Origin of the sequence: Streptomyces sp. Je 1-369 (assembly GCF_026810505.1) — a bacterium.
Classification (GTDB): Bacteria; Actinomycetota; Actinomycetes; order Streptomycetales; family Streptomycetaceae; genus Streptomyces.
This window is the reverse complement of record NZ_CP101750.1, coordinates 5,581,902-5,807,378: the sequence shown is the minus strand read 5'-3', so window position 1 is coordinate 5,807,378 and position 225,477 is coordinate 5,581,902. Positions and strand designations below refer to the sequence as shown.

Sequence of the window (225,477 nt, the reverse complement as noted above, 5' to 3'; positions counted from 1 at the left end):
AAGAGCGAGCTGTGGGAGCTGCTGCGGGGCGAGGTCGGCGTCAGGGCGGTCGCATGAGCACCGTCACGGACAAGGCGCGCGGGGACGAGGGCCTCTTGGTGCGGCGCCCCGGCCCCCAGGAGCTGCATCCCGCCCGGACCCATCGCAGGCGCCGCGCCCTGGAACTGTCGCTCGCCATGGGTGTCCCCCTGGCGCTGATCCTGCTCTGGCAGCTCGCGGCGGTGAGCGGCTGGATCGACGACCGCGTCTACCCCGCGCCGCAGACGATCCTGGAGGACGGCTGGCACCGGGCCGCCGACGGTGAGCTGTGGCCGGACGTGTGGGCCACGCTGAAGCGCGTGCTCGCCGGGTACGCGATCGGGACGGTCGCCGGGTACGCGCTGGGCCTTCTGATGGGCTCCCTGTCCGTCGTACGGGCCGCTCTGGAGCCCACGCTCGACGCCCTGTACGTCGTGCCCAAGCTGGCGCTGCTGCCCGTCTTCCTCAACATGTTCGGCCTCGGCGAGGGCCCGCAGATCGCGCTCGTCGCCGCCACGGTCTTCTTCTTCGTCTGGATCTCGACGATGGCCGCGGTCCTCGCCGTCCCGTCCGGGCACCGTGACGCCGGGCAGGTCTTCGGCGCCTCGCCCTGGCAGATGTTCCGCCATGTCCTGCTGCCCGCGTCCCTGCCGGCCGTCCTTGTCGGCGCGCGGATCGCCGCGGGGGTCGCGGTCCTCGTGATCGTGGCCTCGGAGCAGATCGCGGCGGCCGACGGGCTCGGGCACCTCATCTTCGACTCGCGGGCCCTCTTCCAGAACGACGTGATGTTCGTCGGCATCGTCTGTGTGGCCGTCCTCGGCGTCGTCTTCTCCGAGCTGGTGCGGATCGCGGGCCGGCTGCTCACTCCGTGGGCTCCCCGGGACCGGGGCCGGAGCCAGTCGTGACCAACCTGCCCCCGGGAGGCTCCATGCGTACCCGTACCACCGCTCTCGCACTTCTCATGGCGGGCTCGCTGCTCGCGGCGGCGGGCTGCGCGAAGGAGGACGACGCACCACCGCCCGCCGGGCCCGCGAAGCCCCGCGCCGTCAGCCCGGTGGCGGGCTGCGGCAAGGCCGGTTGGACCGACCCCGCCGATCTGACCCCCGACCGTAAACCGGCCCGCTGCACCCCTGGCGCCCCCGCTCCCGAACCGCTCGCCGAGAAGCGGGACCTCACGATCGCCACCGGCACCCTGAGCGCCGAGTACGTGGCACCCCTCCAGATGGCCGTCGAGAAGGGCGAGTTCAAAAAGGAGGGCCTTAACGTCGACCTGAAGGTCCTGCCCACCCCCGACGCGCTCCCCCTCCTCGCGAAGGGCGACATCGACGCCCAGTGGGCCGCTCCGGAGGCCGCGGTGATGAACGGCATCACCAGCGGCTTCGACATCAAGTGGACGGCCGGCAACTTCTCCCCGGACCCCCGCTCCAAGAGCGGCCTGTGGGTACGCCTGAAGGATGACGAGACAGCGGACCACGTCCCCATGGCGGGCCGCACGCTCGGCACGATGATCGGCAAGGGGTCCGTCATCGCGTACCCCATGGGCAAGGCGCTCGGCAAGCACGGCGGCGGGCTCGACAAGATCCGGTTCCAGCAGCTCGGCTCGGCGGACGTCCTCACCGCGCTCCAGAACGGCGGCACCGACGCGGCCTGGCTGCTGGATCCGGTGTGGCGCAAGATCGACGGCGACAAGCGGTTCGCGTTCCTCGGCGGCCAGCCACAGGCCGAACCGCTCGGCGGCCTCGTCTTCGGACCGAACCTCCTGAAGAAGGACCCGGACGCGGGTGTCGCGCTGCTGCGCGCATACATCCGGACGGTGAACACGTACTTCGCGGGTGACTACAAGGCCGACAAGACCTTCGCGACGGAGCTCGCCAAGCTGCTCAGCACGGACAAGGAGGTCCTGCTGGCCACGCCGTCGCTGCGCATGGACTGGGAGATCCGGGCGGGGACGACGGACCGTCTGCAGGACGCGTACCGCGCGGCGGGCGTCTCGAAGGGCGCCAAGGTGCCGGAGAAGAGGGCGGTGGACCGCGAGCTGTACGAAGAGGCGGTGGGCCACAAGTAAGCGGTGCGCCGACGCGGCCCAGCCGGGGGCACAAATGAGTCGAGGGCCGGAAACCAATTGGCTTCCGGCCCTCGACCGTCAGTAGCGGGGACAGGATTTGAACCTGCGACCTCTGGGTTATGAGCCCAGCGAGCTACCGAGCTGCTCCACCCCGCGTCGGTGAATACAACTCTACGTCAGCGCTACGACCAGCGCAAATCCGTTCCCCTGGCGTGCGGCACCGGCATCCGGGGCCTACGCCGTCAGCTCCTGCCGCAGCGCCTCGCGCAGGCGCCCCGCACGCTCGGCGACCTCCGCGGGACCGAGGTCGACGGCGCGCGAGGCCCACCGCTGCCCCTGCGCCAGCTGCCCGCGCCGGGCGTACAGCAGGGCGAGCCGGAGCGCCGCCCGCCCGTGCCCCGCGTCGGCGGCCCGGGTCCACCACAGCGCGGCCTCCGGCTCGCTGCCCTCCCGGGCCAGGAGCAGCCCCAGGTTGAACGCGCCGTTGCTGCTGCCCGCCTCCGCCGCCGTGCGGTACCACCGCGCGGCCTCGACGACGTCTCCGCGGGCCGAGGCGAGCATGCCGACCCGGACCTGGGCACGGCGGTGGCCCATTTCGGCCGCCCGTTCGTACCACTCCTCGCACTCGGTCTTCTCCGCCGCGGGCTCGCCGAGGACCGGCGCCTCGGCCGGGGGGCGCCGGGCGTCGAGCAGCGTTCCGAGGCGGTACGCCGCTTCGGCGCTGCCGCCGCCCGCCGCGCACCGCAGGTGCCGCTCGGCCTCCTGCTCGTCACCCTCGCGCAGCCGCGCGGTGCCGACTTGGAGGGCGGCGTCGGTGTGCCCTGCGGCCGCCGCCCGCTCGTACCACCGCAGGGCGGCTGCCTCGTCGTCGCGGCTCGCGTAGAGGATCCCGAGGTTGAACGCGGCGTCGACGCTGCCCGCCTCCGCGGCCTTGGAGAACCACGGCTCGGCGCCTGCCGCGTCGCCGCCCTGGAGCAGCAGCACGGCGAGCGCGTTGGCCGCCTCGCGGTGTCCCGCGTACGCGGCGCGGCGGTACCACTGGTCGGCGTGCGCGGTGCGGCCCTGCTCGGCGCAGAGCAACCCGAGGTTGTACGCGCCGTTCACGTCGCCCGCGTCCATGGCGGCGCGGTACCAGCGCTCGGCGGTCTGCGTCTCGCCCCGCTCGGCGTGCAGGGCGCCCAGCGCGTTCGCGGCGTTGCCGTCACCGTCCTGGGCAGCCTTGAGCCACCACACGGCGGCGCTCTCCTCGTCGCCCGCGTCCCGGAGCAGGAACCCGAGGGCGCAGGCCGCCCGGGACTCGCCGTCCTTGGCGGAGTTGAGGTACCAGCGTCCGGCCTCCTTCAGCTCGCCGCGCCGCTCCAGGATCGCGCCGAGGTGCAGCGCGGCCCTGCGGTGGCCGCGGGCGGCCGCTTGGCGGTACCACTGCTCGGCCTCGTCGGCGGGCGTGCGCGTCGCATCACCAGCACGGTCCGTGCGGTCCGTGCGGTCCGTGCGGCGTCGCGGGGCCGCTGTGGGGCGCTCGGCACGCTCCGGGCGCTCCGTGGTGGCACGCCGGTCGAGCGCGCGGGCCAGGCGGTAGGCGGCCTCGCGGTGGCCGCGCTCGGCGGCGGCGCGCAGCCAGCGCTCGGCCCCGACGTCGCCGCGGTGCTCCAGGAGGTCGGCCAGCGCGTACGCCCCGAGGGTGTGGCCCTGCTCGGCGGACTGGCGCAGCCAGTACTCGGCGGCGGGTTCGTCGCCGCGCTCGCGGTGGTGCCTGCCGAGCGCGTGCGCAGCGGCGGCGGACCCGGCGACGGCGGCGACCCGCCACCAGCCGGCGGCCTCGTCGGCGTACCCGCGCTGGTGCAGGAGGACTCCGAGGTTGTTGGCGGCGGCGCGGTCGCCCTCGGCGGTCGCCGCGCGCAGCAGAGATTCGGCACCGTCGAGATCACCGCGGCGCAGCAGAAGGCTTCCGAGAACGCTCATCGCGTCCACGTCGCCGGCCTCGGCGGCCAGCCGGTGGCGCATCTCCTCGGCGGCCGCCCCGGGATCCTCCCGGTCGGCCGGCTGCACAAACCGCCCTGTCTCCAACAGAGTTGCCTTGTCCCCCATAACGTCCATCGTCGCACCACCTGCAACCTGGGTACATCTGGTATACCGCAGCCAGTGAGGTCACTTCAGCGTTTTGTCGACATGCCCACAGAGAGATAAGTCAAACACAGATCCCCCAACTCTCCCCCGACCGAGCACGGTTCACATTTCTTGGCATAGGCCACCCGCACACGACAGGCACCGCTGCACACGACGAAGGCCCGGATCCGTAAGGATCCGGGCCTTCACCTTGCAGTAGCGGGGACAGGATTTGAACCTGCGACCTCTGGGTTATGAGCCCAGCGAGCTACCGAGCTGCTCCACCCCGCGCCGTTGTGTTCAAACCGTACCACGGCGCGAGGTGGGTGCTTTACCGCCCGCTAACCGGACTGGTCCCCATCCTGACCAGCGTCCTTGTCCGCGTCCTTCTTGTCGGCGCTCTTGTCGGCGTCCTTGTCCGCGCTCTTGTCGCTCTTCTCGGCGGCCTTCTGCGAGGCCTCCTCGGCCCGCTCAAGGGCCTCCTGAAGGCGGTCCTGCGCCTCGCCGTACTTCTTCCAGTCGCCGTCCTTCATGGCCTTCTCACCGTCCTCGAACGCCGTCTGGGCGTCGTCGAGGGCCGCCTGCACCGTCGGATCGTTCGTCTTCGGTGGCTTGGTCGGCTCGTCGCCGTCCTGGTCGGCCGGTGGCTTGGTGGTCCCCTCCGTACTGAAGACCTGGTTCAGGCCCTCCCCGAGGGTGTCCGCGAAGGCGGTCTCCGTGCCGTACGACACCGCGACCTTCTTCAGAAGGGGATACGCCGACTTGCGTCCCTGTACGTAGACGGGTTCGACGTACAGGAAGCCGTCGTCCAGTGGCACGGTCAGCAGATTGCCGTAGAGGACGTCGGAGTCGGCGCCCTTCATGTCCCGGACGAAGTTGCCGACTTCTGTCATGGAGTTCAGCTTGTTCTGCACTTGTTCAGGGCCGTCGACGTCGCCCTGGACTCTGAGCAGCTGCATCTTGCCGTAGTTCTTGCTTCTGGCGTCGGCGTCGACCGTCATGAACGCCCGTAGGTTGGGCCGCTCGCTCGGGGTGAACGTCGTCGTCAGGGAGAACTGCTGCTGCGTCTGGCCCGGCGACTTCATGGACAGGTAGTACGGCGGGACCGCGCTGTCGTCCTTCTTCGTCGGGTCGTTCGGCACCTGCCAGGCGTCACTCGCGTTGTAGAACTGGCCGGGGTCCGTGACGTGGTACTTCGTGAGCAGTTCGCGCTGCACCTTGAACATGTCCTGCGGGTAGCGCAGGTGGTCCATGAGCTTCGGCGGGATGTCGCTCTTGTCCTTGACGGTCCCCGGGAACGCCTTCTTCCAGGTCTTCAGGACCGGGTCCTGCTCGTCCCAGGTATAGAGTTTGACGTCACCGGTGTACGCGTCGACGGTCGCCTTCACCGAGTTCCGGATGTAGTTGACCTGGTTCTGCTGGGCGATCACCGTGCGCTGGCTGTCGGCCTGCGACAGGGAGTCCGCCGTGGTGTCGCCGAGCGTCGTCCGCGAGGCGTACGGGTAGCCGTTGCTCGTGGTGTAGGCGTCGACGATCCACTGGATGCGGCCGTCGACCACGGTCGGGTAGACGTCGCCGTCGATGGTCAGCCACGGGGCGACCGCCTCGACGCGCTCCTTGGGCGTGCGGTTGTACAGGATCCGCGAACCGTCGCCGATGGCTCCGGAGTAGAGGATCTGCGGCTCTCCGAACGACACCGCGTACGCCGCGCGGTTGATCGGGTTGGAGAGGTTGACGCCGCTGTCGCCCTTGTAGCTGTACGTCTTCTGACCGCCGCCGTTCTCTTCGTAGTCGAGCTCCTTCTGGGGCCCGCCCACGATCGAGTACTGGCTGGTCTTCTCGCCGTAGTAGATCCGCTGTTCGTACTCACCGAGATCGCCGTTGGTCGGCAGACCGGACTCGGTGAACGCCGGAGCGCCCTTGGAGCCCTTCTTCGTCTCCGTGCCCTTGGCGGCGACCATGCCGTACCCGTGCGTGTAGGCGAAGTGGTCGTTGATCCAGTTGCGCTTGTCGAGCTTGTTCACGTCGATCTCGCGCAGGCCGACGATGGTGTCCTGGCCGTTGTACCGGTCCACGTCCAGCGTCTTCGGGAACTGGTAGTAGCTGCGCTCCTGCTCCAGCTGCTGGAAGGTCGGCGAGACGATGTTCGGGTCGTTCAGGCGGTAGTTGGCCGCCGTGTCCGCGTTCTCGCGCTTCTTCTTCGGATCCTCGTCGACCTTCCCCCCGCCCTTGTACTCCTCGGGCTTCACACCATTGATGCCGTAGGCATTGCGGGTGGCCTCGATGTTCTTCTCGATGTACGGCGCTTCCTTGGCCTGCTCGTTCGGCTGGACCTGGAACTTCTGGACGATCGCGGGGTAGAGCCCGCCGATGAGGATCGCCGAGAGCACCATGAGACCGAAGCCGATCACGGGCAGCTGCCAGGTGCGCCGCCAGAGCGTCGCGAAGAAGAGGATCGCGCAGATGACGGCGATGCAGAACAGGATCGTCTTCGCCGGCAGGTACGCGTTCGCGTCGACGTACCGCAGGCCCGTCCAGTTACCGGTCGCCTTGAAGTCGCTGGACTTCACCGCGAGGCCGTACCGGTCGAGCCAGTACGCGATGGCCTTCAGCGACACGAAGACACCGAGCAGCACCGAGAGGTGACCGGTGGCCGCGGCGGTCGCGCGCGCGCCGGGGCTGGTGATCCGCAGCCCGCCGTACAGGTAGTGCGTCAGGGCGGCGGCGACCAGGGAGAGCACCGTCGCCGCGAAGCCGAAGCCGAGCAGGAAGCGGTACCAGGGCAGGTCGAACGCGAAGAACGACACGTCCATGTGGAACTGCGGGTCCTTCTGGCCGAAGGACACACCGTTGACCCACAGGAGCCAGGTGCGCCACTGTCCCGCCGCGGACGCGCCCGCGATCAGCCCCACCAGAGCGGTCACTCCGATGAGGAGCCACTTCTTGTAGGGGGCGATTCCCATGCGGTACCGGTCGAGGCTCTGCTGCTCCATCGACATGGCGCTCAGCGGCGGGCGCAGCCGGTGCGCCAGCCAGATGTTCACGCCGACTGCGGCCGCCATGAGCAGGCCGAAGACGAAGAACAGGCCGATCTTGGTCCACAGGGTCGTCGTGAAGACCGACGAATAGTTGACCGAGCGGTACCACAGCCAGTCCGTCCAGAACCCGGAGAACATGACGAAGGCCATGGCCAGTACGGCAAGGACCCCCAGTGTCATGAGCAGGGTCCGGACGCGCCGGGAGGGTCGGCCCACTCTGATCCGTGGCCCCGTCGGGCCTCCGCCGCGGTCCGGCATCTGGAAAGCCAAGGTGCGCACCTCGAAGTTCGCTGTTGATTCTCTGTTGGTCCGTCAGGCCCCCGAGATCGCGGACCCACACCTATGCAACTTACCTACGCTTTACTCGGTTCCCGTTTCTCGGGACTAACGAGGCAGGATTGTGACCATGTCCAACACTCCCATGGCAGCGAGCCCCCTCACTCGGGCGGTCCTCGAGATCGACGAGTACGTATCCGGCCTCGGCTGGGACCGGCCCGCCCGCCTCTTCGCGCTGGTAGACACGGCGCGACTGCGCACACAGGAACCCGGCCTCGCCTCCCAGCTCGGCCTCGACGACGGCGTGGAACACGCCGGCTACACCCCCATCGAGCAGGAGGAGATTCCCGCGGACAAGCCGCTGGACGAATTCCTCGGCACCATCGCCTGGCCGGACGCGGTGGCGGGCTGCGCCCTCACGGTGGAGCGCCTGATGCTGCCGCCGTCCGCCGAGGCGTCCGTCCCTGACGGTCTCGGTGAGGCGCAGCTCGCGAAGTGGGTGGCCGAGCACCCGGACCGCCAGGAGGTCCGCATGACGGTCGCGGTGCTCCGTGACGGTGCGCGCGAGTCCGCGCTGCGGCTGCGCGAGAAGGACTCGCCGACCGAGGTCCTCACCGGTTCGGCCCTGGTGCCCGGCCTGGCCGAGGCGCTCGCGGCGACGTTCGCGTAGCGGTACGTCTTCTTCCGCTGTACGCGGATTCCGTTCAGTACGCGGGTGGGGCTCCCCACCCGCGTACCGCTGTTTCAGGAGATGTTCAGGCGACGTTTCAGGAGCACTGCGGCAGGCTGCCGGTGTCGCCCTTGCGGATCTTCTCCAGGGACTTCACGGCGTCGGCGATGGTGTCCACCTTGACGAGCGTCAGGCCGTCGGGGACGTCGCCGGCGGCGGCCGCGCAGTTGTCCTTGGGCGTGAGGAAGTACTCGGCGCCCTTCTCGCGCGCGCCGACGGTCTTCATCTCGATGCCGCCGATCGGGCCGACTTTGCCGTTGACCTCGATGGTGCCGGTGCCGGCCACGAAGTTGCCGCCGGTGAGGTCGTCCGGGGTCAGTTTGTCGACGATGCCGAGGGCGAACATCAGACCGGCGCTCGGACCGCCCACGTCGGCCAGCTTGATGTCGATCGTGAACGGGTACGTGTGGTCGGTGCCCGCCTTGATGCCGACGACGGCGTGGTCGGGGTCGTCCTCCGCGGCCTTCGTCGTGATCTTGATTTCGTCGGTCTCGGTCGGCTCCTTGCCCGCCTTCTCGGCGGCCGCCGCGACCTTGACCGGCACGACCGTGAACGTGACGGGCTCGCCGGGCTTGTGCTCGGTGACGAGCTTCGCGACGTCCGTCATCTCCTTGACGGGCTTGCCGTCCACCTTCTTGATGACGTCGCCCGCGTGCAGCTTGCCCTCCGCCGGGTCTCCCTTGAAGACGGTGGAGACGATGACCTGGGACTTCACCGGGATGTCCAGCTCCCTGAGGGCCGCGACCTTGGCGCTCTCCTGGGACTCGCTGAATTCCTCGGCGTTCTCCTGGGAGGACTGCTGTTCGGTCTTGCCGTTCGGGTAGAGCGTGTCGTGCGGCACCACGATGTTGTCGTGGGCCAGCCAGCCGTAGACGGCCTCCGCGAGGTTCATGTTGTAGTCGGCGCTGGTGACCCTGACCGTCGTCATGTTGAGGTGACCGGTCGTCGGATAGGTCTTGCGTCCGGAGATCTGCAGCACCGGCTCACCGTCGTGGTCGCCGAGGGTGTTCACCGTGGGGCCGGGGGACATCTCCGAGTACGGCACTTTGATGAGCACTCCGGCGCAGAGCAGCGCGATCAGCATCAAGGTGGAGGCGAGCATCGTCGCGGTGCGGCGTGGCATGGAACGACAGTACGGGACCTGCCTGTGGGAGCACTCCCGGGGCCGGGCCGTACGGGGAGGTCGCGTCAGGGTGCGGACGCGGTCACGTCCCCGTGTGGGACTTCTCCATCGCCTCGCGGAACGCGGCGTAGCCGTTGAGTTCGGTGACGTCGCCCGTCCGTCCGGACTTGCGGTTGCGTGCTGCCCAGCTCGCCCACAGACCCGCTCCGACGGCTGCCAGGAGCGGAATCAGCAACCACGCGAGTGATGCCATGTCGACCTCCCGACCCCATGAGCCATCTCAACTGACTGATCAGCAGATTAACCATCCGCATGGTCAACGCTCACGGCAGGGGTCCGGTTACGCAACCGGAGCCGCACGGTCCCGTCGCACCTCAGGGAGCCGGCCCCGAATCAACAGGCCCCGACCCACTCCTCCTTGCCGTCGGAGAAGCGCTGGTGCTTCCAGATCGGCACCTCGTGCTTGAGGTCGTCGATCAGCTTCCGGCAGGCGTCGAAGGCCTCCGCGCGGTGCGGGCAGGAGACGGCCACGACCACCGCGAGGTCCCCGACGGCGAGGTCCCCGACGCGGTGCACGGCGGCCAGGGCGCGCACCGGGTACTCGGCGACGACCTTCTCGGCCACCCGGCGCATCTCGGCCTCGGCGGACGGGTGCGTCGAGTACCCCAGCTCGTCGACGTCGGCGCCGCCGTCGTGATTGCGCACGGTCCCCACGAAGAGTGCCGTGCCGCCCGCCGCGTCGTCGCCGACGGCCCGGAAGACCTCGTCCAGGGAGAGCGGGGTGTCACGGATCGCGAGCAGGCGGATCGGGTCCTGCGCGGCCTGCTCGCCGGGGTGGTCCATCGTGGTGCGTGCCATGCGGCCATGGTGCCGCACGGCACGCGCATCACGGAATAGACCTTTCGCCCGGCGCGCGCGTGTCGTGCCTTGGAGCTCCCTACAGGGGCCGCTTACGCCGCGCAGTCCCTCCCTCGGCGGTGAGCGGTCCCAGTGCCCCTCAGATCCTCCTGCGGGCCTTCCGTGCCCTGCGCACCACCGCGGCCGCGCCCAGCAGGGCGACCGTCGCGCCCGCCGCGCCCGCGGCCGTGGCGTCCTTGCGGCCGAGCCGTCGGCCGGCCACCGTGCGCCGCCCGGAGACCTCGTCGAGGAGTTCCGTGAGGACTTCCTCGTTGGTCCACTGGGGACGCCACCCGGCGTCGTGCAGCCTGCTGACGCTGACCACCCAGGGGTACATCGTGTACGCCAGGTCTCCGGCAGGGGACGGGGTGAGGCCGATGCGATGCAGCCGGGCGGCGGCACCGAGCGCGACCGCGGAGGGCAGCTCCATGCGCCGGATCCCGCTGAGCTCCTCGACCTCGTCCTGCTCCAGCCAGCCCTCGCAGCCGACGGCCAGCTCGCCGTCGACCTTCTCCAGGACGGCGTACTCCAGAGCGCTGCACAAGTCCTCGACGTGGCAGAACTGCCAGGCAGGCCGCGAACCGGCGACGACCAGGAGCCGGGGCGACTCGAAGTAGCGCGTGAGGGCCGTGTCCGTGCCGCCGACCAGCGTCGCGGGACGTACGACGGTGACATTGAGGCCGGGGTGCGCGCGGGGCGCCCGGCGGGCGAGGCGCTCCACCTCCAGGAGGTCGCCGACACCGGTGGCCTCGGCCGTGGCGCGCAGTTCGGCGTCTTCGGAGAGGGGCAGTTCGTTGTCGGGCAGTGCTCCGTAGACCATCGCCGAGGTGCACAGGACGACGCGGTGGACGCCCGCGGCGGCCGCGGCGGTCAGGACGGTCTGGGTGCCGCGCACGTTGTACGCGGTGCGGGCCGCGCCGTCGGTCTCCAGGTCGAGATCGAGCGCCAGGTGCACGACGACGTCCGCGCCGCGCAGCTTCTCCGCGATGGCCGGATCACGCACGTCCAGGATGTGCCACTGGGCCTGAGTGCAGTCGCCCCTGCGCTCGTCGATCGCAATGACCTGCTTGATCGCCTCCGACGTGGCAAGGCGCTCGGTCAGCAGCGCGCCCACACCGGAGGCGGCGCCGGTGACGGCGACTACGGGCCCCCGGACGGGCGCCGGGGTTGACGGGTTTCGCGCTGCGCGAACCTGTGGATCTGGGGAACTCACCGGGCGTCTCCAGCGGTTGTCTTCAGTACGTACACGAATGACGCGTACGTACCAGGTGGCATCCATCCTGCCGCAGGCCATGAGTCGGCGAAGCACCGAGGCCCGATCCCGTCACGGTGTCTACGCTGGGTGGTGTTGTAGGGCAGCCGCCGCCGGAACGAAACCGGCGGCCTGACGAGCCGAGGAATCCCGTGAGTGACACCCCATTCGGATTCGGCCTTCCGCCGGAGGAGCCGGAAGACGGCGACGAGGGCAAGAAGAAGGAATCCCCTGGAGAGGGACAGCGCGGGGGACAGGGCGCAGGTGGACCCGCGAACCCGTTCGGTTTCGGGGGCTTCCCCGGAGCCGGAGCCGGCGGCCCCGGAGGCGGTGACAATCCGTTCGCCGCGATGTTCGGTTCCATGAACCCGAACGACCTGGGTGCCGCGTTCCAGCAGCTGGGCCAGATGCTCTCGTACGAGGGCGGCCCGGTGAACTGGGACATGGCCAAGGACATCGCCCGCCAGACCGTGTCGCAGGGCACGGCTGACGGCACCAAGGACGCCAGCGTCGGTCCGGCCGAGCGCTCCGCCGTCGAGGAGGCCGTGCGCCTGGCCGACCTGTGGCTGGACGACGCGACGTCGCTGCCGTCCGGGTCCGGCACGGCCGTGGCCTGGAGCAGGGCCGAGTGGGTCGAGGCGACCCTGCCGGTCTGGAAGGAGCTCGTCGACCCGGTCGCCGAGCGCGTCGGCCTGGCCATGGGCGATGTGCTGCCCGAGGAGATGCAGGCCATGGCGGGCCCGCTGATCGGCATGATGCGCTCCATGGGCGGCGCCATGTTCGGCCAGCAGATCGGCCAGGCCGTGGGCGTGCTCGCGGGCGAGGTCGTGGGCTCCACCGACATCGGTCTGCCGCTCGGCCCCTCGGGCAAGGCAGCACTGCTGCCGGTGAACATCGAGACGTTCGGCAAGGACCTCGGCGTCGACAAGAACGAGGTCCGGCTGTACCTGGCGCTGCGCGAGGCCGCCCACCAGCGGCTCTTCGCCCACGTCCCGTGGCTGCGCTCGCACCTGTTCGGCGCGGTCGAGGGGTACGCGCGCGGGATCAAGGTCGACACGGCCAAGCTGGAGGACGTCGTCGGCCAGCTCGACCCGCAGAACCCGGAGCAGCTGCAGGAGGCGCTCCAGCAGGGCATGTTCCAGCCGGAGGACACCCCGGCCCAGAAGGCCGCTCTGGCCCGCCTGGAGACCGCTCTGGCGCTCGTGGAGGGCTGGGTGGACGCGGTGGTCCACGCCGCCGCGAAGCCGCGTCTGGCGTCCGCCGACGCCCTTCGCGAGACGCTGCGCCGTCGCCGTGCGACGGGCGGCCCCGCGGAGCAGACGTTCGCCACGCTGATCGGCCTGGAGCTGCGCCCGCGCCGCCTGCGGGACGCCTCGCGCCTGTGGGCCTCGCTCACGGACGCGCGCGGCGTCGACGGCCGCGACGGCCTGTGGGAGCACCCGGACATGCTGCCGACCGCCTCCGACCTGGACGATCCGGACGGTTTCGTGCACCGCGAGCAGCTGGACTTCTCCGAGCTGGACAAGATGCTCGGCGAAGCGGCGGGCGGTGGCGCTGCCAAGCCCGACCTCAAGAAGGACGCCGGGGACGACACCGAGGGCGACGGCAAGGACGACGGCGACAAGTGAGTCTGTACGACGACACGGTCCTCGTGCTCAAGGGGTACGAGGACCAGCCCGAGCTGCGCCAGGCCTACCTGGACCACCTGGCCGCGCACGGCGACGACGGGATGTGGAAGTCCTGCACCGACGGCCATGTGACGGCGAGCGCCCTGGTGGTCGACCCGTCCCGCGGGCGCGTCCTGCTGACCCTGCACAAGAAGCTGCGGATGTGGCTTCAGATGGGCGGTCACTGCGAGCCGGGCGATGCGACGCTCGCCGCGGCGGCGCTGCGCGAGGCCACGGAGGAGTCCGGCGTGCCCGGCCTGACGCTGCTCGCGGGCGGCCCCGTCCGCCTGGACCGGCACCCGATCCCGGGGCCGTGCACGCAGCACCTGGACGTGCAGTACGCGGCGCTCGCCCCGGCCGACGCGGTCGAGGCGATCAGCGACGAGTCACTGGACCTGCGCTGGTTCGCGTACGACGAGGTGGCGGGCGTGGCGGACGAATCGGTCGTGCGCCTCGTGGCGGCGACGCGCGCCAGGCTCTGATCTCATGCGTAAGGGGCGACCGCCATGGCGGTCGCCCCTTACGCATGAGAGATGGCTCGTCCGGACTAACTCCAGACGTTGCCCTGGTTCTGCCCCCGGGCCCCTTGCTGGCCCATCCCGAACTGCGCCTGGGCGCCCCGTCCGACTTCCACGTTCTGCGGCGGCAGCATCTCGCTCGGCTGGACCAGCGCGTAGCCCTGGCCCATGAAGCTGAGCTCCCAGCCCTCGCCGGTGTTGCCGCGGCGCCGCCAGACGCCCGAGGAATGCGTCTGGGCCTGCATCTGGACGCGCAGGCCGTTGGACCAGGCGACGATCGCGTCGGCGTCCGCGTTGACGTACCGCTCCGGCGTGACCTGCAGCATCAGCGGCTGACCCGACGTCATCAGGGCGACCTTGCCGCGGCCGCTGATGTTGAGCTGGTACTTGCCGGAGCCGGAGATGCCGTACTGGCTGTCGACGGCGATGACCTGGTGGGTCAGCGACGAGTCCATCGCGAGGACGTAGCTGCTGTCCACGGTCAGCCCGTCCTGGTCGACATCCACTACGTGGATGTACTGGGCGAGGTTGGCGAAGTAGACCGTGCCCTGGCCGTGGCAGCGCATCAGGTCCAGGCCCTCGCCGGTGTGCGCGCGGGCCCGCTGGTTGCCCTGGCTCTGGTACTCGGCGTCGAACTCGAGCAGCCCCTGATAGGCGACCATCGCGCCCTTGCGGGCCAGGACGTCGTCGTGCCCCTCCAGGGCGACCCGCAGCAGCTGCGGGTTCTGGACGGAGTAGCGCTCCTGGGTCTGCTGTTCGGCGTGCGCGAAAAGTGGGCTCTGCATGGTGTCCTGCTCCCCCTCAGCCCCGTGCTCGGAGGCGGTCGGTGCTGTCCTCGCTGGGCTGTACGACGACGATGCCCTCTCCGGAGAAGCCCATCTGGTAGGCCTCGCCGCTGCCGCGCCCGATGAGGGAGCCGGCCTTGAAGCTGCGCTTGCCCTTCACCTTGAGGTTCGGGGACCAGGCGATCAGGGCGTCCGGGTCGACGTACGTCTCGTCGTCGCCGCGGCCGCAGTCGACGACGATCGGCGTGCCGCGGGAGGTCAGCGCGACCCAGCCCTGGCCGGAGATCTTGATGTTCCAGAGGCCCTGTCCGGCGAACTTGGCCATGCCCTTGACTCGCTCGACGCCCCACTGGAGGGACGCGTCGAAGGCGAGCAGGTTGGTGCCGTTCACCGAGAGGGAGTCGCCCGCCAGGTTGATGAGGACGACGTCCGCTCCGTAGTCGGCGAGGTAGAGCAGGCCGTCTCCTGAGCACTTCATCAGGGGTGCGCCCTCGCCGGTCATCCACTCGCGCGCGACCTGACGGACGGCGGGCGGATTCGGCTCGTACTGCACGAACCCTTCGTAGGCGACCATCGAGCCCACGCGCGCGAAGAGGTCGTTGCCGGTCTGCATGGCCACCTTGACCATGTGGTGGCCGTGGTTCTCCATGCGGGCGGCTACGGGTGCGGGAGCGAAGCCCGCGAGTTGCTGGTTCATGACGGGCTCCCTCAGACCTCGTACGGCTGGACGACGATGAAATTGCCGGGCGCGCCGCGGAACTGGAGGTTCACGCTCTCCCCCGTGGAGCCCGCGTACGCGTTGCTGCGCAGCCTGACCTGGCTGGAGACGATCGCCTGAGCGGCGGCCGACCAGGCGACGACGGCGTGGCAGTCCGCGAACGTCGTCGGCGTGACGGGCAGCACGACGGGCACGCCGTGCGTCTTCACGACGACCGTGCCGGTGCCCTGGAACTGCATGACGAACAGTGCGCCGCCGGGGATGCCGTGGCCCTCGATCCTGCGCACCTCGTGCTGGAGGGTCTCGTCGAAGGCGAGGACGTTCTCCGCGGAGACGCAGATCGCGTCACCCTGGAGTTCGATGGGGTGCAGGTGGGTGGCCTCTTCCGCGAGGAAGACCTGACCGCGGCCGGAGCAGCGCATCAGCTGCATCTCCTGGCCGGTGGCGTTGCCCACGATGCGGCCGGCGAAGCCCGCGCCCTTGTAGCTGAACTCGACCTTGCCCTGGTAGAGCACCATGCTGCCCTGGCGGGCCAGGATGGGCTGCTCGGCGACGCCCAGGTCGACGCGGACCAGCTTCTCGTTCTGCTGCGTCCAGCGCTGGCCGGTGGGGGCCTCGCGGTACTTCTGGAGGGCCGCTGCCACACCGGCGCCCTGGGGTACCGCGCCCTGCGGGGCGGCGGGCTGACCGGGAAACTGACCACCAGGGGGCTGCTGGCCGTAGCCGGGCGGCGGCGGGGCGGTGGGCTGCTGGCCGTATCCCGGGGGCGGCGGGGCGGTCGGCTGCTGGCCGGGGATCTGGCCGAACTGTGGTTGCTGCGGGGGCTGCTGGCCCGGCTGGCCGTACGGCGAGGGGGCCGGCGGGGGCGGCACGGTCCCTCCCGGCGGCTGGTTCAGCGGGGCCACGACGGTCTGCGCCGCGTGCACCGACGGTTCCATGGGGGCGGGCGGCGGAGGCGGTGTGGCGCCCTGCGGCGGTGCGAAGTGCTGCGCGGGGGCCGGGGCGGGTGCGGGGGCCGGGACAGGCGCCTGCTGCGGTGCTGCGGCTGCCGGGGCGCCGAACGCGGGCGGCGCGGTGGCCTGGGCGGGCGGCGCGAAGGAGGGCGCGCCGGCCTGCTGCTGCGGGGCGGCGGGCTCCTCCTCGGCGACCTCGCCGCCGAAGTTCCGCAGGAGCGCGTCGAGCCCGCCGTCGAAGCCCTGTCCGATGGCGGCGAAGCGCCAGACGTCCTTCAGGTAGAAGTCACCCAGCATGACGGCGCGCTCGGTGGAGAACTCCGCTCCGGTGAAGGCGTAGCGCACCACTTCCTCGCCGCCCGCGACGATGCGGATGTACCCGGAGGCGACCTGCGACATCTGCCCGGCGCCGTCGATCGTCGCCGTGAACGAGAGGCGCTGGATCTGCTGCGGGATGCGGTCGAGCGTGACCCGGAAGGATTCGGAGTCGCCCGCCTGGGCGCCCAGGAGCTGGATCGACTCCTCGGGCGACTTCGGCTGGTTGAAGAAGATGAAGTAACGGTCGTCCGAGAGCCGCTCGCTCGCGTCCAGGCCGAAGCAGCTGATGTCGAACGTCAGTCCCGGCGCCGAGATCTGTACGCCGACGTACAGATCGGTTCCGGCGGTGAGGTCACTGACCTTGGCCTTGTGGCCGCGTTGGAATTCCCTGGCCATACGTAACGACCGTCCCCCATCCCGAATGTGAATACGTCGCGTCAGGCTAACCGCAAAGTCCGACGGCGGACCAAGCCGGTACAGACCCGCTACACAACTGCGGGACCCGGCGGACGTTCACTCCTCGCGGGCGGCGGGCAGGTGCGGCAGGCGACCGGCCGCCACCACGCCTTCGAGGTACCCCCTGGCGCGCTCGGTGCGGGGGTAGGCCTCCAGGAGACGCCAGAAGCTGGGGCCGTGGCCGGGGACGAGGAGGTGGGCGAGTTCATGGACGAGGACGTAGTCCACGACGTACTCGGGCATGCCCTGCAGCCGGTGCGAGAGGCGGATGCTGCCCTCGGCCGGGGTGCAGGAGCCCCAGCGGGTGTTCTGATTCGTGACCCAGCGGACCGACTCGGGCCTGGCGCGGCCTGCGAAGTACTGGTCGGAGAGCTGCCCCGCGCGCTCGGCGAGCTCCGCGTCGCCGAGGAGCCGCTTGCTCTCCTGGGCCGCGAGCTTGTCGAGCATCACGTTGACCCAGCGCTGCTCCTCCGCCTCGGACATGCGTGCGGGGATGAGGACGACGGTGCGGTCGCCCTCCCGGTACGCGGAGACCGTTCTGCGGCGGCGGGCGCTCCGCCTCACCTCGACCGCGCTGGTCCCCGTGCCGGACGGCGACGGGCTGGTCGTGCTGCGCTGCGGAGCTCCGGCGCGACGCGCTGAGGTCTCCCCAGCGACGCGAGGAGACGGGTCGGCGGGCACGCCCCGACGTTACCCGCTGGGCATAGGGGAAGTCCCGCCTCCGGGACGGTTCGGCGCTGTTCCGCTCCCCGTCCGTTTGATTAGTACGACGAATACCCACCGCCTGTGGACAACGCGACGCAGGGGTCCGGTGAGGCGGGCATTCTGGCATTCGATCGAGCGCGGTGGACGGATCCGCGCCGACCGGCCGACGGGGGACGACCATGCATCCGATCTTGAAGCCCGCGCTGCGGCGCGGCTGGCGGGACCTGAGCACCGTGCAGTTCGGGGTGGCGCCCGCGCACGCCTTGGTGCTCGGCCCGATGGACACGGCGACGAGCAGCTTCCTGACCTTGCTGGACGGCACCCGGGGAGTTCCTCTGCTGCGCGAGGAGGGTCGGCGGATGGGGCTGCCCGACGGGCACGTGGACCGGCTGCTGGGAGAGCTGTCGCGGGCCGGTCTCCTCGACGACTCGACCGGGGGCGGCCCGGCGGCCGATGCGCTGCGTGAGCGCGGCGAGAGCCTGGACCGGCTGCGGGGTGATGTGGCCTCGCTCTCGCTCCTGTCGCCGGAGCCGGGCGATGCGATCGCGAAGGTGGCGGCGCGCCGGACCGTGCGGGTGCGGGTCCAGGGTGCCGGTCGGGTGGGCGCCGTGGTGGCCTCGTTGCTGGCGGGGGCGGGGGTCGGGCGTGTCGAGGTGCGGGACGGCGGGCAGGTGCGTCCGTGGGATGTCGCGCCGGGCGGGCTGCCCGCCGAGTCCGTCGGCGAGCGCAGGGACACGGCCGCGCGACGGATGGTGCGACAGGCGGCCCCCGGTCGTCCACCCCGACAGTCCCGGCCGTCCCGACAGGCCGCCGAAAGGGAAGGAGCGGACCTGTCCCTCGTGATCATCGCCCCGAGGGACGGCCTGGACGCGTATGCGCCGTCCCCGGCGGCGACCGAGGAACTGCTCGCCTCGGGCACCCCTCATCTCTACGCCGGCGTGCTCGAGGGGACGGGCGTGGTCGGCCCCCTGGTCCTGCCGGGCACGACCGCGTGCGCCGAGTGTCTGTTCCGGCAGCGCGCGGAGCGCGATCCCACCTGGCCGCGCATGCTGGCCCAGTGGCGCTCGGGCCACTCGCGCCACGTACCCGCGTGCGACCTGGCGCTGTCGACCTCGGTCGCGGGCCTGGCGGCGGGGCACGCCCTGACCTTCCTGGACGGCGGTCCTTCGGCCTGTGCGGGGGTCCGTCACACGGCCTCCGTTCCCGGATTCGAGTGGCTCTCGAGCCCGATTTGGCCGCATCCATCATGCTCTTGTGGGGCGGGCGTGTCCGTTAAGGGGGATCGGCCCACCGCTGCTGATACGCCGCACGCAACAATGGCCGGGTAACCGCCTGACAAGGCGCGGCTGTCTGGGACTTGGAGGGGCGCATGTCTGATCTTCCCCGGAAGGCGGTCACCCGTACCGCCAAACTGGCCGCGCTGCCACTCGGCTTCGCGGGACGCGCGACCTGGGGGCTGGGCAAGCGGATCGGGGGCAAGTCCGCGGAGATCGTGGGGCGCGAGCTGCAGCAGCGCACGGCCGAGCAGCTCTTCAAGGTCCTCGGCGAGCTGAAGGGCGGCGCCATGAAGTTCGGGCAGGCCCTGTCCGTCTTCGAGTCCGCGCTGCCCGAGGAGGTCGCGGGACCGTACCGCGCGGCGCTGACGAAGCTGCAGGAAGCGGCGCCGCCGATGCCCACCAGGACGGTGCACGCCGTCCTGGAGGAACGGCTAGGCAAGGACTGGCGCGAGCTGTTCCTGGAGTTCGAGGAGAAGCCCGCGGCCGCCGCGTCGATCGGGCAGGTGCACCGGGCCGTGTGGGCGGACGGCCGTGAGGTCGCGGTCAAGGTGCAGTACCCGGGAGCGGGTGAGGCGCTGCTGTCCGATCTCAATCAGCTCAGCCGGTTCGCCCGGCTGCTGGGGCCGCTCATCCCTGGGATGGACATCAAGCCGCTCATCGCGGAGCTGCGCGACCGTGTGTCGGAAGAGCTGGACTATGGCTTGGAGGCCCAGGCCCAGCAGGCGCACGCCGATGAGTTCGCGGACGACCCGGACGTGGTGGTGCCGCAGGTGGTGCACCAGAGCGACCAGGTCCTGGTGACCGAGTGGATGGACGGGACGCCGCTCTCCGAGGTGATCGCGGACGGCACGGAGGAGCAGCGCGACCGGGCGGGTCAGCTCCTGGCCCGCTTCCTCTTCTCCGGTCCCGCGCGCACGGGTCTGCTGCACGCCGATCCGCACCCCGGGAACTTCCGGCTGCTCTTCGACGAGAAGGCGGGGTATCGCCTCGGGGTCCTGGACTTCGGCACGGTCGACCGGCTGCCCGACGGGCTGCCCCCGACCATCGGGACGTCCCTGCGGATGACGCTCGAGGGCGAGGCCGACGCGGTCTACGAGATGTTGTGCGAGGAGGGCTTCGTCAAGGAGTCCGTCGATCTGGAACCGCAGGCGGTGCTCGACTACCTGCTGCCGATCATCGAACCCATGGCGGTCGAGGAGTTCACCTTCACCCGCGCCTGGATGCGCAAGCACGCGGCCCGGCTGGCCGATGTCCGCTCTCCCGCCTACCAGTTGGGCCGGTATCTGAACCTGCCGCCCGCCTACCTGCTGATACACCGCGTGACGGTGAGCACGATCGGAGTGCTGTGCCAGCTGAATGCGACGGTGCGGATGCGGGACGAGCTGGAGGAGTGGCTGCCCGGCTTCGTCGAGGAGCCGGAGGAGTTGGAGGAGACCGAGGAGGCCGAGGGGACCGACGCGGTCGAGGTGGAGGCCTGAGCCGTGGGGCGGCTCACCACCAGTCGGAGTCGAGGCGCCCTTCGATGGCTCTGAGATTGGCGCGGGCACAGGCGTCGCAGAAGTAGTGGCGGACGCCGTTCTCCACGGAGCAGGTCCAGGTCGGCGGCGTGCCCTCGGCGACCGTGCCGCAGCGTGAGCACACGAGCTGCTCCGGCACCGGCACCGGCATCGGCTCCGTCTCCGTCTCCGGGGGCTGGCGGTTCTGCTGTTCCACCGGGCGACCATATCGCCGCGCGGGAAAGATCGTGGGCACAACGCACTGCGGGGGACGGTCCGTTCGGACCGTCCCCCGCGTACATCTGTCGTCGTGCCGATGCGCCTTCGCGGCTGTTACTGCATGACCGCTATGGCGAGCGCGCGCCGGGCACGCAGCGAGGCGCGCTCCGCGCGGCGCTGCATGCGGCGGGCAGCCATCAGGCGCTCGACCGGGCGTTGAGCCTCGGCTTCGCGCAGGCGCTCGTGCATATGCGCACGAGCCATGGCTTCGGGGCTGAGTTGCATCTTGCGGATCCTGTTCTGGCGCGGAACGTACGCGCCGGTGGTGGTGAAGTCTGGGGTGGCGGTGCCTGCCGAGTCGCTGGTGGCTGCCTTCATCGGGGCCTGCTTCTTGGGGTCGTGCGTGAGGGGGCGGTCGATGGTTCCGGCGGTGTTCATGCGACGACCGGGTTCTTGCGCGGGCGACCACGCGGCCGCTTGCGGGCAACGACGACACCCTGGACGAACAGCTCGCCGCCCCAGACGCCCCACGGCTCACGCCGCTCCTTGGCGCCCGCGAGGCAGGCCTCCATCAGCGGGCAGGTGCGGCAGAGGGACTTGGCGTACTCGACGTCGGTCGGCGACTCCGCGAAGAAGACCTCCGGGTCGTAGGCACGGCAGGGGACGGGTACGCCGAGGTTCTCGATGGCGTCGTCGAGCGCGGTGAGCGCGGTGAGGGGAGTCAAGGTCGGGTCCTCCGTGGGTGCGGGCGGGGGGAGCGTCTGTGAAGGCGGTACGGACGGGGCGTGCGCTTCGAGTTGCACGGTGGGTTTTCCTCGTCTGGTCGTGCCGGCCTGGGTCGGCCGGTTGGCGGCTGGTACCGGGTCTTGCTGTCGGCCCCTTCGCTCCGTTCTCCCTGTTCTGGGGAAAACAGAAGGGCCGCGGATCCCGGGTGGGGTTCCGCGGCCCTGAAGGCGCCGGTCTGATCGTCGATCAGACTGGATCACTCCAGGGTTCGAGCCCACGGAAGGCCCACATCGTGTGGTGCTGCGTCGTCTGCTTCCGGAATCCGGCACCGGCTGCCGCAAAGGCATAGGCCTGGGCCTGCGCCTCCGCTACTGCTGCTTCCGGTGCCTTGGTCGGTCGCTCATTGCCCTCATTGGCCTCGCGGACGGGAAGACCGGCGAGAGGCAGGGAGGGAGACATCGGACGGACGGCGGGGATGCCGCCGGACAGACCGGTGCCCTGGTTCGAGAAGCCGAGCAGGCAGGAAGCGACGACCGAGCGATCGGTCATTTTCGCGGTGCTGATGAAGCTCTCGTTGTTGCTGATCACTGGAATTCGCCTCCTCTCGGCGTCTAGGGGATCGGCCGGAACCGGTCCTGCGGACTGTCAAGTACAGCACGGAACCCCGGCTTCGGAGAAGCCGCTGTTTCCGTGTTAAGAACCTATGGGTCTTCCTTGCGCATGCGCAAACTATTTTTTCGACGAGTTTGAATCACTCGTCATCGGCGCCCCTTACACGGTCCTGACCTGCACAGATGGCGAGCACGTCGGCGCCGAACCGGTTGTACTTGCGGACGCCGACGCCGGGGATCCGGGCCAGCTCGCCCTCGTCGTCGGGCACTGCCTCCGCAATCGCGATCAAGGTTTTGTCCGTGAAGACGCAGTAGGCGGGCTGTCCCAGCTCCCTCGCCTGGCCGGATCGCCACTCCCGCAACCGCTCGTAGAGCCCTTCGTCCATGTCGGACGGGCAGTCCTCGCACCGCATGAGCTTCATCTCGCCCGCCTCGGTCAGGGTCCGGCCGCAGACCCGGCAGCGGGCGGGCGTACGGCTCTTGCGCTGCCGTCGTCCCGCCGCGGGGCCGGCGGTCCCGCCGCTGCCGCGCTCGACGCCACCGGGGCCGCCGGCCGCGGTCCGGGCCGCCGCGCCCGCTCCGGAGCCCGGCCGCAACCCGTCGAGGAAGCGGCTGGGGCGACGGCTGGGACGGCCGCCCGGAGAGCGAGAGAGGGCCCAGGACAGGGAGAGGTGGACGCGGGCGCGGGTCACTCCCACGTAGAGGAGGCGGCGCTCCTCCTCGATCTGCTCGTCCGTCTTGGCGTAGGTGATCGGCATCATGCCTTCGGCGAGGCCCACGAGGAACACGGCGTCCCACTCCAGGCCCTTGGCGGCGTGCAGCGAGGCCAGCGTGAGGCCCTCGACGGTGGGGGCGTGCTGGGCGTTCGCCCGCTCGTCGAGCTCGGCCACGAGATCGGCGAGGGTCGCCTCCGGCTTGGCCCGCGCGAAGTCCTCGGCGAGCCGTACCAGCGCCGCCAGGGACTCCCAGCGGTCGCGCACCGCCCCGGACCCCGCGGGGGGCTCGGTCGTCCACCCCTTGGTGGAGAGCACGGCGCGGACCTGGGAGGGAAGGTCGACCACGTCGTCCAGGAGCGCGTCGTTGCCCCCGAAGCGGGCGGCGCCTCGCAGGGCAGCCCCCGCCTCGCGCACCTCCGTGCGCTCGAAGAACCGCTCGGCGCCCCGCAGCTGGTAGGGGACGTTGGCGTCGGCGAGCGCCTGTTCGTAGATCTCCGACTGCGAGTTCGTACGGAAGAGGACCGCGATCTCGCTGGCCGGGACGCCGTCGGCGAGGAGGGCGCGGATGCGGCGGGCGGCGCCTTCGGCCTCGGCGGGCTCGTCCACATACTCCGTATAGACCGGTTCCGGTCCGGCGTCGCGCTGTGAGACGAGCTCCAGGCGATGGTCGGCTGCGCGGCCGCGGGCCTGGGAGAGCAGGCCGTTGGCGAGGTGGACGACCTGGGGAGTGGAGCGGTAGTCACGGACCAGCTTGACGACCGTGGCCCCCGGGTGGCGGGTGCGGAAGTTCAGGAGGTGGTCGGGGGTCGCGCCGGTGAACGAGTAGATCGTCTGGCTGGCGTCGCCGACGACGCAGAGGCTGTCCCGGTCGCCGAGCCACAGCTCCAGAAGGCGCTGCTGCAGGGGGCTCACGTCCTGGTACTCGTCCACCACGAAGTGCTGGTACTGGGCGCGGATCTGTTCGGCGATGTCGTGCCGGTCCTGGAGGATGCCGACGGCGAGCAGCAGCACGTCCTCGAAGTCGATGACGGCGCGGTCGCGCTTCAGGTCTTCGTACGCCCCGTAGAGCTGGGCGATCTCCGCGGGGTCGCGGGGGACGTCACGGCCCGATTTCGCGGCGGCGGCCGCATAGTCGGCGGGGACGGTCTGGGTGACCTTGGACCACTCGATCTCGCTGGTGAGGTCGCGCAGCTCGTTCCGGTCCAGGCGGATGCGGCAGGCCGCGGCGGCGTCCGCGACGAGTTTGATCTTGCGGTCGACGATCCGGGGCAGCGGGCCACCGACTGCTTTCGGCCAGAAGAACTGGAGCTGGCGCAGGGCCGCGGAGTGGAAGGTGCGGGCCTGGACGCCGGAGGCGCCGAGCTGGCGGAGGCGGCCGCGCATCTCTCCGGCGGCGCGGTTGGTGAAGGTGACGGCGAGCACACTGGCGGGCTGGAGCATGCCGGCCCGCACCCCAAAGGCGATCCGGTGGGTGATCGCCCGGGTCTTGCCGGTACCGGCACCGGCAAGGACGCACACCGGCCCGTGCAGGGCGGTGGCGACCTCGCGCTGCTCCGGGTCGAGCCCGTCGAGCACCGCGTCGGGAGAGTCCGGGACCTGCGGGAAGAGGGTGGAGTGCGTTGCTGATGTCACCCAGCCAGCTTGCCAGGTCTGCGGGGGCGGGTGAGCCCGTTGTCCACAGGGAGGCGGAGCCGGTCGTACTAATACGGGAATGGTGGCCGGGTCGCGTACGTTCGACCCATTGCGATGACGCACCCCGAGCAACGAAGGAGCACAAGAGACATGCCGGGCACTGTGACGATGTACAGCACCACGTGGTGCGGCTACTGCCGCCGCCTCAAGGGTCAGATGGACCGTGAGGGCATCGCCTACACCGAGATCAACATCGAGCAGGACCCGGACTCGGCGGCCTTCGTCGAGAAGGCGAACGGCGGAAACCAGACGGTCCCCACCGTTCTCTTCCCGGACGGCTCGACCCTTACGAACCCCTCGCTGGCGCAGGTCAAGCAGAAGCTGGTCTGAGACGCGCCGCACACGGTGCGGGCGGGGCTCAGCCCACGGTCCCCGGCTTCGGCAGGGGCTTTCCGTACCAGAGCTCGATCAGCCGGGCCGCAATCGAGATGCCGTAGGGAGGCAGGACCTCCCCGGACTCGAATGCGGCCCGCAGGTCTTCCCGGGAGAACCAGCGGGCCTCCTGGATCTCCTCGCCGTCCACGTTGATCTCCGAGGAGGTCGCGTCGGCCATGAAGCCCAGCATGAGGCTGGAGGGGAACGGCCAGGGCTGGCTGGCGACGTACTCGACGTCGCCGACCGTGACGCCCGCCTCCTCGAAGACCTCGCGCCGCACCGACTGCTCGATGGACTCCCCCGGCTCGACGAAGCCCGCGAGGGTGGAGAAGCGGCCCTCGGGCCAGTGCACCTGGCGGCCGAGGAGGATGCGGTCCTCGCTGTCCCTGACCGCCATGATCACGGCGGGGTCCGTGCGGGGGTAGTGCTCGGCACCGCAGGCCTGGCAGCGGCGGATGTGGCCGGCGGCCGCGATGACGGTGCGCTCGCCGCAGCGCGAGCAGAATCGGTGCAGGCGCTGCCAGTTCTCCAGGGCCACGGCATGCACCATCAGGCCCGCGTCGCGGGGTGACAGGAGCAGGCCCGCTTCGCGCAGTCCGGCGGGGCGCGCCGACTGGTCCATGCGGCCCGGCAGGGTGTCCTTCTGGAGCGCGAAGTAGCTGACGCCGTCGTCGTCCGTGCCGAGGAAGTAGCGGTGCTCCTCGGTGAGCGGCGCTTCAAAGGAGGGCGTCTTCACCAGTTCGGTGTGTCCCTCGGGCGTCTCGTCGATGAGCACCTGGCCGCCGGAGACCACGAAGACCCGGGTGGTGGGGTGGCTCCAGGCGGCGGCGAGCCACGCCTCGTCCATGCGGTGGTGCGCGGCGCGGTCGATGCCGCTCGGCGCGGTCAGCGAGACGGGTCGGTCTGCGGTGTGGTCGGTCCAGGTGGTCACAGGTGCTTCCAACTCCCCCGATGGAATGGGTGGTTCAGCAAGGCGTGCGGCAGGACGTGCGGCGGTGTGCGGGGTGGGTCGTGGGGCGGGGTGTGCTCGGCGGCCGGGCGGGTCTCAGCGTGCATCGCGCCAGTTCTCGGCGAGGTCGCCCCAGAGGTGCGCGGTCGTCTCGACGCCCTTGAGCAGCAGGTCGATCTCGACCTTCTCGTTCGGCGCGTGCCAGCCGTCGGAGGGCACCGAGATGCCCAGGAAGAGCACGGGTGCCCCGAGGACGTCCTGGAGGTCGGCCGCGGGTCCCGAGCCGCCCTCGCGCGTGAAGCGGATCTTCTGCTCGAAGGCGCGGCCCATCGCGCGTACGACGGACTGCAGGGCGGGGTGGTCGAGCGGGGTCAGGCACGGGCGCGTGGCGGAGCCGAAGGTGACCGTGTGGCGGATTCCGGCGGGGATGCGGTCGGCGGCCCAGGCGCGGACGGCCTGCTCGACGTGGGCCGGGTCCTGTCCGGCGACCAGTCGGAAGGAGAGCTTCACCAGGGCGGACGACGGAATGATCGTCTTGCTGCCCACGCCCTGGTAGCCCCCGCCGATGCCGTTGACCTCGGCGGTGGGGCGGGCCCATATCCGCTCCAGGGTGGTGTGTCCCGCCTCACCGTGGGTGGCGTGTGACTTGGCCGTGTGCAGCCAGCGGCCCTCGTCGAAGGGCAGCTCGGCGAAGAGTCCGCGCTCGCGGTCGGTGAGTTCCGTGATGCCTTCGTAGAAGCCGGGTACCGCCACGCGTCCGTGCTCGTCGTGGAGGGCGGCGACGAGGCGGGCGACCTCGGTGGCGGGGTTCGGCACGGCGCCGCCGAAGGAGCCGGAGTGGATGTCCTGGTCGGGGCCGTGCAGGGCGATCTCGCACTCGGCGAGGCCGCGCATGCCCGTGCAGACGGTCGGGGTGTCCTCCGACCACATGCCGGTGTCGGAGACGATCACCGCGTCGGCGGCGATGCGGTCCTTGTGGGCTTCGATGAGCGCCCGGAAGTTCGGGGAGCCGGACTCCTCCTCGCCCTCGACGAGCACCTTGAGGTGGACGGCGGGCGCCGTGCGGCCGGTGGCGGCGAGGTGGGCGCGTACGCCGAGGGTGTGGAAGAACACCTGTCCCTTGTCGTCGGCCGCCCCGCGCGCGTGGAGGCGGTTTCCCCGGACGACGGGCTCGAAGGGGTCGGTGTCCCAGCCGTCCTCGCGGGCGGCGGGCTGGACGTCGTGGTGGCCGTAGACGAGGACGGTGGGTGCGTCCGGGTCGTCGGAGGGCCACTCGGCGAAGACGGCGGGCGCCCCGGGCGTCTCCCAGACCTCCGTGGTCGGGAAGCCGGTCTCCTTGAGGGACGCGGCGAGCCACTCCGCGCTGCGGCGCACGTCCCCGGCGTGGTCGGGCTGCGCCGACACGGACGGGATGCGCAGCCACTCGGAGAGGGTGTCGAGGAAGGCGGCGCGGTGGTTCTCGATGTACGTGCGGACGGCGCTGTCCGGTGTCTCGCTCATGGTCACGAGCCTATCCGCCATCCGGGGTCGGCTCGTCCTGCGGCTCGTCCTCCGGGACCTCGGCCGGTTCCTCCATGAGGAGGCGTTCGAGCTCGGCGCGGCCCGGCAGGTTCCTGGGGCGTGCGGTCTCCCCGCTGCGTACGTAGAGGAAGGCGGCCCTGACCGACTCCAGGGGGACGCCCTGCTGCTCGGCCCAGGCGAGCCGGTAGACGGCGAGCTGGAGGGGGTCGGCGGTACGGGTGCGGCTGGTCTTCCAGTCGACGATCTCGTACGTCGCGTCGGCGCCGTCACCGTCCTTGTAGACGGCGTCGATACGGCCCCTGATGACACGGCCCGCGATCACGAACTGGAAGGGGACTTCGACGCGGTGGGGTGCGCGGTGGGCGTACTCGGTGCGTTCGAAGGCTTCCTTGAGGCCTTCGAGGTCGCGCTCGTCGGCGATCTCGGCCTTGTCGGGGGCGCCGCCCGGCAGGTCCTCCGGGGAGAGCATCGGCAGGGGGAGCTCTTCGAAGCGGGACTCGATCCAGGCGTGGAAGCGGGTGCCGCGGCGGGCCGCGGGCTGCGGCGGGCGCGGCATGGGCCGGGCGAGGTCACGTGCGAAGCCGTCGGGGTCGGCGGCCAGGCGCATCAGCTCGGACGCGGTGAGCGAGGCGGGCACGGGGACGTCCCTGACGGCTTCGCGGGCACGCAGGAGCTCGCCGGTCAGGGCGTCGAGGTCGCGGTCCCAGGAGGCGAGGGTGCGGGTCTCCTCGGGGGTGAGGGGGGTGGCGGGGGGCTCCTGTGGGGGCTCCTCCGGGTCCTCCGGGGATCCCTCCGGAGTGGGGTGAGGGCGGGCGTCCGGGCGGGGTGCGGGGAGCTTTGCGTGTGTGGGGGTGGAGGGCTTTGCGTGCGTGGAGGTGGAGGGCTTCGCGTGCGTGGGTGCGGGGTCCGGGGCGTCCGCGGGGTGCGGGACCGCGGGGCGCTCCGTCACCAAGGAGTCCCAGTCCTCTACGGAGAGGCCCTCTTCGTCCTCGGGAGGGGGTGGCCATTCGGGGTCGTCGGCCGGGGGCACGTCGTCGTGGACCGACGGGTGGGCCTCGACGTGGGAGCGGGCGGGCTCCGGTGTGCCCTCCCCGGTCAGTCGGTCCAGGTGGGCGAGGACCGTCTGTGCGGCGGCCCTGCGGCGGGCCAGGGAAGCGTCGTCCAGCGGGAGCGGCCACGCCTGGTCGGCGGCCGCCTCCTGAAGGGCGGGGTTCTCCTCCTCCTCGGCCGGTGCGTCGGCCCAGGCCTCGATCTCGCCGTGGCCTGCCGCGCAGTGGTCGTACAGGGCCTGGAGGAAGTCCGAGGGGCCGCGCGGCTTCTTCTGGGAGGGGCCCCACCAGTGGCCGGAGCCGAGGAGGAGGGAGCGGGGGCGGGTGAAGGTCACGTACCCGAGGCGGAGCTCCTCGGTGCGCTGGTGGTCCTTCATCGCTTCGTGGAAGGCCTTCATGCCCTTGGCGTCCCACGCGTCGACGTCGGGCAGCGTGGCCCTGTCGCCGCGCAGCTCGTGCGGGACGACCTTGGCCTGGGCGGTCCACTTCTCGCGACCCTGCGCGCTCGGGAACGTTCCGTTGACCAGGCCGGGGACGACGACGACGTCCCACTCCAGGCCCTTGGACCGGTGGGCGGTGAGCACCTTGACGGTGTTCTCGCCGCCCGGCAGGGCGTTGTCCAGGCCCTTCTCGTACTGGGCGGCGGTGCGCAGGAAGCCGAGGAAGGCCAGGAGTGTCGCGCCGCTGTCGTTCGCGGCGAAGGAGGCGGCCACGTCCAGGAAGTTGGAGAGCGTCTCGCGGCGGCGGGCCGCGAGGGCGCCCGGGGACGCGGAGAGCTCCACCTCGAGGCCGGTCACCGCGAGCACGCGGTGCAGCACGTCCATCAGCGGGTCGGCCAGCGACCTGCGCAGCTCGCGCAGTTCGGCGGCGAGCCGGGCGAAGCGCACCCTGGCGTCCGCCGAGAAGGGCAGTCCGTCGTCCGCTCCGGAGGCGTCGTCCGGGTCGAGCGGTGACTCCAGGAAGGTGTCCAGGGCGTCCGCGAGCGATATCACCTCGGCCGGGTCGACCCCCTCGACGGCTTCGGCGAGGCGGCGGTCCGGGTCGTCCGGTGCGGCGTGCCCTGGGCGTACGAGGAGGCGGGCGCGGCGGCCCAGGAGGGCGAGGTCGCGGGGGCCGATGCGCCAGCGGGGGCCGGTGAGGAGCCGCACCAGGGAGGCGTTGGCTCCAGGGTCCTGGAGGACCTCGCAGACGGCGACGAGGTCGGCGACCTCCGGGAGGTGCAGCAGCCCGGAGAGGCCGACGACCTCCACGGGGATGTCGCGGGCGACGAGGGCGGCCTGGATCTCGGCGAAGTCCGTGGCCGTGCGGCACAGGACCGCGATCTCGCCGGGCGCCTTGCCGGTGCGGACGAGGTGGGCGATCGAGTCGCCGAGCCAGTCGATCTCCTCGGCGTGCGTGCGCAGCAGGGCGCAGCGCACGATGCCGTCGCGTTCGGCGCCCGGGGCGGGCCGGAGCGCCTCCACGCCCGCGTGCATGGCGCGCAGGGGCTCCGCGAGGCCGTTGGCGAGGTCCAGGAGGCGGCCGCCGCTGCGGCGGTTCTCGCTGAGCGCGTGGCGGGTGGCGGGGCGGCCGTCGGCGTGCGCGAAGTGGTCGGGGAAGTCGTCCAGGTTGGCGACGGAGGCGCCGCGCCAGCCGTAGATGGCCTGGCAGGGGTCGCCGACGGCGGTCACCGGGTGTCCCGTGCCGCCGCCGAAGAGTCCGGAGAGGAGGATGCGCTGGGCGACGGACGTGTCCTGGTACTCGTCGAGCAGGACGACGCGGAACTCCTCGCGGAGGATCTCGCCGACCTCCGCGCGGGTGTCGGCCAGCGTCGCGGAGAGGGCGATCTGGTCGCCGAAGTCGAGGAGGTCGCGGGAGCGCTTCGTCGCGCGGTAGCGCCCGACGAGCTCGGCCAGTTCGAGCCTGGCCGCCGCCGCTTCGGGGACCTTGCGCAGGTCGGCGTTGGAGAGCTTCGCGCCGTCGAGGGCGTGCAGGAGTTCGGTGTCGTACGCCCGGAGCCTCTCGGGCCGCACCAGGTGCTCGGCGAGCTCGCTGTCGAGGGCGAGGAGGTCGCTGACGAGGTCGGGGAAGGAGCGGGTGAGCGCGGGGTAGGGCCCGGGGGCCTCGCGGAGCACGCGCGCGGCGAGCTGGAAGCGGGTGGCGTCGGCGAGGAGGCGGGAGGTGGGCTCCAGGCCGATACGCAGGCCGTGGTCGGTCAGGAGGCGGCCCGCGAAGGCGTGGTACGTGGAGATGACCGGCTCGCCCGGCGGGTTGTCGGGGTCGACCGCGTCGGGGTCGGTGACGCCCGCCTTGATCAGCGCCTGACGCACGCGCTCGGCGAGCTCACCCGCCGCCTTGTTCGTGAACGTCAGGCCGAGGACCTGCTCGGGGGCGACCTGCCCGGTGCCGACCAGCCACACCACGCGTGCGGCCATCACCGTCGTCTTGCCCGATCCTGCTCCGGCCACGATCACCTGCGGAGCGGGCGGCGCGGTGATGCAGGCCGTCTGCTCCGGGGTGAACGGGATCCCGAGGAGCTCCTTGAGCTGCTCGGGATCGGTGATGCGTGGTGACACACCAGAGAGGCTAGCGGTGGCCACTGACATCCGGGGCGGACCAGGACACCGGCGGCCACCGCTCGCTCATGGGACGCGTGGGGTCAGGAACCGGCGGCGATCTTCTCCAGGTCGACGACCTCGCCGGCCGAAGGGGCCTTGACGTCGACGGTCTTGCCGTAGTCGCTGAAGGTCACCGAGCCGGGCTCGTCGCTGTCCTTGTTCACGACCTTCAGGAAGTAGGGCTTGCCCTCCATCGCCACGTAGAAGGTCGTGGTCTCGGAGCCCTTCTTCTTGGTGAGGACGGCGGCCTTCTTGCCGTCGACCTCGGCGTCGTCCTCACGCTTCAGGTTCTTGAGCTTGTCGGACTTGAACATGTCGTCCTGGTTGCAGACGCCGTTCTGCTTGCCGGATTTCACCCAGCGGCCCTTGACGAGCTCGGCTGCGGCGGCACCGCCGCTACCCTCCCAGAACTTGTCGTCACCCTTGACGTACGAGGTCTTTCCGACGTTGCGGAACTCGGCGGTCCCCTTCTTCGGCGAGCCCATCGTGCCCTTGCAGTCGCCGGACTCGGCGACGGAGAACTCGATGTTGCTCTCCTCGCCCTTCTGCTCCATCTTGCCCTTCATCGTGAAGGAACCGGCGTCCTTGGAGGCCTTGGATGCCTTGTCGGCGATCTTGTCGGCGCTCATGCCGTCGAAGGGGTCCTTGTCCCCGTCGCTGCTGCAGCCCGTCACGCCGATGACGGCGGCGGCACAGGCGACGGCCACTGCCAGGAGCTTCCGGTTGGCTGCCATATACGCGCATCTCCTCGAAAAGGTGCACTTTCAGCCAGTGCACAGGGTGTCTTTACGGAGACTTTAGATTGCTTGAGGCGCTGCTATGCCCCCGGGTGACGCGACGTGACAATCGCCACGGGTGAGGCGTCCCCGTGGGGCCTCACTCGTCGTTCGCCCGTCACTCCACCACATGACGGCCCTCGGGGCGCGCACTGCACGAGGCACGGAAGGCGCAGTGCGTGCAGTGCTGTCCTGCGGTCGGCGTGAAGCGTTCGTCCAGGACCTTGCCCGCGGCCGTCGCGAGCAGGTCGCCGATCCACTCCCCGGAGAGGGCCTCCTGGGCCTGCACCTTCGGGAGTGCTTCTCCGCCGTTCTTCTTGGCGGCGCCCTGGCGCAGCTGCACCAGTTCGGCGCCGCCCGGCTCGGGACGTACGCCTGCGAAGAGGTCGTCGGCGGCGCCCTCGCGGACCGCCAGCTGGTAGACCGCGAGCTGCGGGTGGCGGGCGACCTCGGCGGCGCTCGGGGACTGCTTGCCGGTCTTGAAGTCGACTACGTAGGCACGGCCTTCGGCGTCCTGTTCGACGCGGTCCATGGAGCCGCGTACCCGTACCTCATAGGAACCCGCTTCCAGGGTCACGTCGAAGCCGTGCTCGCTGGCGACGGGGGTACGGCTCGCGCGGTCCATCACATGCCACTGGAGGAAGCGTTCCAGTGCCACGCGCGCGTGCTCCTTCTCCTGCGCCGACTTCCACGGCGCGTCGAACGCGAGCGCGTCCCATACGGAGTCGAGGCGCTCCATGAGGACGGCGAGGTCGGCGGGGGTGCGCCCCGAGGCCACCTCGTCGGCCAGGACGTGCACGACGTTTCCGAAGCCCTGGGCCGCCGTCGCGGGCGCGTCCGCCTTCACCTCGCGGCCCAGGAACCATTGCAGGGCACAGGTGTTGGCGAGCTGGTCGAGTGCGCTTCCGGAGAGCACGACGGGCTTGTCGCGGTCCCGCAGGGGCACCTCGCTCGCTGTCGGCTCGTACATGCCCCACCAGCGGTAGGGGTGCGCGGCCGGTACGAGGGGGCGTCCGTCGGTGTCGGCGAGCGCGGCGAGGCGGGCCAGGCGCTGGGCCGCGGCCTCGCGCAGGGACTCCGAGACGCGCGGGTCGACGGTGGTCGCCCGCAGCTCGGCGACGAGCGCGGCGACGGACAGGGGGCGGCGTGGACGGCCCGTTATGTCCTTGGGCTCGACGCCGAGTTCGGTCAGGAAGCGGGACGGCTGGTCGCCGTCCTCCGCGGGTGCCTTCACCGCGGTCACGACGAGGCGTTCCCGCGCGCGCGTGGCGGCTACGTAGAACAAACGGCGCTCTTCGGAGAGGAGCGCTCCGGGGGTGAGGGGTTCGGCGAGGCCGTCGCGCCCGATGCGGTCGGCCTCCAGGAGGGAACCGCGGCGGCGCAGGTCGGGCCAGAGTCCCTCCTGGACGCCCGCCACCACGACGAGCCGCCACTCCAGCCCCTTGGAACGGTGTGCCGTCATCAGGCGTACGGCGTCGGGGCGGGCCGTCCGGCGCGTGAGGGTGTCCGCGGCGATGTCCTGCGCCTCGGTCTCCTCCAGGAAGTTGAGGGCGCCGCGACCGCCCGTACGCTCCTCCGCGCGGGCGGCGGCCGCGAACAGGGCGCACACCGCGTCGAGGTCACGGTCGGCGTTGCGGCCTGCCGCGCCGCCGCGTCGTGCGGTGCGTTCCAGGCGCCTGGGCCAGGGCGTGCCGTCCCACAGCTCCCACAGCGCCTCCTCGGCCGTGCCACCGCCCGCGAGGCGTTCACGGGCCTTGCGGAGCAGTGCGCCGAGCCGTTGGGCGCCGCGGGCGTACGTCGGGTCGTGCGCGACGAGCCGCTCCGGCTCGGCGAGGGCGCGGGCCAGCAGTTCGTCGGAGGGCGGCGGCACGTGGTTGCCCGCCGCGCGCTCCTCCTCGCGCAGGGCGCGGCCCAGGCGGCGCAGGTCGGCGGCGTCCATACCGGCGAGGGGGGACGTCAGGAGGGTGAGGGCGGTCTCGGTGTCGAGCCAATCGGGAACGATACGGCTGCCGCTGCCGCTGCCGCTCCGTGACCCACTCTCCGCGCCGAGCTCGGCCTCAGCCCCGACCTCAGCCTCCGCCTCGACCTCGACGTCCGCCTCCGCCTCGACTTCGACCTCGACCTCGACCTCGACCTCGACCTCAGAGCCTGCCGCGTCCTGGGACGCCGCATCGGCCCCATCCCCGGCCTCAACCCCAGCCCCAGCCGCTACCTCAGGCCGAGGCCCGGGCTCACCCTCAGCGCCCGCCCCAAGCCCCGCCTCCTGTCCCGCCGCCAGAGGGGCCTCCTCCGGAGAGACCTCCTCCGGAGAGGCCCCCTGCGAAGCGACCCCCTCCGAGGGGGCACCCTCCGCGTCCACCGCCGTCGCCACCACCCGCAGCGCCGTCAGCAGCGGTGTCACCGCCGGTTCGTGGCGCAGGGCGATGTCGTCGCCGTCGATCTCCAGGGGGACGCCCGCCGCGCTGAGGCTGCGGCGGACCGCGGGGATCGTGCGGGCGCCCGCGCGGACCAGGACCGCCATCTCGCCCCAGGGGACGCCGTCCTCCAGGTGGGCGCGGCGCAGGATGTCCGCGATGTTGTCGAGTTCCGTGCCGGCCGTCGGATACGTGTACACCTCGACGCCGCCGCCGTCCCTGACCGGCGTCGGCTCCCGGTGGACCCGCACCTTCTCGGCGGGGAGCCGGGTCAGCGGCATGCGTCGGGTGAGGAGTCGCGTGGCCGCGAGGAGCTGCGCGCCGGAGCGGCGGGAGGTCGTGAGGACCTCGACCGGCGCCGGGGACCCGTCCACGCGCGTGAAGGCGTCGGGGAACTCCAGGATGCCGTTCACGTCGGCGCCCCGGAACGTGTAGATCGACTGGTCGGGGTCGCCGAACGCGACGAGGGTCCGGCCGCCCCCGGCGAGCGCGTGCAGCAGCCGCACCTGCGCCGGGTCGGTGTCCTGGTACTCGTCCACGAAGACCGCGTCGTACTGCGCGCCGAGCGCCCGCGCCACCTCGGGGCGGCGCGCGAGCAGCACCGCGCGGTGCACGAGTTCCGCGTAGTCGAGCACTCCTTGGAGGTCGAGTACGTCCAGGTACTCGGCGAGGAAAGCCGCAGCCGCACCCCAGTCGGGCCGCCCGCTGCGGCGCGCGAACGCGTCCAGGGCGTCCGGGCCGAGGCCGAGCTCGCGGCTGCGGGCGAGCACCGCGCGGACCTCGTCGGCGAAGCCGCGGGTGGTGAGGCAGGCTCGGAGCTCGTCCGGCCAGCGGATGTGGCCGTGCCCCTCCTGCGCGAGGTCGATCTGTCCCGCGAGCAGTTCACGTACCGCCACGTCCTGCTCGGGACCGGAGAGGAGCCGCAGCGGCTCCACGAACAGTTCGGTGTCCTGGTGGGCGCGGACCAGGGCGTAGCAGAAGGAGTGGAACGTCGTGGCCTGCGGGGCGCGCGCCACCCCCACGCGCAGCGCCATGCGGTCGCGCAGCTCCACCGCCGCCTTGCGGCTGAAGGTGAGCACCAGGATCCGCGCGGGGTCCACGCCCTGGGCGACACGCGCGGCGACACTCTCGACGAGCGTGGTGGTCTTGCCCGTGCCGGGCCCGGCGAGGACCAGCAGCGGACCGCCCTTGTGGTCAACCACACGGCGCTGACCTGCGTCCATGCGAGGGGGATCCACGTGGGTCGGCGGCGTACGCACCAGTCGGTAGCCGTCCCGGATCCCCTGTCGTACCTGCTGGTGCGACGGGTGCCGGAGGTGCCGGGTGGAAGAAGGGGAACTCACGTGGGTCGCCGGTCCTGGTGGGTGTGCTGGTCTGTGAGCGGCCGCGCGGTGGCCGCGGGATGAAGCGGGGTGAAGGGGATGCGTGCTGTCGACGCTACGCCAGTGGACGCGAAGGACGCGTGCCTTCCCCCGTACGGGCCACCGGTCCCCCGTCGAGCCGCCGGATGCCTGAAGCTGTCAGGTGTGATCCTTTGGAGCCGCGCCGACCGGAGCCGGGCCCTCCCCATCCCGGCCGCCAGCCGGGCCCCCGGCCAGGCCCTCCGGAGTCACGTCCTCCGAAGTCGCGTCCCCCGGAGCCGCGCCGTCCCACCGCGCCCGCCGCATGTCCAGCTTCGGAACGTGCCCCTGGGCGGCGCGCGAGGCCTGCCGCAGCGGAGTGCCCTCCTCCCGGTACCTCTCCAGGGCCCGCAGTTCGTGGCCGGGCAGGAGCACGCCGTCGGAGCGGACGACACGCCACCACGGAACGCCCCCTCCGTAGAGGGCCATCACGCGTCCGACCTGTCGCGGTCCGCCTTCCTCCAGCCACTCGGCAACGTCCCCGTAGGTCATCACCCGGCCCGGAGGGATCCGTTCCGCAACCTCCAGGACCCGTTCCGCGTACTCCGGCAACTCGCTCATCCGGACCATCCTGCCGTACCCCACCGACACCGTGACAGGCCCGCCACACAGCGTGCCGCGGCCCGTCCGACAGGGCGCGAAGTGTCGTTTCGTGACCACTTCGCAGCCTTGCGTTGCCCCCTGCTGCCCCCCTGCGCGGGCGGTCCATGCCACCATCGTGCGGGCGGTGACTGGTGATACGAGATCAAGAAGAGACCACGGAGCGGCAGGGCGTGCATCCCGATGAGAAGGCGGGCACCTCTGCGTCCGAGTCACACCTGGACACCGGTGAGCGCGCCCTGAAGAGCGAGAAGACCGAGAACAGCAGCGGGAAGAACGACGTCGGCGACGGCCTCGGGGCCGACCTCGACGACGGCCCCCGGAACGGCCTCGACGACAGCCCCGGCTGCGCCGACGACGGCGCCCACGCCGAGCGCGTCGAGCGCGACGAACCGCTCCTCGCCGCCCGTGTGCACCGCCCGTCCGACCTCATGCGGCTCCTCGTCGGCGTCCTCGCCATCGCCGTGCTCCTCTCCATCGCCGCGTTCGCGCACGGCACGACGTCCGGGCTCGAACAGGACATCGACAAGGGCACGGACCAGGCGCCCGACCTGCTGATCAAGGTCGCGGGCCTCATCGCAAGCATCGGCGTGCTGCTCGTCCCCGTCGCGTTCGCGATCGAGCGGCTGATCAAGCGGGACGGGCTGCGCATCGCCGACGGCGTCCTGGCCGCCGTCCTGGCGCACGGCGTGACGCTCGCCACCGACCTCTGGGTCGCGAAGGCCGCCCCCGACTCCATCCAGGACGCGCTGACCAAGCCGTCCCCCGCCGACCTCCACGCGTTCACCGATCCGGTGCACGGCTATCTCGCGCCCGTGATCGCGTACATGACGGCCGTCGGCATGTCCCGCAGACCGCGCTGGCGCCTGGTGCTGTTCGTGGTGCTGCTGCTCGACGCGTTCACGATGCTGGTCACCGGCTACACCACACCGTTCTCGATCATTCTGACGGTGCTCATCGGCTGGGCCGTGGCCTACGGAACGCTCTACGCGGTCGGCTCGCCGAACGTGCGGCCCACCGGGCAGACACTGCTCGCGGGCCTGCGGCACGTCGGCTTCCACCCCGTGAGCGCCGCCCGCGAGGAGTCCCCCGACAGCGAGCACGGCGACCGCGGCCGCCGCTATTTCGTCACCCTGGAGGACGGCCCTCCACTCGATGTGACGGTCATCGACCGCGAACAGCAGGCGCAGGGCTTCTTCTACCGCGTCTGGCGCAGGCTCACCCTGCGGGGCATCACCCAGCGGCGCAGCCTGCAGTCCCTGCGGCAGGCGCTGGAGCAGGAGGCCCTGCTCGCGTACGCGGCCATCGCGGCCGGCGCGAACGCGCCCAAGCTGATCGCCACCTCCGAGCTCGGCCCCGACGCCGTGATGCTCGTCTACGAGCACACGGGCGGCCACTCCCTGGACTCCCTGCCGGACGACGCCATCACCGACGAACTGCTGTGCGACACCTGGCGGCAGGTGCAGGCCCTGCAGTCCCGGCGGATCGCGCACCGCAGGCTGGCGGGCGACGCGATTCTGGTGGATCGTTCCGGCACCGTGATCCTCACGGACCTGCGGGGCGGCGAGATCGCCGCGGGCGATCTGGTCCTGCGCATCGACATCGCCCAGCTCCTGGCCGCCCTCGGCCTGCGGGTGGGCGCCGAGCGCGCGGTCGCCACCGCCGTCGACGTCCTCGGGCCCGACGCCGTGGCCGACTGTCTGCCGCTGCTGCAGCCCATCGCCCTCACCCGCTCCACCCGCTCCACGCTGAGCAGGCTGGCCAGGGAACGGTCCCAGCGCGAGCGTGAGGCCGTCCTGGAGGCCTCCCGCAAGTCCCGGCAGAGCGTGCGCGCGGACGTCTCCGAGGACGCCCGGTCGGACAAGCCGTCCGCCAAGGAGGACAGGCCGTCCTCGAAGCAGGAGAAGCAGGCCGCCAAGCAGGAGCGGCAGGCCGAGAAGCAGGCCATAGACGACGCTTTGGATCAGGCACGCGAGGAGGATCTGCTCACCCAGATCCGTCACCAGGTGCTGCTCATCCGCCCGACGGCGCCGGTCGAGCCCGCGCAGCTGGAGCGGATCAGGCCGCGCACGCTGATCAGCTTCATCGCCGGTGCCATCGGCGCCTACTTCCTGCTCTCGCAGCTGACGCACGTCGAATTCGGCACGCTCTTCCAGGAGGCGGAGTGGGGCTGGGTGGCCGCCGCGGTGGGCTTCTCCGCGCTGAGCTACTTCGCGGCGGCGATGAGCCTGCTGGGCTTCGTGCCGGAGCGGGTGCCGTTCCTGCGGGCGGTGGCGGCGCAGGTCGCCGGGTCGTTCGTGAAGATCGTGGCGCCTGCCGCGGTCGGCGGTGTCGCGCTGAACACGCGGTTCCTACAGCGGTCCGGGGTGCGCTCGGGCCTCGCGGTGGCGAGCGTCGGTGCCTCGCAGCTCTTCGGGCTCGGCTCGCACATCCTGCTGCTGCTGATCTTCGGCTATCTGACGGGGACGGAGAAGACGCCGTCGTTCACGCCGTCCCGGACCGTCATCGCCGGTCTGCTGTCGGTCGCGGTGCTGGTCCTCGTGGTGACCGCCATCCCGTTCCTGCGCAAATTCGTCGTCACGCGCGTGCGGTCGCTTTTCGCCGGTGTCGTGCCGCGCATGCTGGACGTACTCCAGCGGCCGCAGAAGCTGCTCACCGGCATCGGCGGGATGCTGCTGCTCACCCTGATGTTCGTGCTCTGTCTGGACGCTTCGGTGCGAGCCTTCGGCAACGAAGAGATGACGTCACTGAGCCTCGCGAGCGTCGCGGTCGTCTTCCTCGCGGGCAACGCCCTGGGATCGGCGGCGCCGACGCCGGGCGGTGTGGGCGCGGTCGAGGCGACGCTGACCCTGGGGCTGATCGCGGTGGGCGTGCCCAAGGACGTGGCGGCGCCAGCGGTACTGCTCTATCGACTGCTCACGCTGTGGCTGCCGGTCCTCCCGGGGTGGCTGTTCTTCAATCACCTCACAAGGAAGGGGCTGCTCTGACAGTGCTGTGACCGCCCTCAGAACAGCACCAGGAGACCGGCCAGCAGCAGCACCGCGCCCATGACCTCCACCGCCCCGACCACCGGCACCTTGAGGCCCTTCCCGGGCAGCACCGCCGCGCGCACCAGGTAGGCCGCGAAGAGGACCGCCAGCCAGGGGCTGAGCACATACGCCACGGGCACGGCGAGGGCGTGGTACGTCACCGACGCCCGGTAGTACGCGCGTGAGTCGCGTTCGCGGATCATCGTCTTCACGTACGGCACCGTGCCCGCGAAGAACAGCAGGCAGGCGAGTGCGGGGCGCCGGCCTTCGGAGAGCTCGCCGCCGCCCATCCGCAGCGTGACGAGGAGCATGCCGCAGGCGGGGACCACCGCGGCCAGGCCGTTCAGGAGGGCCCGTTCCCTGTTCCGCCACGCGTACCAGGTGTTGACGGCCACGAAGGGCGCGGCGCAGGCGGCCACGAGCAGCAGCCAGGGGTACGCGAACAGGAGCGGCACCCCGAACACCGCGGAGACCGCCGCCGCGGCGAGGGCGGGGCGCACGTGGCGGCGCGGGGCCCTCGGGTTGCGGGAGAGGCGGCGGAGGCGGAGCCACTGCTGGACGTGGAAGGCGGTGACGTACCCCGCCAACCAGGCGGCGAACAGTGGCAGATGGGCCCAGCGGGGGCCGTCGCCCGGCCCGTCGCCGAGGAACACGCCCGCCGCGAACGGCACCGCGAGCATCGCCCACGCGCCGTGCTGGTTCGGCAGCCACGAACGGAGTGCGCCGCGCTTCTTCCTGCCCATGTGTCCCAGCATCTCAGCACAGGGCCCGAATAATTCCGGAAAGAGGTCACCCCTGCACGGGACTTTGGTCCCCGGTATCCCAACCTCCCCCAGGCTTAGGGTCGTTGCAGGTGGCACGTGCCGTGCGGCCTTTTCTTCGGGACGGCCAGGAGATGTGACGTTGCAGCAGAGGAAAGACATCGCTGAGTCGCTCGTGAAGGCCGGGAGTTTCTTCACCCGGACCGCGGAGACGTCCGAGGATCTGCACCGGGTGCAGCACACCGGCGGCCGGGACGGAGAGGCCTTCTACCGTGACCGCTGGAGCCACGACAAGGTCGTGTATTCCACGCACGGCGTGAACTGCACCGGATCGTGTCGCTGGAAGGTGTACGTCAAGGACGGCATCATCACGTGGGAGACGCAGGCCACGGACTATCCGAGCGTCGGCCCCGACCGCCCCGAATACGAACCCCGCGGATGTCCGCGCGGAGCCTCGTTCTCCTGGTACACGTATTCGCCGACGCGCGTACGTTATCCCCACGTGCGCGGAGCGCTCCTGGAAATGTACCGGGAGGCGAAGGCGCGGCTGAAGGACCCCGTGCTCGCCTGGGCCGACATCCAGAGCGACCCCGAGCGCCGCCGACGCTACCAGCGGGCACGCGGCAAGGGCGGCCTGGTGCGGGCCAGTTGGGACGAGGCCGTCGAGATCGTGGCGGCGGCGCACGTGCACACGATCAAGGAGCACGGCCCGGACCGCGTCTCGGGGTTCTCCCCCATTCCCGCGATGTCGATGGCGTCGCACGCCGCGGGTGCCCGTTTCCACTCCCTCATCGGCGCCCCGATGCTCTCCTTCTACGACTGGTACGCGGATCTTCCCGTCGCCTCTCCGCAGGTGTTCGGCGACCAGACCGACGTACCGGAGTCGGGTGACTGGTGGGACGCCGCGTATTTGATGATGTGGGGCTCCAATGTGCCGGTGACGCGGACTCCGGACGCGCACTGGATGACGGAGGCGCGCTACCGCGGGCAGAAAGTCGTCACCGTGTCGCCGGATTACGCGGACAACACGAAGTTCGCCGACGAATGGATGCACCCGCACCCCGGAACGGACGGCGCCCTCGCCCTCGCGATGGGGCACGTGATCCTGAAGGAATTCTTCGTCGACCGGCAGACTCCGTTCTTCCAGGATTACGTACGCCGTTACACGGATCTGCCTTTCCTGGTCACGCTCGACGAGACCGAAAAGGGCCTCGTGCCGCACAAGTTCCTCACCGCGGCCGACCTCGGCGAGGAGACCGAGAACGCGCGGTGGAAAACCGTCCTGATCGACGACGCGACGGGTGAGCCGACCGTCCCGAACGGCACCCTGGGCCACCGCTGGGGCACCTCAGGGACCCCCGACTGGAACCTCGACCTCGGCGACACCGTTCCCCGGCTCACCCTGTACGGCGAGGGTGCGGCCGAGATCGTGCTGCCCCGCTTCGAAGAGGGCGCCTCCGGCGACGGCGCTGTCGTACGCCGCGGCGTGCCCGTACGCCGTGTCGGCGGTCGGCTCGTCACCACCGTCCACGACCTGATGCTCGCCCAGTACGGGGTCCCGCGCGCGGGGCTGCCCGGCGAGTGGCCCGCCTCCTACGAAGACGCCTCCCAGCCCGGCACGCCCGCCTGGCAGGAGACCCTCACGTCCGTGCCGGCCACGCAGGCCACGCGCGTGGCGCGCGAATTCGCCGACACGGCCGAGGCGTCACAAGGGCGCTGCATGATCCTCATGGGCGCGGGAACCAACCACTGGTTCCACGCGGAGACCACCTACCGCGCGTTCCTTGCGCTGCTCACCCTCACCGGCTGCCAGGGGCGCAACGGCGGCGGATGGGGGCACTACGTAGGGCAGGAGAAGTGCCGTCCGGTGACGGGCTGGGCGACGCTCGCGAGCGCGTCCGACTGGGGGCGGCCGCCCCGGCACATGATCGGCGCGGGCTGGTTCTACCTGCACACCGACCAGTGGCGTTACGACACCCTCCCCGCCGAGTCCCTCGCCTCCCCGCTGGGAGAGGGCCGTTTCGAGGGGATGACGGGCGCCGACTGTCTCGCCGCGTCCGCACGCATGGGCTGGATGCCGTCGTACCCGACCTTCGACCGCAACCCGCTGGACCTCGGCGCCGCCGAGGACCCCGTGGCCGACACCGTGCGGGAGCTGAAGGAGGGCACGCTGGGCTTCGCGGGCGAGGACCCCGACGCGCCCGGCAACTGGCCGCGCGTGCTCAACGTATGGCGGGCGAACCTGCTCGGCTCGTCCTCCAAGGGCAACGAGTACTTCCTGAAGCATCTGCTCGGCACGCACTCCAACCTCCCCGAAGACGGCCCGCGTTGCACACCGCGCGACGTGAAGTGGCACACCGAGGACGTCGAGGGGAAGCTCGACCTGCTGCTCTGCCTCGACTTCCGGATGACGTCCACGACGCTGCTCTCCGACGTCGTCCTGCCCGCCGCGACCTGGTACGAGAAGCACGACCTGTCCTCCACGGACATGCACCCCTTCCTGCACGCCTTCACTCCCGCCGTGGACCCGCCCTGGCAGGCGCGCACCGACTACGACGCGTTCCTCGCCGTCGCGCGCCGGTTCGGCGAGCTGGCGGGCGAGCACCTGGGCGTACGCCGCGACCTGGTCGCCACGGCGCTGCAGCACGACACCCCGGGCGGTGAGATGGCGCAGCCCGGCGGGGTGGCGCTGGACTGGTCGAAGGGCGAGTGCGAGCCCGTCCCGGGACGCACGATGTACAACCTGGCCGTCGTGGAACGCGACTACGGAGCGGTCGGCGAGAAGTTCGCGGCGCTCGGCCCGCTCGTCGACGAGCTGGGTGTCACCACGAAGGCGGTCACGTTCGACGTCGCCGAGGAAGTCGCGTACCTGAAGGCGAAGAACGGCACCGTGCGCGGCGGCACCGCGGACGGCCGACCCCGCCTGGACACCGCCCAACGGGCCTGTGAGGCGATCCTGTCGCTCTCCGGGACCTCCAACGGCCGCCTGGCCACCCAGGGCTTCGAGACGCTGGAGAAACGCGTCGGGACGGAGATGGCGCACCTGGCCGCCGAGGCCGAGGGGAAGCGGATCACGTTCGCGGACACCCAGGCACGGCCGGTGCCGGTCATCACGTCGCCCGAGTGGTCGGGCAGCGAGTCCGGAGGGCGCCGCTACACCGCGTTCACCGTCAACACCGAGCACCTGAAGCCGTGGCACACCCTCACCGGGCGCCAGCACTTCTTCCTCGACCACGACTGGATCCACGAGGTCGGCGAGGCGCTGCCCGTCTACAAGCCGCCGCTGAACATGCACCGCCTCTACGGAGAGCCCGAGTTGGGTTCCCGGACGGACGGCGCAAAGGACGGCCGCGAGGTCGCCGTGCGGTTCCTGACCCCGCACAACAAGTGGGCGATCCACTCCCAGTACCAGGACAACCTCTACATGATGACGCTCGGCAGGGGCGGCCAGACGGTGTGGATGTCCCCGCAGGACGCGGACGCCATCGGGGTGCGCGACAACGAGTGGATCGAGGCCGTGAACCGCAACGGCGTCGTCACGGCCCGCGCGATCGTGTCCCACAAGATGCCGCCGGGGACGGTCTACATGAACCACGCCCAGGAGCGGACGGTCGGTGTCCCGAAGACGGAGAAGACGGGCCGCCGCGGCGGCATCCACAACTCCCTCACCCGGATCATGCTCAAGCCCACCCACCTGGTGGGCGGCTACGCCCAGTTGACGTGGGCGTTCAACTACCTGGGCCCGACGGGCAACCAGCGTGACGAGGTGACGGTCATCCGCCGCCGCGACCAGGAGGTCACCTACTGATGCCCCGTGACGGAGTCACCATCGGACGCGTCATGACCCAAGTCGCCATGGTCATGAACCTCGACAAGTGCATCGGCTGCCACACGTGTTCCGTCACCTGCAAGCAGGCGTGGACAAACCGCAAGGGCACCGAGTACGTCTGGTTCAACAACGTCGAGACGCTCCCCGGACAGGGCTATCCGCGCCGCTGGGAGGACCAGGAGCGGTGGAAGGGCGGCTGGGAGCGGACCAGGTCCGGCCGGCTGCGGCTGAGGGCCGGAGGGCGCCTCAAGCGGCTCGGGCAGATCTTCGCCAACCCCGAGCTGCCTGAGCTTTCGGACTACTACCAGCCGTGGACGTACGAGTACAAGAACCTCACCGACGCCCCGGCGGGCGACGACATGCCCGTCGCCAAGCCGGTCTCGCAGGTGACGGGCGAGCCCATCGGCACCATCGAATGGGGCCCCAACTGGGACGACAACCTCGGCGGCGCCCCGGAGCACGGCCCCAAGGACCCGCTGGTCGAGAAGGTCCGCGACGAGGTGGGCGAGAAGATCCGCTTCGAGTTCGAGCAGAGCTTCATGTTCTACCTGCCGCGGATCTGCGAGCACTGCCTCAACCCCGCGTGCGTCTCGTCGTGCCCCTCCGGAGCGATGTACAAGCGCGTGGAGGACGGCATCGTCCTCGTCGACCAGGACCAGTGCCGCGGCTGGCGGATGTGCGTGACCGGCTGCCCCTACAAGAAGGTCTACTTCAACCACGCCACCGGCAAGGCGGAGAAGTGCACCTTCTGCTTCCCGCGCGTGGAGGCCGGGATGCCGACCATCTGCTCGGAGACCTGCGTCGGCCGCATGCGCTACCTGGGCGTCATGCTGTACGACGCCGACAAGGTCGCCGAGGCCGCCGCCGTGGAGGACGAACAGGACCTCTATCCGGCCCAGTTGGAGTGCTTCCTCGATCCGAACGACCCGGCGGTCGTGGCCGCCGCCCGGGCCTCGGGCATCACCGACGAGTGGCTCGACGCGGCCCGCCGCTCCCCCGTGTACGACCTCATCAGGACGTACCAGGTCGCGCTGCCGCTGCATCCGGAGTACCGCACCATGCCGATGGTCTGGTACGTGCCGCCGCTGTCCCCGGTGGTCGAGGCGGTGGCCGCCGCGGGCCGCGACGGGGAGGACGCGGGCAACCTCTTCGGAGCGATCGACGCACTGCGCATCCCGGTGGAGTACCTCGCCGCGCTGCTCACCGCGGGCGACACCCACGCCGTGGACGCGGTGCTGCACCGGATGGCCGCCATGCGCGCCTACATGCGCCGCGTCAACCTCGGTGAGGAGCGCGACGAGTCCATCGCCTCGGCGGTCGGCCTCACCGGCCAGGAGATGGAGGACATGTTCCGGCTCCTGGCGATCGCCAAGTACGAGGACCGGTACGTGGTCCCGACCGCCGCCCGCGCCGACGCGGACGCCCTCGCGGAGACGCACCCCCTGAACGACGTGGCCGACGGCTGCCCGGTCGCCGACGCCCCGGGCAGTGCTCCCCAGGAGCGCGTCATGCTCAACCTCAGCCCCACCCGGAGGAACGTATGACCCCCGACGCCGTCGTCCGGCTCGTCGCCGGGCGGCTCCTGCAGTACCCGGACGAGCGGCTGTACGCGGAGCTGGACCGCCTCCACGAAGCGACCGACCACCCGCTGCTGCGGGAATTCATCGCCCACGCGCGCGTGCGACGCCCCCTGGACCTCGCCGCGCACTACACGGACGTCTTCGACACCCGTAACCGCCGCTGCCTCTACCTCACCTGGTGGTCGGACGGCGACACCCGCAACCGGGGGCTCTCCCTGGTGCGCGTCAAGCAGGTGTACCGCGAGCACGGCCTGGAGTTCGCCTCCAAGGAGCTGCCCGACTTCCTCCCGGTGCTGCTGGAGTTCGCCGCCCGCGAGGAGGAGGCCGGCACCGCCCTCCTGGAGGAGCACCGGGCCGGACTCGAACTGCTGCGGCTCGCCGTGACCGACGCGGACACGCCCTACGCGCGCGTGCTCGAAGCGGTCTGCGGGACGCTCCCCGGTCCCTCCCCGAAGACGCGCGCCGAGGCGAAGGCGCTGGCCCGCAGCGGGCCGCCCCGCGAGACCGTCGGACTCGAACCCTTCGGCCCCGGCGTGGACCTCCCCTGGCCCACCGCCCGGACATCCGCCGTCCGGAAAACCGCCGCCCAGGAAAGGACCCCGGCGTGATGGACCTCCTCCTGTGGGGCGTCATGCCCTACGTCGCCGTCACCCTCCTGATCGCGGGTCTGGTCTGGCGGGCCCGCTACGACCGGTTCGGCCTGACCACGCACTCCTCGCAGCTGCAGGAGTCACGGCTGCTGCGCATCGGCTCACCGCTCTTCCACTTCGGCATGGTGTTCGTGGTGCTCGGCCACGTCGTGGGCCTCGTCATCCCGGACAGCTGGACCGACGCGGTGGGCGTCAGCGACCACACGTACCACCTGATGGCGGTCTCCACCGGCGCGGTCGCGGGTGTCGCGGCCGCCGTCGGCATCGGCATCCTCGTGTACCGGCGCTGCACGGTGCCGGCCGTCCGCAAAGCCACTCTCCGTAGTGACCACCTGATGTACACGGTGCTGCTCGGGGCGATGCTGCTCGGCCTCCTCGCGACCGTCCTCAACTCCTCCGGAGTGGTCGACTACAACTACCGCGAGGGCATCTCCGTCTGGTTCCGCAGCCTGTTCACGCTCCAGCCCGACTACCACCTGATGGGCGCCGCGCCCCTCGCCTTCAAGCTGCACATCGTCTTCGGCTTCGCGCTGTTCGCACTGATCCCGTTCTCACGGCTCGCCCACGTCGTCAGCGCGCCCTTCAAGTACGTGTTCAGGCCCTACGTCGTCTACCGCGGCCGGGACCCCCAGGAGCTCGCGAACCGGCGTCCGAAGCGCGGCTGGGAGCGCGCCTCGTGAGCCGCGCCGCAAGCCGCGTCGTACGGCGTCCGCGGCACGACGTCGCCGAGCGCCCCTTCATCGTCATCTGGGAGGCCACGCGCGCGTGCCCCCTGGCCTGTCTGCACTGCAGGGCCGAGGCGCAGCCCGCACGCGACCCGCGCGAGCTGGACGGCGCGGACGCCCGCCGCCTCATGGACCAGATCGCCGCCTTCGGGAAGCCGGGCCCGCTCTTCGTGATCACCGGCGGCGACCCGTTCCAGCGGCCCGACCTCACCGACCTCGTCGCCTACGGAACAGCCCTCGGACTGCGCGTCGCCGTCTCCCCCTCGGGGACGCCGACGCTGGACCGGGCGAACCTGGCCGCCGTGCGCGACGCGGGCGCCGTCGCCCTGTCCCTGAGCATCGACGGGTCCACGGCCGTGCGGCACGACGCCTTCCGCGGCGTGGACGGCGTCTTCGAATGGACCCTCGACGGCTGGCGCACGGCCCGCGAACTAGGCCTGAAGGTGCAGGTCAACACCACCGTCACCCGCGACAGCCTGGAGGACCTCGCGGACATCGCGGCCCTGGTGCGCAGGGAGGGCGCGATGCTGTGGAGCGGCTTCGTGCTGGTGCCGACAGGGCGCGGCGAACAGCTGGCCTCGCTCACCGCCGACGAGGTCGAGGACGTCCTGCACTTCCTGTACGACACGGGCGCGGTCATGGCCACCAAGACCACGGAGGGCCATCACTTCCGCCGCGTGGCCCTCCAGCGCACCCTGCTGGAACGGCACGGCGAGGAGCCCGCGTTGGGCTCCCTGTACGCCCGTCTGACGGCACGCGCGCGTGCCCTCGGCCTGCACGACGGGGAGCGGCGCGCGGTGCGCAGGCCGCCCATGGACGTCGGCTCGGGGCGCGGCTTCGTCTTCGTGTCGCACACCGGAGAGGTCCGTCCCAGCGGCTTCCTGCCGCTGTCGGCCGGCAACGTGAAGCACCATCCGCTGGTCGACATCTACCGCGGCTCCGCGCTGTTCACGACGTTGCGCGAACCCACGCTGCTCGGCGGCGCGTGCGGACGCTGCGAGTTCAACACCGTGTGCGGGGGCTCCCGTTCACGCGCGTACGGGGCGACGGGGCGGGTGCTCGCCGCCGACCCCTGGTGCGCGTACGAACCGGGGAGCTTCCCCTACCAGGACGAGCTGCGGGAGCTGCTCCGGGAAGGACGTACGGCATGACGCGTTCAGTGATCGTCGTCGGCGGCGGCATCAGCGGCCTTACCGCCGCCTGGCGGCTGCGCGCCGACGCGGAAGTGACCGTCCTGGAGGGTGCCCCTCGCATCGGCGGGAAGCTGCGCACCGGCACCCTCGCGGGCGTCCCCGTCGACGAGGGCGCCGAGTCCCTGATGGCGCTCCGCCCCGAGGCCGTGCGCCTGGCCCAGGAGGTCGGCCTCGGCGACGCGCTGTGCGACCCCGCTCCCGCGCCCACCACCCTGTGGTCGAACGGTGCGCTGCGCCCGCTGCCGCCCGGCCACGTCATGGGCATCCCCACCGACCCGGACGCGCTGGCGGGCACGGGGCTGCTGTCCGACGAGGGCGTGGCCAGGCTGCGCCACGAGGAGGCGCTGCCGGCCGAGCCGATGACCGAGGACGCGTCGGTGGCCGAGTACCTCGGCGGCCGGCTCGGGCAGGAGACCGTGGACCGGCTCGTGGAGCCGCTGCTCGGCGGGGTCTACGCGGGCCGCCCCGACCGGCTCTCGCTGCGTACCGTGCTGCCGCGCGTGGCGGCGGTCGCCGAGCGCGGGGAGCCGCTGCTCGCGGCGCTGCGCCGGACGCGTACGCCCGACGGCGGGTCCTTCCCGCGCGCGGGCGCCCCCCGTGCCGTCCCCGTCCAGGGCCTGCACGGCGGCACCGGGCGTCTGCCCCTCGCCGTCGCCGCGGCGAGCGGCGCCCGGGTGCTCACCGGCACGCGCGCGCGTGAGCTGCAGCGCACCCCGGCAGGACGGTGGCGTGTCCTGGCCTCCACAGGCGACGGTCCCCTCCTCCTGGAGGCGGACGCGGTGATCCTCGCCGTGCCCGCGTACGAGGCCGCGGAGCTGCTGCGGCCGCACGCGCCGCTGGCCGACGCCGACCTCGGCGCGATCCAGCACGCCAGCACCGCCGTGGTGACGTTGGCGTTTCCGCGCGCGGAGGCCCTCACCCGGGCGCACGGGAGCGGGCCGGGCCACGTCTCCGGAGAGGTGTTTCCCGAGGGAAACGGCTTCCTGGTGCCCGCTGTCGACGGGCGCACCCTCAAGGCCGCCACGTTCCTCTCCAACAAGTGGCGGTGGCAGCGCGAGGAGGCGCCCGACGTCTTCCTGCTGCGCACCTCCATCGGCCGCGTCGCCGAGGAGCACCGGCTCGCCGTCCCCGACCGCCATCTGGTCCGCAGCTCCGTCATCGAGCTGCACCAGGCCCTGGGCTCCATCGGCGAGCCCGTCGCGGCCCGCGTCACCCGCTGGGAGCGCGGTCTGCCGCAGTACGGCGTCGGACACACCGAGCGCGTCGCCCGCGTCCGTGAGGCCGTCGGCAAGCTGCCGGGGCTCGCCCTGTGCGGCGCCGCGTACGACGGGGTGGGCGTCGCCGCGTGCGTGGCGACGGGGACGGCCGCGGCCCGGCAGATCGCCGAGGACTGACACGGAGTCGCGCGGACCTGCCCCACCCGCACGAAGTGGCCGATTCCTCACCCACACGGCCCGCGCCCCGAGCGTCCCGTCAGGTCCCGCCGCAGGATGGGCACATGCCCACACAGTCCACGCCGCGCGTCACCGCGCTGGCCGCCGCGACCCTTCTCCTGTCCGCCGCCCTCGCGGGGTGCGGCGGCAGCGACGACTCCAAGGACGAGGATCTGTCGGCTCAGAAGCTGAGCTGGAAGGACTGCCCCGCGCCCGACGCCGCGGAGGGCGGCGGCGAGGCCCCGTCCCCGCTGCCGGGCGGCGCCGAGTGGCAGTGCGCCACCATGAAGGCTCCCCTCGACTGGTCGAAGCCCAAGGGCGACACGGTAGACATCGCGTTGATCAAGGCGGCCACCAGCGGCGACAAGGGCGACCGCATCGGCTCGCTCGTCTTCAACTTCGGCGGCCCCGGCGGCTCGGGCATCACCACGCTGCCCGCCTTCGGAGAGGACTACGCGAAGCTGCGCACCCGCTACGACCTGGTCAGTTTCGACCCGCGCGGTGTCGGCCGCAGCGCCGGCATCAGGTGCGAGGACGACTCCGCACTGGACACGTACTTCCAGCAGGACTCCACGCCCGACGACGAGGCCGAGCGCGAGAAGCACCTCGCCAACGTCCGCGACTTCAACAACGGCTGCGAGAAGAACGCGGGAAAGACCCTCCCGCACGTCCGCACCACCGACGCCGCCCGCGACATGGACCTGATGCGCCAGGTCCTCGGCGACGACAAGCTGCACTACTTCGGCATCTCGTACGGCACCGAACTCGGCGGGGTCTACGCACACTTGTTCCCCAAGAAGGTGGGCCGCGCCGTCTTCGACGCGGTCGTCGACCCCACCCAGACCGCCGAGAAGGGCTCCCTCGGCCAGGCGGAGGGCTTCCAGCTCGCGCTCGACAACTTCGCGAAGGACTGCACGTCACAGGAGGCGGACTGTCCCGTCGGCGACACGGAGCAGGACGTCAAGGACCGGATCGCGAAGCTCCTCAAGGACCTGGACAGCAAGCCGATCAAGGGCATCGCACCGCGCGAGCTGACGCAGACGGCCGCCACCAACGGCATCGCGCAGTCCCTGTACTCCAAGGACTTCTGGCCGTATCTGACCCAGGGCCTCGAAGAGGCCTACGAGGGCGACGGCAAGATCCTGATGGCGCTCTCCGACTCGATGAACGGGCGCAGCGAGGACGGCGAGTACAGCAACATCCAGTCCGCCAACGTCTCGATCAACTGTGCGGACGACAAGGCGCGTTACGACACGGAGTACGTCGAGAAGAAGCTCCCCGAGTTCCGTAAGGCATCACCCCTGTTCGGCGACTACCTCGCGTGGGGCATGGTCAGCTGCACCGACTGGGCCGTCGAGGGCCAGGTGGACCACCCCGACGTGAGCGCGGCGGGCGCGCCGCCCATCGTCGTCATCGGCAACACCGGCGACCCGGCCACGCCGTACGAAGGGGCCCGCAAGATGGCGCAGGCGCTCGGCGAGGGCGTCGGGGTCGAGCTGACGTACAAGGGCCAGGGGCACGGGGCGTACGACAGCAAGAACAAGTGCGTGCGGGACGCCGTGAACGGCTATCTGCTGGGCGGGAAGGTCCCGAAGGAGGGAACGGTCTGTTCCTGACGCCGCGCCTCCCGGCCCGCCCTCTGCCCGTCCCCGCCCATCCCCCACCCGGCCCTGTCAGTGGTCCCGCCTACGATGGCCTGAACTGTCTTCCGAGGGGGGAAGCGCCTTCATGCAGCGTTTCGTACGGTCCGCGGCCCTGGCCGCAGCAGGCGTGCTCGTGGCGGGTCTGGCCGCCGGGTGCGGCTCGTCCGACGACGGGGACGGGGACGACGGCAAGCACCCCTCGGCGACCGCCCCCGAGCCGAAGCCCAAGCCGGACCCCTCCTCCACCCTGCCCGCCTCGCTGACCTCCCAGAAGCTGGACTGGAGCCGCTGCAAGGCGCCCGAGGGCGGCAGCGCGCCCGGCGCCGCGTGGCAGTGCTCGACGCTGAAGGTCCCGCTGGACTACGGCAAGCCGGACGGCGGGACCATGGGCATCGCCCTGATACGCGCCAAGAGCACGGGCGAGGGCGACCGCATCGGCTCCCTCCTCTTCAACTTCGGCGGTCCCGGCGGCTCGGGCGTCTCCGGGCTCCCGTCCTTCGCCGACTCGTACGACACGCTGCGCGAGCGGTACGACCTGGTGAGCTTCGACCCGCGCGGGGTCGCGGCGAGCGAGGGAGTGCGCTGCCGCGACGACGCGGCGACCCAGGCAGCGGAGAAGAAGGTCGACCTCACGCCGGACACCGCGGCCGAGGAGAAGGCGTACTTCAAGGACGCCAAGGACTTCGGCGCGGGCTGCGCGCAGAACTCGAAGAACGTCATCGGGCACGTCTCGACGGACGACGCGGCCCGTGACATGGACGTCCTGCGCCAGGTCCTCGGCGACGACAAGCTGCACTACTTCGGCGTCTCGTACGGCACGGAACTCGGCGGCACGTACGCCCACTTGTTCCCCCGGCGCGTCGGCCGCCTCGTCTTCGACGCGGTCGTCGACCCGAGCGCCGACTCGATCGGCCACGCGGAGAACCAGGCACGGGGCTTCCAGCGCGCCCTGGACAACTACTTCAAGTCCCGCGGCCAGGACCCCGAGGCGGGCTCCGCGAAGATACAGAAGCTGTTCGAGCGCCTGGACGCCGAACCGATGCGCACCTCGGGCGACCGGAAGCTGACCGAGTCCCTCGCGAGCACCGGCGTCCTGGTCACCCTCTACAGCAAGCAGACCTGGCCCGCGCTGACCCGCGGCCTGGCGGACGCCGAGAAGGGCGACGGTTCGGCGCTGCTCCAGCTCGCCGACGCCTACAACGAACGCGACGCCTCGGGGCGCTACAGCACGCAGAGCCACTCCCAGCGGGCGATCGCCTGTCTGGACACAAAGGCGCGGACCACTCCGGCGGAGGCGAAGAAGCGCCTGGACCGGTTCCGCGGGATATCGCCGGTGTTCGGCGAGTTCCTCGGCTGGGACACCGCGGGCTGGTGCCACGAGTGGCCGGTGGCCGGTCAGCACGACTCCCCTGAGGTCAGCGCGCCCGGCGCCGACCCGATCCTCGTCGTCGGCAACACCGGCGACCCGGCCACCCCGTACGAGGGCGCCCGCAAAATGGCGGACGAGCTCGGCAAGGACGTCGGCGTCCACCTGACCTGGAAGGGCGAGGGCCACGGGGCGTACGGCAAGGGCAGCGACTGCGTGGACGACGCGATCGACACGTATCTCCTCGACGGCACCCCGCCGGAGAACAACAAGGTCTGCTCATGAGGAAAGCCCCGCTCACCTCCGGTGAGCGGGGCTTTCCAGCAGGTCAGTAGACCGGCTTGTCGGGCTCGATCTGGTGGACCCAGCCGATCACGCCGCCGCCCACGTGCACCGCGTCCGAGAAGCCCGCGGACTTCAGCACGGCGAGGACTTCCGCACTGCGGACACCCGTCTTGCAGTGCAAGACGATCTTCTTGTCCTGCGGGAGGTCCTGGAGCGCATTGCCCATGAGGAACTCGTTCTTCGGGATCAGCTTGGCACCGGGGATCGAGACGATCTCGTACTCGTTGACCTCACGGACGTCGATGATCTCGATGCTCTCGCCGTCGTCGATCCACTCCTTGAGCTGCTTGGGAGTGATCGTCGAACCGGCCGCCGCCTCCTGGGCCTCCTCGGACACGACGCCGCAGAAGGCCTCGTAGTCGATGAGCTCGGTGACGGTGGGGTTCTCGCCGCAGACGGCGCAGTCGGGGTCCTTGCGGACCTTGACCTGGCGGTACTGCATCTCCAGGGCGTCGTAGATCATCAGGCGGCCGACCAGCGCGTCGCCGGTGCCGGTGAGGACCTTGATCGCCTCGGTGACCTGGATGGAGCCGATCGACGCGCACAGCACGCCGAGCACGCCGCCCTCGGCGCAGGAGGGGACCATGCCGGGCGGCGGGGGCTCCGGGTAGAGGCAGCGGTAGCAGGGGCCGTGCTCGCTCCAGAAGACGGACGCCTGGCCGTCGAAGCGGTAGATGGAACCCCATACGTACGGCTTGTTGAGCAGCACACACGCGTCGTTGACCAGGTAACGGGTCGCGAAGTTGTCGGTGCCGTCGACGATCAGGTCGTACTGGCTGAAGATGTCCATCACGTTGTCGGCCTCGAGCCGCTCCTTGTGAAGGATCACGTTCACGTACGGATTGATGCCGAGGACCGAGTCCTTCGCGGACTCCGCCTTGGAACGGCCGATGTCCGCCTGGCTGTGGATGATCTGCCGCTGCAGGTTGGACTCGTCGACCTCGTCGAACTCGACGATGCCGAGCGTGCCGACACCCGCCGCGGCCAGGTACATCAGCGCCGGCGACCCGAGGCCGCCGGCGCCGACACACAGCACCTTGGCGTTCTTCAGCCGCTTCTGCCCGTCCATCCCGACGTCGGGGATGATCAGGTGGCGGGAGTACCTGCGAACCTCATCGACGGTGAGCTCGGATGCGGGCTCGACCAGGGGTGGCAGCGACACGGGGACTCCGTTGGTCGGTTATGCGGAACGGTTGTTCTGCAAGTAACACTGCCACGCCCTTCTTCATTCCGAGACACCCGTTCCGATGCGCGAGACGATTTCGTCCCAGTAGCCGGGCATGGACTGCCAGGCGTCGCCCTGACCACCCCCGTCCACGCTGTCCGTGAAGTAGATCGTCGAGGCGCCCTGCCAGCGGGCGATGCGCAGCGCCTCCTCCAGATGCCCGCGCGGCATGCCGTGCACGAAGTGGCAGAAGCGCTCGGGCGGGTACTCCGCGGTCCACTCGGCAACCTGCGACCAGCGGTAATCGCTCCAAGGCCCCGCGAAGGTGACCATCTGATCGGCCGTCTCGGCATACCCGGGATAGGGATGCGTCCCGTGCCCGAGGACGATGTGCGCGTCCCCGACCAGAGCCCGGAGGGTCGCCACGGTCCTGCGCACCTCCGGGAGCGCGGCGCGCTCGGTGGGACAGCGGTCCAGCGAGAAGCCGTCGACCTGGTACCAGTCCAGGTAGCGGTGCGCGTCGGAGATCAGCTCTCCGAAGGCGCGCGCGCCGTACGTCACGTCCAGGTGCCCGAGCACGCGGACGCCCGCGTTCCGCAGTCGGCCCGCCGCCTCCAGGCAGTGCGGGTCCGGCCGCTCCCCCGGACCGTTGGCGACATTCAGGACAACCCATTTCAAAGGGGTGCCCGGGCGGGTGAGTTCGGACCATTCGACGGGGGCGACCAGGGGGTGGGCGAAGCCCGGGATGCCGAAGCCGATGCGTATCCCGGTGCTCGCGGTACCCCTCGTGGTCCTGGTCAGATGCGGCATGCGGCCTCCATCCAGATGTCGGCGAGTGACTCTTCGAGGTTGATGCGGGGCCGCCAGCCGAGCCGGTCCCGCGCGGTGCGGACGTCGGCCTGCTGCCAGCTCCCGCAGCCGTCCGGGTAGGGGTACGCGGCCGCGGCCGGCCCCCCGTGCTCGGATTCGCCGCGAGGGTGGCCGATGGATGTCCGTACGGGCACCTGGTCGAGTTCGTGCAGCGCGCCGCCGTACCCCGCGACGCGGGCCAGGACGGCGGCCGCGTCACGTAGTCGTACGGCCCGCCCGGCGCCGATGTTCACGACTCCCTGCGCCGCGGAGAGCGAGGCGGCGTGCACGGCGCGCGCCACGTCGCGTACGTCGACGAAGTCGCGCTGCACGCCGAGCCCCCCGAGCTTCAGCTCGCCGTCCCCCGCCTGCATGGCACGCCGCATGGCCTCCGCGAGCCGCCCGAGCGGCGACCCGGCGGGCGTGCCGGGCCCCGCGGGCGAGAAGACGCGCAGGACGACGGCGTCGAGCCCGGAGCCGAGCACCAGTTCCGTGGCCGCCAGCTTGCTGACGCCGTAGGGTCCGCCGGGCCGCGGCACCGCGTCCTCGGCCGTGGAGGAGCCCGGCTGGCTCGGTCCGTACTCCGCGCCGCAGCCGAGCTGCACGAGGCGCGCCCCGCAGCCGCTGCGCCGCAGGGCTTCGCAGATGGTGGCGACGGCGACGGTGTTGTGCCGGGTCAGGTCGCGGGCGCCGCCCCGGGTGGCACCGGCGCAGTTGATGACGACGCCCGGGTGGACGGCGTCCAGGAAGCGGGTGAGCGCGCCGGGGCTCCCGCTGGCGAGGTCGAACCGTACGTCCGAGTCGTCGCCGCGGCCGAGTGCGGTGAGCTGCACGGCCGGGTCGGCGAGCAGCCGGTCGGCGACGAACCGGCCGAGGTATCCGTTGGCTCCGATCAGCAGCACCCTCATCGGGCGCCTCCCGGGGTGGCCGCACGGCGGCGGAGACGGCTGCGGGTGGTCATCTGTGTTTCTCCTTCGGGAAGTTGCCGTGGTGCACGGGGTGGGCCCGCGGTGTCGGCCCCGCGGGAGAGTGGTCGGAAGGGCGGTCTCCACCGAAACCGGGGCCGAAACCGGGGCCGGGGCCGGCGTGGGCCGAGGCCAGGGTCAGGGTCCTGGCCGCGTGGACGAGGAGGACGAGGGCGGCGGTGCCGCATGCGGCGGCCGGTACGACGCCGGGACCCCACGCGTCCACGGCGGCCGTGACGGGGGCGGCGAGGGCGTCGAGCCCGGGCAGTCGGCCGGTGAACACCAGGGCCAGGGCGGCCGCTTCGCAGGAGCCCGCGGCGCCGAGGAGCAGGACGGGGGCGCGGGTGAAGCCGTGGACACCGAGGAGCCGGGCGAGCAGGAGCAGCGCGCCGAGTGCGAACGCGCCGACCAGTGCGGGGGTGCCGTGTCCGGGGCCGGTGCCCGCGTCGCCGAGCAGCGCGTACGCCCCCGCGAGCAGCGCGCCGAGCGCGCCCAGGAACAGCGCGAGGACGCCGAGGAGCAACGGCCGTACGGAGGAGGCGAACTCGTCGAGCCCGCGGCTCGCGGCGAGCCGTACCCCGGCCCGTACGGCGAAGAGGCGGGCACACCAGATCGCGGGCGCGACGGCGAGCGCGAGGCCGAGGAGCGCGGCGACCGCCGGGTCCCAGAGGTCGCCGGGGCCGTCGGGGCCGCCGGTGACGGCGCCGTTCAGGAGTCCGTCGCCGAGCAGGGCGTACGTAAGGAGCCAGCACACCCACGCGCGCGTGGCGCGTACCGGAGGGGTGGCGGCGCGCAGGGGCCCGTACCGCAGGGCGACGTGCAGGGCGAGGGCTGCGGCGAGTGCGCCGACGACGACGGTCACGAGCCGGACGTACCCCTCGCTGGAAGAGGCCCCCGCGACTGCGGCCGCGCATACGGCGCCGGGCAGGAGGGCGAACAGGGCCCAGCCGCAGGGGACTTTCCGCTGCGGGGGCGGCGCCGGACGCACCGTCGCCGTCGAGGGCGTCGGTCCGTCCGGGTGCGTCGGCACGCGCGCGTACATCTCTTCCGCCAGCGCGAACACGTCCCGGTGCCGGAAGCGTGCGGCCGCCCGGTCGGTGACTCCGTGCGCCTCCAGGCCCGCCGCGATCTCCAGCGGGTCGACGGCTCGCTCGCACAGTTCGCGGTGCCGGTGCATGAGCGCCTTCACGGGGTCGGCGGCGCCGCGTCGGGGCGGCTTGGCGCGGGCGGCGGCGCGGGCGAGCGGCGACCGCGCTCCGGCGCCACCGCGCCGCCCCTTGCCCCGCGCGTCCCAGCCGCTGTCACCGTCATCGCCGTCCCCGAGCCCGGCAGGCTCACCCCGCCCACCTCGCTCGCCGCACTCACCCCGTCCGCCTTCGCCGAAGGCGGGAACGGACGGTGAGCCAGGAACAGACACCCCCTCACCGGGGAGAGCCGCACCAGCCCCCTCAAGTCCCTTCATACGGCGGCCCCCTTCAACCGGTCCCCCACCGCGACCGCCCAGCGCCCCGGTACGTACGCCTCCGCCGGGTGCGCGAACGGCACCGGGTCGCCCGCCTCGTCCACCGCGTCCCTGCGGACGGGGCAGTGCGAGACGATCTCCAGGTAGATGCTTCGAAATGCCGCGATGTTCTGCTCGACGGTGAAGAGTTCGAGAGCCCGCGCCCGCGCCGCCGCCCCGAGGCGTGCGCACCGCTCGGGGTCGCGCAGGAGCGCCACGCACGCCTCCGCGAGCGCCCGCGGGTTGCGCGGCGGTACGACGAGTCCCGTGCCGCCGATGACCTCGACCACCGCGCCGACGTCCGTCGAGACGGTCGCGCGTCCGCAGAACATGGCCTCGACCAGGCTGACCGGGAAGCCCTCGACGACACTGGAGAGGACGACGACGCCCGCGGCGGCGTACGCCTCGGCGAGGCCGGGCACGTCGGGCCCGCCGATCTCCTCGAAGGAGACGGGGTTGTCGCCGACGGCGTGCGCGCCCGGCGCCTCGTCCGGGAAGAGCTGTGCGGCGAGGGCGCGGCAGTGCGCGAGGTAGGCCTGCGCCTCGGGCCCTGCCGCGGCCCCCACGATCCGCAGACGCGCCCCCGGCACCCGCGCGCGGATCTCCGCGAAGGCGTGGAGCAGGGAGATCAGGTCCTTGGCGGGCTCGACGCGGCCGACCCACAGGATGGTGTCGGGGTCGGTGACGAAGTCGTCGTAACCCTGCTCGCCGATCTCGGCGAAGCGGCCTGCCTCCATGCCGGGGTGAACCGTGCGCAGCTTGGCGCGGTCGGCGCCGCAGCGTTCCTGCCAGCGCCGGGCGTGGGTGTCGCCGGGGGTGACGATCGTGGCCGCGCGGTAGACCTCCGCGGCGAGGAGGCCGTGGAAGGAGGCGAGCAGGGCGCGTGTCGGCACGCTCAGGCCCGTGCCGCCCGCCGCCAGGTAGTGCGCGCGCAGCTGCACGCCGTACTCGGTGACGAGCAGCGGCACCCCCACGAAGTGCTTGGCGAGGAGCCCCGGGAGCGCCGCGGGTCCGCCGGATGTGGCGTGGCAGAGGTCGACGGCGCCGAGCGCGTCGGGCCCGTACCAGTCGAGGGAGAGCGGCCGCAGTGCCCGCTCCATCAGGCCGACGGCGGCGAGCAGGTCGGGGACGCGTGCGGAGTGGGCGGTCCGGAGCGCGCCGGGCGCGTGGCAGGCGCGTTCCAGGGCGCGGACCGCGAACTCCGAGCGCAGCGCGCCGACCAGACCGCCTTCGTCGCGTGCGAGTTCGGCGAGTCCGTACAGAGCGTTGCCGAAACGGTCCGCCACCGCGTCGCGATCGCCCCGGCAGACGGCCTCCGCGAGCTCGGCGAAGTGCTCCTCGAACCGCCGCCGCGCCCGCCGCCCGCGCCCTCCACGGGGCCCGGCGGCGCAGAGCGCCTCGTCGTCGACGGTCCACAGCGGCGCCGTGCGCACCCTGCCGACCTGGGGCGGCAGCTCGACCCGGCCCCGCGCCTCCTGCCGCTCGCTGCGGCTGAGTGCGTAGAGGTCGAACTCGTGCCGCGCGAGCCCCCGTACGAGCCGGCCGCACCAGAGCCCCGCCTCACCGCTCACATACGGATAGCCACCCTCCGTAAGCAGTCCGACGCGCACGAGCCCACCCCCGATCTCCCGTTCGGTGAGCCGCCGTTGGCCGGCGGCTCGCAGCGGGACGAACGTAAGCGGTCATGCGGGTGGCGCGACGGACGGTTGTCCATCGCGCCACCAGAAGGGGTGAACGGCAGTAACTTTCCCGCGTCGGTGGCGTTCTGTCGCGCTATAGCAGTTCAGAAGCCACTTTTCGTCACCGTCCGTCAGGCTGCGGCCAGCTCCTCGCGGACCGCCCGCCGCCGCGCCGCGGCCTCCGGGTCGAGCGCGGGCACGGCCGCGAGCAGCTGTCTCGTGTACGGGTCACGGGGCGCTCCGTACACCTCCGCCACGGGGCCCTGCTCCACGATCCGCCCCTGTCGCATCACGGCGACCCGGTCGCTGACCTGGCGCACCACGGCGAGGTCGTGCGCGACGAAGACCAGGGCGAGGCCCAATTCGCGCTGCAGCTCGGCGAGCAGGTCCATGACCTGCGCCTGGGTCGTCACGTCGAGCGCCGACACCGGTTCGTCGCACACGATGAGGCGCGGCTCGGCCGCGAGCGCCCGCGCGATGCCCACGCGCTGGCGCTGTCCGCCGCTGAACTCGTGCGGGTAGCGGTCGTAGTGCGCCGGTTCCAGGCCGACGCGCTCCAGGAGTTCCCGCGCACGCCCCCGTACGAAGGTGTCGCTCTCGCCCCGTGCGCGCAGCGGATCGGCGATCGACTCGCCGACGGAGCGCCGCGGGTTGAGCGAGGAGACGGGGTCCTGGAACACCATCTGCACGCCGGGCACCACCTGCCCCCCTGGCTTCTCCACACCCCCGTGGAGGAGCTGCCCGGAGGTCGGCGCGAGGAGGCCGACCAGCATGCGCCCGAGTGTGGTCTTGCCGCTGCCGCTCTCGCCGACCACTCCGAGGGTCTCCCCGCGGCGGACGGTGAGGGAGACGTCGTCGACGGCGGTGACCGCGCGCTTCCCGCGCCCGAACGCGCGCCGGAGCGCGACCGCTTCGAGCACGACCTCGCCCGGCTCCCCGACGGACGGCGCGAGCGGTGCGTCCACCCGGGGCACTGCTTTGAGGAGTTCCTGCGTGTACGCCTCACGGGGCGCGCCGAGGATGTCGCGTACCTCGCCGCGCTCCACCGCGCGCCCGTCGCGCATGACCAGGACCTCGTCGACGCTCTCCGCCGCGACGCCCACGTCGTGGGTGATGAGGAGCAGTCCCATGCCGGTCTCGGTCCGCAGCGTGTGCAGCAGGTCGAGGATCTGGGCCTGGACGGTGACGTCGAGCGCGGTGGTCGGCTCGTCGGCGACCAGCAGCGCGGGCTCGCACGCCAGCGCCATGGCGATCAGTGTGCGCTGGCGCATGCCGCCGCTGAACTCGTGCGGCCGTGAGCGGGAGCGGCGGGCCGCGTCGGGGATGCCGACCCGGTCGAGCACTTCCACGGCACGCGCGCGTGCCGCCCGCCGGGACGCCCCGGTGTGCACGCGGTAGACCTCGGCGATCTGGTCGCCGACCGCGTAGTACGGGTCGAGCGAGGAGAGCGGGTCCTGGAAGACCATCGCGGCCTTCCCGCCGCGCAGCCCGCGCAGTTCCGCCTCGGACGCGGCCTGTACGTCGACGCCGTCGACCAGTACCGTCCCGCCGACGTGCGCGCCCGTGCCGCGGTGGAGGCCGAGGAGCGCGGACGCCACGGTGGACTTGCCGGATCCCGACTCGCCGACGAGGGCGAGCGCGCCGCCCTTCTCCAGCGTGAAGGAGAGCCCGTCGACGGCGCGTACGCCGGACGCGAACTCGACGGACAGATCGGTGACGTGGACGAGACTCATGACAGCACCACCCGTCGGTCGGCCACCGCGTACAGCACGTCCGCGACGGCATTGGCGAGCACCACGAAGAAGCCGGTGACCATGACCATCCCGACGACCACCGGCAGGTCGACGACCTTGACCGCGTGCACGAGTTCGCGCCCGAGTCCGGGCAGTCCGAACAGCGTCTCGCTGAGCACCGCGCCGCCGAACATCGACCCGAAGTCGTTGGCGGTCAGCGCGATGACGGGCGCGACGGCGCCGCGCAGCGCGTGCTTCCCGACGATCGACCGCTCCCCCACGCCGTACGCGCGGAAGGTCCGCACGTGGTCGTCGGCGAGGGTCTCCAGCATCGAGGAGCGGGTCAGGCGCGCGTACTTGGCGGCCTCGATGAGGGCCAGCGAGAGCCAGGGCAGCAGCAGGTTCCACGCCCACTGCGTCGGATCGTCCGCGAAGTTCACGTACTGCGGGAAGGGCAGCCACTGGAGCTGACCGCAGACCACGATCATCAGGAGCAGGCCGATCACGAAGACGGGTGTGGCGGTGCCCGCGAGCGTGACGGCGGTCAGCACGCGCTCGCTGATGCGGCCGCGCCGCCAGGCGGAGAGCACGCCCGCGCCCACCCCGAGGACGAGCCACAGCACCATCGCGCCCAGCGCGAGCGAACCGGTGACCGGCAGCTTCGCCGTGATCAGCGCGGTGACCTGCTGGTCGCTCTGGTAGGAGATCCCGAGGCAGGGCGCGTCGCAGTGTTCGGTGCCGGTGCCCGTCGAGTAGTCATGCCCTACGACGATGCCTTGTAGGAAGTCCCAGTAGCGGACGTACAGCGGGTCGTCGAGTCGCAGTTGTTCGGCGACCTGCTGGACCTGGGCGGGCGAGCAGCGCGGGCCGCAGGTGATCTGGGCGACGTCACCCGGAGCGGCGTAGAAGACCGCGTAGATGATGACGGAGAGGGCGAGGAGGGTGACCACTGCGCCGATGAGGCGGCGCAGCAGGAACCCGGGGAGGCCGGTCACGCGCGGGCCTCCTGCTTGCGTCCGGTGCCGATCCGCAGCCGCGACGTGGCGCGCGGGTCGAGCGCCCTGCGCACGCCGTCACCGAGGACGGTGAGGGCGAGCACGGTCACGAACAGCGCGCCCGCCGGGTACAGCAGGTACTGCGGTGCCGCCTGGTACCAGACGTCCGCGGCCGTGAGCATCTGTCCCCACGACGCGGTGGGCGGCTTCACGCCCACGCCGAGGAAGGACAGTGCGGCCTCGACCGTGATGTTGACGGGGACGAGCAGCGCGGCGTAGGTGATGACGGGCGCGGCGAGCGCGGGCAGCAGTTCGCGGCGGGCGATCCGCACGGAGCCCCAGCCGCTGAGCCGCGCGGCGGCCACGTGGTCGAGCTCCTTGAGCGTGACGGTCTGCGCGCGCACGATCTTGGCCATGTTGCCCCAGGCGACGAGACCGATGACGAGGGCGACGAGCACGGGCCGCGGGAAGGTGCTGGGCACGACCGCCATCAGCGCGAGCGCGAAGACCATGAGCGGCAGGGCCACGATGACATCGGTGGCCCTGCTGAGCACCTGGTCGACCCAGCGGTTGCCGAACCCGGCGGCGATCCCGACCGCGACACCGACGACGACCTGCACGACGGTCGCGGCGAGCGCGACGCCGAGCGAGACCCGCGCCCCGTACACGAGGCGGGCGAAGAGGTCGCGTCCGGTCTGCGGCTCGACGCCGAGCCAGTGCTCGCCGCTGATCCCGCCGAGCGGGCCGACCGGCACGCCACCGCGCGCCGAGTCGATGAGGTCCGGGTGGTACGTGGTGGGGTCCTGCCCCGTCAGAGCGGTGAGCAGGGGCGCGGCGAGCGCCACGACGACGAGCAGTCCGACGACGCCCGCCGCCACGAGGGCGGCGCGCTGTGCGCGCAGCCGCCCCCAGAAGACGGAGCGGACGGTCACGACGACTCCACCGCGACCTGCGAGATGTCGAGCACGCCGGTCCAGTCGCTGATGACGACGTTCTTGACGTCCTTGCCGTACAGGCGCTTGTAGACCGGGTGGAAGAGCGGCACGGTCAGCGCCTCCTCGCCGATCTTCTTGTCGAGGGCGCCCCACCGCTCCGCGGCGGCCTTCAGGTCGGTCAGCTTGTTGATCTCGTCGATCTCGTCGTTGACGGACTTGTCGTCGAGGAAGCCGGTGTTGAAGTTGGCGCCGTCCTTCACGATCTGCCGGCCGTCGAAGATCGGGGCGAGGAAGGGGCCGCCGGAGGGCCAGTCGGCACCCCAGTGGGCGAGGAAGAGGCCGGGCTCGTCCTTGGCGCTGTGGGTCTTGTCCTTGTAGTCGTTGTCCTCGAGGCCCTGGAGCTTGACGGTGATCCCGGCCTTCTTCAGCGCGTCCTGGACGGCGGTGGCGATCTCGGGGCTGGTCTCGAAGTCCTTGGCGTTGGAGTGCGTGAGCGTGATGGTGAGCCCGTCCTTGTGACCGGCTTCCTCCAGGAGCTCCTTGGCCTTCTTCGGGTTGCCGGACGGGCCCGCCGGGAAGTGGTCGTACTTCGTGTATCCGAATGACTTCTGGTTCGGCAGGTACGTGGTGGCGGGCTCGGCGAGCGAGGAGCCGCCCGCCGCGTTGACGACCGAGGAGCGGTCCACGGCGTACGAGATCGCCTGGCGCACCTTCGGGTCGTCGAACGGTTTCACCTTCGGGTTGAAGGCGAGGTAGTTCGTGTAGCCGAAGTGGCCGGTGCCGACGTGCGAGGAGAGCTCCTTGTCGCCGGTGACCTTGGCGAGTTCGGCCGGGCCGAGGTTGGTGTCGGTGGTGACGGCGGCGGCGTCGGCGCCCTGGCCCGCGGAGAGCCGCTGGTTGATGACGGACGAGTCGAGCCCGGACCGTACGTCGATGACGTCCGGGTAGGCCTTGCGCTCCGGGTCGGTCTTCGCCGACCAGTGCGGATTGCGCTCGAGACGCAGCCGCTCGCCGTCGTTCTCGTTCTTGACGACCTTGTAGGGACCGGACGAGACCGGGTGCTCCTCGTACTTGGTGCCCTTGTCCTTGGCCTTCGGCACCGGCGTGAACTGCGTCTGCGTCGCCAGGTAGGGGAACTCGCCCTCGGGCTTGTTCAGATGGAAGACGATGGTCCGCTCGTCGGGCGTCTCGATGGACGCGAGCCCCTTGCCGCTCTTGTCCTTGTACGGCCCCTGGTACTTGTCGCCGCCGATGAGCCAGTCCCTCAAGTAGGGCGCGCCGCCGCTGAGTTCGGCGGCGAAGGACCGCTCGATGCCGTACTTCACGTCCGCCGAGGTGATCGCCGAACCGTCCTCGTACTTGACGCCCTTCTTCAGCTTGTACGTCCACACAGTGGCGTTCTTGCTCGGCTTGCCGAGGTCCGTCGCGAGGTCCGGGACGACCTCGGCGCCCTTGGCGCCGTCCTCGCGGTTGCGGGTGGTCAGCGTGCGGAAGACGAGGCTCGGCACGTTGCCGCCGCCGGAGGTGTAGAGCCGCGCGGGGTCGAAGTCGGTCTGTGGATCGCGGTTGAGGACGGTGAGCGTGCCGCCCTCGGCGGGCTTGCCGTCGCCGTTCCCGGCGCCGCCGTCCTTCGGGCCCGCGCAGGCGACGGCGCCCGAGGCCAGGACCAGGCTGACGGATGCCGCTGCCACGCGGCGGGCTATGACGGACGTTCGACGCATCGGAAAGAGACCTCTCGGGGATGAGTGAGAAAAGGGAGCGACAGAGCTCACCCCGGGAAAGGCGCGGGAGAAATCGGCACACGGGCGCGGAAATGCCAGGAGCCGGAGAAAAGCGACGCACTCGCCGGGGCGGGCGTCAGCAACAGTGGATGTCGGCCACGCAGAGCGCGGTCACGCCGAGGAGTGCCAGCTCAATGGCGGCGCTCGAAGGGGCGTGACGATTCGACATGTGGAGAAATATGAACGAACTTCCGACAGAAGTCAAAGCGGCTGCTCAACTCTTCGGGAAAGCCCAGGGGTTGGCCTTGCACTTGATTCCGTCGTGCTCGAGGAACTTCGTCTGCTGCTGCATGACGGGCGCGAGGTCCCCGCTCTTCGAGCAGTCCGTGTGATTGAAGCCGAGCCGGTGACCGACCTCGTGGTTGATCAGCATCTGCCGGTACGGATGGATGGCGTTGCCGAACTTCTTCTTGACCTCGTCGCCGTAGGTGGGCGCGCCCTGTGCCCACCGATAGGCGTTGATCATCACGCGGTCCGTCGCCGCGGAATCGCAGGACACGTTGTCCTGGGTCGTGTCGAGGCCGGATTTCGCGCACCAGACGCCGGTCGTTCCCGGGCTCGCGAGCGTAATGACGAAGTCGGGCCTGCCCGACGAAATGCGCTCGAAGGTGCGGGCACCCGCGTGGGCCCAACTGCGGTCGTCGTTCAGGGTTTTCTGTACGGCCTGCGCGAAGAGTTTCCCGTCCAGACCGAGGCCCTTCTCCACGTCGACGCGGTAGCGGAACTTCTGCCCCTTGCCGGGGGCCTTGTCGAAGCCTGCCATCGCGGCGAAGTCACCGGACGCCTTGAGCTTCGCGTCCAGCGGGTACGTCTCCTTCATCTTGTCGTCGTACGTCGCCGGGGCCTCCTTCCGCACCTCGGCGGGGGTGGGGCGGCGGTCGCTGCGGGAGGCGGGGTCCTCGGTGTCGCGCGCGCCGCCCGGGGCGGCGCGGGTCTTCGGGTCCGAGTCCTCGGCCCCGCCGGCCAGCTGGCCCGCGACGACCACGGCGATGACGGTGGTCACGGCAGCGGCCACGACGCCGGACAGGGCGCGGCTGCGGCCGCGTTTCCTGCCGCCGCCGTCCTCGCCGTCCGCGAGGTCACCGTCTCCGTTGCCGTCACCGCCTCCGTCGGCCTCCGTTTCCCATCGGGTGACGGAGGCGTAGGGGTCCCGAGGGGCCGGTGTTCGCGCGTCCGGACGCCGACCCTGGCGTTCGGGGAAGGCGGCGACGTAATCCTGGCGGGGGCCGGGGACTGCGCCGGGGCCGGTCACGACGCGGGGACCGGGGCCCGTACCGGCGTCCGTACCGGTGTCCGTACCGGCGTCCGTCGAGTCGCCCCACGCGCCGCCGGGCTCCCGCTGCTCGGGATGCCCGCCGCGGACGTGCGGGACACCGTGTGCGGGGGTTCCGTGGGCGGGGGTTCCGTGTGCGGGGGTGCCGTCCTCCGGCGTGCCGTCCGCCGCGCGCCCCCGCCTGCGCCGTCCCGGGCCGGGTCCCGGCTGCGGGCCCACGCGCTGCGACAGCGGTGTGCCCGAGGTGCTGGTGTTGTCCGTCGTGTCTGCCGGAGCCCGGCGGCTGTGACGTCCCACGCGCCGCCTCAGCTCCCCGAACCCACGCGCGCGCCACCCTGGCCCACGGCGGTCAACTCGCCCGTTTCGACGAGCAGTTCACGGAAGCCGGTGGCCACGGTCTCGGGGTACTCCATCATCGCGACGTGTCCCGCGTCGGGCAGCGTGAGCAGCCGCGAGTCGCGGAACGCGGCGGCCGCCCTGCGCGCCATGCGGAAGGAGACGAGCAGGTCGCGGCCGCCGTAGACGAGCAGGGTCGGCGCGAGCACCCGCTCGGCCTGCCGCCACAGTCCGTGCTGGCCGCCCAGCGTGTACGCGTTGACGATGCCGCGCGCCGTGCGGGCCATCGCGTCCCAAAAGTAGGGGAGCTGGAGCCTGCGCTCCATCTCGTGGACCGCCGCGGAGAATCCCTCCGGCGTCACTTTGCCCGGGTCGCCGTAACAGAGCCCCATGACGCCGCGCACCCGCTGCTCGGCCGTCCACTCCCTGGTGAGCCGCGTGAAGAGGGCGGCGACGCCCGGCACCGCGAGGAGCCCGGTCGGCACCGCCGTGCGCTGCACGCGCAGCTCGGGCAGGGCGGGCGAGACCAGGGTGAGCGTCCGGACCAGGTCGGGACGGACCGCGGCGACGCGCGTCGTGATGGCGCCGCCCAGCGAGTTCCCGAAGAGATGGACGGGACCGCGACCGGTCGCGTCGAGATAGCGGATGACGGCGCGGGCGTGCCCCGTGACGGAGTAGTCCCCGTCGTCCGGTGGCGGGGAGTCCCCGAACCCCGGCAGGTCGAGCGCCTCGCAGTCGACGACGTCCGCAAGGCGCGGCATCAGGGCCGACCAGTTCTGGGAGGAGCCGCCTAGCCCGTGCACGAAGAGCGCGGGCGGCAGTCCGGGGCCGGTCGAGGGCCGTGACCGCACGGTCAGCGACAGTCCTGGCAGGGCCACGGAGTCGAGCCGCTCGCCGTCCGCGACCGCCACGACACCCGGCTTGGGAGCGACGGTGGAGGCCAGCAGGCCGGGCAGCTCGGTCGAAGACATGCGGCAATGTTACGAGACGATCACGCGGTAGTTCACGTGTTCGCTGTCACAGATTGTGCATGGATCGCGTAGCGCCCCATGCGTGTCTCTTCTACGCTCGAATCAGTTTGTGAAGACTTGCGTAGATAGTCACGAAGAGCGATGAATTGAGGGGATACGGGGCACTCGCATCTGCAGACCACCGAGTACCGCGAGGGAAGCGAGCCACACATGAGTGTCGACCCGACCGATCCCGACACCTTCGAGACCGAGAGCACCGCGGCCGAGGCCGATGTCGAGGCCCCGGAGGCGGACACGGCGGAACAGCACACGGATCTCACGCCGAGCCGGGACGACTCCCTCCAGGACGCCGACCCGGCCGCCGCGAACGAGGCCGATCTGGCGGAACAGGCCCGTGTCGTCGACCTCGACGAGGACGACTACCGCTGAGACCCGGCGGGGCCCTCGTTGAGACCTGCCCGCATTTGCCCTGCTACGCACTGTTGGGCGGGCCTTCAACGATGGTCCGGTCCATGAAATTCTGCGCTCGTACCGCGCACATCGCTGTTACCGAAAAGTACGATGGCGGCGCGGCGCTCACCGCACATCGGACGATTTGGGAGGCGGCGTGACAGCCATCGAGCAGACAGAGGCGGCACGCCCGCGGGGCACACGCCTGCCGCGCCGTGCCCGACGCAACCAGCTCCTCGGGGCTGCCCAGGAAGTTTTCGTCGCGCAGGGGTACCACGCGGCGGCGATGGACGACATCGCCGAGCGCGCCGGCGTCAGCAAGCCCGTGCTCTACCAGCACTTCCCGGGCAAGCTCGACCTGTACCTCGCCCTGCTCGACCAGCACTGCGAGTCGCTGCTGCAATCGGTGCGCACGGCGCTGGCGTCCACCACGGACAACAAGCTGCGCGTCGCCGCGACGATGGACGCCTACTTCGCGTACGTGGAGGACGAGGGCGGCGCGTTCCGCCTGGTCTTCGAGTCGGACCTGACCAACGAGGCGGCCGTGCGGGAGCGCGTGGACCGCGTCACCCTGCAGTGCGCCGAGGCGATCTGTGAGGTCATCGCCGAGGACACCGGTCTGCCGCGCGACGAGGCGATGCTCCTCGCCGTCGGACTCGGCGGATACTCGCAGGTCGTCGCCCGGTACTGGCTGGCCAGCTCCAGCACGGTCCCCCGCGAGAAGGCGGTCCAGCTGATCACGTCCCTCGCCTGGCGCGGCATCGCGGGCTTCCCGCTGCACGGCGCCGAGGGACACTGACCCCTCGCCGATTTGTTCCCGTCCCGTGTTCGCTACCGGCGTGCACGGCCGCGGCCGTCCCCGTCCCCGCACCGGGCTAATGTGTGCTGGGTACGGCGCGGACGGCCGCGCACAGACTGACCGTCGGAGGGACAAAGCCGTGGAGGTCAAGATCGGCGTGCAGTACGCGCCCCGCGAGATCGTGCTGGAGAGCGGCCAGAGCGCCGAGGAAGTCGAGCACGCGGTGTCCGAGGCGCTGACCGGCAAGTCGCCGCTGCTGAGCCTCGTGGACGACCACGGCCGCAAGGTCCTGGTTCCGGCCGACCGCCTCGCGTACGTGGAGCTCGGCGAGCCCACCGCGCGCAAGGTGGGCTTCAGCGCCCTGTAGGACGCTCTTGGTGGATCTTGTCGGAACGGCCCGGTGGTTCTCAACCACCGGGCCGTTCCTGTGTGTTGTACGAGGGCACGCCGATGTCAACCGATCTTGGAGGGTTGCATTCCGGCCGCCGGGGGTAGACCGGCTACGACCGATTTGCACCGGCCGCAAGGGAGGGCACACACCGTGATTCTGGAAGCACTCGGCTCCACACTGCTCGGCCTGGCCCTGGCCTGGGCCGCCGCGCACCGCTTCGGGCACCGGCTGCCCGCGCGCGCTCTGGTCCTGTCGACGGGCCCCGCAGGCGCACTCATCGGCGCCTTCATCACCCACATGACGCTCGGCCCCGACCACGCCACCGCAACCCTCGTAGGAGCGGCAGCGGTCTCGGCAGCGCTGCTGTCCCTCCTCCTCCGCCCCACCCGCACAAGACTCCGCCGCTCGGCGACGGCGTAGCGGGCGGGGGCGCGCCGCCCCCGCCCGCTCAGCTAGGCCGCGAGGCCCAGCGCCGCCATCCGCTTGGTGTGGGCCTCGGTGATCCGGGAGAACATCCGCCCGACCTCAGCGAGGTCGAACCCGTCGGCTACGCCCCCGACTAGCATGGTCGACAGCGCGTCCCGGTCGGCCACCACTCGCTGGGACTGCGACAGCGCCTCGCCCATCAGCCGCCGCGCCCACAGCGCGAGCCGTCCGCCGACCCGAGGGTCCGCCTCGATCGCGGCGCGCACCTTCTCCACGGCGAAACTCGCGTGCCCCGTGTCGTCGAGGACACCGAGCACCAGCGCACGCGTGTCGCCGTCGAGGCGCGCCGCGACCTCGCGGTAGAAGTCACTGGCGATCGAGTCGCCGACGTACGCCTTGACGAGGCCCTCGAGCCAGTCGGACGGCGCGGTCTGCCGGTGGAAGCCGTCGAGCGCGGCGACGAACGGCTCCATCGCGTCCGTCGGCTCCACGCCGATCGCCGAGAGCCGGTTCCTGAGCTGCTCGAAGTGGTGAAACTCGGCCGACGCCATCTTCGCCAGCTCCGCCTTGTCGCCGAGCGTCGGCGCGAGCTTCGCGTCCTCCGCGAGCCGCTCGAACGCGGCGAGCTCCCCGTAGGCGAGCGCGCCGAGGAGGTCCACGACAGCGGCGCGGTACTGCGGCTCGGTAGCGGCTTTCGCCCAGTCCTGGGCGGCGATTCCGGTGAGCTCGGGGGCGGATTCGGCAGGGGTGTCGGGGGTCTCCATGAAGCGCACAATAGCCCGCTTGCCGGACGGCGTAAGGCCCTGGTCAGTGACTGTGACCACGACCATGTGACGAATTCGCCGGACACACATGCGAGATTACGCGGTACAGTGGTAATGCGCCTGCCGAATATTCGACGGGCCGTACGAATGAGGATGCCCGGTCGGTGGCCCGATCGGCTCCGACCCGACAGCCCTCCGGGCGGTACGCACAGGTGCGTGCGGCACGAGGAGGGAACCTCAGCGGTAAGAGCGCTCGAGCGCCGGCAGTGGTCCCGCGCCCCCGGCCCGCCCCCCAAGCGGCCGGCGGTAGTGGCACGGTCACGACCCCCAGCGTTCGCCTCACGCCGCGTCTCACAGAAGAGGCATAGCCCTGACTACGACTTTCCGAGAGCTCGGGATTCTTCCCGAGACGGCCGAGGCCCTTGAAGCCGTCGGCATCATCAATCCCTTTCCCATCCAGGAGCTGACGCTCCCTGTCGCCCTCTCGGGCACGGACGTCATCGGCCAGGCCAAGACCGGCACCGGCAAGACGCTCGGCTTCGGCCTCCCGATCCTGGAGCGCGTGACCGTCCCCGCCGACGTCGAGGCCGGTCGCGCCAAGCCCGAGCAGCTGACCGAGGCCCCGCAGGCCCTCGTGGTGGTTCCCACGCGCGAGCTGTGCCAGCAGGTGACGAACGACCTCCTGACCGCAGGCAAGGCGCGTAATGTCCGCGTCCTCGCCATATACGGCGGCCGGGCCTACGAACCGCAGGTCGAGGCCCTCAAGAAGGGCGTCGACGTGATCGTCGGCACCCCGGGCCGTCTGCTCGACCTCGCCGGCCAGCGCAAGGTCGACCTCAAGCACGTCAAGTGCCTGGTCCTCGACGAGGCCGACGAGATGCTCGACCTGGGCTTCCTGCCCGACGTCGAGAAGATCATCAACATGCTGCCCGCGAAGCGTCAGACGATGCTGTTCTCGGCGACCATGCCGGGCGCCGTCATCGGCCTCGCCCGTCGGTACATGTCGCAGCCCACGCACATCCGCGCCACCGCGCCGGACGACGAGGGCCAGACCGTCGCGAACACGAAGCAGCACGTGTACCGCGCGCACAACATGGACAAGCCCGAGATGGTCTCGCGCATCCTCCAGGCCGACGGCCGCGGACTCGCGATGATCTTCTGCCGTACGAAGCGGACCGCCGCCGACATCGCCGAGCAGCTGGAGCGCCGCGGTTTCGCCTCGGGCGCCGTGCACGGCGACCTCGGGCAGGGCGCGCGCGAGCAGGCCCTGCGCGCGTTCCGCAACGGCAAGGTGGACGTGCTCGTCTGCACGGACGTCGCCGCGCGCGGCATCGACGTCGGTGGAGTCACGCACGTCATCAACTACCAGTCCCCCGAGGACGAGAAGACGTACCTGCACCGCATCGGCCGTACAGGCCGCGCGGGCGCCAAGGGCATCGCGATCACGCTGGTCGACTGGGACGACATCCCGCGCTGGCAGCTGATCAACAAGGCGCTCGACCTCGGGTTCAACGACCCGGTCGAGACGTACTCCAGCTCCCCGCACCTCTACGAGGACCTGGACATCCCGGCGGGCACCAAGGGTGTCCTGCCCCGCGCCGAGCGGACCCGTGCGGGCCTGGGCGCGGAGGAGGTCGAGGACCTCGGCGAGACCGGTGGGCGCGGCCGCGGCGGCCGCTCCGGTGGTCGTACGCAGGACCGCGACCGTGACCGCGGTCGGGACCGCGGCCGCGACCGGGACAGGGATCGCGACCGGGACAGGGACCGGGACCGTTCGGGCCCGGCGGCCGCCGAGGGCGAGCGCCCCGCGCGCACGCCGCGTCGTCGTCGCCGTACCCGTGGCGGCACCCCGCTGGAGGCCACCGCGTCGGCTCCGACCGCCGCGACGACCGAGGCGAGCGCTCCGGTCGCCGAGGTGAGCGCACCGGTGGCCGAGGCGTCCGAGCCGCGTACGCCGCGTCGCCGTCGGCGCACGCGTTCCGGTGGGGCGTCGGAGGCGGCTCTGGCCTCGGCCGGGACCGCGACCGCGACCGTCATCGAGACGGAGGCACCCGCGTCGGCCGCCGAGGTCGTCGCCGCCCCCGCCGTCGAGGCGGAGGCTCCGGCCACGAAGCCGCGCCGCCGTACCCGCAAGGCCGCGGAGAAGCCCGCCGAGGCGGCTGCCGAGGCACCCGCCGCCGAGGCCGCCACGGAGGCTCCGGCCGCCGAGAAGCCGAAGCGCCGCACCCGCAAGACCGCGGACAAGGCACCCGAGGCCACTGAGGCACCCGCCACCGAGACCCCGGCCGAGGACAAGCCGAAGCGCCGGACCCGCAAGACCGCGGAGAAGGCCGTCGAGGCAACCGCCCCCGAGGCCACCACGGAAGCCGCGGCCGAGGACAAGCCGAAGCGCCGCACCCGCAAGACCGCGGACAAGGCACCCGAGGCCGCCGTCGCGGAAGCCCCCGCTGAGGAAAAGCCGAAGCGCCGCACCCGTAAGGCTGCGGACAAGGCCGTCGAGGCAACCGCCCCCGAGGCCACCACGGAAGCCGCGGCCGAGGACAAGCCGAAGCGGCGCACCCGCAAGGCCGCGGACAAGGCACCCGAGGCCACGGAGGCACCCGCCACCGAGACCCCGGTCGAGGAAAAGCCGAAGCGCCGGACCCGCAAGACCGCGGACAAGGCACCCGAGGCCACGGAGGCACCCGCCACCGAGACCCCGGTCGAGGAAAAGCCGAAGCGCCGGACCCGTAAGGCTGCGGACAAGGCTGTCGAGGCAACCGCCCCGGAAGCCCCCGCCGAGGCCGAAAAGCCCAAGCGCCGGACCCGCAAGACCACGGCCAAGGCCCCCGAAGCCACGGAGGCAGCCGCCCCCGAGGCCGGGATCCCGGCTCAGGCGACGGAGGAGCCCAAACCCCGCCGTCGTACGCGTAAGGCCGCCGCCGCCCCGGCGGAGACGGCCGAGGCCGAGGCGACCACCCCGGCGCCGCGTCGTCGCACGCGCAAGAAGGCGGAAGCCGTGGAGACGCCGGAGGGCTGACCTCCGGTCCCCACCGGCCGGTCCTGCACCGGCCACCCGCCCCGCAGAAGGCCCGCCCCCACCCGGGGCGGGCCTTCTCGCGTCGTGCACCCGGAACACACGTGTGTACGGCACCCGTTAGCCTCGGGCCATGAGCAGGCCGCCGACCTTCGTCCCGCCCCCCTGCGCGAGTGCGCGGACCCTCCGCACCACGCGGGGTGACTTCGCCGTTCTCGACGCCGTTCCGGCGGCAGGTGTCCTGCGACGGGGGACCGTACTTCTCCTCCCCGGATTCACCGGCAGCAAGGAGGACTTCATCGCCCTCCTGGAGCCGCTCGCCGCCGCCGGCTACCGCGCGGTGACCGTGGACGGGCGCGGACAGTACGAGACGCCCGGCCCGGACGACGTGTCGGCGTACGCCCAGGAGGAGCTGGCCCGCGACGTACTGGCACAGGCCGCCGCCCTGTCCGAGAACACGGGTGGGAACTCCCCCGCCACGGGTAAGAACGCGCCCGCCCCCCTCCACCTCCTCGGCCACTCCCTGGGCGGCCAGATCGCCCGCGCCGCCGTCCTGCTCGACCCCGGCCCCTTCGCCAGCCTCACCCTGATGTCGTCGGGCCCCGCCGCGATCGTCCCCGTCCAGCAGACCCGTGCCAGGATGCTGGCGGACGCCCTCGCGACGCTGTCCATGGCCGAGGTGTGGCAGGCGATGCGGGCCATGGAGCCGCCGCCCCCGCAGGAGGCGGAGACGGGCGCGGACGTCGAGGGGGACGCGGACGGCAGCGAGGCGTTGCGTGCCCGTTGGCTGCTGCACAGTCCGGCCCAGCTCATCGCCACCGGCAGGCAGCTCTCCACGGAACCGGACCGCGTGGCCGAGCTCGCCGCGCTGCCGCTGCCCAAGCACGTGATCTCGGGCGAGCGCGACGACACGTGGCCCGTGCCGCTCCTGGACGACATGGCCCGCCGTCTGGACGCCCACCGCACGGTGATCCACGGCGCCGAGCACTCCCCCAACACCGACCGCCCCGCGGAGACGGCCGCGGCACTGATCGGCTTCTGGCGCCCGACGGCGTAAGGGCTCAGTACTGCGCCTGCAAGTGCTCCCAGAACCCGTCCCGCAGCGCCCTCCGCAGATCGGACTGCCCGCGCAGCGAGTACTGGAGCAGCCGCTCCGCCTCGACCAGCAGGTCCTGGTCCACGGAGCCGGGCAGGTAAGGGTGCCCGGGCAGCAGGCCCACCAGAGCCTCGCGGCCCCGCGCCCCGAGCCACTTCGCGGCGATCTGCGCGCCGACGAAGCGGACGTCGTCGCGGGAGGGGCGGTGCGCGGCCGTGGCCGTCTCGTACGTCGCGAGGGTGCGCCGCGCCACGTACGGCTTGAAGAAGTCCAGGTCGAACGTGCGCTGGCTGTCGACCTCCCAGAGCAGCGCCTCCGCCTGGTTGCGTCCGTCGGGGGCCTCGATGCCCCACAGGTGGACTCGCGCGCCGTACCCCTGTGCCGCCTCGACGGCCGAGACGAGGTCCTCGTCGCCGCCGATGAGCGCCGCGTCGCTGATGGCGCGGTGCCTGGCGAGTGACTCCAGGTCGCTGCGGATCAGGGAGTCGACGCCCTTCTGCTGGTTGTTGGCGTTGAGGTTGCCGAGCCTGACCTTGACGTCGGGGAGCTCGGCGATCGACTGCTGCTCGGTGGTGTGGATGCGGCGCCTGGCACCGTCGTACCAGTAGACGCGCAGCAGCCGGCTGTCCGCGAAGATCGTGCGCGCCTTGTCGATGAGTGCCTCGATGAGGCCCTCCGCGTCGAGGTCGAAGGCGCGCCGGTCCTCGGTCCCCGTGGCGAGGCGGCCCGCCGCGGCGTACAGGTACCCGGCGTCCACGAAGATCGCGTGTGTGGAGGGCGTCCTCGCCACCTCGGCGAGGACGCGCTCGAGCAGTCCGTTGGTGCGCTCCAGCTGGGCGCTGATGTCGGCTGCACTGGGGTCGGCGTCGTTCATATCGGTCCCAGTCTCCCGCCGGTCACGCAGCGAACACAACCGCTCTCGCTACTCGCAGGTAATTAGGTTACCGAAAAATTTCTTTAGCGTAGGGAATGTTTGCAGGGGGCAACTCGTTGACACCATCAGATACACCAGCAGTTCTCCTTGCAGGAGGATGACCAGACGAAGGGAGAAGCCCTATGCGCTTCGAAATCATGCGACTCGACGATGTCGACGGCTCGGCCGTGGACAGCACCGTCGTGGACGCCGCCTCCGTCAATCGGATCGTGCAGCAGGCCGCAGCGATCGGCCAGCGCATCTACATCCGCCCGGCCGACACCACGGCCTCGTAACGCAGACGTCGAAGGGCCCCCGGTACGGATTCCGTACCGGGGGCCCTTCGTATGTACCGGAGCGCTCAGAGCCTGCGTCAAGCCCCGTTGATCACCTGCGTCACGCCGTTGATGATCTGCTGCACGGCGATGGCGGACAGCATCATGCCCGCGAGGCGCGTCACGAGCACCACGCCGCCGTCCTTGATGACGCGGATGATCAGCAGCGAGTACCGCATCACGAGCCACAGCACCACGTGCATGGCCACGATCGCCGCCCAGACGGAGATCTGCGTGCCGACGCTGTCGGCGTCCTGGACGGCCAGGATGACGGAGACGATCGCGCCGGGGCCCGCGAGCAACGGCATGCCGAGCGGGACCAGCGCGACGTTGACGTCCTTGGTCTGCTTCGGCTCGTCGGTCTTGCCGGTGAGCAGGTCGAGCGCGATGAGGAGCAGCAGCAGACCGCCCGCGATCATCAGCGCGGGGACGGAGACATGCAGGTAGTCGAGGATCTGGTGGCCCACGAGGCCGAAGACCGAGATGACGCCGAAGGCGACGCACACGGCCTGGAAGGCCATCCGCTGCTGCACCTTGGCGGGGCGGCCCGCGGTGAGCCCGAGGAAGATCGGGGTGATTCCAGGGGGGTCCATAATCACGAAAAGCGTGAGAAAGAGGGATCCGAAAACGGCGACGTCGAACACAGTGATGGCCTTGCAGAGAGTCGTACGAAGGTGCCGCGGCGTGCGGCACCGAGCGCGGGGCGGGCGGCCGCAGCCCCGGAACCGTGGAGTGGGGCGGGGTGCGGTGAAGTGAGCGGTGAAGTGAAGAAGGGCGATCCCGCGTGGGGAAGGCGGGCCGCTAGGCGGCGGGGCGTCCGCCGGCTCCGGGCACCGGGAACGCGCCCGTGGCCCGGCGCGTGATCTCGCCGTAGATCTCGGGGTCCGTGGTGAACTCGCCGAGTACGCAGGTCTTGCGGCTGCCGTGGTAGTCGCTTGAGCCGGTGACCAGCAGGCCCAGGTCGCCCGCGAGGGCACGGAGCCGGGTGCGGGTCTCGGGCGTGTGGTCCATGTGGTCGACCTCGATGCCGTCGAGGCCGGCCGCCGCGAGGTCGGCCATCACGCTCTCCGGCACGATCTTGCCGCGCTTGACGGCGCCGGGGTGCGCGAGGACGGTGACGCCGCCGGCCGCCTTGACCAGGCGGATCGCGTCGAAGGGGTCGAGTTCGTGCTTGTCGGCGAACGCGCGGCCGCCGTCGGCGAGCCACTCGGCCGTGAAGGCGTCGGAGACGGTGGGCACGACGCCGAGGTCGACGAGCGCCTCGGCGATGTGCGGGCGTCCCACGGAGCCGTCGCCCGCGATGCGCGCGACCTGCTCCCAGGTCACGGGTACGCCGAGGCCCTGCAACTTCTCGATCATCGCCTTCGCGCGCGGCACCCGGTCGTCGCGGACCAGCTCGCATTCGCGGGCGAGCTCCGGCTCCTCGGGGTCGAAGAGGTAGGCCAGCATGTGCAGGCCCATGCCGTTGAGCTTGAAGGAGAGTTCGGCGCCGGTCACCAGGGTCAGACCCGTCGACAGCTCGCTCAGGGCCTTCTTCGCCTCGGCGTATCCCCGGGTGGTGTCGTGGTCGGTCAGCGCGACGACGTCGAGACCCGCGGCCGCGGCGTTGCGGACCAGCTCGGCCGGGGTGTCCGTGCCGTCGGACGCGGTGGAGTGGGTGTGCAGATCGATGCGCACGACGCTGACTCCAGGGCTCTGACGGGGCGGACGACAAGATGAGAGAGGACGCTCAAGGATAACGGGGATCAGCCGCCGCACGGGCCGCCCCGGGAGAGGCGTCGCTCACCCCGCCCGTTCGAACAGCCGCCACCCCCTCACGGCGTGAGCAGTCGCGGCGACAGCGCCCCGCACGGCAGCAGGTCCACCTCCGCGCCCGCGTCCCGCAGATCCGTGAGGACCAGCTCGTCGTACATGAGCAGGCCCGACTGCTCCGGCCACGCGATGGCCCACAACCACAGGCCGCGCGCCTCCCCCGCGAAGACGGCGCGGTCGTCCGGTGTCCCGGAGACGTGCCACATCGGTGTCGGCCGTCCGGCGGCGAGCACCTTGGTCTGCGGCGGTTTCTCGACGCTCATGTGGGGGCCCGGGTCGGGGCCGTCGATACCGGCGTACCGCGCGCCGAGCCCGACACCGAGCTCCTCGGCGACGAGCACCAGCTCACCGACGCCGCCGAGCGGCGCGGGACCCGAGCAGGCAACGGCCGTCGCACGGCCACCGCTCCGGTCGTCGCCCGCGCAGGCCACGCCCGTGAAGAGCCAGCCGACCGGCAGCGGCCACGGCATCCACACCGGGACCTGCGTGCGGTGCACCACGACCTGGACGGCCTCGACGCTGGGCGGGATCACGGGTTGCAGCGGGTGCACCGTGCCGTGCACGTCGCACTGCCAGGAGTCGGCAAAGAGACCGGGAGCCCTGACCCGGCCACCACACTTCGGGCAACTGGGTTCGCCCCTCATAGCGCCCAACGGTCCTCCCCGGTTGCCGCCCCGTCAAGGACGATCACCCGTCCGGTGGCGCTGTCACCAGGCGAAATTAGATGTAACTTGCATCATTTAGCCTCCCTAACTTAATATATGTATACGTCAACGACTTCCGTGGAGGCAGCGGAAGCAGCGAAGGAGCGGCTGTATGAACAGCAGCACAGGGGGTCCCGCCGAAGGGGACCCGTTCGACGCCGGGGCGGGCAGCCTGCTGCGGCAGCCGAAGGCCGTCTGGGCGACGGCCGGCGCGTCCGTCGTGGCGTTCATGGGCATCGGACTCGTCGACCCGATCCTGCCCTCCATCGCCAAGGGCCTGGACGCGAGCGCGAGCCAGGTGTCCCTCCTCTTCACCTCGTACTTCCTGATCACCGCCGTCGCGATGCTGGTCACCGGCTTCGTCTCCAGCCGCATCGGCGGCAAGAAGACCCTGCTGCTCGGCCTCGCACTCGTCGTGGTCTTCGCGGCCCTCTCCGGCACGTCGGGATCGGTCGGCGAGCTCGTCGGCTTCCGGGCGGGCTGGGGGCTCGGCAACGCGCTCTTCGTCTCGACCGCCCTCGCCGTCATCGTCGGCGCCGCGGCCGGCGGCAGCGCGGCCGCGATCCTGCTCTACGAGTCGGCGCTCGGCCTCGGCATGGCCTGCGGCCCGCTGGTCGGCGCCCTGCTCGGCGACGCCAGCTGGCGCTATCCGTTCTTCGGCACCGCGGCCCTGATGGCGGTCGGTTTCCTCTGCATCACCGCGTTCCTCAAGGAACAGCCGAAGCCCGCGAGGAAGACGTCCCTGCTCGACCCGGTCAAGGCGCTCGGCCACGGCGGGCTCGCCTCCGCGGCCGCCTCCGCCTTCTTCTACAACTACACGTTCTTCACCGTGCTGGCCTTCACGCCGTTCGTGCTGAACATGTCCCCGTACAAATCGGGCGCGGTGTTCTTCGCCTGGGGCGTGCTCCTCGCGGTGTTCTCCGTCCTTGTGGCGCCGCGGCTGCAGGCGCGGTTCGGCTCGCTGAAGGTGCTCGGCGGCTCCCTGGTGCTGCTCGCCGCCGACGTCCTGGTGCTCGGCTACGGCAACCACACGGTCGCTGTCGTCTGCACCATCCTGTCCGGCGCATTCATCGGCGTGAACAACACGGTGTACACGGAGCTCGCCCTCGGGGTCTCCGACGCGCCGCGCCCGGTGGCCAGCGCCGGCTACAACTTCGTCCGCTGGTTCGCGGCCGCCGCCGCGCCGTTCTTCGCGCCGAAGATCGAGGAGTGGAGCAACATCCACATCCCGTTCGTGGTCGCGGCCGTCACGGCGGTGCTCGGCGCGGTCGTGGTGTGGGTACGCAGGAACGCCCTCACGCACGAAGCCGAAGAACTGGAACCGAAGCACGCCACCGAGGACAGCGTCACGGTCTTCGCCAACTGACCTACGACCGGCTGGACTTCAGTCCAGAAACACGGACTTCAGTCCAGGGACACGGATTTCAGTCCAGGGACACGGACTTGCGCAGTGGATCGCGCAGGTCCGTTCCGCTGTTCAGCCAGCGCTCCTGGAGGGCGGCCGCGCCGTGCACCCGCTTCCATGCCGCCTCGTTCGGCGTCATGGGGAGCAGCGGCAGGAACCGTACGGGATCCATGGGCTCGTCCAGCGCGAGGTCCTCGACCAGACCGCCGGACTCCGCCACGAGCACCGAGGTGAACGGGGCGCCCGGCCACAGCGGTTCGCCCACGTCCAGCGATGCGCCGGGCGCCACGATCAGCCCCTCGACCACCGGCGAGGCGGCGAGGACGGCGAGCGGCCGCAGCACCTTGTCCGTGTCGGCGAGCCCCCCTCGTACCGAGAGCACCAGCTCGGCGCGCGGCCCCTTGACCGGGTCGGCCAGCGCGGCGGTCGGGTCGGCCATCGGCTGGGCCGACATCCCGAGCGTGGCGTAGCGCACCACGTCGCCGTCCGTGAACCGCAGCACTTCGACGCGGTCGGTCCCGAGGAAGGTCACCGCGGCACGCGCGTCGGGTTCCCCCAGGCCGGTGAGGAGACGGGCCTCGACCAGCGCAAGAACATCAGCCATGACGCGAGCATAGAACTCGTCAGGTATGGGCAAAGCGGGGGCTTGACACTTCAGTCGGCTGATAGTGTTGGCCGCTGGCTCAGGGCAGCACTCAGAAGCGTCGCTCTCAAGCTCTGCAGACAGACACTGACTTTGCGCCACGGGCGTAGAGGGCGCATGGGACTTCCCTTACGGGGGACCGGCCGGAGGAGGTGGGGCTGCAATGGACCGAAGTCGACCGTGCAGTACCACCCGCTCTTCCGCCCGGTGATTCCCGCAGCCCCGTAGCTGCTGCGCGAGCACACGCACGCACCGCGAGCACTGTTCGTGCCGTGTGCGTCGGAAGAGCACTTCGTTCCCACCTGATCTGTCTGAGTTTCCTGATCTGTGTCAGTAGCGAAGCTGCCACCGCGACGGTGCGGTGCTTCCCGCTTTGCGGACGTGCCAAACACCCCGCCGTAGGACGTCCCCATTCCGGGCAGTTCCAACCGTCGCCGGCGGCCTCCTTCGAAGGAGCCTGCCCATGTCGATGATCCGCGACCTTCGTGCCGCCGTCCGCCCCTCGCTGCGCAAGGACGGCACCGCCTACCCTTCCTCCCCCGCGTCGTACGACACCTACGACGCCACCCGTGACGCCGCGTCCGCCGTCGTCGACTGCGCCGTCTACCGCGACGGGCGCCGTCTGGAGTGCACCGACGCCCTCACCCCGCACGAGGCGATGCTCGAGGTGCGCCGCCGGGGCGGCTTCGCCTGGATCGGCCTGCACGAGCCGACCGAGGCCGAATTCGCCGGTATCGCAGCCGAGTTCGGGCTGCACCCGCTCGCCGTCGAGGACGCCGTCCACGCCCATCAGCGGCCCAAGCTGGAGCGGTACGACGACACGCTGTTCACCGTCTTCAAGACCATCCACTACGTGGAGCACACCGAACTCACCGCCACCAGCGAGGTCGTGGAGACCGGCGAGGTGATGTGCTTCACCGGCCGGGACTTCTTCATCACCGTCCGGCACGGCGGCCACGGCTCCCTGCGCGCCCTGCGCCGCCGTCTCCAGGAGGACCCCGAGCTGCTCGGCAAGGGCCCCTCCGCCGTCCTGCACACCATCGCCGACCACGTCGTCGACGGGTACATCGCGGTCGCCGACGCCATGCAGGACGACATCGACGACGTGGAGAGCGAGGTGTTCTCCGCGCCGAGCAAGGGCAAGGGGACCTCGCGCGGCGTCGACGCCGGGCGGATCTACCAGCTCAAGCGCGAGGTCCTGGAGTTCAAGCGGGCCGTGTCCCCGCTGCTGCGGCCCATGCTGCTGCTCAGTGAGCGGCCGATGCGGCTCGTCGACCCCGACATCCAGAAGTACTTCCGTGACGTCGCCGACCACCTCACGCGCGTCCAGGAACAGGTCATCGGCTTCGACGAGCTCCTCAACTCGATCCTCCAGGCCAACCTCGCGCAGGCCGCCGTCGCGCAGAACGAGGACATGCGCAAGATCACCTCGTGGGCGGCGATCATCGCCGTCCCGACGGCCGTCTGCGGCGTCTACGGCATGAACTTCGAGCACATGCCCGAGCTGCACTGGCGGTACGGCTACCCGATGGTGCTCGCCCTCATCGGCGGCGTCTGCTTCGCGATCCACCGGACCCTGAAGCGCAACGGCTGGCTGTGACCCCCACTCGGTAGGCTGCCGTCCATGACTGCTGACCCGCTGCTCGACCGTGCCCTCGTCGAGGAGGCCACCAAGAAGTCCGGCCTCGTCTGGGTCCAGGGCGAGGGTTCGCCCGCCCGGGCGCTCTGGCATGTCTGGTACGAGGGTGCCGTGCATCTCGTCGGCGACGGGCCCGGCGAGCAGCCGCTGCCCGGGCTCGTCGACGGGGGCACCGCCGAGGTGACCGTGCGCAGCAAGGACAAGGGCGGGCGTGTCGTCGCCTGGACGGCGGCGGTCCACGAACTCGCGCCCGGGTCGGAGGAGTGGGAGGCGGTGGCCGCGGAGCTCAAGGGGAAGCGGTTGAACGCGCCGGACGCCGAGCGGGTCACCGTGCGGTGGGCCGAGCAGTGTCGAGTGCTCCGGCTCACGCCGCGCGAGGTGACGACGGAGCTGCCCTCGGGGTCCCTTGCGGCTGCGCCGCTGCCGACCGGGGCGGCTACGCGTGAGCCCTTGCCCGGGGGGCTTCCTCGGCTGCTCTTCAAGCGCAAGCGGCGTTGAGGGCGGGGTTGCTTCGCTCCGCGGGTGCGCTGTGGCTGGTCGCGCAGTTCCCCGCGCCCCTGAGGCTGCCCCTGCGGGGCTCGCCTCATCCGGCCCGCGATCCCGGCCCCCTCAAGACGTCGGCAGCTGCTTCCCGTAGTCGACCATCTCGTCCTTGGCCGGCTCCTCCAAGGGGAAGTCCTTGTTCCAGTCCGTGAGCTTCAGGGTGCCCGCGTCGCCGCCGCGGTCCAGGCGCAGCGGGTACGGCTTGCCGTCCAGGGAGACGGAGAGCGTGCCGCCCGCGCCCTCGTCGCCGGTGATCTTGATGCTGCGCAGTGCGCCCGTCTTGCCGCGGTCGCCCACGGTGAGCTTGCCGTGCAGCGTGAGCATGCCGCTCAGGAGCTTGTCCTTGTCCGTGAAGCCGCTCAGCTGCTGGTAGGCGGGGTCGCCCTGCGGGACCTTGACGTACTTGCCGTCCAGCTTGGCCGCGGCCGTCGCGTCGGCCTTCCCGGACTTGCCGTCGGCCTGGCCGCCGCCCGTCCAGAACTCCGTGTCGGCCTTCAGGTACAGCTGCTCGCCGATCCGAAGCAGCTGGAACGTCCTCCCCTTGGAGGTGACCGAGCCGGTGCCGCCCTCGCCCTTGAGACGCATGTCGAGGCTGTACGAGTGGCTCTTGCTGACCACCGTGCCGGAGAGCCGGACCGCCGACGCCGCGTCGGCCGCCTTGTCCGCCTTGCCCTGGATCTTCGACGCCGAGAGCTTCCCGACGCCGTTGGTGCCCGCGTCCGGGTCCTCGCCGCTGCTGCAGCCCGTCAGACTCGTCGCCGCCGCGACCAGGCCCGCGCACATCGCGCTCACGAACGCTGCCCTGCGGGCGCGGCTGGCCAGGGGAAGAGCGGTCACAGGTGGCGCTGCCTCTCGTACGGACGACCTCTACGGCTTTGGCAGTACGGCAGCGTACCCGTGTCGGCCGAGCCGACCGGCAGCAGTCCTTCCGGACCCTCCACTGGGGCGTACCCGACCGGGACGGGCTAGCCTGAAGCCCGTATTGACGGACCAACCGGCATGAAACCCCCGGCCTGAAGGAGCGCGCGTATGGCGGCAGGTGCCCCCAGGGTCTTCGTCTCACACCTTTCCGGCACCCCCGTCTTCGACCCGAACGGCGACCAGGTGGGCCGGGTGCGCGATCTGGTGGCGATGCTGCGGGTCGGCAGACGGCCGCCCCGGCTCCTCGGGCTCGTCGTCGAGCTCGCGACCCGGCGCCGCATCTTCCTGCCGATGACCCGCGTCACCGGCATCGAGTCGGGCCAGGTCATCACCACCGGCGTCCTGAACGTGCGGCGCTTCGAGCAGCGGCCCACCGAGCGGCTCGTCCTCGGTGAGATGCTCGACCGGCGGGTGCGGCTCGTCGAGACGGGTGACGAGGTCACCGTCCTCGACGTATCGATTCAGCAGCTGCCCGCCCGGCGCGACTGGGAGATCGACCGGGTCTTCGCACGGAAGGGCAAGGCCGGCACGTTCCGGCGCAAGGGCGAGACGCTCACCGTCGACTGGTCCGCCGTGGACGGCTTCTCCCTGGAGGAGCACGGGCAGGGCGCGGAGAGCCTCCTGGCCACCTTCGAGCAGCTGCGCCCCGCCGACCTCGCCAACGTCCTGCACCACCTCACCCCCAAGCGGCGGACCGAGGTGGCCGCCGCCCTCGACGACGACCGGCTCGCCGACGTCCTGGAGGAGCTCCCCGAGGACGACCAGATCGAGATCCTCGGGAAGCTCAAGGAGGAGCGCGCGGCCGACGTCCTGGAGGCCATGGACCCGGACGACGCGGCCGACCTCCTGGCCGAGCTGCCCGAGGAGGACAAGGAACGGCTGCTGACCCTGATGCAGCCCGGCGACGCGGCGGACGTGCGGCGCCTGATGGCGTACGAGGAGCGGACCGCCGGCGGCATGATGACCACCGAGCCGATCGTGCTGCGGCCCGACGCGACGGTCGCCGACGCGCTCGCCCGGGTGCGGCAGCAGGACCTCTCCCCGGCGCTCGCCGCGCAGGTGTACGTGTGCCGCCCGCCGGACGAGACGCCGACGGGCAAGTACCTGGGCACCGTGCACTTCCAACGGCTGCTGCGCGATCCCCCGTACACGCTGGTCGGCTCGATCCTGGACGACGATCTGCTGCCGCTCGCGCCCGGCACGACGCTGCCGGCCGTCGCCGGGTACTTCGCGACGTATGACATGGTGGCGGCCCCGGTCGTCGACGAGAGCGGCTCGCTGCTCGGCGCGATCACGGTCGACGACGTGCTCGACCACATGCTGCCGGACGACTGGCGCGAGACGGAGTTCCACCTGGAGGAGGAAGGGGCGGGCCATGGCGGCTGACCGCGACCGCGAGAACCGTCCCGAAGCGCGGACCCCGCGCTTCCGTCTGGACCAGCCCAGGCCCCCGCGCAACAGGCTCCTGCCCGACTACGACCCGGAGGCCTTCGGGCGCCTCTCGGAGCGCATCGCGCGGTTCCTGGGCACCGGCAGGTTCATCGTCTGGATGACGGTCGTCATCATCATGTGGGTGGTGTGGAACATCGCCGCCCCCGACCACCTGCGCTTCGACCAGTACCCGTTCATCTTCCTGACGCTGATGCTGTCCTTGCAGGCGTCGTACGCCGCCCCGCTGATCCTCCTCGCACAGAACCGCCAGGACGACCGCGACCGCGTCAACCTCGAACAGGACCGCAAGCAGAACGAGCGGTCCATCGCGGACACCGAGTACCTCACGCGCGAGATCGCCTCGCTGCGCATGGGCCTCGGCGAGGTGGCCACCCGCGACTGGATCCGCTCCGAGCTCCAAGACCTGGTCAAGGAGCTGGAGGAGCAGCGCGCCCTGTTCCCGTCGGAGCGCTCGCGCAGAAGTGACGTAGGCGACCGCTGACATACCTTTCCGGGGCGGGGTTACCGCGCCGTACTATCGGTCCCATGGCTACGGAAGACGCGGTGCGTGAAGCACTGGCGACGGTGAACGACCCCGAGATCCAGCGACCCATCACCGAACTGGGGATGGTCAAATCGGTGGACATCTCCGCCGAGGGGGCAGTAGCGGTCACCGTGTACCTGACGGTCTCCGGCTGCCCCATGCGCGAGACCATCACCAAGAACGTGACCGACGCGGTCGCGGCGGTCGAAGGCGTCACGGACGTCACCGTGACCCTGGACGTGATGGGCGACGAACAGCGCAAGGAACTGGCGGCCGCGCTGCGCGGCGGCACCGCCGAGCGTGAGGTCCCCTTCGCCAAGCCCGGCTCGCTGACCCGGGTCTACGCGGTCGCGTCCGGCAAGGGCGGCGTCGGCAAGTCCTCGGTGACGGTGAACCTCGCCGCCTCGATGGCCGCCGACGGCCTGAAGGTCGGCGTCGTCGACGCGGACATCTACGGCCACTCGGTGCCCCGCATGCTGGGCGCCGACGGCAAGCCCACCCAGGTCGAGAACATGATCATGCCGCCGTCGGCGCACGGCGTGAAGGTCATCTCCATCGGCATGTTCACGCCGGGCAACGCGCCGGTCGTGTGGCGCGGCCCGATGCTGCACCGCGCGCTCCAGCAGTTCCTCGCGGACGTCTTCTGGGGCGACCTGGACGTGCTGCTCCTCGACCTGCCGCCGGGCACGGGCGACATCGCGATCTCGGTCGCGCAGCTCGTCCCGAACGCCGAGATCCTGGTCGTGACGACGCCTCAGCAGGCGGCCGCCGAGGTCGCCGAGCGGGCCGGCTCCATCGCCGTGCAGACCCACCAGAAGATCGTCGGCGTCGTCGAGAACATGTCGGGCCTGCCCTGCCCGCACTGCGGCGAGATGGTCGACGTGTTCGGCACGGGCGGCGGCCAGAAGGTCGCCGAGGGCCTCACGAAGACGACGGGCGCGACGGTGCCGGTCCTCGGCTCCATCCCGATCGACGTGCGGCTGCGGGAGGGCGGCGACGAGGGCAAGCCCGTCGTCCTGACCGACCCGGAGTCCCCCGCGGGCTCGGCGCTGCGCGCCATCGCGGGCAAGCTGGGCGGCCGCCAGCGCGGCCTGTCGGGCATGTCGCTTGGCATCACGCCGCGCAACAAGTTCTGAGTTCCGCTCTTCCGTTACGTCGACGGGGGCGCCGCTCCGTGTGAGCGACGCCCCCGTCGGCGTGTGCGGCGGTCCTACGAGGCGTACGCGCCGATGTCCTGGACCACTGAGAAGCCGAGCCCGTACGCGCTCATGCCGCGCCCGTACGCGCCCAGGTGCACGCCCTCCTTCGTGGAGCCCGCGAGGATCCAGCCGAACTCGGACTCGCGGTAGTGGAACGGCGTCGGCACCCCGTCGACCGGCAGCGACAGCGACGACCAGTCGGAACCGTCGAGGTCGTCGGCGAGGACCCAGGCGGTCTCCGTCTGCTGGTCGAGCCAGTCGTCGCGCAGGGAGTGGTCCATCTGGCCGGGCCAGGTGAAGTTCAGCAGGCCGACCCCGGCGAGCCAGGCCGCCGAGGAGACCGACGTGGCCTCCAGGACGCCCGTGCCGTCCGCGGTGCGCCGCACCGGGTTGGCCGCGACGGTCACCACGACCGCGAAGCGCTCCTTGTCGCTGTTGCCGAGGGTGCCCTCGGCCACGACCGACGGCTCGTCACCGTGTCCGATGGAACCGTGCTCCACGGCACCGTCCGATGTCGCGCCGACCTGCATCAACCAGCGCTGCCCCGTGAAGGCCTCGTCGAGGCCGTACCAGGGGAAGGGCGCCAGCAGGTAGCCGTCGACCGTGCGCCGGGCGGTCGACACCGCTGGTGCGGTGCCTTCCGCGGTCGGCGCCTGCGCGCCCACCCGACTTGTCGTCTCCATGTACCCGGCCGCCTCCTCGCTCTCGTCTGTCCGGAGCGGCCCGCCCCCCTCGGGCGTCCTCACGCCGGACAACAAGGCAGGATAGCCACACCTGTTGGCGGGGGCAGTCCAGGAGAGGCCTCAGGTGGCGTCCGCGTCGAAGGGCGGGCGGTCGTCGGCGACCGGCTTCCCGGGCTCCTCGGACTTCTTCAGCATGTCGACGCGGCCTCCGCCGGACGGGGCGGCGGAGGCCGCCGAGCCGGTGTCGGAGGAGTCGCTCTCGCGGCCGTGCACGGCGTCCGCGACCTCGTTCATCTCCTTCTTCAGGTCGAATCCGTTGCGGATTTCCTTGAGCCCGAGCTCGTCGTTGTCGAGCTGCTTGCGGATGAACTTCTTGGGGTTCAGGTCCTCGAACTCGAAGTCCTTGAACTCGGGGCCCAGCTCATCGCGGATGTCCGCTTTCGCACTGTCGGAGAACTCGCGGATCTTGCGGATCGTGCGGGAGATGTCCTGGATGACCTTCGGCAGCTTGTCCGGACCGAAGATGAGCACGGCGAGGACGACCAGCGTCACTATCTCGAGTGCGCCAATGTCATTGAACACCTAGAGCTCCTTGCGCGATGTCCGCGATGTCCTCAGCCCGCAGCAGGTCGTCGGCAACAGGTCGTCGTCCGGGTCGGACCGTGACCACGGTACCCGTCGCTGATGTCTGTCCGGTAGCCGCTGCACGACAACCCGGATCAGACGTGGCCAGTCCTTTACTCAGCCGCTGCCGGCCGATCCGAGCACCAGGGTCACCTCGCGGTCGTCGCCGTCGCGCTCGACGGTCAGCCGCAGGCGGTCCTTGGGACGGTGCGCGCGGACCTTGACGATCAGTTCGTCGCTGGAGTGCACGGCGCGGCCGTCGACCTCGGTGATGACGTCGCCCGGCTTGAGGCCCGCCTTGTCTCCGGGGCCGTTCTTGTTGACCGAAGAGCCGCCGTTCTTGCCCTTGTCCGCTATGCGGGCTCCGTCGCCGTTGAACTCCGTGTCGAGCGTGACGCCGATCACGGGGTGCGTCGCCTTGCCGAAGTTGATCAGCTCTTCGGCGACGCGCTTGCCCTGGTTGATCGGGATGGCGAAGCCGAGGCCGATGGAGCCTGCCTGGCCGCCGCCCGGCTCCGAGCCCTCGTCGGCGGAGCGTATGGCGCTGTTGATGCCGACGACGCGGGCCTTGGAGTCGACGAGGGGGCCGCCGGAGTTGCCCGGGTTGATCGGCGCGTCGGTCTGGAGTGCGTCCACGTACGAGATGTCGCTGCCGTCGCCCTTCTCGCCGCCCGCGGTGATGGGGCGCTCCTTGGCGCTGATGATCCCGGAGGTGACGGTGTTCTCCAGGTCGAAGGGGGCGCCGATGGCCACGACGGCGTCGCCCACCTGTACGTTCTCGGAGTTGCCGAGGGGCAGGGGCTTGAGGCCGCGGACGCCGCTCACCTTGACGACCGCGAGGTCGTAGCCGGAGTCGCGGCCGACGACCTCCGCCTTGGCGGTCTCGCCGCCGCTGAAGGTCACGGAGACCTCGCCGCCGGTGCCCGCGGGCTCCACGACGTGGTTGTTGGTGAGGATGTGGCCCTTGTCGTCGAGGACGAAGCCGGTGCCGGTGCCCTGCGCGGAGTCGCCACTGACGTGCAGCGTCACGACGCCGGGCAGGGTGGCGGACGCGATGCCGGCGACGCTGCCCTTGGGCCGGTCGGCGGACTCGGCGTCGGCCTGCCGCAGCTCGACGTCACCGGTCCCGTTCCGCTCCAGGTACGCACCGGTGGCGCCACCGATGAGCCCCGAGAGCAGGGCGATGACGGCCACCCCGATGAACAACGCGCGTCGCCCCCGCTTGTCCCGCTTCTCCCGAGTCTCGGGAGGCAGGGACCCGACCTGCTGAAGCGGAGCGTTCCAGGGGTCGTACGGCTGACGGGGCGCGCCCTGAGCGGCCCCGGGCTGCACGGGGGCTCCCGAGGGCTGGTGCTGGTGCTGCTGGGGCACGTGCGGGGCGGGCCCGGGCGTGCCGTGCGGGGGCGTGCCGCTGTAAGGGGCCTGGGGCTGCTGTTGGGGCTGGTGCGGCGTGGGCCCGGGCGTCCCGTGCGGAGGCGTGCCGCCGTGCGGGGGCGGTGGGAGCTGGGTCCCGTGCGCCGGAGTCGCCGCGGGATGCTGCACGGGCGGCGCGGGCGCCCAGGGCCCGGGTTCACCGTAGGGCGGAGTGCTGTACGGATCCGGGTCGTGCAGGGGCCGCGGCCGCTCCATGGGCACGGGCTCCTGCGCGCCCGACCCGCCGGGCGCGGCCGGGTACTCACCGGACAGCGCCGAACCACCCGGAGACTGCGGCTGCGGCTGCGGCTGCGACTGCGGCTGCGCGCCAGGCTCGGCCCACGCCACATCCGGCTGCGCCTGCGTTTGGCCCTGCGGTACGTCGGCGGGAGGCAACGGCTCGCTCCACGTCGCGTCCGACTGGCCCGGGGCCTGCGCGGAACGGCCGGGCACCGCCGAAGCGTCCGGCGCCCGGCCCGGCGCAACGTCGGCCGCGAGCGACGGCTCGGCCCACGCCCCGCCCGGCTGACCCGGGACCTCGGCGGAGTCGCCCTGCGGCTGCCCCGGCGGAACGTTGGCCGGGTGCGACGGCTCGGTCCTCGTCGCGTCCGGCTGGGCCGGGGCCTCCGAAGCGGGGGGCGAGGCGTCGGTGGGGTGCGGGGGCTGTGGCGAGGGCTCGTCTGACGTAGCCCGCTCGCCCGGCCGTGGGCGGCTCCACCAGTTCGCCTTCGTGGGCTTCCCCTCGTCCATGTTCTCCCCACAACTGGCCCGCGGCGGACGCCGTTTGCATGCTCAACCCCGTGACCGCCGAATCCCCGGCGGGCACGGCCCACCGAGGATTCAACCAGGTTCACGCGCGGAAGCGCAGGGCGCCGTCGCGTCAGCCACCGCGTCAGCGGACCTGCGACGTGCCCTTCAGCGGTCCCGCGCCCGGAGCCACCGCGCCGGCGGTCACCGGATCCGCGTCCCCCGGCAGCACCGCGTCCGCCGCCCGCGGCAGCTTGATGCCGGGCAGGGCGGCGGTGTGACGGCCGGGCGGCGCCGGGCGTATGAGAGGTGAGATGGCGGCGGCGCCGGCGAGCATGGGAGCCGCCAGCTCGTACACGGGATCGCTGGAGCGGAGCGGCTGCGCGGGCGCCCCGGGCAGCAGCGGGCCCGTGACCTCCGTCGGCGCGACCGGCGCCGACAGCGCACCGGGACGCTGTCCCTGCACCGACAGCGGATTGCCGCCGCCGCGACGGCGCACGGAGTCGGGGGTCGCGGCGGTGCCGGAACCCTGACTGCGCTGCGGGGTCACATTGCTTCCGGAGCCACCCGCACGGGTGTCGCCCCCGGAGTCGACGGGGACGCCGACCGTGACACCGCCGAGGGCGATCGCGGCCATCGACACCGCACCCGCCGCCGCGAAGGCGAACCGGCGCCCGCGCCAGGACGGACGCTCCGCCTCGGACCGCCGGGCGACCTCGTGGATGCGGAAGCCGCGCTGCTCGCTGGGCAGCACCGCGGCATGGGCGCCCGCGGGCACGTACTCCACGAAGGGCTCCGTGCTCACGCCGAAGATCCCGCCCCGCGGGAGCCCGGCGGAGTCGGTCGCACCCGTGGCGAACCCGTCCTCGGCGCCGGGCCCGCCGGACGGCCCGGAACCGCCTCCTGGAAGACCTTGGAGGCGGGCGAGGAAACTCTCGGTGGGCGGCGGCGGGGCCGCCTGCGCGAAGACGTTCTTCAGGCGACGCTGCGCGTCCGCCTCGGTCTTGCACATCGGACAGGTCGCCAGATGTGCGAGGACGCGCTCGCGCGCGTCATGGCCCAACTCGCCGTCCACAAGGGCGGCGAGCCGGTCCCCCAGATGCTGCTCGGCCTCGGCTACGTGCCGTTCGGCAGGATTCGACCGTGATCCACTCACGCGGTCGCGCCCCCTCCTCCCAGCGCCACGGCACCCGTGACCGCGAGCGAACGGCGCTCGGCTCGGGCCTCGGGAGACCGGTGCTGGAGGGCCTTGCGCAGCTGCGAGCGGCCCCGGTGGATACGGCTGCGGACCGTACCGAGCTTGACGCCGAGGGTGGCGGCGATCTCCTCGTACGAAAGGCCTTCGATGTCGCAGAGGACGACGGCCGCACGGAACTCGGGCGCGAGGGTGTCCAGCGCCTGCTGGACGTCCGCGTCGAAGTGCGTGTCGTTGAACACCTGCTGGGGCGACGGCTCACGGCTCGGCAGCCGCTCCGCCGCGTCGTCCCCGAGCGCGTCGAAGCGGATGCGCTGCTTGCGGCGCACCATGTCCAGGAAGAGGTTCGTGGTGATGCGGTGCAGCCAGCCCTCGAACGTGCCGGGGGTGTAGGTCGAGAGGGACCGGAAGACACGGACGAAGACCTCTTGCGTGAGGTCCTCGGCGTCGTGCTGGTTGCCGGTCAGGCGGTACGCCAGGCGGTATACGCGGCCGCTGTGCGTGCTGACGATCTCCTCCCAGGTGGGCGGAGTCCACGCCTGCGATTCCGCGTCAGCGGCAAAGGTCGCGGTCTGAGCGGAGTCGTTGACACGGATGCGGTCAGCGGTGTCGGTCACGGATTTCGGCTCACCCGCCAATCCGAGAAAGCGCCGGAGCACTCCTCCCCGATCCGCGGACGCAGCCGCACCTCCCCTGTCGGCTCTGGTGGTGTCCAGTGGAGCCCCTACCATAACCACCCCGCCCGTTAGCTCCGGATAAGCGTTTTTACGTGAATTTGGTACGGGCTTCGCTGCAGGTGTCCTGCCCCTGCGAGCCGCCCACTTCAAGTCTTGATCCATCCGTTACCCCCGCTGTGCTCCCACCCCCTATAAACGCGCAGTCCCATCTGCGGGTTCCCGCCCCCAACGGATACAGTCACGGCCAGGCAACCACGGGGACAGGAGAGGGCCATTACCGGCAACCGGCAGACGGGATGGGCGTTCGCCGACGCCTTTGTCGCCGAGGACGAGGCGCTGCGCTGGGCCCGGGACCGGGCCCGGGAGGCAGGCCTGCCCTCGGTGTCCCCCGGCACCGGCGCCGCGCTGCGCATGCTCGCCGCGACGGCTGACGCGAAAGCGGTGGCCGAAATCGGTACGGGCACCGGAGTGTCGGGCATCCACCTGCTGCACGGCATGCGGCCCGACGGCGTGCTGACCACCGTCGACCCCGAACCCGACCGACAGCAGTTCGCCCGTCAGGCCTTCCGGGAGGCGGGCTTCGCGGGCAACCGCGCGCGGTTCATCCCGGGCCGCGCCCTGGACGTCCTGCCGCGCCTCGCGGACGGCGGGTACGACCTCGTCTTCTGTGACGGCGACCGCCTGGAGTCCCTCGAATACCTCGCTGAATCGTTGCGCCTGCTGCGGCCCGGCGGGCTCGTCTGCTTCGAGGGCGTCCTCGCGGACGGCAGGACCGTCGACTCGGGACCCCAGCCGCTGGAGGTCCTGCACCTGCGCGATCTGCTGCGCACCGTGCGCGAGAGCCCGGATCTGGTGCCCTCGCTGCTGCCCGTGGGCGACGGGCTGCTCTGCGCCGTGAAGCGCTAGCGCCCGGCCCTTCGGGACATCGGACCCGGGAAACCCGGAAAACGGCACTGCCCCGGCATCGTCGTACGATGCCGGGGCAGTGGAAAAGTATGCGCGCGCTTCCGCGTCAGCCGACGACCTTCTTCAGGGCGTCGCCGAGCGCGTCGGCCTCGTCCGGAGTCAGTTCGACGACAAGTCGTCCGCCGCCTTCGAGCGGAACGCGCATGACGATGCCCCGCCCCTCCTTGGTCACCTCGAGCGGGCCGTCGCCCGTCCGCGGCTTCATGGCCGCCATGCTCGTTCCCCTTCCTGAAACCAGCTCATCGCAGCCGACAACCCAGGTGTCACCGGCATCGAACACATTGCTTCCAGGCCATTATCCCGCATGGCAGGACCCGATGACCAACATCGGTCGGCATCGCTTGGGCAACGCGCGCCCGCAAAACCACATAATTCGGCGATGTGGCTGCGATACTTCGCCGCCCCATACGCCCCGGGGCCCCGCATTTCTTTGACGCAGGTCACATGGATGGCCTCATGCCGGACCCCGATGATCTCCGTCATGCTGACCTCCTACGTACTGGACCAGCGGAGGGGGCCACCATGGCCGACAGCGTGCTCTACGAGGTGCACGACGGACTCGCGACGATCACCATCAACCGTCCCGAGGCGATGAACGCCATGAACACGGAGGCCAAGGTCGCACTGCGGGAGGCCGCGCTCGCGGCCGCGGCGGATGACGCGGTGCGCGCGGTCCTGCTCACCGCGACGGGCCGCGCCTTCTGTGTGGGCCAGGACCTCAAGGAACACATCGGCAGCCTGGCCGCGGACCGCGAGGCGGGCACCGGGCAGACGATGAGCACCGTCCGGGAGCACTACAACCCCATCGTCCGGGCGCTCACCGGCATGCGGAAGCCGGTCGTGGCGGGCGTCAACGGAGTCGCCGCCGGGGCGGGCCTCGGCTTCGCCCTCGCCGCCGACTACCGCGTGGTCGCGGACACCGCCAAGTTCAACACCTCCTTCGCGGGCGTCGCGCTGACCGCCGACTCGGGCGTCTCCTGGACGCTGCCGCGCGTGATCGGCCCGGGCCGCGCCGCGGACCTGCTGCTGTTCCCGCGCAACATCGACGCACGGGAGGCGTACGACCTGGGGATCGCCAACAAGGTCGTCCCCGCGGCCGACCTCGCCACGGAGGCCGCGCAGGTGGCCCGCGCCCTCGCGGACGGCCCGACGCTCGCCTACGCGGCGCTCAAGGAGTCCCTGGCCTACGCGGCGGGCCACTCCCTGGACGAGGCGCTGGACAAGGAGGACGAGCTCCAGGGCAGGGCCGGGGCGTCCGAGGACCACGCGATCGCCGTCCAGGCCTTCATCGCCAAGGAGAAGCCGAAGTACCTGGGGCGCTGACGCAGGTCACCCCGTCACGCCGCCTCGCGGGCCACGCAGTCCGCGAGGTGGTCGTCGACCAGGCCGCAGGCCTGCATCAGCGCGTACGCCGTCGTGGGGCCGACGAAGCGTATGCCGCGCTTCTTGAGCTCCTTGGACAGGGCCGTGGACTCGTCGGTGATCGCGGGCACGTCGGCGAGGGTCCGCGGGACCTCGCGGGTCGCCGGGTCCGGCGCGAAGGACCAGATCAGGGAGTCCAGTTCGCCCTCGGACCAGTCGGCGAGCACGCGCGCGTTGGCGAGGGTCGCGTCGATCTTCGCGCGGTTGCGGATGATCCCCGGGTCGGCGAGGAGCCGCTCGCGGTCCTTGTCGGTGAACTCCGCCACCGAGGCGATCCTGAAGTCGGCGAAGGCCGCGCGGAAGCCCTCGCGGCGGCGCAGGATCGTGATCCAGGAGAGGCCCGACTGGAACGCCTCCAGGCAGAGCCTCTCGTACAGCGCGTCGTCACCGTGGACCGGGCGGCCCCACTCCTCGTCGTGGTACGTCACGTAGTCCTCGGTCGACAGGCCCCACGGGCAGCGGAGACCGCCGTCCGGGCCCGCGACCGCGCCGCTCTCGCCGCTCACTGTTCGTCGCCCTTCTCGTCCCGCACCTTGTCCTGGACGGACCTGCCCTCGACGGACTCGTCCTCGACCGCCCCCGGTTCGTACCCCTCGAAGAGGGCGGGGCCCGCGACCGCGGTGGCCTGCGCGCCGGCCAGGGCGGCCTCCAGCTCGGCGATGCGGGCGTCCCGCTCGGCGAGCTCGGCGCCCAGACGGCCGAGCACGTCGTCCACCTCGCCCATGTGATAGCCCCGCAGGGTCATCGGGAAGCGCACCAGGTCGACGTCGGCCCGGCGCAGCGGGCGGTCCGGGGGCAGCGGGTCGGTGAACCGCTCGGGTGCGGCGTCGGGCAGCGCGCCGCTCTCCCCGCCGCCGATCACGGCCAGGGTCACCGCGCCGACCACCACGAGGAGGGCGATGACCAGGAACAAGAACAAGACCATCTCTTCAGGCCCTCACGCTCGACTGCCCGTGCTCAAACTGTCAGGGTCCGATCGTGCCACGTGGTTCTGACAGTTAAGGTCACAGGCGGCCTAACCGCGACTAGGACCCAGGAGGGCCGCAGGGGATGCTCAGGCTTGGCAGGCGCGAGTTCGACGCGCACGAGCCGGTGATCATGGCGATCGTGAACCGGACCCCGGACTCGTTCTACGACCAGGGGGCCACGTTCCGCGACGAACCGGCGCTCGCGCGCGTGGAGCAGGCCGTGGCCGAGGGTGCCGCGATCATCGACATCGGTGGGGTCAAGGCGGGCCCCGGCGACGAGGTGAGCGCCGAGGAGGAGGCACGCCGCACGGTCGGCTTCGTCGCCGAGGTGCGCAGGCGGTTCCCCGACGTGGTCATCAGCGTCGACACCTGGCGGCACGACGTCGGCGAGGCGGTCTGCGAGGCGGGCGCCGACGTGCTCAACGACGCGTGGGGCGGCGTCGACCCGAAGCTCGCGGAGGTCGCCGCGCGGTACGGGGCGGGCCTGGTCTGCACGCACGCGGGCGGCGCCGAGCCGCGTACGAGGCCGCACCGCGTCACGTACGACGACGTGATGGCGGACATCCTGCGGGTGACGGTCGGCCTGGCCGAGCGCGCGGTGGAGCTGGGTGTGCCCCGCGAGTCCGTGATGATCGACCCGGGGCACGACTTCGGCAAGAACACCCGGCACAGCCTGGAGGCGACCCGCCGCCTCGGCGAGATGACCGACACGGGCTGGCCCGTCCTGGTCTCCCTCTCCAACAAGGACTTCGTCGGCGAGACCCTCGACAAGCCGGTCAAGGAGCGCGTCCTCGGCACCCTCGCGACGACGGCCGTCTCGGCCTGGCTCGGCGCGCAGGTGTACCGCGTGCACGAGGTGGCGGAGACGAAGCAGGTGCTGGACATGGTGGCGACGATTGCGGGGCACAGGCCCCCGGCGGTCGCCCGCCGGGGGCTTGCGTGAACTCCCCTTCGGGGACTCCCGCTTCTACTTCCCGACTTCCTTCGTCACCAAAGAGATCGCCTCTTCCACGTCGTCCGTGACGTGGAAGAGGAGCAGGTCGGCCTCGGAGGCCTTGCCCTGGGCGATGACCGTGTTCTTCAGCCAGTCGATCAGGCCGCCCCAGTACTGCGACCCGAAGAGGACGATCGGGAACCGCGTGACCTTGCGGGTCTGGACGAGGGTGAGCGCTTCGAAGAGCTCGTCCAGGGTGCCGAGGCCGCCGGGCAGGACCACGAAGCCCTGCGCGTACTTCACGAACATCGTCTTGCGGACGAAGAAGTAGCGGAAGTTCACGCCGATGTCGACGTACGGGTTGAGGCCCTGCTCGAAGGGCAGCTCGATGCCCAGGCCGACCGACGTGCCCTTCGCCTCGACGGCACCCTGGTTGGCGGCCTGCATCGCGCCGGGCCCGCCGCCCGTGATCACCGCGAACCCCGCCTCCACGAGCGCCTTGCCGATCTCGACCCCGGCCGCGTACTCCGGAGAACCCTCCCCCGTGCGCGCCGAACCGAACACGCTGATCGCGGGCGGGAGTTCGGCGAGGGTGCCGAAGCCCTCGATGAACTCGGACTGGATGCGCAGCACTCTCCAGGGGTCCGTGTGGACCCATTCGGAGGGTCCGTCGGAGTCGAGGAGACGCTGATCGGTGGTGCCGGCCTGCACCTTGTCCCGCCGGCGCAGCACCGGACCGAGCCGCTGCTCCTCAGGACGCTTCCTGGCACCGGTGTCGCGGGCAGCGCTCTCGGCGCTTTTCTCGGGATGGCCCATCGTCTGCTCCCTCCATGCGTACGTGACTGCGTACGTGACTCACAGCGTAGATCTACGCGGGTTACGTCCGAGGGACCTCCACGCATCCCTACATGGTCAGCCAGGACCGCAGCCTCTCCTCCGCCACCGGGATCAGCGACGCCTCGACGCGCTCGTCGATCTTGTGCGCGAGCAGCGGGTTGCCGGGGCTGTAGTTCACCGCGGGCACGCCGAGCGCGCTGAAGCGGGAGACGTCCGTCCAGCCGAACTTGGGGCGCGCCTCGCCGCCGACGGCCGCCATGAACGCCGCGGCGGCCGGGTGGGTGAGGCCGGGGCGTGCCGCGCCCGTGTGGTCGTCGACGATGAACTCGTCGACGCCGCAGTCCGCGAAGTAGTCGCGGACAAAGGCGAGGGCCTCTTCCTCGCTGCGGTCGGGGGCATAGCGAAAGTTGACGGTGACGGTGCACTCGTCGGGGATGACGTTCGTGGCGACGCCGCCCTCGATGCGGACGGCGTTGAGGCCCTCGTGGAACTCCAGGCCCTCCACGACCGGCTTGCGCGGCTCGTACGCGGCGAGCTTCTGGAGGATCGGGGTGGCCGCGTGGATCGCGTTGGAGCCCATCCACGCGCGTGCGGAGTGCGCCCGTACGCCCGTGGTCTTCAACAGGACCCGCAGGGTGCCCTGGCAGCCGCCCTCGACCTGTCCGTCGGTGGGTTCGAGGAGGACGGCGAAGTCACCGGCCAGCCAGTCGGGGTGGGCCTCGGCGACGTGTCCGAGGCCGTTGAGGTGGGCGGCCACTTCTTCGTTGTCGTAGAAGACGAAGGTGAGGTCGCGGTTGGGCTCGGTCACGGTCTGCGCGATGCGCAGCTGGACGGCGACGCCCGACTTCATGTCACAGGTGCCGCAGCCCCACAGGACGCCGTCCTCGTCGAGGCGGGAGGGCACGTTGTCCGCGATCGGCACGGTGTCGATGTGCCCGGCGAGGATGACGCGCTCCGCGCGGCCGAGGTCCGTGCGGGCCACCACGTTGTTGCCGTGCCGGTCGACGGTGAGGTGCGGCAGGGCGCGCAGGGCCGTCTCGATGGCGTCGGCGAGCGCCTTCTCCTCGCCGCTCGGGGACGGGAAATCGACCAGTCGCGCGGTCAGCTCCGCGGCGTCGAGCGTGAGGTCAAGCGGTGTGTGAGGCATGCCGTCGACCCTAAGCCAGCGGTCGCGTGGGCCTGTCGGTGGACTCCAGTACCTTGGACGCGTGCCTGAGCCCCCCACCCTCGTCCGGCGCGGCCGTCTCCTCCGTAGCGGGGCCGCGGCCGCCGTGCTGCTCGCCGTCGTCGGCTATGTGGCGTTGCAGTACGTGTACGGGGGGAAGCCCGAGCCGCGGTGCACGGTGGTGTCGGGGAAGGGCGACGGCGCTTCGTACACGTTCACGGCCGAGCAGGCGGAGAACGCCGCGACGGTCGCCGCGGCGGGCACCTCGCGCGGGATGCCGGAGCGCGCGGTGACCATCGCGCTCGCCACCGCGCTCCAGGAGTCGGGGCTGCGCAACATCACGCATGGGGACAGGGACTCGCTCGGCCTCTTCCAGCAGCGCCCCTCGCAGGGCTGGGGCAACGAGCGGCGGATCATGGACCCGGCGTACTCGGCGGGCCGCTTCTACGAGCACCTGGCCGAGGTTCCGGGCTATTCGCGGCTGCCCCTCACGGTCGCCGCGCAGCGGGTGCAGCTCAGCGGCTTTCCGCAGGCGTACGCCAAGCACGAGCCGGACGCCGCGCTGCTCGCCGCCGCGCTCACGGGCCGCGCGCCCGCCACGTTCAGCTGCGAGGGGCGGCCGGACCCGGACCCCGGCGGCCCCGCGCAGGTGCGGGCCGCCCTGGCCCGCGACTTCGGCCGCGAGGTGCGCCCCGGCGCGGTCCGGGGGCGCACGGTGACGGTGCCGGTGCCCGCCCCCGTGGCCACCGGCCGGGCCCCGCAGCGCGGCTGGGAACTGGCGCACTGGGCCGTGGCGCACTCCTCGGCGCTGCACATCGAGCGGGTGGCGTACGGCGGGCGGGAGTGGCATGCCGGAGGCGGCGGGACGTGGCGCGCGGTGGGCCGCGGGGCGGCGGAAGGTGGGACCGCGGGGCCGGAGGGGGCCGTCGGCGAGGTCCGGATCGTGACCGGTCAGTAGTACGACGGGTCCCTCGATGGGGGCATGCCGAGTGCTACGGACCGACACCCTGTCCGACTTTCCCGCGCACGCCGTGCCGAAACCCGAGATCCCTTGAGATCACTAGGGATTAAGGATTCTGCAGCGAAACGGCCCGTACGCTCTTTGCCCGTTTTTATCCGCAGCCGATAATGCGACGCATTGCCAACTCTTTACGTTGGCGCAGCGAAACCTTCGCGGACTTCGAGCGGTAGTCACTGCGTCCGAACGCCGGAAGCCGTCCGGTGGGACGCCGGACCCGAACCGGCCGGACACCCCAACGTTCTCCCGTCTGAAGGAGCATCATGTCCCTCCCCCTGACCCGCCGGATCGCCCGTGCCGCGCTGCTCAGCGCCGCGGGTGCAGCTTCCGTGGTCGGTGCGGCCGGCTCCGCGAGCGCCGTTGACCTGCCGGCCGCCCCCGACCTGGGCGGCGTGTCCACGCTGGACGGCGACGGCCTCGGCAACACCGTCGACGATGCGGCTCAGAACGTCAGCAACCTCGCCGGTGACACCGGCAGCAAGGCCGTGAAGAAGTCCGTCCCGACCGCGGGCAAGGCCGTGGGCCGCGTCGGCAAGACGGCCACCCCCGTCGCCCAGCGGGCCGCCGGTGACGTCGCGGGCGGTGCGGGCAAGGCGCTCGGCGAGACCACCGAATCGGCGACCGGCGGCGGTCTGCCCACCGACTCGCTGACCAAGGGCGCCCTCCCCGGCGACCAGCTGCCGGTCAAGAGCCTCCCCCTCGGCTGATCACCCGGCACACACGAAGGGCCCGGAGCCACTGGCTCCGGGCCCTTCGCCGTGCGTACGGCACCTGGTTCAGCCCAGGCGCTCCACCGCCGCGGCGACGCGCTCGTCCGTCGCCGTCAGGGCGACGCGCACGAAGCGGTCGCCCGCCGGGCCGTAGAAGTCGCCGGGCGCGACCAGGATGCCCAGCTCCGCGAGGTGGCCCACGGTGTCCCAGCAGGACTCGTCGCGGGTGGCCCACAGGTACAGGCTCGCCTCGCTGTGCTCGATCCGGAAGCCGTGCCGCACCAGGGCGTCGCGCAGCGCGGTGCGCCGGACGACGTACCGCTCGCGCTGCACGCGCACGTGCTCGTCGTCGCCGAGCGCCGCCACGACGGCCGCCTGGGTCGGCGCGGAGGTCATCATGCCGCCGTGCTTGCGGATCTGCAGCAGGTCCCCGAGGACGGCCGCGTCACCGGCGATGAACGCCGCACGGTAGCCCGCCAGGTTGGACCGCTTGGAGAGCGAGTGGACGGCGACGATCCCGTCGTACGAACCACCGCACACGTCCGGGTGCAGCACCGACACCGGTTCGGCCTCCCAGCCGAGCTCCAGGTAGCACTCGTCGCTGACCAGCAGCACGCCGTGCTCGCGCGCCCACGCGACGGTCCGGATCAGCTCGTCCTTCGACAGGACGCGTCCGGTCGGGTTGGACGGCGAGTTGAGCCAGAGCAGCTTGAGGTGCGTCGGGTCGAGCGCCGTCGGGTCGTCGTAGGCGACGTACTCGGCGCGGGCCAGGCGCGCGCCCACCTCGTACGTCGGGTAGGCGAGGCGCGGGTAGGCCACCACGTCGCCCGGGCCGAGGCCCAGCTGCGTCGGGAGCCAGGCCACCAGCTCCTTGGAGCCGACGACCGGCAGCACGTTCCGGTGCGTGAAGCCACGGGCGCCGAGCCGCCGCTCGCACCAGCCGGTGAGCGCGTCACGCAGCTCCGGCGTGCCCCAGACCGTCGGATAGCCCGGCGAGTCCGCGGCCGCGATCAGCGCTTTCTGGATCAGCTCGGGGACCGGGTCCACGGGGGTGCCCACCGACAGGTCGACGATGCCGCCGGGGTGGGCGGCCGCCGTGGCCTTGTACGGCTCGAGCTTGTCCCAGGGGAAGGTGGGAAGCCGGTCGGAGACTGCGGACACGTGGTGACTCCCGTGCTGGTACTGGTCGTTGCAAACGCCTCGGTCCCGTGCGGCGAAGATGCCGTACGGGACCGGGGCGACGCTCGGGCTGCCGCTGTTTACTGGTTCTGCGGCGGCAGGGCGGCGATGAAGGTGTGGTCGCGCTCGATCAGGCCGAGCTTGCTCGCGCCACCGGGCGAACCGAGCTCGTCGAAGAACTCGACGTTCGCCTTGTAGTAGTCCTTCCACTCCTCAGGAGTGTCGTCCTCGTAGAAGATCGCCTCGACCGGGCAGACCGGTTCGCAGGCTCCGCAGTCGACGCATTCGTCCGGGTGGATGTACAAGGACCGGGAGCCCTCGTAAATGCAGTCGACCGGGCACTCCTCGATGCACGCCTTGTCCTTGACGTCGACACAAGGCTGCGCGATGACGTAGGTCACGCTGTCGTTCCTCCTCGATACGGGCGTTGGCGGGCCGTCCTCAGGCTCCGCTCGCCTGGCGCGCGGGAGCGCGGCGTCGTCGATGCCCACCCCTAGTATCTCCGTTCCCGGGCATGATCCGAACAGGAGGGGCTGACAGAGCTGTGGAATTCGCTGCCGGTGGACGACTCGAGGTCCGCATTACCCCTGCTGACGTGGGCAAACGCGTCTCGGTACGACGCTTGAGCGACGCTTTGATCTCGGGTGAGAAGTTCACCGACACGGTGGGCGTTCTCGCATCGTGGAACGAAGGTGTGGTGCTCATCACACGCCGGACCGGCGAAATCGTCCGCATCCCGGAAGGGTCCCTGGTCGCGGGCAAGGTCGTGCCGGCCGCGCCCGCGCGCAGAAGGGGCCCCTCCGCCTCGTACGAGGAACTGGCGCGCGTCTCCGCCCGCGCCTGGCAGCCGGTGGAGAGCGAGCGCCTCGGCGACTGGGAGCTGCGGTCGGCGGCCGGGTTCACGCGGCGCGCCAACTCCGTCCTGCCGCTGGGCGATCCCGGACGGCCGCTGGACGAGGCGCTGTCGTACGTCCGCGAGTGGTACGCGGCCCGCGGCCTGCCGCCCTACGTACAGACCGCGACCGGCGCCGAAGGCACCCAGGAGCTGCTCTGCGCCGGCTTGGCGGAGCACGGTTGGAAGCGCGAGGTCAGCGCGCGGCTGCACGTCGGTGGTCTCGCTCCCGTCGCCGACCTGGACGCGGACACCGACCGGGTGACGCTGTCCCGGACCTTCGACGAGCCGTGGCTGCGGCGGTACAAGCGGTTCGGGGTTCCCGGCCCGCATGTGCTCGAGGTGCTGGCGGGCGGGCCCTCGGTATGGTTCGCTTCCGTGCCCGGGAGCGGTGACGCTCCGGCCGCCATCGGGCGGTGCGTCGTCGACGGGCGCTGGGCGGGCTTCATGGCGGTCGAGGTGGCCCCGGAGCACCGTCGCGAGGGGCTCGCCACCGCGGTGATGACCGCGCTGTCCCGGCAGGCCCTGTCCGAGGGCGCTTCGGCGGCCTGGCTGCAGGTCGAGGACGAAAACGACGGCGCGCGGGCACTGTACGACGGAATGGGTTTCGCCGCACACCACGCCTACCACCACTACCGGTACGGCCCCGCCTGAGCGGGCGGCACAACGGCAGAGCACGGCACGGAAACAGCGCCCGGCGAGGGCAGACACGAGGCACGTATGCACGCGGAGTCCGGCGAATGGCGGCGGCGGTTCACCGAGGAGGCACGGTCGGAGCGGCCCGGTCTCGCGCCGCTGTGCCTGCTGATCGGTGCCGAGGCGGACCCTTCCCTCGACGAGGCGGGGATCGACGCGGCGGAGATCGAGCTCGACCGTCTCGCGGGCCTGCTGCCGTTCCGTCCCGGCGGGCCCCGCGCGTGGGCGGTCGCGATGGCCGAACTCCTCGGTGAACAGTGCGGGTTCGAGGGGACACCGGGCGACTACCAGCGCCTCGACTCCTCTCTCCTGCACCAGGTCCTCAAGCGCCGCAGGGGGCTGCCGATCCTGCTCTCCGTGGTGTGGATGGAGGTGGCGCGGCGTGCGGGCGCCCCGGTGTACGGGGTGGCGCTGCCGGGCCACTTCGTCGTCGGCTTCGGGCCCAAGGACGACCAGATACTCGCCGACCCGTTCGACGGCGGGCGGCTGCTGACCGGCGCCGACGCGGAGCTCCTGGTGGCGGGTACGGCGGGCACGGGCATCCAGCCGTCGATGCTGACGCCCGCCGATCCGCTGAACATCGTGCAGCGCATCCTCAACAACATCCGCGCCTGGGCGGCCGCCAGGCCCGAGCGCTCCGACGTCGCGCTGTGGGCCCTCGAGCTGTCGCTGCTGCTGCCCGCCCATCCGGCGCGGCTGCGTTACGAGAGGGCGCAACTCCTCGTGCAGCGGGGTGACTTCCTCGGGGGCGCGGCGGAGCTCGACGCCTACGCGGATGTGGTGACGACGGTGGAGCCGACGACGGCGGAGCGGGTCCGTCAGCAGGCGCGGGCCGCTCGGGCGATGCTGAACTGACCTCCGGGGGGGGCGCGCGGTCTCGCCCGGGGGCACGTATCGATCGAGGCGACCGGGCACGAGGGACGTATGCACCCCCGACCCCCCGGAACCACCGAGTGGCGGCGGCTGTTCGCGGCCGAGGCCGGGTCACCGCGGCCCGACCTGTCGCTGCTGTGCCTGCTGATCGGCACCGAGGCGGACCCCTCCCTCGACGAGACGGACATCGACGCCGCACGGCGCATGCTCGACCGGCTGGCGGAACAGATCGCGCCCGGCCACCGGTCCGGCCGGTCCCGCGACCCCCTGGCCTGGGCCGTGGCCCTCAACGAGCTCCTCGGCCAGGGCTTCGGGTTCAAGGGCAGACCCGGCGACTACCAGCGTCTTGACTCCTCCCTCCTGCACCAGGTCCTGCGGCGCCGCAGAGGGCTGCCGATCCTGCTCTCCGTGGTGTGGATGGAGGTGGCGCGGCGGGCCGGTGCCCCCGTCCACGGCGTGGCGCTGCCCGGGCACTTCGTCGTCGGCTTCGGCCCGCCGGAGGAGCGTGTGCTCGCCGATCCGTTCGGCGGCGGGCGGCTCCTGACCGGCATGGACGTGGAGCTCCTGGTCGCCGCGGCCACGGGGACGCCGCTCGCGCCGTCGATGCTGGGCGTCGCGGAGCCGCTGGACATCGTGGCGCGCGTCCTCAACAACATCCGCGTCTGGGCCGCGTCCCGCCCCGAGCGCTCCGACGTATCGCTCTGGGCGGTCGACCTCTGCCTGCTGCTGCCCTCGCCGTCGCCGCTTCTGCACTACGAACGGGCCCAACTCCTCGTACAGAAAGGGGAGTTCCAGGCGGGCGCGCGGGAGCTCGACACCTACGCCGAGGAGGTCGCCGCCCTGGACCCGGCGACGGCCGACCGGGCGCGGCGGCAGGCGCAGGGGGCGCGGGCGATGCTGAACTGACCGCCCCAGGGTGATGACACAGACCCTAGAGCCAGCCCTTGTCCCTGGCGGCCTTGACCGCCTCCGCGCGGTTGCGGACCGCGAGCTTCTGGATCGCCGTCGAGAGGTAGTTGCGGACCGTGCCCCGGGAGAGGTGCAGGGCGGTGGCGAGTTCGGCGTTGGTGGCGCCGTCGGCCGCCGCGCGCAGCACCTCGCGCTCGCGGTCGGTCAGCGGGTTCGCACCGCCCGCGAGGGCGGCCGCCGCCAGCGTGGGGTCGATGACCCGCTCCCCCGCGAGCACTTTGCGCACCGCCGCCGCGAGCTGCGCCGCGGGCGCGTCCTTGACCAGGAAGGCGTCGGCGCCTGCCTCCATGGCGCTGCGAAGATAGCCGGGGCGGCCGAAGGTGGTGAGTACGACCACCTTCAACGCGGGGAGCGCGGCGTGGAGTTCGGCGGCGGCCTCGATGCCCGTCTGTCCCGGCATCTCGATGTCGAGCAGCGCCACGTCCACGGCGTGTTCCCGGGCCGCCGCGAGCACCTCGTCGCCGCGCGCCACCTGGGCGACGACCTCGATGTCCGGTTCGAGGCCGAGCAGCGCCGCGAGGGCCTCACGGACCATGGCCTGGTCCTCGGCCAGCAGGATCCTGATCATAAGGGGGATCCTACGGTGGCCCTCGCCAGGGGTACGCGGACCGCGAGGCGGAACCCGCGGCGGTCCGCGGGACCCGTGTCCAGAGCCCCGCCGACCGCCTCCACGCGCTCGGTGAGCCCCGTCAGGCCGTTGCCCGCCCCCGCACCGGAGGCGCCCACTCCGTCGTCCTCCACGGTGAGTTCGAGGAGCCGTCCCGCGAGCGTCTGCCGCGCCGTGAACGCCACCGTGCAGCGCCGGGCCCCGCTGTGCCGTACGACATTGGTGACCGCCTCCCGCAGCGCCCAGGCGAGCGCCGCCTCCGCCTCCTCGCCCGGCAGCTCGGCGGGCGGCTCCTCCGGCACCACGGCCTCGACGCCCGCGGCGGTGAGCGCCGTGCGGGCGCCCGCGAGTTCACCGGCGAGGGTGCGCCGCCGGTAGCCGGAGACCGCCTCGCGCACGTCCACCAGGGCCTGGCGGCTGACCTGTTCGATGTCGGCGACCTGCTGGGCGGCCTTGTCGGGGTGGGTGGGGAGCATGCGCCCGGCGAGCTCGCTCTTGAGTGTGATCAGGGAGAGCGAGTGGCCGAGCAGGTCGTGCAGGTCCCTGGCGAGCCGCAGCCGCTCCTCGTTGGCGGCGAGTTGCGCGACGGTCGCGCGGGCCTGGCGGAGCTGGACCGTCGTACGGATCAGCTCGCGTACGCCGGACATCGCGAAGCCCACCAGGAGCGTGATCACTCCGAGGTTGGTGACCAGGTCGCCGAGTCCGTCGTCGCGCAGGCCGACCAGGATCATCAGGAGCGTGACCGCGGGGATGACCCCGAGCGCGTACCGCACCGGCAGGACGGCGCCCGCGGAGACCGACACGTACACGAAGAGTCCGAGCCAGTGGTCGCCGAGGCTGAACGCGAGGACCACGGCGAGGCCCACGAGCAGCGCGAAGCAGGCGATGACGGCGCGCCACCTGAGGATCCTGGTGGTGTAGCGGAAGACGAGGGTCAGATAGCAGGCCACGAAGAGCGCGAGGCCGAGCGAGCCGAGGACGGTGGCGAGGGTCGCGTGGTGTCCGTCGGCCAGGTCCTTGACCGGGGCGCTCAGGAACACCAGCCAGACACCGATCCAGGCGGACTTCGTCAGGAGCTGGCGGCGGCCCTGCGGCGGGCGTCCGAACGTGTAGACCGGGTGGAGTTCGCTGCCCTCAGCGTCTGTCGTGTTCACGCCTTCAGTGTGTCCTTCCGGTACAGCCATGCCGCGCCGCCCGCGAAGAGGAGGAAGTAGGCGACCAGGAGCGTGATGTCCTTCGCGTGCGGCGCCTCGCCCAGTTCGATGGCCTGCCCGAGGGCAGCGTACGCGTGGGTGGGCAGCCAGGACGCGGTCTCCCGCAGCCAGTGCGGGAACGTCGTGACGGGCATCCACAGGCCGCCGAGGATGGAGAGCCCGAAGTAGATGATCATCGTGATGGGGCGTACGGCGTCGCCGGTCGCGAGGTAGCCGATGGCCACGCCGAGCGCGGCGAAGCAGAGGCTGCCCGCCCAGATCGCGCCGGTCAGCGCCGCCCACTGCCAGGCGTCGAAGCGGACGTCCTTGAAGACCGCCGCGACCGCGAAGACCACGACGATGGACGGCAGGCTGACCACGGCGGCGCTCGCGGTCTTCGCGAGGACGTAGCCGCGGCCCGGCAGGGACGTCAGGCGCAGCTGCCGCACCCAGCCGCTCTCGCGCTCCTTGGCGATGCGCTCGCTGTTGCCCATGAGTACGGCGGTCAGGGCGCCGAAGGACGCCATCGAGACCATCATGAACGCGGGGACGGACAGACCGGTCCCGGGAACCTTGTCGGCGCCGTCCTGGCTGCCCGCGATGATCACGAAGAGCACCGACGGGTAGATGACGGAGAAGAAGAGGAACTTGCGGTTGCGCAGGGCGCGGGTGATCTCGAGCTTGATCAGGCTGTTCATCGGGTCCTGGCCTCCTCGGCCTCGGTGATCGCCACGAAGGCCTGCTCCAGGCCGAGCCCGGCGACTTCGAGGTTGCGGGGGTAGACGCCGAGTCCGTACAGCGCGTGGACCGTGGCGTCGGCGTCCGTCGACTGGGCGCGGACGGTGTGGCCCGCGATGTCGAGCGTGGTCAGGAAGGGCAGCGCGCGCAGCCGCTCCGTGAGCGCCGCGTCGATCCGCTCCAGGTCGAAGGCGACCTTGCGGGCGCCCGCCGTGGCCTTGATCTCGGCGGCGGTGCCGTCCGCGAGGAGGCGGCCGCGGTGCAGGACCAGGACGCGGTCGGCGATCGCGTCGGCCTCCTCCAGGTAGTGCGTGGCGAAGAGGACCGCGCGGCCCCGGTCGGCCTGCTCACGCATGGTGGCCCAGAACGCCTGGCGGGCGGTGACGTCCATGCCGGTGGTCGGCTCGTCGAGCACGATCAGGTCGTGGGGGCCCGCGGTGGCGAGCGCGAAGCGGACGCGCTGTTCCTGGCCGCCGGAGAGCTTGTCGACCTTGCGGTCCGCGATCTTCGTGATGTCCGCGTGGGCGAGCACGTCGTTCACGCGGTACGGCCTGGGGTGCAGGTCGCAGGCGAGGGTGACCAGTTCGCGTACGGTCACCTCGCCCATCAGGCCGCCGCTCTGCAGCATGGCGCCGACCCGGCCCGCGGTGATCGCCTCGCGCGGCTCGGTGCCGAGGACCCGTACCGTGCCGCTGTCCGGCCTGCGCAGGCCGAGGAGCAGGTCGAGGGTTGTGGACTTGCCCGCGCCGTTCGGGCCGAGGAGCGCCACGGTCTCGCCGGGGCGGAGGGTGAGGGTCAGGCCGTCGACGGCGCGGACGTCGCCGAAGCTCTTGGTCACCTGCTCGAAGCTCACCACGTCTGCGACGGGCGGTGCTGTGGTCGTCGTCATGCCGACCATCGTCACAAAAGCGCTGGTCACGGCGGCAGTGTCGAATGTGCCGACTCCGGCATGACAGATGTCATGCCGGAGTCGGTGACGCGGGTGCCGCGGGTTACGCGGGTTACGCGGGCGAAGTCAGCTCGCGTTCGTCTCGATGACCCCGATGCGGTCCGCGGGCGTCTTGCCGGTCAGCGCCTTGCCCATCGCCTGGGCCACGTCGGTCGGCTGGACCGGCGTCTTGGAGCCGTTGCCGCGCTGGATCAGCACGCCGTCGAAGACGTTGCCGTACAGCTTCTTGAGCTCTTCGAGGTTGTAGTGCACCTGGAGGGTGCCGTCCTTGAGTGCCTTCGTCTCGAGGATCTTCGGCAGCGACCTCTCCGGGCCGAAGGGGATCGACTTGGCGCCCGCCTTGATGGTGACGTTGGCGGACATCGCCGGCTTGGCGAACGTGGTCATGAACTTGTCGACCTCGGCCTTGGCGATCGTCGGCTTGCGCGTCGTGACCGGCACCTGGACCGTGCCCGCGCTGCCCGTCTCGACCTGCTTCTCGTACGCCTCGGCGACCGCCTTGGTCGACGCCTGCGGGTCGATGCCCTTGCCGACCTTGCCGTAGACCGGAACGGCCTTGCCGGGCACGAACTTGACCGTGCCCTCCTGCGCCGTACCTGAGCCGCCCGCGGCGCGCTCCAGGGCGGCCGCCAGCTTCTCCTCGTCCACGGGCATGACGGGCTCGACGACCCGCTGGCCGCCGAAGAGCGAGCCGATCACCGAGACGGGGTTGTAGTCGCTGCCCGCGGCCTCGCGGACGGTGGCCTGGCTGTCCAGGGTCAGGCCCGCCTGGTCCGGCTTGAGGCTGACGGTGTCGCCGTCGACCGACAGCTTCAGCGGCTTGGTGACGCGCTCGTCGAGCGCCGCGTCGAGCTTCTGGACGGCCTCGTCGCGGGTGCCGCCGCCGATGTCGACGCCGAGCACGGTGGTGCCCTTCGGGACGTCGGCGTGGTTCATCAGCAGGCCCGCGCCGTACGCGCCGCAGCCCACGACCACGGCGGCGGCCACGAGGAGGACCAGCTTGTTGCGGCCCTTCTTCTTTTTCGCCTTCGCCTTCGCCTTCGGGGCGGGCGCGGCCGGCGGCACGTCCGAGCGGACCGGCTCGGGCAGCTTCGGCGGGGTGTGCGGCACCGGCCCGTCACCCTGCGGACCCGGCCCGAACGGCGAGTTGTCCTGCACGGGCGGTACGACGGGGATGCCGCTGGTGAGGGTCTCACCGGAGACGTTGGAGCCCGGCGCGGGGGCTCCGGGGCCACCGGGCGCACCCGGTCCGCCGGGTCCGCCGGGTCCGCGCGGCGGCGAGACCGGGCCGGACTTCTGCGGCGTGAGGATCGCGGTGTCGTCGCTCATGGCGCCGGAACGGGGCGGCCGGGGGCCGGAGTTCGCGGGACCACCGGGGGCGCCGGGACCACCGGGCGCGCCCGGTCCCGAGGGGCGGCCCTGTGCCGGGTTCGGGGGCACCAGCGGGCTGTCACCCGTGACGGGGCCGCCGGTAGGCCCGGACGGGGGCCGGGAGTCCCCGGGGCCCTCGTTGAAGTAGGGCAGGTCGCCGCGGTGCGGGTCGCCCTGCGGGGCGCCCGTGCCGAGAGGGCCCGACGCCACGGCGCCGGACACGTCGAAGGAGCCGGTACCCGTACCGGAACCGGAACCGGGACCACCCGTACCGGAACCACCTGTCCCGCTTCCGCTCTCGCTCCGCGGCGGCTTGCGCGGCGCGAACCAGTCGCTCGTCTTCTCCTCGGCCGAGGCGGAGGGAGCACCGCTCTCACCGGAACCGGAGGCGGCCGGAGCGCCGGGAGCACCCGGAGCACCGGGAACTCCAGAGGCACCGGAGCCACCGGGAACGCCGGGCGGACCGGGCTCGGCACCGTCGCCGAAGCCACCGTCGCCACGTCCACCGTCGCCACGTCCACCGTCACCACCGCGCCCGCCGTCGCCACGGCCGCCGTCCAGCGGCACGGACTCCCCGCGCGGACCCTCGTCCCCGACGGGCGTGCGCATGACGACCGGCGGGATGGGCCGCGAGCCGGGGATGTTGATCCGGATGCGGGTGGTCAGCGTGGTCTGGGTCTCGGGCTCGTCGGGCCGCTCGTCGGCGGCCTGCCGCCGCGCTCCGTCCCTGCCGCCGTCGGCGGCAGCACCTTGCGCCGGGGAGCCGTACGGCGGCGTCCCCGAGGGGTAGGCGGCTCCACCGCGCCCCTGGGGCCCGGAGGACGAACTGTCAGTTTCACGACTCAAGGCAGGTTCTCCTGGTTGACTCCGCCGCCCGTCTCGACCTCATCCGGGGTCCCCCCGGCCGGAGGTTGGGGGAGGCTCGGCGGCCGCACCACCATACTGGCCGCCGTCGGCACTCATCCCGTGACCGGCGTCAAACCCGTGCGCGACACGGGGCGAAGTGGTACGTCACTTGCCAAGTCGGGCGGCGGGCGCGGTCGGTTGCGGTCCCTGCCCGAGCGTGGCACACATCACAGCGACGGCCATTCCGCCGAGCAGATAGCCGTACGAGCCGATCCCCGCGCCGAAGAGGAAGTCGCCCTCGGGTCTGGTGGCGGTGAGCAGCATGACCGCGACCAGCCAGCCGGCCGCGGGCGCAACGGCCCCCGCCCTGGTGCCGATCGCCCGCGACCCGCCGTAGAAGAGACCGGCGGCGCCGAGGAGCGCGAGCAGCAACCCGGCCGGGAAGAAGCCGCCTTGGACGAGCGATCCGGCGACGCCGACGACGGCGCCGAGGACGAAGAGGAGGGCATAGGCGGCGAACCGGCCCGGTCTCAGGGGCTGCGTCAGGAAGTTGCCTCCGGCTCCGGCTCCGGCGGCCGCGGCGCCGGACTTCGGTCCGGACCCCGCCCCCGGAGGCGTGGGCGGCTTGGAGGCCCCGGAACCGGCCCCCGACGACGCACGGGAACGCGTACTCACAGCGCGGTCACCTCAGTCATGTCCGTCACCCTTTCGAGTCCCGCGAACAGATCCGTCTCGCGGGACGTTCCCTCTGCCGACACTTCTCCCCGCACCAGCTCGTAGTACTCCACATCGAAGATCGGCTGCGCGAGTTCGTTGGAGAGGATGAAGAGCGGCCCGCTCACCGTGATCTGGGTGACGTGCGCCGCCATCGCCGCCGCCTTGGCCGCCTTGTAGGGACGGCCGTCGATCTCGGTGGTGATCCGTTCGTCGTCCGTGACGCCGGGCACGTCCGCGACGGCGGCGGGCGTGCCGAACGGCGAGTGCCGCAGCGCGCCGGACATCCAGTCGAAGCGCTCCTCGACCACGGACCGCGGGGCGCGGTTCCAGTAGATCTTGTCGATCGTGTGGGGCCGGGGCGCGCCGGGGCCGGCGTGGAAGGCCGGGTCGGCGGCGAGGTCGGCCGCGCGCATGGCGACGCGGTGCGCCTGGATGTGGTCGGGGTGGCCGTAGCCCCCGTCGGGGTCGTACGTCACGAGGACCTGGGGGCGCACGTCGCGGATCACGGCGACGAGGTGGCCGGCGGCCTCGTCGAGGTCCGCCGACCAGAAGGCGCCGGGGCGGCCGTTCTGCTCGACGCCCATCATCCCGGAGTCGCGGTAGCGCCCGGGGCCGCCGAGGAAGCGGTGGTCGGTGACGCCCACTTCCTTCATGGCGGCCGCGAGCTCCCCGACGCGGTGGGCACCGAGGGAGTCGTCCCGGTCGGCGGCGAGGTGGGCGAGCCCGGCCGGGATGATCTCGCCCTCCTCGCCCAGGGTGCAGGTCACCAGGGTGACCTGGGCACCCTCGGCCGCGTACTTGGCCATGGTCGCGCCGGTGGTGATCGACTCGTCGTCGGGGTGCGCGTGCACGAGCAGCAGGCGCCGGGCGGGCAGTTCCGTCATGGGACCACCCTACGAGCCCGCGTCAGAACTTGATGTCCCCGATCATGCCCGCCACGTTCGTCGTCAGCTCGTTGATGGTCGGGGCGACGGACGAGCTCGCCAGGTAGAAGCCGAGCAGCGTGCAGACGACCGCGTGCCCCGCCTTCAGTCCTGACTTCTTGACCAACAGGAAGACGATGATCGCCAGCAGCACCACCGCCGAAATCGAGAGTGCCACGGCGGTCACCTCCAACTCGTTGTCGTACCCCAGTGCGGACGTCAGCAGGTTCATACCCACCAAGCGCTACGGATCATAACTATCCGTGCGGACGCATGAGTCGGAGCACGGCAGCACAGGGGGGCGCATGAGCCATAGGCTCAGGGGATGACCACCGAGAACCCCGGAATTCCCAGGCCCGACGAGAGCCAGGCGCAGCGGCTCTCCTTCCCGCGTCAGCACGCCCGCACCCAGCGCTTCACCCTCGGCGCTCCCCGTGCGTTCACGGTGGCGCCGGATGGTTCACGCGTTGTTTTCCTGCGCTCCACCGACGGCACCGACCGGGCGAATAGGTTGTGGGTCCTTGACGTGTCGGACGGCGGCGCCGAGCGGGTCGCCGCCGATCCGCACGTGCTTCTCGGCGGCGCCGCCGAGAAGTTGTCCGCGGCGGAGCGCGCACGGCGCGAGCGCAGCCGTGAGGGCGGTGCGGGCATCGTGGGCTACGCGACGGACGCCGCCGTGGAACTGGCCGCGTTCGCCCTGTCGGGCCGCCTGTTCACGGCGGAGCTGCGCGCGGGCACGGCGCGCGAACTGCCGGTGCCGGGACCGGTGATCGACCCGCGTCCCTCGCCGGACGGGCGCCATGTGGCCTACGTGGCGCGGGGCGCCCTGCGCGTGACGGGCGCCGACGGGGAGGGCGACCGGGCCCTCGCGGAGCCGGAGACGGGCCAGGAGGCCACGGTCACGTACGGGCTCGCCGAGTTCATCGCGGCGGAGGAGATGCACCGTTCACGGGGCTTCTGGTGGTCGCCGGACTCGCGTCGGCTGCTCGTCGCGCGGGTGGACGACGCCCCGGTGCAGCGGTGGTGGATCGCGGATCCCGCGCACCCGGACCGGGCGCCGGAGCAGGTCGCGTACCCGGCCGCGGGCACGCCCAACGCGGAGGTCGGCCTGTGGGTGCTCGGCCTTGACGGGTCGCGGACCGAGGTGGTCTGGGACCGCGCCCGCTTCCCGTATCTGGCGCGTGTGCACTGGTCGGCGGATGGCGCGCCGCTGCTGTTGGTGCAATCCCGCGACCAGGGGAGCCAGCTGTATCTGGCGGTGGATCCGGACAGCGGTGCCACGCGGATGGTGCACGCGGAAGAGGATCCGGAATGGCTTGAACTTTTCCCTGGTGTGCCGTGCTGGTCGCCCAGCGGGAAGCTGGTGCGGATCGCGGACGAGGGCGGCGCGCGCGTCCTGGCGTGGGGGGAACGGCCGCTGACCGGAGCCCAGTTGCACGTGCGTGCGGTGCTCGACGTCACCGAGGAGGACATCCTCCTCTCGGCGTCCGCGGGCGCGGCGGCGGCCGACCCGGAGACCGGTGAGATCCATGTGTACCGGGTCAACGAGCTGGGGGTGGAGCGCGTCTCGCAGGAGCCGGGCGTCCACTCGGCCGTCCGTGCGGGCGGCCTCACGGTCCTGGTGTCCGCCACGCTCGACCGCCCCGGCGCGCAGGTGCAGGTGTTGCGTGAGGGCAAGCAGGTGGCGGTCATCGCCTCACACGCCCAGCGCCCGGGGCTCACTCCGCGCGTGACGCTCACCGAGGGGGGCACGCGGAAGATCCCGTGCGCCGTCCTGCTCCCCACGGATTACAAGGAGACGGACGGCCCTCTTCCGGTACTGCTAGATCCGTACGGCGGCCCGCACGGCCAGCGCGTGCAGCGTGCGCACAACATCTTCCTGACCTCGCAGTGGTTCGCCGACCAGGGCTTCGCGGTGCTCGTCGCGGACGGCCGCGGCACCCCCGGCCGCTCCCCCGGCTGGGAGAAGTCGATCAAGAACGACAAGACCCTCACCCTTGAGGACCAGGTCGACGCCCTGCACGCGCTCGCCGAGCGGTTCCCGTTCGACCTGAACCGGGTGGCGATCCGCGGCTGGTCCTACGGCGGCTACCTCGCCGGCATGGCCGCGCTGCGCCGCCCCGACGTGTTCCACGCGGCGGTGGTCGGCGCCCCGGTCACGGACCTGCGGCTCTACGACACCCACTACGAGGAGCGGTACCTGGGTGATCCGAACCGGACCCCGGAGACGTACCGGTACAACTCCCTGATCTGCGACGACGGTCTCGTGGAGGCGGCCGAGCCGCACCGCCCGATGCTCATCGTGCACGGCCTGGCCGACGACAACGTGGTGGTGGCGCACTCCCTGCGGCTGTCCTCCGCGCTGCTCGCCGCGGGCCGCCCGCACGAGGTCCTGCCGCTCTCCGGGGTCACGCACATGACCCCGCAGGAGCAGGTCGCGGAGAATCTGCTCCTGCTCCAGGTGGACTTCCTGAAGCGCTCCCTCGGACTGCCCAGGGAGTAGGCGTCCCGGGCCCCGCCCGTTACGGCACGACCTGCTTCTCCTCGGCGAAGTGGCAGGCCGAGTCGTGCGCGGCGGGGCTGTCGTCGAGCCGGAACTCCGCCGGTACGGCCAGCAGCGGCACCTCAAGGGCGCACCGCTCCCGCGCCTTCCAGCAGCGGGTGCGGAAGCGGCAGCCGGAGGGCGGGTTGGCGGGCGAGGGCACGTCTCCGGAGAGGATGATCCGCTCGCGGTGCTCGCGCGCCTCGGGGTCGGGAACGGGCACGGCGGAGAGCAGCGCCTGGGTGTAGGGGTGCGTGGGGTGTTCGTAGATCTCGGCGTCCGTGCCGATCTCGACGATCCGTCCGAGGTACATCACACCGACCCGGTCGGAGATGTGCCGCACGATCGACAGGTCGTGGGCGATGAAGACGTAGCTGAGGTCGAACTCGTTCTGGAGCTTGTCCAGGAGGTTGATGACCTGCGCCTGGACGGAGACGTCGAGGGCGGAGACCGGCTCGTCGGCGACGATCACCTCGGGCCGCAGCGCCAGGCCGCGCGCGATGCCGATGCGCTGGCGCTGGCCGCCGGAGAACTGGTGCGGGTAGCGGTTGATGTACTCGGGGTTGAGCCCGACCACGTCGAGCAGCTCCTGCACCTTCCGGCGGCGCGAGCCCTTCGGGGCGACCTCGGAGTGGATCTCGTACGGCTCTCCGATGATGTCGCCGACCGTCATGCGGGGGTTCAGCGAGGTGTACGGGTCCTGGAACACCATCTGGATGTTGCGGCGCACCGCCTTGAGGGCGCGGCCGGAGAGCTTGGTGATGTCCTCGCCCTTGTAGCGGATCTCGCCCGCCGTCGGCCGTTCCAGGTTGACCAGCATCTTCGCGACCGTCGACTTGCCGCAGCCGGACTCCCCGACGATGCCGAGGGTCTCGCCGTGTCCGAGGTCGAAGTCGACGCCGTCCACGGCCTTGACCGCGCCGACCTGCTTGCGGAAGACGATGCCCTGGGTCAGTGGGTAGTGCTTGACGAGGCCGCGGACCTGGAGGATCGGCTCGCGTCCGGCGGGCGTGCCGACGTCGGCGGGCTCAACGTGTCGCATCGAGCGTCTCCTTCCAGAAGTGGCAGGCGCTCCTGCGGTCGGCGGTCAGTCCCTCGTACGTCACCCGGGCGAGCGGCGGTTCGTCGGTGCGGCAGATGTCCTGGGCCATGGGGCAGCGGGGGTGGAAGGCGCAGCCGGGCGGGATGTTCATGAGGTTCGGGGGCAGGCCCTTGATCGCGTACAGCTCCTGGCCCTTCTGGTCCAGGCGCGGGATGGATTCGAGGAGACCGCGGGTGTAGGGGTGGGCGGGTGCCCGGTAGATCTCGTGGACGGGGGCGCGTTCGACGATGCGGCCCGCGTACATGACGGCGATGGTGTCGGCGACGTCCGCGACGACGCCGAGGTCGTGGGTGATGAGGATCAGGCCCATGTTCATCTCGCGCTGGAGCTCGGCGAGGAGGTCCATGACCTGGGCCTGGACGGTGACGTCGAGGGCGGTGGTGGGTTCGTCGGCGATGATCAGCGAGGGTTCGAGCGCCATCGCCATGGCGATCATGATGCGCTGGCGCATGCCGCCGCTGAACTGGTGCGGGTACTGCCCGACGCGCTCCCTGGCGGCCGGGATGCGGACCCGGTCCATCAGCTCGACGGCCTTGGCCTTGGCGTCCTTCCTGGACATGCCCTTGTGGACGACGTACATCTCGCCGAGCTGTTCGCCGACGCTGAGCACCGGGTTCAGGGACGACAGCGCGTCCTGGAAGATCATCGCCATCCCGGCGCCGCGGACCTTGCGCCGCTCGTCCTCCCTGAGCTTCAGCAGGTCCCGCCCCCGGAAGAGGATCTCCCCGGAGGTGATCTTCCCGGGCGGGGTGTCGAGGATGCCCATGACGGCCTGGGCGGTGACGGACTTGCCGGAGCCCGACTCGCCGAGGACGGCGAGGGTTTCGCCCGCGTCGACGCTGTAGTCGACTCCGTTGACGGCTCTGGCGATGCCGTCCCTGGTGCGGAACTCGACGTGCAGGTCCCGCACTTCGAGCAGCTTGGACGCCGCGGGCGCGCCGGACGGAGCTGCCTCGGATGCCACGGTTGCCATGGGCGCCTACCTCAGCTTCGGGTCGAGGGCGTCGCGCACCGCGTCGCCGAGCATGATGAACGCGAGGACGGTGATCGCGAGGGCTCCTGCGGGCCAGAGCAGCATGTGCGGGGCGTTGCGGATGTACTGGGAGGCGGCCGAGATGTCGATGCCCCAGCTGACGGTCGGCGGCTTCAGACCGACGCCGAGGTAGGAGAGCGTGGCCTCCAGGGCGATGTACGTGCCGAGCGCGATGGTCGCCACGACGATGACGGGGGCGACGGCGTTCGGGGTGATGTGGCGGAGCAGCATCCGCGAGTTGGAGGCGCCGAGGGCGCGCGCCGCCTGGACGTAGTCGTTCTGTTTGGCGGTGATGACGGAGCCTCGGGCGATGCGGGAGATCTGCGGCCAGCCGAGCAGCACCATGAAGCCGATCACCGGCCAGACGGTGGAGCTGGTGACCACCGACAGGAGGACCAGGCCGCCGAGGACGACGGGGATGGCGAAGAAGATGTCGGTGATGCGGGAGAGGACCGCGTCCCACGCCCCGCCGAAGAACCCGGCGAGCCCGCCGAGGACACTGCCGATGAGCGCGACGCCGAGGGTGGCGCACACGCCGACGGTGACGGAGACGCGGGTGCCGTACACGACCCGGGTGTAGACGTCGCAGCCCTGCTCGTTGAAGCCGAAGGGGTGCCCGGGGGCCGAGCTCTTCTGCGCGTTGGAGAGGTCGCAGTCGAGCGGGTTGCGGGAGGCGATGAGGGAGGGCCACAGGGAGATGACGACGAGGAACAGGATGATGAGGCCCGAGATGATGAAGACGGGGTTGCGCCGCAGGTCCCGCCAGGCGTCGGACCAGAGGCTGCGTGCGGGGGCCGCCGGCCCGCCCCCGGGTCCGCCCGGCGTCTTCTCCAGGGAGGTCGCCTCGCTGGTGGCGAGGTCCATCGCCCCGCCCATGCCCGTAGCGGCGATCGCGCGCTCCGGCTCCTGCGGTTCAGGCATAGCGGATCCTCGGGTCGAGTACGGCGTACAGGAGGTCGACGATGAGGTTGGCCACCAGGAAGACCAGGACGAGGACGGTCACGAAGCCGACGACGGTCTGGGTGCTCTGGCGGAGGATCCCCTGGTAGAGCTGGAAGCCGACGCCGTGGATGTTGAAGATCCGCTCGGTGACGATCGCGCCGCCCATCAGCGCGCCCACGTCGGTGCCGATGAAGGTGACGACGGGGATGAGGGAGTTGCGCAGCAGGTGCCGGGTGATGACGCGGCGGCGCGGGAGGCCCTTGGCGACGGCGGTGCGGACGTAGTCGGCGCGCCGGTTCTCCGCGATGGAGGTGCGGGTCAGGCGGGTGACGTAGGCGAGGGAGACGGAGGCGAGCACGAGTCCCGGGATCAGCAGTTCGTCGAAGGGCGCCTCGCTGGATACGGAGGGTTTGATGACGCCCCACTCCACGCCGAGCAGCAGTTGCAGGACGAGCCCGGTGACGAAGGTGGGGATGGAGATGACGACGAGGGTGAGGAGCAGCACCACGGTGTCGATGGGGCGCCCGCGCCGCAGGCCGGTCAGGACGCCCAGCGAGATGCCGATGACGATCTCGAAGACGATCGCGACGACGGTGAGGCGGATGGTGACGGGGAAGGCCGCCGACATCAGCTCGGTGACCTTCTGGCCGTTGAACGCGGTGCCGAAGTCGCCGGTGAAGACGTTGCCCATGTACGTCAGGTACTGCTGCCACACCGGCTTATCGAGGCCGAACTCCTTCTTCAGCTGGGTGGCCGTGGCGGGGTCGCACTTGCGGTCGCCACAGAGGCCCGCGACGGGGTCGCCCATCACGTTCACCATCAGGAAGATCAGCAGCGTGGCGCCGATGAAGACCGGGATCATCTGCAGCAGACGCCGGATCACATAACGTCCCATGGGGCGGCTCCCGGCGTCTCAGTTGACCTTGATCTCGTTGTAGACCGGCACGCTGAACTGGTTCAGGGAGACGTCGGAGACCTTGTCCGAGTAGCCGGCGCTGCCGTTCTGGTACCAGAGCGGGATGGCGGGCATGTCCTTGGCGAGGATCTTCTCGGCGTCCTGGAACTTGCCGATGGCCTTGTTGGTGTCCGTCTCACCGTTGGCCTCGTTGACGAGCCTGTCGAACTCGGCGTCGGTGTACTTGCCGTCGTTCGACGGGGCGTCGGTGAAGTAGACCGGCTCCAGGAAGTTCTGGATCAGCGGGTAGTCCATCTGCCAGCCCGCGCGCCAGGCGCCGTCGAGTTCCTGCTTGGAGGCCTTGCTGCGGAAGTCCGCGAAGGTGCCGACGGGGTTGGCGACGCAGGCCTTGTCCTCGCCGAGCGCCTTGTTGATGGAGTTGCAGACGGCGTCGACCCACTCCTTGTGGGAGCCGGTGTCCGCGTTGTAGGTCACCTTGAGGGTGCCGCCGGGGATGCCGCCGCCCTCCTCGACGAGCTTCTTGGCCTTCGCGGCGTCGTAGGTGCAGGCGTCGCCGCAGAGCCCTCCCTTGTAGCCGCCCTTCTCGCCGAGGACCGGTGAGGTCCAGTCGGAGGCGGGCGTGCGCGTCTTCTGGAAGATCGTCTCGGTGATCTGCTCGCGGTTGATCGCCATGGACAGGCCCTGTCGGACCTTCTCCGTGCCGGGCTTGTTCCACTTGCTGTCGTAGAACGGGAAGGCGAGGGTCTGGATGATGCCGGCGGGGGTGTTGATGTAGCGGTCGCCGAGGTCGTTCTTGGCGTTCTTGAGCTGTGCGGCGGGGACGTCGTCGACGAGGTCGAGGTTGCCTGCCATCAGGTCGGTGTAGGCGGTGTTGTTGTCGGTGTAGACCTTCATGTCCACACCGCCGTTCTGCGCCTTGTCGTCGCCGGGGTAGCCGTCCCACTTGCGCAGGGACATCTTGGAGCCCTTGGTGTACGAGTCCACGGTGTACGGGCCGTTGCCGACGGGCTTGGAGAGCCAGGCCTCGTGGTCGTCGTAGAACGCCTTGGGCAGCGGCGCGAAGGCCGGGTAGCCGAGGGTGTCGGGCCATGTGGAGAACTTCTGGCTGAGCTTGACCGTGAAGGTCCTGTCGTCGACGACCTTGAGTCCGGAGAGGGTCTGGGCGCCGGGGTCGCCCTTCTCGGGGTGGACCTTGTCGTAGCCCTCGATGTAGCCGAAGAAGTACGCGTTCTTCTGGTTGTTCTTGAGGTTCGCGCCGTAGTTCCAGGCGTCCACGAACGACTTGGCGGTGATCTTCTCGCCGTTGCTGAACTTCCAGTTGTCCTTGATCTTGACGGTGAAGTTCTGGGCGTCCTTGGCATCGATGGACTCGGCGATCATGTCCTTGGCCTCGCCGGTCTTCGGGTCGTACCGCTTGAGGCCGCGGAAGACCATGTCGAGGATCTTGCCGCCCTGCACCTCGTTGGTGTTCGCGGGTTCCAGCGGGTTCTGGGGGTCGCCCCAGGAGGAGCTCACGATGCCGGAGCCGTCGCCACCGCCGCCACCGCTTCCCCCGCCGCCGCAGGCCGTCGCCGCGAGAGCGACGGTCACGGCACATGCGGCCCACTTGGCGTGCGTGGCTCCACGCATGGAGTTCTCCTGTCCTCAGCTGTCGCGAATACTTACCGCCAAATATCGCCGCAAGAGGAATGAACCGCACATTTATCCCACCCGTATGAGTCGGAGCCCATCCGGATGTACGCATTCCGAGACGCTTCCGCCCGCATACCGGACTCATATCCGACTGACTCAATGCCGCGCTCGCCCGGCCCTGGCGCACCTTGTCCATCACGCATCGGAGGACCCCGCACTGATGACCCCGCACTGATCCGCATCGACGGCAACGCCCGCCCCACCTGACGGCGTGCCACTACCCGGAATTACCCGCCGAGTTGGCGACCCCCGCGCCCCGCAAGTCCCTGTAGCCAGCCGGTTCCGGGCCCGCCGCACCACGCGGACCGACTCGTGCCCCATCATGCGGGGATGAACACACCCGACACGGCCGGCTTCCGCCTGGCCCGGTACACGAAGGCCGACCAGCAGGAGATCCTCGGCACCGGCGAGGACCCGTTCGGCGTCGCGGAGACAGGCCTTGCCTGGCTCCCCAAGGAAGACCACTTCGGCATACGCCACGACGGCCGCCTGATTGCCCACGCCGGGCTCCGCCGCCTCCCCGTCACGGTCGACGGCTCCGACCTCACGGAGGTCATCGGCGTGGGCGGCGTGGCCGTCGCCCCCGACGTCCGGGGCCACGGCCTGGCCCGCCGCGTCATCGCCACGGCGCTGGCCCACGCCACCACCCTGGGCCCACCCCACGCCCTCCTCTTCTGCCGGCCACCCCTGGTCCCCCTGTACGAACGCCTGGGCTGGCAGGCGATACCTCCGGAGACCCCGGTCCGGGTCGAGCAGCCCGGAGACCGGGTGATCACCATGCCCCTGCGCACGATGGTGACACCGCTGCACGAGGGGGCGCGGTGGCCGGAGGGGCCGCTGCGACTGCGGTCACTGCCGATGTGACGGACCTACTCCCGTACTGGCGACGACGTCCCACTCGACGCGGCACGAGGGTGCGGTCCGCCGGATCCGACGCCGCTCCTGACAGATACACGCCGGGCGGGGGTGAGTTGTTACAGGTAGGTTCCCGGCACCACGTCCGACGCCAACCGCGCATGCAGCTCCACGTCGTACCGCACCCCGTCGTACGCCAGCTTCTGGCGTTGCAGGCCCTCCACCGCGAAGCCTGCCGCGTGGGCCACGGCGCAGGAGGCGGGGTTGTTGGTGCGGTGGGCCAGTTCCAGGCGGTGGAGGGCCAGTTCGTCGAAGCACCAGCGTGCCAGCGCCGCGCAGCCGTACGCGGCCACGCCCCTCCCCCGCGCGGCCGGAGTCGTCCAGTACGACACCCAGCCCGTGGCGTGGGTCCGGTTGACCGCGCCCACCGCGACGTTACCCAGAGGCGTGCCGTTCTCGTCCGTCACGGCGAAGGCGTAGGCCCTGTCGAGGTCACGGTCCCTGGTGCGGCGGGTGATCCAGTCGGCGGCCGCGGCCGGGGAGTCGACCGGCTCGTCCGCTTGGCGCGTCATCTCCGGTGTGCCGAAGGCGGTCAGGACAGCTTCGGCGTCCTCCTGGCGCCAGGGGCGCAGGGACAGGGTCGCGGGGGAGGAAGTCACCGGTCCCCCTCCGGAAGCGCGGAACGCCCGTACCCCGCGAACATGGCGTTCGCGGGGTACGGGCGGATGTGCGGAGAGGTCACGCCGCGTGCACGACGTCCTTCTCCTCGGCGAAGTGGCACGCCGACTCATGAGCCGCCGGGGTGTCCTGGCCCTTGAAGCGCTCGGGGATCGCCAGCAGCGGGGTCTCCTTCGCGCACTTGTCCTCCGCCTTCCAGCAGCGCGTGCGGAAGCGGCAGCCCGAGGGCGGGTTCGCCGGGGACGGTACGTCGCCGGTGAGGATGATCCGCTCGCGGCCCTCGCGGGCCTCCGGGTCCGGGACCGGGACCGCGGAGAGCAGCGCCTGCGTGTACGGGTGCGTCGGGTGCTCGTAGATCTGCTCGTCGGAGCCGATCTCCGCCATCTTCCCGAGGTACATCACGCCCACGCGGTCCGAGATGTGCCGGACGATCGACAGGTCGTGCGCGATGAAGAGGTAGGACAGGTTGAACTCGTCCTGCAGCTTCGCCATCAGGTTGATGACCTGGGCCTGGACGGAGACGTCCAGGGCCGAGACCGGCTCGTCGCAGATGATGATCTCGGGGTTGAGGGCCAGGCCGCGGGCGATGCCGATGCGCTGGCGCTGGCCGCCCGAGAACTGGTGCGGGTAGCGGTTGATGTACTCGGGGTTGAGGCCCACCACGTCCAGGAGGTCCTGGACCTTCTGGCGGCGCGAACCCTTGGGAGCCACCTCGGGGTGGATCTCGAAGGGCTCCCCGATGATGTCGCCCACCGTCATACGGGGGTTCAGGGAGGTGTAGGGGTCCTGGAACACCATCTGGATGTTGCGGCGGACGGCCTTGAGAGCACGTCCGGACAGCTTCGTGATGTCCTGGCCCTTGTAGAAGACCTCGCCCGCCGTGGCCCGCTCCAGGGTCATCAGGAGCTTGGCGACCGTGGATTTGCCACAGCCGGACTCGCCCACGATGCCCAGCGTCTCGCCCTGGTACAGGTCGAAGGAGATCCCGTCGACCGCCTTGACCGCGCCGACCTGCCGCTTGAACAGGATGCCCTGCGTGAGCGGGAAGTGCTTGACGAGGTTGCGGACCTGGAGGATCGGCTCACCACGCTCGACCGGTGCCTCGATCGCGGCGACGGCCTCGTCGGCCGTGGCGGCCTCCACCGTCTCCACCTCGGAGACGTTCGGCATCGCGTCGGTGGGCCCGTCCGTCTTCGACAGCTTCGAAGCCTTCGTCGGCTCAGCCATGGATCGTCTCCTTCCAGAAGTGGCACGCGCTGCCGCGGCCCGGCAGCTCCGCGCCGTCCTGCTCGGTGACCGGCACGAGCGCCGGGACCTCCGTGCGGCAGATGTCCTGCGCCTTGGGGCAGCGCGGGTTGAACGCGCAACCACCGGGGATCTTGAGCAGGTTGGGCGGCAGGCCCTTGATCGCGTAGAGCTCCGAACCCTTCTGGTCCAGGCGCGGGATCGAGTCGAGGAGGCCACGGGTGTACGGGTGCGCGGGGCGCTTGTACAGCTCGTGGACGGGTGCGGTCTCGACGATCCGGCCCGCGTACATCACCGCGATCTTGTCCGCGACGTCGGCGACGACGCCGAGGTCGTGGGTGATCAGGATCAGGCCCATGTTGTACTCGCGCTGGAGCTCGGCCAGCAGGTCCATGACCTGCGCCTGGACCGTCACGTCGAGCGCCGTGGTGGGCTCGTCCGCGATGATCAGGTCCGGCTCCAGGGCGAGCGCCATCGCGATCATGATGCGCTGGCGCATACCGCCGGAGAACTGGTGCGGGTAGTCGTTCACCCGCTCCCTGGCCGCCGGGATCTTGACCTTCTCCATCAGTTCGATGGCCTTGGTCCTGGCGTCCTTGCGGCTGAGCCCCTCGTGCACCCGGAACATCTCGCCGAGCTGATAGCCCACCGAGAGGACGGGGTTGAGGGAGGAGAGCGCGTCCTGGAAGATCATCGCGATCTTGCGGCCGCGGATCTTCCTGCGCTCCTCCCCGCTCATCTTCAGCATGTCCTGGCCGCGGTAGAGGATCTCGCCCTGCGGGATCTTGCCGGGCGGCATGTCGAGGATGCCCATGATCGCCTGGGCGGTCACGGACTTGCCGGAGCCCGACTCACCGAGGACGGCGAGCGTTTCGCCGGCGTCCACGCTGTAGTTCACGCCGTTGACGGCCTTGACCACGCCGTCACGGGTGTGGAACTCGACGTGCAGGTCCTTGACGTCCAGGAGCCTGCCGCTCTTCTGCTCGCCCGAACGGGGCGCGGGGAAGGCGTCTTGTTTGAGGTCGATGCTGGTCACGTACGCCTCCCTCAGCGCAGCTTGGGGTCGAGGGCGTCGCGGACCGCGTCGCCGAGCATGATGAACGCGAAGACCGTGATGCTCAGCATTCCCGCGGGGAAGAACAGGGCGTGCGGGTTGTCCCGGATCGCCGTGCTGCCCTCGGAGATGTCGATGCCCCAGGAAATCGTCGGGTCGGCGAGACCGAGTCCGAGGTAGGAGAGGGTCGCCTCCGCCGAGATGTAGCCGCCCAGCGCGATCGTCGCGACCACGATGGTCGGCGCGATGGCGTTCGGCATCACATGGCGGAACAGCATCCTGGTGGTCCCGGCGCCGAGCGCCCGAGCCGCCGTCACGTAGTCGGCCTGCTTGGCGCTGATGACGGAAGCGCGCGTCACACGGGCGATCGAGGTCCAGCCGAGGAACGCGAGGGACGCGATGACGACGTAGACCTTGCGCTCGGTGAAGGCGTTCAGGATGACCATCGTGCCGAGCAGGAAGGGCAGACCGAAGAAGATGTCCGTAACCCGGGAGATGACCGAGTCGATCCAGCCCCCGAAGTACCCCGCCAGCATGCCGAGCAGGCCGCCGAGCAGGGTGACGAGGACGGTCACGCCCACACCGACCAGGACCGACGCACGCGTTCCGTAGATGACCCGGGCGTAGATGGAGCGGCCCTGGCCGTCGTAGCCGAACCAGTCGGCCTGGAAGAAGTGGGTCAGTTCCGGCTTGCTCAGGAAGTGGTTGGTCAGGTCACCGTCGCGCGGGTCGGCGCCGGTGAAGATCCCCGGGAAGGCCGCGATCAGGAGGAGCAGGACCAGCAGGGACGCCGAGATCCAGAACATCGGGCGGTGCCGCAGCTCGAACCAGGCGTCGCCCCACAGCGAACGGGCCTTGTCGCCCTGGCCGCCGCCGGCCTTGCCCTTGGTGGCGGAGACGCCCGCGGCCGCGGTGTCCGCGCCGTCCTCCGGGCGTGCCGTGGCCGGAGAGACCTCGACGGCCGTCTTGCTCACAGGTGCGTCAGGCATACCGGATCCTCGGGTCCAGGACCGCGTACAGCAGGTCGATGATCAGGTTGATCAGCAGGATGACGAGGACGATGATCGTCACCACACCGACGATCGTGGAGCCCTCGCTCGTCTGGATCGCCCTGTAGAGCAGGTTGCCCACTCCCTGCACGTTGAAGATGCCCTCGGTGATGACGGCACCCCCGATGAAGCCGCCGATGTCCGTGCCGATGAAGGTGATCACGGGAATCAGCGAGTTGCGCAGCAGGTGGACACCGACGATGCGGCGGCGCGGCAGCCCCTTGGCCGTCGCGGTGCGCATGTAGTCGGCCCGCAGGTTCTCGGCGAACGTCGTGCGGGTCAGCCGTGCCACGTAGGCCATGGAGAGCATCGCGAGTACGAACGCAGGCAGGAAGAGCTGCGAGAAGTCCGTGGAGTCCTGCACGTTCGGCGGCAGCCAGCCGAGTTCGTCGGCGAAGATGAACCGGGCGAGGTAGCCGAGCACGAACACCGGGACGGAGATCACGAGGAGGGTGAAGACGAGGACACCTGAGTCCACCGTCTTGCCCGCCTTCAGGCCCGCCCACGCACCGAGACCGATGCCGATGATGATCTCGATGACGATGGCGAGACCGGCGAGTCTGAGCGTCACCGGGAATGCCTCCGACATCACGTCGACGACCTCGCGGCCACCGAACGTCCGGCCGAAGTCCCCTTGGAAGAGGTTGGCCATGTAGTCGAGGTATTGGTTCCACACGGGCTGGTCGAGCCCGAACTCATGGCGCAGTGCCGCGACCTGTGCGGGGTCAGCGGCCTTGTCGCCCCACATCGCCCGGATGGGATCTCCGGGAAGGATGTGGACCATGAGGAAAATCAACAGAGTGGTCCCGATGAAGATCGGGATCATCTGGAGCAGTCGCCTGGCGGCGTAGCGCCCCATCATGCCTCCATGCCGTGAGGGGTCGGCGTCGGCCTACGCAATCTCCTCAACCGCAGGGTGGGGGTGGAGAGATACGGGCCTGCGCGCCTGCGGTCGGGTGCCGCCGCCCCGTTGTTGGGACAGCGGCACCCGACGACGGGTCCCGATGCTTACTTCTGCTTCACCTGAACGTCGGTGAAGATGGGGTCGCCGTCCTGGCCGTAAGGGATCTTGCCGAGGATGTTGGTCGACTGGCCGCTGTTGACCTTGTAGAACCACAGCGGGATGGCCGGCATCTCCTTGACGAGGATCTGCTCCGCCTCCTGGTACAGCTTCACGGTCTCGTCGAGCGTGGCGGCCTTGTCGGCCTTGGTGCTCAGCTCGTCGAACTCCTTGTTGGAGAACCCGCTGGTGTTACCGGCGGCCTTGCTGCCGTACAGGTCCCGCATGAAGTTCGAGTTGACGGGGTAGTCGAGCACCCAGCCACCGCGGTACATGGACTTGACCTGCTTGTTGTCACGCGCGTTCAGGTCGGCCTGGAAGGTCGGCTTGGAGTCGCCGACGCACTCGACGCCGACCGACTTGCGGATGCTGTTGCAGACCGCGTCGACCCACGGCTTGTGGTCCTGGTCGGCGTTGAACTGGATCGAGATCTTGTCGCCCGGAACGCCGCCACCCTCCTTGATGAGGGCCTTGGCCTTCGCCGGGTCGAACTTGGCGACGTCGCCGAGGGCGCCGTCCTTGTGGCCGAGCACGCCGCGCGCGACGAAGGAGTCCGCCGGGGTACGGGTGCCGTGCAGCACCTTCTTGGTGATCGTGTCGCGGTCGATCGCCATGGACAGACCCTGGATGACCTTGGGGTCGATGTCCTTGAACTGCTTCGAGTAGAACGCCGGGACGACCGACTGGACCGCGGAGTACTCCTGGTCGATCGCGCGGTCGCCGAGGTCCTGCTTGTAGTTCGTCAGCGCGGTGGTCGGAACCTGCTCGATCCAGTCGAGGTTGTTCGAGCGCAGGTCCGAGTACGCGGCGTCGGCCTTCGTGTAGTTCTTGAAGTCGATGCCGCCGTTCTTCGCCGCGTTCGGGCCCTTGTAGTCCTCGAACTTGCGGACCTTGACCAGCTTGTTGTGGTCCCACGAGACGAACTTGTAGGGGCCGTTGCCGATCGGCTTCTGGCCGAACGCCTTCGGGTCCTTGAAGAAGGCCTCGGGAAGCGGCGCCCACACGTCGTAGCCGAGCTTGTACGCGAAGTACGAGACGGGGCTGTTCAGCGTGACGGTGAAGGTGTTCTCGTCGACGACCTTCAGACCCGACATCTTGTCGGACTTGGGCTTGCCCTTCTCGGGGTGGACGTCCTCGTAGCCCTTGATGTCCGCGAACCAGCTGGAGTTGGTCTGGTTGTTGGCCACGTTGGCCGACCAGTTCCAGGAGTCCACGTAGGACTTGGCGGTCACCGTGGTGCCGTCGTGGAACTTCCAGCCGGGCTTCAGCTTGACGGTCCAGACCGAGGAGTCCTTGTTCGGCTTGACCGACTCGGCGTTGATGTTCTCGAGCTCGGTGCTGCCGGGCTTGTAGTCGACCAGACCCGCGAAGACCGTACGCAGAACGCGGCTGCCCTGGCTCTCCTTGGCGTTGGCCGGCTGCAGCGGGTTCTGCGGCTCGCTGAGCTGCGCGGTGACAATGCCCTTCGGGTCCGCCTTGCCCTTGTTCATGTCGTCACTGCTGTCGCTGCCGCCACCGCCGCAGGCGGTCGCCGCCAGAGTGACGGTTATCGCGCACGCGACCCACTTGGCGCTCTTGGCACCACGCATGGGGTTCCTCCTCATGAGTCCACTTGTTCACTACAAGAGGGGGTACGAGAAACCGCGCCGACACCCCTGACGGCGACGATCGAGTACCCCAGTGTGCTCGTGAGTCGGCGCTCCCCACAGCGCGTGACCCATTGACCCGAGCTATACGCGGTCAACTATTAGCCATGAGGTACCGGTCGACCACACCCTTTTGGTCTCGGTTCAATCACACCTGACCCGTACAACTTCCAAAATCCGGACAAACCGATCCGAGATAGATGGTTGCGAAACGGACGTGTTATACATCTAACGGTCAGTGACGTCCGCATACCGGACACTTGGCGGACAAAAACCGGTTGCCGGGAGGCCCTCGCGCGGCGGTGGCCACACCGTACCCGTCAGCGGAAACGCAAGAGGCCGACTCCCGCCCAACTCCCTCGGGAGCGGCGGAAATCGGCCTCTCAGGCGGCTGTGTGCCGCCTGCCGACTACCTCAATGGGGTCAGTTGTGCTTGGCGCGGGACGCGGAGCGGCCGCGCTCCTTCTGGTCCAGGACGACCTTGCGGATGCGCACGGCCTCCGGGGTCACCTCGACGCACTCGTCGTCGCGGCAGAACTCCAGGGACTGCTCCAGCGACAGCTTGCGCGGCGGCACGATCGCCTCGAAGGAGTCGGCGGAGGCGGAGCGCATGTTGGTGAGCTTCTTCTCCTTGGTGATGTTCACGTCCATGTCGTCGGCGCGCGAGTTCTCGCCGACGATCATGCCCTCGTACACCTCGGTGCCGGGCTCGGTGAACAGCACGCCGCGCTCCTGGAGGTTGGTCATCGCGAAGGCGGTGACGGCACCGGAGCGGTCGGCGACCAGCGAACCGTTGTTGCGGGTCTTCAGCTCGCCGAACCACGGCTCGTGGCCCTCGTGGATGGAGTGGGCGATGCCCGTGCCGCGCGTCTGCGTCAGGAACTCCGTACGGAAGCCGATGAGGCCGCGGGAGGGCACGACGAACTCCAGGCGGACCCAGCCGGAGCCGTGGTTCGACATGTTGTCCATCCGGCCCTTGCGGACGCCCATGAGCTGCGTGACGGCGCCCATGTGCTCCTCGGGGACGTCGATCGTCATGCGCTCGACCGGCTCGTGGGTCTTGCCGTCGACCTGGCGGGTGACCACCTGCGGCTTGCCGATGGTCATCTCGAAGCCCTCGCGGCGCATCTGCTCGACCAGGATGGCCAGCGCCAGCTCACCGCGGCCCTGCACCTCCCAGGCGTCGGGGCGCTCGGTCTCCAGGACACGCAGCGAGACGTTACCGATGAGCTCGCGCTCCAGGCGGTCCTTGACCTGGCGGGCGGTGACCTTGCGGTCCTTGACCGCGGCCTTGGCGTCCGCGCCCTTGCCGGTGCCACCACGGCCGACCAGCGGCGAGGTGTTCGTACCGATCGTCATGGAGATCGCGGGCTCGTCGACCGTGATCAGCGGCAGCGCGATCGGGTTCTCCGGGTCGGCGAGGGTCTCGCCGATCATGATGTCGGGGATACCGGCGACGGCGCAGATGTCACCGGGGCCCGCCATCTCGGCGGGCTTGCGGGTGAGGGCCTCGGTCATCATCAGCTCGGTGATGCGGACGTTGGCGATCGTGCCGTCGCGCTTGATCCAGGCCACGGTCTGGCCCTTGCGCAGCTCGCCCTGCTCGACGCGGAGCAGCGCGATGCGGCCGAGGAAGTTGTCCGCGTCGAGGTTGGTGACGTGGGCCTGGAGCGGGGCGGCCTCGTCGAACGTCGGGGCCGGGACGCTCTCCAGGATGGTGGTGAAGAACGGCTCCAGGTTGGTGGAGTCCGCCGGGACCGTGCCGTCCTCCGGCTTGGTCAGCGAGGCGATGCCGTCGCGGCCGCAGGCGTAGACGATCGGGAACTCGATCTGGTCCTCGTCGGCGTCCAGGTCGAGGAAGAGGTCGTACGTCTCGTTGACGACCTCGTCGATGCGCGAGTCGGGACGGTCCGTCTTGTTGATGCACAGGATGACGGGCAGCCGCTGCTGCAGGGCCTTGCGCAGCACGAAGCGGGTCTGCGGGAGCGGGCCCTCGGAGGCGTCCACCAGCAGCACGACCGCGTCCACCATCGACAGACCACGCTCGACCTCGCCACCGAAGTCGGCGTGGCCGGGGGTGTCGATGATGTTGATCGTGATCGGATCCCCGCCGTCCTTGGGGTGATACTTCACCGCCGTGTTCTTGGCGAGGATCGTGATGCCCTTCTCACGCTCCAGGTCGTTCGAGTCCATCATGCGGTCGTCGAGGGACTCGGCGGCGTGCGCGGCGAACGAGCCGGCCTGCTTGAGCATGGCGTCGACGATGGTCGTCTTGCCGTGGTCGACGTGAGCGACGATGGCAACGTTGCGGATGTCGTGGCGCGTGGCCATAGTGCGGCGTACTCCTGGAGTGAGTGGTCGGTCGCGCGTACATCTGAGTTACGCGGACCCTGCCGGGCTGGACACGCCACGGCCTCACCCCAGTCTACGTGTCCCTCACGGAGGCAGCCTCCGCGGGGGCTTCGCAGGGGTGCGGAAAGCCTCGGGAACTCTGGGGAAACAGCAGGTCAATGGGTAAACATGAGCTTGCCCGCCGGGGTGGCCGACGGGCAAGAGAGTTGAGGGGAATCTGAGGCGGGGCCCTTCGGAAGGGAGCGGGGGCTACTTCGCCGACGGTTGGCCCGACGGCTTCGCGCCCGGCTTCAGGAAGCCGATGTCCTCGTAGCGCGGGGCCTGGAAGCCGAACGCTCCGGCGTTGGCCAGGTTCGGGCGGGCCGCCATCAGCTGGGGGCGCTGGTAGAGGGGGATGGAGCCCGCCTCCGCCCAGATCCGGGCGTCCGCCTTCTTGACCAGGGAGCGTGACGTTTCTTCATCCAGCTCACCGACGGCCTGGTCGAACAACTGGTCGATGTGGTCCGTACCGACACGGGTGTAGTTCTGCTCGACGTTCAGCGATCCGTCCGCGGCCGGGACCGGCTTGGCGAAGATCGGGCGGGCGTCGGTGGCCGGGAAGGCCGAGGCGGGCCACGAGTAGAGCGCCAGGTCGTACTGGCCGGACGCGATGTGGTCCTTGAAGTAGCTCTCGTCGGCGACCTTCGCCGTCTCCGTGCGGACCCCGATCTTCTGGAGCATCCGCGAGATCCGGTCGGCCACCGCGCGCAGCGGCTCCGAGCCGTCCCCGGACGGCAGCACGAAACGGAGGGTCAGGGGCTTGCCGTCCTTGGCGAGCGGGCCCGCCGCGGCGGCTCCCTTCGCACCCGATCCCTTGGGTGCGGCGGTGCCCTTCGGGGCGTACGCGCCCGGGGCGCCGCCCTTGGCCTGGTCCCTGGAGCGCTGCTTGGCCTGGTCGGCGGGCTCCTTCTTCTTCTCCTTGTCGGCCTCGCGGGGCAGGCCGAGGACGTCGGCCTGGCGGTTCAGGACGGCGCGCTGGTAGGCGGCCGCGGGGGCGGGGGCGAGGACGGCGGTGCCGTTGTCGCCGGGCTTGCCGTCTTCTTCGCCGACGATGTAGGTGCCGTCGTCGGCGGCGTCGGCGTCAGTGGAGCTCTCCGCGGAGTCCTTCGCCTTCTTCGCGTCCTTCGCGGACTTCTCGTCCTTCGCGTCGGACTCGCCGCCTGCCGTCTTCTCCTCGTCCCCTTGCCCCTCCTCCCCCTTCTCCTTCTTCTCCCCCTCTTCCTTCTCCCCCTCTTCCTCGTCCTTCTTGCCCTTCAGCGGCGCGCCCTGCGTCCAGCCGGCGTCCGCGAGGAGCGCTCGCGCCTCCGCTGTGTCCTGCTCGCCGAGCGCCCCGCTGTTGTCCGCGTACGCCTGCTGCCCGGCGAGGGCGAGGTGGCTGCCGACCGGCTCGGCGGGGAGGCCGAGCGGCTTGAGGACGGCCTTGGCGAGCTCCCCCCGGTCCAGGGCGCGGGCGACCGCACGGCGCACCCGGTCGTCGGCGAGCGGTCCTTCGGAGCCGTTGAGGGCGAGCTGGGTGTAGGCCGGTTCCAGGGACTTGCGTACGACGTAGCCGCGCAGCCCCTCCTGTTCGGTCGCGTACCTCTTGACCGCCTTGCGGGTCTTGGCGCGTGCCTCGGTCTCCGTGTCGGCGGCCTCCTCGTCGGAGCCGTGGGCGATCGCCCAGGAGCGCAGCGCCCTCGCGGGGGTGATCGCGGCGCCGGGGCCGTGGGCGAGCGGGCCCTCGCTCCCCTTGTCCTCGGCGGCCCGGGAGATCCGCCCGGCCTCCGTCGCGTCGATCGCGGCGAGGTCGATCCGGCCCTTGGCGAGCGCCTCGGCCCGCTCCGCGCGCCCCACCTCGCGCAGCACGATCTTGTTGAGCTTGGCCGGGCTGCCCCACCAGCGGGCGTTGCGCTCCAGCATCACGTCGCCGGCCTTGCGGTCGGTGCCGCTGAGCGCGAAGGGGCCCGCCGTCACCTTCAGCTTGCGGCGTGCGCCGTCGTTGAAGGAGTCGGGCGTGCCCATGATCTGCTTCGGATAGAGCGGCGAGAAGAGGGAGCGCCAGTCCGCGTACGGCTTGGCGAAGGTGACCCGCACCTCCAGGTTGTTCGCGCCGCGCTCGATCTTCGCGATGCGGTCGTAGCCCGCGTTCCGTGCCGTCCAGTACGCGCTGTCCCTGCCGGAGAGGGCCCGCCACTGCGCGGCGAAGTCGTCGGCGCCGATCTCCCGGCCGTCGCTCCACACCGCCTGCTGGTTGAGCTTGTACAGGACGACCTGCTGCGGCTCGCGCTCTACGACCTCCGCGGACTCCAGGAAGTCGGCGTTGCGCTGCGCCCTGCCCTGCGCGTCGATGCGGAACAGGGACGGCAGGACCGCGCCCGCGACCCGGGCGGTGGCTTCGTCGGCGTCCGCCTGGAAGGAGTTGAACGTCTCCGGCAGCTCGTCGACCGCCCAGTTCATGGTTCCGCCGTCGGCGACCATGTCCCGGGCGGCGGGAGCGACGTCCTGGCCCGCGACCGGGCGGCCGGCCTCGTCGTTCGAGCTGCATCCGGCGAGGGCGGGCAGGGCCAGCACCCCCGTCGCGAGGAACACGACAGACCTGACTCTGGCGCGGTCGTGGGACATGACTGGTACCTCCGGGGTCCGGGGCTCGCCCGGCCGCCCGCTACCGGGACCGGGCCGGGTTTGATCACGTTTGGCGGTATATGGAGCTGATCACATCTATGGCCCCACTGAAGGCGACGGGATGCGGGGTGCGGGGGAGGCACGGCGCGGGGGCGCACAGATGCCACTCTTGCGGCCCAATGGGGCGCGGCCCCGGGTGACCCGCCGTCGGTCACCGTCGGTCGCCGTCAGTCGAGGTCGGTCGAGGTCGGCGCGATCGGCACGTGATCCGGCGCATTCACCGCACCTGATCCGGCAATCACTGCAGATCTCTTCACAAGCCGGGATGTGACGCGCGACACTCGCAGGCGCATGAGCGTTGCCACCGCACCCCCTAAGTGAGGGCAAGTAATGGCTCTGCACGATGAATTGACGGCTGTACAACGTTGCGTGGACGACCTCGTCCGCACCGTCGGCAGGCTGGAGCAGCAGGCCGGCGACCAGATCGCGGGCGTCGATGTGCGCCGGGTGCGCACGGACACCGACCACCTGCGCGAGAGCGTCGCGCTGCTGCGCGCCGCGGCCCCGCCACCGGCGTCCCCCCTCGAACCGCACAAGCCCGAGTTCGTGACCATCCCCGATACGCCGTACGACCGCTCGCTGTGGACGAACACCGGCGATCTCGACGACGAGGGCCTGGGCGGCAGCGACCGCCACGCGCCCTGACCCGGCACGCACTCGCCGAGCTTCTCCCCGCCGTACTTCTCCCGCCGAACATTTCCCGCTGAGCTTCTCCCCGACCGAGGAAGAAGGAGTGGAGCCTCGTTGGCCACCGGCACGGAACCCCAACCGAAGAGCGGACCGGCACCGGGCGGCGGCGTGCGCGACGGCACGCGCGCCGCCATCGGCGTTGCCCATCTGCGTACGGACCGCTGGTGGCTCGCGCCCGCGGCGACCACCGCGGGACTGCTCGCCTTCATCGTCTACTCGACGTGGCGCGCCTTCGCGAACGCGGACTACTACGCGGCGCCGTACGTATCGCCGTTCTACTCGCCGTGCCTCGCCGAGAACTGCGAACCCATGAAGGGCGGCCCCAACTGGGAGATCCTCGGCAGCTGGTGGGGCCTGTCCCCCTCCATCCTCATCCTGATCTTCCCGCTCGGCTTCCGGCTGACCTGCTACTACTACCGCAAGGCCTACTACCGGGGCTTCTGGGCCTCACCACCGGCCTGCGCGGTCGCCGAGCCGCACAAGAAGTACACGGGCGAGACCCGCTTCCCGCTGGTCCTGCAGAACATCCACCGGTACTTCTTCTACGCCGCCGTACCCGTGGCGGGCATCCTCACGTACGACGCCGTCCTCGGCTTCCGCGACGAGAACTACGAGTGGGGCCACATGGGGCTCGGCACGCTCGTGCTGCTCGTCAACGTCGTACTGATCTGGATCTACACCCTCTCCTGCCACTCCTGCCGCCACGTCATCGGCGGCAAGCTCAAGCACTTCTCCAAGCACCCCGTCCGGTACCGCATGTGGCAGTGGACCGGGAAGCTGACCGACCGGCACATGCTGCTCGCGTGGACGTCGTTGGCGAGCGTGGCGCTCGCCGACCTCTACGTCTACCTGGTCGCGAGCGGCGCCTTCGACGATCCGCGCTTCTTCTGATGGACGGGGCCTTCTGATGTCTCAAGTGGAACGGCAGCAGTGGGACGTCGTCGTGGTGGGGGCCGGGGGCGCGGGCCTGCGGGCCGCGATCGAGGCGCGCGAGCAGGGCGCCCGTACCGCCGTGATCTGCAAGTCGCTGTTCGGCAAGGCCCACACGGTGATGGCCGAGGGCGGCATCGCCGCCTCCATGGGCAATGTGAACTCGGGCGACAACTGGCAGGTCCACTTCCGCGACACCCTGCGCGGCGGCAAGTTCCTCAACCAGTGGCGCATGGCCGAGCTGCACGCCCGTGAGGCGCCGGACCGCGTGTGGGAACTGGAGACCTGGGGCGCGCTCTTCGACCGCACTCCGGACGGCCGGATCTCGCAGCGCAACTTCGGCGGCCACGAGTATCCGCGGCTCGCGCACGTCGGCGACCGCACCGGCCTGGAGCTGATCCGCACGCTGCAGCAGAAGATCGTCGCGCTGCAGCAGGAGGACTACAAGGAGTTCGGCGACTACGAAGCACGCCTGAAGGTCTTCCAGGAGTGCACGGTCACGCGCGTGCTGAAGGACGAGACGGCCGGTGACGTCGGTGACGGCGATGAGGGCGGCCGCGTCGGCGGGGCCTTCTGCTACGACCGGGAGTCGGGCCGCTTCTTCGTGCTCGAAGCGCCCAGCGTCGTCCTGGCGACCGGCGGCATCGGCAAGTCCTTCAAGGTGACGTCGAACTCGTGGGAGTACACGGGCGACGGCCACGCGCTCGCCCTGCTCGCCGGCGCCCCCCTCCTGAACATGGAGTTCGTGCAGTTCCATCCGACGGGCATGGTCTGGCCGCCGTCGGTCAAGGGCATCCTCGTCACCGAGTCCGTGCGCGGCGACGGCGGCGTCCTCAGGAACTCCGAGGGCAAGCGGTTCATGTTCGACTACGTGCCCGACGTCTTCAAGGAGAAGTACGCGCAGTCGGAGGAGGAGGGCGACCGCTGGTACGAGGACCCGGACCACAACCGCCGCCCACCCGAACTGCTCCCCCGCGACGAGGTCGCGCGCGCCATCAACGCCGAGGTGAAGGCGGGCCGCGGCTCCCCGCACGGCGGCGTCTTCCTCGACGTGTCGACGCGCATGCCCGCGGACGTCATCAAGCGACGGCTGCCGTCCATGTACCACCAGTTCAAGGAGCTCGCGGACGTCGACATCACCGCGGAGGCGATGGAGGTCGGGCCGACCTGTCACTACGTGATGGGCGGCATCGCGGTCGACTCCGACACCGCGGCCACGCGCCGTGTGACGGGTCTCTACGCCGCGGGCGAGGTCGCGGGCGGCATGCACGGCTCCAACCGGCTCGGCGGCAACTCCCTCTCCGACCTGCTGGTCTTCGGGCGGCGCGCGGGCCTGCACGCGGCCAGGTACGCCGCGGGGCTCACGTCACGGCCCGTGCCGGACGAGGTGCAGGTGGACACGGCGGCCGCGGAGGCGCTGCGGCCGTTCAGCGCCGAGGGCCGGGAGGACGGGGTGACGCCCGAGAACCCGTACACCCTCCATCAGGAACTGCAGCAGACCATGAACGATCTGGTCGGCATCATCCGCCGTGAGGCGGAGATGGAGCAGGCTCTGGAGAAGCTCGCCGAACTCCGGGTACGGGCGCGGCGCGCCGGAGTCGAGGGCCACCGGCAGTTCAACCCGGGCTGGCACCTCGCCCTGGACCTGCGGAACATGCTCCTGGTCAGCGAGTGCGTGGCGCGGGCCGCCCTGGAGCGCACGGAGAGCCGGGGCGGTCACACCCGCGAGGACCACCCGGCGATGAACCGCGAGTGGCGGCGGGCCAACCTGCTCTGCCAGCTGGCCGACCCGACCGGCGGTCTGGCGGCCACGGATCCCGTACGCGGCCAGATCGACCTCGTCCGCGTGACGACCGAGCCCATCCGCCCGGACCTGCTCGCCCTCTTCGAAAAGGAGGAGCTGGTCAAGTACCTCTCTGAAGAGGAGCTGTACGAATGACGTCGTACGACGCGCGATTCAAGGTCTGGCGCGGGGACCTGAGCGGCGGTGACCTGGAGGACTTCAAGATCGAGGTCAACGAGGGAGAGGTCGTCCTCGACATCATCCACCGCTTGCAGGCCACCCAGGCACCCGACCTCGCGGTGCGCTGGAACTGCAAGGCGGGCAAGTGCGGTTCGTGCTCGGCGGAGATCAACGGACGCCCCCGCCTCATGTGCATGACGCGGATGTCGACCTTCGACCGCGACGAGGTCATCACGGTGACCCCGCTGCGGGCCTTCCCCGTGGTGCGCGACCTGGTGACGGACGTCGGCTTCAACTACACCAAGGCGCGGGAGGTCCCGGCGTTCGTACCGCCCGCGGATCTGGGCCCCGGCGAGTACCGCATGCAGCAGTCGGACGTGGACCGTCCGCAGGAGTTCCGCAAGTGCATCGAGTGCTTCCTGTGCCAGGACACGTGCCACGTGGTGCGCGACCACGAGGAGAACAAGGGCGCCTTCGCGGGCCCGCGCTTCCTGATGCGCGTCGCCGAACTGGACATGCACCCGCTGGACGCGGCGGCGGACTCCGGCCTCGACCGCAAACGCACCGCCCAGGACGAGCACGGCCTCGGCTACTGCAACATCACGAAGTGCTGCACGGAGGTGTGCCCGGAAGGCATCAAGATCACGGACAACGCGCTGATTCCGCTGAAGGAACGGGCCGTTGACCGGAAGTACGACCCGCTGGTGTGGCTGGGGAACAAGATCCGGCGGAGGGCGGAGTAGCCGCACCGGGGGCTACGCCCCGTCCCGCTCCGGGCTCTCGGGCGTCCGCCCGGCCACCCGTTCCGCACGGGTCAGCCAGTGGACGTACCACTGCGCGAAGGTGACGCGCGCCGTGCTGCCGAAGAGCTCGTACGGGACCACGCCCTCCCCCGCCGCGCGGACGTCCTGCCACATCGTGCCGCGCTCGGCTCCGGTCAGAACCAGCAACGTGTAATAGGCACAGCCCTGTTCGCTCACGTAGCACGCGCCGTCGGTCAGCGAGTCGAGGAGCTCGTCGTCGCGCGCGTCCCAGGCGGCGTAGGCGTCGCGGAACCGTGCCGCGTCGTCGTCGGAGTCCCCGTAGGCCGCCCGCTGGGGCTCCGCCGCCTGATGCTCCTCCCACTCCGCGGTGCGCTCCGGGCGGAACGTCGCGGGCGCGGGCTCCGCGTCGGCGCCGGGGTGGAGGTGGCCGTAGGCCGACGCGTCCTGCTCCGGATCGGGCGGCTCGACGGTGAACAGGCCGTAGTCCGGCCCGGCGCCACCCGCCCCGACCTCCAGCAGAAAGCTCCGGTACTCCTCGGGGAACCGCACCCCTCGCTGCCGCTCCACCGCGGTGACCTGCTCCTCGCTCAGGACAGGCCGCAGCTCGAACTCATGCCCGGACTCCTTGAAGTACGCGCCGAACACGGCCCGCCGGTTCGGCGCCTCCCGCAACGCGAGCACGCGCTCCCTGACCCCGTCCCAGACCTCGCCCACCCGCGCACCTCCCCGTCGCGACCGCTGCCCCGGGGGCCCGGCCTTGCCCATGATCACCGTACGCGCTCCCGCACTCCCCCGGCCGGGTCAGATCACGCGGAAGAGATCGGCCGCGGTGTGGACGTCGGTGAAGTCGTCGATGACGCGGAGGTTGTCGCACAGGGCGTCCAGGACCGAGCCGGCCTCCGCGGCGGGCGGCGCGCCGACGGCCAGACCGAACACGCGGAAGCCCAGCCGGTGCTTGGCGTCGTTCCAGCCGCGCATCCACTCCTCCGTGACGTCGCACTCGTCGTCGGTGAGCATCACGATGTCGCCGCGCGTACGGGCCGCGTCGTCGTACTCCTCCGCCAGCAGCTCCAGGGCGGCCGACAGCGGCCGCTGATAGCTGGTGCCGCCGCCCAGGAAGGTCTCCGCGAAGTCCAGCACCCGGTCGATGTCGGCGGCCTCGTCGGCCGGGAAGCGGAAGATCCGGAGCTTGTCGGCGGCGGCGAACAGGATGCCCACGAAGTCGCGTCCTCCGGAGCGGGCCTGGTCCAGCAGCGCCAGGGCACACGCCTTGGCCCACGCCTCGCGCGGGACCCCGCCGGGTCCCTCCGCGTACATGGAGTGCGACGTGTCGACGCACGCGATGACGGCGCCCCGCCCGGTGGTCCGCTCGCCCTCGCTGTCGTAGAGCATCAGCTGGCCGGCGGCGTAGCGCGCGGCGAATACCGCTCGCAGTGCGGGCAGTCCGAGGTTGGCCAGTTCGGAGGGGACGACACGGGACAGGTCATTGCCGAGCGTGACGCCGATCAGCTCCCCGGAGGTGTGCTCCACCTTGCGGGCGCGCTCTCCGTGGGCCATCTGCCGGAAGCGGCCGATGAGTTCCGCCCACGCGGCGAGGCGGCCGGTGCGCAGCCGTTCGGCGAGCCGGGCGCGCCGGTCGAACGACATCCGCTCCAACTCTCCCGAGCCGACGCCCCAGGCCCGCATCAGGGTGGCTTCCGCGCGCACGGCTGCGGCGGCTTTCGCCCCGGCGTTCCGTGTGGCGGTGCGGATGCCGGGGGCGGCGGCTCCGAGGGCTTGCGCGGCCTGGTCTGCGGCTTGCTGTGTGGTCTGTTGGGCAGCGGTCTGTTGAGCGGCGGTCTGTTGAGCGGCGGTCTGTTGGGCGGCGGTCTGTTGAGCGGCCTGCTCCGCCCGTTCCTGGGTCTCCTGGGCTTCCTGGGCGTTCTGGGCGTTCTGGGCGTTCTGGGTGTCCTGGGTGTCGTCCAGCAGGCGGCGCAGTGCGGTGGCCTGGGCGAGTACGGCCATCGCGGCGGCGTAGGGGTCGCCGGCCGTTTCACGGTGCAGCTCGGCGAAGTCCGGTGACTCCATCAGGGAGGTGATCACCTGGTGGTTGAGCATCCTGGAGAGGGTCATCTCGGTGCGCTCGCGCAGCCGGGGGCGGGCTTGGTAGGCCGCCAGGAACGCGTCGGCCTGGAGGTCGCTGGCGCAGTCGTGGCGTGCGCTCAGCTCCTCGGCCAGCTCGCGCAGGGCGGCCGACTGGCCGTAGGTGTCGCGCCAGGTGAGCCGGTCGAACCGGTCCGCGACCACGGCGGCGGTGTGCCTCTCGGGAGCCGGGACGGGGACGGGGGCGGGGGCCGGGACAGGGGCGGGGGCAGCGGCGTTCGGGAGGGGCCCGGGCCGGGCATGCCCCTGCGGCTCGACGCGCCCGTCCTGTGCCTCGTCCACGGTCCTGTGCGCGCCGCTCAGAACCGCGCCTGCACCGCGCTCGCGTCCACGCCGAGCGCCTCGGTGAGGACGCGGGCGCGGACGGCGCGCTGACGGCCGGTGACACGGTCGATGGCGGAGGTGGAGCGTCCGGCGTTCGCCGCCTCCTCGCGCAGCTTCTCCAGCCGCTGCCCCGCCGTGGCGAGCTTGTTGTGGGCCTTCTTGATGACCCAGTCGCTCAGCGCCTCGCGGGACTGCCCGGCCATCGCGTCGAGCTGGGCCTCCAGCTCCTCGATGGTGTCGGCCAGGTCGAGCGCTTCCTTGGCGTCGGGGTTGACCAGGTGCAGCACCTCGCGCTCGACGGTCGGCCGCTCGGCCGGGGAGTTCCACAGCACGTGCGTGAGCACCGACAGATCGGTCTCGGCGACCACCGGACGTCCGTCCAGGTACGCGGACGCCTGGAGCAGGCCCACCGCCTGCCGCCAGCGGCGGTCGGAGGCGACGAGCTCCTTGCGGCGCAGGGCGGCCCGCAACGTGCACACCGCGTCGACGATCGCGTCGGTGACCTCTATGGAGGGGACACCTACGGTCACGGCCTCCTGCAACGCGGCCAGCTCCACGGTGGTCCGTCGCGGTGCCGTCGGGCGGCTGACGGCGGAGCGGACCAGCGCGGCGAAGTTCGAGGGGTCTTCCAGATAGCCGACCTCGATGCGGACGAGGAGCCGGTCGTAGATGGCGGCCGAGTCCTCTCCGACGGGCAGTTCGTTGCTCGCCGTGATGGCCCCGATCAGCGGGCAGCGGATCGGTTCGCCGCCGTTCTCCGGGTGGTAGATCCGCTCGTTGAGGTAGCCGAGCGTCTCGTTCAAGGCGGCTGTGGAGCACTTGAATATCTCGTCGATGAACGCGATGTGCGCGGTCGTGGCGCGGCCCTCGTACACCTGTCGGTACTCGCCGCGGGCCAGCGCGGCGACGTCGATGGGGCCGAACATCCGCGTCGGCGCGGTGAACTTCGACAGGAGGATCTCCCAGTACGACGCCCCGACGATCCTGCCCGTGAGCTCCCTGGCCAGCTCGGACTTCGCCGTCCCCGGCGGGCCGAGCACCAAGGAGTGCTGCCCGGCCAGCAGCGTCACCAGCAGGGTCCGCACCACGTCGGCGCGCTCGAAGAAGCGGTCGGAGAGCTCGCCGCTGATCTTCCGCAGCCGCTCGGCCGTATTCCGCGAGCCCTGCCCGTCCGGTGCCCCCACACTCAACCCCTGCCCCTCCCAGCCCGTGAAGCCCGTGAAGCCCGTGAAGCCCGTCAAGCCCGCGACGCCCGCCAAGCCACGACGAAACGACAACGGAGCGGGCCGGACCGCAGTTCCCGGCCCATCCCCGGCGTCCCCGGTCGCGAAGCCCCCAATGCCGCCATACGCTCCCAAATGTGATGCCGCCCTCGCCCATAGCCGCGCGGGCAGCCGCGGCCGCGGTGGCCGTGCTGCTCGCCTGGTTCCCGCTGCTGAGCGCCTCCCCCGCGGCCGCCGACGACCCCGTCACGCTCTCCCGCTCCGGCCAGATCACCGACCGGGTGGACGCGCTCGGGGACCGTGCGGACGCTGCCGAGCGGGCGCTCGACCGGCTGTACGACGACCGGCGCGTACAGCTCTTCGTCGTCTACGTACGCGACTTCTCCGGCCGTTCCGCGCAGAGCTGGGCGGACGCCACGGCCGACCGCAACGGCCTCGGGCTCGACGACGTACTGCTCGCCGTCGCCACGCACGACCGCCAGTTCGCCTACTCCGTGGACGAGGGTTCGCGGCTCACCGACGCCCGGCTCCAGGACGTGGCGACCACGGCGATCAGGCCCGCCCTGCGTGAGAACGACTGGGCCGGAGCCGCGATCGGCGCGGCGGACGGCTACCGCGCGGTGCTCGCCGGCCGTCCCGCGCCCACCCCGTCGGTCACGCCGGGCCCGGCCGACCCCGGCGGCGCCTCCGGAGCCGGGGACTCGGCGACGGGTGACCTGGTGCTGCCCGTGGCGGCGGCGTGCGCGGCCGGTGTCGCCGCCACGGTCGCGTACAAGCGCCGCAGGAAGCGCGCCACGACCCGCACGACCCCCGGTGGCGGGTGGGAGCAGGGCCCGGGCAAGAGCGCGGGCAAGGAGACGACCCCGCTCCCCGAGCTCGACAAGAAGGCCCGGCTGCTGCTGGTGGAGACCGATGACGCGATCCGCACCAGCACCGAGGAGCTCGGCTTCGCCACCGCCCAGTTCGGGGAGGACGCGGTCAGGCCCTTCGCCGACGCGCTCGCGTACGCGCAGACGGAGCTGACGGCGGCGTTCCGGCTCCGCCAGGAGCTCGACGACGCCTTCCCCGAGGACGATCCCACCAGGCGCCGCATGCTGGAGGAGATCGTGGCGCGCTGCACGGAGGCGGACCGCCGCCTCGACGCCGAGACCGCAGGGTTCGACGAGTTGCGCGCCCTGGAGAAGAGCGCCCCGCAGGCCCTGGAGCACACGGAGACGGTGTTCCGGCAGGTCGCCGCGCGCACCGGCGCCGCGGAGACCACCCTCTCCGGCCTCCGCGAGACGTACGCGCCGACTGCTTCCGCCCCGGTACTCGGCCATGTCGAGCAGGCCAGGGACCGGCTCGTGTTCGCCACCACCCACCTCAATCAGGCCCGGCAGAGCGTGGACGCGGGCGAGAGCGGCAAGGCCGCCGTCCACCTGCGCGCCGCCGAGGGCGCCGTCGACCAGGCCGGCACGTTCGTGGACGCCGTGGACCGGCTGGCCGCCGAGCTCGCGCTGGCCGCCGAGAAGCTGCCGGGAGCGCTCACCGACGCCGAGGCGGACCTCGCGGACGCGCGCGGCCTCCTCGAAGGCACGCCCACAGGGTCCGCCGCAGGGGCCTCCACGGCCGATCTGAGGGGCCGTGTGGCCCGCGCCGAGTCGGTCGTCGCCGAGGTGCGCCGCAGGACGGCCGAGGGGCCCTACGACCCGCTCGACGCCCTGCGCCGGGTCGAGGAGGCCGACACCGCGCTGGACGAGGCCCTCGCGGGCGCCCGAGAACGCGAGGTCACCGACCGGCGCGCCCGGACCCTGCTCTCCCAGGCACTGCTCACCGCGCGCAGCGCCGTCGGGGCGGCCACCGACTTCGTCACCACGCACCGCGGCGCCGTCGGCAGCGAGGCGCGGACCCGCCTGGCCGAGGCCCAGCGCCACCTCGCGCAGGCGGAGGCGGCCGAGGACGACGACGCCACCGCGGCCCTCTCCGCGGCGCAGCGGGCGGACGCGCTGGCCCGTCAGGCGCACCAGCTCGCCGAGCGAGACGTACGGGGCTACGGCAACCCCTATGGAGGCGCCGGCGGAGGCGGTGGACGAGGCGGCGGCATGGGCGGCGCCGTCCTCGGCGGCATCATCCTGGGCGAACTCTTCGGAGGAGGCGGTCGCCGAGGCGGTTCCTACGGAGGGGGCGGTTTCGGCGGAGGCGGTGGCTACGGAGGGGGCGGTTTCGGAGGTGGCAGTCCCGGCAGTTTCGGCGGCGGCGGTACGCGGGGCCGCAGAGGCGGAGGCGGCAGGTTCTGACGACGCACCCCCGACGCCCCCCTCGCAACCAAGGAGCAGAAGCCATGACGAAGCAGACCATCCTCGGCCGTGTCACCCAGCTCGCCAAGGCGAACCTCAACGCGCTGCTCGACCAGGCCGAGGACCCGCAGAAGATGCTCGACCAGCTGATCCGCGACTACTCGGACAACATCAGGGAGGCGGAGGAGGCGGTCGCGACCACCATCGGCAATCTGCGGATGCTGGAGCAGGATCTGAAGGAGGACCAGGACGCGGCGGCCGAGTGGGGCGGCAAGGCGCTCGCGGCGAGCAGGAAGGCGGACGAGCTGCGCGCGGGCGGCGACGCCACGGAGGCCGACAAGTTCGACCGGCTCGCGAAGGTCGCGCTCGGGCGGCAGCTGCAGTCCGAGAAGGAGGCGAAGGGCGCCGAGCCGACGATCGCCGCGCAGACCGAGGTCGTGGAGAGACTGAGGTCCGGGCTGGACCGGATGAAGACGAAACTGACGGAACTCGAATCGCGGCGTGATCAGTTGGTGGCCCGCGCGAAGACCGCGCAGGCGCAGAACCAGATGATGGACGCGGCCCGGAGCATCGACGTCCTGGACCCCACCAGCGAGTTGAGCCGCTTCGAGGAGAAGGTGCGGCGCGAGGAGGCGCGGGCCCTCGGCAAGCAGGAGCTGGCCGCGTCCTCGCTCGACGCGCAGTTCGAGGAGCTGGACGCCCTGGGCGACGAGGCGGAGATCACCGCCCGCCTCGCCGCCCTCAAAGCGACCACGTGAGCCTCCCGGGCGCCTCTGGAGGGGCCGCGCGTCAGAACAGGCTCAGCAACGCCTCCGCCGCGTCCATCGGCTCCGTGTCCCCGTCCGGCAGCGCCAGTTCGAACCACACCGTCTTCCCGCGCGGTGTCCTGCGCGAGCCCCACGCCGCGCTGAGCAGTCCGACCAGCTGGAGTCCGCGCCCGCCCTCGTCGGTGTCCCGCGCGCGGCGGCGGCGCGGCTGCACGAAGCTCGCGTCCCACACCTCGCACACCAGCGTCCGGTCGAGCAGGAGACGCAGCCTGATGTCACCGTCGCCGTACCGCAGCGCGTTGGTGACGAGCTCGCTGACCAGCAGTTCCGCCGTGTCGCAGAGCCGTTCCAGGTCCCATGCGCGCAGCTGGTCGCAGGCGAGTTCGCGGGCGCGGCCGACCGACTTGAGGTCGCGCGGCAGCGTCCAGTCACCGACGTGTTCGGTGGGCAGTCCTTCGACGCGGGCCATCAGGAGGGCGATGTCGTCCTCTCCGTGGTGGGTGTCCAGGGTGTTCAGGACGTGGTCGCAGGCGTCCTCCAGGGCCGTCGGCGCGTCGTTCAGGGCGCGTACGAACGCGTTCAGGCCCTCGTCGAGCGGGTGGTCGCGGGATTCGACGAGGCCGTCGGTGTAGAGCGCGAGCAGGGCGCCCTCGGGGAGTTCGACCTCGACGTCCTCGAAGGGCTCGCCCCCGACGCCGAGGGGCATGCCAGGGGGCACGTCGAGCATGAGCGCGGTTTCGCCGGGCTCGACGAGGACGGGCGGGAGGTGGCCCGCGTTGGCGAACGTGCAGCGGCGCGTGACGGCGTCGTAGACCGCGTACACACAGGTGGCGAGGTAGACCTCGCTGAGGTCCGCGTCCGCCGCCTTGCGGGCCCCCCGGGTGGCCTGCTGGGGCCCCGCGGGGTTGCCGAGGCCCCGGGCGATCTCGTCGAGGGCGGAGAGCACCTCGGCGGGTTCCAGGTCGAGCAGGGCCAGCGTGCGGACGGCGGTGCGCAGCTCCCCCATGGCGACGGCGGCGCGCAGGCCGCGGCCCATGACGTCGCCGACGACCAGGGCGGTGCGGTGTCCTGGCAGCTCGATGACGTCGAACCAGTCGCCGCCGACCTCGGTCGCCGCGTTGCCCGGCAGGTAACGGCAGGCGATGTCGAGCCCGGACGCCTCCGGGTCGCCGGGCGGCAGCAGGGAGCGTTGCAGTATCAGCGCGCGCTCGTGCTCGCGGCGGTAGAGGCGTGCGTTGTCGATGCAGACGGCGGCCCGCGCAGCCAGTTCGACGGCGAGTGCCCGGTCGCGCTCCCCGAAGGGCTCGCTGCCCTTCGTGCGGGAGAACTGGGCGAGGCCGACCACGGTGTCGTGGGCGACCATCGGCACGGCGAGCGTCGACTGGACGAGGCCCTTGGTGAGGCGGCTCGCCGACTCGTCGTCGGCCCCCGTGACCAGGCGGGGCCGGGCCGCGCGCAGGGCGTCGGCGCAGGGTGACGTGAAGGCGAAGCGGTGCACTGCGCCCACGTCTATGGGTGCGCTGCCGTCCGGGAACGGGGCGTCGGCGACGGCGCTCGCGAAGGCCACGCGGCGCAGGTCCGCGCTGCCGTCGGCGAGCCCCGGCGGTGTCTCGTCGCCGGCCAGGAGGCCTTGGTAGAGGTCCACGGAGGCGAGGTCGCAGAAGCCGGGGACGGCGACGTCGAGCAGTTCCCGCGCGGTGGTCTCCAGGTCGAGGGAGTTGCCGATGCGGGCCCCGGCCTCGTTCAGGAGGGCCAGGTTGCGCCGGGCGTGGGCGGCCTCCCGCGCGGCGGCGTGCCGCCGGGTCACGTCGGTGCCGAGACCGGCGACGCCGATGGGGCGGCCCGAACCGCTGTGCACGCGGTAGAGGTTGATCGACCAGTGCCTGCGGTCGTTGCTGCCGGGCGCGGGGCCCACTATCTGCATGTCCGTCACGGAGTCGCCGGTTTCCAGGACCCGCTTCAGGGCGGCGGCCATCCGGTCGGCCTCGTGGCGCGGCAGGTAGTCGTGGACGGTCCTGCCCCGCTGGTCCTCGGTGCCGCCGCCGAAGACGGCGGCGAACCTGCGGTTGGCGCGCTGCACCTTCAGGTCCGGGCCGAACAGCAGGAAGCCGAAGGGAGATTGGCCGAAAATGGCCTGAGACGCGGCGAGGTCCGTCTCGATCTGCCGGAGCACCCTGACGTCGACGACGATGCAGACGGCGGCCCGCTCGCCCTCCTCCGTCACGGTGGGCATCACGTAGACCTCGGCGATGCCTTCCAGGCCGCCCGCGCCCCGCTCATCGCCCGCGCGACGTCCGCCGGGCCCGCCGGGCGGCCCCTCGGGTGCCAGGATGTCCTCGGGCAGCCTGAAGGGCACCACGCCCGTCCACTCGCGTCCGTCGAGGATCTCCGCCATCTTGCGGTGGCCGCCGGCGCGCAGCTCGGGCGGCACGAAGGCCTCGATGGGATCCTTGCCGACGGCGTCCCGCGCCGCGACGCCGAACAGCCGCTCGGCGCGCACGCTCCACTGGTCGACCAGGCCATCGGCGCCGATCGAGAACGAGGCGACCTTGATGTAGTCGTAGATCGAACCGGGTGGGTTGCTCTGCCACGTCTCGTCGACCGGCACATCGTCGACGGGTACGTCATCGACCGGCACACCGACGATCGGCACATCAGCGTTCGGCTCGTCGCCGGCCGGCGCATCCGCGGCCGTCGCGTCGCCCGACGGACCGTCGCTCTCCGTCGCCTTCGCTGGTATCTCGCTCACGCGAACCGTCCCCTCCAGCTCACCGCGTCCGGCACCGGTCACCGCATACGGCTGCCCGCAGTATCCAGCACTACGGTGCCGCGCCACACGGCGTTCACGATCACAGCACGGACTCGACGCTTTCCGGCCCGTGCCGCCCTTGTGCAGGACGCTTATCGCACACTGCCAGTCTTCTAACCCGGCAGCGCCAGCTCGAACCACACCGTCTTCCCCGTCCTGCCCGTACGACCCGGACGTGTGCCCCAGCGACGTGAGGAACGGGACACCAGCTGGAGACCTCGGCCGCCCTCGTCGTCGAGGGCGGCGGTGCGCTCGAGGGGCGGGTCGGGGAGCGGATCGGATACCTCTACGAGGAGGGTGCCATGGGTGCCGTTGGGGCCCACGGGGCGTACGGGGCGTACGAGACGTACCCCGATGGGCCCGGAAGCGTGCCGCAGGGAGTTGGTCACCAGCTCGCTCACGAGCAACACGGTGACGTCGGCGACGGACGCGAGACCCCAGTCGGCGAGCTGTTTGCGGACAACCGTGCGGGCGGTGCGGACGGCGCCGGGGTCCGCCGGGAAGGCCCACTCGGCGCACTCGCCTTCGGTGTGGATCACGCCGATCACTTCCAGACCAGTAGCTGGACCTGCCCGGGAACCTGTCCGGTTTCATGGGTTTAGTGGGCACATACCCGATATCCGAGCTGCTTTACCGCGTACCGGAGCGCACTGTGGCACGAACGGCGTACGTGGGATCAGTGCGCGGCGTGCGGCAGGGCGAGCGCCGCCTCGACCGCGGGCACGTCGGCGGTCAGCCAGTCGACGGACCACACCTGGCCGGGGGCGAGCCAGCGCAACTCGTCGTGATCCTCCAGAGGCCGGGGCTCACCCGACACGAGACGGGCCGTCCACACGCGCAGGACGTACCCGTTGGGCAGCGGCCACTCCCCCGGGACGCGGCCGGTCGGTTCGGCCTCGACACCCAGCTCCTCGCGGAGCTCACGCACCAGCGCGTCCTCGCTCCGCTCCCCGGGCTCGACCTTGCCGCCGGGCAGTTCCCAGCCGCCTGCGAGCTCCGGGGGCGCGCTGCGCCGTGCGGCGAGCAGGCGTCCGTCGTCGTACAGGGCGGCGCCCACCACGATGCGTTCGTTCATGCGACAGGAGCCTAGGCGCCGAGAAGCCCTAGCGTCCGCTGCCGTTCGGGCTCAGCCTCTCGATCGAGTAGAGCTGCTTGTGTCCGCGATCGTGGAGGCTGTCCGCGATCTTCTGGGCCTCGGCCTTCGTCGCGTACCTGCCCACGCGATAGCGGTTGCCGTTGTCGTCCTGCCGTATCACGAACCAGGGCAGCAGAACTGTCCCGTCATTCATCGCGCCCCTCCGTTCGCCACCCCCGGCGCGCCCCACGCCTCGATTTGTAAGGAAACCGCAATCCGCATATGCCCGAGCCTACGCCCGACCTTTACGCAGCGGATACGACTTTGCACAAAGAGATACGCGACAGGACCGCTCTCGGCCAAGACCCGGGCTACACGCGCAGCGGGAGGGGCTCGAGAGCGGCGTGGGGACAGCCGAAACCCACCCCCGGCACGCGAGGCTGCGCCGGTGTGGTGGGTGCTGGGAGCGGGAGCGCGGGGCCGCCGGGTTACCGCACCGGCAAGTGGTACGCGATCCGGTAGCGGTCGGCCGGCACCACGATGTCGGCCGCCTCCACAGGGCGCCCCGACGCGTAGTACGTCCGGTGGACGACGATGACCACGTGCCCGGGGACGCCGCCGAGCGCCGTGAGCTCCTCCGCCAGGCCGGGGCGGGCGCCCACTTCCTCCGCGACGTTGTCCACGATCACGTCGATGGCCGCCATCCGGTCCACCACTCCGCAGCCGCCCAGCGGCCCCTCCTCGGGGAGCATCACGGGGGTGCGCCCGGTGACGGCGAGGGGCTCCCAGGAAGTGGAGAGCATCATGGCTTCCCCGGCGTCCCGGAAGACGTACTTGGTGCACATCACGCGGTCGCCCACACGGATGCCGAGGCGCTCGGCGACCGCCGCGTTCGCCTCGATCTGCTCGCTGCGGGACTCCCAGGTGCCGCGCACGCCGTCGGCGGCCTGCTCCTGGCGGAACGGGGTCGAGCCGCCGTTCACCGCGCGGTACCCGGTGCGGGCGATCTTGCGCGGAACGGGGCGCTCGCGCACGTAGGTGCCCGAGCCGGAGCGCCCTTCGACCAGACCCTCGGCCATCAGGACCTTGCGCGCCTCCAGGGCGACCGTGTCCGACACCCCGTACTCCTCGCGGATTCTGGCCTGCGAGGGGAGGCGGGTGTGCGGCGGCAGCGAACCGTCGGCGATCTTCTTGCGGAGATCACCCGCGACCCGCAGATACGCCGGCTGTTCACCGAATGTCACTGGCCACTCCCATCAGGTTGACAGACAGCAACAGCCTGGCAACCGTGGGTTGTTGCGTGCAACCCAAGGCCAAGGAATCACCCGAAGTGATGATTTCTCCTGGCGCAGGTCTTTACGCAGGGCCTTTCCCCGGATATAGCGAGCGGTCGAGGACCTTGAGGAAACGTTCGGTCGCCGCCCGCGCGATCTGGCTCCCCCAGCCTCCCCAGTTCACGTCGAAACAATGGTCGGCCCACGGCAGTTCGACGTACGTCGCCGGAGCGCCGACCTCCTTGAGGCGCCGGGCCAGTTCGCGCGCCTGCGCCACCGGCACCGCGCGGTCCGCGCTCCCGTGCAGCAGCAGCGTCGGCGGTACGTCGCCCCGGACGAGCCGCGCGGGCGAGCCGAGGCGGTAGCGGGCGGGAGCGGTGGCGGCCGAACCGCCCATCAGGAGCGGGATCATGGGGTCGCGGCGCAGGGCGGTACCCGCGATCAGGCGCCGCATGTCGGTGGGCCCGTAGAGGGAGAGAACCCCGGAGACCGAGCTGTCGCGCACCTTGCAGGACGCCGGGACCCTGCCGTCGCCCTGCGTGTAGGCGGCGGCCAGCGCGAGGTTGCCGCCGGCCGAACTGCCCGCCAGGAGTACGCGGTCGGGGTCGATGCCGTACACGCGCGCGTGCCGCCGCACCCAGCCGACGGCGCACTTCACGTCGCCGATCTGGTCGAGCTGGGTGGCGCGGGGCGCGAGCCGGTAGTCGATGTCGAAGACCGACCACCCGCGCGCGTTGAACCACCGGTTCCACTCGGGGGTCTGGCTGCGGTGGCCCTTGTTCCAGCCGCCGCCGTGCACCCACACGACGGCGGGCCGCCGCACGTCGGCCCGCTTGGGCAGCGCCCACAGGTCGAGCTTCAGCTTCTGCCGCTCGGTGCGGGCCTGGTAATCACGCCCCACGCGCGCGTAGGTGAGGGTGCGTGCGCGGTCGGGCACCTCGGCGTAGTTGACGCCGTCGAAGTACCGCGCGGGGGTGAGACGTTGCCCCTGCTGCCGCGCGGTGCCGTACGCGGCGGCGTACGGCATCACTCCGTAGACGAGGGCCGCGAAGGAGGCGAGCGCGGCGAGCCCCGCACACCAGGGGTGACGTCGCCCCGCGAGCGCGGCGCCCGCGAGGCCGAGCAGCCCCGGCGGCAGCAGCAGGAGCCCCCAGGAGGTGATCGCGGCGGCGACGAGCACCAGGAGCGGGACGCGGGGCAGCGGGGCGGCGACAAGGACGGTGAGCGCCGCGTTCAGCAGGCCGGTGGCCATGAGCAGGACCCGGGCCACGGCGGGCGGCGGCACGAGGGACGTCACGCCGAAGAACTATCACAGAAGCAGACAAAAGCGGCTTAGGGCGGCCGTTCAGGGGGCCGCCTGAACGGCAGGCCACCGCCACCGCGTCACACCTCTTCGCGCTCTCCGCCTTCCCCGCTCCCTCCGCTCTCCCCGCCCTCTCCGTGGTTCTCGTCGAGACCCGCCTCCGGGCCGTCCTCGGGGGTCGCGTCACGCGGTGAAATCAACCCCAGATCCAGCGACTTGCGCGCTCCGACTGCACCCTTGCCGTCCAGTTCCTGAAGGCCCGCTACGTAGTGCTCGTTATAGGTGTCGGCATCGGAGGACGCGGCCGCCTTCGCCCACTCCTTGCGGCCCTTCTCGATCTCGGTGAGGAGTTTGTCGATGTGCTTCTGCGTGCCCGTCGGCCAGTCGTGCGCGCGCAGCTGCCGTGCCTGTTCGGCGAGGGCCTTGTCGACGCGGGCGGCCCACTCCTTGTGTCCCTTGAGGTCATCCTCGAACCGCTCCGCCGCGGGCGCCGCCAGATACACCTCGTTGAAGGCGCGGTCCGCCCTCACATAGGCGAGCTGGTCCGCGTCGAGCGTCGTGGCGTCGCTGCGCAGGGACCCTTCGAGCGGCTCGTCCGGGTCGGAGGTGCCGATGATGCACGTGCCGTGGCGGTCGCCGTGGCGCCAGGTGGTCCGGTCGGGCATGAAGTAGTAGATCTCGGCACCGTCGAAGTCCGTCCAGGTGTCCATGACGTACGACCACTGCAGGTCGGTGCACTTGGACTCGGCGAGGTCGACCAAGGCGTCCTCCCCCGGGTACTCCGCGTTGTTCACGCGGAACGACGCGTAGACCTCGCCGTCGTGCTCCCCGGCGCACGGCACCTCGTCCACCTGGGACGCGTACTTCATGGAGTCGATCTTCCCGTCGGGCGCGTCGAAGCAGCCGCCCTTCTCGATCGGGAAGGCACTGCTGCTCTGCCGGGACTCGCGGGCCGCCTCCTTGAACCCATCGGCGAAGTCGCGGGCCGCGCCCGTGGCGATGGAGAGGACGAGCAGCAGGACGCCCACCATGGACAGGATGCTGCCCGCGATCGCGAGGCCCTTGCCGCGCTCACCCTTCTTCTTGATCTGCGCGAGCGCGACGAGGCCGAGCACGAGGCCGACGGCGGGCACGAAGCAGAAGATCCCGAACACGAGCGACGCGATCGCGAAGCCGTTCACCGGCGGCCGGGAGTAGGGGGAGTACGGGCCTGGCCAGGCCTGGTACGGGAACTGCTGCCCGTGCGGCGCCTGCGTCCAGGGAGGACCCGGCTGACCCGGGTGGCTCGGTCCGCCTCCGGGAGGGGCGTACGGGCCGGGGGGCGGCGGTATGTCCACGGGTAGCGTGCTCCTGGAATCTAGGTGCGGGTGCGGGTGCAGGTACGGGTGGTGCTGGAGTGGCGCCAGGGGCGCGGGGCAAGTCGTGCGGAAAGCTTGGCGCATCGTAATCGGGGCGAGGGATAAAAGGTAATGCGGCGGCAAAGCTCAACAACTCGGGCAGTCGGGCGGGGAGCCGCACGGGCCGTCAACGGCCTGACCTCGAAGTGGGCCGCGACCGTGTCCGCCGACCGCGGCACCGTCTTCTCGGCGCCGGGCGTCTGGCCCCTGCTCGCGTTCCTCGCCGACGGCGCGGCCGGTGCGCCCCGCGCGGAACTCGCGGAGGCGGTCGGGCTCCCGGCGGACGAATCCGCGTCGGCCGCGCGGGCGTTGCTGGCCGCGATGGACCACGTGGAGGGCCTGGACGCGGCCCTCGGCCTGTGGACCAGGCGCACCCTGACGCTGCGGGACGCGTGGCGCGACAAGGTGCCGGTGGACGCGCTCGGCGTGCTGACCGGGGACGCGGCGACGGACGCGGCGACGCTCGACGGGTGGGCCGCGGCGCGGACGGGCGGGCTGATCGAACGGGTACCGGCCGAGCTCACGCCGGACACCGAACTGGTCCTGGCGAGCGCGCTCGCGCTGCGCGCGGACTGGGGGACGCCGTTCGAACCGCAGCTGCTGGTGCCCGCCGCGGGCCCGTGGCGGGGACGCCGGATCGCGGGACTCCAGCGGTCGGCCCCGGGCCTGGACGCCGTTCGGATCGGCCACGGCCCGGCCGGTCGCGTCACCGGCGTGACGTTGCGCGGCGTCCCCGCTGGAGAAGGGGCCGGGGACGTAGACGTTCAGCTCCTGCTCGGCGAGGCCCACATGGCCCCCGGCGACGTGCTGACGACAGGCCTCGGCATGCTCACGGACGACACCCCCACGACGTCGGGCGACGAGCTGGCGCAGGGACCCGCGGGGCCTGGCGCGGTGCTGCGCGAGACTCTCGCCGACACCCGCGACGAGCCGCCGCACGTGGCGCTGAGCACCGTGGAGTTCACGCTCGACGCGGAGCACGACCTCCAGGCGCCGCCCGGCGTCTTCGGCCTGGCGGCGGCGAGCGTGCCGCGCCCCGGCTCGTTCCCCGGGATCTCCGACCGGCCCCTGCGCGTGGAGTCGGCCCGGCAGACGGCGACGGCGACGTTCGGCCCGACGGGCTTCCGCGCTGCCGCGGTCACGGCGGTCACGATGGACTGGATGGGGCTGCCCTCGTATCCGACGACCGAGCTGGCGGTCACGGTGGACCGCCCCTTCGGTTTCCTCGCCGTCCACCGCACCTCACGCCTCGTCCTCGCGGCCGGCTGGGTCACCGACCCGAAGCCGTACCGCGAGGACGAGGATCACTGAGTCACGTACTCAAGCACTCACATACACACGTAACTCACGCACCCGGGGTCAGAACTGCAGACCCCAAGAGTCGATCTTGCCGGTGTCGCGCGCCGCGTTGTCGCTGACCCGCAGCTTCCACGTGCCGTTGGCCGTCTCCGAGGAGGCGTTCACCGTGTACGTGGTGTTGATGTTGTCCGTGCTGCCGCCGGTGCCGTAGCCCTTGAGGGTGTAGGCGGACCCGTCGGGGGCGATCAGCTGGACCTGGAGGTCGCCGATGTACGTGTGCTGGATGACGACCGGCACGGCGAGCGCGGCCGGGGCGGAGCCGTCGACGCCGGTGACGTTGATCGGCGACTCGGCCGTGGCGTTGTCGTTGATCGCGTAGTCGTCGGGGTTCGTGAACGTCTTGCCCGGCGGGTTGGTCGTACCGCCCGTGACGTTCAGGAGACGGTTCGGCGAGCCCGTGCCGGGGCTGCCGACGACGCCGGTCGACGCGGCGCTGACCAGGCCCGCGGAGACCTGCGCCGGGGTCGACGTGGGGTTCTGGCCCAGGTAGATCGCGGCCGCGCCCGCCACGTGCGGGGAGGCCATCGACGTACCGGAGATGGTGTTCGTCGCACTGTCGCCGGAGTTCCACGTCGAGGTGATCGAGGAGCCCGGGGCGAAGATGTCGAGGATGCTGCCGTAGTTCGAGTAGCTCGCCCTCGCGTCGGTGTTGGTCGTCGCGCCGACGGTGATGGCCTCCGCCACGCGCGCGGGCGACTTGGTCGACGCGTCGGTGGACTCGTTGCCCGCCGCCACGGCGTACGTGATGCCGGCCGCGATGGAGTTGCGCACCGCCGTGTCGAGCGCGCTGTCGGCGCCGCCGCCGAGCGACATGTTGGCCACGGCGGGCTTGACCGCGTTCTTGGTCACCCAGTCGATGCCCGCGACGACCTGCGCCGTCGTGCCCGAACCCTGGTTGTTCAGGACGCGGACGCCGACGATCTTGGCCTTCTTGGCGACGCCGTGCAGGGTGCCCGCGACGGTACCGGCGACGTGCGTGCCGTGGCCGTGGCCGTCCTGCGCGGTGTTGTCGTTGTCGATGGCGTCGTAGCCGTAGGAGGCGCGGCCGCCGAAGTCGGTGTGGCTGATGCGGACGCCGGTGTCGATGACGTACGCGGTGACGCCCTCACCCGCGGAGTCCGGGTAGGTGTACTTCTGGTCCAGCGGCAGGTTCTTCTGGTCGATCCGGTCCAGGCCCCAGGACGGCGGGTTGTTCTGGGTCGCGGTGGCAGTGAACGTCCGGTTCTGGACGACCGCGTCGACCGCCGGGTCGGCGGCGAACTTCTTCGCCTCGGCCTCGGAGAGCTCGACCGCGTAGCCGTTGAGAGCCTTGTCGTAGGTCCGCTCGATCTTGGCGCCGTACTCCTTGGCGAGGGCCTTGCCCTCGGCGGAGCGGGCCTTCGGAGCGTTCTTGTCGAGGCTCACGATGTAGCTGTTCTTGATCACGCCGGGAGCGCCGGCGTTCTCTATCCTGCCTTCGACCCGGTCCGGCTGGGCGTTCGCCGGGAGGGCGGAGACGACACCGAGGGCGAGGGCCGCGACCGCTGTCGCGCTGATCCCAGCCAGTCTTCGGCGGTTCTGACGCATCACTGCCATCTGAGGGGTCCTCCTCAATAGGTGGTGCGTTGGTGGGGGAATGTGCTGTGGTGCCCACACTCACGGAGGAGGCGCGCGGCAGGGTCGGACCGCACGACGGCAGGCCACGGCAGGGCTACGTCGATGGTGCGATGCGGCTTGCCGGACTTTGCCGATTCCGTGCCGGCCCTTGTCGGCCCTTGCCTCCGTCCGGACGAAAGATTGGCCGATCCATAGGAATCCCACAAGGGTCAGGACCGGACGTAACACGGCTGCCACGTACGCGCCATGACGCACCATCACCACCCCACGAAGCCCTCTCGGCCCCCTGCCGTCCCACCTTCAACAACCGCCCCTCATAGCCTGCGCGCATGACAGACACCTCCGCGTACACCTCAGAGACGACCGCCCTGCCCGACTGCTACTGCCCCACCGACGGAACACGCGTCCCCGCGGGCTCGCTCGCCTGGTCCTGCCCGGCCTGCCGCGGCCCCCTCGACCTGGACTTCTCCCCCGCACCCGCACCTCTTGAGGCGCTCACCGGCCGCGTGAACTCCCTGTGGCGGTACGCGGAGTGCCTGCCGCTGCCCGCCCCCGCGATCTCCCTCGGCGAGGGCCGCACGCCCCTCGTGGAGCTGGCGGGGCCGGTTTCGGCCAAGTTGGACTTCCTGATGCCCACGCTGTCCTTCAAGGACCGAGGCGCGGTCATGCTCGCGGCCCTCGCACGCCGCCTCGGCCCCGACCGGGTGATCGCCGACAGCAGCGGCAACGCGGGCACGGCCGTCGCCGCGTACTGCGCGCGGGCCGGCCTCGACTGCACCGTGTACGTACCCGCCGGTACGTCACCGAAGAAGCTGGCGCAGATCACCGCGCACGGCGCCCGCCTCCATGTCGTCGAAGGCGACCGGGAGTCCACGGCGCGGGCCGCCCGCGCCGCCGCCGACGCCCCCGGCACGTTCTACGCCTCCCACGTCCACAACCCCTACTTCCTCCACGGCACCAAGACGTACGTCCACGAGCTCTGGGAGGACCTCGGCGGCCACCTCCCCGACGCCCTCGTCGTCCCCGTCGGCAACGGCACGCTGCTGCTCGGCGCGGCGCTCGCGGTCCGGGAGCTGCACACGGCCGGGCTCATCGCGCGGCGGCCCGCGCTGTACGCCGTGCAGTCCGCGGCCGTCGCCCCGCTCGCCGCGGCGTGGCGGGCCGGCGCGGACGACCTGGTCGGCGAGACCCCGAGCGCGGCGACCTTCGCCGAGGGCATCGCGATCCCCCGCCCGCCGCGCGCCCGCCAGGTCCTGCACGCGGTACGCGAGTCGGGCGGCGCTTTCCTGACGGTGACGGAGGAGCAGATCGTCGCGGCCCAGCGGGACCTGGCCTCGCGCGGGCTGTACGTCGAGTCCACGGGCGTCGCCTGCTGGGCGGCCGTACGGGACGGGGCTCTCGGGGAGCGCACGACGGTGGTTCCGCTGTGCGGGGCGGGGGCGAAGACGGGGCTCGCGAACGCGGTGGGCGGCTGACGCCAAGTAGGGGGTGAGACCGCCGCCCGGCGGTCGGGGAGGAGGGCCCGTGCCGCACGTGATTCCCGATGAACGGGACGGTCCGGGGGCGGATGGCCCTGGTGCCTACGACACCGCCACGGACGAGGAACTGCTCGCCCGGGCCGCGCGCGACGCCTCGGCGTTCGAACCGCTCGTACGCCGCCACTCGGCCGCGCTGCACGGCTACTTCGCCCGCCGCGCGCCCCACGCGGCGGACGATCTGCTGGCCGAGGCCTGGCTCCAGGCGTACACCGCCCGGCGCGGTTTCGACGCGGACCGGGGGCCCGCGCGGGCCTGGCTGTTCGGCGTGGCGAGGAACGTACTGTCCGCGCACTGGCGGCGTACGGAACGGCAGCGGCCCGGACCGCGGAGGGACGGCATCCCCGTCCGCGACGACCCGTGGGAGGCGGTGGACGAGCGGCTCGACGCGGCGGCGGTGGCCCCGCGACTGCGCGAGCTGCTGGCCGCGCTCCCCGCCGACGAGCGCGAGTTGCTGCTGCTCGTCGCCTGGGAGCAGCTGACGCCCGGCGAGGCCGCCGCGGTGGTCGGCATCCCGGCGGGGACGGCCCGCTCACGACTGCACCGCGCCCGGCACCGGCTGCGCGCGGACGCTCCCCTCAAGCTGACAGGAGACCTGGCATGACGGAACGTACTGACCACAGTCTGCTCGACTTCCCCGGTGCTGGGGAGCTGATCGCGGCGGGCGGGGTGGCACCGCCGTCGGCCGGGGCGGTGGACGGCGCGTGGGAGGCGGTGGCGCGGACGGCGAGGGAGGAGGAACGGGCGAGGCCGACAACAGCGCCCCCCACCCGGCTGACGAGCCACCGTGTCCGCCGCCCCCGCAGGCTGCTGGTCGCCGCGGCGGCCGTGGCCGCGATCGCCACGGGCGCCGTCGCGTACCCCGTACTCGACATGGGCGGCGAACCGGCGGCGACGGCGTCGGCGAGCCAGTTCTTCGAGGGCATGGCGGAGGTGGCCGAGGACGCTCCGGCGACGACTCCCGCGTACTGGAAGGTGCGCGTCGAGACGGACAACCAGGACGACGGCAAGCGCACGGACACCAGCTACTTCGACCGCGAGGGCCGCGTCTGGTCGGTCGACGCCGACGGTACGGTCCACGAGCCGCCCGCCGGCGAGGAGGGCAAGGTCAAGAAGTGGCCGGTGGGGAAGAAGTGGCTGACGTGGCCGGAGCTGGAGAAGCTGCCGACCGACGAGAAGACGCTGGCGGCACTCTTCCCGAAGGACGCGCACAGCCGCTTCGACCAGGTAACGATCATGCTGGAGGACTCCCCCGCGAGCCCGGAACTGCGCGCGGCCCTGTTCCGGATCCTCGCGGACACTCCGGGCATGAAGCTGGTGGGTGACGTGCGGGACAGCAAGGGCCGGGCGGGGGTCGCGGTGGAGATCACGCAGAATTCGTGGGTGAGGCTGGGCGAGGGCGAGAACGGAGGCGACGCCGTAACGCTGCGCTCAAAGGACCGCTACATCATCGCCCCCGACACCGGCCTCCTCCTGGAAACGACCCACAAGACCATCGGCCGCGACACCCCGCCGGACCGCTACACCTGGCTGGAGGTGGGTCCGGCGGACCGCGTGGAGTAAGCGGAGGGAGACGGCGAGAAGGGCTCGGACGGCCGACGCCGTCCGTGTCCCGTCGCGGCCTCGTACGCGGCGCCGACGGCGAGAACGGCGCGGTCGGCGCGCGGCGGTCCGACGATCTGCAGGCCCACCGGGAGCCCCGCGGGCGTGAACCCGGCGGGCACGGAGAGCGCGGGGGCGGCGAGGACGGAGAGCAGGTAGGCGGAGCGCATCCAGTCGATGTACGTGTGCTGCAACTGCCCGTCGACGACGTACGGGTACTCCCACTCCACGGGGAACGGCGCGACCTGGCTGACCGGCGCGAGCAGCACGTCGTACCGCTCGAAGAAGCGGACGGCGGCGAGATGGATGCGGGTGCGCTCGGCGGCGGCGCGGGCGAGGTCGGCGCCGCTCAGCCGCCGCCCCTCTTCGATGTTCCGCACAAGGCTGGGCCGCAACGCGTCGCGGGAGCAGTCGAGATGCGCCCCGAGACTCTGCTCAAAGGCCTGCGCACGCAAGACCCGAAAGACGTCATCGGCACCATCAAGATCAGGGCACGCCTCCTCTACGAGACATCCGGCCTCCGCAAACACCTCGACCTGCCCGGCGAGTACGTCACGCACGTCCGACTCGACCGGCACGCGCCCACCCAGATCGGGCGCCCAAGCGACCCGCAGCCCGTGCAGATCCCCTGCGAGAGGTGGTCGCAAGTCCGCGCCAGGGCTGTCAAGGGAGATCGGGGCCCGGGGATCGGGCCCGGCCATGACGGACAGCAGCAACGCGGCATCGGCGACGGTCCGCCCCATCGGCCCCGCGACAGTGAGACTGCCCCAGGCGTCGGTGACCGGGTGGAGGGGGACGCGCCCCGGCGTCGTACGCAGCCCGACCACATTGCAGAAGGAGGCGGGATTGCGCAGCGAGCCGCCCATGTCACTGCCGTCGGCGATCGGTTGCAGCCCGGCGGCGAGTGCGGCGGCCGCCCCGCCACTGCTGCCTCCCGCGCTGCGTCCGAGGTCGTAGGGGTTGCGGGTCGCACCGAAAACGGGATTGAAGGTGTGCGACCCGGCAGCGAACTCCGGAACGTTGGTCTTGCCGATCCGAATGGCCCCGCCCCTCTGGATGCGCTGAACCAGCAACTCATCCTCACCGGGCACGAAGTCGGCGAGGAGCGGGGACCCGTACGTGGTGCGCATGCCGCGGGTGAGGTGGGTGTCCTTGAAGGCGATGGGCAGCCCGTGCAGGGGCCCGGGTTCGGCCCCGCCCGCGAGCCGCTCATCGGCGACGCCGGCCGCGACGAGCGCGCCCTCCGCATCGAGCGAGACGATGGCATTGACGGCGGGGTTGACCTGCTCGATCCGCTCCAGGTGCGCCGCGACGACCTCCCGGGCGGAGAGATCGCGCCGACGGATGAGGCGGACGAGCTCGGTGGCGTCGAGGTGACAGGGGTCCATGGAGGCAGCTTGCCCACGCGCCGACCCACCGAGCCCGGCCCCGGCCTCTCCGTTCAGCAGTGGTACCGAACGGCGAGGATGACGATTTCCTTGTCCGTCATCAGGTAGACGGGACGGTGCTCGTCGTCGATGCGACGCCGCGTCAGCGGGCGCGGCAGGTATTCGCCGGATCGGAGACCGCCTCGGTGATGAACGCGGAGAACTCTCGCTTCCCCACCCGCGCCCGGATCGCCTCCGCAGTCCCCTCCGGCAGCGGCAGGCTCACCCGCGTCGCCGGGCCTTCCCCGATGCCGTACGTTGCCTCGCTCATACCTTGAGCGTGTCAAACGGGTAGAAAAAGTGCACATACCTGGGGAGGGGTCAATGGAGTCCACGGACCTATTGCGACGTTGTGTACGCAAGGGACACTCGGTACTCTTGGGCGCATGACGCAGTCCATGCCCGTAGAGTCCATCCGCGACGTGCGTGCCCACCTGGCGGAAGTCGTGGAGCGCGCTGACCGCGAGGACGTGCCCACCGTGATCACGCGCCGGGGCAAGGAGGTCGCCGCCGTCGTCTCCATCGACGTATTGCGCAAGTACCAGGAATGGGAAGAGCGCGAGATCAACCGGATCATCGACGAGCGCATGGCCGACCCTGCACCCGGCATCCCGATCGAGGACATCATGAGGGAGACGCTGGCGCGCAGTGAGTGAATACCGCACCGTCTTCCGGCCCGAGGCTCAGGACGAACTGCGCAAGATCCCCCGCGCCATGGCGCTCCGCATCCTGGCCAAGCTGACCGAGCTGGAAAGCGATCCGCTCGGCTTCAACACCACCGCACTCGTCTCACAACCGGAACGCCGCCGTTTGCGGGTCGGTGACTACCGGGTCGTATACACGATCGACAACGGAGAACTGGTGGTGTGGGTCGTACACGTCGGTGATCGTTCCACCGCCTACGAGACCTGAGCCGAACCGGCGACGTCGCGTCAGAAGATCCGACACCAATGCAGCACGGGCACGACGAAGGGGCCGCCCCCGGAGGAGTCGACCCCTTCTGACCTGCCTGCTTGACGGGTCACCTGACGTGCAATGACGAGTCCGCTACACGTTGAACCGGAACTCCACCACATCCCCGTCCTGCATCACATACTCCTTGCCCTCCATGCGCGCCTTGCCCGCCGCGCGGGCCTCCGCCACCGAGCCCGTTTCGACCAGGTCCTCGAAAGAGATGACCTCGGCCTTGATGAAGCCCTTCTGGAAGTCCGTGTGGATGACGCCCGCGGCCTCGGGGGCCGTGGCTCCCTGGGGGATCGTCCAGGCGCGGGATTCCTTGGGGCCTGCCGTGAGGTAGGTCTGGAGGCCGAGGGTACGGAAGCCTACGTGGGCGAGGGTGGCGAGGCCGGGCTCTTCCTGGCCTACCGACTGGAGGAGTTCGAGGGCCTCGTCCTCGTCCAGTTCCGCGAGGTCCGACTCCAGCTTCGCGTTGAGGAAGATCGCCTCCGCGGGGGCGACCAGCGCGCTCTGCTCGGCCTTGAACGCGTCGTCCGTCAGCTCGTCCTCGTCCACGTTGAAGACGTAGAGGAAGGGCTTGGTGGTGAGGAGGTGGAGGTCGTGGAGGAGCTCCTCGTTGCCGGAGCCCTGGACGATGCCCGCCGAGAAGAGCGTGTCGCCCTTCTCCAGGATCTCCTTGGCCGCCTCGACCGCCTTCACCTTCGGAGCGATGTCCTTCTTGATGCGCGACTCCTTCTGGAGGCGCGGCAGGACCTTCTCGATCGTCTGGAGGTCCGCGAGGATCAGCTCGGTGTTGATCGTCTCGATGTCGTCCTTGGGCGAGACCTTGCCGTCGACGTGCACGACGTTCTCGTCCTTGAAGGCACGGATGACCTGGCAGATCGCGTCCGACTCGCGGATGTTCGCGAGGAACTTGTTGCCGAGGCCCTCGCCCTCGCTCGCGCCGCGCACGATGCCCGCGATGTCGACGAAGTCGACCGTGGCCGGGAGGACCTTCTGGGAGGAGAAGATCTCGGCCAGTTTCGTGAGGCGGGGGTCGGGGACGCCGACCACTCCCACGTTGGGCTCGATCGTGGCGAACGGGTAGTTGGCCGCCAGCACGTCGTTCTTGGTCAGGGCGTTGAACAGGGTCGACTTGCCGACATTCGGCAGACCGACGATTCCGATCGTGAGCGACACGTTGCGACTTCCCGTACGTGAGGGCTGTGGGTGGACGGCCCGGTGGGCCGAAGCGACCGTGGGGCGATCCCCCAGTCTACGGCGTGCGCCCACCGCCCCCGCCTGCCCGTCGCCTCCGCTTCGAACGGATGGCCAAGGTCGGCTCAAGGGCGTGTCCCGTGCCGGATTCCGCGCCGCGCCCCGCCTAGGTTGGTCCAGTGGAGCAACACAGGACGCGTCCCCCTCAGTCCGGCCCAAGGACCACCTCACCGGCCCGGCCCCGCCGGCCTTCCCCGCTGCCCCCGCAGGGCCGGCCCGCCGCGGCCGGCACGACGTACCGGTCCACGCCCCGCCCGCGCCGTCCCGTTCCGCCGTTCGTCCGGGCCCTGCGCAGAGCCCCCCTGTACCGCGCGCTGCGGCGCATGCCCAACCCCCGCCTGACCGGGCTCGGCAGCGGCCTCTTCTGCACGGCCGTGATGTTCCTGCTCGCCTGCCTGCTGCATCTGATCGGGGACGGTTCCGTCGTCGCGTACGGCGTGCTGTTCGTACCCGTCGCCGCGTTGACGGCCCTGTGGGTGCGCCCCGCCGACCTGGTCACCGCTCCCGTGGCCGTGCCGATCGCCTTCGCCGCCGGGGTGCTGCCCGTCGCGGAGGGCACGGCCGGGTTCGGCGGTCGGCTCATGGGGCTCGTGACGACGCTGGCCCTCCAGGCCGGCTGGCTGTACGGCGGGACGCTCGTCGCCGGGCTCATCGTGACCGTACGGAAGATCCGGCTGATGGTGTTGCGGAGGCAGGGGCGATCGGCGGCCCTGGCTGAGGGGCGTGCGGCGCCGCCCCATGCGCAGGCTCAGGCGCAGGCTCAGGCGCGAGGAGGCGGGGGCGGAGGCGGGGCTTCCGTGGGGAGTAGTGGGAAGCGGCTGCCCACCGCCTAGGCCCGCGCCACGCGCGCTACGCCTCCGCCGCCCCCATCGCCGCTCCCACGATCCCCGCGTTGTTCTGCAGCTGCGCCGGGACGATCTCCGCCGAGATGCCCTCGATGAGCGGCAGGAACTTCTCCGACTTGCGGCTGACACCGCCGCCGATGATGAACAGCTCGGGCGAGAACAGCATCTCCACATGCGCGAGGTACTTCTGTACGCGCCGCGCCCAGTGCTCCCAGCTCAGGTCCTCGTCCTCGCGCGCCTTGGATGAGGCCTTCTTCTCCGCGTCGTGGCCGCGCAGCTCCAGGTGGCCGAGCTCCGTGTTCGGGACCAGGCGGCCGCCGGTGAACAGCGCGCTGCCGATGCCCGTGCCGAGGGTGAGCAGGATGACCGTGCCCGTACGGCCGCGGCCCGCGCCGAAGTGCATCTCGGCGACGCCTGCCGCGTCCGCGTCGTTCAGTACGGTGACCTTGGCGCCGCCCAGCCGTTCGGAGACGAGTTTCTGGATGTCCGTGCCGATCCAGCTCTTGTCCACGTTGGCGGCGGTACGAGCCGTGCCGTTGGTGATCACGCCGGGGAAGGTCGCGCCCACGGGGCCCGTCCAGCCGAAGTGCTGGACGACCTCGCACACGCCGTCGACCACCGCATCCGGGGTCGATGGTTGTGGGGTCAGCACCTTGTGGCGCTCTTCTGTCAGGTCTCCACGATCCAGGTCAACGGGAGCGCCCTTGATCCCGGATCCGCCGATGTCCACACCGAAGATCTGCATGGTTCCCACCGTACGGCGCCCGCGCCGTAGACGCGGGACGGCCCGGCCGCCTCAGCTCTGCGACAGCTCCGCCGCCTCCGCGCGCAGGTCCCTGCGGAGCTCCTTGGGCAGCGAGAAGGTGATGGACTCGTCGGCCGTCTTGACGGTCTCCACGTCACCGTAGCCCCGCTCGGCGAGCCACTCGATGACGCCGTCCACCAGCACGTCCGGGACCGAGGCGCCCGAGGTCAGGCCGACCGTGGTCACGCCCTCCAGCCACGCCTCGTCGATCTCGCCGGCGTTGTCCACCAGGTACGAGGCGGCGGCGCCCGAGTCCAGGGCGACCTCGACCATGCGGATGGAGTTCGAGGAGTTCTTGGAGCCGACGACGATGACCAGCTCGGCGTCCTCGGCGAGCTTCTTCACCGCGATCTGACGGTTCTGCGTCGCGTAGCAGATGTCGTCGCTGGGCGGCGAGAGCAGGTTCGGGAACTTGCCCTTCAGGGCGTCGACCGTCTCCATGGTCTCGTCCACGGAGAGGGTGGTCTGGGAGAGCCAGACGACCTTGTCCGGGTCGCGGACCTCGACGTTCGCGACGTCCTCGGGGCCGTCGACCAGCGTGATGTGGTCGGGCGCCTCACCCGACGTACCGATGACTTCCTCGTGGCCCTCGTGCCCGATGAGGAGGATGTCGTAGTCCTCCTTGGCGAACCGGACCGCTTCCTTGTGGACCTTCGTGACCAGCGGGCACGTCGCGTCGATGGTGGCGAGCTTGCGCTCGGCGGCCTCCGCGTGGACGGTCGGGGCCACGCCGTGCGCGGAGAACATCACGATGGAGCCCTCGGGCACCTCCGCCGTCCGGTCGACGAAGATCGCGCCCTTCTTCTCCAGGGTCTGCACGACGTACTTGTTGTGGACGATCTCGTGGCGTACGTAGATCGGGGCCCCGTACTGCTCCAGGGCCTTCTCGACGGCGATCACGGCACGGTCCACGCCCGCGCAGTAGCCACGGGGAGCGGCGAGCAGGACACGGCGGGAGCCAGGCGTAGCAGTCATGCCCCCCATCGTAAGGCCGCGTCCAGCGCGTCAAAGATCGCCCGGTTGGGGACACTGGGACCTGCGTTGATCTACGCGTCGCTGCGTCGCTCTGACGGCGCTCCACGGAGGCACGGAGGCACGATGTCCGGACAGTCCGCCAGTACGGGAGCCCACGCCGAGCCCGCGGGGCCCGCGGGGGGCACTGAGCCTCCACAGGGTGACGGGCTGCGGCGCAGCCTCGGCTTCCGCGACCTCGTCGTCTACGGACTGCTGTTCATCGCCCCCATGGCGCCGGTCGGCGTCTTCGGGACGCTGGACGCGAAGTCGCACGGCGCCGTCGCCCTCGTCTATCTGATCGCCACAGTCGCCATGGCGTTCACCGCGTTCAGTTACGCGCAGATGGTGCGGGTCGTCCCCCAGGCGGGGTCCGTGTTCGCCTACGCGCGCGCGGGACTCGGCAAAGGGCCCGGGTTCATCGCCGGGTGGATGGCGATGCTCGACTACCTCCTGATCCCGGCGGTCGCGTACCTCTTCTCCGGCATCGCCATGAACTCGCTGGTGCCGTCGGTGTCCCGGTGGGTGTGGACGGCCCTCGCGGTGCTCATCACGACCGCGCTGAACCTGTGGGGCGTGCGGACGGCGGCGCGGGTCGGATTCGCGGTGCTCGCCCTGGAGGTCGTGGTCCTGCTCGTCTTCGTCGTGGCGGCGGCGGTCGTACTGATCAGGGACGGTGCGCAGCGTGACTGGCTGTCGCCGCTGGCCGGGGACGGGTCGCAGGGCGCGTTCGCGCTGTCGGCGGTGGTCGGCGCGGTGTCGATCGCGGTCCTCTCCTACTTGGGCTTCGACGCGATCGCCTCCTTCGCGGAGGAGGTGACGGGCGGGTCGGCGAAGGTCGCGCGGGCGGTGCTGGTGTGTCTCGCGCTCGCGGGCTTCCTCTTCATCCTCCAGACGTACCTGGTGGCCCTCCTGGAGCCGCTGTCCTCGGCCGAGCTCGCGTCGGATCCGGGGAAGCAGGGCACGGCGTTCTACGACGCGGTGGACTCGGCCGCGGGGTCGTGGCTGCACGATCTGGTGGCCGCGAGCAAGGCGATCGGGGCGGCGTTCGCCGCGCTGGCGGGGCAGGCGGCTGCGGGGCGGCTGCTGTTCGCGATGGCGCGGGACCGGCGGCTGCCGAAGGCCCTCTCCAAGACGGACTCCGGTACGCCGCGGGTCGCGCTGCTGTGTGCGGCGGTCATCACGATGGTGGCGGCGGTGTGGGCGGCGCGGCGCGACGACGGGATGGACCACCTGGTGTCGGTGGTCGACATCGGGGCGCTCACGGCGTTCCTGCTGCTCCACGCGAGCGTGGTGGGCTGGTTCGCGCTGCGCCACCGGGACGCGGCGTTCAGCTTTTGGCGGCATGTGCTGGTACCCGTGCTGGGGGCGGCGATCGTGGTCGCGGTGATCTGGGAGGCGTCCGGGTCTGCGCAGGTGATGGGCGCGGTGTGGCTCGGGGTGGGGTTGGTTGTCCTGCTGGCGCAGGGGCGAGGTCTGGCGCGGGGGCCTTTGCGGGGTTGAGTGCGGGTCCCGTGTGGTTGCTCGCGCAGTTCCTCGCGCCCCTGGGGGCCTGCGGTTGACTGTCGGGTGCGGGTCCCGTGTGGTTGCTCGCGCAGTTCCTCGCGCCCCTGGGGGCCTGCGGTTGACTGTCGGGTGCGGGTCCCGGGTGGTTGCTCGCGCAGTTCCTCGCGCCCCTTGGCGGCGACTGGCCCCCTGGCCCCCGTGTCGCTGAGCCGCGACAAGGTGGGGGGATCGGGCGTGCCGGGGGTTGTCGGTGGGGGCCGTTACGCTCGGTGTATGGCTCTCAACACGTCCGCCGACGCGCCCATCCCCGTCGGCGAGGTGTCGCGGCTCATCGGGGGATGGATCGACCGGCTCGGTGCCGTCTGGGTCGAGGGGCAGATCACGCAGCTGTCCCGCAGGCCCGGCGCCGGCGTCGTCTTCATGACGTTGCGCGACCCGTCGCACGACATCTCCGTGAGCGTCACCTGCTACCGGCAGGTGTTCGACGCCGTGGCGGACGTCGTGTCCGAGGGTGCCCGCGTCGTCGTACGCGCGAAGCCGGAGTGGTACGAGCGGCGGGGTCAGCTGTCGCTGCGGGCCGCCGAGATAAAGCCCGTCGGCGTCGGTGAGCTGCTCGCCCGGATCGAGCAGCTCAAGAAGAGCCTGGGGGCCGAGGGTCTCTTTTCGCCCGAGCGCAAGAAGACGCTGCCGTTTCTGCCCCAGCTCATCGGGCTCGTCACCGGCCGCGCGTCCGCCGCCGAGCGCGACGTCCTGGAGAACGCACGGCACCGCTGGCCCGCCGTCCGCTTCGAGGTGCGCAACGTCCCCGTCCAGGGTGTCCACGCCGTGCCGCAGGTCGTGCAGGCCGTACAGGACCTGGACGCTCACAACGAAGTCGACGTGATCATCGTGGCGCGCGGCGGCGGCAGCGTCGAGGACCTGCTGCCGTTCTCGGACGAGCAGCTCGTGCGCGCGGTCGCCGCGTGCCGTACGCCGGTCGTGTCCGCCATCGGCCACGAGCCGGACAACCCGCTCCTGGACCACGTCGCGGACCTGCGCGCCTCCACGCCCACCGACGCCGCGAAGAGGGTCGTGCCGGACGTCGGCGAGGAGTACGAACGCGTGCAGTGGCTCCGCGACCGCGCCCGGCGCAGCATGGACGGCTACCTGGAGCGCGAGGCCCGCGGCCTCACGCACGCCCTGGCCCGCCCCTGCATGGAGCACCCGCACCGCATGGTCGAGGAGCGCGAGGAGCAGGTCGCCGCGCTGGTCGACCGCAGTCGGCGGACGCTCGGGCATCTTCTGGACCGCGCGGGCTCGGAGTTGACGCACACCCACGCGCGCGTGGTGGCCCTCTCCCCAGCCGCGACCCTTCAGAGGGGGTACGCGGTGCTCCAGAAGGCGGACGGTTCGGTCGTCCGCGCCCCCGAGGACGTGGACGCCGACGACGAGCTCAGGGCGCGCGTCGCCGAGGGCGACTTCACCGTACGAGCCGTATGAGCTGTACAGGGCACTGCGAGACGCGCGCGCAAAGCGCCAACAATGACGAGAATTAGGGTGGGCGCATGACCAGCACAACGGACGACCGCACCGGCTCCACGGACGCGCTCGGCTACGAGCAGGCGCGGGACGAGCTCATCGAGGTGGTGCGCCGCCTGGAGACCGGCGGCACGACCCTGGAGGAGTCGCTCGCCCTGTGGGAGCGCGGCGAGGAGCTGGCGAAGATCTGCCGACGCTGGCTCGACGGCGCCCGCGCCCGGCTCGACGCCGCCCTGGCGGGCCCGGAGATGGACGACGAGACGGACGGCGGGTCAGGCGCCGACAACGACGCCAACGACGTCTGAGCCAAAACAGCGCTGACCTGCGGTTTGTGAACCGGATCACGCAGGTCCGGTTTTGATTGAAAGTTGAACAGTGGCGGCGTACTGTCGTAGACGCGAGCCCGGTGACGGGTTCCGCAGACACCCCGTACGTTCAAGAAGGTTGATCCATGTCTCTCGCACTTGACCCCGCCGCCCAGGACCTGCTCTTCCGCGAGGCCCGCACCGCGAACACCTTCACCGACGAGCCGGTCACCGACGAGCAGGTCCAGGCCATCTACGACCTGGTCAAGTACGGCCCGACCGCCTTCAACCAGTCGCCGCTGCGCGTCACCCTGGTCCGCTCCCCCGAGGCCCGCGAGCGCCTGGTGCAGCACATGGCCGAGGGCAACCGCCCGAAGACGGCCGCCGCGCCGCTCGTCGCGATCCTCTCCGCGGACAACGAGTTCCACAACGAGCTCCCCGCCCTGTTCCCGCACTTCCCGCAGGCCAAGGACGCCTTCTTCGCCGAGCGCCCGGTCCGTGAGCAGGCCGCCCAGCTGAACGCCGCGCTCCAGGCCGCGTACTTCATCGTCGGCGTCCGCGCCGCCGGTCTGGCCGCCGGTCCGATGACGGGTTACGACCCGGCCGGCCTCCAGAAGGAGTTCCTGGACGACGACCACACCCCGCTGATGGTCGTCAACATCGGCAAGCCGGGCGACGACGCCTGGTTCCCGCGCTCCCCGCGCCTGTCCTACGACGACGTCGTCACCACGGTCTGACACGAGACACACGAAAGGGCCCCCGGCACGCCGCCGGGGGCCCTTCGCGTATCCACAGCCGAACGGTCAGGACATCTTCAGCGACTCGGCCATCTTCGCCAGCTGGTCGAAGGACGCCGTGCCCGTGACCACCGTCGTGGCGCCCTCCCCCTCGATCACCAGGGCGTCGTACTTCGAGCCCTCGTAGCGCTGCCAGGTGCGGCCGCCGATCTCCTCGGCGGCCTCGGTCTTCGAGGCGTTCTGCGTGACCCTCTTGATGAACGCCGACGGCTTCTCCGTCGACTGCTCGAGCGCCACGTACTCCTCGTCCGGGTCGAGGAAGCCCAGGTGCCAGGTGTCGTGGTCGGCGCCGTTGAACCGCACGGACGTCGGCTTCCACGCCTTGGCCAGGCCTTCGGGCGCCGCCACCGGGTAGGCCGCGGCCCTGCGGGCCGTCAGGAGCTCCACGCGGTAGTCGACCCGCTTCACGGAGCTCTTGGACTCGTTGTGCGGGATGAAGATGTAGATCACACCCGCGGCGAGTGCGATCACCACCAACGACCACAGCATGTTCTTGACGGTCTGAGTGCCTTGTCTGCCTGCCACGCCCCCATGGTCTCAGGCGCGGACCGCGCGTCTTCCCCCGGTCCAGGCATCGGCCGACCCCGCCCGCTCATGCGTGGGGCCCTCTGCTCATTTTGTCGGCCTACGGATAGAGTCGTGCACAATCCCTCATCCGGCCGTCGTCGTATCAAGCAGAAAGGTGCGCTCCGATGACCGAGCATCATCTCCCTTCCGAGCTCGAGGTTTCTCCCGAGGCTCCCGACCGCAACCTCGCCCTGGAGCTCGTCCGGGTCACCGAGGCCGCCGCCATGGCCGCAGGCCGCTGGGTCGGCCGCGGCGACAAGAACGGCGCCGACGGTGCCGCCGTGCGGGCCATGCGGACCCTCGTCCACACCGTCTCGATGAACGGCATCGTCGTCATCGGCGAGGGCGAGAAGGACGAAGCCCCGATGCTCTTCAACGGAGAGCGCATCGGCGACGGCACCGGCGCCGAGGTCGACATCGCCGTCGACCCGATCGACGGCACGACGCTCTGTGCGAAGGGCATGCCGAACGCCATCGCGGTGCTCGCCGCCGCCGACCGCGGCGCCATGTTCGACCCGTCCGCCGTCTTCTACATGGACAAGCTGGTCACCGGCCCCGAAGCCGCGGATTACGTGGACATCAACGCGCCCGCCGCGGTCAACATCCGCCGCGTCGCCAAGGCCAAGAACTCCTCGCCCGAGGACGTCACGGTCATGATCCTGGACCGGCCCCGCCACGAGGGCATCGTCAAGGAGATCCGCGAGACCGGCGCCCGCATCAAGTTCATCTCGGACGGCGACGTCGCGGGCTCGGTCATGGCCGTCCGCGAGGGCACGGGCGTCGACCTGCTGATGGGCATCGGCGGCACCCCCGAGGGCATCATCTCGGCCTGCGCCATCAAGTGCCTGGGCGGCACCATCCAGGGCAAGCTGTGGCCCAAGGACGACGAGGAGCGCCAGCGCGCCATCGACGCCGGCCACGACCTGGACCGCACGCTCTCCACGGACGACCTGGTCAAGGGCGACAACGTCTTCTTCGTCGCCACCGGCATCACCGACGGCGAACTGCTCCAGGGCGTCCGCTACCGCGCGGCGACCGCTTCGACGTCGTCCCTGGTCATGCGCTCCAAATCGGGCACGATCCGGAAGATCGACTCCGACCACCGGCTGTCGAAGCTGCGCGCGTACAGCGCGGTCGACTTCGACCGCGCCAAGTAGGACCACCGGCAGCCGTACCTGGCAGCCGTGCCAGGCAGCCGTACGTCGATGGGGGCGCCCCGTGCGGGGGACGCCCCCATCGTCGTACGCGCATACGGGTGCACGCGGTCTGCCGTGTGCGCGCGGCCTATCCCGCCGCGGCTATCCCCGTCGCGTGCGCCGCCTTCTGCAGCTCCAGGTCGCGCCTGCGGCGGCGGGCCAGGACCACGCGGCGCTCGGCGGCGGTGAGGCCGCCCCACACGCCGTACGGCTCCGGTTGCAGGAGTGCGTGCTCGCGGCACTCGACCATGACGGGACAGCGGGCGCAGACGCGCTTGGCGGCCTCCTCGCGGGAGAGCCGCGCCGCGGTGGGTTCCTTGGACGGGGCGAAGAAGAGTCCGGCCTCGTCACGGCGGCACACGGCCTCCGTGTGCCACGGGGCGTCATCGTCCCGATCTCGCACTGGCTCACGCTGGGCCGGGACAGCGGCGACCTGCAGAGACTGGTGCGACGACGGTTGCAGCACGGTCTACTCCTGACGACGGCTTCGCGAGCGAGAGACGATGCAGCAAGCTCTACCCGCTGTGTGCGCGCCTATGCACTGAGTTCCGATGTCCGGAAGTCCGGACTCCCCGCGCCCCCCGAACGCTCCCGCGTGCGCCCTCAGTGTCCGAGGTGCTTGCGCAGCTGCTGGTGCAGATCGCGGACGAGCTTGCCGCGCTTGGGGCGGGCCTCGATGCTGCCCATGATCGCCACGCCGTCCACGAAGACGACGGGGGCGTCCCGGTCCGGCGAGTCGAGCGTGTCCACCTCATAGCTGCCGAGGACGCCCGTGCCGCTGCCGCGCAGCGAGACGTTCTCCGGGACGTGGACCTCGACCGAGCCGAAGATCGCGAACGCCTTGATGACGACCTGGCGGTGCTCGAAGATCGCCTCGCTCAGGTCGATCTCGACGCTGCCGAACACGGCGTACGCGTGGGTGCGCCGCCCCACGCGCCAGCGGCCGCGGCGCACCGAGCCGCTCAGCACCGCGACGAGGTTCTCGTCCGCGACCGGCGGGACGACGCCCGGGGACGGACGGGACGGTGCGGGCTCGGGGGCGGGGCGGCGGGCGGACGGCTGCTCGTGCGCCGCGGGCAGGTCCCGCACCAGCGGTTCGAGCTCGGCCATGGTCTTGGCGCGGTACACCCCGTCGATCCGCTCCGCGTGCTCCTCGGCGGTCAGGCGGCCTTCGGCCAGGGCCTCCCGGAGTATGTCCGCGGTGCGGTCCCGGTCGGCGTCGGAGGCACGGAGCGCTGAGGGCTGCTGCTTTTCGAGGTCCACACCGGCAGCGTACCCAAACGCGATAGATCGCGACTACCCCTGTGGACAACTGTGGACAACCGGCTGTGGGCTACTGAGCCTTACCTCACAAACCCGTCCGGGTCAGCGCGCTCTACGCTGGTTGACGCGTTGCCAATGGAGGTCGCGCCGCTGTCTGCCGAGTGAGGAATGGCCGTAATGCCAGAGTTTGAGTACTCCGATCTGCTCCCCCTGGGAGAGGACACCACGCCGTACCGGCTGGTGACCGCCGAGGGTGTCTCCACCTTCGAGGCCGACGGGCGGACGTTCCTCAAGGTCGACCCGGAGGCCCTGCGCGAGCTCGCCGCCGAGGCCATCCACGACATCCAGCACTATCTGCGGCCCGCGCACCTCGCCCAGCTGCGGCGCATCGTCGACGACCCCGAGGCGTCGGGCAACGACAAGTTCGTGGCGCTCGACCTGCTGAAGAACGCAAACATCGCGGCGGCCGGCGTGCTCCCGATGTGCCAGGACACCGGCACCGCCATCGTCATGGGCAAGCGCGGCCAGAACGTCCTCACCGAAGGTGAGGACGAGAAGGCGCTCTCCAAGGGCATCTTCGACGCGTACACGAAGCTGAACCTGCGCTACTCCCAGATGGCCCCGCTGACCATGTGGGAGGAGAAGAACACCGGCTCCAACCTCCCGGCGCAGATCGAGCTGTACGCGACCGACGGCGGCGCCTACAAGTTCCTCTTCATGGCCAAGGGCGGCGGCTCCGCCAACAAGTCGTTCCTCTACCAGGAGACGAAGGCCGTCCTGAACGAGGCCTCCATGATGAAGTTCCTGGAGGAGAAGATCCGTTCGCTGGGTACGGCCGCGTGCCCGCCCTACCACCTGGCGATCGTTGTCGGCGGCACGTCCGCCGAGTTCGCCCTGAAGACCGCGAAGTACGCCTCCGCGCACTACCTGGACGAGCTGCCCGCCGAGGGCTCCCCCACCGGCCACGGCTTCCGGGACAAGGAGCTGGAGGAGAAGGTCTTCGAGCTGACGCAGAAGATCGGCATCGGCGCGCAGTTCGGCGGCAAGTACTTCTGCCACGACGTGCGCGTGGTGCGCCTGCCCCGGCACGGCGCCTCGCTGCCCGTCGCCATCGCCGTCTCCTGCTCGGCGGACCGCCAGGCCACCGCGAAGATCACCGCGGAGGGCGTCTTCCTGGAGCAGCTGGAGACGGACCCGGCGCGCTTCCTTCCGGAGACCACGGACGAGCACCTGGGCGAGAGCGACGAGTCCGCCGACGTCGTGAAGATCGACCTCAACCAGCCCATGGACGACATCCTCGCCGAGCTCACCAAGCACCCGGTGAAGACCCGTCTCTCGCTCACCGGACCGCTGGTCGTGGCCCGCGACATCGCGCACGCCAAGATCAAGGAGCGGCTCGACGCGGGCGAGGAGATGCCGCAGTACCTGAAGGACCACCCCGTGTACTACGCGGGCCCCGCGAAGACCCCCGAGGGTTACGCGTCCGGCTCCTTCGGGCCGACCACCGCCGGGCGCATGGACTCCTACGTGGAGCAGTTCCAGGCCGCGGGCGGCTCCAAGGTCATGCTCGCCAAGGGCAACCGGAGCAAGCAGGTCACCGACGCGTGCGACGCGCACGGCGGCTTCTACCTCGGCTCGATCGGCGGCCCCGCCGCGCGTCTCGCGCAGGACTGCATCAAGAAGGTCGAGGTCGTCGAGTACGAGGAGCTCGGCATGGAGGCGGTCTGGAAGATCGAGGTCGAGGACTTCCCGGCGTTCATCGTCGTCGACGACAAGGGCAACGACTTCTTCCAGAACCCCGCTCCGGAGCCGACGTTCACGCACATCCCGGTGCGCGGACCGGGCCTGGCATAGCACTACGGAGGGGCCCTCTTGCCGAAGAGGGCCCCTCCGTAGACCTCAGGCGAACCGCTGGTTCGCCGCCCCCGTGCACTTCTGGAGCCGCAGCGGCTCCTTGGGCCCGGCCAGCGTCAGGCAGAGCCCGTTCGCGGCGGCGGGACGCACCGTCTCCGCCTCGCGGACGAACTTCTGGTTGCCGCCGCCGTGGCAGTTCCAGAGCGTGACCGCGGTGCCTTCCTTGTACGCGCTGTCGGGCACGTCCAGGCACCGGTCCTGGGTGAGGCCGGTGTGCAGCGAGCGCTGTCCACCAGGGGCGCCGTCGTACCACCAGGTCTGGTTGCGGTTGCCGGTGCAGTCCCAGCCCTGGACCTTCGTGCCGTTGCGGCTCTTCGAGGCGTCGACGTCGACGCAGGTGCCGGTGGCCGCGTTCTTCAGGGGCCGGTACGCGTCGTCCCAGGCACCCTCGTACAGCTTCGGGCTGCCCGTGCTCGCGGGGTCGGCGCAACTGCCCTCGCGCTTGTCGGAGTTGTAGATCTGGGTGAGGCAGGACGCGAAGGCGGCGTGGCCGCGGGCGTTGGGGTGGAAGGACTGGCGCACCGAGTTGGAGTCCGGCGGGAACGGGTTGGACAGGTCCACGTAGAGACCGCGCGCCCAGGTGTCCTCCATGCAGACCTCGTGGCCGTGGAAGAGCCGCGAGTTGTCGAGGTAGGTGGCGCCCGCGTTCCGTGCGGCCTTGCGCATGCCGGTCTCGAAGGCCGGTACCGCGATGTTGCGGCCCCACTCGGTGTCGGAGTCGTAGCCGAGCCCGCCGCAGGCCGGCTTGCCGGGGAACTTCGGGTTGTCGCGGAAGTCCGGGCCGATGGGGCTCGGGTAGCCCATGGCGACGAGTTTGTAGTCGCCCTCCTGGTAGCCCGCGTCCTTCATGACGGTCTTCAGGTCGCGGATGGACTGCTCGACCTTGGGGACGAGGGCGTCGACGCGTGCCTGCCAGCCGTCGTTGTACTTGCCGGCGCAGGGCCCCTGGAGGAGCAGGTAGCGGGTGACGCAGTCCGTCATCACCGGGGCGAACTGGAGGTCGTCGTTGGCGCCGATGACGAGCAGGATCGTCTTGATCTTTGTGTTGCGCGCCTTGACTGCGAGGTTGTCGCTCTGGACGAGCTCGTCAACGTACTGCTTCTGACCGCCGATCTTGATGTTGACGGTCTGCGCGCCCGAGCAGGCGACGTTGTACGTCACGTCGGCGGGGATGCCGGTGCGGTGGATCGCGGCGTCCGGCGAGCGGTGACACCAGTTGTCGGGGCCGTCCGTGCCCGGTTCGTACGTGCCGACGCCCTCACCGGAGATCTCGCTGTCCCCGAGCGAGATCAGGCCGGTCTTGCGGTCGGCCATGGGGCGCTCCGAGGGGCTGCCGTAGAGCTTGGTGGCCTCGGCCGCCCGGACCTTCTCCAGCTCGGGCGGCAGCGGCGTCGCCGCGGTCGCCTTCGCCCCGCTGCCGTCCGCCGCCTGGGCGGGTACGGCCGCGGCCGTGCCGAGCACGGCGGCCATCGCGACGGCCGCCGCGAACGAACATCGCAGCCGCCCCCTGCCGCCGTTTGGCCCGCTGCGTCTGATGCGCTTCATTGCGCCTCCCCGGTGTGGTGTTACCCAGGGTTTTTACTGGTCAGTAGCAGTCTTGGGAATACCTGGAACAAGACAAGTGCTCAACTTTCTACGGGGTTTGAGCGGAGAGGTAGGTTCAGCGCATGACCAGCGACGCCAGCGACGGCCACACCGGCGAGTACCGGACCGAGCACGACTCCATGGGCGAGGTACGGGTCCCCGCGCACGCCAAATGGCGCGCCCAGACCCAGCGCGCGGTGGAGAACTTCCCCATCTCGGGCCAGGTCCTGGAGCGCGCCCACATCGCCGCGCTCGCCCGGATCAAGGCGGCCGCCGCCAAGGTCAACGCGGAGCTCGGGGTGGTCGACAAGGACGTCGCCGACGCCATCGCGGACGCGGCGGCCGAGGTCGCCGACGGGCGCTGGGACGACCACTTCCCCGTCGACGTCTTCCAGACCGGCTCGGGCACGTCGTCGAACATGAACACCAACGAGGTACTCGCCACCCTCGCGACGGAGCGCCTCGGCCGCGACGTGCACCCCAACGACCACGTCAACGCCTCGCAGTCCTCGAACGACGTCTTCCCTTCCTCGATCCACATCGCGGCGACGGGCGCGGTCAGCAACGACCTGATCCCCGCACTCGAACACCTCGCCGCCGCCCTGGAGCGCAAGGCCGAGGAGTTCTCGGACGTCGTGAAGTCCGGGCGCACGCACCTCATGGACGCGACGCCGGTGACGCTCGGCCAGGAGTTCGGCGGGTACGCGGCCCAGATGCGGTACGGCGTCGAGCGGCTCCGCGCCTCGCTCCCCCGCCTCGCCGAACTGCCGCTGGGCGGCACGGCCGTGGGCACCGGCATCAACACCCCGCCCGGCTTCTCCGCGGCCGTCATCGCCGAGGTCGCACGGACCACGGGGCTGCCGCTGACCGAGGCGCGCGACCACTTCGAGGCGCAGGGCGCGCGGGACGGCATCGTCGAGACCAGCGGACAGCTGCGCACGATCGGCGTCGGCCTGACGAAGATCGCGAACGATCTGCGGTGGATGGCGTCGGGCCCGCGCACCGGCCTCGCCGAGATCAGCCTGCCGGACCTCCAGCCCGGCTCCTCGATCATGCCCGGCAAGGTCAACCCGGTCATCCCGGAGGCCGCCCTGATGGTCGCCGCGCAGGTCACCGGCGCTGACGCGACGGTCGCGGCGGCGGGCGCGGCAGGCAACTTCGAGCTGAACGTCATGCTGCCGGTCATCGCCAAGAACGTCCTGGAGTCCGTCCGGCTCCTCGCCAACGTGGCGCGCCTGCTCGCCGACCGCACCGTCGACGGCATCACCGCGCACCGCGAGCGGGCCAGGGAGTACGCGGAGTCGTCGCCGTCCGTCGTGACGCCCCTGAACAAGTACATCGGGTACGAGGAGGCGGCGAAAGTCGCCAAGAAGTCCCTCGCCGAACGGAGGACGATCCGCGAGGTCGTCCTCGAATCCGGGTACGTCGAGCGGGGCGACCTCACCCTGGAACAGCTGGACGAGGCGCTGGACGTCCTGCGGATGACGCATCCGTAGCGATACCGCCTACCGGCACAGGCGGACGTCTAGTATCTGTGCATGACAGACCTCGACGGGAAGACGGCGGCCGGCGGCGGGGCGGCGCGGTGGGCGCCCGGGGACCACATCCTGTGGCGGTACCGGGAGAACTCCGGGAACCGGGTCCACATCTGCCGCCCCGTCACCGTCGTGCGGGACACCGACGAGCTGCTCGCCGTGTGGCTGGCGCCCGGCACCGAGTGCGTGAAGCCGGTGCTCGCCGACGGCACGTCCGTGCACGACGAGCCGCTGGCCACCCGCTACACCAAGCCGCGCACCGTCCGCCGCGACCGCTGGTTCGGCACCGGCGTCCTGAAGCTGGCGAGGCCGGACGAGCCGTGGTCGGTCTGGCTGTTCTGGGAGCCGGGCTGGCAGTTCAGGAGCTGGTACGTCAATCTGGAGGAGCCGCGGACCCGTTGGGCCGGAGGCGTGGACTCCGAGGATCACTTTCTGGACATCTCCGTGAGCCCGGACCGCAGCTGGCGCTGGCACGACGAGGACGAGTTCGCCGAGGCCCGCAGGGCCGGTCTGATGGACGCGGACAAGGCCGCCGACGTACGTGCGGCGGGCCGCGCCGCGCTCGACGTGATCGCCGCTTGGGGGGCGCCGTTTTCGGACGGCTGGCAGCACTGGCGTCCCGATCCGTCCTGGGTCGTACCGTCCCTTCCGGATGACTGGGACCGTACACCCGCGCATGTGACGTCATGAGACCCTTGATGCGCCCCCGTGGTTCAAACGTAGGATCGTCCTCCGCAAGGGCGCACAGCAGTAACTCCGAGGGTCTGCGCGGTGCCTGACAGGAAGTCATTGAGGGGCGGCAGAACGTGAGCGAGGACCGCAGAGGTCAGGCCGAGGCCTTTGACGCCATCGGGCAGCACTACGACGACGCCTTCCCGCACAAGGAGGGTCAGCTGGCCGCGGGGCGCCACCTCGTGGCGGCGCTACCGGCGGGTTCCCGCATCCTCGACGTGGGCTGCGGCACCGGCCTTCCGACCGCACGGCAACTGACCGAATCCGGCCACTCGGTGCTCGGCACGGACATCTCTACGGGCATGCTTGAGCTGGCGGGAAAGAACGTGCCGGCCGCCGAGTTCCGGCAGCTCGACATCGCCGAGCTGCGGGCCGAAGGCCCCGGCGGAGTCGGCAGGTTCGACGGCATCGCGTGCTTCTTCGCCCTCCTGATGCTGCCGCGCGCCGAGATCCCCGAAGCGCTGCGGCTGCTGCACGGCCTGCTGCGACCGGGAGGCCTGATGGAGCTGTCCATGGTCGAGGCCGACCTGGACGACGCCGCGATTCCGTTCCTGGGGCACACAATCCGGGTATCGGGTTACCTGGCAGACGAACTGCGGCAGGTCGTGCGGGACGCGGGATTCGAGATCACCGGCGAGGACACGTATGCGTACGCTCCCGCAAGCACCGACGCACCACCCGAGCACCAGGTCTTTCTGCACTGCCGACGCGGCTGAGCAACGTGCAATGGACGGCGCGCACCGCGCGCAGCCCCGGACGGACGGATTCAAAACGCGTGACGGAGCACCTCACCCCCCACGAGGGTCGCAAGGCACCAGCTGCCCGGCCGACCGCCCCCGCGGATGCCCGCGGGGCGCTGCTGCGTTCCCCGGAGACTTCGGAGGGCGGTGGCAGCACAGCCGTGCCGTCCTCCGGTGAGCACACCCAGTCCCCGGCCGCCGAGCCCGACCCGCACCGGCCGCGCCCCGTGCCCGAGAGCGGCGTGCCGTCGCAGTCGGGCCCCGCACCCGTGGGGCCGCCGGACGGCGAGGAGCGGCGCTCCGGTCAGTCGAGGCCGCCCGGCGCGGGCCCGGTGGCCATGCGGCGCGACGGCGACCGGCTGCGCTTCGTGGGCGCCGCGACCCGGCGCATCGCCCGCGGCATCGACCTCGACGAGATCGTGATGGGCCTGTGCCGGGCGACGGTGCCGACGTTCTCCGACGCGATCCTGGTCTACCTGCGCGATCCGCTGCCGGTCGGCGACGAGCGGCCCACGGGTCCGCTGGTGCTGCGGCTGCGCCGCTCCGACCGGCTGCGCTCCATCGAGGAGGGCGAGGAGCCGGACACCGACGGCGGCAGCACGCTGCCCGCGCTGCAGATGGTGCAGCCCGACATCACCGACGTGATGGGCAGCGCCGAGCTGTGCGAGGTGCGGCCCGGCGGCGCGCTCGCCGAGGTGCTGCGCGGAGTGCGCCCGGTCTTCGCCGACTCGGCGGCGGCGCGCGCCGCGCTGCCCGAACTGCTCGGCGAGGGCCGCACCCTGCCGGGCGGACAGCGGGGAATCCTCGCGCCGCTGCGGGGCCGCCGCAGGGTGATCGGCGCGGCCGTGTTCCTGCGCCGCCCCGACCGGCCCGCGTTCGAGGCGGACGACCTCCTTGTCGCCGCCCAGCTCGCCACGCACAGCGCGCTCGGCATCGACAAAGCGGTCCTGTACGGCCGCGAGGCGTACATCGCCGACGAGCTGCAGCGCACCATGCTCCCCGAGACGCTGCCGCGCCCGACCGGCGTGCGCCTCGCCTCGCGCTACCTCCCCGCGGCCGAGACGGCCCGGGTCGGCGGCGACTGGTACGACGCGATCCCGCTGCCCGGCAGCCGCGTCGCCCTGGTCGTCGGTGACGTCATGGGGCACTCCATGACGTCGGCGGCCATCATGGGCCAGCTGCGGACGACCGCGCAGACACTCGCCGGGCTCGACCTGCCGCCCCAGGAGGTCCTGCACCACCTGGACGAGCAGGCTCAGCGGCTCGGCTCCGACCGCATGGCGACCTGCCTGTACGCGGTCTACGACCCGGTCTCGCACCGCATCACCATCGCCAACGCCGGGCACCCGCCGCCCGTCCTGCTGCACCTGGGCGGCCGCGCGGAGGTCCTGCGGGTGCCGCCGGGCGCCCCCATCGGCGTGGGCGGCGTCGACTTCGAGGCCGTGGAGCTGGACGCCCCCGCGGGCGCGACCCTGCTCCTCTACACGGACGGGCTCGTCGAGTCCCGCCTCCGCGACGTGTGGACCGGCATAGAGCAGCTCCGGGAACGGCTCGCCGCCACCGCCCAGCTGACGGGCCCGGACCACCCGCCGCCCCTCGAGGCGCTCTGCGACGAGGTGCTGGACATGCTCGGCCCCGGCGACCGGGACGACGACATCGCGCTGCTCGCCGCCCGCTTCGACGGGATCGCGCCGAGCGACGTGGCGTACTGGTTCCTCGAACCGGAGAGCGCGACGCCGGCCCGGGCCCGCAGGCTGGCCCGCAGCGCACTGGCCCGCTGGGGCCTCGAAGAGCTGACCGATTCGGTGGAGCTGCTCGTCAGCGAGGTCGTGACGAACGCCGTGCGGTACGCGTCGCGGCCGATCACGCTGCGGCTGCTCCGCACCGACGTGCTGCGCTGCGAGGTCGGCGACGACGTGCCGCAGCTGCCCCGGCTCCGGCAGGCGCGCGCGACGGACGAGGGCGGCCGCGGCCTGTACCTGGTCAACAAGATGGCGCGGCGCTGGGGTGCGACGCGGCTGAGCACCGGCAAGGTGGTCTGGTTCGAGCTGAACCGGAGCTGACCCCCGGCGACGTACGTACGAAAAGGCGCCCCGGACCTCGATGGTCCGGGGCGCCTCTTTGTCGTCTCAGTCCCTGCTGGGCCTGCCGTCCTCCGGGTCCGGGGGCCCGTCGGTGTCCGTCGGGTCCGGGTCGGTCGTCGGCGTCGGTGTCGTTTTGGTCGGTGTCGGCGTCGGGGTCGGCGACGTCGACGACTTCGTCGGGGTCGGTGTCGGCGTCGGCTTCTTGGACGGCTCGTCGTCGTCCTCAGGCGCCGTCGGAGTGCCCGACGGGTCCTTCGGGGCCTTCGACGTCGGGTCCGGGACCGGCGCGATGGCGGCGCCCATGTTCGTGTCGAGGTCGAACGAGCTCGGCGAGCCCATCGCGTCGAACGTGTAGGCCGCCCAGATCTGGGCGGGGAAGCCCGAGCCGTTGATGCGGGGGAAGCCGCCCGCGCCCTTCATGGACACCTGCTTGCCCTTTGCGCCCTCACCGAACAGGCCGACGGCGGTGACCATCTTCGGCGTGTAACCGGCGAACCAGGCCGACTTGTTGTCGTCGGAGGTACCGGTCTTGCCCGCGACGTCCTGTGAGGGGTTGCGGACCGCGCTGCCGGTGCCGTCGTCGACCACGCCGGTCAGGACCGAGGTGATCGAGTCGGCGGTGCCGCGCTGGACGACCTGGTCGCCGATCGGGTCCGGCAGGTCGACCGTGCGGTCCTTGTGCTCGACGGAGCCGACCAGGGCCGGGGTGACCTTCTTGCCGTGGTTGTCGAGCGTGGCGTAGACACCGGCCATCTCCAGCGGGCTCGCGCCCATGGAGCCGAGGGTCTGGGCGGGCACGGCGGGCAGTCCCTTGACGTCCATGCCGAGCTTGCCCGCCGTCTCCATGACCTTGGGCATGCCCACATCCACGCCCATCTGCGCGAAGACGGAGTTGACGGACTTGTTCATCGCCTTCTGGACGGTGACGGGTCCGTAGCTGACGCCGTCCTCGTTGGGCGGTGCGAACGCGACGTCGCCGCCCTTGACCGGCCGCTTGCTGGTGCCGTCGTAGACGGTGCTCGCGGTGATCGGCAGGCCTTCCTGCGTCTTGGAGCCGTTCTCCAGGGCCGCGGCGAGGATCAGCGGCTTGAAGGTGGAGGCCGGCTGGTAGTCGCGGCGGGTGGCGTTGTTCGTGTAGTGCTTCACGTAGTCCTCGCCGCCGTACATGGCGAGGACCTTGCCCGTCTTCGGGTCGACGGACGCGGCGCCGGCCTGGACGCGAGCGTCCGCCTTGTTCTTCTTGCGGTCGAGCTTGTCGTCCAGCTTCGCGTCGACGGCCTTCTCGAGCTGCTTCTGCTTCTTGGGGTCGATGTTCAGGGTGACGGTGTAACCGCCGGACTCGAACTCGGCCTCGCTGAGGTTGCTGTTGCGCAGGACCTCGCGCTTGGCCTCCTCCACCAGGTAGCCGATCTGGCCCTCGCGGCCGGGCGGCGCCTTGGGGCTCTTCGGCTCGGGGAACGTCAGTCCCTCGCGCTTGCCGGAGTCCAGCCAGCCCTCTTCGACCATGTTGTCGAGGACGTAGTTCCAGCGCTGCTTGACGAGCTTCTTGCCGGTCGGCGTCGCGGCCGCCCAGTCGTACTGGCTCGGGGCCTGGAGGAGTGCGGCGAGGTAGGCGCCCTGCTGGACGTTCAGCTTCTTGGCGTCGACCTGGTAGTAGGCCTGGGCGGCGGCCTGGATGCCGTACGCGCCGCGGCCGTAGTAGCTGGTGTTGATGTAGCCCGCGAGGATGTCGTCCTTGCCCTTCTCGCGGTCCACCTTCAGCGAGATGACGAGTTCCTTCAGCTTGCGGCTGACGGTCTGGTCCTGGCTGAGGTAGTAGTTCTTCACGTACTGCTGGGTGATCGTCGAGCCGCCCTGCTTGCCCTTGCCCGTCACCGTGTTCAGGACACCGCGGGCCGTGCCCTTGAAGTCGATGCCCTCGTCCTTGTAGAAGGACTTGTTCTCGGCGGCGACGAAGGTCTTCTGGACGTCCTCGGGGACCTTGTCCAGGTCGACGATCTCGCGGTTCACGTCCCCGGTCCGCGCGATGACGTCACCGTTGCTGTACTTGTAGACGTTGCTCTGCTTCCTCGCCGCGGCATTGCCCTTGGGGATGTCCACCACGAGGTACAGCACCACGAAGCCGAGCATGCCGAGCAGGCAGAACCCGAGGAACGTTCCGAGGATCTTCTTCCAGGTGAAGAAGCGGCGTATGCCGGTGCGCTTGCCGCCGGACGGGCGCTTGCGCGCTGCCCTGCGGGCCCCGCGCTGCCGCGCTTGTCGTTCTTCGGCTCGGCCCATGACTGAGATTGCTCCGCTTCGGTCTAGTCAACATGCGTACGACGAGTCAGCTCATGAAGCTAACACCGCACCCTGGGACAAACTCCTGCCGATCCGGTCTTCTGCGGACGTGACAATGAGCACCTGCCCCTTAGGAACCGACGTTCCCAGGGCCCCGATGGTTGCCCGGTCTCGCACAAATGTGCTCCACGACCGACGTATGCACTGGGCGTATACACCGCACGTATACACACCGTGTAGAGTGCTCCGCATGTCCATTGGCCACACCCTTCTGGGACTCCTGGAGTCCGGCCCCCGGCACGGATACGACCTCAAGCGCGCCTTCGACGAGAAGTTCGGGCACGACAAACCCCTGCACTACGGACAGGTCTACTCGACCATGTCCCGCCTCCTGAAGAACGGCCTCGTCGAGGTCGACGGCATAGAGGCGGGCGGCGGCCCCGAACGCAAGCGGTACGCGATCACCGAAGCCGGCATCACGGATGTCCAGCGCTGGCTCGCCACCCCGGAGAAGCCCGAGCCCTACCTCCAGTCCACCCTCTACACCAAGGTCGTCCTCGCGCTCCTCACCGACCGCGACGCCGCCGAACTCCTCGACGTGCAGCGCGCCGAACACCTGCGCCTGATGCGCATCCTCACCGACCGCAAGCGCAAGGGCGACCTCGCCGACCAGCTCATCTGCGACCACGCGCTGTTCCACCTCGAAGCCGACCTGCGCTGGCTGGAGCTCACCGCCGCGCGCCTCGGCAAGCTCGCCCAGGAGGTGCGCTCCGCATGACCCCCGCAGGTTCCCTTCTCGTGGCTGACGGACTCCGCAAGTCGTACGGCCCCACCACCGCGCTCGACGGCGCGGCCTTCTCCATCCACCCCGGTGAGGTCGTCGCCGTCATGGGTCCTTCCGGCTCCGGAAAGTCGACCCTGCTGCACTGCCTCGCCGGGATCGTCCGCCCCGACGAGGGCTCCATCACGTACAACGGCCGCTCCCTGACCGGCCTCTCGGACGCCGAGCTGAGCGCCCTGCGCCGCAGTGAGTTCGGGTTCGTCTTCCAGTTCGGCCAGCTCGTCCCCGAACTCACCTGCGTCGAGAACGTCGCGCTCCCGCTGCGGCTGAACGGCGCGAAGCGCAAGGAGGCCGAGGCCACCGCCCGCACCTGGATGGAGCGCCTGGAGGTCGACGACGTCGCCGCCAAGCGGCCCGGCGAGGTCTCGGGCGGCCAGGGCCAGCGCGTCGCCGTCGCCCGCGCCCTCGCCACGAGCCCGCGCGTGATCTTCGCCGACGAGCCGACCGGCGCCCTCGACTCCCTCAACGGCGAGCGCGTCATGGAGCTCCTGACCGACGCCGCACGCTCGACCAACGCGGCCGTGGTCCTGGTGACCCACGAGACCCGCGTCGCCGCCTACTCCGACCGCGAGATCGTCGTGCGCGACGGCCGCTCCCGCGACATGGAGCGGATCGTATGAGTGCCTGGATACGTGACCTGGGCATGGGCATGCGGTTCGCGGCGGGCGGTGGCCGGGAGGGCTGGATCCGTACGATCCTGACCGCCGTCGGCGTCGGCCTCGGCGTCGCCCTCCTGCTCGGCGCGGCCTCCGTACCGCAGCTCCTGGAGAACCGCGACGACCGCGCCGCCGCCCGCACGCCGCACTTCGCGCCGGACGGCAAGCCGCCCAAGGCGGACGACACGACCGTCATGCTGCGCGACACCGGCACCGAGTTCCACGGCCGCACCCTGACCGGCAAGTTCCTGAAGGCCGACGGCGACCACCCGGTGCTGCCGCCGGGGCTCGACAAGATCCCCGCCCCCGGCGAGATGGTCGTCTCGCCCGCCCTGCGCGACCTGCTCGACGACCCGTCGAACACGCTGCTCAAGGAGCGGTTCGGCAAGTACCGCCAGACCGGGACCATCGGCGAGGCGGGACTCATGTCACCGCTCGAGCTCCACTACTACGTGGGCGCCGACCCGCTCACCCCGGCGCAGGGCGCCCACCGCTTCGCGGGCTTCGGCGAAGACGACTCCCTGCCGCTCGACCCGTTCCTGATGGCACTCGTCGTGCTGATCTGCGTCGTCCTGCTCACCCCCGTGGCGATCTTCATCGGCACCGCGGTCCGGTTCGGCGGCGACCGGCGCGACCGGCGCCTCGCCGCGCTGCGCCTCGTCGGCGCGAGCGCCCGCTCGGTACGCAGGATCGCCGCGGGCGAGGCGCTGTTCGGCGCGCTGCTCGGGCTCGCCTTCGGTGCCGTCCTCTTCCTGCTCCTTCGGCAGCTGGTGGGCGTGGTCGACCTGACGAACGTCAGCGCGTACCCGTCCGACATGGTGCCCGCGCCCGGCCTCGTGGCGCTGGTCGCGGTGGCCGTGCCGGTCTGCGCGGTCCTGGTGACGCTGATCTCGCTGCGCTCGGTCGCCATCGAGCCGCTCGGCGTGGTCAGGGGCGGCAAGCAGCGCAGGCGCCGCCTGTGGTGGCGGCTCGTCGTGCCGGCCGCCGGTATCGCGATCCTGCTCCTCTCCGGCCGCATCGACGCCGACATGGGCAACGAAGCGGTCAACGTGACGGCGATCGCGGTGGGTTCGGCGCTCGCCCTGATCGGGCTCAGCGCGCTGCTTCCCTGGCTCGTCGAGGCCGCCGTGGGACGGCTGCGCGGAGGCCCCGTGCCGTGGCAGCTCGCCGTCCGCAGGCTGCAGTTGACGTCGGGCACGGCGTCCCGCGCGGTCAGCGGGATCACCGTCGCAGTGGCGGGCGCGGTGGCGCTGCAGATGATGTTCGCGTCCATGCACGACGACTTCAACCAGGTCACCGGGCAGGACCCGACGCGCGCGCAGCTGACGGTGCGCAGCGGGACCGGCGACGGCCCGCTCGCCCAGCGGATGATCGACGACTTCGCACGGACGGAGGGCGTCACGAAGGTCATCGGGACCGTGCAGGCGTACGTCACGCGGCCCGGCGGCAAGAAGGTCAACGACATGACGCCGACCACGGAACTGACCATCGGCACCTGCGCGACCCTGCGCGAGCTGGCGCACCTCGATTCCTGCGAGGACGGCGACACGTTCGTCTCGCACACGGGCAGCCGGGAACAGAACGGCTGGGTCGACACGACCGCACGCCCCGGCAAGCCGGTCAACGTCGGACCCGACCCCGACTTCAACGAGGGGGCGAAGCCGGTCCTGTGGACGCTGCCGAAGAGCACGCCCACGGTTCGGGCCAGGCCCAACCCGTCCGGCACGAAGTTCGACGGCATCTTCGCCACGCCCGGCGCGGTGGACATCAAGCTGCTGGACGACGCGTCGACGACGTCCTGGGTCAAGCTCGACCCGAAGGTGCCGCACGCGGACGAGCACGTACGCAACGCGGCGGCCCGCATCAGCCCGTTCCTCGGCGTCGACTCGCTCCAGGCGGTCGACCGCGACAAGCAGTACGCGTCGATCGCGCGCGGGCTCCAGATCGGCGCGAGCGTCACGATGGCGCTGATCGCCGCGTCGATGCTGGTGTCGATGATGGAGCAGCTCCGCGAACGCAAGCGGCTCCTCGCGGCGCTCACCGCGTTCGGTACGCGCCGCTCGTCGATGGCGTGGTCGCTCCTGTGGCAGACGGCGATCCCCGTCGCCCTCGGCCTGGCCCTGGCCATCGTCGGCGGCCTCGGCCTGGGCGTGGTCATGACCCGCATGATCGGCAAGAGCGTCACGGACTGGTGGTCGTTCGTCCCCCTGACGGGTGCGGGAGCGGCCATGGTGGCAGCGGTGACGCTGCTGAGCCTCCCGCCCCTCCGCCGCATGATGCGCCCGGACGGCCTCCGCACGGAGTAGCCCCCTCCGGGGGTGTCCCTCAGGCGCGGGGCGCGGGGAGGCTTTTAGGGGCGCGGGGAACTGCGCGACAAGCCCCCACCGGCCCGCAGGAAAACACGCGCCGCGGCGGTCAGGAGAGCCGGTGCGGGCGGATCACACGACCCGCACCGGCAAGGGACGAACCGCCTCCTTCAAGGCGGCGGCCAGCTCCTCGTACTCGGCGGCCCGCGCAGCGCCCGTGCGCATCGCGAGCGCGATCCGCCGAGTAGGGGCGGGGTCGGCGAAGTACCCGGTCAGGAGCTGGTTGCTGCGGGTCGTCTCGACCCGCACCGCCGTGCGCGGCAGGAGCGTCACCCCGAGCCCGCCCGCGACCAGCTGGACCAGCGTGGAGAGCCCCGCGGCCGTCGTCGTGACCGGCGCGTCCGCGCGGCCCGCCTCCCGGCAGATGTCGAGCGCCTGGTCCCGCAGACAGTGGCCCTCGTCCAGGAGCAGCAGGTTCAGCTCCTTCAGCGCCTCGCGCGGGATACCCTCCCGGCCGCCGAGCCAGTGGTCGAGGGGCGTGACGAGTACGAAGTCCTCGTCGAAGAGGGGAAGTTCGGTGACGCCGGGCATGCCGAGCGGCACGGCGAGCAGCAGCAGGTCGAGCCGGCCCGCGGTGAGCCCTTCGAGGAGCGAGGAGGTCTGCTCCTCGTGCACCTGGAGGTCGAGGTCCGGATACCTCTCGTGGACCAGGGCGATCACCGTCGGCAGCAGGTAGGGCGCGACCGTCGGGATGACGCCGAGCCGCAGCGCCCCGGTGAACGGCGCCTTGACCGCGTCGGCCTCCTCCATGAGCGCCTCGACCTCGTCGAGGACCGCCTCGACGCGCACCGCGAGCCGCTCGCCCGCGGGCGACAGGAGCACCTTGCGCGTGGTCCGCTCCAGGAGCTGGACACCCAGTGCCTCCTCCAGCGCGGCCACGGCCCCCGAGAGCGCGGGCTGGCTCATCCCGATCGCCGAGGCCGCATCGCGGAAGTGCAGATGCTCGGCCACGGCGGCGAACGCGCGCAGCTGCGCCAGGCTGGGCTGTTTCCCGCTGGGTTGCTTGCCCCTATTTATGGCACGCACTGATAACCACCTCCGATCAACATGACCCACTCTAGCTATTTCCCTAATCAATGCACCCTGTGCCACCATCGACATCAGTCCAACCCCACAGGAAAGTCCTCAAAAGGGACTCTCTCGCGCAAGGAGTACGTGTGCTCACTGTCGGTGACAAGTTCCCCGAGTTCGACCTGACCGCCTGTGTCTCGCTGGAGACCGGCAAGGAGTTCGAGCAGATCAACCACAAGACCTACGAGGGCAAGTGGAAGATCGTCTTCGCGTGGCCCAAGGACTTCACCTTCGTGTGCCCCACCGAGATCGCGGCGTTCGGCAAGCTGAACGACGAGTTCGCCGACCGTGACGCCCAGGTCCTCGGCTTCTCCGGCGACTCCGAGTTCGTGCACCACGCCTGGCGCAAGGACCACCCGGACCTGACGGACCTGCCCTTCCCGATGCTGGCCGACTCGAAGCACGAGCTCATGCGTGACCTCGGCATCGAGGGCGAGGACGGCTTCGCGCAGCGCGCCGTCTTCATCGTGGACCAGAACAACGAGATCCAGTTCACGATGGTGACCGCCGGTTCCGTGGGCCGTAACCCCAAGGAGGTCCTCCGGGTCCTCGACGCCCTGCAGACCGACGAGCTGTGCCCCTGCAACTGGAGCAAGGGCGACGAGACCCTCGACCCGGTCGCGCTGCTCTCGGGCGAGTGAACGGAGGCTACTGACATGGCACTCGACGAACTGAAGTCCGCCGTACCGGACTACGCCAAGGACCTGAAGCTGAACCTCGGCTCGGTCATCGGCAACTCGGACCTGCCGCAGCAGCAGCTGTGGGGCACCGTGCTGGCCTGCGCCATCGCGTCCCGCTCCCCGAAGGTGCTGCGCGAGCTCGAGCCCGAGGCGAAGGCGAACCTCTCCCCCGAGGCGTACACGGCCGCCAAGTCGGCCGCCGCCGTCATGGCGATGAACAACGTCTTCTACCGCACGCGTCACCTGCTCTCCGACCCGGAGTACGGGACGATGCGCGCCGGTCTGCGGATGAACGTCATCGGCAACCCGGGAGTCGAGAAGGTCGACTTCGAGCTGTGGTCCCTCGCGGTCTCCGCGATCAACGGCTGCGGCCAGTGCCTGGACTCGCACGAGCAGGTCCTGCGCAAGGCCGGCGTGGACCGCGAGACGATCCAGGAAGCCTTCAAGATCGCCGCGGTCATCCAGGCGGTCGGCGTCACGCTGGACTCCGAGGACGTCCTCGCGTAACGCACCCGAAGACACGACAGTGGGCCGGAACCCCAGGGTTCCGGCCCACTTCGCGTTCCCGGGAAGTCGTCAGTCCGTACGCGACTACTGCGGCGGCGCTTCCGTCGGCGGCGTCTCGTCCTCACGGACGTCGTCCTCCCGGGCACCCTTCGTTTGCGCCGCGCCCACCGGCGACGCGTCCATCGCCGTCGCGCCGCGCGGCTGGGGCGCCTGCTTGAGCGCGGCCTCACGGGAGTACGCCCGCAAGTAGCCGACGACCGTGTTCGTGACGGCCACCAGCGGCACCGCCACGACCGCGCCGCCGACCCCGGCGATCATGCCGCCCGCGGCGACCGAGAGGATCACCGCGAGCGGATGCACCCGCACCGCGCGGCCGAGGATGAACGGCTGCAGGATGTGCCCCTCGATCTGCTGCACCGCGAGGACCACCACGAGCGCCATCACCGCGGTGAACACGCCCTGCGTGACCAGTGCGACGACGACCGCGAGGGCGCCGGAGACCACGGCACCGACCAGCGGCACGAACGCGGCGAGGAAGATGATGACGGCGAGCGGCACCGCCATCGGCACCCCGAGGAAGTAGATGCCGAGGCCGATGAAGATGGCGTCGATCAGAGCCACTATCACCGTGCCGCGCACGTACGCGGTGAGGGTGCGCCACGCGCGCGGTCCCGCACCCGCGATGCCGGGCCGCGCCTGGGCGGGCACCAGCTTCAGGAACCACTGCCAGATGCGCTTGCCGTCGTAGAGCAGGAAGAGCGTCGAGAACATCGCGAGCAGGATGCCGGTCAGCGTCTCGACGATGACCGTGACGCCTTCGAGGCCCGCGGAGGTCAGCTCCTCCGTGTTGGCGCCGACCGCGTCCCGCAGGCTCTTGGCGATGTCGTTGATCTGGTCCTCGGTCACGTGGAACGGGCTGTTGAGGAGCCACTTGCGCAGATCCTCGATGCCGTCCTGGACCTGCCGGGACAGTTCGTCGGCGTTCTCCATGACCTGCCACACCACGAACCAGCCGACCAGGCCCATGATGACGAAGCCGAGGATCGCGGTGACCGCCGTCGCGAGACCGCGCGGCAGACCGAGGTTCCTGAGCCGGGCCACCGTCGGTTGCAGCAGTGCGGTGATCAGCAGGGCGGCCACGAACGCGAGCACCACCAGCTGGACCGCGCTGATGACCTTCATCAGGACCCAGAGGGTGCCCGCGAGGACGAGGAGCCGCCAGCCGGCCTCGGCGGCGACGCGCATGCCCCAGGGCACGGCGTCCACGGGTTCGGGTCTGGCCGCTATGGCCGGTGCGTACGCCGGCGGCGCGGGCACGTGGTCGTTGTCCTCCGCGGAGGAGTCTCTCGGCTCGTCGGTGTCCGAGTCGGCGTCCCTGTCGCGGCGCTGCTCGTTCAACCGCTCGCCCATTCCGCTCAGTCCGGCGCCGAGCCGGCCGAGCCACCCTGGCACTCGCGACATGATCCGTCCTTTACCCCCGTCTTGCCCCACCACTCCCCCCTGGAGTTGTCCGGACCGACCGTACACGGGCGAGGCCCCTCACCGTAGGACGGTGAGGGGCCTCGCGAGGTTGAGCGCGGTACGGCCGCGGAGGGGCCTAGTACCAGTTGTTGGCCTGCCAGAAGCTCCAGGCTCCGCACGGGCTTCCGTAGCGGTCGTTCATGTAGTTCAGGCCCCACTTGATCTGCGTGGCCGGGTTGGTCTGCCAGTCGGCGCCCGCCGAGGCCATCTTGGTACCGGGCAGCGCCTGGACGAGGCCATAGGCACCCGAAGAGGCGTTGGTCGCCTTGTAGTTCCAAGTGGACTCGTGGTTGACGATGTTGCTGAAGCACTGGAACTGGTCCCCGGGGACCATCTGCCGTGCCATCGCCTGGACCTGAGCGACCGTGTAGGAGCCCTGGGGCTCGAAGCTGGAGGCGTCGCGGGCGGAGGAGCGGCTGGCCTTGGTCTCGGCCTTCTCCTCACGCTCCTTCTTGTCCGCGGCCTTCTGGGCTGCCTCTTCCTTCTCGGCGGCCTTCTGCTTCTCGATCGCCGATGCGGCGGCCTGCTTGCGGGCCTCCTCAGCTGCGGTCTTCTTCGCTGCGGTGTCGGCGGCCATGGCCTGCGCGTCGGCCTGCTGCGTCAGGGACGCGGTCTGGACCTGGGCCTGCTGACCCGCGGGTATGTCTGCGAGGAGCGTCGCGTCGCTTGCCGCTGCCTCGATGTCGTTCGTGTTCGAGGGCTGGGTGTCGCCCGAGGCGACACCCACGACAGCGCCGACGGTGGTGACCGCGGTGGCAGAAGCCACGGCGAATCCCCGGACCGAAATCCGGCTCACACGGTTTCCTTCCAGCATCGCCCGCATAGGTGACCTCGCGGACGCAATCGTGCCCCTGGCACTGGCCTCCGCTGTCCATCGGTCACGGGAGGCACGGACCCGGTGGACAACTCCCGTTACAGGAGCGTCGCGTGGTGCTTCGGGCGGCATGCGACGGTCACTATGAAGTTCTCTGGTGCCTGAGTTGTCGTACCTCTGGGGGTACACGTGTGTCGCATGCGGGGCCTGACAGGACCCAGACTCTGCCGCAGCCGGACACCGCAAGGCAATTCTCCGTTGCGTGGGAAAGCTCACACCCCGTTTGCCCCAGGAGTTTTTCGGAAACAGGGGTGCAGCAAGACGCCGCCCGGCTAGGCTCCTTCGCTTTGCCGGACGGCGTCCTGTGTGGTGCAACTGCCGTGAAGCGCCTCAGATGTGACCGTCCTCCAGCATTTCGGTCACCAGGGCCGCGATCTGCGACCGCTCCGAGCGCGTGAGCGTGACGTGGGCGAAGAGCGGATGCCCCTTCAGCTTCTCGACGACGGCGACCACGCCGTCGTACCGCCCCACGCGGAGGTTGTCGCGCTGCGCCACGTCATGCGTCAGTACGACACGGGAGTTCGCCCCGATTCGGGACAGAACGGTCAACAGGACGTTCCGTTCCAGGGATTGCGCCTCGTCCACGATCACGAACGCGTCGTGCAGCGAGCGTCCGCGGATGTGGGTGAGCGGCAGCACTTCGAGCATCCCGCGGGCGGTGACCTCCTCGATGACGTCCTTGCCCGCCACCGAGCCCAGCGTGTCGAAGACCGCCTGCGCCCAAGGGCCCATCTTCTCGGCCTCGGTGCCGGGCAGATAGCCGAGCTCCTGCCCGCCCACCGCGTACAGCGGCCGGAAGACCATCACCTTCTGGTGCTGCCTGCGCTCCAGGACGGCTTCCAGGCCCGCGCAGAGTGCGAGCGCCGACTTGCCGGTGCCCGCGCGGCCGCCCATCGACACGATGCCGACGTCCGGGTCGAGGAGCAGGTCGAGGGCGACCCGCTGCTCGGCGCTGCGCCCCTTGAGGCCGAACGCCTCCCGGTCGCCGCGCACGAGCCGGACGTTGCCCTCGGCCGTGACGCGGCCGAGGGCCTTGCCCCGCTCCGACTGGATGGTGAGGCCCGTGTGCACGGGCAGGTCCGACGCCTCGGGGACGTAGAGGGTGTCCTCTTCGAAGAGGAGGTCCACCTGTTCACCCGAGAGCGTCAGTTCGGACATGCCGGTCCAGCCGGAGTCCGTGATGGCGAGCTCGGCGCGGTACTCCTCGGCGAGGAGCCCCACCGACGAGGCCTTGATCCTGAGCGGCAGGTCCTTGGAGACGACCGTGACGTCGTACCCCTCCGCCTGGAGATTGCGTGCTACGGCGAGAATCCGTGAGTCGTTGTCCCCCAACCGGTAGCCGGCCGGGAGCACGCCGGGATCGGAGTGGTTGAGCTCGACGCGCAGCGAGCCGCCCAGGTCCCCGATGGGGATCGGGGCATCCAGGCGGCCGTGCCGGATACGGAAGTCGTCCAGCAGGCGCAGGGCCTGCCGGGCGAAGTAACCGAGCTCCGGATGGTGCCGCTTGGCCTCCAGCTCCGTCACCACGACGATCGGCAGCACTACTTCGTGCTCGTCGAAGCGGGTCAGGGCGTTCGGGTCGGCCAGCAGGACGCTGGTGTCGAGAACGTAGGTGCGCCTGTCGGGCATGCGGCGCTTTGTGCTGTTCACCACGGAAGGACGTACCCCCTCGGATGAGGTCGGGGAGCGACGGGAGGGATACCGGGCGCGATCCGGCGGGCGTGAACCGGACCGGTCACGGGCCGCGTTGCGCGGGCCGAGCACCGGCCCTCCACGTCGCCCGCGCTGCTCACACGGTCGTCCTGGTGCAAAGGGCCTCCCGGGCGGACGGCCCATGCCGCCCGCTGAGATACGACGTCCCTGTCGGACACTGCTCGGACGTCGACCTGGAAGGGGTATTCCCTCGAACATGCGCAGCCATGCCAGGGCATATGACGACGCGTTGGTTAACTCTGGGTGGCCCCGACCTCAGGGGCGCGCGGAGTCATCCCCCGTAACGGCGGTGGCGGGCCGCGTAATCACGCAGCGCACGCAGGAAGTCGACCTTTCGGAAGGCCGGCCAGAAGACTTCGCAGAAGTAGTACTCGGAGTGGGCTGACTGCCAGAGCATGAACCCGGAGAGGCGCTGCTCACCACTCGTTCGGATCACCAGATCGGGGTCCGGCTGGCCGCTGGTGTAGAGGTGCTTGGAGATCTGGTCGATGTCGACGCTCTCCGCGACCTCCTCCAGGCCGCGGCCCTTGTCCGCCTGCTCCAGGAGCAGCGAGCGGACCGCGTCGGCGATCTCCTGGCGGCCGCCGTAGCCGACGGCGACGTTGACCAGTATCCCGGTGTTGGTGCGGGTCGCCTCTTCGGCTTCCTTCATCACCATCTGGGTGTGGGCGGGCAGCAGGTCGAGCGCGCCGACGTGGTGCACGCGCCAGCGGCCGTCGGCGACGAGCGAGCGGACGGTGGCCTCGATGATGCCGAGGAGCGGCTTCATCTCGTCGTCGGGCCGGTCGAAGTTGTCGGTCGAGAGCATCCACAGCGTGACGACCTCGACGTCCGTCTCGGCGCACCAGCCGAGGAACTCCTCGATCTTGTGTGCGCCCGCCTGGTGGCCCTGTGCGGTGGTCCCGCCCGCAGCCTTCGCCCAGCGACGGTTGCCGTCGAGGATGACCCCGATGTGCTTCGGCACCTGGTCGTGGTCGAGGCGGCCTTCCACCCGGCGTGCGTAAAGTCCGTACACCAGGTCGCGCAGGTTCACGTGTGTCAGCCTCCAGCAGATGGCGGTCTCCAGGGGCGCGCCCAGAGCAACCCCGAGGGCGACACCCTACCGCCGCTCAAGCGTCCCTCCACAGTCGGGTACTAGGACGCTGAAGTAGCTTCGTACCCATGAACGACACGTCTATGTATCGCGCGGCACAGGCCCGGTACGACTCAATGGAGTACCGCCGTACGGGTCGCAGCGGTCTGAAGCTGCCCGCCGTCTCGCTCGGTCTCTGGCACAACTTCGGCGACGACAAGGCCCTCGACACGCAGCGCGCGATCCTGCGCCGCGCCTTCGACCTGGGCGTCACCCACTTCGACCTGGCGAACAACTACGGCCCGCCCGCCGGTTCCGCCGAGCTCAACTTCGGCAAGCTCTTCGCACAGGATTTCGCTCCCTACCGCGACGAGCTGGTCATCTCGACCAAGGCGGGCTACCTGATGCACCCCGGCCCGTACGGCGAGTGGGGCAGCCGCAAGTACCTGCTGTCGTCGCTGGACGCGTCACTCGACCGGATGGGTCTCGACTACGTAGACATCTTCTACTCCCACCGCTTCGACCCCGACACCCCGCTCGAGGAGACGATGGGCGCCCTCGCCTCCGCGGTGCGGCAGGGCAAGGCGCTCTACGTCGGCGTGTCGTCGTACAACAGCGAGCAGACCGCGGAAGCGGCGCGGCTGCTGCGGGAGATGGGCGTGCCCGCGCTCATCCACCAGCCGTCGTACTCGATGATCAACCGCTGGACCGAGGAAGACGGCCTGCTCGACACCCTGGAGACGGCCGGTATGGGCTGCATCTCCTTCGTGCCGCTCGCGCAGGGCCTGCTCACGAACAAGTACCTGAAGGGCATCCCGGAGGGTTCGCGCGCGACGCAGGGCAAGTCCCTCGACCCGGGTCTCCTGAGTGACGAGGTCGTACGCCGTCTCAACGGCCTCAACGACATCGCGGCGGCCCGCGGCCAGTCCCTGGCCCAGCTCGCCCTCAACTGGGTGCTCCGTGACGAGCGGATGACGTCGGCGCTGATCGGCGCGTCCAGCGTCAAGCAGCTGGAGGAGAACGTGGCGGCGCTCGCGGGCCCGAAGCTGACGGACGCCGAGCTCTCCGCGATCGACACGTTCGCGGTGTCGACGCCGGGCACCAACATCTGGGCCGGGCGGGGCTGAACCGGCCGGGGGGCGGGACGTGAGGGAGCCCCGGGCGGAGGCGCGTGTCCCGCCCGGGGCTTTTCCGTGTCCGTCACGGGCGTGTCGGGCGTGTCGGGCGTGTCGGGCGTGTCAGGCGTGTCAGGCGCGCGGGCGCTTGAACCAGGCGCCCGCGGCGCTCTGCGAGAGCAGGATCACCGCGGCGACCGCGCCGAGCATCGGCAGCAGACCGCCCGGGTTGCCCCCGGCCGCGCCGCCGAGCCCGAAGAGGATCTGCACGCTCATCAGGACGATGCACGTCACGCGGATGCCGTGGCCCGCGCTGCCGAACCAGAAGGCCATACCGGCGGCGACGAGGAGACAGACGTTCACGCCGAGCGCGGCGCCGCCCGTCTCCGGGTTGGCTATGGCTATCAGCATGACGCTGCCGACGATGGTGAGACCGGCGAGCACCCAGATGACGATCTGCGCGGCGCGGACGACGCCGGGCATCTGAAGCGGCCACATCGGAGCCTGCCCGTAGCCGTACCCGTACCCCTGTCCATATCCCTGCCCGTATCCCTGCCCGTACGCGTGGGCGGGGTCCTGGGCGGGGCCGGTGTACGTGGGGAGGCCGGACTGCGGCGGAGGACCGGCCTCGGGCGGCGGGCCTGGCTGGTGGGGAGGGTCGGGCTGGGGAGGGCCGGGCGGCGGGGGGAATTGGTTCGACATGTCCCTGACGATAACTGGATGTCGATCTTCCGCAGGCCTTCAGCCACCGGGCCCGTGGAGCGAAAACCTGCCGCGCCCCGTGGCACAAAAAATCGGGCCGGTCCGTGGGGGGGAGACGGACCGGCCCGAGGGGGGGTTTCCACCATAACCCTTCGTAAGTGCTGCTGGGTGCATTGGCGCCCCACAACTACTCTCCGAGAGCGGCCGACGACTGCGCGATCCCGTTCTACCGGCGGAATCGCGGGTTCGAGGGCGAGTTTCGGCCGGGCGCGGCGCTAACCCGCAAGAGGGACCCCTCGGACGTCACGTGCTTGACGCGCCGGAGTACCGGGCCGCGAATTTCGCGGGCAGGGCGACGATGAAGGTACCCACCCTTTCGCGGACCCCGCCGATCCCCCTGGAGATCCCGGCCTCGCCCCGAACGCGTCGGCGGGGCCTGCGTACCTCGACCGCGAGTGGCGCGTGCGGTCCGGCCGGACGATGCGGCCGGGGCGATGGCGCGGTGGGGCGTACGCCGGGGTGGGCGGGTCGTCGTGGACGGCGCCGTGGGCCCTGTGGGCACTGCCGGGCGGGGTGCGGAGTGACGGCTCGCGGTGCCGCGCGACCCCCTCCACCGCGCGGCACCGCACGCGCGGTTTGCTCACGCGAATTAGCCTTGGTCTGAACTTACGTGAGGATCATGGGCGGAACGAGCCAGTATTGATAACGATGCGGAATCAAGGCTTCGAGTTCGGGATGTACGTGCCGATGCGTACCGATACACGCAGGTGCACGCCGTTAGTCCGTTCCGCCCGCTTGCAACCGCTAAGCGCTGAGCGGTGAGCGGTGAGCGCTATTAGGCGGCGCTGTCCGCCGCGGCCTTGTTCGCCATCACCTGCCGCATGTGCTCGTCCCCCCACAACCCCAGGGGCACCAGAGCCGTGTTGAGGGATTCGCCGAGGGCGGTCAGTGAGTACTCGACCTTCGGCGGCACTTCGCGGTAGACCTCGCGGTGCACGATGCCGTCGGCCTCCAGCTCCCGGAGCTGCTGGCTCAGCACCTTCTCGCTCACGCCGGCGATGTGCCGTCTGAGCTCGCCGAAGCGCAGCGTCGTACCGGCGTGCAGCGCCCAGAGGATCAGCGGCTTCCACTTGCTGCCGACGACGTCCACCGCGGCGTCCAGCCCGCAGGCGTACGGTTCACTGCGCTTCGCCACGGCCAACTCCTCGCCCTCACCACCCACTTACGCGTTCCCACGCGTTCCTACGCGTTCGACAGTACCGGCTTGCGGAGGTCGAAGAGGTGCCGCGAGCTGTGGGCCACGAAGGGCCCTTCCGCCTGGATGCGGTCGTGGAGCTCGCGCAGCCGCGGCCGGTACGCCTCCACGGTGAACCCCGGAACCATCCACACCACCTTGCGCAGGAAGTGGACGACCGCGCCGATGTCGTGGAACTCCATCCGCAGCCGCTCCATCCGCAGGTCCACGAGGTCGAGCCCCGCGGACTCGGCCTCGGCGCGCTCCTGCTCCGGGTGGCGGGCGTTCCTGACGTCCTCGGGTTGCGGGCCGAGGAAGTACTCGACGACCTCGAAGACGCTGGCGGGCCCGACGTGCTGCGCGAAGTACGCACCGCCGGGCCGCAGCACGCGGGCGATCTCGTCGAAGTGGGGCTTGACCGGGTGGCGGCTGGTGACGAGGTCGAACGCGCCGTCGGCGAACGGCAGCGGCGCGTCCTCCGGCGATGCGACGACCACGACGCCGCACGGGTGCAGCAGGGCGGTGGCCTTCGCGACGTTCGCGGGCCAGCCTTCCGTGGCGACGGCGAGCGGAGGCAGCGTGGCGGCGGAGGCGAGCACTTCGCCGCCGCCGGTCTGGATGTCGAGGCTCGCGGAGGCGCGGGCGAGCCGCTGGGCCATCGACTCCGCGTACCGCCACGAGGGCCGCGCCTCGGTGGCCCGCCCCTCGAACCAGGAGAAGTCCCACCCCTCGGTCGGCGCGGCCTCGGCTTCGGCCACGAGGTCGTCGAAGGCGCGGGGGACTGGGTTCTGGCCGTCCTGGCCGTCCTGGCCGTCCTGGCCGTCCTGGCCGTCCTGGCCTGCGGGATCGCTGTTCGTGGAGCTCATGGGGCAATCCTGACATCCGAGGCGCGTGGGGCACATCTTGGTTTTGGCGGTGGCTCGGCGCGCCCGGGCGGCGATCAGGTTGCTGTTCGGCGACGCGACGGGGGGGCGTGTCTGGGGCTCAGCCGCTGGTTTCCGTGCCGGGGGTGGGGTCCGTCGCGCCTCGGGGGAAGGACACCTCGACGCGGCGGTTCTTCTTGCGGCCCTCCTCGGAGCCGTTGTCCGCGATGGGGTAGTCCTCGCTGTAGCCGCGCACGGAGTACGTGACCTCCGGGCCGAGGTAGCTCGCGAGCCTGTCGTGGACGGCTTCCGCGCGTTCGCGGGAGAGTTTCTTGCCGTGGCTGTAGGAGCCGAGGCTGTCCGTGAAGCCGAAGACGCGGACGTCCGTGGCGTTCTGGGCCTCGGCCTCCTCCGCGATCGCCTTGATCCGCGCGTTCGCCTCGGGGTTCAGGTTCGGGCTGTCCTTGGGAAACAGCACCTCCGCCTGCAGCGCGAACTTCACGTCGGTATTGGTGTCCTCGCGGCGCTCCTCGCCGCCGAGATCCTCGACGACGGACTTGATGTCCAGCACCTTCGCGGGCGCGAGCGTCGCCCCGTCGGCCAACTTCAGCCCCGGGCTGGCGGAGTCGACTTCGGGGGGTGGGGAGGTGGTGGTGCTGCCGGGTGGGGCGGGGGGGTCGTCGTCGGCGTGGGCCGACGGGGCGATGAGGATCAGGGTGGTGAGGGCGGCGGCGAGCATTGCGGTTCGGGTGAGCTGGTCGCGGGCCATGGGGCTACTCACCCTCGGAGATCTCTAGGGCAGCTGGAGGCATGGTGGGCACCTGGAACTGCACCTTGGAGGTGCCCTCAGGCGGTGCAGGGAATTGGGCGTACCAATCCACGGACTGACTCCGATTGATGCCGCCTTCGAACTTTGTGCACAGACAGCGTCCCGTGGTGTCCCTGAGAACCAGGTACTTCTTCTTCCCCTGCTGGTCGATGATGCTCGCGCCGGCCAAGGACCCGCCGTTCTTCTTGAGCTCGTTCTCGTCGCTGCGCCACTCGCTGCCGACCCAGATGCCTGACGTGCCGTTCGTCACCTTGCCGCTGACGGTCAGGAAACCACCCTCGTCACGGGACGCCGAAGTAACGGTGAGCGCGATGCCGTTGCTCTTGACCTCGGCCAGTGCCTGGTCCGCTTCGGGAGCCGGGGCGTCGCCCTTGTCGTCATCACCGTCCTTTTCGGAAGCGGAGGGGGTGGCTTTCTTGTCCGCTTTGTCATCTCCTCCGCCACCACCGCAGCCGGCGACCGTCAGGACCAACCCAGTTGTGATCGCCACAGCGGTCATTACCCTGCGGGCCACCAAGGTGCGACGAGTGCTCATGGGTGCGGCCTCCCTCTTTCGTCGAAAGCCGGTCAGTCGGCCAAGTGGACAGAGAACAGAACGGACGCATCCGGCAAGTCTCCCGCCTGGAAATCGTCCGGGTCGATCTCAAAGGAGTCACCGCCGTCGCAGTCGAATTCCATGACATCTTCCCGGTCGGCCGACGGGGCCGCTTCGCAACGCGGTTTGATGACGGCAGTGGCTTCGGCTTTGGCGTGCTTGGACTCGGTCCCGGGGATGATCGTGTCTCCGACGGTGTACGTGGTTTCGATCTCAGCCCGGAAACCCGGATAGCCGTTGACTTCCGCTGGGCCGAACCCGATAACGGTGGCGTCATTGTCCGCGGCCAGCGCCTCGGCCGCGTCCCGCGCTCCGCCGCCTGTGATTTTGTCACCGGTGAGCCAGTCGAGCCATTCGTCACCCTCGCGTATGGACAGCTCGAGTCCATCGAGAAGTTCATCCCTGGCGTCCTGTGACGCGGCCAGCGCCGCAGCATCCGCAGCGGATTGCGCTCCGTTCCGCGCCGATGCAGCCTGCGCAAAGGCGAAGAAGGCTAGGGCAACGAAGAGCAGGATGCCGGTCAACCAGATGTAGATGGGGAGGGTCTGCCCACGGTCACTGCGACAACCAACGGGCCTCAGGCGCCAATCACGTCGTTGACCGCGTTGCCGATCGCCTGCGAGATCTTGCCGTCCAGCCCCAGCTGGTCGATCAACGTATAGATCCCCGCAATAAGAATCATCAGCCCCGCATACTCCACAAACCCCGCCCCCGCATCCCGCCCCTCCCCCCGAATCCGCGTCGACACGGAGACCGTCCAGTCGACCCAGACTTTGAGCACGCGTTCCTTCAGCATGACGGACCCGCCTCTCCCACCCGATACCGCGCCCTTTGTGGTCAGAGGCAACGTACGCCACACGGCGTGCATCGGCAGCAACTCTGCGCAACGCAAGCGGTATCCGGGGTGCCCGGCCCGCAAGTTGGCGGGTTCTCTTCCCCCTCGTTGAGATCACCATGCACGAAGTCCCCTCACGCGAACCGTGAACTCAGCCCTGACTGTCCCACATCGAGTTGCATCCGCGAAGAGCTTTCGCGAAGTCGTTCATCTCAACCGCATCCAAACCGCTTCTCAACCGCATCCCAACCGTCCCGACTCAACGGTTCAGGATGGAGCCGAAGTCCGAACCCGAGCCCAGGAACATGCCCGCCGCGATCAGGATCATCGTGGCCGGGAGCATGAACACGAGCGTCACCATCGTCGCCTTGGGGATCGTCTTCGCCGCCCTGCGGCGGGAGTTCTGCGCGTCCGTGCGGCGCATGTCCGTGGCGATCTGGATCAGCGTGTCCGCGATCGGGGAGCCCAGCTCCTCCCCCTGCTGGAGCGCCGAGACGAACTGGGCGACCTGTTCGGACGCGTTGCGGCGGCGCAGGTCGTCGAAGGCCTGGCGGCGGCTGACGCCCATGTCCATCTGGCGGAGCGTGATGCGGAGTTCGTCCGCCCACGGCCCCTCGTACCGTTCCGCGACGCGGTCCAGCGCCTGGCGGAAGCCGAGGCCCGCCGAGACGACGACGGCGAGGACGTCCAGGAAGTCGGGCAGCGTGCGGTCGATGACCTCGCGGCGTTCACGGATCGCCTGCCAGATCAGCGCGTCCGCCGCCACCGCGCCGAAGGCGAGCGTGAGCACGCCGAAGAGCGGGGAGCCGTTGGTGAGGAAGACCAGGCCGAGGACGAGGCCGAAGACGCCGTAGACCGCCCGCCGTGCCGCGTATCGGTCGATCGTCAGGCCGCCGGGGTTGCCCGCCATGTCTATCCTGCGGCGCTTCGCGTCGACCCGTTTCGGGCCCATCAGGCGCAGGACCAGGGGCGCGAAGCGCATGCCGAGGCGGTCCACCGCCGAGCCCGCCACCGAGACCCGGGTCGCGCCGACCTCCAGGGCCACGGCCAGATCGGTCGGCAGCTTCGCGTCCGCGCGGTACATGCGGACGCCCTGGCAGACGCCGGCCACAGCGAGGCCCATCACGGCCGCTAGGAGCAGGCTCAGCACGGTGACTCCCTCCTTCCTCAACTTGCCGGCACCGAGTATCTACACTTCGATCTTTCCCAGGCGGCGGATCGCGAAGAAGCCGACGCCGTACAGGCCCAGCGAGATCAGGATCAGTGTCTGGCCCAGAGGTGAACCCGTCACCCGTTCCAGTGCGCCTTCGTTCGACGAGTTGATGAGGAGCAGGGAACCCAGGCCCAGGAGCGGGACCGTGAAGGCCGTCGCGTTGACCTCCGAGAGCATCGTGCGGACCTCGCGCCGGGTCTCCTTGCGGTCCTCAAGCGTCTGGGTGAGGTTCCGCAGCGAGTTGACCACCGTGCCGCCCGCCTTGTTGGACAGGACGAGGGTCGTGACGAGGACGATGAGTTCCCGGGACGGGAGGCGGGCGGCCAGTTCGCCCAGCGTGTCGTCGATCGATCGGCCCATCGTCAGTTGGTCCGCGACGTGGGAGAGTTCCTCGCCCGCGGGGGCTTCCAGTTCTTCCGCCGCCATGGCCAGCGACGTGCGCAGCGCCAGGCCCGCCGCCGTCGCGTTCGCCAGGATGCGGGCCACGTCCGGGAGCTGGTTGATGAACGCCTCGATGCGTTTCTGGCGTTGCCAGTTGAGGAACGCGGTCGCGCCCCATATCGCCACGACGCCCGCGATCGGGCCGAAGAACGGGGCCAGTGTCGCCGCCGCGATCAGCCAGAGGGCGGCGACGACCGCGACGACGTAGGTGAAGAACTCGCCCGCCGTGAGGTCGAGGCCCGTCGAGGACAGGCGCAGGTGGATCGCGCGGCCCAGGCGGGTGCGGCGCAGGCGGCGGTCGACGGTGGCGAAGCGACGGGTGCGGCCGGGTGGGCCGCCGTCCCCCGTGCCGGGGCCTAGCGCGAGGCGGTCCACCAGGGCCTGGCGCTGGGCGCGGCCCGACGCGTACGTGTGGACGCCCGCGACCGCGAGCGTGCCCGTCAGGAGGGTGGCGCCCAGGGCGAGGAGTGCGGGGTCGTTCATCCGATCGCTTCCCTCGTGTCCAGTACGTCGATCGCCTCCGCCACGCCGAATGCGGGTGGCACCGGTTCGTTCGCGACGTACAGCTTGTCGGCGATCTCCCGCGGCAGCGGCAGGTGCTCGAAGTGGCCGTGCACGACGCGGTCCGCGCCGAGCGGGCGTGGCACGAAGCGGGAGACCGGCACGATGCGGAAGTGCTGGCGGCCGTGGGAAACGAGCAGCACGATCTCGGCGACCTTGCGGGAGCCGTCGCCGTGCCGGGCGAGCTGGATGACGACGTCGACGGCCGAGTTGATCTGGTCCCTCAGCGCCTCGAAGGGGATCTGGACCTCCGACATGGAGCCGAGGGTCTGGAGGCGCATGAGGGCGTCCTCCGCGGTGTTCGCGTGGACGGTGGCGAGCGAGCCGTCGTGGCCCGTCGACATGGCCTGGAGCATGTCGAGGGTCTCGCCGCCGCGGACCTCTCCGACGATGATGCGGTCGGGGCGCATGCGGAGGCTGTTGCGGACGAGGTCGCGGATGGTGATCTGGCCCTTGCCCTCGACGTTCGGTGGGCGGGATTCCAGGCGGATCACGTGTTCCTGCTGGAGCTGGAGCTCCGCCGAGTCCTCGATGGTGATGATGCGTTCGCGGCCCGGGATCAGGCCGGAGAGGGCGTTGAGCAGGGTCGTCTTGCCGGTGCCCGTACCGCCGCTGACGATGAGGTTGAAGCGGGCGCGCACGAACGCGGAGAGCAGCATCAGCATGTGCTCGTCGAGGGAGCCGAGGCCGATGAGTTCGGGGAGGGTGTAGGCGCGCGGGAAGCGGCGGATGGTGAGGGTGGCGCCGGTCAGGGCGAGCGGCGGGATGATCACGTTGACGCGCTCGCCGGTGGGCAGGCGGGCGTCGACCATGGGGTTCGACTCGTCGACGCGGCGGTTGACGGTCGACACGATGCGTTCGATCGTCTGCATGAGCTGGTCGTTCGAGGCGAAGCGGAGGGGGAGCTGTTCCACGCGTCCGGCCCGTTCGACGAAGATCGAGTCGGGGCCGTTGACCATGATCTCCGTGATGGACGTGTCGGCGAGGAGCGGTTCGAGTACGCCGAGTCCGAGGGCCTCGTCGACGACGCGGCGGATCAGCTGGGAGCGTTCGGAGGTGGAGAGGACGGGGCCTTCGCGGCTGATGATGTGGCCGAGTACGCGCTCCAGGCGGACGCGGCGGTCCGCGGCCGTGAGCGACGACATCTCGGCGAGGTCGATCTCCTCCAGGAGCTTGGAGCGGTAGACGGCGACGAGGCCGTCGTCGCGGCTCGGCTCGGTCTGGTGGGTGGGGGCCACGCGGTCGCGCAGACTCATGTCGTCCTTCAACCTCCCTCATGCGTGCGGTCTGTGTCAGGGTCAGTCAGGGTCAGGGCCAGTCGGTGTCCGGTGCGTCGTCGTTCGGCATCGTCGCCTCCTTGGTGACGCTCCAGTCCGTGTCGATGAAGGGGAGCAGGGTGGGCACCTGCACCTCGACCGTGGCGGTCGTCGTGGCGCCGCCCTTGCTGACGCCGACGGACGCGGTCAGGCCGCCGTCCATGGCGGCGGAGCCCGCCGCCTCCCCCGAGTCGCCCTGCGAGGCGGCGCGGGCGGCGGCTCTGGCGCCGGAGCCCGCCTGGTTGGCCGCGTAGCCGACCAGGCCGAGCTGGATCGCGGCGAGGCCGATGAGCAGCAGGATCGGCAGGAACCCGGCGAACTCCAGCATGGATACGCCCCGGTCGTCCCAGCGGTGGCGACGGCGCCCTGACCGGGCCCAGGACCGGCTCACTCGTCCTCCCCCTCCTTCGCCGCCCCCGCCTCCCCGTCGACGTGCCATCCCGCGTCGAATCCCGGGAAGAACACGGGTACGTCCACGGAGACGTGGGCCTTCCACACCGTGCCCTCGTCCGTGCAGGACACCGCCGCGTCCTGCCATGCGTCGGGCAGGTGCTGCCGGGCGGCGTCGGAGCAGGCCCCGGCCGCGCCCTCGCCCGCCGCGTAGGCCGCGGTGGCCGCGCGGGCCGCCTCGTCCGCCGCGTTTCCGGCGAGGGAGTACGTGTAGCCGTAGAGCGCGCACTGCCAGAGGATCGCCATGACGGCGAGCAGCAGCGGGAACATCCCGGCGAATTCGAGGGTGACCGCGCCGCGGTCGCCGCTCGCCGCCTTCCTGCGCAGGGCGAGCCCGCGCCTGCCGTTCGTGCCCGCCGCGTCCGGGTCGACGAGGCCCAGTTCGCCCGCGAGGCCCCACAGGGCCTGTTTGACGGTGGAGCGGCTTTCGAGGTCCTGCATGCGGCCCGCGTCGACGGCGGCCTGCAGTTCCTTGAAGCAGGCGGGCACGGTGGTCCGTGCGGTCTTGGTCCCGGTGACGCGTTCGACGAGGACGGGCTGGATCTCCGCGCTCTTGCCGTGCCGGTTGACGACGGTGACGGTCTCCTCGGCCTTGCGGATCTGCAGCCGGTCCCAGAGGCGCACCATGCGCTTGGCCGCGCGGACGGCGACGACGTCGGGGGTGAGGAGCAGCAGGGCCTGGTCGGCGAGTTCGACGGCGGTGGCGCCCGCGCCGGTGACGTAGGAGCCGCAGTCGACGACCACGACGTCGTAGCGGGCGCGCAGGGCGCCGATGGTCTGGCGGGCGACGCGGTCGGTGATCTCTTCGCCGCGTTCGCCGTCGGCGGGGGCGAGGAGCAGGCCGATGCCGGTCTCGTGGGTGTAGACGGCGTCCTGGAGGACGCGGGGTGTGATGTCGGAGATCGCGGCGAGGTCGGCGATCGAGCGGCGGAACTGCACGTCGAGGTAGGAGGCGACGTCGCCGGACTGGAGGTCGAGGTCGACGAGGGCGACGCTGCGGCCGGACGCGCGGGAGGCGAGGGCGAGGTGGACGGCGGTGAGGGTCGTGCCGACGCCGCCCTTGGCGCCGCTGACGGTGACGACGGTGCCCGCGCCCGTAGCCCCGCTCCCCGTGTACAGCTCAAGGTTCCCGCCGCTTCCACTGCCCAGGTGCCTGCGCATCCCGGTGGACCAGGAGGCGGCGGCCTGGACGCGTTCGGCGAGGGCGTCGTAGGCGAGCGGGAGGCCGACGATGCCGCGGGCGCCGGAGTCCATGGCGGCGGTGAGGAGTCCGGGGCCGGTGTCGGCGGTGATGAGGACGACGCCGACCGCGGGGAAGCGCAGGACGAGGTCGCGGATGAGGTCGAGGGCGGGGACGGGCCCGATGCGCTCGTGGACGAGGACGACTTCGGGCAGTTCGTCGACGGACTCGGCGGCGAGCCGCGCGAGGGTGTCGAGGAGCGCCGTGGAGTCGCCGACGGGCAGCGCGGGTTCGGTGTCGGGAAGCTGGTTGGTGAGGGCGGTCAGCGCGCGGGCCGCGTCGATGTCGCCGACGGCGGGGAGGATCCGAGTGGTCATACCTGACCTCCTACTTGTCCTCGTCGAGGGTGTACGTCCGGTCCCTGGGCGGCACGGTCGCGTCGCCGCCTGCGCCGTCCGGGACGAGCCCGGCGACACGGTCGCGCAGTTCCCCGACGAGGCCGACGGGCAGCGCCGGTCCCGTGCCGGGCAGTCGGCCCGTCACCGTGGACAGCGCGCGGGCCGCGTCGATGTCGCCGACGGCGGGGAGGATCCGAGTGGTCATACGTGACCTCCTACTTGTCCTCGTCGAGGGTGTACGTCCGGTCCCTGGGCGGCACGGTCGCGTCGCCGCCCGCGCCGACCAGGGCGAGTCGGACATGGGTGGCGAAGGATTCGGCGTACGCGACGCGCTGGGCGTCCGCCGTGCCGAGGGCGAAGGTGATCGGCACCGCTTCCATGGCCCTGCGGCGCGTACGGTCGTCCTGGTCGGGTTCGAGCGGGGTCAGCTTGCCGACGTCCAGCACCTTGGCGCCCTCCACGATGACTTTGGACTGGTCCTCGGCGTTGTCGGTCTCCCCCTTGAAGGTGGCGTAGATGTTGACCTTCGCGCCGGGTGTGATCTTGCCCGCGACGCCCGTCGCCGCGTCGATCATGATGGCGATCTCCTGCTGGCCCGGGCCGAGTTCGGGGCGTCCGACGATCATGTCGGACTGCAGCAGCGAGCCCCTGCGCAGCTGGGTGACGGCGATCTTGCCGCGGATCTCGCGGAGGTCGGTGACGGCGTTGTCGGACAGCCATCGCTCGGGCATCTCGACCTTCTCGAACTGGTCGGCGGTCAGTTCCTTGTAGGGCGCGATGTCGCCCTTGAGCTTGTACGCGGGGACCTCGGGGCCGACCTTCGAGTTCGCGTCGCGGATCACCGAGAGGACGCCCGCGAACGCGCCGATCGCGCACAGGACCGAAAGGACCAGCAGGATGACGCCGCGGCGCTGGCGTGAGTTCATAAGCCGGACTACCTCGATCGAGTGCGGTTGGCTACGGACAGTGAGCGGGGTGGCGCACGTGCGGTCGTCGGTCGCGTGACGAGGAGCGAGGGAGCGGTGGGGCGGCCTACGTGGCGCCGCGGGGCAGGGCGGACGTTCCTGGTGCGGAGGCCGGGCCCGCGGCCGGGCGGAGCCGGTGGCTCGCGGGGACGAGAGTGCGCACCGGCTGCGCGGGGCGCTCGCCGGGCGGCGGCAGGGGCGCGGCGCAGAACGCGCAGCGGTCGCCGATGAGTTCGAGGCCGCACCAGTGGCAGTCGTCGCGTCTGACGGAGGCCACCAGCTGGTAGAGGACGGAGATGTCCGGGATCGCGGCGGCGAACTCGACGAGCTTCCCGGTGGCCCACCAGCGTTCGGACTCGCCGGGCAGCCGCGCCTCGGTGACGTCCTGGGCCTTCCAGGCGGGGGCGAGGGTGTCGGTCACCCAGCCGGGGGCGAGGCGGCCGGGGGCGTAGAGGAGTCGCGTGGCGAAGCCGGGGGCGGGCAGGTCTGCCTCCTCACCGCCGGAGCCGGACGTCACCTTCACGAGCTCGGGACTCGGCGTCGCGAGCGCCGCGAACTGGCTGCCCGGGAGCCAGGACTTGGCGTGCGACTCCAGGCTGACGTCGATCCTGCCGCGGTCGAGGCGGGCGACGGAGCCGAGGAGGGCGCCCGCGTAGATGTAGTGGGACAGGAGGCGGGCGGCGGAGGCCAGGACGCCGGGGCTGAAGTCGCAGACCGACAACTGGCGCAGTTGCAGGGCGAGTACGGCGAGGCCGAGCGGCGGCAGGTCGGAGCGGACGACGGCGATGCGGTCGCTCTCCAGGACGGAGCGGACCGCGTACAGGCGCCGGGTGACGGCCGCGGGCGCGGAGGACGGGCACAGCGCGATCACGTAGCCGTGGTGCTCGATGAGGGTGTGCATCTCCGTGAGCGCCTGGTCCAGGGAGTACGTCCGCGGGGACTGCACGGCCGACTGGAGGACGGCGGCCGACGGGGTGTGCCGGTCGGGTGACGGCAGCACGAGATCGGGGCCGGTGACGGCTATGGCGGTCGGCAACGCGTACACCCCCGGTGGTCGTGCACTCCTGCCTCAGCACCATATCCACGTCATGGTCGCCTCAACACCCAACTTCGCACTGTTCATGTGGAGGTGGGCGCGTACTCCTGTGCACCAAGTGATGTTTGAGCCCTTGACAACTCAATTGGTCTGGACCAGCTTGTACGACCAAGCAGACGGCGGTGGCCACCGTTCCGACGTACCTCCCCCCACCCTCTCCCCCCACCGGAGGCAGCAGTGGACCGCACACGCAGGAGAAGGACCGGTGCTCTCACCGGCGCCGCCTTCGCCGCCCTCTCCCTCGCCCTCGCTCTGACGGGCCTGTCCACGGGCACCGCCGACGCCGGGACCCGCGCCGTGCCCGAGCACGCCGTGACCGGCTACTGGCAGAACTTCGACAACGGCGCCCAGGTGCAGAAGCTGGGCGACGTGCAGGACGAGTACGACATCATCGCCGTCTCCTTCGCCGACGCGACCGGGACGCCCGGCGAGGTGACGTTCAACCTCGACTCGGCGGGGCTCGGCGGCTACACCGTCGACCAGTTCAAGGCCGACATCAAGGCCAAGCAGGCCGCGGGCAAGTCCGTGATCATCTCGGTCGGCGGCGAGAAGGGCGCGGTGGCGGTCAACGACGCGGCGTCCGCGACCGCCTTCGCCGAATCCGTGCACAAGCTCATGCGGGAGTACGGCTTCGACGGCGTCGACATCGACCTGGAGAACGGCCTCGACTCGACGTACATGACGCAGGCCCTCAAGTCGCTCGCGGGCAAGGCAGGGCCGGGGCTCGTCCTGACGATGGCGCCGCAGACCATCGACATGCAGTCCCCGTCGACCGAGTACTTCAAGACCGCGCTCGCCGTGAAGGACATCCTCACGGTGGTCAACATGCAGTACTACAACAGCGGTTCGATGCTCGGCTGCGACGGCAAGGTCCACAGCCAGGGCACGGTCGACTTCCTCACCGGGCTCGCCTGCATCCAGCTGGAGAACGGCCTCGCGCCGTCGCAGGTCGGCATCGGCGTCCCGGCGTCGCCGAAGGCGGCGGGCGGCGGGTACGTCGCGCCGGACGTCGTGAACGACGCCCTGGACTGCCTGGCGAAGGGCACGGGCTGCGGCTCCTTCAAGCCGTCCAAGACGTATCCGGGCATCCGGGGCGCGATGGCCTGGTCCACGAACTGGGACGCGGCGGCGGGCAGCGCCTGGTCGAAGTCGGTGGGCGCGCACGTGCACGGGCTGCCGTAGCGGTAGCGGTAGCCGTAGCGCGACGGATACTGACAGCGGCGCCTCCGCTCCCCCGGAGGCGCCGCTGTCGATCAGAAGAAGCTGCCCCAGTCCAGGTCGATGATCTGCTTGACGCAGAGGACCAGGAACAGCAGGCCCGCGGCGGCCAGCATCACGTTGCTGAGCCGGCCGTTGCGCCACTGCGCGGGCGTACGGGAGGTGTTGAGCAGCCAGAGCAGGGTGAGGGCCAGGAAGGGCATGAAGAACGCGCCGAGCACGCCGTACGCGATGACGAGGCCGAACGGCTCGTCGAGGAAGAGCAGGCCCATCGGCGGGAAGGTCAGCCAGAGCAGGTACGCCCGGAACGGCACCGACTTCTCGCGCTTGCCGGCCGCGACCTCCTCGACCATGTTCCCCTCGGCCACCCCGGCACCGCCGCGCTCGCGCCGCAGCCGCTCCACGAAGTCCGCGAACATGAGGCTCACGCCGTGCCACACGCCCATCAGCGCGCCGAAGGACGTGGCGAAGAAGCCGATGAGGAAGAGGTTGGCGGTGACCGCGCCGAACTTGTCCTCCAGGACCTTGCCGAGGTCGATGAGGCCCCGGTCGCCGGAGTTGAGGGCGATGTTCGTGGAGTGCAGGAGCTCGGCGCCGATGATCATCATCGCGACGACGAAGATGCCGGTCGTGATGTACGCGACGCGGTTGTCGAGCCGCATCACCTTGAGCCAGCTGATGTCGGTCCAGCCCTTGGAGTTCACCCAATAGCCGTAAGCGGCCATGGTGATGGTGCCGCCGACGCCGCCGATCAGGCCGAGCGTGTAGAGCAGCGAGCCGTCGGGGAGGGCGGGCACGAGGCCCGCGAGGGCGTTGCCGAGGTCGGGGGCGACGCGGATCGCGACGTACACGACGATCAGGAACTTCATGCCGATGACGATCGTCATGGCCTTCTCGAAGACGGCGTACCGGTTGAACCAGACGAAGGCGAGGCCGAGCAGGCCGCAAAGGATCGCCCAGGTCTTGAGGCTCGGCCCGTCCGGGAAGAGCGCGACGAGCGGCAGCGCGCTGGACGACATGGCCGTGGCTCCGTAGACGAAGCCCCAGATGACGACGTAGATCGCGAAGTAGTACGTGGTCCACTGGCCGAGGCTGCGCCAGCCCTCGAACAGGGTGCGGCCGGTGGCCAGGTGCCAGCGGCCCGTCGCCTCGGCGAGGGAGATCTTCACCAGACAGCCGATGATCGCGGCCCACAGCAGGGTGTAGCCGAATTTGCTGCCCGCGATGAGGGTCGCGACGAGGTCTCCCGCGCCGACTCCGGTGGCCGCGACGACGATGCCCGGCCCGACGTATTTCCAGCTCGCCTTGCGGAGCCGAGGTTCCGCTTCGCCGGCGGTGGTGCCACTGCCTGTGCTTTCAGCCATGCCGATCAAGAAAGCGCATCGCGGTCGCGGACACAAGAGGTTGGCCAAAGACAGCATTGACCGGTGCATGCCACGCATCGACGATGGGCCCGCGCGACCGGCAACCCGCGCATCGCACGTCGCGCACCGCACGCCGCACGTCGCGCACCGCACGCCCGCACATCGCACCCCGCACGTCGCGCACCCCGCACGTGACAGCCCCGCACGTCGCACTGAACAACCCCCCACCCCTGAGGAGACTTCATGCGACTCCGCATACGCGGCAGGAGATCCGCGGCCCTCGCGGCACTTCTCGCCCTGGCCGTGGCGGCTCCCCTGACCGCCAACGCCTCGACAGGACAGGCCGACCCGGCCCCCCGCAGCGCGGCGACCGCCGCCGACGAAGAAACGCGCCAGTACGAGATCCCCCTGCGCGACGACCGCGCCGCGCGCACCGCACTCGCCCGCACCGGTGTCGCGATCGACGAGGTCGACGCCCGCGCGGTGGTCGTCTCGGCGGACGCGGCCGAGGCGGCGGCGCTCCGGAAGGCGGGCTACGAGCTCAGACCGCTGGCCGGGCCCCCGAAGCGCGCGAACGGCGAGGAAGTCAAGGTCAAGGACTTCCCGCCCGCCGACGCGAGGTACCACAACTACGCCGAGATGAACGCGGAGATCAACCAGCGCATCGCGGCCCACCCGGACCTGTTCAGCAAGAAGGTCATCGGCAAGTCCTACTCGGGCCGTGACATCGTCGCCATCAAGATCAGCGACAACGTGGGCACCGACGAGGCCGAGCCCGAGGTCCTCTTCACCCACCACCAGCACGCGCGCGAGCACCTGACGGTGGAGATGGCTCTCTACCTGCTGCGCGAGCTGGGCGACGACTACGCCACCGACGCGCGGATCAAGAAGATGGTCGACGAGCGCGAGATCTGGATCGTGCCGGACGTGAACCCGGACGGCGGCGAGTACGACATCGCGTCCGGCTCGTACCGCAGCTGGCGCAAGAACCGGCAGCCCAACAGCGGCTCGTCCAACGTCGGCACCGACCTGAACCGCAACTGGGCCTACCGGTGGGGCTGCTGCGGCGGCTCGTCAGGCTCCACGGGCTCCGAGACGTACCGCGGCCGCAGCGCCGAGTCGGCCCCCGAGACGCAGGTCGTCGCCAATTTCGTGCGCAGCCGTGTCGTCGGCGGCAAGCAGCAGATCAAGGCGTCCATCGACTTCCACACGTACAGCGAGCTGGTCCTGTGGCCGTACGGCTACACGTACAGCGACACGGGCCCCGGCCTCACCCAGGACGACCGCGACGCGCACGCGACCGTGGGCCGCAAGATGGCCGCGAGCAACGGCTACACGCCCCAGCAGTCCAGCGACCTCTACATCACCGACGGGTCGATCAACGACTGGCTGTGGGGCAGCCAGAAGATCTTCAGCTACACCTTCGAGATGTACCCGTCGTCCGCGGGCGGCGGCGGTTTCTACCCGCCCGACGAGGTGATCGAACGGGAGACCAGCCGCAACCGTGACGCGGTGCTGCAACTCCTGGAGAACTCGGACTGCATGTACCGGTCGATCGGCAAGGAACAGCAGTACTGCACGGGCTGACGATGCGTGCGGTGCCGCCTTGCGACCACGCGGCGTAGCGGAGACTCGGCATGGGTCACCCCTGCGTGCGACGCACTGGTGGGGCGCCCGGCAAGCTCGCCGGGCGCCCCATCACCTGCTTACCGCTACACGAACAAGCTCACGACCGCCGCCACCGCGAAGCCCGCGATCGACAGGACCGACTCCAGGACCGTCCACGTCTTCAGCGTGTCGCGTTCGCTGATGCCGAAGTACTTCGCCACCATCCAGAAGCCGCCGTCGTTGACGTGCGAGGCGAAGATGGAGCCCGCCGAGATCGCCATGATGACCAGGGCCGTGAAGGCCTGGGAGTAGTCGCCCTCGGAGAGGAGGGGGGCGACGATGCCTGCCGTCGTGACGATCGCCACCGTCGCCGAGCCCTGGGCCACGCGCAGGATCAGGGAGAGCAGGTAGGCCAGGACGATGATGGGGAGGCCCACGTCCTGGAACGTGTCCGAGATCGCGCCGGCCACGCCGCTCGCCTTCAGGACCGCGCCGAAGATCCCGCCCGCGCCGACGACGAGGAGGATGTTGCCGACCGGCTTGAGGGACGAGGTCGACACCGTTTCGAGGGACTTGCGGGACCAGCCGCGCCGGATGCCCAGCAGGTAGTACGCCATGAGCAGGGCGATCGTCAGGGCTACGAACGGGCTGCCGAAGAACTCGATGACCGAGCGGAAGGTGGAGGGGTCGAAGGCGATCGAGGAGAACGTGGCGAGGAGGATCAGGAACAGGGGCGTGCCGATGATCGTGAAGACGGTGCCCAGCGGCACCGGCTTCTCCCGCGGCGCCACACCCGCGGCGCTCTGCTCCGCGACGACCGCCGCCTTCGCCTCGTCCGCCGCCTCGACCATGTCCTGCGGCACGGGCACGAAGATGCGCTTGCCGATCCACGCGGAGTAGACCCAGGCGGCCAGCACCGCGGGGATGCCGCAGACGATGCCCATGAGGATGACCCAGCCGAGGTCCACCTTCAACAGTCCCGCCGCGGCCACCGGACCGGGGTGCGGGGGCAGGAACGCGTGGGTCATCGAGAGACCCGCGAGGAGAGGGAGGCAGTAGAGGAGGATCGACTTGCCGCTGCGCTTGGCCGCCGCGTAGACGATCGGCGCGAGGACGAAGATGCCGACGTCGAAGAAGACGGGGACACCGAAGATCAGGCCCGTCAGGCCCATGGCCAGGGGTGCGCGCTTCTCGCCGAAGAGGCCGAGCAGGCGGGAGGCGAGGACCTCCGCTCCGCCCGAGACCTCCAGGATCGCGCCGAGCATCGTGCCGAGGCCGATGATGATCGCCACATGGCCGAGGATCCCGCCCATGCCCGATTCGATGACCGAGACGGCGTCGGACTTCTGGACGGTGCCGAAGAGTTCGGTGACGGAGAGGCCGGCCGCGAGGCCGACGGCTATCGAGACCGCCAGGAGCGCCACGAAGGGCTGCAGCCTGATTTTGATGATCAGGAAGAGCAGGAGCAGGATGCCGAGCGCGGCGACGGTCAGCAGACCGGCCGTGCCGTCGATCAGGGCGAGCAGGCCGCCGGTGTGCGGTGGCGCCTCCGCGGCGGGGGCGGCCGCGAGCACGGCGGTGTGGGACGGGGACATCGTTGACCTCGTAAGTGCATGGGGCTTTCGGGGCAGGGGGGATCGCGGCACGGCGCCCCGGGGGTGGGCGCCGTGCCGTGACGACGTACGGCTTGCTGGTGGAGAGGGATGTGCGTCAGCCGAGAACGGCGAGCGCGTCGATCTCGATGAGGAGGCCCGCCGGGAGACCGACGTAGACCGTGGTGCGGGCGGAGGCGGGAGCCTTCAGGCCCTGCTCCTCGAAGTACGCGTTGTAGATCTCGTTCATCTCCGCGAAGTGGTCCACGTCCGTGAGGTAGACGCGCATCATCATCACGTCGTCCCAGGTCGCGCCGCCCTCTTCGAGGATCGCCTTGACGTTGGCGAACGTCTGGAGGGTCTGCTCGCGCAGGGTCGGGCCCGCGGGGGTGGGGGCCTTGCCCTCCTCGGCGGGCAGGAAGCCGACCTGTCCGGCGACCTGAAGGATGTTGCCCTTCTTCACGCCGTGGGAGAACTTCGCGGGCGGGGTGGTGTGGGTGGCCGGGGTGAGGGCGGTCTTCTCGGTCATGAACTTGCTTCCTTCAGAGGGGCGTTGCCGGAGTACTCGCGGCTGATCGCGTCCGCCGTGCGGCGGACCAGCGGGAGCAGGGAGAGGAGTTCCTCGGCGGTGACGACGACATTCGGTGCGGACACCGACATGGCGGCGACGACCCGCCCGTCCGCACCGCGGATGGGGGCCCCGATGCAGTTGATGGACTCCTCGTGGCCACCGAGGTCGGTGGCCCAGCCCTGTTCGCGCACGGCCGCCAGCTCCTTGAGGAACGCGGCGGCGTTGGGCGTCGAACGGGACGTGTAGGTGGGATAGTCGAGCTTCTCCGCGATGGCGCGGCGCTCGGCCTCCGGGAAGTCGGAGAGCAGCAGCTTCGCGACGGCGGCGACGGTGATCGCCACCGGCTTGCCGATGCGTGAGTACATCCGCACCGGATACCGGCTCTCGACCTTGTCGATGTACAGCACCTCCTGCTCCTCGTACACGGCGAGGTGGACCGTGTGGCCGCACTTCTCGTTGAGGGCGAGGAGATGGGGGTGGGCGATCTCGCGCACGTCGAGATTCTCGACGGCTTCCTGGGCGAGCGCGAAGAGGCGCGCGCCGAGGCGGTAGCGCTGGTCGGACTGGCGGAAGACCAGGCCGTGCTCGTGGAGGGTGCGCAGGAGCCGGAGCGCGGTCGACTTGTGGACGTCGAGCCGTTCGGCCACCTGTCCCAGGTCGGCGGGGCCCTCGGCGAGCAACGGCAGGATCGAGAGCGCGCGGTCGACGGTCTGGCTCATGGGGTACGTACCTCCTCCTCGGCCTCGGTGTCCTCCGGGACGCGTTCCGTCCAGCCGGGGCCGAGACGAAGTGTCTCCCAGGCTGCGTCGTCCAGGGCGGCGAGGCGGTCGGCATGGGCGCGGGCGGGGGGCGGTGCGAGATCACCGGGAACGGTGAGGGCGGCGGCGGCCATCAGGTGGCCGTGGCGCAGCCGGTGCGCGGCGGGCAGGCCGCGCAGGGTGGCGGAGAGGAAACCGGCGGCGAAGGCGTCACCGGCGCCGACGGGCGCGACGACGTCGACGCGCAGGGCGGCCTGGAAGACGGGGTCCTCGCCGCGGCGGTGGACGGTGGCGCCGCGGCTGCCCTGCTTGACGACGAGCGTGTCGGGCTCGGGCAGGGCGGCGCGGATCGCGTCGGAGCCGCCGGTGATGCCCCATGCCGCGGCGGCCTCGTCCTCGCCGACGAAGACGAGGTCGGCGCCGCGCGCGAGGTCGAGGAGGACGGAGGGGTCCGCTGCGGCGTCGTCCTTCCAGAGGCCGGGGCGGTGGTTGACGTCGAAGGAGACGAGCGGGCCGCGGTCGGCGCGCCGGGCGCAGAGGTGGCGTACGAGGGCGAGGCAGTCGGCGGAGAGCGCGGGCGTGATGCCCGACAGGTGCAGGATGCGTCCGTCGGCGAGGGCGTCCTCGTCCACGGAGCCCGGCGCCATGGCGGAGGCCGCGGAGCCCGCGCGGTAGTAGACGACCTCGTGGGCGTCGGTGTCGCGGTCGTCGGCGGTACGGAAGTAGATGCCGGTGGGGCGGTGCGGGTCGCGGCCGACGGCGGAGGTGTCCACTCCGTAGCGGGCGATCGTCTCGACGAGGTGGTCACCGAAACCGTCGGCGCCGACGCGGCTGACCCAGCGGGTGGTGTGCCCGGCCGCGGCGAGCGCGCAGACGACGTTCGACTCGGCGCCGCCGATCCCGCGGTCGAAGGACGGCACGTCGGCGAGGCGGCCGGGCCGGGCGGGCAGGAACGTGACCATGGACTCGCCGAGCGCGATGACGTCCACGGGTGCCTGTGCGGTCACGATCTTCCAACCCCTTAACCGGCTCTCCGGATCCGTTGACCCGGCGTTGGCTCGGATGTTAGACAGCAGTAAGCGACATACGCAATGAGCGTTGCACATACTGCAACGTGCTCGTGAATGCACTGATCGCATCGAATCGAATGCTCTCCTGGAGGAGGCGCCCATGGCCGCCGACAACGTCGTCGACACCGCCCTCGACACTGCCCTCGACCGGTCCGCCGATCCGCTGGCCGCGCTCGCGGACGAGCGAGTGGACCACCGCTTCAAGGGGCTTCCTCCGGACGCCGAAGGGCTGACCGTCGGCGAGCTCACCGCCCAGCGGCGGAACCTCTTCACGGGCGGCTTCACCACCCCCGTCCTCGCGCTCTCCGCCGAGCGCCTGGAGCACAACCTCGCCCTCATGGAGACGTACGCCGAACGCCACGGCCTCGCGTTCGCACCCCACGGCAAGACGTCCATGGCCCCGCAGCTCTTCGCCCGCCAGCTGGAGCGCGGCGCGTGGGGCATCACGCTGGCCGTCCCCCACCAGGTGCGCGTGGCGCGCAAGTTCGGCGTGGAGCGGATCTTCCTCGCCAACGAGCTCGTCGACGCGGGGGCGCTGCGCTGGCTCGCGGGCGAACTCGACTCCGATCCTTCGTTCCGCTTCGTCTGCTACGTCGACTCCGTACGCGGCGTCGAACTCATGCACGCCGCCCTCAGCGAGGCGGGCGCGAGCCGTCCGGTGGACGTGGTCGTCGAGCTCGCCGCGGGTGACGGGGCGCGGACCGGCGCACGTACCGAGGCCGAGTGCTTCGACATCGCCAACGCGGTCGCCGCCGCGGACACGCTGCGGCTGGTGGGCGTCGCGGGGTACGAGGGGGAGGTGCCGGAGGCGTCCAGTGAGAGTGTCACCTCGTGGCTGCGCCGGCTCGTTTCGTTGCTTGCCGAGTTCGACAAGTCCGGGCGGTTCGCCGATCTGCCCGAGGTCGTGGTCAGCGCGGGCGGCAGCGCGTGGTTCGACGCGGTCGCGTCGGTCTTCGCCGAGATCCCCGAACTCTCGCGGCCCGTCCTGAAGCTCCTGCGCTCCGGCGCGTACGTCTCCCACGACGACGGCCACTACAAGCATCTGACCCCGTTCAACCGGGTCCCCGAGGAGGGCGCCCTCGAACCCGCGTTCCGGCTCTGGGCGCAGGTCGTGTCGCGGCCCACCGCGGAGCAGGCGTTCACCAACGCGGGGAAGCGGGACGCGGCGTACGACCTCGACCTGCCCGAGGCGCAGGTCGTCCGCCGGGACGGGGTGGAGCGGGCCGCGACGGGGGTCACCGTCACGGGGCTCTCCGACCAGCACGGCTGGCTGCGGACCTCGCCGGAGGCGGATCTGGCGGTGGGCGACTGGTTGGGCATGGGGCTCTCGCATCCGTGCACGGCGTTCGACAAGTGGCAGTTGATTCCGGTGGTGGAGGGGGATGGGACGGTCTCGTCCTACGTCCGAACGTATTTCTGACCGGGGGGTCTTGGGCGGTCCCCTGTCCCGCCGCTTCGCGGCGGATCACACCCGTGGGGGGCGGTCCTAGCCCGCCGCTCCGCGGCGGATCACACCCACCCACCCGCCCGTTCACCCCGCGACGCAGAGGGCGTAGGAGCCCCGGGCGGGCCCGCCCGTTCACCCCGCGACGCAGGATGGGCGTAGGAGCTCCGGGCGGGCCCGCCCGTTCACCCCGCACCGCAGCCCAGACGTAGAAGCCCCGGGCGGGCCCGCCCGTTCACCCCGGCACCACGGGGTGCGCGTAGGAGCCAGCCCCCCACCGTTAGCCGCCAACGGCGGGCCCGCCCCACCAGGGCCACCCGCACCCGGCGACGAAAGTCGCACGGGTGGTGCGGGTGGGAACGAAAGACCCGGCCGGAGGCCGGGTGCACCACAATCCGCCCGCACCCGACGACGAGACGAACAAGAAAGGCCTCCCCCATGGACCTGGTGATCCGAGACGCCCGCGTCATAGACGGCACCGGAGGCGCCTCCTACCGCGCCGACGTCGGCGTACAGGACGGAAGGATCACCGCGATCCACCGCGAGGGGGAAGAAAGAGGGCCCCGCCTCACGGGGCAGGCCAACCTCGACGCCCAAGGCCTCGCGCTGGCGCCCGGTTTCATCGACATGCACGCCCACAGCGACCTCGCCCTCCTCCGCGACCCCGACCACTCCGCGAAGGCCGCCCAGGGCGTCACCCTGGAAGTCATCGGACAGGACGGCCTCTCCTACGCCCCCGTCGACGACCGCACGCTCGCCCAGGTCCGCCAGGCCATCACCGGCTGGAACGGCGACGGCGGCGACATCGACTTCACGTGGCGCACCGTCGGCGGCTACCTGGACGCCCTCGACTCCGCCCACGGTGGCCGCGGCATCGCGGTGAACGCCGCGTATCTCATCCCCCAGGGCACCGTCCGGATGTATGCGATGGGGTGGGAGGACCGGTCGGCGACCCCCGCCGAGCTGGACCGCATGAAGCAGCTCGTGGCGGACGGCATGCGGGAAGGCGCCGTCGGCATGTCGTCGGGGCTGACGTACACGCCCGGCATGTACGCCGACGACTCCGAGCTCACCGAGCTGTGCAAGGTCGTCGCGGCGTACCACGGCTATTACTGTCCCCATCACCGGAGTTACGGGGCCGGGGCGCTCCAGGCCTACGAGGAGATGGTGGCCCTCACCCGCACCGCCCACTGTCCTCTCCACCTCGCCCACGCCACCATGAACTTCGGCGTGAACAAGGGGAAGGCGCCCGACCTGCTCACCCTCCTCGACCGAGCCCTCGCAGAGGGGGCCGACATCACCCTCGACACGTACCCGTACACCCCCGGCTGCACCACCCTCGTGGCCATGCTGCCCAGCTGGGCGAGCGAGGGCGGCCCGGACGCCATCCGCGCGCGGCTCCTGGACGATTCGGTCGCCGAGAAGATCCGCCACCACATGGAGGTCATCGGCGCGGACGGCTGCCACGGCGTGCCCATCGAGTGGGACACCATCGAGGTCTCGGGCGTGAGCGACCCCGGGCTCGCCTCCTGCGTCGGCAAGACCATCGCCGAATCCGCCGCCCAGCGCGGCGAGGAGCCGTGGGTCACGGCCCGTCGGCTGCTCCTCAACGACAATCTCGGGTCGACCATCCTCCAGCACGTCGGTCACGAGGAGAACGTGCAGGAGATCATGCGGCACCGCGTGCACACCGGCGGCAGCGACGGCATCCTGCAAGGGTTCAAGCCGCACCCGCGCGCGTACGGCACCTTCCCGCAGTATCTGGGAAAGTACGCCCGCGAGCTCGGGGTGATGTCCGTGGAGGAGACCGTCGCGCACCTCACCTCCCGGCCCGCCGCCCGGCTCCGCCTGCCCGACCGGGGCGTCGTCCGCGAGGGCTACCGCGCGGACCTCGTCCTCTTCGACCCGGACACGGTCGCGGCCGGGTCCACCTTCGACGCTCCCCGTACGCTGCCCGTCGGCATCCCGCACGTCCTGATCGACGGGCGGTTCGTCATGCGGGACGGCCGGCGCACGGACGTCCTCGCGGGACGCTCCGTACGCCGGACACCCTGACCAAAAAGCGGCCGAACGCGGCTGAGCGGCTACCTCACAGCCGCCGCGGGCCTCGGCAGCTTGCAGCCCTTGCGGCCCAGGTCGATCTTGCTGCCCTTGCCGACGCACGGCACGATCCCGTACGTCTGCTGGGCGTAGTTGGTGCCCTTGCGCACCGTCACCTTGCCCTTGCGGTCGATCTCGCAGGGGTTGTTGAGGGTGCAGCGTTCGCCGTCCTCGTTGCCCGTGTTGTTGACCGCGGTGACCTTTCCGGTCTTGTGGTCGATGACGGGCGACCCGGACGTGCCGCCTATGGTCTGGCAGGCGGGGGTGTAGCGGACGGAGTCCTTCCAGGTCCACTCCCCCTCCTTCATCCGGTACACGAAACCGTCGATATTGCAGCTGTAGGTCTTCTTCCAGTAGCCGGAGACGACCGTGATGGCGCGCCCCTTCACCGGGTGGTCGTCCTCCAGCTCCAGCGGCTTGATGCCGTACTTCTTCGTGATGTCGCCGTAGGACTCGGTGAGTTGGTAGATCGTGATGTCGGTGTCCGTCATGGTCGCGTAGGACACCTTGGACGCCTTGAGCGTGGCGACGTCGTTGGCCTTCGCGTCGAGCAGCTTGAAGGTACGGGTGGACGGCCGGTCGACGATGACCTCACCGGCGGCGGGGAAACCCGTCTCTATGCAGTGGCCGTTGGTGAGGACGAGCGCCGGGTCGCCCGCCTTGGACTTGGGCATGCGGACCACCGAGCCGGAGCAGTTGCTGAGCGCCACCGTCCCCGCGAAGTCGACAGCCTTGGTCTTGGGCGCCGCCCCGGCCGAGGCGCCGTCCGCCTCCTGCGCGTTCCCCGCGACCGCCGGTGCCGCTCCCGCGCCGGCCAGTGCCAGGGCGAGCAGTCCGCCCGCGACCGCTCTGCTCTTCTGTCCCATCTGTGGAGCCCCCCTCGTGACGTACGCCAGTCGTGCGATTGTCAGGGGCATTCTTGGGGTCCCTGTTGCGGCCGGACAAGGGGTGGGAACCCTTCCCTTTCACACATGTGGTGTGATGCGGACAGAGTGCGTGCCGGGGCCCGAACCGAGTGTCAGGACGCGGGACTTGGGGTCCCAGGAGCGTTGCGCCCCGCCCCGCACACGCGCGCCCTTCGGGAAGTGCCGGGTCGGCAGCCGGACCTCCGTACCGCCCCGCACGCCCGCCTTTCCGCGCCAGCTCAGCGTCAGCGTCTTCCGCTTTCCGTCCCAGCGGTACGCGATCGGGTCCCCCGCTATCGCCAGCGGAGCGGGACGGTCGAGGACGGGCAACAGCCGCGTGGGCTTCAGCTTCTCGTCCCACGGCGCCCACGGGCCCGGGTCGTTCGACCAGTACGCGAAGCCCGCCCCCATGTCGTCGGCCATGCGCTGCACCTTCTCGACGTACTCCATCGCACCCGGCAGCCCCACGTCGAGCCCGAACTCCCCGATGACGACCGGCGCCCCGAGGCGTCGTGCGGTCTTCTCCGTCTGCTCGCGCCAGGCCCGCAACGATCTGTCGACCTGGCTCCTGGTGCCGCCGGTGTAGCCGCCGCCGAGGTCCATGGGGAGGGGGTAGAGATGTGGCGCATATGCGATGCGCGCGGCGTCACCGCCGTCGCCGTCGCCGCGCGGGTCGTCCAGGCGCGGGAGGCCCGTGGCGAAGCCCCAGTTGGAGCCGATCGCGGACGGTTCGACGAAGAGCCAGTGGTCGCGGTCGACGGTACGGATGGCGTCGATGGCGTCCTGGTAGAGCCGGGCGAGCGGACCGGACTCGAAAGCGGGGCCCTGCACGCTGCCGCCCCAGGGCTCGTTCATCAGGTCGTAGCCGATGACGGTGTCGTCGTCGGCGAAGTACCTGGCCACCTCCCGCAGCGCGCCCACGTAATGTCCGCGCAGGTCACGTCCGTCGCCTTCGACCGTCCCCCAGAAACGGTCGAAGGCGCGGACGGTCCCCGGCTCGACGTAGCCGAGTTCCCAGGGGTCGGTCGGGGCCGAGGTCAGCCCGTCGGTCCCGGTCGCCCACGCGGGCGCGCCGTTGCCGCCGACGCGCGGCCCGTACAGGTCCTGGTGCATGTCGAGCAGGACGTGGAAGCCCCGCTCGCCGTACCAGCGCACCCGCTCGGCGACCTGCCGCAGATACGTCCTGTCGTACGTTCCCGGGGACGGCTCGACCTTGCGCCACTGGAGGAGGAAGCGGACGAAATTCGTGCCCAGGTCGCGCCGTTCGCGTGCGACGTCCTTCTCCTCGATCCACGGCATGCCGTCGGACGCCTCCTTGGCGCTGCTCGCCGTGGACAGGCCGCGCAGGACCAGGGCGCGGCCCTGCCGGTCGGTGATCCAGCGGTGGCCGCTCGCGGTGTCGGCTCGCGCGGCACCCGCGCCCTGCGGTCCCACGGCGACCAGCAGCGCCGCCGCGACGGCGAGCACGACCGCGCCGACCGCGCCGGACACCCAAGTGCGCCGGGCCACAGGGGACTTCATGGCCGGGATGGTAGGTCGCGGAGCCCGTCACGCAACAGACCTGAGCGTTGTTCACTTTTTTCGGTCGCGCCTCTGTCACCGGCGACCGGTGCGGCCTACAGTGGCCCGCCATGCGGACGACGATCGACGCGTTGCGGGCCCGGGCGGATGCCTCGGTCGTGGTGGCGGGCGTCTGCCTGCTGCTCGTCCTGGCGCACGGCAGCGCGACGCTGCTGACCGCGTTCACGGCGCGGGCGGGTCTGTCGGTCGTACCGAGCGCGCTCGGCGTGCCTTTCGCACTGCCGGGGCTGCGGGCGACGCCGCTGGGCGCGACGGACCGGGCCTGGCAGCTCTGCGAGAACTTCGCGGCGCTGCTCCTGGTCGCGACCGCCACCGCCCGGATGCGCCGCCATCTGCGCGTACGCCCGGACGCGGGCCGGGGCCGCCGTCTGCTCGCGGGCTGGACGGCGCTGATCGCGGGCACGGCGGTGGCGGGCACGTGGCGCGGCATGGTCGCGGCCCGCATGGTCGAGGCGAGCCTGTGGGGGTGGCTGCTGCTCCCCCTGGTCGGCGCCCTGTTCGGCGCGCTGTGGGGTCTGTTGCTCGGCTGGCTGCCCGGGGTGGCGGCCCTCACGAGGACCGGCCCGCTCCGGGCTGCTGCCTAGACCAGCGAGCTGGGCCAAGCCGCGGCTACGGGCTCGGGGGCCGCGGGGGCGGGGGCCGCCGTGCAGGTGAAGCCGAGGCCGGTCAGCGCGCGGGTGACCTCGCGGGCCGAGAAGTCACGGCGGTCCTGCCGCGTGATCACTTCCCCGACCTGCTTGACGGGGTACTGGCGGTCGCCGATGAGCACGGACTCACCCGTGACCGCTTCGGGCTCGATGTTCTTCATGACGTCCTCGACCTCGTTCTTGAAGAGGTCGAAGGGGAAGCGGGCGATGACGCAGCGCATGGTGCCTCACAGAGGGAGAGTCTCAGCGGGAGAGAAGGGGACGCGGAACCCTGGATCAGGCGGCCGTGTCGGTCCGGGTGCGGGCGGCGTAGGCACGGCGCGCGCGGCCGTCACGGGGACGCCGGCCGCGGGGACCGCCGCGGTCCGAGGACGACGCCTTCGCGGGCGCCGGGATGGTCACCGGGGTGCCCGACGGGGTCTGCGCGCCGGTGATGCGCGCCAACTCCGCCTCGCCCGAGCGCACTTCGGCGGTGTGCGGCCGGATGCCCGCCGCGGCCATCAGCCTGCTCATGCCGCGCCGCTGCGCCGACGTGACCAGGGTGACGACGCTGCCGGAGCCGCCCGCGCGCGCGGTGCGGCCGCCCCGGTGCAGGTAGTCCTTGTGGTCGGCGGGCGGGTCGACGTTGACGACGAGGTCGAGGTCGTCGACGTGGATGCCGCGGGCCGCGACGTTCGTCGCGACGAGCGCGGTGACCTGGCCGGACTTGAACTGGGCGAGGGTGCGGGTGCGTTGGGGCTGGGACTTGCCGCCGTGCAGGGCCGCCGCCCGTACCCCGCTGTTCAGCAGGTGCGTGGTGAGCCGGTCGACCGCGTGCTTGGTGTCGAGGAAGAGGATGACCCGGCCGTCGCGGGCGGCGATCTCCGTCGTCGCGGCGGTCTTGTCGGCGCCGTGCACGTGCAGCACGTGGTGCTCCATCGTGGTGACCGCGCCCGCCGACGGGTCGACGGAGTGGACGACAGGGTCGCTGAGGTAGCGGCGGACCAGGAGGTCGACGTTGCGGTCCAGGGTGGCGGAGAACAACATGCGCTGTCCGTCGGGCCGGACCTGGTCGAGGAGCTCGGTGACCTGGGGCAGGAAGCCCATGTCGGTCATCTGGTCGGCCTCGTCGAGGACGGTGACGGCGACCTGGTCCAGGCGGCAGTCGCGCCGCTCGATGAGGTCCTTGAGCCGTCCGGGCGTCGCGACGACGACCTCGGCGCCGGTGCGCAGCGCTCCGGCCTGCCGTCCGATGGACATGCCGCCGACGACGGTGGCCATACGGAGCCGCACCGACCTGGCGTACGGGGTGAGGGCGTCGGTCACCTGCTGGGCGAGCTCGCGGGTGGGGACGAGGATCAGGGCGAGCGGGCGGCGCGGTTCGGCCCGCTGTCCCGCGGTGCGGGCGAGCGCCGCGAGGCCGAAGGCGAGCGTCTTGCCGGATCCGGTGCGCCCGCGGCCGAGGACGTCGCGGCCCGCGAGGGTGTTCGGCAGCGTGGCCGCCTGGATCGGGAACGGCGTGGTGACGCCGAGCCCGGTGAGGGTCGTGAGCAGGCCGTCCGGCAGGCCGAGCGCGGCGAAGTCCTCGACGGGCGGCAGGGCCGGGGTGACGGTGGCCGGCAGCGTGAACTCCCCCTGGGGGGCGCTGGGACGGCGGCTGGGGCGGCCGGAACCCTTGTACCCCTGGGCGTATCGGCCGTTTGTGCGAACTGAGCGGTTCATGTGGACCTCGAACCTTCCTCGATGCGGCGCGTGTCGAGGAATTCTCAGGGGGCACCGTCCGGTGCCGAGAACCGCAGGAACGGCCGGGTAAATGAAAAACAATTCCGGCCGCCGGGGGGTTATTTCGGCTTCGCCGGGGAATGGGCGGCGGGGGCGTATCGCTCCCGCGCACCCGCAATACGCGTGAAACCCGCAAAACACAACGAGCTGGGGCCCGCACCCAAGGTGCGGGCCCCAGCTACGAAATACGCGTGAGCGTCAGACGTCAGGCGGGAACGATGTTCTCGGCCTGCGGGCCCTTCTGGCCCTGCGTGACGTCGAAGGTCACCTTCTGGCCCTCCTGCAGCTCACGGAAGCCCTGGGCGGCAATGTTCGAGTAGTGGGCGAAGACGTCAGCGCCGCCACCCTCCTGCTCGATGAAGCCGAAGCCCTTTTCCGAGTTGAACCACTTCACGGTGCCAGTAGCCATGTCATATCTCCTTCGGGGCAATTGCCCGGGAGCCCGCACTGTGCGGACTCCACGTCGCCGTGATGATTACCCTGACCGGACATGACCGGCAAAAACAAAGTGCCCTGCCGACGCGGTATGTCGGCTGAGCACTTGGAGTCTCTGGAAACCACAACTGCAACTGATAACGACAGTAGCACGCGACGATGATCCGCGCAGGGTTTTCATATCGTTGGGCCCGTCGACGGATAAACCCTCCCGGCACTTCACGCGAAATTCTGTTTTGACCGTCACAGATATTCGGACCCGGCCGGATGACGGCTGCGTCGACGGCTGCGGGACTCCGGCGCCGCGGGGCTACCCGTCGCCGTGTGACTCCTTGTCGCGGAGCTCCTCGTTGATGCGCAACGCGTCCTCCAGCTGGTCCTCCAGGACGACGATGCGGCAGGCGGCGTCGACCGGGGTGCCCTTGTCGACGAGCTCGCGGGCGCGCGCGGCGACGCGGAGCTGATAGCGGGAGTAGCGGCGGTGGCCGCCCTCGGACCGCAGGGGCGTGATCAGGCGGGCCTCGCCGACCGCGCGGAGGAAGCCGGGCGTGGCGCCGATCATCTCGGCGGCCCGGCCCATCGTGTAGGCGGGGTAGTCGTCGTCGTCGAACCGGTCTTGGCCGCGCGAGGGGGTCTCCGGGGGCATCTGCACCTTTTCCTTGGCTACAAGCAGGAACCCTAACAACGGAGTGCCGCTTGCCTCCTCCTGCGGTGACAGTTTTTCGCAGACTGGGAGGGGAGGTATCGGGTCCGGCCGTCCCGCACCTCGGTAAGCTGACCAGTCATGTCGATCCCTGACGAGCTGCTCGTTGACATCGCCACCCTGGTCGAGTCCGAGCACAGCAATCAGATGTCCCTCACCGTGGTCGTCGGCGGTGCCGTCATCACCGGGAGGCTGGCCCCCGAGGCCCTGTGGCGGCGGCGCGTCGCCGAAGTCCTGAAGGACTCCGCCCGGCTCGGCCCCTTCGCGGCGGCGTTCGTGTCCCCCGAGGCGGATTCGGGCCCGCCCCTGAAGACCGAGCCGCCCACCCACCTCCACTTCCACCTGGCCCGGATCCTCCAGGGCAGCCTGGGCCTGCCGGAGACCGGCGGGATGTACCGGATCGCCCTGGCGGACGTCGGCGCCTGGACCGTGGGCGACCTCAGCTACTCCGACTCCTGACCGCACCCCCTCCGCACCACTCCCTCCGCACCACCCCCTCCGCGCCCGGACAGCGGGTCCGGCACGACAGGCCCCGGCTCAACATGAGTCGGGGCTTGTCAACTTTCCTCCTCCTGAGCTATATAAAAAGGCGTAGGGCATCGCACCCAACATCAGAGAAGAGGAGTGACCCGTGATGCTCATGCGTACCGACCCGTTCCGCGAGTTCGACCGCCTCGCCCAGCAGGTCTTCAGCAGCTCCCGCCCCGCCGGGATGCAGATGGACGCCTACCGCGACGGCGACGAGTTCGTCGTCCACTTCGACCTGCCGGGCATCGACCCGGAGTCGATCGACCTGGACGTCGAGCGCCACGTGCTGAACGTGCGGGCCGAGCGCCGCTCCCCCGCCCCCGAGGGCGTGGAGATGATCGCGGCCGAGCGGTCCACCGGAAGCTACGCCCGCCAGCTCTTCCTCGGCGACACCCTGGACACGGAGCGCATCGACGCCTCGTACGAAGCCGGTGTCCTGACGCTCCGCATCCCGGTGGCCGAGCGGGCCAAGCCCCGGAAGATCCACATCAGCGGCGGCGGCGACCGCAAGCAGATCGACGGCTGACGAGACGAGACGGAGGAGAACGGCACGATGAGGTGGAGCGAACTCATCGAGACGGTGCGGGAGACCGGCCAGTACGACGGCGCGGCGGACGCGGAGCGCGTGACACGCGTCGTCCTGTCCGCCCTCGGCGGCCACGTCGTCGGGACCGTACGGGCCGATCTGGCGCGGCAGCTGCCGCCGGAGGCGGCGCGGCTCCTCGCGGACCGCATCCCCGCCGCCCGGCCGCTCACG

At 70.9% G+C, this 225,477-nt stretch carries 205 protein-coding genes, 2 tRNA genes and 1 pseudogene (2 of these 208 running past the window's edge); 79 read left to right on the top strand and 129 right to left on the bottom strand.

Annotated features, from left to right (window positions below):
* The 3 genes in view from NOO62_RS26590 to NOO62_RS26580 are tightly spaced (at most 23 nt apart) and all read left to right on the top strand, a layout consistent with a single transcriptional unit that may run on beyond the window.
* Positions 1–57: the end of an ABC transporter ATP-binding protein gene (locus tag NOO62_RS26590; RefSeq protein ID WP_268773364.1), read on the top strand. Its footprint begins 720 nt before the window's first position; 57 of the gene's 777 nt are visible here — the last part of the coding sequence; the start codon falls outside the window, past its left edge; its stop codon occupies positions 55–57.
* Positions 54–923, top strand: a complete 870-nt coding sequence (locus tag NOO62_RS26585; protein WP_268773363.1) for an ABC transporter permease — start codon at positions 54–56, stop codon at positions 921–923. The genes NOO62_RS26590 and NOO62_RS26585 overlap by 4 nt, the downstream gene beginning before the upstream one ends.
* A gap of 23 nt (positions 924–946) precedes the next feature.
* The gene (locus NOO62_RS26580; protein WP_268773362.1) at positions 947–2,083 is read left to right on the top strand and encodes an ABC transporter substrate-binding protein; all 1,137 of its coding nucleotides are present in this window, start codon (positions 947–949) and stop codon (positions 2,081–2,083) included.
* 82 nt (positions 2,084–2,165) lie between these two features.
* Here the strand turns inward: NOO62_RS26580 and NOO62_RS26575 are convergent.
* The 4 genes from NOO62_RS26575 to NOO62_RS26560 form a co-directional block, all read right to left on the bottom strand.
* Positions 2,166–2,239, bottom strand: a tRNA-Met gene (locus NOO62_RS26575).
* 78 nt (positions 2,240–2,317) lie between these two features.
* On the bottom strand, positions 2,318–4,180 hold the full coding sequence (locus tag NOO62_RS26570) for a sel1 repeat family protein (RefSeq protein WP_268773361.1): 1,863 nt from the start codon (positions 4,178–4,180) through the stop codon (positions 2,318–2,320).
* 226 nt (positions 4,181–4,406) lie between these two features.
* Positions 4,407–4,480, bottom strand: a tRNA-Met gene (locus tag NOO62_RS26565).
* Positions 4,481–4,530: 50 nt separating this feature from the next.
* The gene (locus tag NOO62_RS26560; RefSeq protein ID WP_268775787.1) at positions 4,531–7,485 is read right to left on the bottom strand and encodes a UPF0182 family protein; all 2,955 of its coding nucleotides are present in this window, start codon (positions 7,483–7,485) and stop codon (positions 4,531–4,533) included.
* Between the two features lie 148 nt (positions 7,486–7,633).
* Here NOO62_RS26560 and NOO62_RS26555 point away from each other — a divergent pair, with 148 nt between their 5' ends.
* On the top strand, positions 7,634–8,173 hold the full coding sequence (locus NOO62_RS26555) for a PPA1309 family protein (protein ID WP_268773360.1): 540 nt from the start codon (positions 7,634–7,636) through the stop codon (positions 8,171–8,173).
* 97 nt (positions 8,174–8,270) lie between these two features.
* Here NOO62_RS26555 and NOO62_RS26550 read toward each other — a convergent pair whose 3' ends face one another.
* The 4 genes from NOO62_RS26550 to NOO62_RS26535 all read right to left on the bottom strand — a co-directional run bounded on the left by NOO62_RS26550 (position 8,271) and on the right by NOO62_RS26535 (position 11,466).
* The gene (locus NOO62_RS26550) at positions 8,271–9,356 is read right to left on the bottom strand and encodes a PDZ domain-containing protein (RefSeq protein WP_268773359.1); all 1,086 of its coding nucleotides are present in this window, start codon (positions 9,354–9,356) and stop codon (positions 8,271–8,273) included.
* 82 nt (positions 9,357–9,438) lie between these two features.
* Positions 9,439–9,609: a hypothetical protein gene (locus NOO62_RS26545; RefSeq protein ID WP_190329437.1), complete on the bottom strand. Its 171-nt coding sequence runs from the start codon at positions 9,607–9,609 to the stop codon at positions 9,439–9,441.
* A gap of 140 nt (positions 9,610–9,749) precedes the next feature.
* Positions 9,750–10,214 carry a molybdenum cofactor biosynthesis protein MoaE gene (locus NOO62_RS26540; RefSeq protein WP_268773358.1) on the bottom strand — a complete coding sequence of 155 codons (465 nt, stop codon included), beginning with the start codon at positions 10,212–10,214 and terminating at the stop codon, positions 9,750–9,752.
* A gap of 139 nt (positions 10,215–10,353) precedes the next feature.
* Positions 10,354–11,466 carry an SDR family oxidoreductase gene (locus NOO62_RS26535; protein ID WP_268773357.1) on the bottom strand — a complete coding sequence of 371 codons (1,113 nt, stop codon included), beginning with the start codon at positions 11,464–11,466 and terminating at the stop codon, positions 10,354–10,356.
* Positions 11,467–11,657: 191 nt separating this feature from the next.
* On the opposite strand from NOO62_RS26535, the gene NOO62_RS26530 reads away from it, so the two are divergent.
* Positions 11,658–13,133 (top strand): zinc-dependent metalloprotease, encoded by a 1,476-nt coding sequence (locus NOO62_RS26530; RefSeq protein ID WP_268773356.1) that lies wholly within the window; start codon positions 11,658–11,660, stop codon positions 13,131–13,133.
* Positions 13,130–13,654, top strand: coding sequence for an NUDIX hydrolase (locus NOO62_RS26525; RefSeq protein ID WP_268773355.1), 525 nt, complete (start codon positions 13,130–13,132; stop codon positions 13,652–13,654). Before NOO62_RS26530 ends, NOO62_RS26525 begins: the two co-directional genes overlap by 4 nt.
* A gap of 65 nt (positions 13,655–13,719) precedes the next feature.
* On the opposite strand, the gene NOO62_RS26520 is transcribed toward NOO62_RS26525, so the two are convergent.
* From NOO62_RS26520 to NOO62_RS26505, 4 genes are all read right to left on the bottom strand, one after another.
* Complete coding sequence (locus NOO62_RS26520) at positions 13,720–14,475, bottom strand: AIM24 family protein (protein ID WP_268773354.1); 756 nt, start codon at positions 14,473–14,475, stop codon at positions 13,720–13,722.
* Between the two features lie 16 nt (positions 14,476–14,491).
* Complete coding sequence (locus tag NOO62_RS26515; RefSeq protein WP_150216303.1) at positions 14,492–15,172, bottom strand: AIM24 family protein; 681 nt, start codon at positions 15,170–15,172, stop codon at positions 14,492–14,494.
* A gap of 11 nt (positions 15,173–15,183) precedes the next feature.
* Positions 15,184–16,860: a TerD family protein gene (locus NOO62_RS26510; protein WP_268773353.1), complete on the bottom strand. Its 1,677-nt coding sequence runs from the start codon at positions 16,858–16,860 to the stop codon at positions 15,184–15,186.
* A 117-nt stretch (positions 16,861–16,977) separates the two neighbouring features.
* Complete coding sequence (locus tag NOO62_RS26505; RefSeq protein ID WP_150216305.1) at positions 16,978–17,601, bottom strand: M48 family metallopeptidase; 624 nt, start codon at positions 17,599–17,601, stop codon at positions 16,978–16,980.
* Positions 17,602–17,804: 203 nt separating this feature from the next.
* Between NOO62_RS26505 and NOO62_RS26500 the strand changes: the two genes are divergently transcribed.
* Both NOO62_RS26500 and NOO62_RS26495 read left to right on the top strand, forming a co-directional pair.
* The gene (locus NOO62_RS26500; RefSeq protein ID WP_268773352.1) at positions 17,805–18,953 is read left to right on the top strand and encodes a ThiF family adenylyltransferase; all 1,149 of its coding nucleotides are present in this window, start codon (positions 17,805–17,807) and stop codon (positions 18,951–18,953) included.
* Positions 18,954–18,994: 41 nt separating this feature from the next.
* The gene (locus NOO62_RS26495) at positions 18,995–20,380 is read left to right on the top strand and encodes an ABC1 kinase family protein (protein ID WP_268773351.1); all 1,386 of its coding nucleotides are present in this window, start codon (positions 18,995–18,997) and stop codon (positions 20,378–20,380) included.
* A 13-nt stretch (positions 20,381–20,393) separates the two neighbouring features.
* Here the strand turns inward: NOO62_RS26495 and NOO62_RS26490 are convergent, their stop codons facing one another.
* The 5 genes from NOO62_RS26490 to NOO62_RS26470 all read right to left on the bottom strand — a co-directional run bounded on the left by NOO62_RS26490 (position 20,394) and on the right by NOO62_RS26470 (position 24,383).
* On the bottom strand, positions 20,394–20,615 hold the full coding sequence (locus NOO62_RS26490) for a hypothetical protein (RefSeq protein ID WP_268775985.1): 222 nt from the start codon (positions 20,613–20,615) through the stop codon (positions 20,394–20,396).
* 116 nt (positions 20,616–20,731) lie between these two features.
* On the bottom strand, positions 20,732–21,055 hold the full coding sequence (locus NOO62_RS26485; protein WP_268773350.1) for a hypothetical protein: 324 nt from the start codon (positions 21,053–21,055) through the stop codon (positions 20,732–20,734).
* Positions 21,052–21,420, bottom strand: coding sequence for a WhiB family transcriptional regulator (locus NOO62_RS26480; RefSeq protein WP_268773349.1), 369 nt, complete (start codon positions 21,418–21,420; stop codon positions 21,052–21,054). Before NOO62_RS26480 ends, NOO62_RS26485 begins: the two co-directional genes overlap by 4 nt.
* 169 nt (positions 21,421–21,589) lie before the next feature.
* Entirely contained in the window at positions 21,590–21,931 is a 342-nt protein-coding gene (locus NOO62_RS26475; protein WP_268773348.1) for a hypothetical protein, read from the bottom strand.
* 163 nt (positions 21,932–22,094) lie between these two features.
* Positions 22,095–24,383, bottom strand: coding sequence for an ATP-dependent DNA helicase UvrD2 (locus NOO62_RS26470; RefSeq protein WP_321170657.1), 2,289 nt, complete (start codon positions 24,381–24,383; stop codon positions 22,095–22,097).
* Between the two features lie 69 nt (positions 24,384–24,452).
* Between NOO62_RS26470 and NOO62_RS26465 the strand changes: the two genes are divergently transcribed.
* Positions 24,453–24,692, top strand: coding sequence for a mycoredoxin (locus tag NOO62_RS26465; RefSeq protein WP_268773346.1), 240 nt, complete (start codon positions 24,453–24,455; stop codon positions 24,690–24,692).
* Positions 24,693–24,720: 28 nt separating this feature from the next.
* On the opposite strand, the gene nudC is transcribed toward NOO62_RS26465, so the two are convergent.
* From nudC to NOO62_RS26435, 6 genes are all read right to left on the bottom strand, one after another.
* Positions 24,721–25,668 carry an NAD(+) diphosphatase gene (nudC, locus tag NOO62_RS26460; protein WP_268773345.1) on the bottom strand — a complete coding sequence of 316 codons (948 nt, stop codon included), beginning with the start codon at positions 25,666–25,668 and terminating at the stop codon, positions 24,721–24,723.
* A gap of 114 nt (positions 25,669–25,782) precedes the next feature.
* On the bottom strand, positions 25,783–27,186 hold the full coding sequence (locus NOO62_RS26455) for a dipeptidase (protein WP_268773344.1): 1,404 nt from the start codon (positions 27,184–27,186) through the stop codon (positions 25,783–25,785).
* A gap of 10 nt (positions 27,187–27,196) precedes the next feature.
* Complete coding sequence (locus NOO62_RS26450) at positions 27,197–30,811, bottom strand: UvrD-helicase domain-containing protein (protein ID WP_268773343.1); 3,615 nt, start codon at positions 30,809–30,811, stop codon at positions 27,197–27,199.
* An 83-nt stretch (positions 30,812–30,894) separates the two neighbouring features.
* On the bottom strand, positions 30,895–31,587 hold the full coding sequence (locus NOO62_RS26445; RefSeq protein WP_268773342.1) for a hypothetical protein: 693 nt from the start codon (positions 31,585–31,587) through the stop codon (positions 30,895–30,897).
* 160 nt (positions 31,588–31,747) lie between these two features.
* Positions 31,748–35,386: an ATP-dependent helicase gene (locus NOO62_RS26440; protein ID WP_268773341.1), complete on the bottom strand. Its 3,639-nt coding sequence runs from the start codon at positions 35,384–35,386 to the stop codon at positions 31,748–31,750.
* Between the two features lie 177 nt (positions 35,387–35,563).
* On the bottom strand, positions 35,564–36,013 hold the full coding sequence (locus tag NOO62_RS26435) for an MGMT family protein (protein WP_268773340.1): 450 nt from the start codon (positions 36,011–36,013) through the stop codon (positions 35,564–35,566).
* A gap of 203 nt (positions 36,014–36,216) precedes the next feature.
* On the opposite strand from NOO62_RS26435, the gene NOO62_RS26430 reads away from it, so the two are divergent.
* A complete protein-coding gene (locus tag NOO62_RS26430) occupies positions 36,217–39,030 on the top strand; it encodes a lysylphosphatidylglycerol synthase domain-containing protein (RefSeq protein WP_414930887.1) in 2,814 nt (937 codons plus the stop codon).
* A gap of 17 nt (positions 39,031–39,047) precedes the next feature.
* Here NOO62_RS26430 and NOO62_RS26425 read toward each other — a convergent pair whose 3' ends face one another.
* Entirely contained in the window at positions 39,048–39,815 is a 768-nt protein-coding gene (locus tag NOO62_RS26425; RefSeq protein ID WP_268773338.1) for a YwiC-like family protein, read from the bottom strand.
* A gap of 160 nt (positions 39,816–39,975) precedes the next feature.
* Between NOO62_RS26425 and NOO62_RS26420 the strand changes: the two genes are divergently transcribed.
* The 8 genes from NOO62_RS26420 (at position 39,976) to NOO62_RS26385 (ending at position 52,537) form a co-directional block, all read left to right on the top strand.
* On the top strand, positions 39,976–43,641 hold the full coding sequence (locus NOO62_RS26420) for a nitrate reductase subunit alpha (RefSeq protein ID WP_268773337.1): 3,666 nt from the start codon (positions 39,976–39,978) through the stop codon (positions 43,639–43,641).
* Positions 43,641–45,206, top strand: coding sequence for a nitrate reductase subunit beta (gene narH, locus NOO62_RS26415; RefSeq protein WP_268773336.1), 1,566 nt, complete (start codon positions 43,641–43,643; stop codon positions 45,204–45,206). Before NOO62_RS26420 ends, narH begins: the two co-directional genes overlap by 1 nt.
* Positions 45,203–45,850: a nitrate reductase molybdenum cofactor assembly chaperone gene (gene narJ, locus NOO62_RS26410; RefSeq protein ID WP_268773335.1), complete on the top strand. Its 648-nt coding sequence runs from the start codon at positions 45,203–45,205 to the stop codon at positions 45,848–45,850. The genes narH and narJ overlap by 4 nt, the downstream gene beginning before the upstream one ends.
* Entirely contained in the window at positions 45,850–46,572 is a 723-nt protein-coding gene (narI, locus tag NOO62_RS26405) for a respiratory nitrate reductase subunit gamma (RefSeq protein ID WP_268775786.1), read from the top strand. Before narJ ends, narI begins: the two co-directional genes overlap by 1 nt.
* Positions 46,569–47,768 carry a TIGR04053 family radical SAM/SPASM domain-containing protein gene (locus tag NOO62_RS26400; RefSeq protein ID WP_268773334.1) on the top strand — a complete coding sequence of 400 codons (1,200 nt, stop codon included), beginning with the start codon at positions 46,569–46,571 and terminating at the stop codon, positions 47,766–47,768. The genes narI and NOO62_RS26400 overlap by 4 nt, the downstream gene beginning before the upstream one ends.
* Positions 47,765–49,204 (top strand): protoporphyrinogen oxidase, encoded by a 1,440-nt coding sequence (gene hemG, locus NOO62_RS26395; protein WP_268773333.1) that lies wholly within the window; start codon positions 47,765–47,767, stop codon positions 49,202–49,204. Before NOO62_RS26400 ends, hemG begins: the two co-directional genes overlap by 4 nt.
* 104 nt (positions 49,205–49,308) lie before the next feature.
* Positions 49,309–50,859, top strand: coding sequence for an alpha/beta hydrolase (locus NOO62_RS26390; protein WP_268773332.1), 1,551 nt, complete (start codon positions 49,309–49,311; stop codon positions 50,857–50,859).
* Between the two features lie 112 nt (positions 50,860–50,971).
* Positions 50,972–52,537, top strand: coding sequence for an alpha/beta hydrolase (locus NOO62_RS26385; protein WP_268773331.1), 1,566 nt, complete (start codon positions 50,972–50,974; stop codon positions 52,535–52,537).
* Positions 52,538–52,580: 43 nt separating this feature from the next.
* Here the strand turns inward: NOO62_RS26385 and moeZ are convergent, their stop codons facing one another.
* The 4 genes from moeZ to NOO62_RS26365 all read right to left on the bottom strand — a co-directional run bounded on the left by moeZ (position 52,581) and on the right by NOO62_RS26365 (position 56,753).
* Complete coding sequence (gene moeZ, locus NOO62_RS26380) at positions 52,581–53,759, bottom strand: adenylyltransferase/sulfurtransferase MoeZ (RefSeq protein WP_268773330.1); 1,179 nt, start codon at positions 53,757–53,759, stop codon at positions 52,581–52,583.
* A 63-nt stretch (positions 53,760–53,822) separates the two neighbouring features.
* Positions 53,823–54,572, bottom strand: coding sequence for a spherulation-specific family 4 protein (locus tag NOO62_RS26375; RefSeq protein WP_268773329.1), 750 nt, complete (start codon positions 54,570–54,572; stop codon positions 53,823–53,825).
* Positions 54,560–55,519: an NAD-dependent epimerase/dehydratase family protein gene (locus NOO62_RS26370; RefSeq protein WP_055565182.1), complete on the bottom strand. Its 960-nt coding sequence runs from the start codon at positions 55,517–55,519 to the stop codon at positions 54,560–54,562. The genes NOO62_RS26375 and NOO62_RS26370 overlap by 13 nt, the downstream gene beginning before the upstream one ends.
* A gap of 49 nt (positions 55,520–55,568) precedes the next feature.
* Entirely contained in the window at positions 55,569–56,753 is a 1,185-nt protein-coding gene (locus NOO62_RS26365; protein WP_414930886.1) for a hypothetical protein, read from the bottom strand.
* Here NOO62_RS26365 and NOO62_RS39140 point away from each other — a divergent pair.
* Positions 56,748–56,978, top strand: coding sequence for a hypothetical protein (locus NOO62_RS39140; protein ID WP_321170668.1), 231 nt, complete (start codon positions 56,748–56,750; stop codon positions 56,976–56,978). The two genes, NOO62_RS26365 and NOO62_RS39140, sit on opposite strands and share 6 nt — an antisense overlap.
* Positions 56,979–57,034: 56 nt before the next feature.
* On the opposite strand, the gene NOO62_RS26360 is transcribed toward NOO62_RS39140, so the two are convergent.
* The 8 genes from NOO62_RS26360 to NOO62_RS26330 form a co-directional block, all read right to left on the bottom strand.
* Positions 57,035–58,687, bottom strand: coding sequence for a DUF3492 domain-containing protein (locus NOO62_RS26360; RefSeq protein WP_268773328.1), 1,653 nt, complete (start codon positions 58,685–58,687; stop codon positions 57,035–57,037).
* Positions 58,688–58,887: 200 nt separating this feature from the next.
* Positions 58,888–60,489, bottom strand: coding sequence for a dipeptide ABC transporter ATP-binding protein (locus NOO62_RS26355; protein WP_268773327.1), 1,602 nt, complete (start codon positions 60,487–60,489; stop codon positions 58,888–58,890).
* Complete coding sequence (locus NOO62_RS26350) at positions 60,486–61,484, bottom strand: ABC transporter permease (protein ID WP_268773326.1); 999 nt, start codon at positions 61,482–61,484, stop codon at positions 60,486–60,488. The genes NOO62_RS26355 and NOO62_RS26350 overlap by 4 nt, the downstream gene beginning before the upstream one ends.
* Positions 61,481–62,416 (bottom strand): ABC transporter permease, encoded by a 936-nt coding sequence (locus NOO62_RS26345; protein WP_268773325.1) that lies wholly within the window; start codon positions 62,414–62,416, stop codon positions 61,481–61,483. Before NOO62_RS26345 ends, NOO62_RS26350 begins: the two co-directional genes overlap by 4 nt.
* Positions 62,413–64,140: an ABC transporter substrate-binding protein gene (locus NOO62_RS26340; RefSeq protein ID WP_268773324.1), complete on the bottom strand. Its 1,728-nt coding sequence runs from the start codon at positions 64,138–64,140 to the stop codon at positions 62,413–62,415. The genes NOO62_RS26345 and NOO62_RS26340 overlap by 4 nt, the downstream gene beginning before the upstream one ends.
* Positions 64,141–64,276: 136 nt before the next feature.
* Positions 64,277–64,369: an Ms4533A family Cys-rich leader peptide gene (locus NOO62_RS39135; RefSeq protein ID WP_317850838.1), complete on the bottom strand. Its 93-nt coding sequence runs from the start codon at positions 64,367–64,369 to the stop codon at positions 64,277–64,279.
* Between the two features lie 45 nt (positions 64,370–64,414).
* Positions 64,415–65,770, bottom strand: a complete 1,356-nt coding sequence (locus NOO62_RS26335; protein WP_268773323.1) for a DUF3152 domain-containing protein — start codon at positions 65,768–65,770, stop codon at positions 64,415–64,417.
* 8 nt (positions 65,771–65,778) lie between these two features.
* Positions 65,779–66,780: an alpha/beta fold hydrolase gene (locus tag NOO62_RS26330; RefSeq protein ID WP_268773322.1), complete on the bottom strand. Its 1,002-nt coding sequence runs from the start codon at positions 66,778–66,780 to the stop codon at positions 65,779–65,781.
* Between the two features lie 210 nt (positions 66,781–66,990).
* On the opposite strand from NOO62_RS26330, the gene NOO62_RS26325 reads away from it, so the two are divergent.
* The 4 genes from NOO62_RS26325 (at position 66,991) to NOO62_RS26310 (ending at position 68,840) form a co-directional block, all read left to right on the top strand.
* Positions 66,991–67,209: a hypothetical protein gene (locus NOO62_RS26325; protein WP_268773321.1), complete on the top strand. Its 219-nt coding sequence runs from the start codon at positions 66,991–66,993 to the stop codon at positions 67,207–67,209.
* Positions 67,210–67,387: 178 nt separating this feature from the next.
* Complete coding sequence (locus NOO62_RS26320) at positions 67,388–68,029, top strand: TetR/AcrR family transcriptional regulator (RefSeq protein WP_268773320.1); 642 nt, start codon at positions 67,388–67,390, stop codon at positions 68,027–68,029.
* Positions 68,030–68,168: 139 nt separating this feature from the next.
* On the top strand, positions 68,169–68,396 hold the full coding sequence (locus NOO62_RS26315) for a DUF3107 domain-containing protein (protein ID WP_055565193.1): 228 nt from the start codon (positions 68,169–68,171) through the stop codon (positions 68,394–68,396).
* A gap of 174 nt (positions 68,397–68,570) precedes the next feature.
* Entirely contained in the window at positions 68,571–68,840 is a 270-nt protein-coding gene (locus tag NOO62_RS26310) for a hypothetical protein (protein WP_268773319.1), read from the top strand.
* A 32-nt stretch (positions 68,841–68,872) separates the two neighbouring features.
* Here NOO62_RS26310 and NOO62_RS26305 read toward each other — a convergent pair whose 3' ends face one another.
* Positions 68,873–69,619: a ferritin-like fold-containing protein gene (locus NOO62_RS26305; protein ID WP_268775785.1), complete on the bottom strand. Its 747-nt coding sequence runs from the start codon at positions 69,617–69,619 to the stop codon at positions 68,873–68,875.
* A 454-nt stretch (positions 69,620–70,073) separates the two neighbouring features.
* Here NOO62_RS26305 and NOO62_RS26300 point away from each other — a divergent pair, with 454 nt between their 5' ends.
* Together NOO62_RS26300 and NOO62_RS26295 are read left to right on the top strand one after the other, a co-directional pair.
* Complete coding sequence (locus NOO62_RS26300; protein WP_268775784.1) at positions 70,074–72,629, top strand: DEAD/DEAH box helicase; 2,556 nt, start codon at positions 70,074–70,076, stop codon at positions 72,627–72,629.
* A gap of 130 nt (positions 72,630–72,759) precedes the next feature.
* Complete coding sequence (locus tag NOO62_RS26295) at positions 72,760–73,683, top strand: alpha/beta fold hydrolase (RefSeq protein ID WP_268773318.1); 924 nt, start codon at positions 72,760–72,762, stop codon at positions 73,681–73,683.
* A gap of 4 nt (positions 73,684–73,687) precedes the next feature.
* On the opposite strand, the gene NOO62_RS26290 is transcribed toward NOO62_RS26295, so the two are convergent.
* Entirely contained in the window at positions 73,688–74,596 is a 909-nt protein-coding gene (locus tag NOO62_RS26290) for an NYN domain-containing protein (protein WP_268773317.1), read from the bottom strand.
* Between the two features lie 182 nt (positions 74,597–74,778).
* On the opposite strand from NOO62_RS26290, the gene NOO62_RS26285 reads away from it, so the two are divergent.
* Positions 74,779–74,931, top strand: a complete 153-nt coding sequence (locus NOO62_RS26285) for a hypothetical protein (protein ID WP_165283191.1) — start codon at positions 74,779–74,781, stop codon at positions 74,929–74,931.
* Between the two features lie 77 nt (positions 74,932–75,008).
* On the opposite strand, the gene NOO62_RS26280 is transcribed toward NOO62_RS26285, so the two are convergent.
* From NOO62_RS26280 to NOO62_RS26270, 3 genes are all read right to left on the bottom strand, one after another.
* Positions 75,009–75,614: a MarC family protein gene (locus NOO62_RS26280; RefSeq protein WP_268773316.1), complete on the bottom strand. Its 606-nt coding sequence runs from the start codon at positions 75,612–75,614 to the stop codon at positions 75,009–75,011.
* A gap of 157 nt (positions 75,615–75,771) precedes the next feature.
* A complete protein-coding gene (locus NOO62_RS26275; protein WP_268773315.1) occupies positions 75,772–76,647 on the bottom strand; it encodes a PHP domain-containing protein in 876 nt (291 codons plus the stop codon).
* A 137-nt stretch (positions 76,648–76,784) separates the two neighbouring features.
* Positions 76,785–77,426: a DUF6758 family protein gene (locus tag NOO62_RS26270; protein ID WP_268773314.1), complete on the bottom strand. Its 642-nt coding sequence runs from the start codon at positions 77,424–77,426 to the stop codon at positions 76,785–76,787.
* A 172-nt stretch (positions 77,427–77,598) separates the two neighbouring features.
* Between NOO62_RS26270 and NOO62_RS26265 the strand changes: the two genes are divergently transcribed.
* A complete protein-coding gene (locus NOO62_RS26265; protein ID WP_268773313.1) occupies positions 77,599–78,852 on the top strand; it encodes an MFS transporter in 1,254 nt (417 codons plus the stop codon).
* A gap of 58 nt (positions 78,853–78,910) precedes the next feature.
* Here the strand turns inward: NOO62_RS26265 and NOO62_RS26260 are convergent, their stop codons facing one another.
* The gene (locus NOO62_RS26260) at positions 78,911–79,495 is read right to left on the bottom strand and encodes a suppressor of fused domain protein (protein WP_268773312.1); all 585 of its coding nucleotides are present in this window, start codon (positions 79,493–79,495) and stop codon (positions 78,911–78,913) included.
* 502 nt (positions 79,496–79,997) lie between these two features.
* Here NOO62_RS26260 and NOO62_RS26255 point away from each other — a divergent pair.
* Both NOO62_RS26255 and NOO62_RS26250 read left to right on the top strand, forming a co-directional pair.
* On the top strand, positions 79,998–81,134 hold the full coding sequence (locus tag NOO62_RS26255; RefSeq protein WP_268773311.1) for a magnesium and cobalt transport protein CorA: 1,137 nt from the start codon (positions 79,998–80,000) through the stop codon (positions 81,132–81,134).
* A 24-nt stretch (positions 81,135–81,158) separates the two neighbouring features.
* Positions 81,159–81,671 carry a hypothetical protein gene (locus NOO62_RS26250; protein WP_268773310.1) on the top strand — a complete coding sequence of 171 codons (513 nt, stop codon included), beginning with the start codon at positions 81,159–81,161 and terminating at the stop codon, positions 81,669–81,671.
* Between the two features lie 111 nt (positions 81,672–81,782).
* On the opposite strand, the gene NOO62_RS26245 is transcribed toward NOO62_RS26250, so the two are convergent.
* Positions 81,783–82,553 carry a hypothetical protein gene (locus tag NOO62_RS26245; protein ID WP_268773309.1) on the bottom strand — a complete coding sequence of 257 codons (771 nt, stop codon included), beginning with the start codon at positions 82,551–82,553 and terminating at the stop codon, positions 81,783–81,785.
* A gap of 192 nt (positions 82,554–82,745) precedes the next feature.
* On the opposite strand from NOO62_RS26245, the gene NOO62_RS26240 reads away from it, so the two are divergent.
* The 3 genes from NOO62_RS26240 to NOO62_RS26230 are packed head-to-tail and all read left to right on the top strand — an operon-like array spanning position 82,746 to position 85,748.
* Complete coding sequence (locus tag NOO62_RS26240) at positions 82,746–84,023, top strand: magnesium transporter MgtE N-terminal domain-containing protein (protein WP_268773308.1); 1,278 nt, start codon at positions 82,746–82,748, stop codon at positions 84,021–84,023.
* Positions 84,013–84,570 carry a DUF1003 domain-containing protein gene (locus tag NOO62_RS26235; RefSeq protein WP_268773307.1) on the top strand — a complete coding sequence of 186 codons (558 nt, stop codon included), beginning with the start codon at positions 84,013–84,015 and terminating at the stop codon, positions 84,568–84,570. Before NOO62_RS26240 ends, NOO62_RS26235 begins: the two co-directional genes overlap by 11 nt.
* A gap of 44 nt (positions 84,571–84,614) precedes the next feature.
* Positions 84,615–85,748 carry an Mrp/NBP35 family ATP-binding protein gene (locus NOO62_RS26230; protein WP_268773306.1) on the top strand — a complete coding sequence of 378 codons (1,134 nt, stop codon included), beginning with the start codon at positions 84,615–84,617 and terminating at the stop codon, positions 85,746–85,748.
* A gap of 74 nt (positions 85,749–85,822) precedes the next feature.
* Here NOO62_RS26230 and NOO62_RS26225 read toward each other — a convergent pair whose 3' ends face one another.
* The 5 genes from NOO62_RS26225 to sigE form a co-directional block, all read right to left on the bottom strand.
* Positions 85,823–86,494: a hypothetical protein gene (locus NOO62_RS26225; RefSeq protein ID WP_268773305.1), complete on the bottom strand. Its 672-nt coding sequence runs from the start codon at positions 86,492–86,494 to the stop codon at positions 85,823–85,825.
* A gap of 120 nt (positions 86,495–86,614) precedes the next feature.
* Positions 86,615–87,076 (bottom strand): sec-independent translocase, encoded by a 462-nt coding sequence (locus NOO62_RS26220; protein WP_268773304.1) that lies wholly within the window; start codon positions 87,074–87,076, stop codon positions 86,615–86,617.
* A 159-nt stretch (positions 87,077–87,235) separates the two neighbouring features.
* Positions 87,236–89,281, bottom strand: a complete 2,046-nt coding sequence (locus NOO62_RS26215) for a S1C family serine protease (RefSeq protein WP_268773303.1) — start codon at positions 89,279–89,281, stop codon at positions 87,236–87,238.
* A 142-nt stretch (positions 89,282–89,423) separates the two neighbouring features.
* Positions 89,424–90,353, bottom strand: a complete 930-nt coding sequence (locus NOO62_RS26210) for a zf-HC2 domain-containing protein (protein ID WP_268775783.1) — start codon at positions 90,351–90,353, stop codon at positions 89,424–89,426.
* 77 nt (positions 90,354–90,430) lie between these two features.
* A complete protein-coding gene (gene sigE / locus NOO62_RS26205) occupies positions 90,431–91,204 on the bottom strand; it encodes an RNA polymerase sigma factor SigE (RefSeq protein WP_268773302.1) in 774 nt (257 codons plus the stop codon).
* A gap of 153 nt (positions 91,205–91,357) precedes the next feature.
* Between sigE and NOO62_RS26200 the strand changes: the two genes are divergently transcribed.
* Entirely contained in the window at positions 91,358–92,056 is a 699-nt protein-coding gene (locus NOO62_RS26200) for an O-methyltransferase (protein WP_268775782.1), read from the top strand.
* Positions 92,057–92,162: 106 nt separating this feature from the next.
* On the opposite strand, the gene NOO62_RS26195 is transcribed toward NOO62_RS26200, so the two are convergent.
* Positions 92,163–92,330: a DUF3117 domain-containing protein gene (locus NOO62_RS26195; protein WP_003966491.1), complete on the bottom strand. Its 168-nt coding sequence runs from the start codon at positions 92,328–92,330 to the stop codon at positions 92,163–92,165.
* Positions 92,331–92,638: 308 nt separating this feature from the next.
* Here NOO62_RS26195 and NOO62_RS26190 point away from each other — a divergent pair, with 308 nt between their 5' ends.
* Complete coding sequence (locus NOO62_RS26190) at positions 92,639–93,439, top strand: enoyl-CoA hydratase/isomerase family protein (RefSeq protein WP_268773301.1); 801 nt, start codon at positions 92,639–92,641, stop codon at positions 93,437–93,439.
* Between the two features lie 14 nt (positions 93,440–93,453).
* On the opposite strand, the gene NOO62_RS26185 is transcribed toward NOO62_RS26190, so the two are convergent.
* Together NOO62_RS26185 and NOO62_RS26180 are read right to left on the bottom strand one after the other, a co-directional pair.
* On the bottom strand, positions 93,454–94,044 hold the full coding sequence (locus NOO62_RS26185) for a DNA-3-methyladenine glycosylase I (protein WP_268773300.1): 591 nt from the start codon (positions 94,042–94,044) through the stop codon (positions 93,454–93,456).
* Positions 94,041–94,463 (bottom strand): DivIVA domain-containing protein, encoded by a 423-nt coding sequence (locus tag NOO62_RS26180; protein ID WP_268773299.1) that lies wholly within the window; start codon positions 94,461–94,463, stop codon positions 94,041–94,043. Before NOO62_RS26180 ends, NOO62_RS26185 begins: the two co-directional genes overlap by 4 nt.
* A gap of 125 nt (positions 94,464–94,588) precedes the next feature.
* Here NOO62_RS26180 and folP point away from each other — a divergent pair, with 125 nt between their 5' ends.
* A complete protein-coding gene (gene folP / locus NOO62_RS26175) occupies positions 94,589–95,449 on the top strand; it encodes a dihydropteroate synthase (RefSeq protein ID WP_268773298.1) in 861 nt (286 codons plus the stop codon).
* A gap of 24 nt (positions 95,450–95,473) precedes the next feature.
* Here the strand turns inward: folP and NOO62_RS26170 are convergent, their stop codons facing one another.
* Entirely contained in the window at positions 95,474–96,256 is a 783-nt protein-coding gene (locus tag NOO62_RS26170) for a TIGR00730 family Rossman fold protein (protein ID WP_268773297.1), read from the bottom strand.
* Between the two features lie 88 nt (positions 96,257–96,344).
* Positions 96,345–97,424, bottom strand: a complete 1,080-nt coding sequence (gene dapE / locus NOO62_RS26165; RefSeq protein WP_268773296.1) for a succinyl-diaminopimelate desuccinylase — start codon at positions 97,422–97,424, stop codon at positions 96,345–96,347.
* A 61-nt stretch (positions 97,425–97,485) separates the two neighbouring features.
* On the opposite strand from dapE, the gene NOO62_RS26160 reads away from it, so the two are divergent.
* A complete protein-coding gene (locus NOO62_RS26160; RefSeq protein ID WP_268773295.1) occupies positions 97,486–98,400 on the top strand; it encodes a heavy metal transporter in 915 nt (304 codons plus the stop codon).
* A gap of 323 nt (positions 98,401–98,723) precedes the next feature.
* A complete protein-coding gene (locus NOO62_RS26155; protein ID WP_268773294.1) occupies positions 98,724–99,167 on the top strand; it encodes an ATP-binding protein in 444 nt (147 codons plus the stop codon).
* Positions 99,168–99,236: 69 nt separating this feature from the next.
* On the opposite strand, the gene NOO62_RS26150 is transcribed toward NOO62_RS26155, so the two are convergent.
* Complete coding sequence (locus tag NOO62_RS26150) at positions 99,237–100,331, bottom strand: bifunctional succinyldiaminopimelate transaminase/glutamate-prephenate aminotransferase (protein WP_268773293.1); 1,095 nt, start codon at positions 100,329–100,331, stop codon at positions 99,237–99,239.
* Between the two features lie 98 nt (positions 100,332–100,429).
* A complete protein-coding gene (gene fdxA / locus NOO62_RS26145) occupies positions 100,430–100,750 on the bottom strand; it encodes a ferredoxin (protein WP_266870550.1) in 321 nt (106 codons plus the stop codon).
* A 143-nt stretch (positions 100,751–100,893) separates the two neighbouring features.
* On the opposite strand from fdxA, the gene NOO62_RS26140 reads away from it, so the two are divergent.
* The 3 genes from NOO62_RS26140 to NOO62_RS26130 all read left to right on the top strand — a co-directional run bounded on the left by NOO62_RS26140 (position 100,894) and on the right by NOO62_RS26130 (position 103,716).
* Complete coding sequence (locus NOO62_RS26140; protein ID WP_268773292.1) at positions 100,894–101,895, top strand: GNAT family N-acetyltransferase; 1,002 nt, start codon at positions 100,894–100,896, stop codon at positions 101,893–101,895.
* A 66-nt stretch (positions 101,896–101,961) separates the two neighbouring features.
* Positions 101,962–102,792, top strand: a complete 831-nt coding sequence (locus NOO62_RS26135) for a transglutaminase-like domain-containing protein (RefSeq protein ID WP_268773291.1) — start codon at positions 101,962–101,964, stop codon at positions 102,790–102,792.
* Positions 102,793–102,861: 69 nt separating this feature from the next.
* Positions 102,862–103,716, top strand: coding sequence for a transglutaminase-like domain-containing protein (locus tag NOO62_RS26130; RefSeq protein ID WP_268773290.1), 855 nt, complete (start codon positions 102,862–102,864; stop codon positions 103,714–103,716).
* Between the two features lie 25 nt (positions 103,717–103,741).
* Here NOO62_RS26130 and NOO62_RS26125 read toward each other — a convergent pair whose 3' ends face one another.
* From NOO62_RS26125 to NOO62_RS26090, 8 genes are all read right to left on the bottom strand, one after another.
* On the bottom strand, positions 103,742–104,347 hold the full coding sequence (locus NOO62_RS26125; RefSeq protein ID WP_414930885.1) for a response regulator: 606 nt from the start codon (positions 104,345–104,347) through the stop codon (positions 103,742–103,744).
* A complete protein-coding gene (locus NOO62_RS26120; protein WP_268773289.1) occupies positions 104,344–105,540 on the bottom strand; it encodes a sensor histidine kinase in 1,197 nt (398 codons plus the stop codon). Before NOO62_RS26120 ends, NOO62_RS26125 begins: the two co-directional genes overlap by 4 nt.
* Positions 105,537–106,277, bottom strand: coding sequence for an ABC transporter permease (locus NOO62_RS26115; protein ID WP_268773288.1), 741 nt, complete (start codon positions 106,275–106,277; stop codon positions 105,537–105,539). Before NOO62_RS26115 ends, NOO62_RS26120 begins: the two co-directional genes overlap by 4 nt.
* On the bottom strand, positions 106,274–107,215 hold the full coding sequence (locus tag NOO62_RS26110) for an ABC transporter ATP-binding protein (RefSeq protein WP_414931017.1): 942 nt from the start codon (positions 107,213–107,215) through the stop codon (positions 106,274–106,276). The genes NOO62_RS26115 and NOO62_RS26110 overlap by 4 nt, the downstream gene beginning before the upstream one ends.
* Before the next feature lie 117 nt (positions 107,216–107,332).
* Positions 107,333–109,483 (bottom strand): hypothetical protein, encoded by a 2,151-nt coding sequence (locus NOO62_RS26105; RefSeq protein ID WP_268773287.1) that lies wholly within the window; start codon positions 109,481–109,483, stop codon positions 107,333–107,335.
* Positions 109,484–109,648: 165 nt separating this feature from the next.
* Positions 109,649–110,029: a DUF6113 family protein gene (locus tag NOO62_RS26100; protein WP_268775779.1), complete on the bottom strand. Its 381-nt coding sequence runs from the start codon at positions 110,027–110,029 to the stop codon at positions 109,649–109,651.
* 125 nt (positions 110,030–110,154) lie between these two features.
* Positions 110,155–111,084, bottom strand: a complete 930-nt coding sequence (gene mshB, locus NOO62_RS26095; RefSeq protein ID WP_268773286.1) for an N-acetyl-1-D-myo-inositol-2-amino-2-deoxy-alpha-D-glucopyranoside deacetylase — start codon at positions 111,082–111,084, stop codon at positions 110,155–110,157.
* 22 nt (positions 111,085–111,106) lie between these two features.
* Positions 111,107–111,301: a hypothetical protein gene (locus tag NOO62_RS26090; RefSeq protein ID WP_055569071.1), complete on the bottom strand. Its 195-nt coding sequence runs from the start codon at positions 111,299–111,301 to the stop codon at positions 111,107–111,109.
* Positions 111,302–111,448: 147 nt separating this feature from the next.
* On the opposite strand from NOO62_RS26090, the gene NOO62_RS26085 reads away from it, so the two are divergent.
* The gene (locus NOO62_RS26085) at positions 111,449–113,626 is read left to right on the top strand and encodes a prolyl oligopeptidase family serine peptidase (protein WP_268773285.1); all 2,178 of its coding nucleotides are present in this window, start codon (positions 111,449–111,451) and stop codon (positions 113,624–113,626) included.
* Positions 113,627–113,645: 19 nt separating this feature from the next.
* Here the strand turns inward: NOO62_RS26085 and NOO62_RS26080 are convergent, their stop codons facing one another.
* Genes NOO62_RS26080 through NOO62_RS26060 form a run of 5 tightly spaced genes read right to left on the bottom strand, consistent with a single transcriptional unit; the run spans position 113,646 to position 119,287 of the window.
* Positions 113,646–114,707, bottom strand: coding sequence for an ABC transporter ATP-binding protein (locus NOO62_RS26080; RefSeq protein ID WP_268773284.1), 1,062 nt, complete (start codon positions 114,705–114,707; stop codon positions 113,646–113,648).
* The gene (locus NOO62_RS26075; protein ID WP_268773283.1) at positions 114,694–115,740 is read right to left on the bottom strand and encodes an ABC transporter ATP-binding protein; all 1,047 of its coding nucleotides are present in this window, start codon (positions 115,738–115,740) and stop codon (positions 114,694–114,696) included. The genes NOO62_RS26080 and NOO62_RS26075 overlap by 14 nt, the downstream gene beginning before the upstream one ends.
* Before the next feature lie 6 nt (positions 115,741–115,746).
* Positions 115,747–116,721: an ABC transporter permease gene (locus tag NOO62_RS26070; RefSeq protein ID WP_268773282.1), complete on the bottom strand. Its 975-nt coding sequence runs from the start codon at positions 116,719–116,721 to the stop codon at positions 115,747–115,749.
* Entirely contained in the window at positions 116,714–117,637 is a 924-nt protein-coding gene (locus tag NOO62_RS26065; protein WP_268773281.1) for an ABC transporter permease, read from the bottom strand. The genes NOO62_RS26070 and NOO62_RS26065 overlap by 8 nt, the downstream gene beginning before the upstream one ends.
* Before the next feature lie 18 nt (positions 117,638–117,655).
* Positions 117,656–119,287: a peptide ABC transporter substrate-binding protein gene (locus NOO62_RS26060; RefSeq protein ID WP_268773280.1), complete on the bottom strand. Its 1,632-nt coding sequence runs from the start codon at positions 119,285–119,287 to the stop codon at positions 117,656–117,658.
* A 393-nt stretch (positions 119,288–119,680) separates the two neighbouring features.
* Between NOO62_RS26060 and NOO62_RS26055 the strand changes: the two genes are divergently transcribed.
* Positions 119,681–120,214: a GNAT family N-acetyltransferase gene (locus NOO62_RS26055; RefSeq protein WP_268773279.1), complete on the top strand. Its 534-nt coding sequence runs from the start codon at positions 119,681–119,683 to the stop codon at positions 120,212–120,214.
* 110 nt (positions 120,215–120,324) lie between these two features.
* On the opposite strand, the gene NOO62_RS26050 is transcribed toward NOO62_RS26055, so the two are convergent.
* From NOO62_RS26050 to NOO62_RS26015, 8 genes are all read right to left on the bottom strand, one after another.
* Positions 120,325–120,864 carry a GNAT family N-acetyltransferase gene (locus tag NOO62_RS26050; protein ID WP_268773278.1) on the bottom strand — a complete coding sequence of 180 codons (540 nt, stop codon included), beginning with the start codon at positions 120,862–120,864 and terminating at the stop codon, positions 120,325–120,327.
* Between the two features lie 79 nt (positions 120,865–120,943).
* Positions 120,944–122,110 carry an ABC transporter ATP-binding protein gene (locus NOO62_RS26045; RefSeq protein ID WP_268773277.1) on the bottom strand — a complete coding sequence of 389 codons (1,167 nt, stop codon included), beginning with the start codon at positions 122,108–122,110 and terminating at the stop codon, positions 120,944–120,946.
* Entirely contained in the window at positions 122,103–123,155 is a 1,053-nt protein-coding gene (locus tag NOO62_RS26040) for an ABC transporter ATP-binding protein (protein WP_414931016.1), read from the bottom strand. Before NOO62_RS26040 ends, NOO62_RS26045 begins: the two co-directional genes overlap by 8 nt.
* 20 nt (positions 123,156–123,175) lie before the next feature.
* Complete coding sequence (locus tag NOO62_RS26035; protein WP_268773275.1) at positions 123,176–124,171, bottom strand: ABC transporter permease; 996 nt, start codon at positions 124,169–124,171, stop codon at positions 123,176–123,178.
* Positions 124,164–125,090, bottom strand: coding sequence for an ABC transporter permease (locus tag NOO62_RS26030; RefSeq protein WP_268773274.1), 927 nt, complete (start codon positions 125,088–125,090; stop codon positions 124,164–124,166). The genes NOO62_RS26035 and NOO62_RS26030 overlap by 8 nt, the downstream gene beginning before the upstream one ends.
* 149 nt (positions 125,091–125,239) lie before the next feature.
* Entirely contained in the window at positions 125,240–126,880 is a 1,641-nt protein-coding gene (locus tag NOO62_RS26025; protein WP_268773273.1) for a peptide ABC transporter substrate-binding protein, read from the bottom strand.
* A gap of 480 nt (positions 126,881–127,360) precedes the next feature.
* The gene (gene typA, locus NOO62_RS26020) at positions 127,361–129,268 is read right to left on the bottom strand and encodes a translational GTPase TypA (protein WP_268773272.1); all 1,908 of its coding nucleotides are present in this window, start codon (positions 129,266–129,268) and stop codon (positions 127,361–127,363) included.
* A gap of 270 nt (positions 129,269–129,538) precedes the next feature.
* Positions 129,539–131,929, bottom strand: a complete 2,391-nt coding sequence (locus NOO62_RS26015) for an ABC transporter family substrate-binding protein (protein ID WP_268773271.1) — start codon at positions 131,927–131,929, stop codon at positions 129,539–129,541.
* Between the two features lie 390 nt (positions 131,930–132,319).
* Between NOO62_RS26015 and NOO62_RS26010 the strand changes: the two genes are divergently transcribed.
* The 4 genes from NOO62_RS26010 (at position 132,320) to NOO62_RS25995 (ending at position 136,315) form a co-directional block, all read left to right on the top strand.
* On the top strand, positions 132,320–132,634 hold the full coding sequence (locus NOO62_RS26010) for a hypothetical protein (RefSeq protein WP_268773270.1): 315 nt from the start codon (positions 132,320–132,322) through the stop codon (positions 132,632–132,634).
* 99 nt (positions 132,635–132,733) lie between these two features.
* Positions 132,734–133,570, top strand: coding sequence for a hypothetical protein (locus NOO62_RS26005; protein WP_268773269.1), 837 nt, complete (start codon positions 132,734–132,736; stop codon positions 133,568–133,570).
* Positions 133,571–133,586: 16 nt separating this feature from the next.
* Complete coding sequence (locus NOO62_RS26000; protein ID WP_268773268.1) at positions 133,587–135,548, top strand: fumarate reductase/succinate dehydrogenase flavoprotein subunit; 1,962 nt, start codon at positions 133,587–133,589, stop codon at positions 135,546–135,548.
* The gene (locus NOO62_RS25995; RefSeq protein WP_268773267.1) at positions 135,545–136,315 is read left to right on the top strand and encodes a succinate dehydrogenase/fumarate reductase iron-sulfur subunit; all 771 of its coding nucleotides are present in this window, start codon (positions 135,545–135,547) and stop codon (positions 136,313–136,315) included. The genes NOO62_RS26000 and NOO62_RS25995 overlap by 4 nt, the downstream gene beginning before the upstream one ends.
* Positions 136,316–136,327: 12 nt before the next feature.
* On the opposite strand, the gene NOO62_RS25990 is transcribed toward NOO62_RS25995, so the two are convergent.
* The 3 genes from NOO62_RS25990 to NOO62_RS25980 all read right to left on the bottom strand — a co-directional run bounded on the left by NOO62_RS25990 (position 136,328) and on the right by NOO62_RS25980 (position 139,986).
* Positions 136,328–137,050 (bottom strand): SMI1/KNR4 family protein, encoded by a 723-nt coding sequence (locus NOO62_RS25990; RefSeq protein ID WP_268773266.1) that lies wholly within the window; start codon positions 137,048–137,050, stop codon positions 136,328–136,330.
* A gap of 87 nt (positions 137,051–137,137) precedes the next feature.
* Positions 137,138–138,760 carry a VWA domain-containing protein gene (locus NOO62_RS25985; RefSeq protein ID WP_268773265.1) on the bottom strand — a complete coding sequence of 541 codons (1,623 nt, stop codon included), beginning with the start codon at positions 138,758–138,760 and terminating at the stop codon, positions 137,138–137,140.
* A gap of 17 nt (positions 138,761–138,777) precedes the next feature.
* Positions 138,778–139,986 carry an AAA family ATPase gene (locus NOO62_RS25980; RefSeq protein ID WP_268775778.1) on the bottom strand — a complete coding sequence of 403 codons (1,209 nt, stop codon included), beginning with the start codon at positions 139,984–139,986 and terminating at the stop codon, positions 138,778–138,780.
* A 179-nt stretch (positions 139,987–140,165) separates the two neighbouring features.
* Here NOO62_RS25980 and NOO62_RS25975 point away from each other — a divergent pair, with 179 nt between their 5' ends.
* Positions 140,166–142,301, top strand: a complete 2,136-nt coding sequence (locus NOO62_RS25975) for a TPM domain-containing protein (RefSeq protein WP_268775777.1) — start codon at positions 140,166–140,168, stop codon at positions 142,299–142,301.
* 44 nt (positions 142,302–142,345) lie between these two features.
* A complete protein-coding gene (locus NOO62_RS25970) occupies positions 142,346–143,059 on the top strand; it encodes a PspA/IM30 family protein (RefSeq protein ID WP_268773264.1) in 714 nt (237 codons plus the stop codon).
* A 31-nt stretch (positions 143,060–143,090) separates the two neighbouring features.
* Here the strand turns inward: NOO62_RS25970 and NOO62_RS25965 are convergent, their stop codons facing one another.
* From NOO62_RS25965 to NOO62_RS25935, 7 genes are all read right to left on the bottom strand, one after another.
* On the bottom strand, positions 143,091–145,817 hold the full coding sequence (locus tag NOO62_RS25965; RefSeq protein WP_414930884.1) for a SpoIIE family protein phosphatase: 2,727 nt from the start codon (positions 145,815–145,817) through the stop codon (positions 143,091–143,093).
* 173 nt (positions 145,818–145,990) lie between these two features.
* Positions 145,991–146,425: an ATP-binding protein gene (locus tag NOO62_RS25960; protein ID WP_268773262.1), complete on the bottom strand. Its 435-nt coding sequence runs from the start codon at positions 146,423–146,425 to the stop codon at positions 145,991–145,993.
* A gap of 128 nt (positions 146,426–146,553) precedes the next feature.
* Positions 146,554–146,952, bottom strand: a complete 399-nt coding sequence (locus tag NOO62_RS25955; RefSeq protein WP_268773261.1) for a (deoxy)nucleoside triphosphate pyrophosphohydrolase — start codon at positions 146,950–146,952, stop codon at positions 146,554–146,556.
* A 28-nt stretch (positions 146,953–146,980) separates the two neighbouring features.
* On the bottom strand, positions 146,981–147,166 hold the full coding sequence (locus NOO62_RS25950; protein WP_268773260.1) for an SPOR domain-containing protein: 186 nt from the start codon (positions 147,164–147,166) through the stop codon (positions 146,981–146,983).
* A 274-nt stretch (positions 147,167–147,440) separates the two neighbouring features.
* The gene (locus tag NOO62_RS25945; RefSeq protein WP_150216419.1) at positions 147,441–148,196 is read right to left on the bottom strand and encodes a GntR family transcriptional regulator; all 756 of its coding nucleotides are present in this window, start codon (positions 148,194–148,196) and stop codon (positions 147,441–147,443) included.
* A gap of 112 nt (positions 148,197–148,308) precedes the next feature.
* Positions 148,309–149,523 carry an alpha/beta hydrolase gene (locus NOO62_RS25940; RefSeq protein WP_268773259.1) on the bottom strand — a complete coding sequence of 405 codons (1,215 nt, stop codon included), beginning with the start codon at positions 149,521–149,523 and terminating at the stop codon, positions 148,309–148,311.
* Between the two features lie 86 nt (positions 149,524–149,609).
* On the bottom strand, positions 149,610–150,866 hold the full coding sequence (locus NOO62_RS25935) for a DUF4190 domain-containing protein (protein ID WP_268773258.1): 1,257 nt from the start codon (positions 150,864–150,866) through the stop codon (positions 149,610–149,612).
* Positions 150,867–151,085: 219 nt separating this feature from the next.
* Between NOO62_RS25935 and NOO62_RS25930 the strand changes: the two genes are divergently transcribed.
* A complete protein-coding gene (locus tag NOO62_RS25930) occupies positions 151,086–152,237 on the top strand; it encodes a serpin family protein (RefSeq protein WP_321170602.1) in 1,152 nt (383 codons plus the stop codon).
* 48 nt (positions 152,238–152,285) lie between these two features.
* On the opposite strand, the gene NOO62_RS25925 is transcribed toward NOO62_RS25930, so the two are convergent.
* Positions 152,286–153,860 carry a S8 family peptidase gene (locus tag NOO62_RS25925; RefSeq protein WP_268773256.1) on the bottom strand — a complete coding sequence of 525 codons (1,575 nt, stop codon included), beginning with the start codon at positions 153,858–153,860 and terminating at the stop codon, positions 152,286–152,288.
* A gap of 350 nt (positions 153,861–154,210) precedes the next feature.
* Here NOO62_RS25925 and NOO62_RS25920 point away from each other — a divergent pair, with 350 nt between their 5' ends.
* From NOO62_RS25920 to NOO62_RS25910, 3 genes are read left to right on the top strand one after another with little or no spacing between them, the layout of a single operon-like run.
* On the top strand, positions 154,211–155,356 hold the full coding sequence (locus NOO62_RS25920) for a threonine synthase (RefSeq protein ID WP_268773255.1): 1,146 nt from the start codon (positions 154,211–154,213) through the stop codon (positions 155,354–155,356).
* A gap of 49 nt (positions 155,357–155,405) precedes the next feature.
* Positions 155,406–156,020 carry an RNA polymerase sigma factor gene (locus NOO62_RS25915; RefSeq protein WP_268773254.1) on the top strand — a complete coding sequence of 205 codons (615 nt, stop codon included), beginning with the start codon at positions 155,406–155,408 and terminating at the stop codon, positions 156,018–156,020.
* Positions 156,017–156,979, top strand: coding sequence for a CU044_5270 family protein (locus NOO62_RS25910; protein ID WP_268773253.1), 963 nt, complete (start codon positions 156,017–156,019; stop codon positions 156,977–156,979). The genes NOO62_RS25915 and NOO62_RS25910 overlap by 4 nt, the downstream gene beginning before the upstream one ends.
* Here NOO62_RS25910 and NOO62_RS25905 read toward each other — a convergent pair.
* The 3 genes and pseudogenes from NOO62_RS25905 to NOO62_RS25895 form a co-directional block, all read right to left on the bottom strand.
* Complete coding sequence (locus tag NOO62_RS25905; RefSeq protein ID WP_268773252.1) at positions 156,937–158,406, bottom strand: amidase; 1,470 nt, start codon at positions 158,404–158,406, stop codon at positions 156,937–156,939. The two genes, NOO62_RS25910 and NOO62_RS25905, sit on opposite strands and share 43 nt — an antisense overlap.
* A gap of 53 nt (positions 158,407–158,459) precedes the next feature.
* Positions 158,460–158,543, bottom strand: a pseudogene (locus tag NOO62_RS25900) (type II toxin-antitoxin system YoeB family toxin); the annotation flags it as partial.
* 5 nt (positions 158,544–158,548) lie between these two features.
* The gene (locus tag NOO62_RS25895) at positions 158,549–158,716 is read right to left on the bottom strand and encodes a hypothetical protein (RefSeq protein ID WP_268775984.1); all 168 of its coding nucleotides are present in this window, start codon (positions 158,714–158,716) and stop codon (positions 158,549–158,551) included.
* 115 nt (positions 158,717–158,831) lie between these two features.
* Between NOO62_RS25895 and NOO62_RS25890 the strand changes: the two genes are divergently transcribed.
* Together NOO62_RS25890 and NOO62_RS25885 are read left to right on the top strand one after the other, a co-directional pair.
* Entirely contained in the window at positions 158,832–159,101 is a 270-nt protein-coding gene (locus NOO62_RS25890) for a type II toxin-antitoxin system Phd/YefM family antitoxin (protein ID WP_268773251.1), read from the top strand.
* Positions 159,094–159,357, top strand: coding sequence for a type II toxin-antitoxin system RelE family toxin (locus NOO62_RS25885; protein WP_268773250.1), 264 nt, complete (start codon positions 159,094–159,096; stop codon positions 159,355–159,357). Before NOO62_RS25890 ends, NOO62_RS25885 begins: the two co-directional genes overlap by 8 nt.
* A gap of 135 nt (positions 159,358–159,492) precedes the next feature.
* On the opposite strand, the gene ychF is transcribed toward NOO62_RS25885, so the two are convergent.
* The gene (gene ychF, locus NOO62_RS25880) at positions 159,493–160,581 is read right to left on the bottom strand and encodes a redox-regulated ATPase YchF (RefSeq protein WP_268773249.1); all 1,089 of its coding nucleotides are present in this window, start codon (positions 160,579–160,581) and stop codon (positions 159,493–159,495) included.
* Between the two features lie 401 nt (positions 160,582–160,982).
* On the opposite strand from ychF, the gene NOO62_RS25875 reads away from it, so the two are divergent.
* Positions 160,983–161,492 (top strand): DUF6542 domain-containing protein, encoded by a 510-nt coding sequence (locus tag NOO62_RS25875; RefSeq protein ID WP_268773248.1) that lies wholly within the window; start codon positions 160,983–160,985, stop codon positions 161,490–161,492.
* A gap of 16 nt (positions 161,493–161,508) precedes the next feature.
* On the opposite strand, the gene ppgK is transcribed toward NOO62_RS25875, so the two are convergent.
* Complete coding sequence (ppgK, locus tag NOO62_RS25870; protein WP_268773247.1) at positions 161,509–162,249, bottom strand: polyphosphate--glucose phosphotransferase; 741 nt, start codon at positions 162,247–162,249, stop codon at positions 161,509–161,511.
* Between the two features lie 51 nt (positions 162,250–162,300).
* Complete coding sequence (locus NOO62_RS25865; protein ID WP_268773246.1) at positions 162,301–163,293, bottom strand: 4-hydroxy-3-methylbut-2-enyl diphosphate reductase; 993 nt, start codon at positions 163,291–163,293, stop codon at positions 162,301–162,303.
* 114 nt (positions 163,294–163,407) lie between these two features.
* Between NOO62_RS25865 and NOO62_RS25860 the strand changes: the two genes are divergently transcribed.
* The 4 genes from NOO62_RS25860 to NOO62_RS25845 all read left to right on the top strand — a co-directional run bounded on the left by NOO62_RS25860 (position 163,408) and on the right by NOO62_RS25845 (position 167,386).
* Positions 163,408–164,823: an APC family permease gene (locus NOO62_RS25860; protein ID WP_268773245.1), complete on the top strand. Its 1,416-nt coding sequence runs from the start codon at positions 163,408–163,410 to the stop codon at positions 164,821–164,823.
* Positions 164,824–165,099: 276 nt separating this feature from the next.
* Positions 165,100–166,305, top strand: coding sequence for an exodeoxyribonuclease VII large subunit (gene xseA / locus NOO62_RS25855; RefSeq protein WP_268773244.1), 1,206 nt, complete (start codon positions 165,100–165,102; stop codon positions 166,303–166,305).
* Positions 166,306–166,370: 65 nt separating this feature from the next.
* On the top strand, positions 166,371–166,649 hold the full coding sequence (locus NOO62_RS25850) for an exodeoxyribonuclease VII small subunit (RefSeq protein ID WP_268773243.1): 279 nt from the start codon (positions 166,371–166,373) through the stop codon (positions 166,647–166,649).
* Positions 166,650–166,795: 146 nt separating this feature from the next.
* Positions 166,796–167,386: a malonic semialdehyde reductase gene (locus NOO62_RS25845; protein ID WP_268773242.1), complete on the top strand. Its 591-nt coding sequence runs from the start codon at positions 166,796–166,798 to the stop codon at positions 167,384–167,386.
* A gap of 66 nt (positions 167,387–167,452) precedes the next feature.
* On the opposite strand, the gene NOO62_RS25840 is transcribed toward NOO62_RS25845, so the two are convergent.
* Positions 167,453–167,971: a DUF4245 domain-containing protein gene (locus NOO62_RS25840; protein ID WP_268773241.1), complete on the bottom strand. Its 519-nt coding sequence runs from the start codon at positions 167,969–167,971 to the stop codon at positions 167,453–167,455.
* Between the two features lie 167 nt (positions 167,972–168,138).
* Between NOO62_RS25840 and glpX the strand changes: the two genes are divergently transcribed.
* Positions 168,139–169,170: a class II fructose-bisphosphatase gene (gene glpX / locus NOO62_RS25835; RefSeq protein ID WP_268773240.1), complete on the top strand. Its 1,032-nt coding sequence runs from the start codon at positions 168,139–168,141 to the stop codon at positions 169,168–169,170.
* Between the two features lie 127 nt (positions 169,171–169,297).
* Here glpX and NOO62_RS25830 read toward each other — a convergent pair whose 3' ends face one another.
* Both NOO62_RS25830 and NOO62_RS25825 read right to left on the bottom strand, forming a co-directional pair.
* The gene (locus tag NOO62_RS25830; protein ID WP_150216438.1) at positions 169,298–169,675 is read right to left on the bottom strand and encodes a WhiB family transcriptional regulator; all 378 of its coding nucleotides are present in this window, start codon (positions 169,673–169,675) and stop codon (positions 169,298–169,300) included.
* Between the two features lie 137 nt (positions 169,676–169,812).
* Positions 169,813–170,472: a DUF1707 domain-containing protein gene (locus NOO62_RS25825; RefSeq protein WP_268773238.1), complete on the bottom strand. Its 660-nt coding sequence runs from the start codon at positions 170,470–170,472 to the stop codon at positions 169,813–169,815.
* A 177-nt stretch (positions 170,473–170,649) separates the two neighbouring features.
* On the opposite strand from NOO62_RS25825, the gene NOO62_RS25820 reads away from it, so the two are divergent.
* The gene (locus NOO62_RS25820; protein ID WP_268773237.1) at positions 170,650–172,326 is read left to right on the top strand and encodes a fumarate hydratase; all 1,677 of its coding nucleotides are present in this window, start codon (positions 170,650–170,652) and stop codon (positions 172,324–172,326) included.
* A gap of 45 nt (positions 172,327–172,371) precedes the next feature.
* On the opposite strand, the gene NOO62_RS25815 is transcribed toward NOO62_RS25820, so the two are convergent.
* A complete protein-coding gene (locus tag NOO62_RS25815) occupies positions 172,372–173,931 on the bottom strand; it encodes a ricin-type beta-trefoil lectin domain protein (RefSeq protein ID WP_268773236.1) in 1,560 nt (519 codons plus the stop codon).
* Positions 173,932–174,053: 122 nt separating this feature from the next.
* On the opposite strand from NOO62_RS25815, the gene NOO62_RS25810 reads away from it, so the two are divergent.
* The 4 genes from NOO62_RS25810 to NOO62_RS25795 all read left to right on the top strand — a co-directional run bounded on the left by NOO62_RS25810 (position 174,054) and on the right by NOO62_RS25795 (position 179,040).
* Positions 174,054–175,466, top strand: a complete 1,413-nt coding sequence (locus tag NOO62_RS25810; RefSeq protein WP_268773235.1) for a class II fumarate hydratase — start codon at positions 174,054–174,056, stop codon at positions 175,464–175,466.
* Between the two features lie 42 nt (positions 175,467–175,508).
* Complete coding sequence (locus NOO62_RS25805) at positions 175,509–176,195, top strand: DUF402 domain-containing protein (protein WP_268773234.1); 687 nt, start codon at positions 175,509–175,511, stop codon at positions 176,193–176,195.
* A 116-nt stretch (positions 176,196–176,311) separates the two neighbouring features.
* A complete protein-coding gene (locus tag NOO62_RS25800; RefSeq protein ID WP_268773232.1) occupies positions 176,312–176,953 on the top strand; it encodes a class I SAM-dependent DNA methyltransferase in 642 nt (213 codons plus the stop codon).
* A 59-nt stretch (positions 176,954–177,012) separates the two neighbouring features.
* Positions 177,013–179,040: a SpoIIE family protein phosphatase gene (locus tag NOO62_RS25795; protein WP_414930883.1), complete on the top strand. Its 2,028-nt coding sequence runs from the start codon at positions 177,013–177,015 to the stop codon at positions 179,038–179,040.
* Between the two features lie 66 nt (positions 179,041–179,106).
* Here NOO62_RS25795 and NOO62_RS25790 read toward each other — a convergent pair whose 3' ends face one another.
* Entirely contained in the window at positions 179,107–181,341 is a 2,235-nt protein-coding gene (locus NOO62_RS25790) for a transglycosylase domain-containing protein (protein WP_268773230.1), read from the bottom strand.
* A 250-nt stretch (positions 181,342–181,591) separates the two neighbouring features.
* Here NOO62_RS25790 and NOO62_RS25785 point away from each other — a divergent pair, with 250 nt between their 5' ends.
* The 3 genes from NOO62_RS25785 to NOO62_RS25775 are packed head-to-tail and all read left to right on the top strand — an operon-like array spanning position 181,592 to position 185,144.
* Positions 181,592–182,119, top strand: coding sequence for a PadR family transcriptional regulator (locus NOO62_RS25785; RefSeq protein WP_268773229.1), 528 nt, complete (start codon positions 181,592–181,594; stop codon positions 182,117–182,119).
* The gene (locus NOO62_RS25780; protein WP_268773227.1) at positions 182,116–182,802 is read left to right on the top strand and encodes an ABC transporter ATP-binding protein; all 687 of its coding nucleotides are present in this window, start codon (positions 182,116–182,118) and stop codon (positions 182,800–182,802) included. The genes NOO62_RS25785 and NOO62_RS25780 overlap by 4 nt, the downstream gene beginning before the upstream one ends.
* Positions 182,799–185,144, top strand: coding sequence for an FtsX-like permease family protein (locus NOO62_RS25775; RefSeq protein WP_268773226.1), 2,346 nt, complete (start codon positions 182,799–182,801; stop codon positions 185,142–185,144). Before NOO62_RS25780 ends, NOO62_RS25775 begins: the two co-directional genes overlap by 4 nt.
* A gap of 132 nt (positions 185,145–185,276) precedes the next feature.
* On the opposite strand, the gene NOO62_RS25770 is transcribed toward NOO62_RS25775, so the two are convergent.
* Positions 185,277–186,230, bottom strand: coding sequence for a LysR substrate-binding domain-containing protein (locus NOO62_RS25770; protein WP_268773225.1), 954 nt, complete (start codon positions 186,228–186,230; stop codon positions 185,277–185,279).
* A gap of 131 nt (positions 186,231–186,361) precedes the next feature.
* Between NOO62_RS25770 and NOO62_RS25765 the strand changes: the two genes are divergently transcribed.
* Together NOO62_RS25765 and NOO62_RS25760 are read left to right on the top strand one after the other, a co-directional pair.
* Entirely contained in the window at positions 186,362–186,916 is a 555-nt protein-coding gene (locus NOO62_RS25765) for a peroxiredoxin (protein WP_164321132.1), read from the top strand.
* A 15-nt stretch (positions 186,917–186,931) separates the two neighbouring features.
* Positions 186,932–187,462: an alkyl hydroperoxide reductase gene (locus tag NOO62_RS25760; RefSeq protein WP_150171587.1), complete on the top strand. Its 531-nt coding sequence runs from the start codon at positions 186,932–186,934 to the stop codon at positions 187,460–187,462.
* An 84-nt stretch (positions 187,463–187,546) separates the two neighbouring features.
* Here the strand turns inward: NOO62_RS25760 and NOO62_RS25755 are convergent, their stop codons facing one another.
* The 4 genes from NOO62_RS25755 to NOO62_RS25740 all read right to left on the bottom strand — a co-directional run bounded on the left by NOO62_RS25755 (position 187,547) and on the right by NOO62_RS25740 (position 192,603).
* Positions 187,547–188,923 carry an AI-2E family transporter gene (locus tag NOO62_RS25755; RefSeq protein WP_268773224.1) on the bottom strand — a complete coding sequence of 459 codons (1,377 nt, stop codon included), beginning with the start codon at positions 188,921–188,923 and terminating at the stop codon, positions 187,547–187,549.
* Between the two features lie 136 nt (positions 188,924–189,059).
* Positions 189,060–189,797 (bottom strand): transglycosylase SLT domain-containing protein, encoded by a 738-nt coding sequence (locus tag NOO62_RS25750; protein ID WP_268773223.1) that lies wholly within the window; start codon positions 189,795–189,797, stop codon positions 189,060–189,062.
* 390 nt (positions 189,798–190,187) lie between these two features.
* Positions 190,188–191,510 (bottom strand): PhoH family protein, encoded by a 1,323-nt coding sequence (locus tag NOO62_RS25745; RefSeq protein WP_268773222.1) that lies wholly within the window; start codon positions 191,508–191,510, stop codon positions 190,188–190,190.
* 331 nt (positions 191,511–191,841) lie between these two features.
* Positions 191,842–192,603, bottom strand: coding sequence for an isoprenyl transferase (locus NOO62_RS25740; protein ID WP_268773220.1), 762 nt, complete (start codon positions 192,601–192,603; stop codon positions 191,842–191,844).
* Between the two features lie 128 nt (positions 192,604–192,731).
* On the opposite strand from NOO62_RS25740, the gene mgrA reads away from it, so the two are divergent.
* A complete protein-coding gene (gene mgrA, locus NOO62_RS25735) occupies positions 192,732–193,769 on the top strand; it encodes an L-glyceraldehyde 3-phosphate reductase (protein WP_268773219.1) in 1,038 nt (345 codons plus the stop codon).
* A gap of 120 nt (positions 193,770–193,889) precedes the next feature.
* Here the strand turns inward: mgrA and NOO62_RS25730 are convergent, their stop codons facing one another.
* From NOO62_RS25730 to NOO62_RS25660, 15 genes are all read right to left on the bottom strand, one after another.
* On the bottom strand, positions 193,890–194,459 hold the full coding sequence (locus NOO62_RS25730; RefSeq protein ID WP_268773218.1) for a hypothetical protein: 570 nt from the start codon (positions 194,457–194,459) through the stop codon (positions 193,890–193,892).
* Between the two features lie 835 nt (positions 194,460–195,294).
* On the bottom strand, positions 195,295–195,654 hold the full coding sequence (locus NOO62_RS25725) for a winged helix-turn-helix transcriptional regulator (RefSeq protein WP_268773217.1): 360 nt from the start codon (positions 195,652–195,654) through the stop codon (positions 195,295–195,297).
* A 47-nt stretch (positions 195,655–195,701) separates the two neighbouring features.
* Positions 195,702–196,559: a class I SAM-dependent methyltransferase gene (locus tag NOO62_RS25720; protein ID WP_268773216.1), complete on the bottom strand. Its 858-nt coding sequence runs from the start codon at positions 196,557–196,559 to the stop codon at positions 195,702–195,704.
* A 118-nt stretch (positions 196,560–196,677) separates the two neighbouring features.
* Positions 196,678–197,325, bottom strand: coding sequence for an OmpA family protein (locus NOO62_RS25715; RefSeq protein ID WP_414930882.1), 648 nt, complete (start codon positions 197,323–197,325; stop codon positions 196,678–196,680).
* Between the two features lie 4 nt (positions 197,326–197,329).
* The gene (locus tag NOO62_RS25710; protein ID WP_268773215.1) at positions 197,330–197,920 is read right to left on the bottom strand and encodes a hypothetical protein; all 591 of its coding nucleotides are present in this window, start codon (positions 197,918–197,920) and stop codon (positions 197,330–197,332) included.
* A gap of 32 nt (positions 197,921–197,952) precedes the next feature.
* Complete coding sequence (locus tag NOO62_RS25705; protein ID WP_414931015.1) at positions 197,953–198,516, bottom strand: pilus assembly protein TadG-related protein; 564 nt, start codon at positions 198,514–198,516, stop codon at positions 197,953–197,955.
* A gap of 41 nt (positions 198,517–198,557) precedes the next feature.
* Complete coding sequence (locus tag NOO62_RS25700) at positions 198,558–198,776, bottom strand: hypothetical protein (protein WP_268773214.1); 219 nt, start codon at positions 198,774–198,776, stop codon at positions 198,558–198,560.
* 298 nt (positions 198,777–199,074) lie between these two features.
* Entirely contained in the window at positions 199,075–199,965 is an 891-nt protein-coding gene (locus NOO62_RS25695; RefSeq protein ID WP_268773213.1) for a DUF5936 domain-containing protein, read from the bottom strand.
* A 39-nt stretch (positions 199,966–200,004) separates the two neighbouring features.
* Positions 200,005–200,952, bottom strand: a complete 948-nt coding sequence (locus NOO62_RS25690; protein WP_268773212.1) for a type II secretion system F family protein — start codon at positions 200,950–200,952, stop codon at positions 200,005–200,007.
* Positions 200,949–202,286: a CpaF family protein gene (locus tag NOO62_RS25685; RefSeq protein ID WP_268773211.1), complete on the bottom strand. Its 1,338-nt coding sequence runs from the start codon at positions 202,284–202,286 to the stop codon at positions 200,949–200,951. Before NOO62_RS25685 ends, NOO62_RS25690 begins: the two co-directional genes overlap by 4 nt.
* 52 nt (positions 202,287–202,338) lie before the next feature.
* The gene (locus tag NOO62_RS25680; protein WP_268775773.1) at positions 202,339–202,674 is read right to left on the bottom strand and encodes a TadE/TadG family type IV pilus assembly protein; all 336 of its coding nucleotides are present in this window, start codon (positions 202,672–202,674) and stop codon (positions 202,339–202,341) included.
* A 59-nt stretch (positions 202,675–202,733) separates the two neighbouring features.
* Entirely contained in the window at positions 202,734–204,353 is a 1,620-nt protein-coding gene (locus NOO62_RS25675) for an AAA family ATPase (protein ID WP_268773210.1), read from the bottom strand.
* A gap of 10 nt (positions 204,354–204,363) precedes the next feature.
* A complete protein-coding gene (locus NOO62_RS39315) occupies positions 204,364–204,579 on the bottom strand; it encodes a hypothetical protein (RefSeq protein WP_414930881.1) in 216 nt (71 codons plus the stop codon).
* A 10-nt stretch (positions 204,580–204,589) separates the two neighbouring features.
* Positions 204,590–205,300 carry a Flp pilus assembly protein CpaB gene (cpaB, locus tag NOO62_RS25665; protein WP_268773209.1) on the bottom strand — a complete coding sequence of 237 codons (711 nt, stop codon included), beginning with the start codon at positions 205,298–205,300 and terminating at the stop codon, positions 204,590–204,592.
* Between the two features lie 106 nt (positions 205,301–205,406).
* Entirely contained in the window at positions 205,407–206,384 is a 978-nt protein-coding gene (locus tag NOO62_RS25660; RefSeq protein ID WP_268773208.1) for a hypothetical protein, read from the bottom strand.
* 228 nt (positions 206,385–206,612) lie between these two features.
* Between NOO62_RS25660 and NOO62_RS25655 the strand changes: the two genes are divergently transcribed.
* Positions 206,613–207,617, top strand: a complete 1,005-nt coding sequence (locus tag NOO62_RS25655) for a chitinase (protein ID WP_268773207.1) — start codon at positions 206,613–206,615, stop codon at positions 207,615–207,617.
* A 71-nt stretch (positions 207,618–207,688) separates the two neighbouring features.
* Here the strand turns inward: NOO62_RS25655 and NOO62_RS25650 are convergent, their stop codons facing one another.
* Positions 207,689–209,017 (bottom strand): Nramp family divalent metal transporter, encoded by a 1,329-nt coding sequence (locus NOO62_RS25650; RefSeq protein WP_268773206.1) that lies wholly within the window; start codon positions 209,015–209,017, stop codon positions 207,689–207,691.
* 243 nt (positions 209,018–209,260) lie between these two features.
* Between NOO62_RS25650 and NOO62_RS25645 the strand changes: the two genes are divergently transcribed.
* Positions 209,261–210,604 carry a M14 family metallopeptidase gene (locus NOO62_RS25645; RefSeq protein WP_268773205.1) on the top strand — a complete coding sequence of 448 codons (1,344 nt, stop codon included), beginning with the start codon at positions 209,261–209,263 and terminating at the stop codon, positions 210,602–210,604.
* Between the two features lie 125 nt (positions 210,605–210,729).
* On the opposite strand, the gene NOO62_RS25640 is transcribed toward NOO62_RS25645, so the two are convergent.
* The 4 genes from NOO62_RS25640 to NOO62_RS25625 all read right to left on the bottom strand — a co-directional run bounded on the left by NOO62_RS25640 (position 210,730) and on the right by NOO62_RS25625 (position 214,556).
* Entirely contained in the window at positions 210,730–212,220 is a 1,491-nt protein-coding gene (locus NOO62_RS25640; protein ID WP_268773204.1) for a GntP family permease, read from the bottom strand.
* 115 nt (positions 212,221–212,335) lie between these two features.
* A complete protein-coding gene (locus NOO62_RS25635; protein WP_055570127.1) occupies positions 212,336–212,746 on the bottom strand; it encodes a RidA family protein in 411 nt (136 codons plus the stop codon).
* The gene (locus tag NOO62_RS25630) at positions 212,743–213,507 is read right to left on the bottom strand and encodes an IclR family transcriptional regulator (RefSeq protein WP_268773203.1); all 765 of its coding nucleotides are present in this window, start codon (positions 213,505–213,507) and stop codon (positions 212,743–212,745) included. The genes NOO62_RS25635 and NOO62_RS25630 overlap by 4 nt, the downstream gene beginning before the upstream one ends.
* Positions 213,504–214,556 carry a sugar kinase gene (locus NOO62_RS25625; RefSeq protein ID WP_414931014.1) on the bottom strand — a complete coding sequence of 351 codons (1,053 nt, stop codon included), beginning with the start codon at positions 214,554–214,556 and terminating at the stop codon, positions 213,504–213,506. Before NOO62_RS25625 ends, NOO62_RS25630 begins: the two co-directional genes overlap by 4 nt.
* 160 nt (positions 214,557–214,716) lie before the next feature.
* Between NOO62_RS25625 and NOO62_RS25620 the strand changes: the two genes are divergently transcribed.
* Positions 214,717–216,036, top strand: coding sequence for an amino acid deaminase (locus NOO62_RS25620; RefSeq protein ID WP_268773201.1), 1,320 nt, complete (start codon positions 214,717–214,719; stop codon positions 216,034–216,036).
* Between the two features lie 462 nt (positions 216,037–216,498).
* Positions 216,499–218,115: an N-acyl-D-amino-acid deacylase family protein gene (locus tag NOO62_RS25615; RefSeq protein WP_414930880.1), complete on the top strand. Its 1,617-nt coding sequence runs from the start codon at positions 216,499–216,501 to the stop codon at positions 218,113–218,115.
* A 29-nt stretch (positions 218,116–218,144) separates the two neighbouring features.
* Here the strand turns inward: NOO62_RS25615 and NOO62_RS25610 are convergent, their stop codons facing one another.
* The gene (locus NOO62_RS25610; protein WP_268773200.1) at positions 218,145–219,026 is read right to left on the bottom strand and encodes a trypsin-like serine peptidase; all 882 of its coding nucleotides are present in this window, start codon (positions 219,024–219,026) and stop codon (positions 218,145–218,147) included.
* A 99-nt stretch (positions 219,027–219,125) separates the two neighbouring features.
* Positions 219,126–220,586 (bottom strand): cellulase family glycosylhydrolase, encoded by a 1,461-nt coding sequence (locus NOO62_RS25605; RefSeq protein ID WP_268773199.1) that lies wholly within the window; start codon positions 220,584–220,586, stop codon positions 219,126–219,128.
* A gap of 110 nt (positions 220,587–220,696) precedes the next feature.
* On the opposite strand from NOO62_RS25605, the gene NOO62_RS25600 reads away from it, so the two are divergent.
* Positions 220,697–221,230, top strand: a complete 534-nt coding sequence (locus NOO62_RS25600) for a hypothetical protein (protein WP_268773198.1) — start codon at positions 220,697–220,699, stop codon at positions 221,228–221,230.
* Here the strand turns inward: NOO62_RS25600 and NOO62_RS25595 are convergent.
* The 4 genes from NOO62_RS25595 to NOO62_RS25580 all read right to left on the bottom strand — a co-directional run bounded on the left by NOO62_RS25595 (position 221,227) and on the right by NOO62_RS25580 (position 224,135).
* The gene (locus NOO62_RS25595) at positions 221,227–221,514 is read right to left on the bottom strand and encodes an SCO5918 family protein (protein WP_268773197.1); all 288 of its coding nucleotides are present in this window, start codon (positions 221,512–221,514) and stop codon (positions 221,227–221,229) included. The genes NOO62_RS25600 and NOO62_RS25595 overlap by 4 nt on opposite strands.
* Before the next feature lie 55 nt (positions 221,515–221,569).
* A complete protein-coding gene (locus tag NOO62_RS25590) occupies positions 221,570–222,994 on the bottom strand; it encodes a DEAD/DEAH box helicase (protein WP_268773196.1) in 1,425 nt (474 codons plus the stop codon).
* A gap of 265 nt (positions 222,995–223,259) precedes the next feature.
* Positions 223,260–223,463 (bottom strand): cold-shock protein, encoded by a 204-nt coding sequence (locus NOO62_RS25585; protein ID WP_268773195.1) that lies wholly within the window; start codon positions 223,461–223,463, stop codon positions 223,260–223,262.
* Between the two features lie 336 nt (positions 223,464–223,799).
* Entirely contained in the window at positions 223,800–224,135 is a 336-nt protein-coding gene (locus NOO62_RS25580; protein WP_268773194.1) for a MerR family transcriptional regulator, read from the bottom strand.
* A gap of 138 nt (positions 224,136–224,273) precedes the next feature.
* Here NOO62_RS25580 and NOO62_RS25575 point away from each other — a divergent pair, with 138 nt between their 5' ends.
* From NOO62_RS25575 to NOO62_RS25565, 3 genes are all read left to right on the top strand, one after another.
* Positions 224,274–224,651: a hypothetical protein gene (locus NOO62_RS25575; protein ID WP_268773193.1), complete on the top strand. Its 378-nt coding sequence runs from the start codon at positions 224,274–224,276 to the stop codon at positions 224,649–224,651.
* A gap of 175 nt (positions 224,652–224,826) precedes the next feature.
* A complete protein-coding gene (locus NOO62_RS25570) occupies positions 224,827–225,246 on the top strand; it encodes an Hsp20/alpha crystallin family protein (protein ID WP_268773192.1) in 420 nt (139 codons plus the stop codon).
* Positions 225,247–225,273: 27 nt separating this feature from the next.
* Positions 225,274–225,477: the 5' portion of a DUF2267 domain-containing protein gene (locus NOO62_RS25565; RefSeq protein ID WP_268773191.1), read on the top strand. It continues 195 nt past the right edge of the window; 204 of the gene's 399 nt are visible here — the first part of the coding sequence; its start codon is at positions 225,274–225,276; the stop codon falls past the right edge of the window.

What these genes read in the sequence shown, in the direction of transcription:
- NOO62_RS25810 (WP_268773235.1), top strand. Translation starts at nt 174,054, where the DNA reads ATGACCAGCGACGCCAGCGACGGCCACACCGGCGAGTACCGGACCGAG.
- NOO62_RS25845 (WP_268773242.1), top strand. Translation starts at nt 166,796, where the DNA reads ATGTCTCTCGCACTTGACCCCGCCGCCCAGGACCTGCTCTTCCGCGAG.
- NOO62_RS26060 (WP_268773280.1), bottom strand. Translation starts at nt 119,287, where the DNA reads ATGCGTGGAGCCACGCACGCCAAGTGGGCCGCATGTGCCGTGACCGTC.
- NOO62_RS25785 (WP_268773229.1), top strand. Translation starts at nt 181,592, where the DNA reads ATGTCCATTGGCCACACCCTTCTGGGACTCCTGGAGTCCGGCCCCCGG.
- NOO62_RS26065 (WP_268773281.1), bottom strand. Translation starts at nt 117,637, where the DNA reads ATGGGACGTTATGTGATCCGGCGTCTGCTGCAGATGATCCCGGTCTTC.
- hemG (WP_268773333.1), top strand. Translation starts at nt 47,765, where the DNA reads ATGACGCGTTCAGTGATCGTCGTCGGCGGCGGCATCAGCGGCCTTACC.
- mgrA (WP_268773219.1), top strand. Translation starts at nt 192,732, where the DNA reads ATGAACGACACGTCTATGTATCGCGCGGCACAGGCCCGGTACGACTCA.
- NOO62_RS25875 (WP_268773248.1), top strand. Translation starts at nt 160,983, where the DNA reads ATGCCCAACCCCCGCCTGACCGGGCTCGGCAGCGGCCTCTTCTGCACG.
- NOO62_RS25710 (WP_268773215.1), bottom strand. Translation starts at nt 197,920, where the DNA reads ATGAGCACTCGTCGCACCTTGGTGGCCCGCAGGGTAATGACCGCTGTG.
- NOO62_RS26180 (WP_268773299.1), bottom strand. Translation starts at nt 94,463, where the DNA reads ATGGTCTTGTTCTTGTTCCTGGTCATCGCCCTCCTCGTGGTGGTCGGC.
- NOO62_RS26255 (WP_268773311.1), top strand. Translation starts at nt 79,998, where the DNA reads ATGTCGATGATCCGCGACCTTCGTGCCGCCGTCCGCCCCTCGCTGCGC.
- NOO62_RS25950 (WP_268773260.1), bottom strand. Translation starts at nt 147,166, where the DNA reads ATGAATGACGGGACAGTTCTGCTGCCCTGGTTCGTGATACGGCAGGAC.
- NOO62_RS26115 (WP_268773288.1), bottom strand. Translation starts at nt 106,277, where the DNA reads ATGAACAGCCTGATCAAGCTCGAGATCACCCGCGCCCTGCGCAACCGC.
- NOO62_RS26445 (WP_268773342.1), bottom strand. Translation starts at nt 31,587, where the DNA reads ATGGCAGCCAACCGGAAGCTCCTGGCAGTGGCCGTCGCCTGTGCCGCC.
- NOO62_RS25570 (WP_268773192.1), top strand. Translation starts at nt 224,827, where the DNA reads ATGCTCATGCGTACCGACCCGTTCCGCGAGTTCGACCGCCTCGCCCAG.
- NOO62_RS25640 (WP_268773204.1), bottom strand. Translation starts at nt 212,220, where the DNA reads ATGTCCCCGTCCCACACCGCCGTGCTCGCGGCCGCCCCCGCCGCGGAG.
- dapE (WP_268773296.1), bottom strand. Translation starts at nt 97,424, where the DNA reads ATGCCTCACACACCGCTTGACCTCACGCTCGACGCCGCGGAGCTGACC.
- NOO62_RS26550 (WP_268773359.1), bottom strand. Translation starts at nt 9,356, where the DNA reads ATGCCACGCCGCACCGCGACGATGCTCGCCTCCACCTTGATGCTGATC.
- NOO62_RS26085 (WP_268773285.1), top strand. Translation starts at nt 111,449, where the DNA reads ATGACCACCGAGAACCCCGGAATTCCCAGGCCCGACGAGAGCCAGGCG.
- NOO62_RS26235 (WP_268773307.1), top strand. Translation starts at nt 84,013, where the DNA reads ATGGCGGCTGACCGCGACCGCGAGAACCGTCCCGAAGCGCGGACCCCG.
- NOO62_RS25590 (WP_268773196.1), bottom strand. Translation starts at nt 222,994, where the DNA reads ATGAACCGCTCAGTTCGCACAAACGGCCGATACGCCCAGGGGTACAAG.
- NOO62_RS25925 (WP_268773256.1), bottom strand. Translation starts at nt 153,860, where the DNA reads ATGGCAGTGATGCGTCAGAACCGCCGAAGACTGGCTGGGATCAGCGCG.
- NOO62_RS25585 (WP_268773195.1), bottom strand. Translation starts at nt 223,463, where the DNA reads ATGGCTACTGGCACCGTGAAGTGGTTCAACTCGGAAAAGGGCTTCGGC.
- NOO62_RS25730 (WP_268773218.1), bottom strand. Translation starts at nt 194,459, where the DNA reads ATGTCGAACCAATTCCCCCCGCCGCCCGGCCCTCCCCAGCCCGACCCT.
- NOO62_RS26585 (WP_268773363.1), top strand. Translation starts at nt 54, where the DNA reads ATGAGCACCGTCACGGACAAGGCGCGCGGGGACGAGGGCCTCTTGGTG.
- NOO62_RS26010 (WP_268773270.1), top strand. Translation starts at nt 132,320, where the DNA reads ATGGCTCTGCACGATGAATTGACGGCTGTACAACGTTGCGTGGACGAC.
- NOO62_RS25850 (WP_268773243.1), top strand. Translation starts at nt 166,371, where the DNA reads ATGACCAGCACAACGGACGACCGCACCGGCTCCACGGACGCGCTCGGC.
- NOO62_RS39135 (WP_317850838.1), bottom strand. Translation starts at nt 64,369, where the DNA reads ATGTCGAATCGTCACGCCCCTTCGAGCGCCGCCATTGAGCTGGCACTC.
- NOO62_RS26485 (WP_268773350.1), bottom strand. Translation starts at nt 21,055, where the DNA reads ATGAACACCGCCGGAACCATCGACCGCCCCCTCACGCACGACCCCAAG.
- NOO62_RS26515 (WP_150216303.1), bottom strand. Translation starts at nt 15,172, where the DNA reads ATGAACCAGCAACTCGCGGGCTTCGCTCCCGCACCCGTAGCCGCCCGC.
- NOO62_RS26465 (WP_268773346.1), top strand. Translation starts at nt 24,453, where the DNA reads ATGCCGGGCACTGTGACGATGTACAGCACCACGTGGTGCGGCTACTGC.
- NOO62_RS26570 (WP_268773361.1), bottom strand. Translation starts at nt 4,180, where the DNA reads ATGGACGTTATGGGGGACAAGGCAACTCTGTTGGAGACAGGGCGGTTT.
- NOO62_RS26260 (WP_268773312.1), bottom strand. Translation starts at nt 79,495, where the DNA reads ATGGCTGATGTTCTTGCGCTGGTCGAGGCCCGTCTCCTCACCGGCCTG.
- NOO62_RS26080 (WP_268773284.1), bottom strand. Translation starts at nt 114,707, where the DNA reads ATGCGACACGTTGAGCCCGCCGACGTCGGCACGCCCGCCGGACGCGAG.
- NOO62_RS26385 (WP_268773331.1), top strand. Translation starts at nt 50,972, where the DNA reads ATGCAGCGTTTCGTACGGTCCGCGGCCCTGGCCGCAGCAGGCGTGCTC.
- NOO62_RS25760 (WP_150171587.1), top strand. Translation starts at nt 186,932, where the DNA reads ATGGCACTCGACGAACTGAAGTCCGCCGTACCGGACTACGCCAAGGAC.
- NOO62_RS26035 (WP_268773275.1), bottom strand. Translation starts at nt 124,171, where the DNA reads ATGCCTGACGCACCTGTGAGCAAGACGGCCGTCGAGGTCTCTCCGGCC.
- NOO62_RS26290 (WP_268773317.1), bottom strand. Translation starts at nt 74,596, where the DNA reads ATGAACGACGCCGACCCCAGTGCAGCCGACATCAGCGCCCAGCTGGAG.
- NOO62_RS26425 (WP_268773338.1), bottom strand. Translation starts at nt 39,815, where the DNA reads ATGGGCAGGAAGAAGCGCGGCGCACTCCGTTCGTGGCTGCCGAACCAG.
- typA (WP_268773272.1), bottom strand. Translation starts at nt 129,268, where the DNA reads ATGGCCACGCGCCACGACATCCGCAACGTTGCCATCGTCGCTCACGTC.
- NOO62_RS39315 (WP_414930881.1), bottom strand. Translation starts at nt 204,579, where the DNA reads ATGACCACTCGGATCCTCCCCGCCGTCGGCGACATCGACGCGGCCCGC.
- NOO62_RS25955 (WP_268773261.1), bottom strand. Translation starts at nt 146,952, where the DNA reads ATGAACGAACGCATCGTGGTGGGCGCCGCCCTGTACGACGACGGACGC.
- NOO62_RS25675 (WP_268773210.1), bottom strand. Translation starts at nt 204,353, where the DNA reads ATGACCACTCGGATCCTCCCCGCCGTCGGCGACATCGACGCGGCCCGC.
- NOO62_RS26170 (WP_268773297.1), bottom strand. Translation starts at nt 96,256, where the DNA reads ATGGGCCATCCCGAGAAAAGCGCCGAGAGCGCTGCCCGCGACACCGGT.
- NOO62_RS26510 (WP_268773353.1), bottom strand. Translation starts at nt 16,860, where the DNA reads ATGGCCAGGGAATTCCAACGCGGCCACAAGGCCAAGGTCAGTGACCTC.
- NOO62_RS26000 (WP_268773268.1), top strand. Translation starts at nt 133,587, where the DNA reads ATGTCTCAAGTGGAACGGCAGCAGTGGGACGTCGTCGTGGTGGGGGCC.
- NOO62_RS26025 (WP_268773273.1), bottom strand. Translation starts at nt 126,880, where the DNA reads ATGCGTGGTGCCAAGAGCGCCAAGTGGGTCGCGTGCGCGATAACCGTC.
- NOO62_RS26285 (WP_165283191.1), top strand. Translation starts at nt 74,779, where the DNA reads ATGCGCTTCGAAATCATGCGACTCGACGATGTCGACGGCTCGGCCGTG.
- NOO62_RS25975 (WP_268775777.1), top strand. Translation starts at nt 140,166, where the DNA reads ATGCCGCCCTCGCCCATAGCCGCGCGGGCAGCCGCGGCCGCGGTGGCC.
- NOO62_RS25970 (WP_268773264.1), top strand. Translation starts at nt 142,346, where the DNA reads ATGACGAAGCAGACCATCCTCGGCCGTGTCACCCAGCTCGCCAAGGCG.
- NOO62_RS25650 (WP_268773206.1), bottom strand. Translation starts at nt 209,017, where the DNA reads ATGGCTGAAAGCACAGGCAGTGGCACCACCGCCGGCGAAGCGGAACCT.
- NOO62_RS26195 (WP_003966491.1), bottom strand. Translation starts at nt 92,330, where the DNA reads ATGGCGGCCATGAAGCCGCGGACGGGCGACGGCCCGCTCGAGGTGACC.
- NOO62_RS26365 (WP_414930886.1), bottom strand. Translation starts at nt 56,753, where the DNA reads ATGCACCGGCACCGCGAACTGTGCGAGCGAGCCGTCGACCCGCTGGAG.
- NOO62_RS26130 (WP_268773290.1), top strand. Translation starts at nt 102,862, where the DNA reads ATGCACCCCCGACCCCCCGGAACCACCGAGTGGCGGCGGCTGTTCGCG.
- NOO62_RS26055 (WP_268773279.1), top strand. Translation starts at nt 119,681, where the DNA reads ATGAACACACCCGACACGGCCGGCTTCCGCCTGGCCCGGTACACGAAG.
- NOO62_RS25610 (WP_268773200.1), bottom strand. Translation starts at nt 219,026, where the DNA reads ATGGGACAGAAGAGCAGAGCGGTCGCGGGCGGACTGCTCGCCCTGGCA.
- NOO62_RS25580 (WP_268773194.1), bottom strand. Translation starts at nt 224,135, where the DNA reads ATGCCCCCGGAGACCCCCTCGCGCGGCCAAGACCGGTTCGACGACGAC.
- NOO62_RS26030 (WP_268773274.1), bottom strand. Translation starts at nt 125,090, where the DNA reads ATGGGGCGCTACGCCGCCAGGCGACTGCTCCAGATGATCCCGATCTTC.
- NOO62_RS26390 (WP_268773332.1), top strand. Translation starts at nt 49,309, where the DNA reads ATGCCCACACAGTCCACGCCGCGCGTCACCGCGCTGGCCGCCGCGACC.
- NOO62_RS25600 (WP_268773198.1), top strand. Translation starts at nt 220,697, where the DNA reads ATGCGGACGACGATCGACGCGTTGCGGGCCCGGGCGGATGCCTCGGTC.
- NOO62_RS25820 (WP_268773237.1), top strand. Translation starts at nt 170,650, where the DNA reads ATGCCAGAGTTTGAGTACTCCGATCTGCTCCCCCTGGGAGAGGACACC.
- NOO62_RS26545 (WP_190329437.1), bottom strand. Translation starts at nt 9,609, where the DNA reads ATGGCATCACTCGCGTGGTTGCTGATTCCGCTCCTGGCAGCCGTCGGA.
- NOO62_RS25995 (WP_268773267.1), top strand. Translation starts at nt 135,545, where the DNA reads ATGACGTCGTACGACGCGCGATTCAAGGTCTGGCGCGGGGACCTGAGC.
- NOO62_RS26370 (WP_055565182.1), bottom strand. Translation starts at nt 55,519, where the DNA reads ATGAGGGTGCTGCTGATCGGAGCCAACGGATACCTCGGCCGGTTCGTC.
- NOO62_RS25575 (WP_268773193.1), top strand. Translation starts at nt 224,274, where the DNA reads ATGTCGATCCCTGACGAGCTGCTCGTTGACATCGCCACCCTGGTCGAG.
- folP (WP_268773298.1), top strand. Translation starts at nt 94,589, where the DNA reads ATGCTCAGGCTTGGCAGGCGCGAGTTCGACGCGCACGAGCCGGTGATC.
- NOO62_RS25865 (WP_268773246.1), bottom strand. Translation starts at nt 163,293, where the DNA reads ATGGGGGGCATGACTGCTACGCCTGGCTCCCGCCGTGTCCTGCTCGCC.
- NOO62_RS26190 (WP_268773301.1), top strand. Translation starts at nt 92,639, where the DNA reads ATGGCCGACAGCGTGCTCTACGAGGTGCACGACGGACTCGCGACGATC.
- NOO62_RS26015 (WP_268773271.1), bottom strand. Translation starts at nt 131,929, where the DNA reads ATGTCCCACGACCGCGCCAGAGTCAGGTCTGTCGTGTTCCTCGCGACG.
- NOO62_RS25895 (WP_268775984.1), bottom strand. Translation starts at nt 158,716, where the DNA reads ATGAGCGAGGCAACGTACGGCATCGGGGAAGGCCCGGCGACGCGGGTG.
- NOO62_RS26265 (WP_268773313.1), top strand. Translation starts at nt 77,599, where the DNA reads ATGAACAGCAGCACAGGGGGTCCCGCCGAAGGGGACCCGTTCGACGCC.
- sigE (WP_268773302.1), bottom strand. Translation starts at nt 91,204, where the DNA reads ATGGTAGGGGCTCCACTGGACACCACCAGAGCCGACAGGGGAGGTGCG.
- NOO62_RS26070 (WP_268773282.1), bottom strand. Translation starts at nt 116,721, where the DNA reads ATGCCTGAACCGCAGGAGCCGGAGCGCGCGATCGCCGCTACGGGCATG.
- NOO62_RS26075 (WP_268773283.1), bottom strand. Translation starts at nt 115,740, where the DNA reads ATGGCAACCGTGGCATCCGAGGCAGCTCCGTCCGGCGCGCCCGCGGCG.
- NOO62_RS25920 (WP_268773255.1), top strand. Translation starts at nt 154,211, where the DNA reads ATGACAGACACCTCCGCGTACACCTCAGAGACGACCGCCCTGCCCGAC.
- xseA (WP_268773244.1), top strand. Translation starts at nt 165,100, where the DNA reads ATGGCTCTCAACACGTCCGCCGACGCGCCCATCCCCGTCGGCGAGGTG.
- cpaB (WP_268773209.1), bottom strand. Translation starts at nt 205,300, where the DNA reads ATGAACTCACGCCAGCGCCGCGGCGTCATCCTGCTGGTCCTTTCGGTC.
- NOO62_RS25890 (WP_268773251.1), top strand. Translation starts at nt 158,832, where the DNA reads ATGACGCAGTCCATGCCCGTAGAGTCCATCCGCGACGTGCGTGCCCAC.
- NOO62_RS25805 (WP_268773234.1), top strand. Translation starts at nt 175,509, where the DNA reads ATGACAGACCTCGACGGGAAGACGGCGGCCGGCGGCGGGGCGGCGCGG.
- NOO62_RS26500 (WP_268773352.1), top strand. Translation starts at nt 17,805, where the DNA reads ATGCATCCGATCTTGAAGCCCGCGCTGCGGCGCGGCTGGCGGGACCTG.
- NOO62_RS25690 (WP_268773212.1), bottom strand. Translation starts at nt 200,952, where the DNA reads ATGAACGACCCCGCACTCCTCGCCCTGGGCGCCACCCTCCTGACGGGC.
- NOO62_RS26340 (WP_268773324.1), bottom strand. Translation starts at nt 64,140, where the DNA reads ATGCGTCGAACGTCCGTCATAGCCCGCCGCGTGGCAGCGGCATCCGTC.
- NOO62_RS26520 (WP_268773354.1), bottom strand. Translation starts at nt 14,475, where the DNA reads ATGCAGAGCCCACTTTTCGCGCACGCCGAACAGCAGACCCAGGAGCGC.
- NOO62_RS25755 (WP_268773224.1), bottom strand. Translation starts at nt 188,923, where the DNA reads ATGTCGCGAGTGCCAGGGTGGCTCGGCCGGCTCGGCGCCGGACTGAGC.
- NOO62_RS26240 (WP_268773308.1), top strand. Translation starts at nt 82,746, where the DNA reads ATGGCGGCAGGTGCCCCCAGGGTCTTCGTCTCACACCTTTCCGGCACC.
- NOO62_RS26135 (WP_268773291.1), top strand. Translation starts at nt 101,962, where the DNA reads ATGCACGCGGAGTCCGGCGAATGGCGGCGGCGGTTCACCGAGGAGGCA.
- NOO62_RS26580 (WP_268773362.1), top strand. Translation starts at nt 947, where the DNA reads ATGCGTACCCGTACCACCGCTCTCGCACTTCTCATGGCGGGCTCGCTG.
- NOO62_RS26540 (WP_268773358.1), bottom strand. Translation starts at nt 10,214, where the DNA reads ATGGCACGCACCACGATGGACCACCCCGGCGAGCAGGCCGCGCAGGAC.
- NOO62_RS26295 (WP_268773318.1), top strand. Translation starts at nt 72,760, where the DNA reads ATGAGCAGGCCGCCGACCTTCGTCCCGCCCCCCTGCGCGAGTGCGCGG.
- NOO62_RS26555 (WP_268773360.1), top strand. Translation starts at nt 7,634, where the DNA reads ATGTCCAACACTCCCATGGCAGCGAGCCCCCTCACTCGGGCGGTCCTC.
- NOO62_RS26495 (WP_268773351.1), top strand. Translation starts at nt 18,995, where the DNA reads ATGTCTGATCTTCCCCGGAAGGCGGTCACCCGTACCGCCAAACTGGCC.
- NOO62_RS26230 (WP_268773306.1), top strand. Translation starts at nt 84,615, where the DNA reads ATGGCTACGGAAGACGCGGTGCGTGAAGCACTGGCGACGGTGAACGAC.
- NOO62_RS25685 (WP_268773211.1), bottom strand. Translation starts at nt 202,286, where the DNA reads ATGAGTCTGCGCGACCGCGTGGCCCCCACCCACCAGACCGAGCCGAGC.
- narJ (WP_268773335.1), top strand. Translation starts at nt 45,203, where the DNA reads ATGACCCCCGACGCCGTCGTCCGGCTCGTCGCCGGGCGGCTCCTGCAG.
- narI (WP_268775786.1), top strand. Translation starts at nt 45,850, where the DNA reads ATGGACCTCCTCCTGTGGGGCGTCATGCCCTACGTCGCCGTCACCCTC.
- NOO62_RS26225 (WP_268773305.1), bottom strand. Translation starts at nt 86,494, where the DNA reads ATGGAGACGACAAGTCGGGTGGGCGCGCAGGCGCCGACCGCGGAAGGC.
- mshB (WP_268773286.1), bottom strand. Translation starts at nt 111,084, where the DNA reads ATGACGGAACTGCCCGCCCGGCGCCTGCTGCTCGTGCACGCGCACCCC.
- NOO62_RS25615 (WP_414930880.1), top strand. Translation starts at nt 216,499, where the DNA reads ATGGACCTGGTGATCCGAGACGCCCGCGTCATAGACGGCACCGGAGGC.
- NOO62_RS26250 (WP_268773310.1), top strand. Translation starts at nt 81,159, where the DNA reads ATGACTGCTGACCCGCTGCTCGACCGTGCCCTCGTCGAGGAGGCCACC.
- NOO62_RS25775 (WP_268773226.1), top strand. Translation starts at nt 182,799, where the DNA reads ATGAGTGCCTGGATACGTGACCTGGGCATGGGCATGCGGTTCGCGGCG.
- NOO62_RS25910 (WP_268773253.1), top strand. Translation starts at nt 156,017, where the DNA reads ATGACGGAACGTACTGACCACAGTCTGCTCGACTTCCCCGGTGCTGGG.
- NOO62_RS25860 (WP_268773245.1), top strand. Translation starts at nt 163,408, where the DNA reads ATGTCCGGACAGTCCGCCAGTACGGGAGCCCACGCCGAGCCCGCGGGG.
- NOO62_RS25720 (WP_268773216.1), bottom strand. Translation starts at nt 196,559, where the DNA reads ATGAGCTCCACGAACAGCGATCCCGCAGGCCAGGACGGCCAGGACGGC.
- NOO62_RS26110 (WP_414931017.1), bottom strand. Translation starts at nt 107,215, where the DNA reads ATGGTCGGCATGACGACGACCACAGCACCGCCCGTCGCAGACGTGGTG.
- NOO62_RS26375 (WP_268773329.1), bottom strand. Translation starts at nt 54,572, where the DNA reads ATGCCGCATCTGACCAGGACCACGAGGGGTACCGCGAGCACCGGGATA.
- NOO62_RS26325 (WP_268773321.1), top strand. Translation starts at nt 66,991, where the DNA reads ATGAGTGTCGACCCGACCGATCCCGACACCTTCGAGACCGAGAGCACC.
- NOO62_RS26045 (WP_268773277.1), bottom strand. Translation starts at nt 122,110, where the DNA reads ATGGCTGAGCCGACGAAGGCTTCGAAGCTGTCGAAGACGGACGGGCCC.
- NOO62_RS25680 (WP_268775773.1), bottom strand. Translation starts at nt 202,674, where the DNA reads ATGCTGGAGTTCGCCGGGTTCCTGCCGATCCTGCTGCTCATCGGCCTC.
- NOO62_RS25620 (WP_268773201.1), top strand. Translation starts at nt 214,717, where the DNA reads ATGGCCGCCGACAACGTCGTCGACACCGCCCTCGACACTGCCCTCGAC.
- NOO62_RS25645 (WP_268773205.1), top strand. Translation starts at nt 209,261, where the DNA reads ATGCGACTCCGCATACGCGGCAGGAGATCCGCGGCCCTCGCGGCACTT.
- NOO62_RS26435 (WP_268773340.1), bottom strand. Translation starts at nt 36,013, where the DNA reads ATGGTCCGGATGAGCGAGTTGCCGGAGTACGCGGAACGGGTCCTGGAG.
- NOO62_RS25700 (WP_268773214.1), bottom strand. Translation starts at nt 198,776, where the DNA reads ATGCTGAAGGAACGCGTGCTCAAAGTCTGGGTCGACTGGACGGTCTCC.
- NOO62_RS26355 (WP_268773327.1), bottom strand. Translation starts at nt 60,489, where the DNA reads ATGAGTCTCGTCCACGTCACCGATCTGTCCGTCGAGTTCGCGTCCGGC.
- NOO62_RS25630 (WP_268773203.1), bottom strand. Translation starts at nt 213,507, where the DNA reads ATGAGCCAGACCGTCGACCGCGCGCTCTCGATCCTGCCGTTGCTCGCC.
- NOO62_RS25790 (WP_268773230.1), bottom strand. Translation starts at nt 181,341, where the DNA reads ATGGGCCGAGCCGAAGAACGACAAGCGCGGCAGCGCGGGGCCCGCAGG.
- NOO62_RS26215 (WP_268773303.1), bottom strand. Translation starts at nt 89,281, where the DNA reads ATGGACGAGGGGAAGCCCACGAAGGCGAACTGGTGGAGCCGCCCACGG.
- ppgK (WP_268773247.1), bottom strand. Translation starts at nt 162,249, where the DNA reads ATGCAGATCTTCGGTGTGGACATCGGCGGATCCGGGATCAAGGGCGCT.
- NOO62_RS26125 (WP_414930885.1), bottom strand. Translation starts at nt 104,347, where the DNA reads ATGATCAGGATCCTGCTGGCCGAGGACCAGGCCATGGTCCGTGAGGCC.
- NOO62_RS25780 (WP_268773227.1), top strand. Translation starts at nt 182,116, where the DNA reads ATGACCCCCGCAGGTTCCCTTCTCGTGGCTGACGGACTCCGCAAGTCG.
- NOO62_RS25635 (WP_055570127.1), bottom strand. Translation starts at nt 212,746, where the DNA reads ATGACCGAGAAGACCGCCCTCACCCCGGCCACCCACACCACCCCGCCC.
- NOO62_RS25905 (WP_268773252.1), bottom strand. Translation starts at nt 158,406, where the DNA reads ATGGACCCCTGTCACCTCGACGCCACCGAGCTCGTCCGCCTCATCCGT.
- narH (WP_268773336.1), top strand. Translation starts at nt 43,641, where the DNA reads ATGCCCCGTGACGGAGTCACCATCGGACGCGTCATGACCCAAGTCGCC.
- glpX (WP_268773240.1), top strand. Translation starts at nt 168,139, where the DNA reads ATGACCGAGCATCATCTCCCTTCCGAGCTCGAGGTTTCTCCCGAGGCT.
- NOO62_RS26455 (WP_268773344.1), bottom strand. Translation starts at nt 27,186, where the DNA reads ATGAGCGAGACACCGGACAGCGCCGTCCGCACGTACATCGAGAACCAC.
- NOO62_RS25815 (WP_268773236.1), bottom strand. Translation starts at nt 173,931, where the DNA reads ATGAAGCGCATCAGACGCAGCGGGCCAAACGGCGGCAGGGGGCGGCTG.
- NOO62_RS26155 (WP_268773294.1), top strand. Translation starts at nt 98,724, where the DNA reads ATGTCCCTCCCCCTGACCCGCCGGATCGCCCGTGCCGCGCTGCTCAGC.
- NOO62_RS25595 (WP_268773197.1), bottom strand. Translation starts at nt 221,514, where the DNA reads ATGCGCTGCGTCATCGCCCGCTTCCCCTTCGACCTCTTCAAGAACGAG.
- NOO62_RS25605 (WP_268773199.1), bottom strand. Translation starts at nt 220,586, where the DNA reads ATGAAGTCCCCTGTGGCCCGGCGCACTTGGGTGTCCGGCGCGGTCGGC.
- NOO62_RS25750 (WP_268773223.1), bottom strand. Translation starts at nt 189,797, where the DNA reads ATGCTGGAAGGAAACCGTGTGAGCCGGATTTCGGTCCGGGGATTCGCC.
- NOO62_RS26560 (WP_268775787.1), bottom strand. Translation starts at nt 7,485, where the DNA reads ATGCCGGACCGCGGCGGAGGCCCGACGGGGCCACGGATCAGAGTGGGC.
- NOO62_RS26330 (WP_268773322.1), bottom strand. Translation starts at nt 66,780, where the DNA reads ATGTCTTCGACCGAGCTGCCCGGCCTGCTGGCCTCCACCGTCGCTCCC.
- NOO62_RS25715 (WP_414930882.1), bottom strand. Translation starts at nt 197,325, where the DNA reads ATGGCCCGCGACCAGCTCACCCGAACCGCAATGCTCGCCGCCGCCCTC.
- NOO62_RS26270 (WP_268773314.1), bottom strand. Translation starts at nt 77,426, where the DNA reads ATGAGGGGCGAACCCAGTTGCCCGAAGTGTGGTGGCCGGGTCAGGGCT.